Annotated in this window: 202 protein-coding genes, 1 tRNA gene, 1 pseudogene, 1 riboswitch and 1 other annotated feature (2 of these 206 cut by a window edge); of the genes and pseudogenes, 164 read left to right on the top strand and 40 right to left on the bottom strand. The window is 26.7% G+C overall.

Annotated features, from left to right (window positions below):
* From AC4FRL_RS00350 to purD, 8 genes are all read left to right on the top strand, one after another.
* Positions 1–262, top strand: partial view of a phosphoribosylformylglycinamidine synthase gene (locus AC4FRL_RS00350; RefSeq protein ID WP_491137958.1) — the 3' portion only. 3,524 nt of this gene lie to the left of the window's left edge; the window shows 262 of its 3,786 coding nt (coding positions 3,525–3,786); its start codon lies off the left edge, out of view; it ends in the stop codon at positions 260–262.
* Positions 263–390: 128 nt separating this feature from the next.
* Positions 391–870: a 5-(carboxyamino)imidazole ribonucleotide mutase gene (purE, locus tag AC4FRL_RS00355; RefSeq protein WP_491137959.1), complete on the top strand. Its 480-nt coding sequence runs from the start codon at positions 391–393 to the stop codon at positions 868–870.
* A complete protein-coding gene (purC, locus tag AC4FRL_RS00360) occupies positions 870–1,577 on the top strand; it encodes a phosphoribosylaminoimidazolesuccinocarboxamide synthase (protein WP_491137960.1) in 708 nt (235 codons plus the stop codon). Before purE ends, purC begins: the two co-directional genes overlap by 1 nt.
* 59 nt (positions 1,578–1,636) lie before the next feature.
* On the top strand, positions 1,637–3,082 hold the full coding sequence (gene purF / locus AC4FRL_RS00365) for an amidophosphoribosyltransferase (protein WP_491137961.1): 1,446 nt from the start codon (positions 1,637–1,639) through the stop codon (positions 3,080–3,082).
* A 2-nt stretch (positions 3,083–3,084) separates the two neighbouring features.
* On the top strand, positions 3,085–4,086 hold the full coding sequence (purM, locus tag AC4FRL_RS00370) for a phosphoribosylformylglycinamidine cyclo-ligase (RefSeq protein ID WP_491137963.1): 1,002 nt from the start codon (positions 3,085–3,087) through the stop codon (positions 4,084–4,086).
* Positions 4,074–4,688, top strand: coding sequence for a phosphoribosylglycinamide formyltransferase (gene purN / locus AC4FRL_RS00375; RefSeq protein ID WP_491137965.1), 615 nt, complete (start codon positions 4,074–4,076; stop codon positions 4,686–4,688). Before purM ends, purN begins: the two co-directional genes overlap by 13 nt.
* A gap of 12 nt (positions 4,689–4,700) precedes the next feature.
* Entirely contained in the window at positions 4,701–6,206 is a 1,506-nt protein-coding gene (gene purH, locus AC4FRL_RS00380) for a bifunctional phosphoribosylaminoimidazolecarboxamide formyltransferase/IMP cyclohydrolase (RefSeq protein ID WP_491137966.1), read from the top strand.
* 114 nt (positions 6,207–6,320) lie between these two features.
* Entirely contained in the window at positions 6,321–7,571 is a 1,251-nt protein-coding gene (purD, locus tag AC4FRL_RS00385; RefSeq protein ID WP_491137968.1) for a phosphoribosylamine--glycine ligase, read from the top strand.
* A 236-nt stretch (positions 7,572–7,807) separates the two neighbouring features.
* Here purD and AC4FRL_RS00390 read toward each other — a convergent pair.
* Positions 7,808–7,896: transfer RNA gene (locus AC4FRL_RS00390), tRNA-Leu, on the bottom strand.
* A gap of 202 nt (positions 7,897–8,098) precedes the next feature.
* Here AC4FRL_RS00390 and AC4FRL_RS00395 point away from each other — a divergent pair.
* From AC4FRL_RS00395 to AC4FRL_RS00485, 19 genes are all read left to right on the top strand, one after another.
* A complete protein-coding gene (locus AC4FRL_RS00395) occupies positions 8,099–8,461 on the top strand; it encodes a YccF domain-containing protein (protein ID WP_491137969.1) in 363 nt (120 codons plus the stop codon).
* A gap of 285 nt (positions 8,462–8,746) precedes the next feature.
* Positions 8,747–9,289 (top strand): NADH peroxidase, encoded by a 543-nt coding sequence (locus AC4FRL_RS00400; protein WP_491137970.1) that lies wholly within the window; start codon positions 8,747–8,749, stop codon positions 9,287–9,289.
* A 358-nt stretch (positions 9,290–9,647) separates the two neighbouring features.
* Positions 9,648–10,295, top strand: coding sequence for a fructose-6-phosphate aldolase (gene fsa, locus AC4FRL_RS00405; RefSeq protein ID WP_491137971.1), 648 nt, complete (start codon positions 9,648–9,650; stop codon positions 10,293–10,295).
* A 296-nt stretch (positions 10,296–10,591) separates the two neighbouring features.
* On the top strand, positions 10,592–11,092 hold the full coding sequence (locus AC4FRL_RS00410) for a hypothetical protein (protein WP_491137972.1): 501 nt from the start codon (positions 10,592–10,594) through the stop codon (positions 11,090–11,092).
* Between the two features lie 441 nt (positions 11,093–11,533).
* Positions 11,534–12,547, top strand: coding sequence for a 3-deoxy-7-phosphoheptulonate synthase (gene aroF / locus AC4FRL_RS00415; protein ID WP_491137973.1), 1,014 nt, complete (start codon positions 11,534–11,536; stop codon positions 12,545–12,547).
* 77 nt (positions 12,548–12,624) lie between these two features.
* Complete coding sequence (gene aroB / locus AC4FRL_RS00420) at positions 12,625–13,677, top strand: 3-dehydroquinate synthase (protein WP_491137974.1); 1,053 nt, start codon at positions 12,625–12,627, stop codon at positions 13,675–13,677.
* A 51-nt stretch (positions 13,678–13,728) separates the two neighbouring features.
* A complete protein-coding gene (gene aroA, locus AC4FRL_RS00425) occupies positions 13,729–15,000 on the top strand; it encodes a 3-phosphoshikimate 1-carboxyvinyltransferase (RefSeq protein WP_491137975.1) in 1,272 nt (423 codons plus the stop codon).
* 62 nt (positions 15,001–15,062) lie between these two features.
* Positions 15,063–16,133: a chorismate synthase gene (gene aroC, locus AC4FRL_RS00430; RefSeq protein WP_491137976.1), complete on the top strand. Its 1,071-nt coding sequence runs from the start codon at positions 15,063–15,065 to the stop codon at positions 16,131–16,133.
* Positions 16,134–16,227: 94 nt separating this feature from the next.
* Positions 16,228–16,509: a chorismate mutase gene (locus tag AC4FRL_RS00435; protein ID WP_491137977.1), complete on the top strand. Its 282-nt coding sequence runs from the start codon at positions 16,228–16,230 to the stop codon at positions 16,507–16,509.
* Between the two features lie 421 nt (positions 16,510–16,930).
* On the top strand, positions 16,931–17,746 hold the full coding sequence (gene aroE, locus AC4FRL_RS00440) for a shikimate dehydrogenase (protein WP_491137978.1): 816 nt from the start codon (positions 16,931–16,933) through the stop codon (positions 17,744–17,746).
* A 138-nt stretch (positions 17,747–17,884) separates the two neighbouring features.
* A complete protein-coding gene (locus tag AC4FRL_RS00445; protein ID WP_491137979.1) occupies positions 17,885–18,394 on the top strand; it encodes a shikimate kinase in 510 nt (169 codons plus the stop codon).
* Between the two features lie 122 nt (positions 18,395–18,516).
* Positions 18,517–18,957, top strand: coding sequence for a type II 3-dehydroquinate dehydratase (gene aroQ / locus AC4FRL_RS00450; protein WP_491137980.1), 441 nt, complete (start codon positions 18,517–18,519; stop codon positions 18,955–18,957).
* A 57-nt stretch (positions 18,958–19,014) separates the two neighbouring features.
* The gene (locus AC4FRL_RS00455; protein ID WP_491137981.1) at positions 19,015–19,521 is read left to right on the top strand and encodes a hypothetical protein; all 507 of its coding nucleotides are present in this window, start codon (positions 19,015–19,017) and stop codon (positions 19,519–19,521) included.
* 209 nt (positions 19,522–19,730) lie between these two features.
* A complete protein-coding gene (locus AC4FRL_RS00460) occupies positions 19,731–20,621 on the top strand; it encodes an ABC transporter ATP-binding protein (RefSeq protein ID WP_491137982.1) in 891 nt (296 codons plus the stop codon).
* Between the two features lie 2 nt (positions 20,622–20,623).
* Complete coding sequence (locus tag AC4FRL_RS00465; RefSeq protein WP_491137983.1) at positions 20,624–21,832, top strand: ABC transporter permease; 1,209 nt, start codon at positions 20,624–20,626, stop codon at positions 21,830–21,832.
* Between the two features lie 479 nt (positions 21,833–22,311).
* Complete coding sequence (gene bsh / locus AC4FRL_RS00470; protein ID WP_491137984.1) at positions 22,312–23,301, top strand: choloylglycine hydrolase; 990 nt, start codon at positions 22,312–22,314, stop codon at positions 23,299–23,301.
* 97 nt (positions 23,302–23,398) lie between these two features.
* On the top strand, positions 23,399–24,670 hold the full coding sequence (locus tag AC4FRL_RS00475; RefSeq protein ID WP_491137985.1) for a conjugated bile salt MFS transporter: 1,272 nt from the start codon (positions 23,399–23,401) through the stop codon (positions 24,668–24,670).
* Positions 24,671–24,884: 214 nt separating this feature from the next.
* Positions 24,885–25,208 (top strand) — a binding site (T-box leader).
* A gap of 70 nt (positions 25,209–25,278) precedes the next feature.
* Positions 25,279–25,761, top strand: a complete 483-nt coding sequence (locus tag AC4FRL_RS00480) for an Lrp/AsnC family transcriptional regulator (RefSeq protein ID WP_491137987.1) — start codon at positions 25,279–25,281, stop codon at positions 25,759–25,761.
* Positions 25,758–26,927: an aminotransferase class I/II-fold pyridoxal phosphate-dependent enzyme gene (locus AC4FRL_RS00485; RefSeq protein WP_491137988.1), complete on the top strand. Its 1,170-nt coding sequence runs from the start codon at positions 25,758–25,760 to the stop codon at positions 26,925–26,927. Before AC4FRL_RS00480 ends, AC4FRL_RS00485 begins: the two co-directional genes overlap by 4 nt.
* A gap of 134 nt (positions 26,928–27,061) precedes the next feature.
* On the opposite strand, the gene AC4FRL_RS00490 is transcribed toward AC4FRL_RS00485, so the two are convergent.
* Complete coding sequence (locus tag AC4FRL_RS00490) at positions 27,062–27,526, bottom strand: hypothetical protein (RefSeq protein ID WP_491137989.1); 465 nt, start codon at positions 27,524–27,526, stop codon at positions 27,062–27,064.
* A gap of 70 nt (positions 27,527–27,596) precedes the next feature.
* Positions 27,597–28,727 carry an MGDG synthase family glycosyltransferase gene (locus AC4FRL_RS00495; RefSeq protein WP_491137990.1) on the bottom strand — a complete coding sequence of 377 codons (1,131 nt, stop codon included), beginning with the start codon at positions 28,725–28,727 and terminating at the stop codon, positions 27,597–27,599.
* A gap of 500 nt (positions 28,728–29,227) precedes the next feature.
* Between AC4FRL_RS00495 and AC4FRL_RS00500 the strand changes: the two genes are divergently transcribed.
* From AC4FRL_RS00500 to AC4FRL_RS00530, 7 genes are all read left to right on the top strand, one after another.
* Positions 29,228–29,731, top strand: coding sequence for a GNAT family N-acetyltransferase (locus AC4FRL_RS00500; protein ID WP_491137991.1), 504 nt, complete (start codon positions 29,228–29,230; stop codon positions 29,729–29,731).
* A 310-nt stretch (positions 29,732–30,041) separates the two neighbouring features.
* Positions 30,042–31,244: an alanyl-tRNA editing protein gene (locus AC4FRL_RS00505; RefSeq protein ID WP_491137993.1), complete on the top strand. Its 1,203-nt coding sequence runs from the start codon at positions 30,042–30,044 to the stop codon at positions 31,242–31,244.
* Between the two features lie 44 nt (positions 31,245–31,288).
* Positions 31,289–32,293, top strand: coding sequence for a glycosyltransferase family 2 protein (locus AC4FRL_RS00510; RefSeq protein WP_491137994.1), 1,005 nt, complete (start codon positions 31,289–31,291; stop codon positions 32,291–32,293).
* A gap of 125 nt (positions 32,294–32,418) precedes the next feature.
* Positions 32,419–33,594: an AI-2E family transporter gene (locus AC4FRL_RS00515; RefSeq protein WP_491137995.1), complete on the top strand. Its 1,176-nt coding sequence runs from the start codon at positions 32,419–32,421 to the stop codon at positions 33,592–33,594.
* 222 nt (positions 33,595–33,816) lie between these two features.
* A complete protein-coding gene (locus tag AC4FRL_RS00520) occupies positions 33,817–34,605 on the top strand; it encodes an HAD family hydrolase (protein WP_491137997.1) in 789 nt (262 codons plus the stop codon).
* 116 nt (positions 34,606–34,721) lie between these two features.
* Positions 34,722–35,744 (top strand): spore photoproduct lyase, encoded by a 1,023-nt coding sequence (gene splB / locus AC4FRL_RS00525; protein WP_491137998.1) that lies wholly within the window; start codon positions 34,722–34,724, stop codon positions 35,742–35,744.
* 110 nt (positions 35,745–35,854) lie between these two features.
* Positions 35,855–36,031: a hypothetical protein gene (locus tag AC4FRL_RS00530; protein ID WP_491138000.1), complete on the top strand. Its 177-nt coding sequence runs from the start codon at positions 35,855–35,857 to the stop codon at positions 36,029–36,031.
* 69 nt (positions 36,032–36,100) lie between these two features.
* On the opposite strand, the gene AC4FRL_RS00535 is transcribed toward AC4FRL_RS00530, so the two are convergent.
* Positions 36,101–36,997 carry a LysR substrate-binding domain-containing protein gene (locus AC4FRL_RS00535; RefSeq protein ID WP_491138001.1) on the bottom strand — a complete coding sequence of 299 codons (897 nt, stop codon included), beginning with the start codon at positions 36,995–36,997 and terminating at the stop codon, positions 36,101–36,103.
* Positions 36,998–37,339: 342 nt separating this feature from the next.
* On the opposite strand from AC4FRL_RS00535, the gene AC4FRL_RS00540 reads away from it, so the two are divergent.
* The 4 genes from AC4FRL_RS00540 to AC4FRL_RS00555 all read left to right on the top strand — a co-directional run bounded on the left by AC4FRL_RS00540 (position 37,340) and on the right by AC4FRL_RS00555 (position 43,698).
* The gene (locus AC4FRL_RS00540; protein WP_491138002.1) at positions 37,340–39,040 is read left to right on the top strand and encodes an FAD-dependent oxidoreductase; all 1,701 of its coding nucleotides are present in this window, start codon (positions 37,340–37,342) and stop codon (positions 39,038–39,040) included.
* An 88-nt stretch (positions 39,041–39,128) separates the two neighbouring features.
* A complete protein-coding gene (locus tag AC4FRL_RS00545; RefSeq protein ID WP_491138003.1) occupies positions 39,129–40,415 on the top strand; it encodes a YeeE/YedE family protein in 1,287 nt (428 codons plus the stop codon).
* A gap of 82 nt (positions 40,416–40,497) precedes the next feature.
* Complete coding sequence (locus AC4FRL_RS00550; RefSeq protein WP_491138004.1) at positions 40,498–41,811, top strand: APC family permease; 1,314 nt, start codon at positions 40,498–40,500, stop codon at positions 41,809–41,811.
* 189 nt (positions 41,812–42,000) lie between these two features.
* Positions 42,001–43,698 carry an alpha/beta hydrolase fold domain-containing protein gene (locus AC4FRL_RS00555; RefSeq protein WP_491138005.1) on the top strand — a complete coding sequence of 566 codons (1,698 nt, stop codon included), beginning with the start codon at positions 42,001–42,003 and terminating at the stop codon, positions 43,696–43,698.
* A gap of 47 nt (positions 43,699–43,745) precedes the next feature.
* Here the strand turns inward: AC4FRL_RS00555 and AC4FRL_RS00560 are convergent, their stop codons facing one another.
* Positions 43,746–44,300, bottom strand: coding sequence for a TetR/AcrR family transcriptional regulator (locus AC4FRL_RS00560; RefSeq protein WP_491138007.1), 555 nt, complete (start codon positions 44,298–44,300; stop codon positions 43,746–43,748).
* Positions 44,301–44,566: 266 nt separating this feature from the next.
* Between AC4FRL_RS00560 and AC4FRL_RS00565 the strand changes: the two genes are divergently transcribed.
* From AC4FRL_RS00565 to AC4FRL_RS00575, 3 genes are all read left to right on the top strand, one after another.
* On the top strand, positions 44,567–45,268 hold the full coding sequence (locus AC4FRL_RS00565) for an ABC transporter ATP-binding protein (RefSeq protein ID WP_491138008.1): 702 nt from the start codon (positions 44,567–44,569) through the stop codon (positions 45,266–45,268).
* A 15-nt stretch (positions 45,269–45,283) separates the two neighbouring features.
* Complete coding sequence (locus tag AC4FRL_RS00570; protein WP_491138009.1) at positions 45,284–48,682, top strand: FtsX-like permease family protein; 3,399 nt, start codon at positions 45,284–45,286, stop codon at positions 48,680–48,682.
* Between the two features lie 160 nt (positions 48,683–48,842).
* On the top strand, positions 48,843–49,154 hold the full coding sequence (locus AC4FRL_RS00575) for a bacteriocin immunity family protein (protein ID WP_491138011.1): 312 nt from the start codon (positions 48,843–48,845) through the stop codon (positions 49,152–49,154).
* 39 nt (positions 49,155–49,193) lie between these two features.
* Here the strand turns inward: AC4FRL_RS00575 and cls are convergent, their stop codons facing one another.
* Both cls and codA read right to left on the bottom strand, forming a co-directional pair.
* Positions 49,194–50,651, bottom strand: coding sequence for a cardiolipin synthase (gene cls, locus AC4FRL_RS00580; protein WP_491138013.1), 1,458 nt, complete (start codon positions 50,649–50,651; stop codon positions 49,194–49,196).
* Between the two features lie 601 nt (positions 50,652–51,252).
* The gene (gene codA, locus AC4FRL_RS00585; protein ID WP_491138014.1) at positions 51,253–52,515 is read right to left on the bottom strand and encodes a cytosine deaminase; all 1,263 of its coding nucleotides are present in this window, start codon (positions 52,513–52,515) and stop codon (positions 51,253–51,255) included.
* Between the two features lie 437 nt (positions 52,516–52,952).
* On the opposite strand from codA, the gene AC4FRL_RS00590 reads away from it, so the two are divergent.
* Complete coding sequence (locus AC4FRL_RS00590; protein ID WP_491138015.1) at positions 52,953–53,708, top strand: creatininase; 756 nt, start codon at positions 52,953–52,955, stop codon at positions 53,706–53,708.
* A 47-nt stretch (positions 53,709–53,755) separates the two neighbouring features.
* The gene (locus AC4FRL_RS00595; protein WP_491138016.1) at positions 53,756–54,691 is read left to right on the top strand and encodes a DMT family transporter; all 936 of its coding nucleotides are present in this window, start codon (positions 53,756–53,758) and stop codon (positions 54,689–54,691) included.
* Positions 54,692–54,772: 81 nt separating this feature from the next.
* Here the strand turns inward: AC4FRL_RS00595 and AC4FRL_RS00600 are convergent, their stop codons facing one another.
* Positions 54,773–55,972, bottom strand: coding sequence for a PucR family transcriptional regulator (locus AC4FRL_RS00600; RefSeq protein ID WP_491138017.1), 1,200 nt, complete (start codon positions 55,970–55,972; stop codon positions 54,773–54,775).
* 157 nt (positions 55,973–56,129) lie between these two features.
* On the opposite strand from AC4FRL_RS00600, the gene AC4FRL_RS00605 reads away from it, so the two are divergent.
* Positions 56,130–56,540: a peptide deformylase gene (locus AC4FRL_RS00605; protein ID WP_491138018.1), complete on the top strand. Its 411-nt coding sequence runs from the start codon at positions 56,130–56,132 to the stop codon at positions 56,538–56,540.
* A 52-nt stretch (positions 56,541–56,592) separates the two neighbouring features.
* On the opposite strand, the gene AC4FRL_RS00610 is transcribed toward AC4FRL_RS00605, so the two are convergent.
* Positions 56,593–57,282, bottom strand: a complete 690-nt coding sequence (locus AC4FRL_RS00610; RefSeq protein WP_491138019.1) for a YjjG family noncanonical pyrimidine nucleotidase — start codon at positions 57,280–57,282, stop codon at positions 56,593–56,595.
* A 111-nt stretch (positions 57,283–57,393) separates the two neighbouring features.
* Here AC4FRL_RS00610 and AC4FRL_RS00615 point away from each other — a divergent pair, with 111 nt between their 5' ends.
* Complete coding sequence (locus AC4FRL_RS00615; RefSeq protein ID WP_491138020.1) at positions 57,394–58,332, top strand: hypothetical protein; 939 nt, start codon at positions 57,394–57,396, stop codon at positions 58,330–58,332.
* A gap of 40 nt (positions 58,333–58,372) precedes the next feature.
* On the opposite strand, the gene AC4FRL_RS00620 is transcribed toward AC4FRL_RS00615, so the two are convergent.
* Positions 58,373–58,999: a GNAT family N-acetyltransferase gene (locus tag AC4FRL_RS00620; RefSeq protein WP_491138022.1), complete on the bottom strand. Its 627-nt coding sequence runs from the start codon at positions 58,997–58,999 to the stop codon at positions 58,373–58,375.
* A 127-nt stretch (positions 59,000–59,126) separates the two neighbouring features.
* Between AC4FRL_RS00620 and AC4FRL_RS00625 the strand changes: the two genes are divergently transcribed.
* The gene (locus tag AC4FRL_RS00625) at positions 59,127–59,924 is read left to right on the top strand and encodes a MerR family transcriptional regulator (RefSeq protein ID WP_491138023.1); all 798 of its coding nucleotides are present in this window, start codon (positions 59,127–59,129) and stop codon (positions 59,922–59,924) included.
* A gap of 28 nt (positions 59,925–59,952) precedes the next feature.
* Here AC4FRL_RS00625 and AC4FRL_RS00630 read toward each other — a convergent pair whose 3' ends face one another.
* On the bottom strand, positions 59,953–61,224 hold the full coding sequence (locus AC4FRL_RS00630) for a DUF4317 domain-containing protein (RefSeq protein ID WP_491138024.1): 1,272 nt from the start codon (positions 61,222–61,224) through the stop codon (positions 59,953–59,955).
* A gap of 283 nt (positions 61,225–61,507) precedes the next feature.
* Between AC4FRL_RS00630 and AC4FRL_RS00635 the strand changes: the two genes are divergently transcribed.
* Positions 61,508–61,663 carry a zinc-ribbon domain-containing protein gene (locus AC4FRL_RS00635; RefSeq protein WP_491138026.1) on the top strand — a complete coding sequence of 52 codons (156 nt, stop codon included), beginning with the start codon at positions 61,508–61,510 and terminating at the stop codon, positions 61,661–61,663.
* A 47-nt stretch (positions 61,664–61,710) separates the two neighbouring features.
* Here the strand turns inward: AC4FRL_RS00635 and AC4FRL_RS00640 are convergent, their stop codons facing one another.
* The gene (locus AC4FRL_RS00640; RefSeq protein ID WP_491138027.1) at positions 61,711–63,090 is read right to left on the bottom strand and encodes a GntP family permease; all 1,380 of its coding nucleotides are present in this window, start codon (positions 63,088–63,090) and stop codon (positions 61,711–61,713) included.
* Positions 63,091–63,433: 343 nt separating this feature from the next.
* Between AC4FRL_RS00640 and AC4FRL_RS00645 the strand changes: the two genes are divergently transcribed.
* From AC4FRL_RS00645 to AC4FRL_RS00655, 3 genes are all read left to right on the top strand, one after another.
* Positions 63,434–64,492, top strand: a complete 1,059-nt coding sequence (locus AC4FRL_RS00645) for a PTS sugar transporter subunit IIC (protein ID WP_491138028.1) — start codon at positions 63,434–63,436, stop codon at positions 64,490–64,492.
* Between the two features lie 34 nt (positions 64,493–64,526).
* On the top strand, positions 64,527–65,456 hold the full coding sequence (locus tag AC4FRL_RS00650; RefSeq protein ID WP_491138029.1) for a 2-dehydropantoate 2-reductase: 930 nt from the start codon (positions 64,527–64,529) through the stop codon (positions 65,454–65,456).
* A 199-nt stretch (positions 65,457–65,655) separates the two neighbouring features.
* On the top strand, positions 65,656–66,159 hold the full coding sequence (locus AC4FRL_RS00655) for a hypothetical protein (RefSeq protein ID WP_491138030.1): 504 nt from the start codon (positions 65,656–65,658) through the stop codon (positions 66,157–66,159).
* A gap of 40 nt (positions 66,160–66,199) precedes the next feature.
* Here the strand turns inward: AC4FRL_RS00655 and AC4FRL_RS00660 are convergent, their stop codons facing one another.
* A complete protein-coding gene (locus AC4FRL_RS00660) occupies positions 66,200–66,787 on the bottom strand; it encodes a phosphatase PAP2 family protein (protein WP_491138032.1) in 588 nt (195 codons plus the stop codon).
* A gap of 207 nt (positions 66,788–66,994) precedes the next feature.
* On the opposite strand from AC4FRL_RS00660, the gene AC4FRL_RS00665 reads away from it, so the two are divergent.
* Positions 66,995–67,741, top strand: a complete 747-nt coding sequence (locus tag AC4FRL_RS00665; protein ID WP_491138033.1) for a hypothetical protein — start codon at positions 66,995–66,997, stop codon at positions 67,739–67,741.
* 77 nt (positions 67,742–67,818) lie between these two features.
* Here the strand turns inward: AC4FRL_RS00665 and AC4FRL_RS00670 are convergent, their stop codons facing one another.
* A complete protein-coding gene (locus AC4FRL_RS00670) occupies positions 67,819–68,346 on the bottom strand; it encodes a hypothetical protein (RefSeq protein ID WP_491138035.1) in 528 nt (175 codons plus the stop codon).
* A gap of 408 nt (positions 68,347–68,754) precedes the next feature.
* On the opposite strand from AC4FRL_RS00670, the gene AC4FRL_RS00675 reads away from it, so the two are divergent.
* From AC4FRL_RS00675 to AC4FRL_RS00685, 3 genes are all read left to right on the top strand, one after another.
* On the top strand, positions 68,755–69,222 hold the full coding sequence (locus AC4FRL_RS00675) for a hypothetical protein (protein WP_491138036.1): 468 nt from the start codon (positions 68,755–68,757) through the stop codon (positions 69,220–69,222).
* A gap of 156 nt (positions 69,223–69,378) precedes the next feature.
* Positions 69,379–71,214, top strand: a complete 1,836-nt coding sequence (locus tag AC4FRL_RS00680) for a glycoside hydrolase family 13 protein (RefSeq protein WP_491138037.1) — start codon at positions 69,379–69,381, stop codon at positions 71,212–71,214.
* Between the two features lie 95 nt (positions 71,215–71,309).
* Positions 71,310–71,816, top strand: a complete 507-nt coding sequence (locus tag AC4FRL_RS00685; RefSeq protein WP_491138038.1) for a hypothetical protein — start codon at positions 71,310–71,312, stop codon at positions 71,814–71,816.
* Between the two features lie 324 nt (positions 71,817–72,140).
* Here the strand turns inward: AC4FRL_RS00685 and AC4FRL_RS00690 are convergent, their stop codons facing one another.
* Entirely contained in the window at positions 72,141–72,605 is a 465-nt protein-coding gene (locus AC4FRL_RS00690) for a hypothetical protein (protein WP_491138039.1), read from the bottom strand.
* A gap of 219 nt (positions 72,606–72,824) precedes the next feature.
* Between AC4FRL_RS00690 and AC4FRL_RS00695 the strand changes: the two genes are divergently transcribed.
* Positions 72,825–74,114, top strand: coding sequence for an L-cysteine desulfidase family protein (locus AC4FRL_RS00695; protein ID WP_491138041.1), 1,290 nt, complete (start codon positions 72,825–72,827; stop codon positions 74,112–74,114).
* A gap of 83 nt (positions 74,115–74,197) precedes the next feature.
* Here AC4FRL_RS00695 and AC4FRL_RS00700 read toward each other — a convergent pair whose 3' ends face one another.
* Both AC4FRL_RS00700 and AC4FRL_RS00705 read right to left on the bottom strand, forming a co-directional pair.
* A complete protein-coding gene (locus AC4FRL_RS00700; protein WP_491138043.1) occupies positions 74,198–74,683 on the bottom strand; it encodes a hypothetical protein in 486 nt (161 codons plus the stop codon).
* A gap of 203 nt (positions 74,684–74,886) precedes the next feature.
* Positions 74,887–75,213: a hypothetical protein gene (locus tag AC4FRL_RS00705; protein WP_491138045.1), complete on the bottom strand. Its 327-nt coding sequence runs from the start codon at positions 75,211–75,213 to the stop codon at positions 74,887–74,889.
* A 396-nt stretch (positions 75,214–75,609) separates the two neighbouring features.
* Between AC4FRL_RS00705 and AC4FRL_RS00710 the strand changes: the two genes are divergently transcribed.
* From AC4FRL_RS00710 to AC4FRL_RS00810, 21 genes are all read left to right on the top strand, one after another.
* Positions 75,610–76,437, top strand: coding sequence for an HAD family hydrolase (locus tag AC4FRL_RS00710; RefSeq protein WP_491138046.1), 828 nt, complete (start codon positions 75,610–75,612; stop codon positions 76,435–76,437).
* A gap of 325 nt (positions 76,438–76,762) precedes the next feature.
* Positions 76,763–77,743, top strand: a complete 981-nt coding sequence (locus AC4FRL_RS00715; protein ID WP_491138047.1) for a mannose/fructose/sorbose PTS transporter subunit IIA — start codon at positions 76,763–76,765, stop codon at positions 77,741–77,743.
* Between the two features lie 63 nt (positions 77,744–77,806).
* On the top strand, positions 77,807–78,610 hold the full coding sequence (locus AC4FRL_RS00720) for a PTS mannose/fructose/sorbose transporter subunit IIC (RefSeq protein WP_491138048.1): 804 nt from the start codon (positions 77,807–77,809) through the stop codon (positions 78,608–78,610).
* A gap of 18 nt (positions 78,611–78,628) precedes the next feature.
* Positions 78,629–79,540, top strand: a complete 912-nt coding sequence (locus tag AC4FRL_RS00725) for a PTS system mannose/fructose/sorbose family transporter subunit IID (RefSeq protein WP_491138049.1) — start codon at positions 78,629–78,631, stop codon at positions 79,538–79,540.
* Positions 79,541–79,656: 116 nt separating this feature from the next.
* Positions 79,657–80,034 carry a DUF956 family protein gene (locus AC4FRL_RS00730; RefSeq protein WP_491138051.1) on the top strand — a complete coding sequence of 126 codons (378 nt, stop codon included), beginning with the start codon at positions 79,657–79,659 and terminating at the stop codon, positions 80,032–80,034.
* Between the two features lie 209 nt (positions 80,035–80,243).
* A complete protein-coding gene (locus AC4FRL_RS00735) occupies positions 80,244–80,591 on the top strand; it encodes a hypothetical protein (protein WP_491138052.1) in 348 nt (115 codons plus the stop codon).
* A gap of 186 nt (positions 80,592–80,777) precedes the next feature.
* Positions 80,778–81,701, top strand: coding sequence for a polysaccharide deacetylase family protein (locus AC4FRL_RS00740; protein WP_491138053.1), 924 nt, complete (start codon positions 80,778–80,780; stop codon positions 81,699–81,701).
* Positions 81,702–81,888: 187 nt separating this feature from the next.
* Complete coding sequence (locus tag AC4FRL_RS00745) at positions 81,889–82,830, top strand: hypothetical protein (protein WP_491138055.1); 942 nt, start codon at positions 81,889–81,891, stop codon at positions 82,828–82,830.
* Positions 82,831–83,006: 176 nt separating this feature from the next.
* Positions 83,007–85,421 (top strand): glycoside hydrolase family 2 protein, encoded by a 2,415-nt coding sequence (locus tag AC4FRL_RS00750; RefSeq protein ID WP_491138056.1) that lies wholly within the window; start codon positions 83,007–83,009, stop codon positions 85,419–85,421.
* 343 nt (positions 85,422–85,764) lie between these two features.
* Positions 85,765–87,585: an ABC transporter ATP-binding protein gene (locus AC4FRL_RS00755; RefSeq protein ID WP_491138057.1), complete on the top strand. Its 1,821-nt coding sequence runs from the start codon at positions 85,765–85,767 to the stop codon at positions 87,583–87,585.
* On the top strand, positions 87,575–89,365 hold the full coding sequence (locus AC4FRL_RS00760; protein WP_491138058.1) for an ABC transporter ATP-binding protein: 1,791 nt from the start codon (positions 87,575–87,577) through the stop codon (positions 89,363–89,365). Before AC4FRL_RS00755 ends, AC4FRL_RS00760 begins: the two co-directional genes overlap by 11 nt.
* Before the next feature lie 179 nt (positions 89,366–89,544).
* Complete coding sequence (locus AC4FRL_RS00765; protein WP_491138059.1) at positions 89,545–90,861, top strand: MATE family efflux transporter; 1,317 nt, start codon at positions 89,545–89,547, stop codon at positions 90,859–90,861.
* Positions 90,862–91,108: 247 nt separating this feature from the next.
* Positions 91,109–91,603, top strand: a complete 495-nt coding sequence (locus AC4FRL_RS00770; RefSeq protein ID WP_491138060.1) for a hypothetical protein — start codon at positions 91,109–91,111, stop codon at positions 91,601–91,603.
* Positions 91,604–91,734: 131 nt separating this feature from the next.
* Positions 91,735–93,303: a clostripain gene (cloSI, locus tag AC4FRL_RS00775; protein WP_491138061.1), complete on the top strand. Its 1,569-nt coding sequence runs from the start codon at positions 91,735–91,737 to the stop codon at positions 93,301–93,303.
* A gap of 55 nt (positions 93,304–93,358) precedes the next feature.
* Complete coding sequence (locus AC4FRL_RS00780) at positions 93,359–93,661, top strand: hypothetical protein (protein ID WP_491138062.1); 303 nt, start codon at positions 93,359–93,361, stop codon at positions 93,659–93,661.
* Between the two features lie 150 nt (positions 93,662–93,811).
* Positions 93,812–95,575 carry a sensor histidine kinase gene (locus AC4FRL_RS00785; RefSeq protein ID WP_491138064.1) on the top strand — a complete coding sequence of 588 codons (1,764 nt, stop codon included), beginning with the start codon at positions 93,812–93,814 and terminating at the stop codon, positions 95,573–95,575.
* Between the two features lie 26 nt (positions 95,576–95,601).
* Positions 95,602–97,176: a response regulator transcription factor gene (locus tag AC4FRL_RS00790; RefSeq protein ID WP_491138065.1), complete on the top strand. Its 1,575-nt coding sequence runs from the start codon at positions 95,602–95,604 to the stop codon at positions 97,174–97,176.
* Positions 97,177–97,246: 70 nt separating this feature from the next.
* Positions 97,247–98,512: an ABC transporter substrate-binding protein gene (locus AC4FRL_RS00795; RefSeq protein WP_491138066.1), complete on the top strand. Its 1,266-nt coding sequence runs from the start codon at positions 97,247–97,249 to the stop codon at positions 98,510–98,512.
* Between the two features lie 91 nt (positions 98,513–98,603).
* Positions 98,604–99,509 (top strand): carbohydrate ABC transporter permease, encoded by a 906-nt coding sequence (locus AC4FRL_RS00800; protein WP_491138067.1) that lies wholly within the window; start codon positions 98,604–98,606, stop codon positions 99,507–99,509.
* A 15-nt stretch (positions 99,510–99,524) separates the two neighbouring features.
* Positions 99,525–100,400, top strand: a complete 876-nt coding sequence (locus AC4FRL_RS00805) for a carbohydrate ABC transporter permease (protein ID WP_491138069.1) — start codon at positions 99,525–99,527, stop codon at positions 100,398–100,400.
* A 24-nt stretch (positions 100,401–100,424) separates the two neighbouring features.
* Entirely contained in the window at positions 100,425–101,960 is a 1,536-nt protein-coding gene (locus AC4FRL_RS00810; RefSeq protein ID WP_491138071.1) for a glycoside hydrolase family 31 protein, read from the top strand.
* Positions 101,961–102,057: 97 nt separating this feature from the next.
* Here the strand turns inward: AC4FRL_RS00810 and AC4FRL_RS00815 are convergent, their stop codons facing one another.
* Both AC4FRL_RS00815 and AC4FRL_RS00820 read right to left on the bottom strand, forming a co-directional pair.
* Positions 102,058–102,360, bottom strand: coding sequence for a Dabb family protein (locus AC4FRL_RS00815; RefSeq protein WP_491138072.1), 303 nt, complete (start codon positions 102,358–102,360; stop codon positions 102,058–102,060).
* 318 nt (positions 102,361–102,678) lie between these two features.
* Positions 102,679–104,166, bottom strand: a complete 1,488-nt coding sequence (locus AC4FRL_RS00820; RefSeq protein WP_491138073.1) for a phytoene desaturase family protein — start codon at positions 104,164–104,166, stop codon at positions 102,679–102,681.
* A 358-nt stretch (positions 104,167–104,524) separates the two neighbouring features.
* Here AC4FRL_RS00820 and AC4FRL_RS00825 point away from each other — a divergent pair, with 358 nt between their 5' ends.
* The 6 genes from AC4FRL_RS00825 (at position 104,525) to AC4FRL_RS00850 (ending at position 114,005) form a co-directional block, all read left to right on the top strand.
* A complete protein-coding gene (locus AC4FRL_RS00825; RefSeq protein WP_491138074.1) occupies positions 104,525–107,593 on the top strand; it encodes an alpha-mannosidase in 3,069 nt (1,022 codons plus the stop codon).
* Between the two features lie 291 nt (positions 107,594–107,884).
* Positions 107,885–109,060, top strand: coding sequence for an iron-containing alcohol dehydrogenase (locus AC4FRL_RS00830; protein ID WP_491138075.1), 1,176 nt, complete (start codon positions 107,885–107,887; stop codon positions 109,058–109,060).
* A gap of 111 nt (positions 109,061–109,171) precedes the next feature.
* Positions 109,172–110,308 carry a glycerate kinase gene (locus tag AC4FRL_RS00835; protein WP_491138076.1) on the top strand — a complete coding sequence of 379 codons (1,137 nt, stop codon included), beginning with the start codon at positions 109,172–109,174 and terminating at the stop codon, positions 110,306–110,308.
* Positions 110,309–110,399: 91 nt separating this feature from the next.
* Positions 110,400–111,836 (top strand): DEAD/DEAH box helicase, encoded by a 1,437-nt coding sequence (locus tag AC4FRL_RS00840; protein WP_491138077.1) that lies wholly within the window; start codon positions 110,400–110,402, stop codon positions 111,834–111,836.
* A gap of 163 nt (positions 111,837–111,999) precedes the next feature.
* Positions 112,000–112,455: a hypothetical protein gene (locus tag AC4FRL_RS00845; protein ID WP_491138079.1), complete on the top strand. Its 456-nt coding sequence runs from the start codon at positions 112,000–112,002 to the stop codon at positions 112,453–112,455.
* 173 nt (positions 112,456–112,628) lie between these two features.
* Entirely contained in the window at positions 112,629–114,005 is a 1,377-nt protein-coding gene (locus AC4FRL_RS00850) for an MATE family efflux transporter (protein WP_491138080.1), read from the top strand.
* Positions 114,006–114,040: 35 nt separating this feature from the next.
* Here AC4FRL_RS00850 and alr read toward each other — a convergent pair whose 3' ends face one another.
* Entirely contained in the window at positions 114,041–115,201 is a 1,161-nt protein-coding gene (alr, locus tag AC4FRL_RS00855; protein WP_491138081.1) for an alanine racemase, read from the bottom strand.
* A 292-nt stretch (positions 115,202–115,493) separates the two neighbouring features.
* Here alr and AC4FRL_RS00860 point away from each other — a divergent pair, with 292 nt between their 5' ends.
* The 3 genes from AC4FRL_RS00860 to AC4FRL_RS00870 all read left to right on the top strand — a co-directional run bounded on the left by AC4FRL_RS00860 (position 115,494) and on the right by AC4FRL_RS00870 (position 119,008).
* On the top strand, positions 115,494–117,269 hold the full coding sequence (locus tag AC4FRL_RS00860; protein WP_491138082.1) for an aminopeptidase P family protein: 1,776 nt from the start codon (positions 115,494–115,496) through the stop codon (positions 117,267–117,269).
* Between the two features lie 122 nt (positions 117,270–117,391).
* Complete coding sequence (locus tag AC4FRL_RS00865; protein WP_491138083.1) at positions 117,392–118,519, top strand: aminopeptidase; 1,128 nt, start codon at positions 117,392–117,394, stop codon at positions 118,517–118,519.
* 39 nt (positions 118,520–118,558) lie between these two features.
* Positions 118,559–119,008, top strand: coding sequence for a GNAT family N-acetyltransferase (locus AC4FRL_RS00870; protein ID WP_491138084.1), 450 nt, complete (start codon positions 118,559–118,561; stop codon positions 119,006–119,008).
* 77 nt (positions 119,009–119,085) lie between these two features.
* Here AC4FRL_RS00870 and AC4FRL_RS00875 read toward each other — a convergent pair whose 3' ends face one another.
* Entirely contained in the window at positions 119,086–119,757 is a 672-nt protein-coding gene (locus tag AC4FRL_RS00875) for a YitT family protein (protein WP_491138085.1), read from the bottom strand.
* Between the two features lie 422 nt (positions 119,758–120,179).
* On the opposite strand from AC4FRL_RS00875, the gene AC4FRL_RS00880 reads away from it, so the two are divergent.
* From AC4FRL_RS00880 to AC4FRL_RS00985, 22 genes are all read left to right on the top strand, one after another.
* The gene (locus tag AC4FRL_RS00880; protein WP_491138086.1) at positions 120,180–120,719 is read left to right on the top strand and encodes a GNAT family N-acetyltransferase; all 540 of its coding nucleotides are present in this window, start codon (positions 120,180–120,182) and stop codon (positions 120,717–120,719) included.
* Positions 120,720–120,923: 204 nt separating this feature from the next.
* On the top strand, positions 120,924–121,100 hold the full coding sequence (locus tag AC4FRL_RS00885) for a hypothetical protein (protein ID WP_491138087.1): 177 nt from the start codon (positions 120,924–120,926) through the stop codon (positions 121,098–121,100).
* Between the two features lie 387 nt (positions 121,101–121,487).
* Positions 121,488–122,129, top strand: a complete 642-nt coding sequence (locus AC4FRL_RS00890; protein WP_491138088.1) for an NUDIX hydrolase — start codon at positions 121,488–121,490, stop codon at positions 122,127–122,129.
* 492 nt (positions 122,130–122,621) lie between these two features.
* Positions 122,622–123,752: a 1-propanol dehydrogenase PduQ gene (locus AC4FRL_RS00895; protein ID WP_491138089.1), complete on the top strand. Its 1,131-nt coding sequence runs from the start codon at positions 122,622–122,624 to the stop codon at positions 123,750–123,752.
* 349 nt (positions 123,753–124,101) lie between these two features.
* Complete coding sequence (locus AC4FRL_RS00900) at positions 124,102–124,452, top strand: BMC domain-containing protein (RefSeq protein WP_491138091.1); 351 nt, start codon at positions 124,102–124,104, stop codon at positions 124,450–124,452.
* A 4-nt stretch (positions 124,453–124,456) separates the two neighbouring features.
* The gene (locus AC4FRL_RS00905) at positions 124,457–124,891 is read left to right on the top strand and encodes a EutP/PduV family microcompartment system protein (protein WP_491138092.1); all 435 of its coding nucleotides are present in this window, start codon (positions 124,457–124,459) and stop codon (positions 124,889–124,891) included.
* 18 nt (positions 124,892–124,909) lie between these two features.
* Complete coding sequence (locus tag AC4FRL_RS00910) at positions 124,910–125,485, top strand: ANTAR domain-containing response regulator (RefSeq protein ID WP_491138093.1); 576 nt, start codon at positions 124,910–124,912, stop codon at positions 125,483–125,485.
* Position 125,486: 1 nt separating this feature from the next.
* Positions 125,487–126,911 carry a GAF domain-containing sensor histidine kinase gene (locus AC4FRL_RS00915; RefSeq protein WP_491138094.1) on the top strand — a complete coding sequence of 475 codons (1,425 nt, stop codon included), beginning with the start codon at positions 125,487–125,489 and terminating at the stop codon, positions 126,909–126,911.
* A 202-nt stretch (positions 126,912–127,113) separates the two neighbouring features.
* Positions 127,114–128,547, top strand: a complete 1,434-nt coding sequence (gene eutA, locus AC4FRL_RS00920) for an ethanolamine ammonia-lyase reactivating factor EutA (protein WP_491138096.1) — start codon at positions 127,114–127,116, stop codon at positions 128,545–128,547.
* Between the two features lie 18 nt (positions 128,548–128,565).
* Complete coding sequence (locus tag AC4FRL_RS00925) at positions 128,566–129,933, top strand: ethanolamine ammonia-lyase subunit EutB (RefSeq protein ID WP_491138098.1); 1,368 nt, start codon at positions 128,566–128,568, stop codon at positions 129,931–129,933.
* A gap of 16 nt (positions 129,934–129,949) precedes the next feature.
* Positions 129,950–130,840 (top strand): ethanolamine ammonia-lyase subunit EutC, encoded by an 891-nt coding sequence (eutC, locus tag AC4FRL_RS00930; RefSeq protein ID WP_491138099.1) that lies wholly within the window; start codon positions 129,950–129,952, stop codon positions 130,838–130,840.
* Positions 130,841–130,861: 21 nt separating this feature from the next.
* The gene (gene eutL / locus AC4FRL_RS00935; RefSeq protein WP_491138100.1) at positions 130,862–131,515 is read left to right on the top strand and encodes an ethanolamine utilization microcompartment protein EutL; all 654 of its coding nucleotides are present in this window, start codon (positions 130,862–130,864) and stop codon (positions 131,513–131,515) included.
* A gap of 11 nt (positions 131,516–131,526) precedes the next feature.
* On the top strand, positions 131,527–132,219 hold the full coding sequence (locus AC4FRL_RS00940) for a BMC domain-containing protein (RefSeq protein ID WP_491138101.1): 693 nt from the start codon (positions 131,527–131,529) through the stop codon (positions 132,217–132,219).
* Positions 132,219–133,697: an acetaldehyde dehydrogenase (acetylating) gene (locus tag AC4FRL_RS00945; RefSeq protein ID WP_491138102.1), complete on the top strand. Its 1,479-nt coding sequence runs from the start codon at positions 132,219–132,221 to the stop codon at positions 133,695–133,697. Before AC4FRL_RS00940 ends, AC4FRL_RS00945 begins: the two co-directional genes overlap by 1 nt.
* 138 nt (positions 133,698–133,835) lie before the next feature.
* Positions 133,836–134,126, top strand: coding sequence for an ethanolamine utilization microcompartment protein EutM (eutM, locus tag AC4FRL_RS00950; protein WP_003453976.1), 291 nt, complete (start codon positions 133,836–133,838; stop codon positions 134,124–134,126).
* 75 nt (positions 134,127–134,201) lie between these two features.
* On the top strand, positions 134,202–134,978 hold the full coding sequence (locus tag AC4FRL_RS00955; protein WP_491138103.1) for a cobalamin adenosyltransferase family protein: 777 nt from the start codon (positions 134,202–134,204) through the stop codon (positions 134,976–134,978).
* A 24-nt stretch (positions 134,979–135,002) separates the two neighbouring features.
* The gene (gene eutD, locus AC4FRL_RS00960; protein WP_491138104.1) at positions 135,003–135,638 is read left to right on the top strand and encodes an ethanolamine utilization phosphate acetyltransferase EutD; all 636 of its coding nucleotides are present in this window, start codon (positions 135,003–135,005) and stop codon (positions 135,636–135,638) included.
* Positions 135,639–135,682: 44 nt separating this feature from the next.
* Complete coding sequence (locus AC4FRL_RS00965; protein ID WP_491138106.1) at positions 135,683–136,420, top strand: TIGR02536 family ethanolamine utilization protein; 738 nt, start codon at positions 135,683–135,685, stop codon at positions 136,418–136,420.
* Between the two features lie 177 nt (positions 136,421–136,597).
* Positions 136,598–136,870 (top strand): EutN/CcmL family microcompartment protein, encoded by a 273-nt coding sequence (locus tag AC4FRL_RS00970; protein WP_491138108.1) that lies wholly within the window; start codon positions 136,598–136,600, stop codon positions 136,868–136,870.
* 1 nt (position 136,871) lies between these two features.
* The gene (locus tag AC4FRL_RS00975; RefSeq protein WP_491138110.1) at positions 136,872–137,426 is read left to right on the top strand and encodes an ethanolamine utilization microcompartment shell protein; all 555 of its coding nucleotides are present in this window, start codon (positions 136,872–136,874) and stop codon (positions 137,424–137,426) included.
* 38 nt (positions 137,427–137,464) lie between these two features.
* The gene (gene eutH, locus AC4FRL_RS00980) at positions 137,465–138,562 is read left to right on the top strand and encodes an ethanolamine utilization protein EutH (RefSeq protein WP_491138112.1); all 1,098 of its coding nucleotides are present in this window, start codon (positions 137,465–137,467) and stop codon (positions 138,560–138,562) included.
* A gap of 2 nt (positions 138,563–138,564) precedes the next feature.
* A complete protein-coding gene (locus tag AC4FRL_RS00985) occupies positions 138,565–139,038 on the top strand; it encodes a EutQ-related cupin domain-containing protein (RefSeq protein WP_491138114.1) in 474 nt (157 codons plus the stop codon).
* A gap of 362 nt (positions 139,039–139,400) precedes the next feature.
* On the opposite strand, the gene AC4FRL_RS00990 is transcribed toward AC4FRL_RS00985, so the two are convergent.
* The gene (locus AC4FRL_RS00990; RefSeq protein ID WP_491138116.1) at positions 139,401–139,946 is read right to left on the bottom strand and encodes a GNAT family N-acetyltransferase; all 546 of its coding nucleotides are present in this window, start codon (positions 139,944–139,946) and stop codon (positions 139,401–139,403) included.
* Positions 139,947–140,596: 650 nt separating this feature from the next.
* Between AC4FRL_RS00990 and AC4FRL_RS00995 the strand changes: the two genes are divergently transcribed.
* Positions 140,597–142,231 carry an EAL domain-containing protein gene (locus AC4FRL_RS00995; protein WP_491138117.1) on the top strand — a complete coding sequence of 545 codons (1,635 nt, stop codon included), beginning with the start codon at positions 140,597–140,599 and terminating at the stop codon, positions 142,229–142,231.
* Positions 142,232–142,407: 176 nt separating this feature from the next.
* Here AC4FRL_RS00995 and AC4FRL_RS01000 read toward each other — a convergent pair whose 3' ends face one another.
* Positions 142,408–143,553, bottom strand: coding sequence for a sialidase family protein (locus AC4FRL_RS01000; protein WP_491138118.1), 1,146 nt, complete (start codon positions 143,551–143,553; stop codon positions 142,408–142,410).
* A gap of 282 nt (positions 143,554–143,835) precedes the next feature.
* Between AC4FRL_RS01000 and fliB the strand changes: the two genes are divergently transcribed.
* The 3 genes from fliB to AC4FRL_RS01015 all read left to right on the top strand — a co-directional run bounded on the left by fliB (position 143,836) and on the right by AC4FRL_RS01015 (position 146,286).
* Positions 143,836–144,990 (top strand): flagellin lysine-N-methylase, encoded by a 1,155-nt coding sequence (gene fliB / locus AC4FRL_RS01005; protein ID WP_491138120.1) that lies wholly within the window; start codon positions 143,836–143,838, stop codon positions 144,988–144,990.
* Positions 144,991–145,449: 459 nt separating this feature from the next.
* Positions 145,450–145,839, top strand: coding sequence for a nuclear transport factor 2 family protein (locus AC4FRL_RS01010; RefSeq protein WP_491138122.1), 390 nt, complete (start codon positions 145,450–145,452; stop codon positions 145,837–145,839).
* 66 nt (positions 145,840–145,905) lie between these two features.
* Positions 145,906–146,286: an SdpI family protein gene (locus AC4FRL_RS01015; RefSeq protein ID WP_491138124.1), complete on the top strand. Its 381-nt coding sequence runs from the start codon at positions 145,906–145,908 to the stop codon at positions 146,284–146,286.
* A gap of 30 nt (positions 146,287–146,316) precedes the next feature.
* On the opposite strand, the gene AC4FRL_RS01020 is transcribed toward AC4FRL_RS01015, so the two are convergent.
* Positions 146,317–146,703 (bottom strand): hypothetical protein, encoded by a 387-nt coding sequence (locus AC4FRL_RS01020; protein WP_491138125.1) that lies wholly within the window; start codon positions 146,701–146,703, stop codon positions 146,317–146,319.
* Between the two features lie 289 nt (positions 146,704–146,992).
* Here AC4FRL_RS01020 and AC4FRL_RS01025 point away from each other — a divergent pair, with 289 nt between their 5' ends.
* Positions 146,993–147,739 carry a lysozyme inhibitor LprI family protein gene (locus AC4FRL_RS01025; RefSeq protein WP_491138127.1) on the top strand — a complete coding sequence of 249 codons (747 nt, stop codon included), beginning with the start codon at positions 146,993–146,995 and terminating at the stop codon, positions 147,737–147,739.
* A gap of 133 nt (positions 147,740–147,872) precedes the next feature.
* Here the strand turns inward: AC4FRL_RS01025 and AC4FRL_RS01030 are convergent, their stop codons facing one another.
* On the bottom strand, positions 147,873–149,207 hold the full coding sequence (locus AC4FRL_RS01030; RefSeq protein ID WP_491138129.1) for a 6-phospho-beta-glucosidase: 1,335 nt from the start codon (positions 149,205–149,207) through the stop codon (positions 147,873–147,875).
* A gap of 492 nt (positions 149,208–149,699) precedes the next feature.
* Here AC4FRL_RS01030 and AC4FRL_RS01035 point away from each other — a divergent pair, with 492 nt between their 5' ends.
* Both AC4FRL_RS01035 and AC4FRL_RS01040 read left to right on the top strand, forming a co-directional pair.
* On the top strand, positions 149,700–150,977 hold the full coding sequence (locus tag AC4FRL_RS01035) for a PTS sugar transporter subunit IIC (RefSeq protein ID WP_491138130.1): 1,278 nt from the start codon (positions 149,700–149,702) through the stop codon (positions 150,975–150,977).
* A 232-nt stretch (positions 150,978–151,209) separates the two neighbouring features.
* Positions 151,210–151,881 carry a hypothetical protein gene (locus tag AC4FRL_RS01040; protein WP_491138131.1) on the top strand — a complete coding sequence of 224 codons (672 nt, stop codon included), beginning with the start codon at positions 151,210–151,212 and terminating at the stop codon, positions 151,879–151,881.
* Positions 151,882–151,953: 72 nt separating this feature from the next.
* Here AC4FRL_RS01040 and AC4FRL_RS01045 read toward each other — a convergent pair whose 3' ends face one another.
* The 3 genes from AC4FRL_RS01045 to AC4FRL_RS01055 all read right to left on the bottom strand — a co-directional run bounded on the left by AC4FRL_RS01045 (position 151,954) and on the right by AC4FRL_RS01055 (position 155,270).
* Entirely contained in the window at positions 151,954–152,745 is a 792-nt protein-coding gene (locus tag AC4FRL_RS01045; RefSeq protein WP_491139511.1) for a YdcF family protein, read from the bottom strand.
* A gap of 174 nt (positions 152,746–152,919) precedes the next feature.
* On the bottom strand, positions 152,920–155,037 hold the full coding sequence (feoB, locus tag AC4FRL_RS01050) for a ferrous iron transport protein B (RefSeq protein WP_491138132.1): 2,118 nt from the start codon (positions 155,035–155,037) through the stop codon (positions 152,920–152,922).
* Positions 155,031–155,270 carry a FeoA family protein gene (locus AC4FRL_RS01055; protein WP_491138133.1) on the bottom strand — a complete coding sequence of 80 codons (240 nt, stop codon included), beginning with the start codon at positions 155,268–155,270 and terminating at the stop codon, positions 155,031–155,033. Before AC4FRL_RS01055 ends, feoB begins: the two co-directional genes overlap by 7 nt.
* Positions 155,271–155,717: 447 nt before the next feature.
* On the opposite strand from AC4FRL_RS01055, the gene AC4FRL_RS01060 reads away from it, so the two are divergent.
* The 4 genes from AC4FRL_RS01060 to AC4FRL_RS01075 all read left to right on the top strand — a co-directional run bounded on the left by AC4FRL_RS01060 (position 155,718) and on the right by AC4FRL_RS01075 (position 165,048).
* Entirely contained in the window at positions 155,718–157,343 is a 1,626-nt protein-coding gene (locus AC4FRL_RS01060) for an amidohydrolase (RefSeq protein ID WP_491138134.1), read from the top strand.
* Positions 157,344–157,636: 293 nt separating this feature from the next.
* Complete coding sequence (locus tag AC4FRL_RS01065; RefSeq protein ID WP_491138135.1) at positions 157,637–160,525, top strand: DEAD/DEAH box helicase; 2,889 nt, start codon at positions 157,637–157,639, stop codon at positions 160,523–160,525.
* 473 nt (positions 160,526–160,998) lie between these two features.
* Positions 160,999–162,867 (top strand): DpnII family type II restriction endonuclease, encoded by a 1,869-nt coding sequence (locus AC4FRL_RS01070; protein ID WP_491138136.1) that lies wholly within the window; start codon positions 160,999–161,001, stop codon positions 162,865–162,867.
* 315 nt (positions 162,868–163,182) lie between these two features.
* On the top strand, positions 163,183–165,048 hold the full coding sequence (locus AC4FRL_RS01075; RefSeq protein ID WP_491138138.1) for an N-6 DNA methylase: 1,866 nt from the start codon (positions 163,183–163,185) through the stop codon (positions 165,046–165,048).
* Positions 165,049–165,126: 78 nt separating this feature from the next.
* On the opposite strand, the gene AC4FRL_RS01080 is transcribed toward AC4FRL_RS01075, so the two are convergent.
* A complete protein-coding gene (locus AC4FRL_RS01080) occupies positions 165,127–165,552 on the bottom strand; it encodes an ImmA/IrrE family metallo-endopeptidase (protein ID WP_491138140.1) in 426 nt (141 codons plus the stop codon).
* A 152-nt stretch (positions 165,553–165,704) separates the two neighbouring features.
* Positions 165,705–166,256, bottom strand: a complete 552-nt coding sequence (locus AC4FRL_RS01085) for a helix-turn-helix domain-containing protein (RefSeq protein ID WP_491138142.1) — start codon at positions 166,254–166,256, stop codon at positions 165,705–165,707.
* Between the two features lie 781 nt (positions 166,257–167,037).
* On the opposite strand from AC4FRL_RS01085, the gene AC4FRL_RS01090 reads away from it, so the two are divergent.
* From AC4FRL_RS01090 to AC4FRL_RS01130, 9 genes and pseudogenes are all read left to right on the top strand, one after another.
* Positions 167,038–168,966, top strand: a complete 1,929-nt coding sequence (locus AC4FRL_RS01090) for a DNA polymerase (protein WP_491138144.1) — start codon at positions 167,038–167,040, stop codon at positions 168,964–168,966.
* A gap of 72 nt (positions 168,967–169,038) precedes the next feature.
* Positions 169,039–171,588: a DNA primase family protein gene (locus AC4FRL_RS01095; RefSeq protein WP_491138146.1), complete on the top strand. Its 2,550-nt coding sequence runs from the start codon at positions 169,039–169,041 to the stop codon at positions 171,586–171,588.
* A gap of 316 nt (positions 171,589–171,904) precedes the next feature.
* Positions 171,905–172,486, top strand: coding sequence for an RNA polymerase sigma factor (locus tag AC4FRL_RS01100; RefSeq protein WP_491138148.1), 582 nt, complete (start codon positions 171,905–171,907; stop codon positions 172,484–172,486).
* A gap of 356 nt (positions 172,487–172,842) precedes the next feature.
* Positions 172,843–173,748 carry a hypothetical protein gene (locus AC4FRL_RS01105; RefSeq protein ID WP_491138150.1) on the top strand — a complete coding sequence of 302 codons (906 nt, stop codon included), beginning with the start codon at positions 172,843–172,845 and terminating at the stop codon, positions 173,746–173,748.
* 264 nt (positions 173,749–174,012) lie between these two features.
* A pseudogene (locus tag AC4FRL_RS01110) lies at positions 174,013–174,117 on the top strand (DnaJ domain-containing protein); the annotation flags it as partial.
* Between the two features lie 1,367 nt (positions 174,118–175,484).
* Positions 175,485–176,093 carry a nucleotide exchange factor GrpE gene (locus AC4FRL_RS01115; RefSeq protein ID WP_491138152.1) on the top strand — a complete coding sequence of 203 codons (609 nt, stop codon included), beginning with the start codon at positions 175,485–175,487 and terminating at the stop codon, positions 176,091–176,093.
* Positions 176,094–176,111: 18 nt separating this feature from the next.
* Positions 176,112–177,896: an Hsp70 family protein gene (locus AC4FRL_RS01120; protein ID WP_491138153.1), complete on the top strand. Its 1,785-nt coding sequence runs from the start codon at positions 176,112–176,114 to the stop codon at positions 177,894–177,896.
* Positions 177,897–177,913: 17 nt separating this feature from the next.
* Positions 177,914–179,083: a tetratricopeptide repeat protein gene (locus AC4FRL_RS01125; RefSeq protein ID WP_491138155.1), complete on the top strand. Its 1,170-nt coding sequence runs from the start codon at positions 177,914–177,916 to the stop codon at positions 179,081–179,083.
* A 17-nt stretch (positions 179,084–179,100) separates the two neighbouring features.
* Complete coding sequence (locus tag AC4FRL_RS01130) at positions 179,101–179,955, top strand: PIN domain-containing protein (RefSeq protein WP_491138156.1); 855 nt, start codon at positions 179,101–179,103, stop codon at positions 179,953–179,955.
* A 52-nt stretch (positions 179,956–180,007) separates the two neighbouring features.
* Here AC4FRL_RS01130 and AC4FRL_RS01135 read toward each other — a convergent pair whose 3' ends face one another.
* Positions 180,008–180,319 carry a DUF3784 domain-containing protein gene (locus tag AC4FRL_RS01135; protein WP_491138157.1) on the bottom strand — a complete coding sequence of 104 codons (312 nt, stop codon included), beginning with the start codon at positions 180,317–180,319 and terminating at the stop codon, positions 180,008–180,010.
* A gap of 137 nt (positions 180,320–180,456) precedes the next feature.
* On the opposite strand from AC4FRL_RS01135, the gene AC4FRL_RS01140 reads away from it, so the two are divergent.
* From AC4FRL_RS01140 to AC4FRL_RS01155, 4 genes are read left to right on the top strand one after another with little or no spacing between them, the layout of a single operon-like run.
* Positions 180,457–181,848, top strand: coding sequence for a J domain-containing protein (locus AC4FRL_RS01140; protein ID WP_491138158.1), 1,392 nt, complete (start codon positions 180,457–180,459; stop codon positions 181,846–181,848).
* 15 nt (positions 181,849–181,863) lie between these two features.
* Positions 181,864–182,478, top strand: a complete 615-nt coding sequence (grpE, locus tag AC4FRL_RS01145) for a nucleotide exchange factor GrpE (protein ID WP_491138159.1) — start codon at positions 181,864–181,866, stop codon at positions 182,476–182,478.
* A gap of 13 nt (positions 182,479–182,491) precedes the next feature.
* Positions 182,492–184,249, top strand: coding sequence for an Hsp70 family protein (locus tag AC4FRL_RS01150; protein WP_491138160.1), 1,758 nt, complete (start codon positions 182,492–182,494; stop codon positions 184,247–184,249).
* Between the two features lie 18 nt (positions 184,250–184,267).
* Positions 184,268–185,428, top strand: coding sequence for a hypothetical protein (locus AC4FRL_RS01155; RefSeq protein WP_491138161.1), 1,161 nt, complete (start codon positions 184,268–184,270; stop codon positions 185,426–185,428).
* A gap of 79 nt (positions 185,429–185,507) precedes the next feature.
* On the opposite strand, the gene AC4FRL_RS01160 is transcribed toward AC4FRL_RS01155, so the two are convergent.
* Positions 185,508–185,912: a (deoxy)nucleoside triphosphate pyrophosphohydrolase gene (locus tag AC4FRL_RS01160; protein ID WP_491138163.1), complete on the bottom strand. Its 405-nt coding sequence runs from the start codon at positions 185,910–185,912 to the stop codon at positions 185,508–185,510.
* Positions 185,913–186,230: 318 nt separating this feature from the next.
* Between AC4FRL_RS01160 and AC4FRL_RS01165 the strand changes: the two genes are divergently transcribed.
* Genes AC4FRL_RS01165 through AC4FRL_RS01175 form a run of 3 tightly spaced genes read left to right on the top strand, consistent with a single transcriptional unit; the run spans position 186,231 to position 191,150 of the window.
* On the top strand, positions 186,231–187,364 hold the full coding sequence (locus AC4FRL_RS01165; RefSeq protein ID WP_491138164.1) for a hypothetical protein: 1,134 nt from the start codon (positions 186,231–186,233) through the stop codon (positions 187,362–187,364).
* A 2-nt stretch (positions 187,365–187,366) separates the two neighbouring features.
* On the top strand, positions 187,367–189,373 hold the full coding sequence (locus AC4FRL_RS01170) for an McrB family protein (RefSeq protein ID WP_491138165.1): 2,007 nt from the start codon (positions 187,367–187,369) through the stop codon (positions 189,371–189,373).
* A complete protein-coding gene (locus AC4FRL_RS01175; RefSeq protein WP_491138167.1) occupies positions 189,357–191,150 on the top strand; it encodes a DUF2357 domain-containing protein in 1,794 nt (597 codons plus the stop codon). The genes AC4FRL_RS01170 and AC4FRL_RS01175 overlap by 17 nt, the downstream gene beginning before the upstream one ends.
* Before the next feature lie 510 nt (positions 191,151–191,660).
* Here AC4FRL_RS01175 and AC4FRL_RS01180 read toward each other — a convergent pair.
* Positions 191,661–191,891: a DUF4318 domain-containing protein gene (locus AC4FRL_RS01180; RefSeq protein WP_491138168.1), complete on the bottom strand. Its 231-nt coding sequence runs from the start codon at positions 191,889–191,891 to the stop codon at positions 191,661–191,663.
* A 134-nt stretch (positions 191,892–192,025) separates the two neighbouring features.
* Here AC4FRL_RS01180 and AC4FRL_RS01185 point away from each other — a divergent pair, with 134 nt between their 5' ends.
* Positions 192,026–192,709, top strand: coding sequence for a hypothetical protein (locus tag AC4FRL_RS01185; RefSeq protein ID WP_491138170.1), 684 nt, complete (start codon positions 192,026–192,028; stop codon positions 192,707–192,709).
* A 240-nt stretch (positions 192,710–192,949) separates the two neighbouring features.
* Here AC4FRL_RS01185 and AC4FRL_RS01190 read toward each other — a convergent pair whose 3' ends face one another.
* Complete coding sequence (locus AC4FRL_RS01190; RefSeq protein WP_491138171.1) at positions 192,950–193,264, bottom strand: hypothetical protein; 315 nt, start codon at positions 193,262–193,264, stop codon at positions 192,950–192,952.
* A gap of 294 nt (positions 193,265–193,558) precedes the next feature.
* Here AC4FRL_RS01190 and AC4FRL_RS01195 point away from each other — a divergent pair, with 294 nt between their 5' ends.
* Together AC4FRL_RS01195 and AC4FRL_RS01200 are read left to right on the top strand one after the other, a co-directional pair.
* On the top strand, positions 193,559–194,008 hold the full coding sequence (locus tag AC4FRL_RS01195; protein WP_491138172.1) for a YkvA family protein: 450 nt from the start codon (positions 193,559–193,561) through the stop codon (positions 194,006–194,008).
* Positions 194,009–194,899: 891 nt separating this feature from the next.
* A complete protein-coding gene (locus AC4FRL_RS01200) occupies positions 194,900–195,466 on the top strand; it encodes a recombinase family protein (protein WP_491138173.1) in 567 nt (188 codons plus the stop codon).
* A 928-nt stretch (positions 195,467–196,394) separates the two neighbouring features.
* Here AC4FRL_RS01200 and AC4FRL_RS01205 read toward each other — a convergent pair.
* Entirely contained in the window at positions 196,395–196,946 is a 552-nt protein-coding gene (locus AC4FRL_RS01205; protein WP_491138174.1) for a hypothetical protein, read from the bottom strand.
* 362 nt (positions 196,947–197,308) lie between these two features.
* Between AC4FRL_RS01205 and cas6 the strand changes: the two genes are divergently transcribed.
* The 13 genes from cas6 to nagE all read left to right on the top strand — a co-directional run bounded on the left by cas6 (position 197,309) and on the right by nagE (position 210,097).
* On the top strand, positions 197,309–198,001 hold the full coding sequence (cas6, locus tag AC4FRL_RS01210; RefSeq protein WP_491138175.1) for a CRISPR-associated endoribonuclease Cas6: 693 nt from the start codon (positions 197,309–197,311) through the stop codon (positions 197,999–198,001).
* Positions 198,002–198,018: 17 nt separating this feature from the next.
* Positions 198,019–199,785 carry a type I-B CRISPR-associated protein Cas8b/Csh1 gene (locus tag AC4FRL_RS01215; RefSeq protein ID WP_491138176.1) on the top strand — a complete coding sequence of 589 codons (1,767 nt, stop codon included), beginning with the start codon at positions 198,019–198,021 and terminating at the stop codon, positions 199,783–199,785.
* Positions 199,786–199,788: 3 nt separating this feature from the next.
* On the top strand, positions 199,789–200,730 hold the full coding sequence (locus tag AC4FRL_RS01220; protein ID WP_491138177.1) for a type I CRISPR-associated protein Cas7: 942 nt from the start codon (positions 199,789–199,791) through the stop codon (positions 200,728–200,730).
* A 3-nt stretch (positions 200,731–200,733) separates the two neighbouring features.
* A complete protein-coding gene (cas5b, locus tag AC4FRL_RS01225) occupies positions 200,734–201,492 on the top strand; it encodes a type I-B CRISPR-associated protein Cas5b (protein ID WP_491138179.1) in 759 nt (252 codons plus the stop codon).
* A 136-nt stretch (positions 201,493–201,628) separates the two neighbouring features.
* Positions 201,629–201,835, top strand: a complete 207-nt coding sequence (locus AC4FRL_RS01230; RefSeq protein WP_491138181.1) for an NADAR family protein — start codon at positions 201,629–201,631, stop codon at positions 201,833–201,835.
* A 290-nt stretch (positions 201,836–202,125) separates the two neighbouring features.
* Complete coding sequence (locus tag AC4FRL_RS01235) at positions 202,126–203,070, top strand: phage lytic cycle repressor MrpR family protein (protein WP_491138182.1); 945 nt, start codon at positions 202,126–202,128, stop codon at positions 203,068–203,070.
* A gap of 562 nt (positions 203,071–203,632) precedes the next feature.
* Positions 203,633–204,424, top strand: coding sequence for an HAD-IIB family hydrolase (locus AC4FRL_RS01240; RefSeq protein WP_491138184.1), 792 nt, complete (start codon positions 203,633–203,635; stop codon positions 204,422–204,424).
* A gap of 438 nt (positions 204,425–204,862) precedes the next feature.
* Positions 204,863–206,488 (top strand): EAL domain-containing protein, encoded by a 1,626-nt coding sequence (locus AC4FRL_RS01245; RefSeq protein ID WP_491138185.1) that lies wholly within the window; start codon positions 204,863–204,865, stop codon positions 206,486–206,488.
* 103 nt (positions 206,489–206,591) lie between these two features.
* Positions 206,592–206,939 carry a hypothetical protein gene (locus AC4FRL_RS01250; RefSeq protein WP_491138186.1) on the top strand — a complete coding sequence of 116 codons (348 nt, stop codon included), beginning with the start codon at positions 206,592–206,594 and terminating at the stop codon, positions 206,937–206,939.
* A gap of 153 nt (positions 206,940–207,092) precedes the next feature.
* Complete coding sequence (locus tag AC4FRL_RS01255) at positions 207,093–207,245, top strand: spore coat associated protein CotJA (RefSeq protein WP_491138187.1); 153 nt, start codon at positions 207,093–207,095, stop codon at positions 207,243–207,245.
* A 17-nt stretch (positions 207,246–207,262) separates the two neighbouring features.
* Positions 207,263–207,514, top strand: a complete 252-nt coding sequence (locus AC4FRL_RS01260) for a spore coat protein CotJB (protein ID WP_491138188.1) — start codon at positions 207,263–207,265, stop codon at positions 207,512–207,514.
* Between the two features lie 12 nt (positions 207,515–207,526).
* Positions 207,527–208,093: a manganese catalase family protein gene (locus tag AC4FRL_RS01265; RefSeq protein ID WP_491138189.1), complete on the top strand. Its 567-nt coding sequence runs from the start codon at positions 207,527–207,529 to the stop codon at positions 208,091–208,093.
* Positions 208,094–208,645: 552 nt separating this feature from the next.
* The gene (gene nagE / locus AC4FRL_RS01270; protein WP_491138191.1) at positions 208,646–210,097 is read left to right on the top strand and encodes an N-acetylglucosamine-specific PTS transporter subunit IIBC; all 1,452 of its coding nucleotides are present in this window, start codon (positions 208,646–208,648) and stop codon (positions 210,095–210,097) included.
* A 69-nt stretch (positions 210,098–210,166) separates the two neighbouring features.
* On the opposite strand, the gene AC4FRL_RS01275 is transcribed toward nagE, so the two are convergent.
* A complete protein-coding gene (locus tag AC4FRL_RS01275) occupies positions 210,167–210,760 on the bottom strand; it encodes a hypothetical protein (RefSeq protein WP_491138192.1) in 594 nt (197 codons plus the stop codon).
* Between the two features lie 164 nt (positions 210,761–210,924).
* Between AC4FRL_RS01275 and AC4FRL_RS01280 the strand changes: the two genes are divergently transcribed.
* Positions 210,925–211,059, top strand: coding sequence for a hypothetical protein (locus AC4FRL_RS01280; protein ID WP_491138194.1), 135 nt, complete (start codon positions 210,925–210,927; stop codon positions 211,057–211,059).
* 204 nt (positions 211,060–211,263) lie between these two features.
* A complete protein-coding gene (locus AC4FRL_RS01285) occupies positions 211,264–212,637 on the top strand; it encodes a [FeFe] hydrogenase, group A (RefSeq protein WP_491138195.1) in 1,374 nt (457 codons plus the stop codon).
* A gap of 151 nt (positions 212,638–212,788) precedes the next feature.
* Here the strand turns inward: AC4FRL_RS01285 and AC4FRL_RS01290 are convergent, their stop codons facing one another.
* Positions 212,789–213,100 (bottom strand): hypothetical protein, encoded by a 312-nt coding sequence (locus AC4FRL_RS01290; RefSeq protein WP_491138196.1) that lies wholly within the window; start codon positions 213,098–213,100, stop codon positions 212,789–212,791.
* A 515-nt stretch (positions 213,101–213,615) separates the two neighbouring features.
* Between AC4FRL_RS01290 and AC4FRL_RS01295 the strand changes: the two genes are divergently transcribed.
* Positions 213,616–214,089, top strand: coding sequence for a CPBP family glutamic-type intramembrane protease (locus tag AC4FRL_RS01295; protein ID WP_491138197.1), 474 nt, complete (start codon positions 213,616–213,618; stop codon positions 214,087–214,089).
* Positions 214,090–214,139: 50 nt separating this feature from the next.
* Here AC4FRL_RS01295 and AC4FRL_RS01300 read toward each other — a convergent pair whose 3' ends face one another.
* A complete protein-coding gene (locus tag AC4FRL_RS01300; protein WP_491138199.1) occupies positions 214,140–214,679 on the bottom strand; it encodes a hypothetical protein in 540 nt (179 codons plus the stop codon).
* Positions 214,680–214,919: 240 nt separating this feature from the next.
* Positions 214,920–215,098, top strand: a riboswitch (cobalamin riboswitch).
* A gap of 1,186 nt (positions 215,099–216,284) precedes the next feature.
* On the opposite strand from AC4FRL_RS01300, the gene AC4FRL_RS01305 reads away from it, so the two are divergent.
* Positions 216,285–216,611: an SdpI family protein gene (locus AC4FRL_RS01305; RefSeq protein ID WP_491138200.1), complete on the top strand. Its 327-nt coding sequence runs from the start codon at positions 216,285–216,287 to the stop codon at positions 216,609–216,611.
* Between the two features lie 199 nt (positions 216,612–216,810).
* Positions 216,811–218,274 (top strand): sulfatase, encoded by a 1,464-nt coding sequence (locus tag AC4FRL_RS01310; protein WP_491138201.1) that lies wholly within the window; start codon positions 216,811–216,813, stop codon positions 218,272–218,274.
* Positions 218,275–218,355: 81 nt separating this feature from the next.
* On the opposite strand, the gene AC4FRL_RS01315 is transcribed toward AC4FRL_RS01310, so the two are convergent.
* Entirely contained in the window at positions 218,356–219,042 is a 687-nt protein-coding gene (locus AC4FRL_RS01315) for a hypothetical protein (protein ID WP_491138202.1), read from the bottom strand.
* 193 nt (positions 219,043–219,235) lie between these two features.
* On the opposite strand from AC4FRL_RS01315, the gene AC4FRL_RS01320 reads away from it, so the two are divergent.
* The 7 genes from AC4FRL_RS01320 to AC4FRL_RS01350 all read left to right on the top strand — a co-directional run bounded on the left by AC4FRL_RS01320 (position 219,236) and on the right by AC4FRL_RS01350 (position 228,124).
* A complete protein-coding gene (locus tag AC4FRL_RS01320) occupies positions 219,236–221,158 on the top strand; it encodes a beta-N-acetylhexosaminidase (protein WP_491138203.1) in 1,923 nt (640 codons plus the stop codon).
* Positions 221,159–221,636: 478 nt separating this feature from the next.
* Positions 221,637–224,345, top strand: a complete 2,709-nt coding sequence (locus tag AC4FRL_RS01325; protein ID WP_491138204.1) for an MGH1-like glycoside hydrolase domain-containing protein — start codon at positions 221,637–221,639, stop codon at positions 224,343–224,345.
* A 209-nt stretch (positions 224,346–224,554) separates the two neighbouring features.
* Positions 224,555–225,019 carry a hypothetical protein gene (locus tag AC4FRL_RS01330; protein WP_491138206.1) on the top strand — a complete coding sequence of 155 codons (465 nt, stop codon included), beginning with the start codon at positions 224,555–224,557 and terminating at the stop codon, positions 225,017–225,019.
* A gap of 105 nt (positions 225,020–225,124) precedes the next feature.
* Entirely contained in the window at positions 225,125–225,547 is a 423-nt protein-coding gene (locus tag AC4FRL_RS01335; RefSeq protein ID WP_491138207.1) for a MarR family winged helix-turn-helix transcriptional regulator, read from the top strand.
* Positions 225,548–225,711: 164 nt separating this feature from the next.
* Positions 225,712–226,386: a hypothetical protein gene (locus AC4FRL_RS01340; protein WP_491138208.1), complete on the top strand. Its 675-nt coding sequence runs from the start codon at positions 225,712–225,714 to the stop codon at positions 226,384–226,386.
* A gap of 158 nt (positions 226,387–226,544) precedes the next feature.
* Positions 226,545–227,270: a hypothetical protein gene (locus AC4FRL_RS01345; protein WP_491139512.1), complete on the top strand. Its 726-nt coding sequence runs from the start codon at positions 226,545–226,547 to the stop codon at positions 227,268–227,270.
* 296 nt (positions 227,271–227,566) lie between these two features.
* Entirely contained in the window at positions 227,567–228,124 is a 558-nt protein-coding gene (locus AC4FRL_RS01350; RefSeq protein WP_491138209.1) for a hypothetical protein, read from the top strand.
* Positions 228,125–228,194: 70 nt separating this feature from the next.
* Here the strand turns inward: AC4FRL_RS01350 and AC4FRL_RS01355 are convergent, their stop codons facing one another.
* Positions 228,195–228,368, bottom strand: a complete 174-nt coding sequence (locus tag AC4FRL_RS01355; protein ID WP_491138210.1) for a hypothetical protein — start codon at positions 228,366–228,368, stop codon at positions 228,195–228,197.
* Between the two features lie 352 nt (positions 228,369–228,720).
* Between AC4FRL_RS01355 and AC4FRL_RS01360 the strand changes: the two genes are divergently transcribed.
* Together AC4FRL_RS01360 and AC4FRL_RS01365 are read left to right on the top strand one after the other, a co-directional pair.
* A complete protein-coding gene (locus tag AC4FRL_RS01360; RefSeq protein WP_491138211.1) occupies positions 228,721–229,248 on the top strand; it encodes a hypothetical protein in 528 nt (175 codons plus the stop codon).
* A 455-nt stretch (positions 229,249–229,703) separates the two neighbouring features.
* Positions 229,704–230,686 carry the 5' portion of a S8 family serine peptidase gene (locus AC4FRL_RS01365; RefSeq protein ID WP_491138212.1) on the top strand. It continues 3,685 nt past the right edge of the window, so 983 of the gene's 4,668 nt are visible here — the first part of the coding sequence; the start codon lies at positions 229,704–229,706; its stop codon lies off the right edge, out of view.

Below are 230,686 nucleotides of genomic sequence, written 5' to 3' on the forward strand. Positions count from 1 at the left end.
ACCAAAGGCTTTACTAGAAGAATTAGTAAAAAATAATCAAATAGCTACTCAATATGTAGATTTAGATGGGAATGTAGCAAAGGATATGCCTTATAATCCTAATGGATCGTATCTAGGAATAGAAGGAATAACAAGTGAAGATGGAAGAATATTAGGTAAAATGGGGCATTCTGAAAGAATTGGTGAAAATCTTTATAAGAATATAGAAGGAAATTTTGACCAAAAACTATTTAAGGCAGGAGTAGATTATTTTAGAAAATAGTTTTTAAAAGAATAAAGAACTAGCTTTTATATTTAATACTTATAATAAAGCAATATTCTATAGGCTAGTTCTTTAAATTTTAATGGCAAATATTATTAAATTTTTTATATAGTGGGAGGAAATCTTTAATGAAGGTAGCAATATTTTTTGGAAGCAAATCAGATATAGATGTTATGAAAGGGGCAGGAGAGGCACTTAAGGAGTTTGAAATATCTTATAGTGCCTATATATTATCTGCACATAGAGTGCCAGAAAAGCTTATTGAAACTTTAGAAAAAATTGAAAAGGAAGGTTGTGAAGTTATTATAGCAGGAGCAGGACTAGCTGCTCATCTTCCAGGGGTTATAGCATCTCATACAATACTTCCTGTTATAGGAGTTCCAGTAAAGGCTTCTTTAGAGGGGATGGATGCATTATTATCAATAGTTCAGATGCCAAAGTCAATTCCAGTAGCTACAGTTGGAATAAATAATAGTTATAATGCAGGAATGTTAGCAGTTCAAATACTTTCATTAAAATATCCAGAGTTAAGAGAAAAGTTAGTTGAATTTAGAATAAACATGAAAAATAAGTTTATAAAAGAAAATGGTGAGGGAGTGGAGTTATAATGGTAAATCAATTAGAAATGTTATATGAAGGAAAGGCTAAAAAAATATATAAAACTGATACGGAAGATAGGGTTATTGTTTATTATAAGGATGATGCTACAGCCTTTAATGGAGAAAAAAAAGCAGAAATAGAAAGTAAGGGAATGTTAAATAATGAAATTACTAGTCTTATTTTTGAAATGTTAAATAAGGAGGGAATAAAAACTCATTTTATAGAAAAATTAGGTGAGAGAGAGCAGTTATGTAGAAAGGTTGAAATAATACCTTTAGAAGTAATAGTTAGAAATGTAGCAGCAGGGAGTATGGCTAAGAGATTAGGTCTTAAGGAAGGATATCCTTTAAAAACTACAGTTTTTGAACTGTCTTATAAAGATGATTCTTTAGGAGACCCACTTATAAATGATTATCATGCTGTGGGAATTGGTGCTACAACTTTTGAAGAATTAAATAAAATTTATGAAATAACTAGTAAGGTAAATGAAATTTTAAAGGAAGTATTTAAAAAGCAAAATATAATTTTGATAGATTTTAAATTAGAGTTTGGAAGATATAAGGGAGAAATATTATTAGCAGATGAGATTTCACCAGATACTTGTAGATTCTGGGATGCTAATACAGGAGAAAAAATGGACAAAGATAGATTTAGAAGAGATATGGGAAATGTAATAAATGGATATAAAGAAGTTTTAAGCAGATTGAAATCATAAACTTTTTAAAAAGTATAATTTCATTAAAATTAATTAGGTATTAAAGGGAGTAATAAGGTATGGTTAAGGAGAATTTTAATCTTATTGATCCACAAAATGATAAGTTTAAAGATGAATGTGGAGTTTTTGGAGTTTATGCAAATAAACCAATAGATGTTGCGGCTATAAATTATTATGGATTATATGCTCTTCAGCATAGGGGACAAGAAAGTGCAGGAATTGCAGTAGCAAATGGAGAGGATATAAAAGTTCATAAAGGCTTAGGTGTTTTAACTGAAGCCTTTCATAAAAAAGACTTAGAAAATCTTAAGGACTTTAATGGATATATATCCATAGGGCATGTTAGATATTCAACAGCTGGAGCTAAAACCGTTGAAAATGCACAACCCTTAGTTAGTAATACTAAGCTTGGACCTATATCAACTGCTCACAATGGAAATTTAGTTAACGCCGAAGTAATAAGAAGTCTTTTAGAAGATGGGGGACAAGTTTTTCATACAAGTGTTGATTCAGAAGTCATTACAAGTTTAATTGCAAGAGGAGCTAAAAAAGGAATTGAGAGAGCGGTAATTGATGCTATATCAGCTGTTAAAGGCTCTTTTGCCATGGTAATAATGACTAAAAATAAATTAATTGGAATAAGGGACCCTCATGGTATTAGACCTTTATGTTTAGGAAAATTTGAAGAGGGGTATATATTAACTTCAGAAAGTTGTGCTTTAGATACAATTGGAGCGGAATTTGTAAGGGATATAAAACCAGGAGAAATTGTTGTTATAGATAGTGAGGGAATTAAAAGTTATAGATATTCAGAAAACACAGTTTGTCAAACTTGTGCTTTTGAATATATATATTTTGCTAGACCTGATTCAGTTATAGATGGTTTAGATGTGCAAAGTACAAGAGTTAAGCAGGGAGAGATATTATTTGATGAATATAAAATAGAGGCAGATATTGTTGTTGCAGTTCCAGACTCTGGAATACCAGCAGCTATGGGATATTCTAAGGCTTCTGGCATTCCTTATGAAGTTGGTTTTGTAAAAAATAGATATATAGGGAGAACTTTTATATCTCCTTCTCAAGAGATTAGAGAAAGAGCAGTAGCTGTAAAGCTTAATCCTTTAAAGGTGAATATAAAGGATAAGAGGGTAATTTTAATTGATGATTCTATAGTTAGAGGAACAACTTCAAAGCATTTAATTGAGTCATTAAGAAGAGCTGGAGCAAAGGAAGTGCATTTTTTAGTAGCTTCACCAAGTGTTAAGTATCCATGCTATTTTGGAATTGATACACCTTATAGAAGTCAGTTAATTGGGGCTAATAGAAGCTTAGAGGAAATTAGAGAAAGGATAGGGTGTGATTCTTTAGGATATTTAAGTTTAGAAGGTATGTATAAAAGTTTTGGAGGAAGAAGAAATTTTTGTGTAGGATGCTTTAATGGAGTTTATCCAGTTTCAGCACCTATGGAGGCTTTAGAGGATAATCTTGAAAGGGTGGAGAATTAGATATGTTAACTTATAAGGATTCAGGAGTAAATATTGAAGAAGGATATAAATCAGTAAAATTAATAAAAGAATATGCAAAAAAAACTATGAGTGAATATGTATTAAATGGTTTAGGTTCTTTTGCAGGTATGATTGAGCTTCCAGAGGGATATAAAAAGCCAGTTTTAGTTTCGGGAACAGATGGTGTTGGAACAAAACTTAATATTGCCTGTGAAAAAAGAAAGTTTGATACTGTTGGAATTGACTGTGTTGCAATGTGTGTAAATGATATTTTATGCCATGGAGCAAGACCCTTATTCTTTTTAGATTATATAGCTTGTGGAAAATTAGAAGCTTTAGTTTCTTCTAAATTAGTAGAAGGAGTTTCTAAAGGGTGTCTTTTAGCTAACTGTTCTTTAATTGGTGGAGAAACAGCTGAGATGCCAGGAATGTATAAGGATGGAGATTATGATATTGCAGGTTTTGCTGTAGGGATAGTAGATAAAGATAAAATAATTAATGGTAAGAATATAAAAAGTGGAGATAAGCTTATAGGAATTGCTTCTTCAGGTATTCACTCAAATGGATATTCTCTTATAAGGAAAGCCTTTAGGAATTTAGATGAAGATTTTTATGGAAAGAAACTTTGGGAAGAATTATTAATTCCTACAAAAATTTATGTAGAGCCTGTTTTAAAACTTATAGAAAAATTTGATATAAAGGGAATGGCTCATATAACAGGTGGAGGATTTTATGAAAATCTTCCTCGTATGATAAGCGAAGAGGGACTTTCTATAGTTATTAATAAGAATAGTTATGAAGTTCCTAATATATTTAAAAAGCTTATGGAAATTGGAATTGAAGAAAAGGAAATGTATAGCACTTTTAATATGGGTATAGGATTTGTTTTATGTGTTTGTGATAAAGATGTTAAGGATATTTTAAAGGAATTAGAAAGTTATGGAGAAAAAGCTTTTGAGATTGGATATATAAATTCTGGAGGTGAAGGAGTTTGTATAAAATAGCTGTATTAGCTTCTGGAAGTGGTTCTAATCTTCAATCAATTTTAGACAATATAGATAATGGAAATATAAATGGAAAAGTATCCTTAGTTATAGGAAGTAAAGAAGGAATTTTTGCCTTAGAAAGAGCTAGAAAAAAAGATATAAATACAGTAGTTGTTTCTAAGGAGAATTTTGGAGATAAAACTTCAGATGAAATATTAAGATTAGCTAAAAGTAATAATATTGATTTAATTGTTTTAGCAGGATATCTTTCAATATTAAAAGGAAAAATTTTAGAAGAATATAGAAATAAAATAATTAATATACATCCTTCACTTATTCCATCTTTCTGTGGAAATAAAATGTATGGATTAAATGTACATAAGGCTGCTATAGAAAAGGGAGTTAAGTTTTCAGGATGTACAGTTCATTTTGTTAATGATGAGGTTGATGGAGGCTTCATTATTGAACAGGAGATAGTTAAGGTTGACTTTTATGATACAAAAGAAAGTCTTCAAAAAAAGGTTTTAGAAAAAGAACATTTACTTTTACCAAAAGTTATTAAATATTTTTGCGAAGAAAAAATAAAAATTCATAATGGAAAAGTAAAAATATTAAAGTAGTGAGGGATTTTTATGAAAAAGAGAGCTTTAATAAGTGTTTTTGATAAGGAAGGAATTTTAGAACTTGCAAAGTTTTTAGTAGATAGAGATGTGGAAATAATATCAAGTGGTGGAACTTATAAATATTTAAAGGATAATAATATAGAAGTTAAAGAAGTAAGTGAAATAACTAATTTTAAAGAAATGTTAGATGGAAGGGTTAAAACATTACATCCTTTAATTCATGCTGGAATATTAGCAATAAGAGATAATAAAGAGCATATGGAATCTTTAAAGGAAAGAGAGATAAATACAATAGATTATGTAATTGTGAATCTATATCCTTTTTTTGAAAAACTTAGAGAAGATTTAAGTTTTAATGAGAAAATTGAGTTTATAGATATAGGTGGCCCAACTATGCTAAGAGCGGCTGCTAAGAATTTTAAGGATGTAGTAGTTATATCTGATAAAAAAGATTATAAGAAAGTTATGAAGGAACTTAAAGATAATAATTATGTATCTTATAATTTAAGAAAAATTCTTGCAGGAAAAGTATTTAATTTAATGAGTGCTTATGATGCAGCAATTTCTAATTTTTTATTAGAGGGAGAAGAGGAGAATAAGGAATATCTATCTCTTTCATATAAAAAGGTTCAAGAACTTAGATATGGAGAAAATCCACACCAAAAAGCTGCTTATTATAGCTCAACAGAATTTGATGGAGCTATGAATAGTTTTGAAATTTTAAATGGTAAGGAATTGTCTTATAACAATATAAAGGACTTAGATATAGCTTGGAAGGTTGCTTGTGAATTTGAAGAACCAGCTTGTTGTGCATTAAAGCATAATACTCCTTGTGGAGTAGCAATAGGCAAAAACACAAAAGAAGCTTATTTAAAAGCTTATGAAGCTGATGAAGTTTCTATATTTGGGGGAATAGTTGCAATAAACAGAAAGATAGATAAGGACACTGCTAAAGAAATGGTTAAAATATTCCTAGAAGTAGTTGTTGCACCTGATTTTGATTGTGATGCCTTAGAAATATTAAGAGGGAAGAAGAACTTAAGAGTTATAAAGTGTAAAAATAAACCTAAAGATAAAAATTATATGGTAACAGTAGATGGAGGAATATTAGTTCAAGAAGAAGATAATAAGTTAGCTAATGAATATAAAGTAGTTACAGAAAAAGAGCCAACAGAAACAGAATTAAGAGATATGATTTTTGGAATGAAGGTTGTAAAGTATGTAAAATCTAATGCTATTGTAGTAGTAAAAGATGGAGTAGCAACTGGTATTGGTGGTGGACAAGTTAATAGAATTTGGGCTACAAAAGAAGCTTTAGAAAGAGGGAAGGATGGTGCTATTTTAGCATCAGATGCTTTTTTCCCATTTAGAGATTGTGTTGATGAAGCTTTTAAAAAGGGAATAAAAGCTATAATTCAACCAGGTGGTTCTATTAGAGATGAGGAATCTATAAAAGCTTGTAATGAGCATGGAATAAGTATGGTATTTACAGGAATTAGACATTTTAAACATTAAGAATAAAAATAAAAAATTTATATAGGAGGTGAATTAGGTCATATATTTAATTAAAGTTTTAATTAGTTAAATTAAAATTATTGAAACTACTTTAATTTATATGACCTTTTATATATGAAAATACTTTTAGTTGGCTCTGGTGGAAGAGAGCATGCTTTAGCTTGGAAATTAGGAAAAAGTCCTAAGGTTGAAAAAATTTATGTTGCTCCAGGAAATGGAGGAACTGCTAATGAAAATAAATGTGAAAATATAGAACTTACTAAAATAGAGGATTTATTAAATTTTGCAAAGGATAAAGAAATTGATTTAACAATAGTAGGTCCAGAGGAGCCTCTTATTAATGGTATAGTGGATATTTTTAAGAAAGAGGGATTAAAAATATTTGGACCAGATAAAAGTGGGGCTAGACTTGAAGGAAGTAAGAGCTTTTCTAAAAATTTTATGAAAAAATATGGAGTTAAAACAGCTGATTATGAAGTGTTTTATGATTATAAAGAGGCTAAAGAATATTTAGAAAGTTGTAGATATCCAAAGGTTATAAAAGCTGACGGATTAGCAGCAGGTAAAGGTGTTGTTATATGTAATAGTAAAGATGAGGCTATAAAAACCTTAGATTTATTTATGATAAAAGATTTATTTAATGGAGCAGGTAAAAAGATTGTAATAGAAGAATTTTTAATAGGAGTTGAGGCATCAATACTTTCAGTTACAGATGGAAAGGTTATTTTGCCCTTTTTATCAGCTAAAGATCATAAACAAATATTTGAGGGTAATAAGGGGAAAAATACAGGAGGAATGGGAGTTGTAGCTCCTAATAAATATTTGACTAAAGAAATTTTAGAGGATTTTAATAAGAACATATTAGAAAAAACTTTACTTGGAATAAAAGAAGAGGGAATAGACTTTAAAGGGGTTATTTTCTTTGGAATAATGATAACAGAAGAGGGAGTTAAACTTTTAGAGTATAATGTTAGAATGGGTGACCCTGAAACACAAAGTCTTTTATCTTTAATGGAAAGTGATTTATTAGATATAATATTAAATGCTTTAGATGAAAGATTAAAGGAAACTATTATTAAATGGGAAGAAGGATATTGTGTTAATGTTGTTTTAGCTTCAAAGGGATATCCTGAAGAATATGAAAGAGGATATAAAATAAATATAGATAGAAGTGTTAAAGAAAATATTTTTATAGCTGGTGCTAAAAAAGAGGGAAATGAATTAATAACTACAGGAGGAAGAGTTCTTTCTGTAATTGGAAAAGGAAAGACCTTAGAAGAAGCTAGAAAAAATGCATATGAAAATCTTAATAAGGTTAACTTTAAGGGAATGTATTATAGAAAAGACATAGGCGTTTCAAAGTAAGCTTAAAATTTAAGAAAATTAATTTTAAAATAAATAGTCTAAAACTATAAAAAAAGAAATAATATATATTATATGTTTTTTAATAAAAAATTAGATATAGATAAGCAAACTAATAGCAGTGAATTTAGATTGTTTTATCTATATCTAATAAAAAAATACTCTAATAGAGCCGTTGTGTTTGGACTTTTTTAGTTTTGTTAAAAATAAAAAAACTCTTAAACTTAGTTTAAGAGTTTTGGTGCCGAAGACCGGAATCGAACCGGTACGGTGTGTTAGCACCGCAGGATTTTAAGTCCTGTGCGTCTGCCAGTTCCGCCACTTCGGCATGTCCTGTTGACAATATTTATTATATATACTTAAAAGAAAAATGTCAACAAAAATTTTAAAAAAATATTTTAAGTTGAATTTAATATAAAAAAATGATATTTTATTTTGAAATATTTTATTTTAATAAAGAAAAACTTATAAGCTTATAATTAAAAAATTAATAATATAAATTTTCTAGTTAATTTTAAGGAGGGTTAATTTTGAGCTGTTTAGGAAATATAATTTGGATGATATTTGGTGGCTTTTTTAATGCACTAGGATGGCTTTTTTGGGGTGTTATTTGGTGCTTAACTATAGTTGGTATTCCAGTTGGACTTCAATGTTTTAAGCTAGCAGGACTACAATTAGCTCCTTTTGGAAAGGAAATTGTAACTGTAAATGATGGCACAAGTCATTTTATATTAAATATATTATGGATAGTTTTTGGAGGCTTTACCTTAGCTTTAGCTAATTTAATTAGTGCTGTTATTTTTGCAATTACTATTATAGGAATTCCTTTTGCAATACAATCTCTAAAGTTAGCAAAACTTTCTCTTATGCCTTTTGGAAAAGAGGTTAGATAATAGTAAAATTAAAATGATAAAAGTTATTAGATTTTAATAGAAAAAATAATATTTTCATTAGTGTAATTTTAGATAAAAAAGAGATAAGAGTATTATTTTTTATTAAAAGTATAAATTATTTAAAAAATGTTGATAATGGAAAATTATTATTATATAATACTAATAAAGGTTAAGAAAAATTTAACATATTAATCTGTAGATTGTAAAGAAAGACATTTAAGAAATAATTATTCTTAATAACCTATAGATTTAAAATACTAAGGATCGAATTAGGAGGATTTTATTATGAAAAAATTTGTTTGTACAATTTGTGGATATGTTTATGAAGGAGAAAAAGCACCAGAAAAATGTCCAATCTGTGGAGCAGGTGCTGATAAATTCGTAGAGCAAAGCGGAGAATTAACTTTTGCTGATGAACACAGAATTGGTGTTGCTAAAGGTGTTGATGAAAGAATAATCGAAGGATTACATGCTAACTTTACTGGAGAATGTACAGAAGTAGGAATGTACTTAGCTATGTCAAGACAAGCTGATAGAGAAGGCTTCCCAGAAGTTGCAGAAGCTTATAAGAGAATCGCTTTCGAAGAAGCAGAGCACGCTGCTAAATTTGCTGAAATGTTAGGAGAAGTTGTAGAAGCTGATACAAAAGCTAACTTACAAGCAAGAGTAAATGCAGAGCATGGAGCATGCCAAGGTAAGAAAGACTTAGCTACATTAGCAAAACAATTAAACTTAGATGCAATCCATGACACAGTACATGAAATGTGTAAAGATGAAGCTAGACATGGAAGAGCTTTCGAAGGATTATTAAAAAGATATTTTAAATAAGATTTAAAATATAGGAGAATGTTTCTACATTAGTAGAAACATTCTTTTTTTATAAATAAAATAAAGTTAGGGGGAGAGTATAAGAATAAAAGGTGGATAAAAATTATAGATTATTTGTGTATGCTTTAAAGGATAAAAGAAGTATAAGTTATATGCTAATAGGTTAATAGAATATGTTTAATTATTAAAATATTTTATTATAGCATAATAAATAGAAAAAATAAATTAACAAAATGTAAATTTTAAATAAATATATTGAATATTTTTTATCTCAATGTTAATATCTATCTGTGGAAACGATTAATAGAAATGTATGGAATTCAAATTAATATTTTAAGAAATGAAAAGGAGATCTGACATGAAAATATTCATAGATACTGCTAATGTAGAAGAAATAAGAAAAGCTAGTAAATTAGGAGTTTTAGCTGGTGTTACAACTAATCCTTCATTAATAGCAAAAGAAGGTAGAGATATTAAAGAAGTAATTGAAGAAATATGTAGCATAGTAGATGGACCAATAAGTGCTGAAGTTATGGCTTTAGAATGCGAAGAAATGGTTAAAGAAGGAAGAGAATTAGCTAAAATACATAAAAACATAGTTATAAAAATACCTATGTGTGAAGAAGGTTTAAAAGCTGTAAAAATATTAGCTAGTGAAGGAATAAGAACAAATGTTACTTTAATATTCTCACCACTACAAGCTTTATTAGCAGCTAGAGCTGGTGCATCCTTTGTAAGTCCTTTCTTAGGAAGACTTGATGATATTGGAAATCCAGGAATTGAAATAGTAACTCAAATTGCTGAAATGTTTGCATTACATGGAATAGATACTGAAATAATATCTGCAAGTGTTAGAAATCCTATGCATGTTTTAGATTCAGCTATGGCAGGATCACATATTGCAACAATACCTTATAATGTTATTCTTCAAATGGTTAAGCATCCTTTAACAGATGCTGGAATGAAGAAATTCATTGAAGATTACAATAAGGCTTTCAATAAATAATATAATCTGCATTTACAATACAAATACAATATAAATTAACAAATTTTATAAAATATATTTTACTTATAGTCAACAATTAATCCTTTAAGAACTATCTTTTTAGATAGTTCTTTTTTATACATTTTAATATGTACAAGAAAATTTATATATAAAATAAATGTAAAAATTGTTATAATATATTGTATAAAATTTAAAATTTTAAATTGAATTATTTCGATTTATTGACAAAGAATAACAATATATTAATATTATACATATAGTAGTTTGTAAATGGTAAAAAAAGGAGAGTTAAAATTATGTTAAAAAATAAGATAATGGTTTTAGTTTGCAGTTTAGCTTTAGCTGTAGGATTAGTAGGTTGTGGTGGAAATAGCAATCAAAACAATGCTGATAATAAAGAAACAAAGACTACAGAGGCACCTAAAGAGGAAGATAAAAATAAACCACCAATAAATATGGATGATGTTAAGTTAGATATAAAACCTGGAAGTACAGATTCAAAAGGAAATAAGTACATAGATGTTACTTTAACAAATAACACTAAGTTACCTATTAAATATTGTAATATTACTTTGCTTAACAAGGATACTGGAGAAGAATCTTATGTAACTTTTGCAAATACTATTATGCCTGGTAAAACTAGCGATAAGTCTTCTACATATGCGCCAAAAAGTGGGAAGATTGAAGATGTAGAAGTAATAAGCTATAACATGACACTTGGAGAAGAGGATGGAAAAGATATAAACTTAAAATATGATGCTAGATTAAAACAATATCAATGGAAGAAGGCAGAATAATATTTTATAAATAATGTAGATATTTAAATATCTACATTATTTATTTTTATTAGTTATATTTTTAACTTTTTAATAAGAAATAAGTTTATTGACTTTAAAGTTACAAAGTGTATAATAAATTTAAAAGTTTAGAGAGAATAGTTAAATTCTTTTAAGAATTTATGCTAAATTTGTTAGTTAAAGGATTAATAATAATATTTTATATGGGTTCAGTATTGAACTTTTAAAAATTTTCAAATTTTTAGTTTGAAATAAAATTTATAATCTTTTAAATAATGAGTTTTTACTTTTATATTGATATATAATAATATAGAATTATAATTTATTTAATAGAACTCATTAAAATGGGTTCTATTTTTTTTTGAATGTTATGATTTGGAATTTTGATTTTAATTTAGACTATTTTTATTAAAAAGGTTAAAATAAAAAAGGAGGGCTAATATGATAGTTATATTAAAACCAGGAACAGAGGAAGAAGAGATTATAAAGTTTATTAAAAAAATAGAATCTCTAGGAGCGCAAACTAAGAAAATATCTGGTGAGGAGGTCTGTGTTATTGGTTTAATAGGAGATACCAGTAAAATAGATCCAGCTAAAATTGAAGCTAATAAGAATGTAGAAAAAATAATACATGTTCAAGAGCCCTTTAAAAAGGCAAATAGATTATTTCATCCAGAGAACACAATAATTGATGTTTTAGGTAATGAAATAGGAGGAAATAAAATAGCATTAATAGCTGGTCCTTGTTCTGTAGAGAGTGAAGAACAAATAGTAAATATAGCTAAAGAAGTTAAAGCTTTAGGTGCAAACTTTTTAAGAGGAGGAGCATTTAAACCTAGGACATCACCTTATAGTTTTCAAGGGTTAGAACTTGAAGGGTTAGAGTTATTAAAAAAGGCTAAAGAGATAACATCTCTTCCTATAGTTACAGAAATAATGTCAACTAGCATGATAGATAAATTTGTGGAAGATGTTGATATAATTCAAGTAGGAGCTAGAAATATGCAAAACTTTGATCTTTTAAAAGAGCTTGGTAAAATAGATAAACCTATTCTTTTAAAGAGAGGATTATCAGCTACAATAGAGGAACTTATAATGTCAGCTGAATACATAATGGCAGGAGGAAATGAAAAAATAATTCTTTGTGAGAGAGGAATCAGAACCTTTGAGACATATACAAGAAATACCTTAGATTTAAGTGCCATACCTATTATAAAAAAATTAAGTCATTTACCAGTAATAGTTGACCCAAGTCATGCAACAGGAAAAGCATGGATGGTAGAACCTTTATCAAAGGCAGCTATAGCTGTAGGTGCTGATGGTCTTATTATAGAGGTACATAATAATCCTGCTAATGCTTTATGTGATGGACAGCAATCTATAAAACCAGAAGAATATGGAAAGCTTTTAGAGGAATTAAGAGCCATAGCAAAAGCAGTTGGAAGAGAGCTTTAATATATTATTTATTTTCTTGGGAGTTTAAAAACTCCCATTAAATTTATATTAAAATAATATTATAAGGGGGAGTAAAGATGAGAACTTTAAAAGTTAACTTAAAGGAAAATAGTTATGATATAGTAATAAAAAAAGATTTAAAAGATAGTTTTGGATATTTTATAAAGAACATTTTTAAAGGGAATAAGGTTTCAATAATAACTGATGATAATTTAAAAGATATATATGGAGATTTTGTCAAGAAAAATATTGAAGCTGAAGGTTTTTTAGTAGATATTATTTCTATAAAACCAGGAGAGAAAAGTAAAAGTTTTTCTACATTACCTTATATCTATAATAAGCTTTTAGATTTTAACTTAACAAGAAGCGATTTAATTGTAGCACTAGGAGGAGGAGTTGTTGGAGATATTGCAGGCTTTGTTGCTTCTACATTTTTAAGAGGAATTTCTTTTGTGCAAATCCCAACATCTTTACTAGCACAAGTTGATTCTAGTGTTGGAGGAAAGGTTGCAGTAGATTTAGATAGGGGAAAAAATTTAGTTGGAAGTTTTTATCATCCAAAGTTAGTTTTAATAGACCCTAATATGCTTGGAACACTTCCAGAAAAATATTTTAATGATGGTCTTGGAGAGGTTATAAAATATGGGTGTATTAAAAGCAAAAAGTTATTTGAAAGGTTAGAAAGCTTTGAAAATAAAGAAGATTTAAAAGAAAATATTGGCGATATAATTTATGAATGTTGTAATATTAAAAGAGAAGTAGTTGAAGGTGATGAAAAAGATTTAGGAGAAAGAATGATTTTAAATTTTGGTCATACCTTAGGCCATGCTATAGAACAGATATATAACTATGAAACCTATTCTCATGGAGAAGCCGTTGCTATGGGAATGAATATGATAAGTAAAATTGCTGAGGATAAATTACTTACTAAAAAAGGAACAGCAGATAGGATTGAAGCTTTATTAAGTAAATATGGATTAAATAAAAGTATTAAAATTAGAGATAAGGAAGCTATTAAAGAGGCTATTAAGTTAGATAAGAAAAATTTAAAGGGTAATTTAAATGTTATTCTTTTAAAGGATATTGGTGATAGTTATATTTATAGTACAGATATAGAGTTTTTTAATTAATCTTTTAAGTTTATAATTTAATATCATAAAATACGGAAAGTGAGGGAAAGAATGAAAAGCATAACTATAACTCCAGGGAAATTAAAGGGAGATGTAAAAATTCCACCTTCTAAAAGTTTAGCTCATAGAGCTATTATCTGTGCCTCTTTGAGCAAGGGGGAAAGTATTATTTCTAATATTGACTTTTCAGAAGATATTATTGCAACTATGGAAGGAATGAAAGCCTTAGGTGCAGATATAAAGATACAAGATAATAAGTTAATTATAAATGGAGAAAATTTTTTGAAAAATTCTATAGAGAGAATAATAGATTGTAATGAATCAGGTTCTACTTTAAGATTTTTAGTTCCTATATCTTTAATAGAAGAAAATAAAGTTAGGTTTATAGGACGAGGTAATTTAGGAAAAAGACCTTTAAAAACTTATTATGAAATTTTTAATACTCAAGGAATTGAATATTCTTATGAAGAAGAAAATCTTGATTTAAAAATAAAGGGTAAGTTAAAAGGAGGAGAATTTAGAGTTAAAGGAAATATAAGTTCTCAATTTATAAGTGGTTTATTATTTACTTTACCTTTGTTAAAGGAAGATTCTAAAATAATAATAACTACAGAACTTGAATCTAAAGGATACATAGATTTAACCTTAGATATGATAAAAAAATTTGGTGTTAAAATAAAAAATAATGATTATAAAGAGTTTCTTATAGAAGGTAGACAAAAATATTCACCAATTACATATAAAGTTGAAGGCGATTATTCTCAAGCAGCTTTTTACTTTTCAGCAGGTGCCTTAGGTTCAGATATTAATTGTTTTGATTTAACTTTAAATTCCTATCAAGGAGATAAGGAATGTATTGAAATATTAGAAAATATGGGAGCAAAATTTATAAAAGAAAAAAATAATTCTTTAAAGATTATTTATAAATCCTTAGAGGGAGTTATTATAGATGCTTCACAATGCCCTGATATAATTCCAGTTTTAACAGTAGTAGCCTCTTTAAGTTATGGAGAAACTAGAATTATAAATGGAGAAAGGCTTAGAATAAAAGAGTGTGATAGATTAAGTGCTATATGCAAAGAACTTAATAAACTAGGAGCAAACATAAAAGAATTAAAGGATGGGCTTAAAATAAAAGGAGTTACTGAATTAATTGGAGGAGAGGTTTATAGCCATAAAGACCATAGAATAGCTATGAGCTTAGCTATTGCATCAACAAGGTGTAAAAATAAAGTTACTATAAATGAACCAGATTGCGTAAAAAAATCTTATCCTAGTTTTTGGGAAGATTTTAAGAGTTTAGGTGGAATTTTTAATAAGTAATAATACATATTTTAGATGAAAGGAGGAAGCTTTTAAAGAATAATTTTTTTGAAAGCGAAGAAATGGGAGGAGTTTGGGGTAATAAAATAAAATTATCTATATTTGGAGAATCTCATGGTGAGGGCTTAGGTATTGTAATAGATGGAATAGAACCTGGAATTAAAATAGATATTGAAAATATAGAAAAAGAAATGGAAAGAAGAGCGCCAGGAAGAAATAGTTTATCAACTCAAAGAAAAGAAGGGGATAAACCAGAAATTTTAAGTGGAATATTTAATGGATTTACTACTGGGGCACCTATTTCTATGATAATTAGAAATAATGATAAAAGGTCTAAGGATTATTCAAAGATAAAAGATTTAGTAAGACCTGGGCATGCAGATTTTCCAGGGTACATAAAATATAATGGCTTCAATGATTATAGAGGAGGAGGTCATTTTTCAGGAAGAATAACAGCACCTTTAGTTTTTGCAGGTGCATTAGCTAAGGAAATACTTAAGGAAAAGGGAATTTTTATAGGTTCTCATATTAAACAAGTTGGAAAAGTAAAAGATGCTTCCTTTGATTTTTTTAATTTAACAAAAGAAGATTTAAAAGAAATTTTAAACAAGGAACTTCCACTAATAGATACAAAAAAAATAGAAGAAGTAAAAGAGGAAATTAATTTTTATAGAATGGATGGAAATTCTATAGGAGGAATTGTTGAATGTGCAATATTAGGGTTAAACCCTGGAATTGGAAATCCATTTTTTGATTCTTTAGAAAGCACAATAGCTCATTTAGCATTTTCAGTTCCTTCTGTCAAAGGCATTGAATTTGGTGCTGGGTTTGAATTTGCAAATATGAGTGGAGAAGAAGCAAATGATGAGTACTTTATAGAAAAGGGAGAAATTAAAACATATTCTAATAATAATGGTGGTATAACTGGAGGAATATCAAATGGCATGCCAGTTATATTTAGAGTTGTTATAAAACCTACTCCTTCAATTTCTAAAGCTCAAAGAAGTGTAAATATAAAAACTATGAAAGAAGAAATTATAAAGGTTACAGGTAGACATGACCCTTGTATAGTACAGAGAGTTTTAGTTGTTATAGAAGCTATCTCAGCCCTTGCTATTTTAGATTCATTTTAAAATTAGTGAAATTTAAAGGTAAATATGATATATTATAAACTTAATTAAAGAGATAAAATTTTATATAACTTAAAGAAATGAGGTAATATTTTTCATGGATGATTTAATTAAGTTTAGAGAAGAAATAGATAACATAGATAAAGAGCTTGTTAAGCTTTTTGAAGAGAGAATGAATATTGTTTTAAAGGTAGCTACATATAAAAAAGAAAAGGGATTAGATATATTTCATGAAGATAGAGAAAAAGAAGTTATTGAAAAAAATTTAAAGAAAATAAGAAATAAAAATCTAACCCCCTATGCTAAAGAAATGCTTGTAGATTTAATGAATATAAGTAAAAAGTATCAGAAAGATTTTATAGAAAAAAAGAGGGAGTAAATTTTGGAAATTAAAACTTTGATTAAATTTTTGAAAGTGTTAATTGTAGTAACTCTTGTATATGCTCTATTTACATCTAATTTTGCTATAAGAGCATTTTTAGCTATTGTAGAATTAATTTTTATTATTATGTTATATAAATTTAAAAGCATATAAATTTTATCAAGTAAATGACAAAGACACTTAGCTTAAAAGCTAAGTGTCTTATATGAACTTGTGCATTTGGTTTTGGATATTTAAACAAAAAAACTTAAATTATATCAATCTTTTAACAGGGGATGCAAAAGATTATCATAAGTTTTGTATGGTAATTTAAACATATAAATATGAATTTATTATGGAGATTTATTAAGGAGTTATATTTTTAAACTTTAAAAATATAAAACTAATATTTAAATTTATAGCTTAAGGAAGTGAAGTTATGAAAGTTTTTGGACTAATAGGGGAGAAATTAGAACATAGTTTTTCTCCTAAATTGCATAAAGAAATTTTAGAAACTAGCAATATTTTAGGACTATATAATTTATTTTCAGTAGATAAAAAGTTTGAAGATAATATTGTAGAGAGTTTGAAGGTCTTAGGAATAAATGGAGCTAATGTTACCATACCTTATAAAGAAGTTGTCTTAAATCAGCTAGATTTTATTTCGGAAGAAGCTAAAATAATAGGAGCTGTAAATACAATTTTAATAAAGGAAGATAAATCTTATGGCTATAATACAGACTATTATGGTTTTGGAAAAATGTTAAATAAAGAGAATATAAAGGTTTTGGGAAATAGTTTTTTTGTTTTAGGTTCAGGAGGAGCAGCTAGAAGTGTTGTTAAGTATTTAGAAGATAATGGAGCTAAAGAAATAGTTTTAGTTTCAAGAAATAAAGAAAATGCTAAGAATAAATTCAAAGATTTTAAGATAAGTTTTATGGATTATAAGGACCTTGAAAATGTTTTAGATGAATTTGCTATAATAAATACAACTCCCTGTGGTATGTATCCTAAGATAGATTCAATTGCTATTTCACCAAAGTTAATAGGGAATTTTAAGGTAGCTATAGATATAGTTTACAATCCTCTAGAAACTAAGTTTTTAAAGAGTGCAAGGGAAAAGGGTTTAAAAACAGTAAATGGATTAATGATGTTAGTTGGACAAGGAATTAAGTCAGAAGAAATTTGGAATAACCTTAAAATCAATAAGGATTTAGAGGATAAAATCTATGAAAAATTAAAGAAGGAATTTTAAGTTTTATTTAAGTTAACTTTGTAATAAGAAATTGTTAATTTAAGTAGTTTTCAATAAAAAAATAAGTTTTTTTAGGTATAATTAGAAATAAATAGAAATTTATTTAAGTAAAAAGTACGAAAAGGGGATTAGGATTTCATGAAAAAAAGAGGAGTACTTTTAATTGGAATGCCAGGCTGTGGGAAAACTACTATAGGAAAAGAATTATCAAAGGTTTTAAAAATGAATTTTTTAGACATTGATGAATTTATTGAAAAAAGTGTAGATAAAAGTATAAAGGAAATTTTTCTTCAAGGAGAAGAGGTTTTTAGAGACTTAGAAAGTAAAAGTTGTGAGCTTTTAAGTACTTTAAAAAATGTAGTTATTTCTTCAGGTGGGGGCATAGTAACTAGAAAAGAAAATATGGAATTTTTTAAAGACTTTTTAATTATTTTTATTAATAGACCTATAGATTTAATAATAAATGATATAAGTATAGATGAAAGACCACTTTTATCTAATGGAAAAGAAAAGCTTCTTTCTTTATATAAAGAAAGAATTGACCTTTATAAAAAATATAGCGAAATAGAAATATTAAATAGTGGCAGTATTAATAATGCTATTTTAGATATAGTAAAATCTATTTATGAAATAAGTTTAGAAAAGTAAAAATAAACATAAGAAAATTTAAAGCCTTCTATAAATTTTTATAGGAGGTTTTAAAAAAATAGAAAGAAGAGGTGAATTAAACTAAAGAATTAAGAAAGTTAGTTCTTTAGTTTATATTAGTTATGAAAGTAATGGTTATAAATGGACCTAATTTAAATCTTTTAGGTATAAGAGAAAAAGATATATATGGCAAAAAGACTTTTAAGGATATTATAAGTTACTTAAAAGCAGAAGGAGAAAAGTTAGACTTAGATTTAGAATTTTTACAAAGTAATATAGAAGGAGAAATAATAAATTTTATTCATAGAGCGTATTTTGAAAACTTTCATGGGATAATAATAAATCCAGGTGCTTATACACATTATAGTTTAGCAATTTATGATGCTTTAAAGGGAGTAGCTTTACCGGCTATAGAGGTTCATTTAAGTAACATTCATAAAAGAGAAGAGTTTAGACATAAATCAGTTACAGCTAAAGCTTGTATTGGACAAATAAGTGGTTTTGGTGAGTATGGATATATTATGGCAATGAATGCATTAAAAAATTATGAAAAATCTAAGTAGTAAAAAAATAGTTTTATTATATATTCTTTAAAATTTTAAGAGGATAAGGAGAGTTCTATGGAGGAGAGAGATGAAATTTTACAAGTGATAATAAAAAATATTTTAGCAACTACAGATGAGCAGATTAAAGGAAATTTAAAAAATAGCTTAAGATTAAGGATGTCTTTATCAGAGTGTTTAACTGAAGAAGTTAAGTTCTTAAGAACTTTAAAATACTTAGTTGAAAAAAAGGTTGAAGAAATATTTAATGAAAAGAATTATCCTGCAAGTTATGAGGAATTTGTTAATTTGTGGAGTAGATTATCACAGGAAGCTAAAGTTTTGTCTAGAGAAATAAACTATGAAGTTGAAGAAAAAATATGTAAGTATGAATTTATATATTTTGAAGTTTATTGCAATGTTTATTTAAGATATTCCTTAGGACTTCTTTTTAATGGGAATAATAGGTCAACTTTAAAAGAATTAGAAAAATATAATTCTAAAAAAATAATAACTAATTATAGATATTTTTTGAGAAAAATATCACTTAGAAAAATAGAAAAAAGCTTAATGGTTTTAAATTAATAATTATTATTTTAAAATTAAAAGGAGAATCTTTTTTTAATTACTAAATAAAAGATTCTTCTTTTTTATTTTATAAAAATAAATTATTGTTTTAAACTTTTTAAGTATAAAAATAAAATGCCATATTAGAGGGAATTTAATATGTTTAAAAATATTTTTAAAAATGGTAATATTTAAATTAGAAGTAAATTTTAAGAGGAGGATTTTATGTGAAAATTGAAGCTATAAATATTAGCAAAAGCTTTGGGGAGGTTAAAGCATTACAAAATTTAAGTTTTGTAATTGAAAAGGGAAAAGCTTTAGGGCTTTTAGGAAGGAATGGTGCAGGGAAAACTACTGCCATAAGAGTTATACTTGGAATACTTCCAAGTGATACAGGAGAGATATTAATTAATAATAAAAAACTAAATTTTGATGAAAATACTTTTGGTTATTTACCAGAAGAGAGAGGGTTATATCTTAAATATACTGTAAAAAGTCAACTTATGCATTTTGGAACTTTATATGGAATGAAAAAAAAGGAGAGCTTAAGAAGTATAGAGTATTGGCTTGATAAATTTGAAATAAGTGAGTATTTAAATAAAAAGGTAGAAACCTTATCAAAGGGAAATAAACAAAAAATACAGCTTATAGTTGCACTTATGCATAATCCTGAGGTAATAATTTTAGATGAACCTTTTAGTGGGCTAGATCCTGTAAATGTAGAGTTATTTAAAAAGGTTATAAGAGAACTATTAAGTTCTGGGAAAACCTTAATATTTAGCAGTCATAGAATGGCTGATGTAGAGGAATTTTGTGATGATATTATAATGCTTAAAAAAGGAGAAACAATACTTAAGGGAAATCTTAATAAAATAAAAGAAGAATATGGAATAAAAGCTTTAATTATTGAGGGAGATAAAAGTTTAGAGGGATTTTTCAATAAGTCAGGTCTTGAATTTTCTATTTTTAAGGAAGGAAGTTATAGGTTAAATATTAAAGATGTAACTTTAGGTAAAAAACTATTAAAAGATATTGTAGATTCTAATTTAGACATAAGAGGATTTTATTTTGAGAGACCTTCTTTAAATGATATTTTTATAGAAAGGTTAGGTAATTAATTATGAGAAAGTTTTGGAGTATTTTTGCTTTTACATATAAAGAAACGATAAAAAATAAGGCTTTAATAATATCTACAATAATAACTTTAATAGTAATTCTAGGGTTTTTTAATATGGATAAGATAGCTAAAATCTTTCACAAAGATGGAAACAAAGATTTAATAATGGTTAGCGTTGATGAAAAAGACAGTTTCTTTAGTGAAGATAATTTAAAAAAATTAAATGAAGGAGAATTTGAAGTTGTTTTAAGTAAAAGTGCTGAGGAAAGTAATAAAGTAAAAAAAGAAATTGAAGATGGAAAATCAGATTATAAAGCATTACTTGAAATTTCTAATAATAATGACCTTGAAGGAAAGCTTTATGTAAATGAACTTCCAAGTGCTTCTTTAAAAGATGAGGTTGATAAAATCTTAAATGATAATAAGCTTATGGTCTCTATGGAGAAGTTTAATTTAACCAAAGAGGAATATAGTAATTTAATGAGCCCAGCTAAACTTGAAGTTGTGCAAATGGGAAATGCATCTCAAGGAAGAATGATTTTAGTTTATGCTCTTGTTTTTGGAATTTATATAATAACATTAACTTTTGGTGCTATGGTTGCTAACTCAGTTATAGAAGAAAAAAGTAATAGAATAATGGAAACCTTAATAACCATGGCAAGACCTATGGAACTATTTTTTGGAAAGGTTTTAGGGGTTTGTGCAGTAGGGCTTACACAAATAGCTATTATATTAGCTTGGGGATTTTTAATGTTTAAGACCTCTGGAAAGAGTTTGGAATTTTTATATTCGATGAATTTAAATTTTGAAATAATATTTGCTTTTGTTTTTTATTTTCTTTTAGGATACTTAACATTTTCAATGCTTTATGCAGCTGTTGCCTCTTTAGCTACAAGTTCTCAAGATGTTAATTCTTCTATGGGAGTTATTACTTTAATATTTGTTTTAGTATTTTTACTTTCAATGAATTGCATGTTTAATATTGAATCTACTTTAGCTAAGGTCTTTAGTTATGTTCCTTTTGCTTCTCCTTTAATAATGTTTGAGAGAGTAGTTTTATCTAAGGTTTCCTTTGGAGAAATAATAATAACAACTATTATTAATATTGCTTTTATAATAATTGTAGGATTTTTAAGTAGTAAATTATATAAAAAAGGTACTTTACATTATGGAAAAAAAGTTTCTATATTAAAAATTATAAGAGGAAAATAAGATAATAAATTTAAAATGTATAAAAATGGATAAATTTTTTATGGTTAATTTATTAAAATTTATTTTTAGTAAAATATAGTTAATCAAATAACTTAAATAATTAATTATAAAAGTAAAATTATGAATTTAATTATAGAAAATGTTTCCAAAGTATTAATTAAGAAAGAAAAGTAGTAATAAAAACAGTAAATATATAAAATGTATAAAATTGTATTAAATTTTTTTAATGAATTTAATACAATTTTTTTTTTTAAGTAAAATCTAGTGAATAAATTGATAAAATAGATGATAAAATTACTTATTTTATCATTTATTGTTGAATTAAATGGAAGAGAATATAATTAATGGGCAAAAAGAATTAAAAAAATGTAAAAAAAACAAGAAAAAACAATTAAAATGTCAATTAGGTCATATGAAAAAGTATTAACTTTGTAGTATATTATTTTACAAAGAAGAACATAAATATAGGAGTGATTAAAATGTGTACAGGATTAATGTTAAAAACTAAAGACGGAAATCATTTATTTGGAAGAAATATGGATATAGAGTTTTCTTTTAATCAATCTATAATATTTTTACCTAGAAACTATGTAGGGGTAAATACTGAAACAGGAAGAAGAGTTGAACCTAAGTATGCTGTACTTGGTATGGGAACTGTTTTTAATAGTTATCCAACATTTGCAGATGGATTTAATGAAAAGGGATTAGCAGCAGCAGGATTAAACTTCCCACAATATGCATACTATCCTTTAGAAGAAGAAGAAGGAAAAATAAACGTTCCTCAATATGACTTTTTACTATGGATTTTAGCTAACTTTGAAACTGTTGATGAGCTTAAAGAAGCTTTAAAAAATACTTTAATAGTTGATGAAACAATTAGTAAAAAAGTATCTAACTCTACTTTACATTGGATGGTTACAGATATAACTGGTAAAGCAATAGTTATAGAACAATCTAAAGAAGGATTAAAAGTATTTGATAATCATGTAGGAGTTTTAACTAATTCACCAACTTTTGACTGGCATATAACTAACTTAAATCAATATGTAAATTTAAGATATAGCCATGCTGATGAATTAACATTAGGTGAGCAAAACTTAAAAGCTTTAGGAGTTGGTACTGGTTTAGTAGGATTACCAGGAGATTTTACTCCAGCATCTAGATTTGTAAGAGCAGCTTTCTTAAGAGATGCTATGATAAAAAATTCTCAAGATACTATAGATATGACAGAGTTTTTCCATATCTTAAACAATGTTGCAATGATAAATGGTTCAGTATTAACTGCAGCTAACAAAAAGGATATAACACAATATAGCTCATGCATGAACCTTGAAGAACAAACTTATTCATACAATACATATGAAAATAATCAAATAAATGTTATTGATATGAAAAAAGAAGATATAAATGGAACAGAGATGAAAATTTATAAGTATAATACAACATTAAATGTTAATTATGAAAATTAATTAAAAACAATTATAAAAATTAAATAAAAATAAAGTCTTATGGCAAGTTAGGACAAGCCTTATCTTGCCATAGGATTAAAGAAAGAAGGTAAGGATTATGAGTGATAATTTAATGGCAAAAAGCGGAAGTAACAAAAAGCAATATTTCATGATTTTTGTATGTATGTTAATGCAAGCCATTCCTTTTGGAGTAGCTCAAAATATACAACCGTTATTTATACCATATGTTGTAAAAGAATTTAACTTTTCTTTAGCAGCATTCTCACTTATATTTACTTTTGGTGCTTTAGCATCTTCAATTTGTTCTCCTTTCCTAGGAAAACTTTTTGGTAAAGTAAATATAAAGATTTTATTTATAGCAGGTACTGTTTTATCAAGTTTAGGATTTTTAGGTTTTGGTCTTGTTAAAAGTTTACCTTTATTCTACGCTTTATCAGCAGTAACTCAAATAGGATGTGTTTTATTCTCAGGTTTAGGTGTACCTTATGTAATAAACCATTGGTTCCCTAAAAAAGGAAGAGGTACAGCTTTAGGTATAGCATTTGCAGGTGGTTCTATAGGTAACGTATTCTTACAACCTATCGTTTCTAACATGTTAGCTCAAAAAGGTTCAGCTTTTTCATACATAACTTTTGGAATATTCTCTCTTATAGTAAGTTTAGTAATAGTATTATTATTCATCAGACTTCCAAAAGCTGGCGAAATTCAAGAAGATACTACTCAAAATGCTAACTCAAGCCAAGCAAAAGTTGTAAAAACTTTCGAAGGTTTAGGTGCAGCTGCAACTAGAAAAAATAAATATTTCTGGACATTTGGTATTGGATACGCTTTAATAGGTGTTGCTATAGCAGCATGTAGTACTCAATATGCATCATACTTTAGATTAAGCTTACACTTAGATTCAAAATTAATAGGTATTTTAGGTTCAACATTTGCATTATTCTGCTTAATAGGAAATGTTGGTGGTGGACGTTTATTTGATAAATTAGGAAGTTTCAATACTATGTTAATAGGATGTATCCTACAAGGTGTTGCAATAATAGGTATGTTATTAGCATCTACTTCACATAGTTTTGCATTCTTATTCTCAATTTGTTATGGATTATGTGTATTCTCATATATGTCAGGCCCAGCATTCATGGCTACAGACGTATTTGGTAGAAAAGATTCAAGTGTTAACTTAGGTGTATTAAGCTTATTCTTTGCAGTTGGATTTGCTTTAGGTTCAACAATCTTTGGTGAATTCGTACAACTTGTAGGATTTAAGATTGCTTGGGTTGCAATGCTTGTATTCTTAGCAGTTGGATATTTCTTATTATTAAGCTCAATAAAATTATTCAAAAAAGAAGTACAAAAAATGACAGCTTAAAAATAATAAATATAGATTTAGTGTATAGAAATTTAATAATTAAAAATGCTTTAGCTTTAGATAAGTTCTTCTTAGCTAAAGCATTTTTTAATTGTTAAAGTAACATATTATTAGAATATTTTGAAAAAAATAAACAGTTTTATGTTAAATTTCTTAAAAAAATATTGAATTTATTAAGTTTTGTGTATATAATTATAAAAAACAAAAATAAAGAAATAAAACTATGAAGAGAAGAAGTACTTTAAATGGACTTTTCAGAGAGCTAAAGGTTTGGTGTGATTTAGTAGGAAAGTTTAAAGGAAGCAGTCTCAGAGTTTCTTGTTGAGAACTAAAGGTTAAGTAATAAGCAATTTATTTTGATTATAATAATTAATTTTAACATATACATAACTTTTAATTAGATTAAGACGAGTTCCTCCCGTTAAAGAGGATAGAAATTGAATTTTATTATATTTAATAATTGAGATTTCTAACTGAGGTGAGTAAATTTAATTTACTTATTAGGGTGGTACCGCGAAGTAGTTCCTTCGTCCCTTTTTAGGGATGAAGGAATTTTTTTATATCAAAATAAATTTTTAAAATAAGTAATAAAAGGGGGCCAATGTGGCATGGATGAAATTTTAGAAGTATTAGAAAAAAACAGTAGATACACAGATAATGAAATTGCAGTTATGACAGGAAAAAGTGTTGAAGAAGTTAGAGAAGCTATAAGGGATTATGAAGAAAGAAATATAATAGCTGGCTATACCACTCTTATAAATTGGGAAAACACAGGAAAAGAAACAGTTACAGCTTTAATAGAAGTTCAAATAACTCCTCAACGAGGTGTTGGTTTTGATAAGGTTGCAGAAAGAATATATAAGTTTCCTCAAGTTAAGGCCTGTTATTTAATGTCCTCTGGAGGATTTGATTTAACTGTAATTGTAGAAGGAAAAACAATGAAAGAGGTTGCAATGTTTGTTTCAGATAAACTTTCTATTCAAGAATATGTAACAGGAACAGCAACTCACTTTGTTCTTAAAAAGTACAAGGATCACGGTACAATATTTAAAGAGAAAAAAACAGATGATAGGGAGATGTTATTTATATGATGCTAGAGAATATGATATTAGACAATGTTAAAAATATGCCACCTTCTGGTATTAGAAAATATTTTGATTTAATAAATGAAATGGATGATGTAATATCTTTAGGAGTTGGAGAGCCTGATTTTGTAACTCCTTGGAATGTTAGAGAGGCTGGAATTTATTCTTTAGAGCAAGGACATACTCACTATTCATCAAATGCTGGTTTTATAGAGCTAAGAGAGGAAATATCAAAATATTTAAATAGAAGATTTTCTTTAAAATATAATCCTAAGGAAGAAATACTTGTTACAGTAGGAGGAAGTGAAGGGATAGACTTAGCACTTAGAGCTTTAGTTGGTCCTTCTGATGAAGTTATAATACCAGAGCCAAGTTTTGTAGCATATAAGGGATGTACAACATTTACAGGAGCAACAGCTAAAACAATAAATTTAAGAGCAGAGGATGATTTTAAGTTAACTAAAGAACTTTTAGAAGAAGCAATAACAGATAAGACAAAGGTAGTAATAATTCCTTTTCCTAATAATCCAACTGGAGCAATAATGACTAGAGAAGAACTTAAAGAAATTGTAGATGTTTTAAAAGATAAGGATATAATAATAATTTCAGATGAAATATATGCAGAGTTATCTTATGATAAGGACCATGTTTCAATAGCTACTTTTGAAGAAGTAAGAGAAAAAACTATAGTAATAAATGGATTTTCTAAAGCTTATGCTATGACAGGATGGAGATTAGGATATGTTTGTGGTAATAAGATTTTAATAGATGCTATGAAAAAAATACATCAATATGCAATAATGTGCTCTCCTACAACTGCACAATATGCGGCTATTGAGGCCCTTAAAAATGGTGATGAAAGTGTTTTTGAAATGGCAAGAGAATATAATAGGAGAAGAAGAGTTTTAGTTGAGGGTTTTAGAAGTATTGGGTTAGAATGTTTTGAGCCTTTAGGTGCTTTATATGTTTTTCCTTGTATAAAGTCAACTAAAATGAGTTCAGATGAGTTTTGTGAAAAACTTCTTATTGAAGAAAAAGTTTTGATAGTTCCAGGTAATGCCTTTGGAGACTGTGGAGAGGGATTTATAAGAGCTTGTTATGCTGCTTCTATGGAAGATATAATGGAAGCTATAAAAAGAATAAAAGCTTTTGTTGAAAGACATAAAATTTAATATACATACTTTTATATATAGGAAAATTAAAATTTTTACTATCTATAATATACTTAAGAATTTAATTTGTTTTTTTAAATAATAAAAAGCTATTTAACCTCATTTATTTTAATAAAGGTTAGATAGCTTTTTTATTAAAGATTTATACATAAAACTTTACCATGTAGAGCTTTTAAAAGTTCTTTTTTCTTTAAATAGTTTAGTTTAAAGTATAAAGTACTAGTTCCTCCTGTGTAGATATTTACAGTAAACTTATTTTTAATTCCTTGTATTTCTATTTTTTGTATATCTTTAAATTTATAAACTGCGTATCCATATATAATGCTATCCTCTGTAATATAAAAACAGGATAGTTTATAGGATAAAAATATTAAAAGTAAACAATATATAATAGATATAGAAAGGTTTAATATATTTTTATTATGTAAATAAGACATAATACCAAATAAAAGTATTAAGATTGAAAGCATAAACATAAATATAGAGATTAAACTCATTATTTTTATATTTACAGTTTTTTTCCCTTTCTTTGCTTTTCTTGTTTTTTGGAGCAAAATTATATTTATTAAAATATATATTCCTATAATGATAAATGCCACTAGAACCACCTATATTCTTAGATTTTATTTATAAGTTTACAATAAATTTCAACTACAGTCAAAGAGATTGTTAAGGTTTTATTTTATTATTTTCTGCACACTTTTTTATTAAAAATTTACATATATCATCAGATGCATTTAGCTTTGAATTTAAACTTTGAGAATATGTAATTTTATTATAATATTCCTTATCTTCTAAAAGTTTTTTGCAAAGTTTTAGAGTTTCATATATTGATTTTGATTTAACTCCTAAATTATGTTTAATAAAAAAGCTACAATTTGCACTTTCAACTCCAGGAATGGGATTTATCATTATAATTGGTAAATGTTTATTAATTGCTTCAGTAGAAGTTAAGCCACCAGGTTTACTTATTAAAATATCTGCAGATTCCATAAGTAGATTCATTTCATAAGTGAAATTAAGGACTGTTAAATTACATAAATTTTTAGTTAAACTAAGCATTTCTTTAAATAGTTCTTTATTATTTCCACAAACAACAGTTATATTGCAATTTTTTAAGTTATCACTTAGGTATAAGGTTGTGTCTTTAAGAGAACCTGCACCCATGCTTCCTCCCATAATTAAAATATGAGGTTTTTCTTTTTCAAGACCTAATTTTGATTTAGCTAAAGTTTTAGGAATTTTTTCTTTAAAAGAATTACCTATAGGCATTCCATAGGATATTAATTTTGAAGAGTCTAATCCTCTATTTATAAATTCTTTAATTAAATCTTTATGAGGTAAAAAGTAATAATCTAAATTTGTTTCTTCCCAAAAAGGAGCACAAGTATAATCTGTAACAATAGAGGCTGTTAAGGTCTTTAATTTGTTATTATCTTTTAAATAAGTAAGGCTTTGAGTTGCAAAAATATGAGTAGATACTATAATATCTGGTTTTTCTTCTTCAATTACAGAAAGTATGTTTTCTGAATAAAAGGAATTTAATTTATAAATTATAGATTTTTTATTAGAATCACTAACCCTTTCACCAGCTTTATAAATAGCACCAAAAAGTTTAGGAACTGCTTTTACTATGTAATTATAGGCAGAGGATACCTCCTTTGATATAGAATGTCCTGCAAATTCTAAGGAATCTAAAGTAATTGTAGAGATATTAAGTTTATTAAAAGATTCTTCTAAGGCTTTACAAGCTGATAAGTGTCCACCACCTGTTTTTGTGTAAAAAATTATAACCTTCATAATAAATCCCCCCATTAATAGAATTTTAGTAACTAAATTAGTTTATAACCATTGTAAATTAACAAAGTGTTAAAAATATTAATAAATTATAAATAAATATTGAACAAATTTTGATGATATTTTTCAAATTTTCATGCTTAAATATTATAAAGATTTTTATTGTTTTACCTTTAAATAAATAAATTATTATAATTGTGCAGATGTGTTAATTAATTTGACAGGAATAATGGGTTTGTAAAATTAAACTATTACTTTAACAATATTTACAATGAAAAGAAAAAGTGTATAATAAATTCTATCATAAGTGAGGGCAGAATGAATTTATATAAAAATAACAAATTTACATTAAATTAGATATTATATGTGAGTTTTTTTAATTTATAGGTCTTTTAAGAGAAAAATTAAATATAAATAAAGCATATTTTAAAAAATAAATTAAAAAACTCAATTTAATATATTTGGGTAATTAATTAAATTTAGGAAGTCAGGTGAGTTGTTTAATGGAGGAATTAAAAGTAAGAAGAGTTGAGGAAAGAGAAGGGGGAGAAATTCTAAAACTTATAAAAGATACTTTTTTATGTATGATATCAGAAGAATTTTCAAAGGAATACTTTAAGGCAATGTTTTCTAAAGATCACGAAGAAAGTATTTTAGATAAAGCTGATAAAATTCATATTTATATAGCTTTAGTAAATAATAAAATAGTTGCTTTTGGTGCGATTGATAGCTTTTTAGAAAAAGAAGATGAAAGTATGATTTATCCTATCTGTGTTTTACCAAAGTTTCAAGGGAGAGGAATAGGTAAAAAGATAATGGGAGTTTTAGAAAATGATGAGTATTATATAAGGTCAAGAAGAATAGAGCTTAAAGCTTCAGATAAAGTTTGTGATTTTTATAAAAAATTAGGTTTTGATCACAAATATAACCTAAAAGAATTAGATAAGTATGGAAACTATAAATTAGAAAAGTTTAGATATAGATTACAATATGACCAAAATTATTAATAGGGAATATTTTTTTATAGTTCTATATAGGTAAATAGGTATAATTGTAATACATGTATATGTATTATAGATTAAATTTATAAAACTTACAAAGTATAATTAGGTTCTTAAATCCAATTATATATTTGTAAGTTTTATTTTTTAAAATAATAATAATTAATTTTTATATATTTTTTTAATTTAAAAAATATATAACTTTATAACTTTTAATTTAGTATTTACATATAAGTTTTAATTTAGCAAATTAATGTTATAATGTAACTTAGAATTAAAATTAAGCTAGTATTAGACAGTTGAGGTGTATATTTAAATGACAAAACTTTATTATGAAAATCAGTATATAAAAGAATTTAATACTGAAATAACTGATATTAAAGAGAAAGATGGTAAATTTCATGTTTCTTTAGAAGATACTGCGTTTTTCCCAGGTGGAGGAGGGCAGATGAAGGATTTAGGGTTTATTGAGGGCCTTAAAGTTATTGATGTATATGAAGAAGAGGGAGAAATATATCATGTTCTTGAAGAAAAACCTAAGAAGTTAAAAAATTTAAATTGTAAATTAGATTGGGAAAGAAGATTTGACGGTATGCAACAACACTTAGGACAGCATTTGCTTTCTGGATGTTTTTACGATTTATTTGGAGCAAATACCTGTGGTTTTCATTTAGGTAAGGATATAAGTACTGTTGATATTATAGGTTTTTTAGATGAGAAAACTATAAGAGAAGTAGAAAGAGAAGCAAATAGATTAATTTTTGAAAATTTAGAAGTAAAAAGTTATGCTCCTAGTAGAAAAGAATTAAAAAAGATAAAAACTAGAAGAGAACTTCCTAAAACAAATGAGGAAATAAGAATTGTAGAAATTATAGGCTTAGATTTAAATGCTTGTTGCGGAGTACATCCTAAGAACACTAGAGATTTACAATTAATAAAAATAAGAAGATGGGAAAAACATAAGAATTCTACAAGAATAGAATATGTAGCAGGAAAAAGAGCTGTAGATGATTTTTTCTTTAAGGATAATATATTAAGTGAGATTAGTAAAATTTTAAAATCTGGTGAGGGAGACACCTTAAATGCTGTTAAAAATTTATCAGAAAGAAATAAAAATCTTTTAGAAGAAAATAAAAAAGCTAAGAGTGAATTAATAGATTACAAAATAAAAGATTTATTAAATAAAGGTGAAAATATAAAAGATACATACTTATTAAAAGAGGTTTTTTCTAATGAAGAGGTAAAGCATATAGAAAAATTAGCTAATAAAATTAGTGAGAATTATAAGGCTATAGTTTTATTTGCAGTTAAAAATGATAAGAGAGTTAATTTAATATTTAATTCTTCAAAGAATGTAAAAAATCTTAGCATGAATGAAATATTAAAAGATGCCATAACTTTAATTGATGGAAAAGGTGGAGGAAGTCAATTTTTAGCTCAAGGTGGAGGAAAAAATAATGGAAATACAGAGGTAGCTTTAGATTATGCATATAATAAAATAAGAGATTTTTTAATCTAAAGTTATGAGGAAAGGATTAAAAACTATAGTGGAGTTGAAGATATATGACATTAAGTAATAAAAAGTTTTTAAGTATAATAGTTCCTGCATATAATTCTGAAAAATATATAAAAAGGAATCTTTTATCTCTTTCAAAGCAAAGTTCAAGGAATTTTGAAGTTATAGTTATAGATGATGGTTCTACAGATAATACTTGTGAGTTAAGCAAAAACTTTTTAGAAGAAAAAAAATTAGACCATAAAGTAATTAGATGTGAAAAAAACAGAGGACAAAGTACTGCAAGAAATATAGGAATGGATTATTCAAAGGGTGAGTATTTACTATTTTTAGATTCTGATGATTTTGCAGAGAATAATTTAGTTGAAGTTTTAGAAAAAAATATTTTTAATAAACCAGATATTATTTTCTTTGATTTTAAAAGAATGAGAGAAGATAATACTATAAAAAATAGCATAAATCAAAACTTTGAATTTGGAAAATTAAAATCAGGAGAGGAGGTTTTTAGGGCTTATAAAAATAACAAAATAAAACTTTGGACTGGTAGTCTAATATATAAGAAAGAATTTTTAGAAAAAAATAATATTAGATTCTTAGAAAATGCTTATGGTGCTGAAGATTTAAATTTTATTTTTAAAGCTTTACTAAGTTCTAATAAGGTTATGGGTATAAAGGATAGCTTGACATTTTATTGCCAAAGAAAAGAATCTTTAACGAATAATCCTAATCTAGAAAAAAACATAACAGTTGTTAAATCTATGGAGGATGTGTCAGATTTTATTATAAAAAATAATTTAAGTTCTGAGTTAAAAGATTTTATAGAAAAAGAATTTATAAGTGAGCATATAATGTATCAAGTTTTAGGTTATTTAAAAAGTGGAAAAGAGGAAGAGGTTTTAAAGGTTTTAAATAGAAGGGATATTAAAAAATACTTAAAAAATTCAATGTTAAAGAGTAGTAGATATGGGAGGAGTTTATCTATTTACATCAAAATGGCTGCTTATTTTCCCCGTTTATTTGTAAAAACATATTTGAAGAAAACAGGAAAATAATTAAAAAAATAAATAAACTTGGAGAGATGTTATTAACAAAAAATTAACAATATGTTATATTTAAGATAAAGTAAATTATTTATTTTTTTAAATATAAAAATTAATAGAATAAAGGAAGTGAAAATATGTTTTTGAATGATAAAAAGTTTAAAGGTGCTTTAATACTTATTACTTATGCTATTATTTTATGTTTTATATTTATGAAGTATTCTACAATTTTTGGAGGGCTAGGGTATATTACAAGCCTTATTAGACCTTTAATTTTAGGTATAGCAATAGCTTTTGTTTTGAATATACCTATGAAGTTTTTCGAAAGAAAGCTTTTTAAAAGATTAGATAATAGTAAAAAATCATGGGTTAGAAGCATGAAAAGACCATTATCAATAACATTAACTATAATAGTTTTAGTTGGAGCTATAACGACTATTATATTATTTGTTGTTCCTGAACTTACTTCTAGTATAGTTAAACTTACAGAAAGCATACCTACATATTTAAAAGCTTTTGAATCAAATATGAATAATTATGCTGATTCAACAATACTTTTAAGCAAGGTTTGGGATCAAGTTACTAATGCATGGCAAGAAATATTAAAAACTATTACTCATTTATTTGGTGGACTTGCTTCCTATCTTGTAGGTTTAACAGTAGATTTTACTACAGCTGTTATTGATTTCTTCTTAGCAATTGTACTAGCTGTATATATGTTATCAAGCAAAGAAAAATTAGTATGTCAACTAAAAAAAGTAATATATGCTTATCTTAGAAAAGATATAGCAGATAAAATTTTAAGTGTTGGACAAACTACTAATAGAGTTTTCTCAGGATTTATAGTAGGTCAATGTACAGAAGCTGTAATAATAGGTACTTTATGTTTCTTTGGTATGTTATTATTAAAGATGCCATATGCTTTCTTAATAAGTGTTCTTGTTGGTACAACAAGCTTAATTCCAATATTAGGAGCATTTATAGGAACAATACCTTCTTTCTTCTTAATATTTATAATAAACCCTATTAAAGCTTTTTGGTTTATTGTATTTATATTCTGTCTACAAAGAGTAGAAGGAGATTTAATCTATCCAAGAGTTGTTGGAAGTTCAGTAGGATTATCTTCTTTATGGGTAATGCTTGCAATTATGATTGGAGGAAGTGCTTTTGGATTTGTAGGAATGTTAGTAGGAGTTCCTACTGCAGCTGTTATATACTGCGTATTTGGAAGTGCAACTAATAAGAGATTAAATAAAAAAGGTATAAAAATAGATGAAGAAAAAATAGAGGATAGTGGAAAAATCCATGTTTAATAATTAATAATTAAAAGCCTTCCTTAAGGTTAATACTTAGCTTTAAGGAAGGTTTTTCTATTGCTTTAAAAAAATAAGGTAATATAATAATAAATGGAGAATAAAAAATAAAATTTAATAAATTAAACTTAAAAATTGCAGAAGAATTAGTATATTTAAATAAAGTATATAAAATTTAAAGAGAAGAAAACTTTACAGTTTACTTAGGAGGACATTATATATATGATAAAATTTATAGCAACAGACATGGACGGAACTTTACTAAATAATAATAAGGAATTAAGTTCAGAGTTCTATGATATATTTTATGAACTAAAGAAAAGAAACATACTTTTTGCAGCAGCTAGTGGTAGACAATACTATACTTTAGCTAAGGAATTTGACAAGATAAAAGAAGACATGCTATTTATTGCAGAAAATGGAACATTTGTTGTTTATAAAGGTAAAGAGCTTGTAACTAATGGTTTAGATAGAGAACTAGCTAATGAGCTTATAAGAATAGGAAGAACTATAGAAAACTCAAATGTAGTTTTATGTGGTAAGAATTCAGCTTATGTTGAGAGTAATGATGAAAGATTTTTAGAGGAAGTTAGAAAATACTATGAAAGATGTGAAATAGTAGATGACTTAGAAAAGGTTCATGATACTGTTTTAAAAGTTACAATGTGTGATTTTAATGGTTCAGAAAAAAATAGCAATAAATATTTTGATAAATATAGAGAAAATCTTCAAGTAACTATTTCAGGAGATATATGGTTAGATATAACTAAGGGGGGAGTTAATAAGGGTGTAGCTATAAGAGAGATACAAGAACTTTTAAATATAGATTACAAGGAAACTATGGTCTTTGGTGATTATCTAAATGATTTAGAAATGATGGAAAGTGCATATTATAGTTATGCTATGGAAAATGCCCATGATGATTTAAAGAAGGTTTCAAGATTTATAACTCATAAAAATAATGATGAAGATGGAGTTATTCATGAAATAAAAAAAGTTATAGGAATTTAATTAAGATTATTATTAATAAAATTATCTTAAATACATTTAAAATTAGAAAATTAAGAATAATAGTAGTAATTACTACTATTATTTTTTTTATAAATTTTATGAATGGAGATAATTTTATGTTTAAACCAAAAAGAATTTTATTTGAAAAGAATTCCTTAAATTATGAGATTGGAAAAAATATTTATAATTTTTTTAAGGACTTTAAAGAAGTAGAAATTATTGAGCTTAAGAATAATAGAATAAAAGAAAATATACCTTACAAGGATTTTGAAGAATTTTATAAAGAAGGAAAAAAGACTATAGTTGTTGGAGTTAAGAGGGGAGGAAAGTTTCAGTCTTGTAAACCATCAGCTAATTGGCAACTTCCTCTTTTAAGTGGATGTATTGGTAAATGTCAATATTGTTATTTAAATACTAATTTAGGGGATAAGCCTTATGTTAAGATTAATGTAAATGTAGAGGATATATTAAACCAAGCTAATAATTATATTGAAGAGGCAAAGCCTAATATAACTATTTTTGAAGGTTCTGCTACCTCAGACCCAATACCAGTTGAGCCTTATACAAATTCTTTAAAAAAAGCTATAGAGTTTTTTGCAAAAAATGATTATGCAAAGTTTAGATTTGTAACTAAATATACAGACATTGATTCTTTGTTAAATTTAAATCATAATGGAAAAACAGAAGTTAGATTTACCATAAATACTGACTTTGTAATAAAAAATTATGAAATAGGAACTCCATCTTTTTTAGAAAGAATAAAAGCAAGTGTTAAAATGGCAAGGGCTAATTATCCTATAGGGTTTATAATTGCTCCTGTATTTTTATACGAAGGATGGAAAGAGGACTATGAATCTTTACTAAAAGTTTTAAAAAGAGAAATTAAAGATGATTTAAATCATAAATTAACCTTTGAAGTTATTTCTCATAGATATACAAAAAGGGCAAAAGAAATAATAATGGAGGTATTTCCTAATAATAAATTACCTATGGTAGACGAGGAAAGGACATTTAAATACGGACAATTTGGATATGGAAAGTATGTTTATAAAAAAGAAGATATAAAAGAAATCAAAGAGTTTTTCAAGGAAATAATATTGAAATATTTTCCAAGAAGTGAAATAAAATATATTATTTAAATTTCTATAGTTAATTAAATAAATACATTTATTTTAAGGATTTTTATTTATTATCTAAAAAGCTTATAATTAAAATAAAGATTATAAAGTTTAAAAAAAGGGTGATTAATATGAAGAAATGTTTATATTGTGGAAAGGACTTAGAAAAGGAAAAAAAGGAAGATTATATAGAAAATAAAATAGGATATTTTTGTAGTGAGGACCATTATGATAAATATATTCTTTCCTTAACTCCTGAAGAGTATATAGAAATTCAAAATTCTTTTTGCGTATGTAGTGATGATTAAATATCAGATAGGTTTATTATTTTAATTATAAAAAAGGCAAGGTATTTTACCTTGCCTTTTAGTTTGTTTTTAATAACAAAAACATCTTTTTTTTGAAGTTAAAAAATCTACAAATTTTTCTTCATAATAATCTAATTTATAATTTTTTCTAAGAGCTATATAGTATTTAAAAGAGAGATTTAAATCTTTTATATTTATTTTTTTTAATTCTCCACTTCTTAGCTCATGAGTTAAGGATATTTCAGGTAAAAAGGAATATCCTTGTCCAAAGGATACTGAAGATTTTATTGATTGAGGAGAATTAAGAGATAAAACAAAGTTTAGTTTATTTATATCAAGTTTATTTTCTTTTAAGCTTTCTTCAATTAATAGTTTATTCCAGGAACCTTCTTCTCTAGTTATTAAAGGAAGAGTTGAAAGAGTTTTTATATCTATAGATTTAAATAAGGTATTTTTTCCACCAACTAAGACTAAGTTATCGCTCATAAGTGGGATAAGCTCTAGGTTTTTATGTTCTTTAGGTTTTCCTTGTATTATTCCTATGTTAGTTTCATGATTAGTTAATTTTTTTAATATATTTGATGTATTATCTATTTCCATAGATATATCAGTTTTATAATGAATTTCCTTAAAGGTATATATGCTACAGGGCATTACATGTTCACCTAGACTTTTGCAACAAGAAATAATTAGTTTAGAATTAATATTTTTTAGTTCGTCTAATTTTTTTTGTAAGTTATCCTCTATAGAAAGCATAGATTCAGCAAATTCAAAGAGTATTTCACCAGCACTTGTTAAACTTACTCCTGTATTACTTCTATTTAAAAGTTTAAAATTTATATCATTTTCTAGCTTTTGAATTTGCATACTAACTCCTGGTTGAGTTAGATGTAGTTTTTTTGAAGCTTTAGAAATACTATTACATTTAACTGTTGTATAGAAGGACCTAAGATAGGTTAAATTCATAAAATCACCTCCTAATTTTTTTTATTTATATTTAATATAGTCTATGTATTATTTCATAATTTTATATAAAAAGAATGTATTTTTATATATTTTAAAAGTTTATTTGTTAAAATAATTAACATTAGAAAATAAGTAATATTATATAATTAAATTTTAATTTAAAAGCTTTAGTTAAAGCAAGATGTATAACAAACTGTTATTAAGCATAACATAGTTTTATTATGCTAGGTATAATAACCTATGCTATGATTAAAAAAGAAGGAAGTTTTATAAGAAAGATAGATAAATTTTTAACAAAGATTTTTAAAACTTTTATCTTTATTTAAGAAAGGTGGAGAGATAATGGGTAAAAAAATAGTTATTGTTGGAGGAGTAGCAGGTGGTGCTTCAACAGCAGCAAGACTTAGAAGGTTAGATGAAAAAAATGAAATTATAATGTTTGAAAGAGGCCCTCATGTTTCTTTTTCAAATTGTTGCCTTCCTTATTATTTAAGTGGAGAGATTGAAAATCATGAAGATTTAGTTCTTATGACACCTGAAAAATTTTATAAGCAATATAGAATAGATGCAAGAGTTTATACTGAGGTAGTATCAATAGATAGAAATAATAAAAGAGTAAAGGTAAGAAATGTAGTAAATGGCAATGAATATACTGAAAGTTATGATAAATTAGTTCTTTCACCAGGGGCTAAGGCTATAGTGCCAAATATAGAAGGTATTGAAGATGTTAATTTATTTACTGTTAGAAATGTTGTAGATATTGCAAGGTTGAAATCATTTATAAAAGATAATAATATAAAGAATGTATCTGTAATTGGAGGAGGATTTATAGGCGTTGAGGTAGCAGAAAATTTACAGGAAGCTGGATATAATGTAACATTAATAGAAGCTATGGAACAAATAATGAAACCTTTTGATTATGATATGGTTCAAATTTTTCATAAAGAAATGTATGATAAGGGTGTAAATTTAATAGTTGGAGATAAAGTAAGCTCCTTTGAAAATGGAAGTGTTGTTTTAAAATCAGGTAAAAAGATAAATTCTGAGGCTATTGTTATGGCTATTGGTGTTATGCCAGAAACTGAATTAGCTAAGGAAGCTGGTTTAGAAATTGGTGAAACAGGAGCTATAAAGGTAAATCAAAATTATTTAACTAATGATAGTGATATATATGCTGTGGGGGATGCTGTAGAAGTTTATAATGCATTGACAAATTCAACTTTTAAATTACCTTTAGCAGGACCTGCTCAAAAACAAGCTAGGGCAGTAGCAGACCATATACATGGAAGAACATCTAGAAATAGTGGATATATAGGTTCCTCTTGTATTAAAATTTTTGATTATAATGGAGCATCTACAGGGCTTACAGAAGGTCAAATAAAGGCTATGAATTTAAGCTTAAATTATGAGGTTGTAAGAGTTATACCACAAGATAAGGTAGGATTAATGAAAGATAGTAAGCCATTGCACTTTAAGCTTATATTTGAAGTTCCAACTGGTAGAATTTTAGGTGCACAGGGAATAGGAAAAGGAAATGTAGATAAAAGAGTTGATATAATAGCTACCTTAATAAAAATGGGAGGAACAGTAGAGGATTTAAAAGATTTAGAACTTTGCTATGCACCTCCTTTTGGAACAGCTAAGGATGTTGTAAATCATGCTGCTTTAGTTGCTTCAAATCTTTTAGAAGGAGCTTTTAAACAGGTTTATGTTCAAGATGTTAGAGCTTTGGTTAACAATAAAGAGTTTATAATAGATGTAAGAGAAGTAAATGAATATAAAGCTGGGCATATAAAGGGAGCTAAAAATATTCCTTTAAGTGAAATAAGAGATAGATTAGATGAAATACCAAAGGATAGACCTGTTTATTTACATTGTAGAAGTGCTCAAAGAAGTTATAATGCATGTCTAGCATTACAACATTTAGGTTTTAAAAATGTTTATAATGTGTCAGGAGGGTTTATGGGAATAAGCTTTTATGAATATTATAATGATAAATCTAAAAATAGAGAGCCTATAGTTACAGAATACAATTTTAACTAAAAATAATCTATGGTGTTTTAATTTTATTAAGGCACCATAGTAAAAATATATTATAATTTTAATTACCAATTTATAAGGGGGATTTTAGGTGAAAAAATACACGGAATACATTGTAGGTTTTGTCTTATTATTATTAATAATAGTAATAGGTAAGATGAATCTTAGCAGTTCAATGTTATTTTTTAGACTGCTTATAGGATTAGGACTTGGATATGCACTTACAAGATCATTTTTTGGCTTTGCAGGAGGAGTAAATAGAAGTTATAGAACTGGTTCTACAAAATTAATGAGAACATTAATGATATTATTTGCAGGAACTGCTATTGTAAGTGTTTGTTTCTTTATAGGTCAAGACCCTACAGAATATGATTTATGGATTAATCCAATTAATTTAGGGCTTATATTAGGTGGATTACTATTTGGTTTTGGTATGGCCTTTGCTAGTTGTTGTGCTTCAGGAGTTTTAACAGATGTTATAACTGCTCTACCACGTGCTTTTGTAACTTTATTTTTCTTTGGAATGGGAGTATATTTAGGATTCCCAGTTCAAAATTCAGCATCTTGGGTAAAAGATACTGTTATATCTACAGAAACTTTTAAAAATGGAGTATTTTTACCAGACTTATTTAAGTGGGATGGTTTAGATGGTTATTTAGGTGCAATAATAGTTACTATTGTTTTAGCTTGTTTAGTAATATGGATAGCAAAATTATATGAGGATAGAAGAAAAGCGAATAATACTTATACTGGAGTTAATTCAGAGATTGTTCAAGAACAAAAACATGAAGAAAAAGGTAAATTCAAATTATTTAGTGAAAATACATATGAAAAATTATTTGTTAGACCATGGACTCTTTATACAGGTGCTTTAGTAATAGGTTCTTTATTTATATTATTAATGGGAGTAACAAAAGCAGGATGGGGTGCATCTACTCCATTTGGATTCTGGTTTGGTAGAATTCTTGTAGCCTTTGGAATTTCACCTGAAAAAGTTGCAAGTTTTTCAGGAAAACCAATTGAAATGTTTACTGCACCATTTTTCTCAAATGGAACTAATGTACAAAACTTTGGTATAATCTTAGGAACTTTAATTGCATTACTTTTAGCAGGAAAATTTGCACAAACTTTTAAAGCAGGATTAAAAATAAGTTTTAAAGAAGGATTATTATATTCTATTGGAGGTTTTGCCATGGGATTTGGAACAAGATTATCTAATGGATGTAATGTAGGAGCTCTTTATACACCAATTGCTAACTTCTCTTTATCTGGATGGATATTCTTATTATTCTTAGTTATAGGTGGAGTTGTAGGTAATATAGTTTATAAAAGAGTTTCACCAAAGAAAGCTTGTTCTTTAAATACTAAGGGAAAATAAATTTTATAAATTAGTTAAAAAGCTATAATTGGTTAAAATAAAACTGATTATAGCTTTTTTTATTAGGCGAAAGGAATAAATAATGAAGGAAATAAAATTAAACAAGATAGATATATTTTCTATAGTTTTAGGGGCTATTATAGGTTGGGGTTCCTTTATGTTACCTGGTACTAAGTTTTTGAAAGAATCTGGGGTAATAAATACATTTTTAGGTCTTTTCTTAGGGGTACTTTGTATTATAATTATTGAAAAAAATTATTTAATAATGATGAAAAGTAGCAATGAAGAAGGAGGAGAGTTTTCTTTTACCTATAATAACTTAGGAAAGAAGCATGGCTTTATTGTTGGATGGTTTTTAACTTTAGCTTATTTTACTATGATTCCATTAAATGCAACTGCCTTTCCACTTGTAATTAAAAAAATATTTGGAAATGTATTAGAATTTGGATATTTATATAATGTAGCAGGGCATAATATTTATTTAGGAGAAATTTTAACATCAAGTATAATAATATTTATCTTTGCTTTTTTAAATTTAAAGGGGATAAAGAAAACCAGTAAGGTGCAAAATTTAATAATTTTTAGTTTAATATTAATGATTTTCATTGTTTTAGTAGGAATGATAATTAAAGGAGATAAAAATAAATTTTTTCATAATTATATTACAAATTATTCCTTTAATATAAATGAAGTAATTAAGGTTTTTGCTATAACTCCCTTTGCTTTTATTGGTTTTGATGCTATTCCTCAATTAAGTAAAGAATTAAATTTTTCTAAGAAGAAAGCCTCTAAGGTAGCTATTATTTCCCTTGTAATTGGTGCCTTAATTTATAATTTATTAAATATTATAACAGCTTTAGCTTACTCTCCTAGGGAGGCTATTTCTTTAGAATGGGCAGCTGGAAGTGCTGTTTTTAACACTTTAGGTAAGGGAGCTTTCTTTTTACTTATAATAGCTTTAACTGCTGCTGTTTGGAGCGGAATAAATGGCTTTATGATTTGTAGTTCTAAATTACTAGGTTCTATAGGAAATTATGAAATGTTACCAAAAAAAATAGGAGAAGTAAATAAAAATGGAGTTTTTGGAAATGCAATAATTTTTATAACTATAGTTAGTTTAATAGCACCTTGGTTTGGACGACAAGCAATAACTTGGATTGTTGATATGTCTTCCTTAGGAGCATCAGTTGCATATTTTTATGTTTCATTTATAGTTTTAAAAAATAGTAATAATAAAAAAACAAAAATTTTATCAATATTAGGAGTAATAATAAGCATAATATTTATACTTTTATTGCTTTTACCATTTTCTCCAGCTTCACTTTCTAAGGAATCTTTAATAGCTTTATTAGTTTGGTGTATAGTTGGAACTTTAGCTTATCTTAAAATAAAATAAATTTAAATTAAACTGTATTATAAACATATAAAGGTAATTTTAAAAAATTTTGCTTTTATAATTGGTTTTAATACAGTTTTTTATTATACTTAAAGTAGAGAGGGTTACAAAAGGTTAAATAAAAAATAAATATTCTTTTTAAATATGTTTTTAAAGAATAATTTATGAAAAGAGAGGATATGAGGTTTTATGGTTAAAGATTTAAAGGTTTTCAATAGGGAGATTTCTGAGAAATATTCTTTAGTTGAAGTTGTTAAGTGTGAAATTAACACAGAAAATGGCCCAAGAAATTTAGTACTTTGGGGAAGAGAACTTGATAAAAATTTCATTTTATCTTCTGGTATTTTAAGAAAGGTACAAAAGTATTATAAGTCATATAATTCAGAGGTAACTATAAATTTTGAAAGAGTTATATGTAAAAGATTTGAGAGAGAAGTATTTAAGAGAAATAAGGGTAATTTAGTTTTAGTTTTAGGAAGTATTAAAGATTTATTTTATTTAGAAAATAATTTCCTAAAGTCTATAGAGGATATAATAGATTCTTTAATTAAAAAAATTGAGATATCACATAAAAATAAGGCAAGAATAGTTTTTACAACTATACCAAATTTAAATAAAGAAGAAAAGTTATATAATTTAGTTAGGGAGGTTAATTCTTGGATTAGAAATAGTAAGTTTTTAGATGGATATATAGATATAGATAAATTTATTAAAGAAAATAAAGATTTAGTCATAGAAGACAAGGAAGAATTAGAAAATTATATTTTAGATAATATAGAGATTTCTTATTTAGTTAATATGTTAAAACCTTTTGAACTTGATTATAAAAGTCAAGAGGAGTTAATAAAAAGTATGAATGAGAACTCAAAAATTATCAATGAAAAGGGAAATGAAATTTTGATTAAGGGAATACCAGACCCTGTAGAAGGAACAAGAATAGATAGAAGAATTAAATATTTTCATGAACACAAAAGACCTGAAAAGAAAAATAATCCTTATGTATTTAAGGGTGAAGCTATTGGAAATATGCGTGAAAATATGGGATTATTAAATGTAAATCTTTGTAGAAGTAAGATTTTATCTAAAGAAGAAGTTATAGATGGAGTAAATTGTAGGGTTTATAAAAAGGATTTATTAAAAGGTAAATTAAATCCTTGTATAGTTTATATGCATGGTGGAGCTTTTATAGGAGGAAGTTTAGAGGTTTCAGAAAATCCTTGTAAGCTCTTAGCTGAAAAAACAAATAGCATAGTAATAAGTGTAGACTATGCCTTAGCACCAGAAAAGCCATATCCTAAGGGATTAAATGATTGCAGAAAAGTTATTAATTATATTGAGGATAATTTTTTTAGATATAATATAGACAAAGATAAAATTGGAGTTTTAGGAGAAAGTGCTGGAGCAAATTTTGCTGCTATCTTAGCTAATGAAAATGATAACTTAAAATTTCAAGGTCTTATATATCCTTTAGTAAGTTTTGTTTATGAAAATCCATTCTTTACTTGGAGCAAAGGTTACTATAATAATGAATATGATGAAAAATTAGTAGATGAGTTTATATTATCACTTAAGAATTGTGAAGGCTTAATAGATAAACTTTATATACAAAAAGATATAGATTTAAAAAGAGAGGATATTTCTCCTATATTTAATAGAGATTTATCAAAATCTAAAAGGGCTTTAATTGCAGTTTCTGAATATGATTATTTAAGAATTCAAGGAGAGATTTATGGAAAACTTCTTAAAGAAGCTAAGGTAAAAACAAAGATAATAAGATATGAAGGAGTTAACCATGCTTTTTTAGATAATCTTGGAATATATCCACAAGCTGAAGATGTAATAAATGAAATGTCAAAGGAATTTTTAGACGCAATAAATAATATCTAAAAAGTGAAATAAAAAGACTATAGTTTTCTATAGTCTTTTTATTTTATTTAACTATTTAATTTATTTATATTATTTATTATCATAACAAGTTCTTTAGGAGATTCAGGAAGGTCATTTTCTAACCAAGTTTCAATAATTGAAAGACAACCACCTATAGAATATCTAAGATAGTAGTTTGCAAGATTTTTATCTATTAAGTTGTAATTATTAAAAAGTTTCATAACATCTATTTGATTTGCTATATCTAAAATTCTATTTAATATACTGTTATCTCTTTGATTACAAAACAATACTTTACATAATTCTTTATTTTCTTTTATTAATTCAAGAACCTTAAGAAGAAGTAGACTATTATAATCCTTTACTGGAATTTCTTTTATATATTTTAATATTTGATAAAATAATTCATCTTCCATAGATTGAAATAAGTCAAAAGCATCTTTGTAATGAGTGTAAAAGGTACCTCTATTAATATCAGCCATTTTACAAATATCTGTTACGGTAACTTTATGAATTTCACGAGTTTTAAGTAATTCAATCAAACTCTCTTTAATAACTTTTTTTGTATAAAGAGTTCTTCTATTTCCACTTATACCAGTCATTTTAATATTTCCTCCCACCATTTACTTATTTTAATTTTAAAGTAAATTTAACTTAAAAATTATTTTAGATAATTTACTCTTAAGTGTCATAAAATAAACAAATTACTATTAAATGTCTATTTTATAACGTTAAGAATTTATGTGATTATTGTATAGAAACTTTTAGTAATTTATACTATTTATTATAAATTTAATTGAACATTGTGTCTATTTAATAACTTTTAGTATAAAGTTAATTTTTTATGGATTATTAGGGGGAATATATTATGGCTTATATAGATCTTATAAACGTTTATAAAAGATATAAAGTTGGAGAAAATGTGGTTGTTGCAAATAATGGTATTAACTTTTCCATTGAAAAGGGTGAGTTTGTTGTTATTTTAGGACCAAGTGGAGCGGGAAAATCAACAACACTTAATATTTTAGGTGGTATGGATAATTGTGATGAAGGAAAAATAATAGTTGATGGAACAGATATATCAAAATTTTCAAGTAGAGAACTTACTAAATACAGAAGATATGATGTGGGATTTGTATTTCAATTTTACAATCTAGTTCAAAATTTAACAGCTAGAGAAAATGTAGAACTAGCCACTCAAATTTCAAAAAATGCTTTAGATGTAGATAAAACTTTAGATTTAGTTGGCCTTTCTCATAGAAAAGATAACTTTCCAGCACAATTATCAGGAGGAGAACAGCAAAGAGTTTCTATAGCTAGAGCTATTGCAAAAAATCCTAAGATTTTACTTTGTGATGAGCCAACTGGTGCTTTAGATTATAGTACAGGAAAACAAATTTTAAAAATTCTTCAAGATACTTGTAGAAAGATGGGCACTACTGTAATTATAATAACTCATAACTCAGCTATAGCACCAATGGCAGATAAGGTTATTAAAATTAATGATGCAAAGGTTAGAAGCATTGAAATTAATGAAAAACCAATTTCAGTTGAAGATATAGAATGGTAGGAGTGAGAAGATTTTATGAAGGCTTATAAAAAATCCATAGTAAGAGAGATATTATCTTCAAAAGCTAGGTTCTTTTCTATAATGGTAATAATATTTTTAGGAGTTGCTTTTTATTCTGGAATAAAATCTTCAGGTCCTGATATGAATAACACTATAAATAAATTTTATAGTGATAATAATCTTATGGATAGTAAGATTGTTTCAACTTTAGGATTAAGTGAAAAAGATTTAGATATACTTAAAAATGACCCTAATATTTTAGATTATTATGGTACTCGTAGTATAGATGTAAATTTAACTAATAGAAATAATTTAGTTAGATTTATGGAGTATGATAAAGATAGTAATATAAATAATTTAATTATTTTAGAAGGAAAGGCTCCAGAAAATAGTGGAGAAATAGCCTTAGATGAGAAAGCTTTCAAATTAAATAAGGATTTAAAAATTGGTGATGAATTTGTTTTAGATACTGATGAAGATACCATGAAAAATTTTAAAGGTAATAAATTTAAAATAGTTGGTATGGTAAGAAGTCCTATGTATATTGAAAGAGAATCTAGAGGGACAAGTACTGTAGGAAAAGGAACTGTAGATTATTTTGCTGTTATAAATAAAGATGATATCAATATGAAATTTTTTACTGAAGTTTATGTAAGGTTTAAGAATGTTAGAGGGCTTAATGCTTATGGAACTGAGTATGAAAATTTAATGGAAGAAAATAATGAATATCTTGAAAATTTATATTCTAACAGAGAGATAGAAAGAATTGATGAGGTAAAAAATGAAGTAAAAGAGGAATTTAAAAATCCTTATAATGAGTTAAAAGAAAGTGAACAATTAATTTTAGATAAAGAAAAAGAATTACAAGAAGGAAAAATAAAATTACAAGAGGGTAAAGAAGAATTTAACAATAAAAAGTTAGAATTTGAAAATGGTATTAGCAATGCTGAAGATAAAATTCTAAAGGGAGAAGAACAGTTAAACTTAGGAAAAGATGAGATTAATAAACAAAAAGCAAATATAGCAGAGGGAGAAGAAAAGTTAACATCTTTAAAAGCTGTACTTGATAAAGGAAAAGAAGAATTTTTAAAATTGGGAATTAATCCATCTGAGGATTTAAGTAAATTAAATAGCAACTTAGAAAGTTTAAATAATTTATCTAAGGGAGTTGAAAATTTTTATAAGGACATAGATTCTACTGTTAACAATATTTCAGAGGGAGAAGAAATACCTAAGGATAAGATTATAAATTGGAAAAATACAGCTAATAGCCTAGGATTAAACGAAGTTACTAAGTTATTAGATTCTCTAGAAAAGGAACCTAGTAATAAAGAGATTGCCTTAAATATTTTATCTTCTTTAAATAATGAAAAGAGCGTAGTTAAAAATAATATTTCAAAAGCAAGTCTTTTAGTTTCTAAAGTTAATAAATATAACCTTGGAGTAAAAGAATATGAAAAGAATTTAGAAATAGTTAATTTAGGTAAAAGTAAACTTTCTGAGGCAGAAAATAAATTAAATTTAGGCCTTGAGGAATTAAACAAAGGAAAAAAATCTTTACAAGAAGGAAAAAGTAAGGCAGAAGCAGAGTTTTCAAAGGTTCAAGGAGAATTAAATTCTGCTAAAGATAAATTACAAGAAGGACAAAATTTAATAGATGAAAATAAAACAAAATTAGAAGAAGGAAAAAAGGAAGTTCAAGATAAAGAAAAAGAAGCTTTAAGCAGTTTAGAAGAATGTAATTACTTTATCTTTGATAGAACTGACAATCCAGGATATTTAGGATATGAGGATTCCATAAAAAGCTTAGATAGTATAGCAGCTGTTTTACCAGTATTCTTCTTTATAGTAGCCGTATTAATTTGTTTAACAACTATGACAAGAATGGTTGAAGAAAAGAGAATAGAAATAGGAACTATGAAGGCTTTAGGATATGGAAACTTTGAAATATCTTTAAAATTCTTAATATATGCAGCTTTAGCAAGTATATTTGGATGTATATTAGGTATATTAGTGGGAGTAAATATAGTTCCTCAAATAATAAATGATTCTTATGCTAGTTTATATTTCCTTCCAAAAATAGAACTTCACTATTATATTTCTTATATTGTACAAGCTTTAGTTATATCACTACTTTGTACTGTTGGAGCAGCTTTATTTGTAGTAAGAGTTGAGTTAAAAAATAAACCTTCTGATTTAATGAGAGCAAAGGCGCCAAAGTTAGGAAAGAAAATATTCTTAGAAAGAATTACTCCTCTTTGGAAGAGATTAAACTTTAATCAGAAGGTAACTTTTAGAAATATATTTAGATATAAACAGCGTATGTTTATGACTATATTTGGTATTGCTGGTTCTATGGCACTTTTAGTTACTGGTTTTGGTCTTAAGGATTCAAATAATATTATGACTAATAAGCAGTTTGAGAAATTATGGAAGTATGAAACTATGGTTGTGTTTGGAAAGCAACCTACTGAGGAAGAATTAAAAAATTACAATGAAACTTTAAATTCTATTTCAGGATATGAGAATAATTTAAGAATGCATCAAGAAGCTATGATTTTTGAAAAAGAGGGTATGAATAAACAAACAGTTACTCTTTATGTTCCAGAAAATAAAGAAGAAATAGGAAACTTTGTAGTTTTAAATGATAGAAAATCAGGAGAAACTTATGAGATTTCTGATGAAGGGGTTATAATAAGTGAAAAATTAGCAAAGCTTTTAGGTGCTTCTAGGGGAGATACAATTACCTTTAAGGATGAAAATGATAAATCTTATGAGGTTGTTGTAAGTAATGTAGCAGAAAATTATCTTATGCATTCAATGTATATGTCTCCTTCTTATTATGAAAAAGTCTTTGGAAAGAATTTAATTTACAATACAGACTTTGTTAACTTTAATGAAAGTGAAATGTCAAATGAAGATATTTCTTCAAAACTTATGAGCTGTAAGGATGTAGTAAATGTAACTATGACTTCTCAAATGGAAAAAACAACTAAGGAGTCAGCTGCTAATATGAATGTAGTACTTTTAGTAATAATATTATCAGCAGGTGCATTAGCCTTTGTAGTTTTATATAACTTAAATAATATAAATGTTTCAGAGCGTATAAGAGAGTTATGTACTATAAAGGTTCTTGGATTCTTTGATAATGAGGTTACTATGTATATCTTAAGAGAAAATATAATATTAACAATTCTAGGAATACTAGCAGGTTCTGTTTTAGGTAAGTTATTACATGCCTTTATATTAAATACAGCAGAATCAGATGCTATGATGATGTATCCTAATGTAAGCTTTATAAGTTATGTAGCAGCAGCCTTAATAACTATATTCTTCACAGTAATAGTTATGATACTTATGCATATTAAGTTAAAGAAGGTTAATATGATTGATGCTTTAAAATCAAATGAATAAAAATAAATAGAAATAAGCCATAATAAATATTATGGCTTATTTTTTCTTTGACTAATAAATATAAATTTTAAAAAATATTAAATTAATGTTAAAATTAAAGTGTGTATTTAATAGAAATAAATTAAATAAAAGTAATAATAAGTATTTAGGGGGTATTATTTTGGAGAAATTAACTAAAGACAATAAGGAAAATATACTTAGAATTGTTTATGATTTAATATTAAACAAGGAAACTTCAAAGGAAGAAAGAGAGATTCTAGTTTCTTTTAAAGATTCCTTAGAAAATGGAAAGGATTTTCAAGAGGAGATTATGAGCTTAGCAGAAAAATTAAGATTATTATCTCTTAGAAATTATAAAGATAAAAAATGTTTAAGTGATGCTGTAGGAAAATTTTATATGAAAATTTCAACTATAGGATTAAGAAATAGAAATGTAGCTACAGGTATTTGTGCAAGTAAAATAATATTTTAATAAATAAAAAAACTCCCTTTATATAAGGGAGTTTTTTTATTAAAGTAATGCAGAGAATAGTCTTGAGAAAGATTCTTTAAATTTAACTAAGTTACCTCTATTTACATATTCATCCTTAGTTAATTCTACAGAAACAAGCATGTCCTTTTCAAACGCTTTACGTTGAAGTTTAGCTATTTCATCAGAGTATAGCATACCGATTACCTCAAAGTTTAATTCAAAACTTCTAGTATCCATATTAGCTGTACCTATAGAACAAACCTCATCATCAATAACTAAAGCTTTAGAGTGAAGGAAGGAATCTTTGTCATAGTGATATATTTTAACACCAAAGTTTAATAATTCTCCTGCATATTTTAAGTTAGCCCAATAAACAAAAGGATGGTCTCCCTTACCAGGTATCATTATTCTTACATCAACACCTGATATAGAAGCAAGTTTTAAACTATCAGCTATACTATTATCTAATATTAAGTAAGGGGATTGTATATAAATATATTTCTTTGCCTTTTGTATAAGCTCTAAATAAGAAAGTTTTATTTCATAGAAGTTATTAGGGTTTGGTCCACTAGATATTATTTGCATACCACATTTTGAGTAATCAACTCTTTTTGATGGTGTTTCTTCATTTTTGTAATCTATTAAGTGGCTTAAATCTAAATCTTCCTTAGTTGCATATCTCCAGTCAGCTAAAAATCTTAAATTTAAATCTCTTACTGAATCACCGATGAATTTTATGTGAGTATCTCTCCAATAACCAAATTTAGGGTCTTTTCCTAAATATTCATCTCCTACGTTAAATCCACCAACATAACCTACTTTACCATCTATAACTACTATTTTACGGTGATTTCTAAAGTTCATGTTTAGGTTTATAAATTTAAGCATTGAAGGGAAGAATTCTCCAACTTTAACTCCAGCATCTATAGCTGATTTTAATTTTTTTCTGTTAGTAGATCTACTTCCTACAGAATCGTAAAGAAGTCTAACTTCTAAACCTTCTTTTGCTTTTTCTTCAAGTATATTTAGAATTTTTCTACCTAAGTCATCAGTTTTAAATATGTAAAATTCTATATTTATACTTTTCTTAGCTGCTTTTAAGCTCTCTATCATATCATCAAATAATTCTTTACCATCAAAAAAAACTTTAGTTTCTACATCTTCTCTATAAGGAGAATATTCCATGCTTTCAATAGCTTTTATAGTATCGTAATGCTTGTAATTTTTTAAATCTTCTTTTACAGATTTTGTACCTTTTAAGCTTTTAATGTATTTATTGAAAAGCTTAAGTTCAGATTTTTTCATTATAAAAATATCTTTAGTATTAACTTTTCTACCTAATATTAAAAATAGAATAAAACCTACGTAAGGTAATATAATTAATACTAATGTCCAAGATATTATACTTTTTGAAGAACGATTTTCTTTAAAAATCATGTAAAAAATAGTTAGTAAGTTTATAATATGTACTAAATTGGATAAAAAAGTAAAAATCATAATTAATAAATCCTTTCTATAGTTCTTATTTTTTTGTAATTTTTTTTGTCTTTTTGTTTTTTACATAGAATCTTGATGTGATAAGAATTTAAACTTAATTAATACGCTAAGTATTACTAATATTATATACTATTTTAACAAAGTATTTGTAGTTAAATATGTATAAATTGATACTTTCTTCAAATAAAGTTTTATTAAAATTAATATTAAATATTAGAATTTTATCATATAAGTTTATTTAAATTTTATTTATGCAATAAAACAGAAAAAATGTCAATTAAATTTAAATTAATTTTTTGTGAAAGCTTATAAAATAGGGAATTTAAATCATAAAAGAAATAAAATAGAAATTGTTTTTTTAAAATTTTTAATTAAATTTATAGGTGGATAATTTTTTATGGAGTATACTTTGAAGGATTAAACAAGGAAAAAGAAGAGGATAAAGTAGGACTATTTTTAATAAATTAAAAGGTTTTAAGTATGCTAATGAAAATATTAATTAAGTTAAAAATCATAAAGATTACAAATATATTTTAAGATAATAGATTTGTAGGTTTTAATCTATTTTACTTTTAATATATTTGTAATCTTTAAAATTAAATTATCTTAATAAAGTTATTTTTGTATCTATTACTTCAGGTTCTCTCTTAAATAAGAAATCTCCTTTTCTTACAGAGCAGTTAACTCCAACTCTTTCAAGAATTGCATCAAATTCATTTTTTGCATTTAAAACTATAAAGTTAGCATCTTTTCCAACTTCTATACCATATTTATCTTGAATATGAAGAGTTTTAGCACCATTTACTGTTATTAAATCTAAGGCATTATTTATTTCGTCTACAGACATCATATGACATATATGAATACCAGCATCTAGTATATTCATTAAATTACCATTTCCTAAAGGATACCATGGGTCTGAGATAGAATCTTGTGCAAAGCAAACATTAATTCCAGCATCATTTAATTCTTTAACTCTTGTAAGACCTCTTCTTTTTGGATAAGTATCATATCTTCCTTGTAAATGAATATTTTCTGTTGGGCATGATATGAAATTCATTTTTGATAATTTTAAAAGTTTAAATAATTTAAAGGCATAAGCATTGTTGTAAGAACCCATAGCACAAGCATGACTTGCAGTTGTAAGTTCTCCTATTCCGTTTAAGTAAGCTTCTGCTGCTAATAATTCAACAAATCTTGATTGGTCATCATCAGTTTCATCACAATGAACATCTATTAATTTATTATATTTTAAAGCAAGTTCTATAGTTTTCTTAACAGATTTTTCTCCCATTTCTCTTGTGAATTCAAAGTGAGGAATAGCACCAACTACATCAGCACCCATTTTTAAGGCTTCTTCTACTAATTCATCTCCACCTTTATAGGAGTACATTCCTTCTTGAGGGAAGGCAATAATTTGTATATCTATAATATCTTTATATTCTTCTTTTAATTCCATAATAGCTTTTAATCCAGTAAATTTAGGGTCAGTTACATCAACATGTGTTCTCATATATTGTGTTCCATATAGAATTTCTTTTTTAAGAGCTATTCTTGCACGCTCTTTAATCTCATCTATTGTCATATTACCTTTAGTTTCAGACCATCTTTGAATTCCTTCAAAAAGAGTTCCTGTTCCATTATTTGCGCCAGGCATACGAGCTGTGTATACATAATCTAAATGTATATGTGGGTCAACATAAGGAGGAACAACAAGGTCTCCTTTTAAGTCATAACTTTCTACATCTTTATATTTTTCAGAAAGATTTGGTCCTATTTCTTTATATACACCATTTTCTACAAATAAATCTACTGGTGTTTCTTTTCCTTTTAATCTAGCATTTTTAAATAAAATAGTTTTCATTTAAAATTTCTCCCTTCAGTTTTGGTATTTTACTAAAAAAATTAACTTATATTATTAAAGAAAAAATTAAAATTTTATAATTGCTTTTAGTAATTTAAGTTGTCAATAAAGAAAGTTTAGCATGAAAGATTTCTATAGTCATTGTATTAAATATACAATAATAGCTTAATATTACTGTGCACATAAAGAACATATTTTGGTAAAGAGTTTTGTATTTTTAGTACATTGTAACAAAATTTTACTCATTGTATACTGAGAACATAGCAAAATTCATTTAAAGAATTTTCAGCTAGAAGCTATATTTTAAGAAGCTTTGATTTTTAGCTAGGTATTTAATAAATTTTTTATTGTAAAGGATTTAAGTGAATATTCTAGCTAAAAATCAATTGATAAACTAAGATGAGCTGAATATTAAGACAAGAAAAGGGGATTTTATTATGTACGAAAATGTAAAAATGGAAAACATGACATGGAGAGAATTTGCGAAGAAAAAAGATGATGTAATCATCTTACCAATAGGATCTACAGAACAACATGGACCACATCTTCCAACTTGTGTAGATACTGTAATAGCAAAGGGGTTTGCTTATAGAATTGCTGAAAAAATAAATGGGGTTGTTGCACCAGCTTTATCATATGGATATAAATCAAAACCATTAAGTGGTGGTGGACCATTATTCCCAGGAACTATAGATTTAAATGGAGCTACATTACAAGCTTTAGTAATGGATATTATAGATGAATTTGTACGTGATGGATTTACAAAAATATTTATATTAAGTGCTCATTTTGAAAACGAAGCATTTATAGTAGAAGCTATGGACTTATGTTCAGCTAAATACGGAGATAAAGTAAAATTACTTCTTACTAACTGGTGGGATCCAATGTCTCCTGATGTAATTGATAAAGTTTTTGATGAAGTACCATTCCCAGGTTGGGCTTTAGAACATGCTGCTGTTACAGAAACTTCATTAATGATGTATTTTGCACCAGAACTTGTTAGAGAAGATAAAATAATGGATACAGAAAATGCAAGTCCAGCAACTTATTATAGATACCCAATTGAAAAGGATATTGTTCCAGAAACAGGAATACTTGCCTCAGCTAAATCTTCTTCAGCAGAAAGAGGAAAAATAATGGTAGATGATGTTATTCCAAACATTATCAAAATAATTGACAAAGCTTTTAATTAATATTAAATTAGTATTTGATAAATTTTAAAAAAGAAGTAGGGGATACTATGAAATTAAAAGGAATTATTTTAACAATGCTATCTTCAATTACCTTTGGTTTTGCCTTTACCTTAGGACCAATGACCTATGGACTTGAAGGAAGCAATCCAGTAACCTTGACCTTTTTAAGAAATTTTTTAAGTTTGCCATTTTTATTAGTAATAATTTTACTATTAAAAATAGATTTGAGAGTAACAAAAAAACAACTTAGAGACCTTATAATACTTGGATTTGTAGGAAATGCAATCACAACTTTAATGTTAAATATGGCATTTGCTTGTATAGATGTTGGAATAGTTACTCCAATACATTTTACTTATCCAATCTTTGTAACTTTAGGTTGTGTTATTTTCTTCCATGAAAAATTAAGCAAACAAAAAGTATTTGCTTTGATTGTTGCTATGTCAGGAATAGGATGTTTTTTCCTAACTGCCTTAACATCAGAATCCGTTGGTAAAAGTGCTGTATTAGGCCTTATATTAGCTGTAGCTTCAGGAATGTTTTATGCCTTTTATATTATCTTTATGGATAAGAGTGGTTTAAAAAGTGAACCACCTTTTAAGATAACATTTTATGTTGCAGTAGCATCTAGTATAGGAATGTTTATCTATGGCATAATTACAAAGGAACTTGTTTTAACTAATTTAACACCTAAAGCATGGATTTTATCAGCAGTATTTGCTTTCCTTTGTACAGTAGTAGCTTTATCTTTATTACAAGTTGGTATTAAATATATAGGGGCTAGTGAAGCCGCTGTTATAAGTACTTTTGAACCTATAACTAGCGTTGTATTTGGAGCAATACTTTTAGGAGAAAAAATAACACCTATGAAAATAATTGCATGTGCTTTAATTTTTGCAGGAGTATTAATTTTATCCTTTGCTAAAGAAAAACCAAAAGCTAAAAATGCTAATTTAGAAGTGAAAAAATCAATTGCAAATTAATATAATTTCTTAACAAATGAAAAAGAATGGACTATATAAAAATAAAATTTATTTTTATATAGTCCATTTTAAAACTATAATTTATAGCTTGTTTTGTAGATTTAAAAATTCAAAAATAAGTATGCTATTAAATAGCTCAAGGTCAGTCATAGCATCATCTAAATCTCTCTTGAGAAGGTTTTTAATTGTAGATAATCTATATAAGAGAGTATTTCTATGAATAAATAATTCTTGAGAAGTTTTTAAAAGATGCCTATTATTTTTAAAGTAGCATTTTAAGGTTTCTAAAAGATTCATTCCATGACTTTTATCATATTCTAAAATTGGTCCTATATTTTCATAACAATACTGATGAACATCTTTTATTTCAGAAAGTTCAATAAAAAGTCTTAAAATTCCAAGTTCATTATATTTAATTACCTTTGAATCGTTATCATACATATCAATCATAGAAAGTGCTTTAAAAGCTTCTTTATAGCTTGCCTTAATATTTTCTTCACTTTCTCTTATGCGACTAAAACTTAGGTTCATTTCTACATTACCAGAGTATTTTGATGACATAAGCTTAAATCCAGATTCAATATATTCCATAGATTTTTTAGCATCTTCATAGTCATTGCTAAAAACTAAGCTTAATATGTAATTTGCATATTCCATATGAATTAAGGTGTAGTTATTTCCTTTTAAAATATCTTCTAAGGAACTAGAGATATTTTTACTAAGAGAGCTTATATCATAAGGTGATTTTGAGGAATTTCTCATTTTTAATATGCTAATATAATGGAAAGGTCTTAATTTTATATTATAAAATTCTGCTAATACACTTATATTATCATTTATTTGGTCTTGTGAAAAAAGAAGAGATTCAAGAAAGTGCTTTCCGTTTTTAGCTTCCTCTCTTTTTTGTTCTATTTTTAGGAATATTTCTTGAATTATATCAATTAATTTTATATCCCAAGGCATTATAAATAAGGGAAGTGATTTGTTATTAGCTCTATTTATCATATCTTCAGTAATTTGACTTATATTTTTTTCATCAATTAAAATAACAATTCCAGCTAGTTTTTTTTGTATGCATTCTTCAATTAATAAAGATATATTTTCATTACTATCTTTATAAATAACAAAGAGAAGTTCTCCCCCATAAAGCCAATTTGAAATAGATTCTGTTGTCCTTACATAGGGCAAAGAAATTTGGTTATCTAAACCATTTTTACCAGCAATTAATTTTGCCTTTGAAAAATATTTAAGTTGAAATAAATCTTTGCAACAAAAACTCATAAAGTCACTCCTTTTAATCCCATTTCAATTCATATTATTTATTTTACCATTTTTTATTAATATATTAAATATTAATTAACATATTTACATATTTGTTTATTAAAGTTATATTTTAAGTAAGTTAAAGTAAATTATGTTAATTATAAAAGGAGATAGTATGGTTAAAAAAATAGTTAAAGATGTTTTATTTTTAAGTCAAAAGTCAGAGGAGGCTACAAAAGAGGATATTCAAGTTGTTTATGACTTAACAGATACTTTAAGAGCAAATTTAGAAAACTGTGTTGGAATGGCTGCTAATATGATAGGTGTTAGAAAAAGAATACTTGTTTTTGCTTTAGGAAATTTAATAGTACCTATGATTAATCCTGTTATATTAAAGAGTGAAAAGCCTTATGAGGTAGAAGAAAGTTGCTTATCTTTAGAAGGTCTTAGAAAAACCTTAAGATATGAAATTATAGAAGTTGAATATTTTGATAAAGACTTTAATAAGCATAGAGAAATTTTTAAGGGATTTATTGCAGAGATAATACAACATGAAATAGACCATTTTAATGGAATTATAATTTAAGTACATAGTAAAATAATAGCTAGTTTTATTTTAAATAAAACTAGCTATTATTTTATTTAATCAGTAAGTTTTCTAATTCTTTAAGAGTATTTATTTCATAGGTAGGTTTTATATTTTTTTTATTTTCTATTTTTTTAGGGTTATACCAACAGGTATCTAATCCTGCATTTATTCCTCCTTGAATATCAGAATTTAAACTATCTCCAACCATTAAGACTTTATTTTTTTCATTAAAATTCATTTCTTTTAATGTATAGTCAAATATTTTTTTATCAGGCTTTGAAATTAGTATTTCTTCAGAAATTACTATAGCTTCAAAGTATTTTGCAATTTCAGATTTTTTTATTCTTTTCTCTTGCACAATTTTTAATCCATTTGTTATTATAGCAAGTTTATAAAAATCTTTTAAATTTTCTATAAGGTTAAGAGAATCATCAAATAAAAATGAAGCGGAAGATAAATATTTTGTGTAAGAATTTGAAAAAGCATTTGCATCAATATTTAAATTTAGCTTATTAAAAAGTCTTTTAAAGCGTTCTATTTTAAGAGATTTTTGAGTAATAAGACCATTTTCGAAATCTTTCCAAAGGCTTGAATTAATCTTTTTATATATTTTTAAGTGATAGTTTTCATTATAGTTTATGTTAAATTCATTCATAGCTAATTTAAAAGCTTCTTTTTCAGATTTTTCAAAGTCAAATAATGTTTCATCAGCATCAAATATTATAAGTTCATATTTCATAATAATTCCTCCAAGAGTTTAAAATTTTTAAAGATTTTCTTTAGCTTTTACATATATTATAATATAAGGGGGCATATTTTTTCATTTTATTTTTAAAAGGGGGATAATTTTATGAAAAACAAAAAAATGAACTTTTTAGTTCTGTTTTTTCTTTTGAATGTTGTAATTTATATTTTTTACATAATATCTAAAAGAGTTTTAATGAAAAATGGAATTGAGTTTAGAGAAAATCTAGATAATTTAATGCTTTTATGTAAATTTTTAATAGTTTTCTTAGGAAACATTATAATAATTAAGTTTATTTGTAAGGAGAAAAAAGTAGGAAGTTTTTTTAAGGCTATTACTATATCCTTATCTTTTTTTGTAAGCTTTATTTTAATTTTAGGTTTTGTAATAATGCCTTATTTTTTCTATTCAAATCAAGAAATATTAGCTTATAGAGAAGGAAATTTATTAATTGCAAATTCTAGTTCAACTTTAAAAAATTCTACTATAAAGTTTTATGAGCCTATAAATTTCTTTTTAATGAAAGATAGTAGTAAATACGAAGATTTAAAAATTAATTTCCCTAAAAATATTTATGATTATGATGAAAAAAGATTTTTAGAAGGTAAATTTTTAGATATAAGAGATGAAAGTAGCTTTAAAAATTTAAATGTTTTTAGTGCAAAGGAAAAATTTAATAGTGGTGTTTTTAAGTACTTAGGAGATAATACTTATGATTTTGGTAATATAATAGTTAAGTTTGATAATAATGAGGTTGGTGTAAAAGAGGCTACAATAAATGAAGATATAGTGAGATATGGTGATATTAATATAATAGGAGAAAATATAGAAACTATTGAAGATAAATTAAAAAATATTAAAGAAGAAGGACCAGAGGTTGTTTTAGAAGAAGTTTTAGGAGAAGATAATACTAGAAATATATTAATTGGAAGAAAGTATACTTTACCAGAAAATAAAGATATTTATGAAATTTCATATTATGGCTATGTGTTAGTTCTTAATAAGGAGGGAGTAGTAAATAAGGTTAAATACTATAGTGAATAAAATAAAACCTTTCTTAAATTTTAAGAAAGGTTTTATTTTTTTAATATTTATAAGAATAAAGAAATATTTCTAAGTCAGAATTTATGGTTTTTATGTGTAAAGTTGCTTTGCATAAACAATTAAATCCTTGACTATCATAAAATCCATAGTTACATCTGCTATCTGTAAAAAGATAAAGGGAAGAAGAATCTTTGGATTTTAAATAAGAAAGTGCATCTTTTAATAATTTTTTTCCTAGTCCTAAGCCTCTAGCTTCCTTAGAAATAACAAATAAATTTATAGAACTATCAAATAAATTTTCTTTGTCTTTTAAAAGACTTAAGTAACCTTCTTTTATTTTTATAAATTCTTCAATTTCAAGAAAGTCATTTTCATCTTTTACTGGTAGGTCTTCTAAAGAGTTCTTTTCTTTTAAGGAATATAATTCTTCAAAGCTTTTTTTATCATTATCAGATTTACATAAGATAAATCCTAAAACCTTTGAATCTTTACAAACTACCTTAGCATAAGAGCTTTCCTTAAGTGTTTCTTTTAAGTAAGATTTTACTATTTCTTTTAAAAGAATTTCATTATGTATGAATTTATCAAAGCAAAAAGTTTCAGAAGTTAAGTTTTCTAAATAAGTAAGGTCTTCTTTTTTTAAATCTCTAAAAATTAAATTATCCATATATTATCAATCCTTTTTTTATTTTAAAATATATTATTCAAAAAGTAAGTATAAAGTATTGAGTAACTCTAATGTCAAGACATGATATATTATATTTATATAATCTTTTAAAAGAGAGGGTGAATTTATGAAACTATCTATAGGAGAAGTGGCAAAGCTTTTTAATATAAGTAAAGATACCTTAAGGTATTATGATAAAATAGGACTTTTAAAAGCTGAAGTTAATAAAGAAAATAATTATAGGTTTTATAATACTAGAGATTTAGAACAATTAGCCTTAATTTTAGGGGTAAAATATTTAGGAGTTAGTTTAAAGGAAATAAAAAGAGTTATAGAAAAGGAAGATTTAAAAGCCTATTCTGATTTAATAGAGACACAAAAGAAAATAATAGATGACAAAATAATAGAATTAAAAAATTTAAAAAGTTCTTTAGATAATAGTGAAAAAGTAATAGAAAGGGTTAAAAATTTTGAAAATACATATGACTTTAAGAAAATAAAAGAAGTGAAAACAAGTTTTAAGGTTTATGGAATAAAGATAGAAAGTATTTTAAAGAAAAATAAAAATTTAGAATTATTAAAACTAAAAGAGGAAAGACAATTATATTTTTATAAAATAGATAAAGGAAGATTTTCTATAGAAGAGGATGAATTTATATTTATAAGAGAGAATTATTATATAAAGGAATTTTTAAAAAAGATAGAATATAAGGAAAAGCCTATCTTGAAAAATATTCAAGGAGTTTTTTATGTAACAAATTTTTATGGAAGTTTAAAAGAGATAGAAGATTATATAATATCTATGAATATTAATTTAAACAAGAATAAAGAGGCTTTAATTTTTGTTCAATATAGCTTTTTTCTTCCTAAAAAGGATAGACAAGCTAAATATTTTGTTAAAATATATTTAAAAAAAGAGCTATAGGAAGTTAAATTTTCCTATAGCCCTTCACTTAAATTAAATCTTCTAAATCATTTACCTTTGTTTGTTCATTTTCATTTATAGGTATTACTAAGCATTTCTTACCTTCTATTATTTGAGAACTGATTTCTTGAACTTTTTCTGGCTTTACTTTAAGGATAATATCATAATCCTTTTCTAAATCTATATTATTCTCATCCTCTTCTTCTTTTAAAATTTCAGCTTCCTTACTAACTTCTTCAAGCTTATCCTTTAATACCTTTACCTGTTTTTCAAGATGTTCTTCTTTTCTTATTTGTTCTTTTAATTTTAAAGTTTTTTTATCTATTAAGCTTTCAGCTAAAGGAATATCCTCCTTAAAATTATCAATATAAGATTTTTCGATTTCTTCTTTAATATTTTCAGGAATATCGCTTTCTATAAGTATGGTTTGAATATCCTTATCTCCTAAGGACATAGGTTCTTTCTCTAAAATATCTTCATACATAGAATTATGTTCTTCTATCATGTTTTGTAAGTTTTCTTGTACTTCCATAAAGGCTTTTTCCCCTTCTTCTTCATCAGGGAAGGAATATTTTATAATATCTTTAAAAGCTAGTTTTTGTAAAGTTGCACTTTGTCTAGGAGTGCATCCTAATATATTTTCCATAACTTCCTCATGTATATCTTTAGGATTTTTAGTATAATACATAAGAGAATTTACATCTGAACTACGGTCTGTAAAAGCAGGGAAAACAAAACCTGTAGAAGGATTTTCAACTACCCAATCTCTTATTCTAGATTTTATTTCATTTTCTTCTTCAAAATATCTAAGACCAGGTTCTGATAAAGAAACAGGACATATAGCACATAAAATATATTCATAAACCTCTTCAGATTCATCTATTTTAATATTATCCTTAGTTTTAGTTATTACATCATAAGCATCATGGAAAAGGAGTATTAGAAAATTTCCTGTATAATCATAGTTATCAATAATTAATCTATAAAAATCATTAAGAAGTTCATCATCTTTTAATTTACTATTTTTTAAATTCATAAGAGATACTTGTTTTTCATTGACAAGATACTCATTTAAAGGAAAGGTAAGTTCTAATATATTGTTACCTATAGTACCAGATAGAACTTTTTTTGCTATTTCTAGATATTTAAAATATTCATCTTCATCTAGATTAAGAAAGGTTTCTTTAAAGTTTAAAATAATATTTTTTTCACCATTTACATAACAACCGCACATTTTTGTAAAGGTGCAATGGTCTTTTTTAAGACGCTTTTTTAATTCAAGTATATCTTTTTTATTCATACATAAACTCCTTATTTTTAATAAATGAATAAGTATTCTTTTATAAGTATAGTATTTTTTTTATTTTTATTAAAGCTTTTATTAGGTTACTTTTATTTAAATTAATTTAAATAAAATCTTTTAAAAAATAAATTTTAAATATAAGTTGCTAATATGTTAATAGTGTGTTAATATAAGAGGGTAGCAAAAAGCTAACAAAAAAAGTTTCATTTAGGTAAATAGTTTCTCGTAAATTAGGGATTATTATATCGATTTAGAATCTTTAATTTCAGGAGGAATGTTTATGTCAGATAAAATAATAACATGTAGAGATTGTGGAAGCGAATTCGTATTTTCAGTAGGAGAGCAAGAATTCTACAAAGAAAAAGGATTCGATAATGAGCCAACAAGATGTATGGCTTGTAGAAGAGCTAAGAAACAACAACAAAATAGAAGATAATTTTGAATTGTTATAGGCTGTAGTTTTAAACTACAGCCTTTTTTATTTTAAAATGAAAATCTTAAAGAAACTAACAATACAATTACAACTGTTGTAAATATAGGTATAAGTACAGAGGTAACAAGCATATCTTTATAAGCTTCTTTGTGAGTTAAGCTACAAATTGCCAAAGTTGTTATTACTGCACCATTATGAGGTAGAGTATCTAATCCACCAGAGGATAAAGAGGCTATTCTGTGAAGAATTTCAGGGGAAATATTTAAAGATTGACTCATCTGCAAATAAGTTTGAGATAGAGCATCTAAAGATATTCCAAGACCTCCTGAAGCAGAGGCTGTAAGACCACATATTAAATTAACAGATAACGCCTCAGAAATAATAGGGTTTGAGGAAAGTCCAAATATAGCACTTTGAACAAGAGTAAAAACTGATAAAGATTTTATTACACTTCCATAACCTACTATAGCACTTGAGTTTAGTAGAGGTTTAAAGGAATTTGTAACTCCCTTATCTAAAACCTTTTTTAAATTTTTGATTTTTTTAAAGTTTGTTACAATTAAGAATAAATCAGCTAAAACAATTGCTATTATTACACTCCAAGTTCCAGATACGTTACTTAAAGTTGTATTAAAATCCTTTAAATAACTTCCATCTATATTTTCATAATAAACCTTTGATAAAAAAAGATTTACTACAAATATTATTAAAATTGGAAAAATAGCTTTAAATATATTTGGTAAATTTTCGTAGTTTTCAGTAACTAAAGCATCTTTATGATTTCCATATCCTTCTCCCTTAGCTTTAGCTTTTTTAGCTCTATAAGTAAGCCATAACATACCTAAAGTTAACATAATAACACTTGCTAAAAGACCTATAATAGGAGCTGCAAAGGTATCTGTTCCAAAATACTTCATAGGTATTACATTTTGTATTTCTGGAGAACCTGGCATAGCTGTCATAGTGAAAGTAAAAGCACCAAGGGCTATGGTTCCAGGGATAAGTCTTTTAGGAATATCAGCTTCTCTAAATAAAGTAGAAGCTATAGGGAAAAGTATGAATGCAACTACAAATAAGGAAACTCCTCCATAAGTAAGAAGGGCACCAGATAATACAACAGCTAGTATTGATTTTTCTCTTCCAAGCTTTTTAGTAATAAAGTGTGCAATAGATTTTGCATAACCAACTTCCTCCATTAGTTTTGCAAAGATTGCTCCAGTCATAAAAAGTGGAAAATAGTTTTTTATAAAATTAGCAAAGCCTGTCATATATATTTCTGTGTAAGTTGCCATAAAATGAGAGTTAATTCCAGTTATAAATAGTATTGTAACTAAGGCTACAATAGGTGCTGTTATAATTGTAGAATAACCTTTATAAGCAAGATACATTATAAGTATTAAAGATAATATTAAACCTAAAACATCTAGCATTCTTTTTAAATAGAAGAATTAAAAATAAATTTTTCTTATTTTTAATTTTCTATATCTCCTTTCTTTTGTAAATTAATAATTTTCATTAGCCAAAATATTATATCATATAATAATCTATATTAAATAAAAAATATTCCCAAATAAGAAAAATATCTTTTTTATTAATCGTTTACTTACAAAGTTTTCTTTTAAAATACATAAAAAGGTATTAGCTTTAGATTTTATTATTGAAATTTCTTATTACAAAATCCTTGAATAATAAATTTTTTCAGAGAAATAATATTTAGTGAATTTTGCAATGTTATTTAACTAGCAAAAAATTTATTATAGGAAGAAGATTGTTATGGCACAAAAGAAAGAATTAAAAAAAGAAAATTTAAAAGCTAAAGATTACTTAAATAAGATTTTAGCTGGTACTGCAACTGGAATAGTTGTAGGATTAATACCTAATGCTATATTAGGAGCTATTTTTAAGAACTTTTTATATGTTTCACCTATATTTTCTACTCTTTATAACGCTGTAAATGTTATGCAGTTTATAGTTCCTGTAATAATAGGTGTATTAGTTGGACTACAATTTAATTTAAATGCAATGCAATCAGTAATTGTTGGAGCTGCAGTATTTTTAGGTTCTGGAGCCTTTAAAGTTAGTGAAGCTGGAGTTCAAATGGTTGGTATTGGAGATTTGATTAATATTATGCTAGTTTCCTTTATATCTGTATATATTATTAGGTTAATAGGAAATAGGTTAGGTTCTTTAACTATATTATTACTTCCTATTATAGCAGGAGCTGGAGTTGGATTTTTAGGAATGCTTATATTGCCTTATATTAGACAAATAACTATATTTATTGGAAATATAATGAACAATTTTACTACTTTGCAACCTTTATTAATGTGTATTTTAATAAGCGTTTCTTTTTCAATACTTATTATTTCACCAATTTCTACTGTTGCAATAGGAATAGCAATAGGAATAGCTGGTTTAGGAGCAGGTGCAGCAGCTATAGGTGTTACAGCATGTACAGCAATTTTAGTTATAGGTTCAATTAGAGTAAATCAAAGTGGGGTTACCTTGTCTATATTATTAGGTGCTATGAAAATGATGATGCCTAATCTTGTTAAATATCCTATTATTGCAGTTCCTATAATTTTAAATGGAATATTAAGTGGAATAGGTGCTTATTTATTTAACATAATAGGAACAGCAAATAGTGCAGGCTTTGGAATAGTTGGTTTAGTAGGTCCTTTAGCTGCAATAAATACTTTAGGAGCTACAAGTACTATATTGCAAGTAATTATAGCCTTTTTTATAATACCTTTTGTAGGAGCTTTTTTAATAGATTTATTTTTAAGAAAAGTTATTCACTTATATGATAAAAATATTTTTAAATATATTTAATTTATAAAAAAACATAAAGAGGAGAGTTAAGCAAATGAAAATTGCAATTGTTGGAGCAGGAGCTATGGGCTCAAGATTTGGATATATGCTAAATAAAGCAGGTAATGATGTTAAATTAATAGATGCATGGAAAGAACATGTTGATATTATAAATAAGGAAGGTCTTACTGTTACTGAAAATGGAGAAGATAAAAAGATAAAAATAAAAGCAATGTTACCAGAGGAGGCTAAAGAAGTTCCAGAGCTTATAATATTATTTACTAAATCTATGGGATTAGAACCTATGTTAGAGTCTATAAAGGGAATATTAGGAGAAAATACAAAGGTTTTATGTCTTTTAAATGGATTAGGACATAATGAAACCTTAGAAAAGTATGTTAATAGCAAGAATATACTTATGGGAGTAACTTTATGGACAGCAGGATTAAAAGGACCAGGACATGTTGTTTTAACAGGAGATGGAAGTTTAGAAGTTCAAAATATTCATAAAAGCATGGAAAAGGAAGCAAGAGAAATCTGTAATGTTTTAAGTAATGCTGGATTAAAAGCTCATTATAGTGAAAATGTATTATTTTCTATATGGCGTAAAGCTTGTGTAAATGGAACTTTAAATAGTGGATGTACAATTTTAGATTGTAATATTAAAGAGTTTGGTGAATTAAAAGAAGCACCAGAGCTTATACGTAATATAATAAAAGAATTTGCAAGTATTGCATGTAAATATGGAGTAAACTTAGATGTTGAAGAAGTGGCAAGAGGAATAGAGGCAATTTATGACCCAAGTCAAGCAGGAGCACATTATCCATCAATGCATCAAGACTTAATACAACATCATCGTCTTACTGAAATAGACTATATAAATGGATATGTATCAAAAAAAGGAAAAGAATTTAATATAAGTACTCCATATAACGATTTACTTACAATTCTTGTTCATGGAAAAGAGCAGTTGCTTATTAAATAAAAGTTTATAAGAGAGTAAATTTTAAGTTGATTTTTATTTTTATAAAAATCAACTTTTTTATATGACTTTATATAAGCTTATTTTAACTTATTGCAAATTTAAAAAATTAAATTTAATATAGTATATATATTATTTAAATTTTTATATAAGGTATTGTTTATTAAAATTAAGGCGATAAAGATTTAAGAAGGAGAAAATTATGAAAGAAATAAGAATAGAAAAAATTTCCTTAGAAGATTTTAAGAATAAATATAATGTAGAAAATATAGAGGCTTTAGAATCTTATGATTTAACAGATTTAAAATCACTTTTTAGCAGTTCCTCTGAAAAAAGCTATTTCTTAATAGGAGATAGATTATATAGTAGAGAAAAGAAAGAAGAAGCTTTTGGTAATATTTCTAAAGAAGATATAGTTTCCATTGAAGAATTAAATGAAAAATTTAGAGATTCCTTAATAAGTTTAAGAGAATTTTTATATCATGGTGGTGGAAATTTAGAATCAAAAGAGGCAATGGCAATTGAAAGGTCAATGAATGATAATTTAAAGGAAGCTAAAGAGATTTTAAAAAAGTATAAAAATATAGATAAAAATATATTAAAAAGTAGCAGTAAAAAATATTTTATGCCAGATTTTATTGAAGGACTTTTTGGAGAAGAAGAGTACAATTTTAATAATGAAATAGAAATAGATTGTGGTTTATAAAATAAAAAAATAGAAGCTTTTAAATAAAGCTTCTATTTTTTTATTTTACATAGACTAAATTTTTTAAAATTGGAACATGTTTTTCTATAGAAAAATATATTTTTTGAACAGGTTTACTTAAAAGTTTTATATAAAAAATATTAAGTATAATGACCATTAAAAAAGACAATAAAACATGTTGAGGATAATGATGTCCTACATATAATCTAGAAAATCCTATTAAAAGAGAAAGGATTATAGAGATTATTCCTAAAAGTTTATTATATCTATTTAGTCCTAATGCTATACTCATACTTCCTACAGAATGACCACTAGGAAATGAAGAATCTGCCTTGTGGTAATAAAGTAGATTTGCTTTAGGGTCTTTTACAAAAGGTCTTGGAGCATAAAAAAAGTGTCCTAAAATTACTGATAAGGCTAGATTTATTACAGTAAAAACTATTGTGTCTACAGCAATACCTCTAGCTTTTTTATTATTATTTATAATTCCTATTAAATAAAGTATAATAACCATAAAAAGCATTATATAAGGAAGTTTTTTAGAGATAAAAAGCATGATTATATCTAAAAAAGAACTTTTTCCTGCTAAGCTATTTACACTATTAAAAATATTATTCCAAAATGTCATATAATAATTCTCCTTAATATTTTTTTTGTTAAACAAAAATGTAAAATTTATGAATTTTATACACAAAATTAACATTAATTATACATAATTTTATCTTTATGAAAATGACATAAAAGTTACAAAAAATTAAAAAATATAGTTATGTTAAGTTCTTGAAATAAGATTTTATTAATATTATAGTTACTTTAACAAATAGGAGATGATATTATGAAAAAAACTTTTTATGATTATGAAGAGGCAATAAAAAAATTACCTTTAAAAAAGAAATATACTAAGGAAGACCTTTTGACAAAAGATTTTCTAGTTGATAAAAGTGGAGACCTTGAAGTTTATTATGCACCTCACAATGAGTATATAAATAAAAATGCTAAAATTTTTATAGTTGGAATTACACCAGGTTTTAATCAGATGAGTGTAGCCATATTAAAAGCAAGAGAAGAAATAGAAAAGGGAAGTTCTGTAGAAGATATTATATATAAATGTAAGGTTGCAGGACGTTTTAGTGGAGTATTAAGAAAAAATACTATAGAAATGCTAAACTATTTAAAGCTTAATAAGGTTTTAGGGATAGAGGATTGTGAAGAACTTTTTTATGAAAAGGATTATTTAATGCATACTGTTTCCTTAATTCCCTATGCTGTATTTTATAAAGGTAAAAATTATACAGGGCATACGCCAAAACTTATAAAGAGTGATTTTTTAATGAAATATGTATATACAAATTTTTTAGATGAAATTAAAAGTTTAAATGATTTTGAAAATATTTTAATAATTCCTCTAGGTAAGGCTGTAGAGGAAGTTCTTCTTAAATTAAGTGAAGAAGGAAAAATCAATGAAAAGCAAATTCTTAAAGGGTTTCCCCATCCTTCTGGAGCTAATGTTAATAGAATAAAGATTTTAGAGGAAAATAAAGAAGGAATGATGGAAGAAATAAGAGAATTTTTTAAGAAATAATTAGATTAACCTCATCCTAAACAATTTTAGGATGGAGTTTTTCTTTAATGAGTTTAAAAAAATTAATAGATTTATACTTAGTAAGCATAAATCTCTGTATCTTGTTTATCTTTAACATAATTTTTTAAGCTTTCATAGGTTTCTTTAGAAAGTTTTGATTTTATTATTACCTTGTGAGAAAAATCAACTTCTACTATAGAATCATTAGAACTTTCAATTAAACTCTTAATTCCTTCGTAAGAGCTATAGGATGTTTCTATAAAAACAGAAAGTTTTTCTTCTTCTTCATCAACTATATTTTCTTCTCTATAATTTGCTCTACATATACTTTGTTCCTTGTTTTCTAAAACATATACTCTAAGTTTATTACTTCTAGGAAATTCAATTTTTTCTATAGTTTTTAAAAGTTTTTTTAACTCTTCCTTTGAAATATTTAAAAATTCTCTTTTTTCATAACCATCTTCATATACATTAAAGGAATTTTCTAGTTTTTCTATAACAACCTTTCTATTTTTTTTATAAGATCTTATGTCTAGGCAATTATTTAATTTTAATTCATCTAATCTTTTTATAGAATCAAAAGCAAAGTTATTAATAGTAAACATAGATATTCACCTCACTTTAGAAATATTTCCTAAAGTATATCATTTTTTTATTTATACTAAAATAAAGTTGCTTATTTGATTTATTTATAGTTATTATAAGAATTTTTAATTTTAAGAGTTTTATTTAATAATATATAGAAATTATCCTATTAATAATATAAAACAATAACAAATAACCATTGAGAAAAATATAAAAAAATCCATTTATTAAAAGTATCTCCTTTAATTAAAATTTTAAAAATTAAAATAAGTTTATATCTTAATATATTAATTTTTAATCATATATAGAAGAAAGGTAGATTAAATTAGAGTTAAATTGAGGAAAAAACAAGAGTGTTTAAAAAATATTTACAAAAAAACTTTAAATTGATAATATTTATATAGGATTTAAAAGTTTTGGAGGAGAGAATGAAAAGCTACGAAAGAAAACTAAAGATAGAAATTATTACAAATTTAGTTGTGCTTGATTATATATTTATGATAAGAAGAGCTTCTAACTATTTAGAAGAAGGAATTATTGGTGGCATAGCTTTAGTATGGGTTTTATTTGCATTGGCATATCACATATGGGACCTTAAAAAAAGAGGATTAACTCTATTTGGAGGAATAAATAATTTTATTGAGAGAATTAAGGCTCTTAAATATTTTAGTAGAATTTACACTAGAATGTTTAAATATGGACTTAGTATAATGATTATTTTAGGAATATTACTAATTTCATTAAATATAATTGATATGCAGGCATTAAATACTTCCTTTATAAAATATTTTATACATATAGGTACAGCATTAGCTCTTTCCTTAGGAATTGTAGAAGCCTTAACTTTTTGTATGGCAGCTATGGTTAGAATTATAGAAGAAAATTGCGATATATAAAAAAACACCTCACAAATTGTGAGGTGTTTTTCACTTATTTCTATTTAACAATATATACTTGAAGATGTTTACAAATAAGGATATAATTCATAAGAGAAGGGTTTATTTTTTATATAGAATTTTGGAAACGTTTCCGAAAAAGAGGGAGGAGATTTTATGAGTAAAATTACAAAGGAAGCAATTCATCATATTGTAAAAAGCAATTATTCTTATGGTTATGATAAGGATACTTTGCATATAAGAATTAAAACTAAAAAAGGTGAAGTAAAAAATGCCAAAATAAAAATAGGAGATCCATACATATGGGATGTTGGCGGATGTGATGGTGGAAATATGAATGCCTCTGGTGGAGGTTGGATAGGTGGAGAAATTTATCCAATGAAAAAAGAAGGAGAAACAAAATATTTTGATAATTTTATAATAGAGTATAAGCCTATTAGTAAACGTTCAAGATATGCTTTTATACTAGAGGGGGAAGAGGAAACTATTTTATTTTCAGAAAAGAAAATAGAAGAATTAAATGGAGAAAAGGATGAGGAGAAACTATGTAACATAGGAAACTTTTTCTGTTTTCCATATTTAAATCCTATAGATGTTGCAAAAACTCCTGAGTGGGTAAAGGATACAATTTGGTATCAAATATTTCCAGATAGATTCTGTAATGGGGATAAAACTTTAGATAATGAATTTGTAGAACCTTGGGGTACAGAGCCTACTAAAGATAATTTTATGGGAGGAGATTTAGTAGGAGTTTTAGAAAAATTAGATTATTTATGTAGTCTTGGAGTTAATGGATTATATTTTTGTCCTGTTTTTGAAGCAAGTGAAAATCATAGATATGAGACAATAGATTATTTTAATGTAGATAAAGCATTAGGTGGAAATAGAACCTTTAAAAAGCTTGTTAAAGAGGCTCATAAAAGAGGAATGAAAATTATGCTAGATGCAGTTTTTAATCATATAGGGTATCTTTCTCCAATGTGGCAAGATGTCTTAAAAAATAAAGAAAATTCAAAGTATAAAGATTGGTTTTGTATAAGAGAGTTTCCTATTTTTAAAAATGGAGTAGAAGATTTAAGATGGGAAAATATAAACTATGAAACCTTTGGAAGAATTGCTACTATGCCTAAACTAAATACAGAAAATAAAGAGGTTGTAGATTATTTATTAAGAGTAGGAAAGTATTGGGTAGAGGAAATGGAGATAGATGCTTGGCGATTAGATGTAGCTAATGAAGTAGACCATGTATTTTGGAGGAAGTTTAGAGAAGTTATAAAAGGTGTTAATAGTGAAACTTATATTTTAGGTGAAATTTGGCATGATGCTTTGCCTTGGCTTAAAGGAGACCAATTTGATGCTGTTATGAACTATCCTCTAACTGAGGCTATTAAGGATTACTTTTGCTTAAATAGATGTAGTAGAGAGGATTTTAAATATATGGTAGAGGAAAATAAGGTTAGTTATTTAAGACAAATTGGAGAGAGTATATTTAATCTTCTAGATAGTCATGATACGCCAAGAATATTAACTGTTGCTAAAGGGGATAAGAATAAAATGAAATTAGCTTATCTTTTTATGTTTACACAAGCTGGTTCTCCTTGTATATATTATGGAGATGAAGTTGCTATGGAGGGAAATCAAGGCATGAATATGGAACTTCATAGAAGATGTATGATTTGGGATGAGAATAAGCAAGATAAAGATATGCTTGAATTTATGAAAAATTTAATAAGGGTAAGAAAAGAAAATAAGGATTTTAAATTACTAGATAACAATTGGATAGATTATAAAGATGATAAAGATGTATTGATTTACTCTAAGGGAAAGACCTTTGTTATTATAAATAATTCAGAGGAGAAAAAAATTATAAATTTACCAAAAGAAATTAAAGAGAAAAAGGTAAAGAATTTATATGAAAATAGTATAGAGAATTTAGAAGAAGTAATAAGTTTAAAGGAATACTCTTTTAAATTATATAAGATTATAAATTAAAGCTTTAAGGCTTTTAAGCACTTTTTATTCTTTATTTTAAAGAGTTAAATTTATATGTTATTATAAAAGTATAAATTTTTACTAAGGAGAAAATAATGAATAAAAAAACATTAAGAAAAATTGTTTTTAAGGTGATTTTAATAATTTTTATTATAGTAGCCTTTGTAGAATTAATAAATATTTTATACAACAGAACTAATTTATTAGATAAAAAAACACAAATATATGAAATACCAAATACTATGTATTCTGCTATTAGAACTTTTGATGAAGAGGTATTAATAGTTCATGAGTATTATTTAATTACAAATCCACCAGAAAATCAAAAGAAGCTTAAGGAAACTATTGAAAATTTTCTAGATAAAAATAATATAAGTGAAAAGCTTATAGAGGATGGAGAGAAATTAAATAAGGATAAAAATATTAAACAAATTCAGTATAGTATATCATTCTTAAAGCAAAGTTTTAATACTCCTAGGAATTGGCAACCTAAAAAAAGTAGCATTTTAAATGATGATACTATAAATAATCATAAAAATGATGTAATAGCAGGTTATGAATTTAATAATTATAATAATGTAAAATCCTATTTTGCCTTTTAATTATATTTTAAACTTATAAATAGGTTATTTTAAGGAATATACAAAATCCTGCTAAGGAAAAAATAAGTAAAAGTGCTAGAAATCTTCTAGCACTTTTTAAATTTTTATTTTAGTAAGGATATTTTCAATGTATTATTTTATTTTTTTAAAGGTTTATTCCCAATCTAAACTTGGACATGGATGGGTTTGAGCAAATTGATATCCTTGTTCTCCTTGAATTCTTCTTTGATAAGAAAACCATTTTTGAAGAGTTTCAATTCTTTCCTTTGTCAACTTAATTTTAGTAGGTAAATCCTTGCTATCCTTATATTTTATCCATTTTTGCTAATTTTCAATTACATCTGGATAATCTGCTCCATGGCTAACTATATGTCCCCAAAGTTCATTTAGTTCTTTATCAGCTTCTGCATATTCATCTTCTAAGCTTTTATTATTAGAATTATTCTCATTTTGAGGAGAGTTATCATCTTTTAAGTCATCAGAATTATTACTTTCATTTTCTGAAACTTCTTCTTTATGCTTTTCTATATTCTTAGGTTTATTAGTTTCTTCTTCATTGATTTCTTGTTTTTCAGAATCATCTTCTTTATGTGAATTATTAGAAGAATCTTCAATATTATTATTTTTATCTATGTTATTATCTTCTTTTTGTGAATCTGTTTTCTCATTATTTTCTTCCTTAGTTATTTCAGAATTACTTTGATTTTCTGTATTATTACATCCTATAAAAGTTAGATTAGAAATAAGAAAAGTTCCTAGCATTAAAGTAGCTATTAATTTCTTTTTCATATGTAAACACTCCTTTCTTTATTTATAATTATATACATTAATATAATTATACTTTTAAAAGACTTTTGACTATATGGTTATAATTAAGAAAATAAGTTATAAAATTTTTAAATTTTTACGTAAATATAATAAAATTTTTAACTTTTTATGTAAATGATTACAAAAGTCATTCTTGGTGTTATAATAAATATATTAAGGAATATATAAGAAGGTGACAAGATGAGAGAGTTATATTTAAAAACATTAAAAAGGGAAGTAGTACCTTCAGAAGGGTGTACTGAGCCTATAGCAATAGCTTATGCTGCTTCTATAGCTAGAGAGAATTTAAAGGGAGATTTAAAAGAGGTTAATATTTTATTAAGCAAAAATGTAATAAAAAATGCTCTAGGAGTTGGAATACCTGGAACAGGAAGAGTAGGAATAGAAATAGCAGCTGCTTTAGGACTTACTATTCAAAAATCTTATAAAAAATTAACTATATTATCAAATTTTACAGAGGAAGAGCTTAAAGAAGCTAAGGATATAGTAGATAAGAATATAATTAACATAAAACAAAAAGATACTGACAAACCACTATATATTGAAGTTGAACTTATATCGGATATTTCAAAATCTTTAGTTATTATAGAAGATACTCATACTAATGTAACTTTAATAAAAAGTGGTGATGAATTAATTTTAGATAATAAAAATAGTAATATTGATGAAGATTTAGAGGAAGATTATAAGTTATTTAAAATTAAGGATATTTATAATTTTTCTAAAAATATTGACTTTGAGGATATAAGATTTATTTTAGAAAGTGCAAAGATGAATGAGAAGGTTTCAGAAGAAGGGCTAAAGGGAGCTTATGGACTTCAAGTTGGAAGTAAAATAATAAAAAATGATAATTTTAATTTATTTTCTAATGATGCTTCTAATAAAATTGTTGCAGCTTCAGCAGCGGCTTCTGATGCTAGAATGGATGGATGCACTATGCCTATAATGACTACTGCAGGTAGTGGAAATCAAGGGATTGCTTGTTCTGTTCCTGTAGCACAAACAGCTAGGCTTTTAGGAAAGAATGAGGAAGAATTAGCTAGAGCTTTAGTTTTAAGTAACTTAGTTACTATAAGAATTAAAAAGCATATGGGCAGACTTTCACCATTATGTGGAGCTGGACTAGCTGGGGCTACTGGAGCTTCTTGTGGTATAACTTATCTTTTAGGAGGAAATTTAGAAAATATAAATTATTGTATAAAAAATATGATTTCTGATTTATCAGGAATGATATGTGATGGTGCTAAAGAAACTTGTGCTTTAAAAATTGCAACAGGAACAAATGCTGCAATACAATGTGCTAATTTAGCTATGAATGGTATATCTGCAACTGATAATGATGGTATAGTTGCAAAGGATGTAGAGGAAACTATAGAAAGTATAGAAACTTTAGTGCAACATGGTTTTAAAGAAGTTGATGATGCTGTACTTAATATAATGCTTGAAAAGAGAAAAAAGCATAATAATTAATAAGAAAAAAAGATTGTATTATACTATTTAATACTTAATATATTTAAATTTAGCATAATACAATCTTTTTAAAAAATATATTTTTAGAATAAGTTTTTTTTATGAGCTAGTTTCATTAATAAAGCTGCTAATATTAATGAAGCAATTAATATTATTAAGGGACTAATTCCAGTTAAACTTAATAACTCATCAAGTTCTGTATTAAAAGTAATATTAGTGAATAAGGATATTAAAGGGTAAAAAATTAAATAAGCTGAAATGCTTAAAAGAGAGCATATGAAAAATATTAAAGTAAATTTATGATATAATCCATTTCTTAAAGAATTATTAAATATAAATACAAGTAAAAATAAAAATAATATAGGCATAGCTATACCAATTACTATATTAAGCATATAAGGTATAGGGCCTACAGTATCTTTTACTATGGTAATTCCATTATTAAACTCTATCTTTCCACCACATAATAATAAAACTAAATCTTTTGAAATAGTATGTAATAAATAAATAATAGAAAAAGATAAAAATGTCATAATCAAAGTTGAAATAGATTTTTTTCTTGTTTTCAATTTTTTCAGCTCCTTATATGTGTAGTATTTTTATTAGTATGGCTTTAGTTTAAATTTTACCTTACTAATATAAACTTTTTGTAAATAAAAGTAAAGGTTTAAAATTAAATTTATTAAATTAATTAAAGATTATATTTATTCTTATTAATTAGTTTAAATTTATAAATATAAATAAAAAAGTTGCTATTTTTTAGCAACTTTTTCTAGTTTATTTTCTTATCTATTTGAAACATTTCAGAAACATAATAAATAAAGCATCCTATAAGAGGAATTAATAAATATCCTTCTTTAAATTTAAAAACATAAAAGAAGCATTCTGATAAAATTAGTATTGTTCCTATAATTATAAAGGTCATTCCTATAGAGTATGATATATAGTTCTTGTCTTTTAAATCTTTTAAATTAAAGTAATCTTCAAGTCTTCTAAAATAGAAAAGATAATATCCAAGTTTAAATTTTTTATTTTTAAAAATATAAATTCCTAAAAATAAAAAAATCAGTCCAACTATGAGAATAAGAAGTAAAACCATAACATTTGCTCCCTTCATACTTATCTTTTCTAAGTAAAATCATTAAAATTTTTTAATTAGAAAAGATAAGTAATTAAAAAATAATAAATGAATTTTTATACAAAAAATAATAATTATTATTACTAAATAAACTTTTTGTTTATTCACAGAAAGTTAATATATTTCTAATTATAGTATTTATAAGATTTTATTAATATGAAATAAAATAATAATTTACAAAAATGAAGTAATTATTTGAAAAAAATAAAAATCATTCAAATAATTTTTTGAATTTTTATCATTTATTTATTATTAAAGCATATTAAATTTTCTTTTACTTGATTAAAGATACTATTTATAGATAATATAAAGTTAATTGAAAGATAAATTAGAATTTATTAGGAGAGTGTAATTAAAATGGAATTATTTGTTTCAGATTTAGATGGAACTTTATTAAATAAAGAACAGGTTATATCAGAGTTTTCAAAAAGAGAGTTAAATAATCTTATAGAAAAAGGGGTTAATTTTACAGTTGCTACTGCTAGAAGTCCTGCTACGGTTTATGAAATTTTAAAGGAAGTAAATATAAAGATTCCCTTAGTTCTTATGAATGGGGTTTTAATTTATAATATTAAAGATAAGGAATATATAGATGTCAAGGAAATAGAAAAAGAAAGTGCAAGAGAAATAATAAAAATACTTGAGGATTATAAAAAGACATTTTTCCTATATGGAATAAAGGATAATCATCTTTGGGTTTATCATAAAGATTTTACTTATGACTTTGAAGAAAGATATTACAGGGAAAGATTAAACAAAAAACTTAAATCTTTCGAAAAAATATGTGATTATTATGAAGTATTAGAAAATAATAGAATAATAAATTTCGTTTTTTTTGAGAATAATAAAAATATAGCTGAAAAAATTTTTAAAAAGATTATGAACATAGAGGGTGTTACAGGCAATTGTTACAAGGATATCTATAATGAGGGAGCTTATTTTATAGATGTATATAGTAATGAGGCATCTAAAGCTAAGGGAATTAAGTTTTTATCAGAATATATAAATCATAGTAAAATAATAAGCTTTGGAGATGGGGAAAATGATATAGCAATGTTCGAAATATCTGATGAATGCTATGCTCTAGAGAATGCAACAGAAGATTTAAAAAAGATTTCTACGGGAATTATAGGAAGTAATAATGAAGATTCTGTAGTAAAATTTTTAGTAGAAAGAGCGAAATAAAAAAATAAATAAAAATAAACAAAAAAAATATAAGAAGTATAATAATTTGTTATACTTCTTTGTATTTTGTCAAAATAGAGTTTGAATTTTTTGAAAATTTTTTAAAATGGCTAAATCTATTTGAGTTTAATTAAAAAATCCCTTAAATATTGATAAATACTTGCTTAAAGGGCATTAAATTATTTAATAAAAGCTATGTTTTTGGAGAATATGTATATGTTTAAATTTTGACGAACACTTGTAAAAGCGATGTAAAAATTGTAAAATTAACGTAAGATGAAGTAAAAAATTTGTCTTAAACAATAAAAAAATAGGAGGTATACATATGGTAGGAATTATTCTTGCTAGTCATGGGGAATTTGCTAAAGGCATTTTGCAATCTGGCTCAATGATTTTTGGTGAGCAGGAAAATGTAAAAGCTGTTACATTAATGCCAAGTGAAGGTCCTGATGATATTAAAGCAAAAATGAAAGAAGCAATAGCTTCCTTTGATAATCAAGATGAGGTTTTATTCTTAGTAGACCTTTGGGGTGGAACACCATTTAACCAAGCTGATAGCTTAGTTGAAGAACACAAGGATAAGTGGGCTATAGTAGCTGGTATGAACTTACCAATGGTTATTGAAGCTTATGCTTCTCGTTTTTCAATGGAATCAGCACAAGAAATTGCTGCTAGTATTTTAAAGACAGCTAGAGATGGAGTAAGAGTTAAACCTGAATCTTTAGAACCACAAGTTTCTAGTGATGCAAGTAAAGAGGCAACTCCACAAGGAAATAATGTAGGTGCTCCTGGCTCTTTTGAATACGTTTTGGCACGTATTGATTCACGTTTACTTCATGGTCAAGTAGCAACTGCTTGGACAAAAACTGTTAAACCAACAAGAATTATTGTTGTTTCAGATGATGTAGCTAAAGATGATTTACGTAAAAAATTAATTCAACAGGCAGCTCCTCCAGGAGTTAAGGCACACACTATTCCTATTAGCCAAATGATTAAAATCGCTAAAGATGATAAGCATTTCGGTGGACAGCGTGCGTTACTTCTTTTTGAAAATCCAGAGGATGTGCTTAGAGTAGTTGAAGGTGGCGTACCTATAAAAACAGTTAACGTAGGTTCTATGGCTCACTCTCCAGGTAAGGTTCAGCCAAATAAGGTTCTTGCATTTAATCAAAAGGATATTGATACTTTCAATAAACTTAAAGAAGCTGGATTAGAATTTGATGTTCGTAAGGTTCCAAGCGACTCAAAAGGAAACATGGATGAAATTCTTAAAAAAGCACAAGAAGAATTAAATAAATTAAAGTAATATAATAAAAATATTTATATTAAACTTATATAATTTATTTTAAAGAAAAGGAGGATTAATACAGTGGATTTAAATATAATTCAAATAATATTAGTTATTATTATTGCGTTTTTAGCTGGTATGGGAGGAATCCTAGACGAATTCCAATTCCATCAACCATTAGTTGCTTGTACTTTAATTGGTTTAGTTACAGGTAATTTAATACCTTGTTTAATCCTAGGCGGTAGTCTTCAAATGATCGCTTTAGGTTGGGCAAATATAGGTGCTGCCGTAGCACCAGATGCAGCGTTAGCATCAGTTGCAGCTGCAATTATCTTAGTTCTTAGTGGTGAAGGCCAAGCGGGAATATCTTCAGCTATAGCTATTGCTATTCCACTAGCTGTTGCAGGATTATTATTAACAATAATCTGTCGTACAATAGCTACAGCGTTTGTACACTTTATGGATTCTGCTGCTAAAGAAGGTAACATAAGAAAAGTTGAAATGTGGCATGTAATCGCTATTATCATGCAAGGTGTGCGTATAGCATTACCAGCAGCTTTAATCTTATTAATAGGTGCAGGTCCAATAAGTTCTTTACTAGCTGCTATGCCAGCATGGTTAACTGATGGTTTAGCTGTTGGTGGTGGTATGGTTGTTGCTGTTGGATACGCTATGGTAATCAACATGATGGCAACAAAAGAAGTATGGCCATTCTTCGCAATCGGTTTTGTATTAGCAACTATTCCTCAACTTACACTTATAGGATTAGGTGCAATTGGTGTTGCTTTAGCCTTTATTTACCTAGCACTAAGCAAAAAAGGTGGATCAGGTAATGGTGGATCAAACATAGGAGATCCAGTTGGCGATATTATCGATAAATACTAAGAAGGGAGAGATGACGAAATGGAAAAAAATTTAAAATTAACTAAAAGAGATCGTCTTTCTATTTGGTGGCGTTCAACTTTCATTCAAGGATCTTGGAACTATGAAAGAATGCAAAATGGTGGTTGGGCATTCGCATTAATTCCTGCAATTAAAAAGTTATACAAAACTAAAGAAGAAAGATCAGCGGCTTTAACACGTCACTTAGAATTCTTTAATACTCACCCATATGTAGCTTCACCTATCATCGGTGTAACATTAGCTTTAGAAGAAGATCGTGCAAATGGAGCACAAGTTGATGATGTAACTATACAAGGGGTTAAGGTTGGTATGATGGGACCTTTAGCAGGTATAGGAGACCCTGTATTCTGGTTCACTGTAAGACCTATTTTAGGTGCTTTAGGAGCATCACTTGCTATGTCAGGTAATATTTTAGGACCTATTATATTCTTCTTAGGATGGAATATTATACGTATGGCATTTACTTGGTACACTCAAGAATTCGGCTACAAAGCTGGTTCTCGTATAACAGAAGATTTATCTGGAAACTTATTACAAGATATCACAAAAGGTGCATCTATACTTGGTATGTTCATCTTAGGGTCATTAGTTAATAGATGGGTATCTATTAAGTTCACCCCTGTAATTTCTACAGTACAACTAAGCCCAGGAGCGTACATAGATTGGACTACTATTACAGAAGGAGCACAAGGTATTAAGGAAGCATTAATACAACAATCTGCTGGACTATCTTTAACACCAGAAAAAGTTACTACATTACAAGGAAACTTAGACTCATTAATTCCTGGACTTGCAGGATTATTATTAACATTCCTTTGCATGTGGTTACTTAAGAAGAAAGTATCTCCAATTGTAATTATTCTTGCTTTATTCGTAATCGGTATTGTATTCCATGTAATAGGATTAATGTAATATTTTCTTTAGCCTAGGTTAGTATAATTTACTTAGCCTAGGCTTTTCTTAAAAATTTAAATTTAAATATTTTATTTTATAAAGTGAATTAAAATAGAAGAAAAGAGGTATATTTTATGGTTCAATCACTTAATACAAAAGTGGATTTGGTAGTTGATGCAACATCCTTTTTAGGACTTGCTGAATATGGTCAAATAATGGTTGGAGATAAAGGATTTGAATTTTACAATACTAATGATTATAGAAAATTTATTCAAATTCCCTGGGAAGAAGTAGATTATGTAATTGTATCTATAATGTTTAAGGGAAAATGGATTCCTCGTTATGCAATTCAAACTAAGAAAAATGGAACATATTCCTTTTCTTCTAAGGATCCAAAAAGAGTACTTCGTACTGTAAGAAATTATGTTGATGCAAATCGCATAGTTAGGTCTTTAAGTTTCTTTGATGTTTTAAAGAGACAATTAAAATCCTTATTTAAAAAGAAAAGATAAGATAAATAAGATTTATTAAGTTAGCAAAAATTTTTATGTTTTTGAAATTTTTAATGAATTTTGCTATTTTAAGCTTTTTATAGAGGTTTGATTGAAAAAATATAGAGGAGTATAATTAATTTTAAGGTACATAAAATAATAAATGTATTAAGTCTTTACTTATTGGATATAAATGTAATAATATATTTTTCATAAAGGGGGGATGGTTTATGTTTAAAGAAAAACTCAAAAAATTATTGAGTACTAAAGGTACTGTAGAATTAATTCTTTATGATGAAGATTTAAATTTATATACTATGACTTTATGTGATAAGTGCCAATGCGATATAATAAAAGAGTTAGGCATTAAGGGAAATGATATAAATACTTTAAAAAGCATAGTAAATTCCTTAGGATATGACCTTGTTTCATTAGATGATTATAATAAAAATTATATTTTTGATAGACATGGAAATAAAATGACATGTTGTTGTAAAGACAGCTCTTATAAAATAGTTAAAGTTAATTTTGATAAAAATAATAATGATGATTATTACATGGCATGGTCAATCTTATAAAAGCTACTTAAAATAGTGGCTTTTTATTTTTGATAAATATATTTTAACATTTAATTATATTTATTAATAAAGTGCAAAATAAGTAAATTTTAAAGTCTTTGTTTCTATTTTGTATTTTATTTATATTATTATTTTTATATAATAAAAGATGTGCAAAAAAGGAAAGTTATACGGGGGATGAAAATTATGAAAAAAATACTTAAGTATACTCTTGTCTTTAGCGTATTAATATGCTTAGGTTCTTTTGTTGGATGTGATTCTATGCAAAAGAAACAAGTAGAAGCTACTGAGAGTACAGAGGATTCAAGCAAAGCTAACACTCAAGATGAACAAACTTCAGATAATCAAAAGGCAAAAGATGATTCAGAAATAAAATACTTAAAAGCAAAAGATGATCCAAATGCTGAGGATGCACAGGTTGTATCTGATTATACAAATGGACTTTTAAAAGGAACTCTTAAATATCCAGTTAGAAGTGATGGTAAAAAGATAGCTTATTTAACTTTTGATGATGGTCCATCAACAACTAATACTCCAGAGGTATTAAAAATTTTAAATGATTATGGAATAAAGGCTACTTTTTTTGTAACAGGAGACTCATTGAAAGCTGGAGAAAAAGCACAGGAGCTTTTAAAGCAAACTGTTAAGGAAGGACATGCTATAGGAAACCATTCATATAGCCATGACTATAAATATCTTTATCCTGATAGAAAAATGAATGTAGATAACATAATTTCTGATTTTGATAAAAATGAAAACTTAATGAAAGAAATTTTAGGTGAAGATTTTTCAACAAATGTTGTTAGATTTCCAGGAGGATACTGGTCTTGGCAAGATAGAACTCCTATGAAAGAGAGAATGGTACAAGACCATATAGCAAATATTGATTGGAATGCTTTAAATGGTGATGCTGAAGGTAAGAAAAAAAATGCTGATGAATTAGTTGCCTTTGCTCAAAAAAGTATAGATGACTTAGGACCAGATGCTGATAATGTAGTAATACTAATGCATGATACTTATGGAAAAGAAGAAACTGTAAAGGCACTTCCAAGAATAATAGATTATTTAAAAAGCAAGGGCTTTGAGTTTAAGAGTATTAAATCAAATTAAAATTTTAAGAACTACTATTTAATAATTTTAGATAGTAGTTTTTTATTTTTTATAAGAAAAAATATAAAAAGTATATTCTATGTATCTTACTTTTAAAATTGAAGATTATAAAAATGAAAGCTTATTTTAATGTTATTTAATAAAATACTTATAATATAAATCTTATTATTTTGGAGGTAAGAAAATAATGTTAAGAGATTTAAATGAAAAATTAAAAGAATGTAATAAAAAACTTGCCTTAAAAGAATTACTTAAAAAGAAAAAATATTCTTTAGAAAAAGAAATAGAATTAAAAGAAAAAGAATTAGAGAAGTTTTATGAGAATTTAAATGAGGAACTATTGGATTTAAAAAATTTAAAAGGTAGTAGTTTTTCAAATTTTATTTTTAATATTTTTAATAGTCATGAGGAAAGAGTAAAAGCTTTAGAAAAGGAATGTATAAAGAGTAAATCGCATTATGATAATCTTAAGTTTATATTAAGTAAATTAAAGTCTAATTTAGAAAGTATAAATGAGGATTTAAAACCTTTAAAAAACATTGAAAATACCTATAAGAAACTTATTGAAAGCAAAAGAGATTTGCTAAAAAAATTTAATTTAAATATAAGAGAAGATATAATAACTTTAGAATTTAATATAAGAGATGAATATATTAAGAATAAAGAAGTTAAAGAAGCACTTATGGAAGCTAAAAATTCCTTTAATTTAAGTAAAGAGCTAATAAGAATTTTAAAAGAAGATAATGAATTTTCTTATAACTATATAGTTTCTAGAGGAGTATTAAGTAAGAGCTTAAATAAAGAGAAGTTAGAAGAGGCTAAATTTAATTTTGATAGGTTTTCTTATGAAATACTTGCATTAAAGAGAGAATTAGGAGATTTAGAAATAAACACTTTATTAAAAGGTAAGGAAATAAATTATATTTCAAATAATATTAATGTGATTTTTAATAATATTTTTGAAAAATCAAGCAATGAGGTAGAGTTTAAAGATTATTTATACATTATTGAGGAAATAAATTTAAACTTAGAAAATTTAATAAAAATTTTAGAGGAAGAAAAAAATAACAGAGATTTACAGTTAAATTTATTAAAAGATAAGCTTATGAATTTAGTTGAAAAAAATTAATCTAAAAATAAAAAACATCTTATAAACATTATAAGATGTTTTTTATTTTTAGAAATAGTTATAATTAAAGATTTTTACTTATTTATTAAAAGAAAGTTCATAATAAAAACTGTATAATTAATGTATGGTAATAATTAACTAAAATGTACTTTAGTTATAATTCTAAGGGGGATTTTATGAGAGATATAAGGCACATTAATAACAATTGGTTTTACAAAAATGAATATAAGGAATCTTATTTAAAAGATGATTTTGATTTTAGTAAATTTGAAGTAGTTGATTTACCACATAGTAATATAGAATTACCATACAATTATTTTGATGAAAAATTATATCAATTTATTTCTACTTATTTTAAAGTTTTAAATTTTGAAGAAGATGTTAAAGGAAAAAAAGTTTTCTTAGATTTTGAAGGAGTTATGATAGCTAGTGAAGTGTATTTAAATGGGGCTTATGTTGGAGGACATAAAGGAGGATACACTAATTTCTCAATAGATATTACTAACTTTATAAAATTTAATGAGGATAATATATTAAAGGTTGTTGTGGACTCAAGAGAAAGAGAAGATATTCCTCCTCATGGTTATGTTGTTGATTATTTAACTTATGGTGGAATATATAGAGAGGTTTCTTTAAGAATAGTTGAACCTATTTTTATAAATAACATATATGCAAAGGCCTATGATTGTTTAAAAGAAGAAAAGATTCTAGAACTTGATATAGAATTAAGCAATTATAAGGATTTAAAAGAGAATTTAGAAATTTTAGTAGAGCTTGAAGATGGTACTTTAAAAGAAAGCAAAAAAGTAAATTTCTTAGTTGAAGAAGGCTTAACAAGTAAAAAAATAAAAATAGATAAATTAGATAAGATTATTTTATGGGACATAGAAAATCCTAAGCTTTATGAAATTAAAGTTAAATTATTAAAAGGTTCAGAGCTTATTGATGAGTATAAGGATACCTTTGGCTTTAGAGAAGCAGAGTTTAAAGGTGATGGCTTTTATTTAAATGGTAGAAAAGTAAAGCTTATAGGATTAAATCGTCATCAATCTTACCCATATGTAGGATATGCTATGCCACAAAGGGTCCAAGAGAAAGATGCTGAAATTTTAAAATATGACTTAGGTCTTAATATAGTTAGAACATCTCACTACCCTCAATCAGTACATTTCTTAAGAAAATGTGATGAAATTGGCTTATTAGTTTTTGAAGAAATACCAGGATGGCAACATATAGGAGATGAAAAGTGGCAAGAAGAGTCCATAAAAAATGTAGAAGAGATGATAAAGAGAGATTTTAATAGACCTTCTATAATTTTATGGGGAGTTAGAATAAATGAATCTCAAGACTGTCATGAATTTTATTTGAAAACTAATGCTATGGCAAAGAAATTAGATAGTATTAGACAAACTGGTGGTGTAAGATACTTAGAAAATAGTGATTTTTTAGAAGATGTTTATACAATGAATGATTTTATTCATAGCGGAGGAGAAAAAGTATTAAGAACTCAAAGGGAGGTAACAGGACAGAATAAAAAAGTTCCTTATTTAGTAACTGAATATAATGGACATATGTATCCTACTAAAACTTTTGACCAAGAGTGCAAAAAAACAGAACATGCATATAGACACTTAAGAGTTATAAATGAATCCTTTGCTTTAGATGAAATAAGTGGTGCTATAGGATGGTGTGCTTTTGATTATAATACACATAGTTCCTTTGGTTCAGGAGATAAAATATGCTATCATGGAGTTTCTGATATGTTTAGAAATCCTAAGTATGCAGCATATTCTTATGCTAGTCAAAAGAATACTAAGGAAGGAATTGTGTTAGAACCTATAACTTTAGGTGCTAAAGGTGAGAGAGATGGAGGTTCAATACTTCCCTTTACAGTCCTTACAAATTGTGATTATATAAAAATATTTAAAGATGGAATATATATAGATACTTATTATCCTAATAAAGAGAAGTTTCCTAATTTACCTCATCCTCCAATTGAAGTTTCTCATATTTTATCTATGGATACAAATATAAATCTTTCTGAAGAAGAAAAAAATGAATTAAAAGATTTTGTTTTAGTTAAGTTAAAAGATTCAAATTTAACTAACTTATCAGAGGAGGATTTTAAGTATATAGAAGATTTTAGTGAAAAGGTTGGAATACCTGTATTTAAAATAATGTCTTTAGTTTATCAATTAGCAGGTGGTTGGGGAGATAAGGAAAACTCTTTAAAAATAAAGGGGTTTGTAAATAATAAGGAAGTTGCATCTAAGGACATTGGAGAACTTAGAAGTATGAAAAAATTATATGTTAAGCCTGATGATTTCGAACTTTCATTAAATAAAACAAGTTATGATGCTACTAGAATTGTAGTAAAACTTTTAGATAATTTAGGAGAAGTTCTTTTCTTAAATAATGATTTCATTGAAGTTTCTATTGAAGGTCCTTTAAGCATAATGGGACCTAGTAAGTTTGGAATATCTGGTGGGGCTGTGGCTTTTTGGGTTAGAACTAAAAATAAAGCAGGGCTTTGTAGAATAAAAGTTAAAAGTATGTATTTTGAGGAAGAAGTTTGTATAGAGGTTAAATAAATCTTATTTAGAACTAGTTTTTAAAGAAATAAAAAGGAGTTATATCAAAACTTAAATATAAAAATTATAATATTTTACTAAATTATTTTTTAAGGTTAATTTTATAATTTTTATTTATAAGTTTAAATTGATATAACTTCTTTTTTAGCTTTGAAGGACACAAACAATTGTCGAAATTATAATTTTTAAGAATAAGAGAGTCCATATTTATTATTAGCTATATTAGTTGAAAATATTTAACAGAAGAAATTGTTATTAAATTTATGTTAACTATATATATATACCTTTTTTGGTATTTTATGTATAATTAAATAGAAACTTTTCAATATAGGAGAATTAATTTATGGGGGAATTAAGAAAGAAAGGAACTCTCTTAAGAAACATTAAATATATTATGGGATATGCTTGGAGAGCAGATAAGTTTTTATTTTTTCAATGTAGTATTTATACAATTTTATTATCTATTTACCCTTTTATAGGAATTTTTTTGCCAAAGTTATTGATTGATGAACTTTTAGGAAAAAAAAGAATTGAAGTAATTATCTTAACTTTATTAGGGTTTTTTATATTATCTTCAATAGTAAATTACTCTATAGTTTACCTTAGATGTTTAGCAGAACCTAGAATTACAAAAATAAGATGTGATTATATAACAATGATAGGGGAAAAAGTCATGAAAATGGACTTTAAAAATACAGAGGACCCTGAAATTTTAAATAAGATAAAAAGTATTATGAATGCAATAAATAATAATACAGAAGGGGTAGAAGGAGTATATCAAAGAATATTTGAACTAATAGGAAGGTTAGTGGCATTTTTAGGTTATATCTCTATAATTTTATTTTTAAGTCCTTTAATTTTAATATTTTTAATAATAAATGTTTTAATAAGTTATTTTTTATCTATAAAAGTAAAAAGATATGAATATAGCCAAAGAGAAAAGGCAGCAGATAAGGATAGAAGAAGCTTTTATATTTTTGATACAATGTATGACTTTGCTTATGGTAAGGATATTAGAATATATAATTTAAAAAATATACTTATAGAAAAATTTAAGAAGTTTAGAGGGGAAAGAATAGAAATATCTAAGGATGTTCAAGATAAGCAGTCAAGGGTTAAAGAGATTGATATATTTCTTTTAATAATAAGAGAAGGAATTGTTTATGGATATTTAATATATAAGGTACTTTTTATGAAAATGACCATAGGTAATTTTACAATGTATTTTTCAGCTATAAATGGATTTGGAAATTGGATGAAGGAATTACTAGAGGATTTAGCTTTTATTAAATCTCAAAATATGTATTTAGATGACCTTATGGATTTTTTAAATATGCAAAGTGAAGGTGATAAAAATAATAAGGAAATTCCAAGGAAAGATACCTATGAAATAGAATTTAAAAATGTATCTTTTAAGTACCCAAAGGGAAATAAATATATATTTAAGAATCTTTCTTTAAAAATAAAAGAAGGAGAAAGACTTGCTATAGTTGGAGTTAATGGAGCAGGAAAGACAACTTTTGTTAAACTTTTATGTAGGTTATATGAGCCAAGTAGTGGTGAAATTTTATTAAATGGAATAGATATAAAAAATTTTTCAAGAGAAGAATACTATAAAATTATATCTGTAGTATTTCAAGATATTAAGACCTTTGCATTTACTATTTCAGAAAATATATCCTTAAAAAATTCTAAGGATACTAATAGAGAGAAGATTTTAAAGTGTATAGAAAAAGCTGGAATGTTAGAAAAAATTAATTCTCTTGAAAAGGGAATAGATACTTCACTTTTAAAAATTTTAGATGGAGAGGGTATTGAATTATCAGGAGGAGAAAATCAAAAGTTGGCTTTAGCTAGAGCTTTGTATAAAGAGGGAAAGATAGTTGTGTTAGATGAACCAACCTCAGCTTTAGATGCAGTAGCTGAATATAAAATATATAAAGGGTTTAATGATTTAATTGGTAAAAAAACAGCAATTTATATATCTCATAGACTTGCAAGTACAAAATTTTGTGATAAAATAGCTTTCTTTGAAAATGGAGAAATTGTAGAGTATGGAACTCATGAGGAACTTTTAAATAAGCAAGGAAAATATAATAAGATGTTTAATATACAAGCACAATATTATAAAGAAGAGGGGGAAGGATGTAATAATGAAAAATAAAGATAAATCTGCAAGTGATTTTTATATAATAAAACACTTTTTTAAATTAGCTAATGGTATATCAAAAACTTATATACCGATACTTTTTATATCTTCATTATTTTCAGCAGCAGTACCTTTTTTAAATATAATAATGTCAAAGTATATTATAGATGAACTTTTAGGAGAAAGAAGGATAAAAACACTTGTTATATTAGTAGTATTAACTGTTTTAGGAAACGGAATATTAAATTTAATAAATATTTTTTTAGAAAAGAAATGTAATTTAAAAAATGAAGAGGTAGTTGCTGGTTTTGACCTTCTTATAGGAAAAAAGGTTATGGATTTAGATTTTGAAAATATTGAGGACCCAGAAATTTTAAATTTAAAGGAAAGAGCAATATTTCCTATAAGAAATCAAGGAGCTCTTTGGCAACTTACAAGTAATATATCTAAGGGATTAACAGAAATTATTAAAGTTATAGGGTTAATTGGCCTTATTTCAACTTTAGATTTAGCAATTATACTTGTTATAATTTTCATAGTTATTTTAAATTCCTTTATATATAAAAAGTCTGAAAAAGCAAAGCATAAATTTTTTGATTCCTTAATTCCTTTAAATAGAGAATTTATATATTATCTTAATGTAATAAATGATTTTTCTTCTGGAAAAGATATAAGACTTTATAATATGGCTCCTTTATTTGTTAAAAAGTTAGATGATTTTAATATAAATAGTACAAAGGCTTTTATAAAAAGTTTTAAAAAGGTAGGAAATTATGAAGGAATTAATGAAATATCTTTACAAATTCAAATGCTATTAGTTTATGGATATATATCTTATAAAGTTTTAGTAAATAGCATAGGAATTGGAGATTTTACAATGTATACAACAGCAGCTATAAATTTTAGTACCTCTATATCTAATCTTTTTAGAAATTATGTAATGATAAGACAAATGTGTAGATACCTTAAACCTTTTATAGAATTTGAAAGTATAGAACCTAAAAATACAAAGGGAGATAAAAAAATAGATAATATAGAAGAAATTAATATTGAATTTAAAAATGTATCTTTTAAATATCCAAGAAGTAAGAATTTTACTTTAAAGAATATTTCTATAAAGATAAATCAAGGGGAGAAACTATCTGTAGTTGGATTAAATGGTGCAGGAAAAACAACTTTTATAAAACTTTTAGCAAGGCTTTATGAACCAACTGAGGGAGAAATTTTGTTAAATGGAATTAATATAAATAAATATGATTATAATGAGTATATGAAGCTCTTATCAGTAGTTTTTCAAGATTTCAAGTTATTAGCCTTTTCTATTAAGGAGAATATAGCCTTAAATGATATTGATAAAGTTAGTGATTATCAAATAGAAGAAGTATTAAGAAAAAGTGGTTTTTTTGAGGATTTAAAGAGATTAGAAAAAGGAATAAATACTCCTGTATATAAAAATTTTGATGAAGGAGGAACTGAGTTTTCAGGAGGACAGGCACAGAAATTAGCTATGGCAAGGGCTTTATATAAAGATGGAAAAATAGTTATTTTAGATGAACCAACTGCAGCATTAGACCCAAAATCTGAATATGAAATATATAGCAAGTTTAATGAACTTATAGGTAATAAGACAACAATATATATTTCTCATAGATTATCTAGTTGTAAGTTTTGTGATAAAATAGCTGTTTTTAAAGAAGGAAGACTTATACAATATGGAACCCATGAAAATCTTATAAAAGATAGAGGAAAAGAGTATGAAATAATGTATAGTGCTCAAGCTAAATATTATTTTTAGTATTAAAATATAAAAACAAGCTTAAAGTTTAGCTTGTTTTTTATTTTATTTAATATGAAAAACAAAGGACTTATTAATTAATTTAATTAATTGACTTAATAATAAATTTTGTGATATTTTAAGAAAAAGTTAATAATAATTGAACAGATTATTAAAAAGGGGGAAGAAAAAATATAAGAATGCAAAAAGTAGATTTAACAAAGGGTAAAGTTTTAAAAGTTTTAATATCATTAGCAATTCCTATTATGGGAAGTTCATTTCTTCAGTTTGCTTATGGAATTATAGATATGTTTTGGGTAGGAGGACTTGGAAGTAGTGCTGTAGCTAGTATTGGGTCCTCAAGTTTTTTTATAGGTCTTGGATACTCTATAAATGCATTAGTAGTTACAGGAACTGGTATTAAAGTTTCTCATGAGGTAGGAAGAAAAAATGAACTAGAAACAGAGGAATATATAAAGACAGGTCTTATAATGAATCTTTTTATAGGTATAATATATTCCTTAATATTAGTGTTTTTTGGAAAAGCATTTATAGGATTCTTAAATTTAAAGGATTTAATAGTGGAGAGAGACTCGTATATATATTTACTTGTAAGTGCACCAGTATTATTTTTTAGCTTTTTTAATTATCTTTTTACTAGAATATTAGCTAGTTTTGGAAATAACAAATTAGCTTTAAAAATTAGTGCTACAGGTATTGTTTTAAATATTTTATTAGACCCATTATTTATATATATATTTAAACTTGGTGTTTTTGGAGCAGCTATTGCAACCTTGATTTCTAATTTGCTTATGTTTTTAATGTATATACATTATGGAAAAGATATATGTAAAATAAACTTTAAGAGGAAATTAAATTATGAAAAAGTTAAAGAGATAGCTAGATTAGGTTTTCCAATGGCATCTCAAAGAGTGCTTTTTACCTTAGTAAACATTATTTTAGCTAGGATTATAGCAAGTTTTGGAGCAGATGCTATAGCAGCTCAAAAAATAGGACTTCAGATAGAATCTGTAAGTTTTATGATAATTGGAGGATTAAATGGTGCTATAGCAGGTTTTACAGGGCAAAATTATGGAGCTAAGAAATTAAAAAGAATAAATGAAGGATATAATAAAGCTTTGATTTTAGGAGGAGTTTACTCTTTAATAATATCAGCCTTATTTATATTTATTCCAGGTATATTAGTTGGATTATTTGTTAAGGATAGAGCTACAATAATAATTGGAAGTGGTTATTTAAAGGTACTTGGTTTTGTTCAAATATTTAGTACCATTGAGATGATATCAAATGGTGTTTTTTCAGGATTAGGACTTCCTAAAATACCTTCTTATATAAGTATTATATTTACATTATTTAGAATTCCTATGGCTTTATTTTTAGTTAAGTTTTTAGGGGTAAAGGGAGTATGGTTTAGTATTGCAATATCTAATATATTAAAAGGTACTATTTCATTTACTATATATAGGTTACGAATATATAGAAATTACGTTTTATAAAAAATTATTGTATTAGAATAAAAAATTAATATTATTCTAATACATTTTTTTTATTTTTAATAAAATTTAAGCTTTTTTATTTAGAAATTAAAGTTAACAAATTTATAAAAAGGAAACTAATATATGAATTTTATTATTAAAATTTGTATAATGATTAAATTTTTATATGGAATTATTATAATTTATTGACAAAAAATTGATATATATTAATATAAAAATGTGAAATAGGTTTAGGAGGGATATAGTAATGAAAAAAAATAAAATAATAGCATTAGGGTGTGCTTTAACTTTATCCTTAGGATTAATTGGATGTGGAAATACAGCTACTAATGAAAGTAGTGAGGAAAATGTTTCTGTATCAAAAGATGAATCAAAGGGGAAAAAAGAGGAAAAGAACGAAGCACCTATAAATATTGACGATATAAAATTAGATATTAAAGTTAGAGAACCAGATTCTATTGGTAAGGTATATGTAGAGGCAACTTTAACTAATAACTCAAAATTACCAATAAAATATTGTCAAGTTACAATTTTAAATAAGGACGTTAATGAAAAGAGTTATTTAACTTTTACAGATACAATAATGCCAGGAGAAACAAGTGCTAAAACAGATACATTTGGACCAAGTACTGGAAATATTGATGATGTTGAAATTTTAAAATACGAAATGACTCTTGTTGGAGAAGATGGAGATGATATTTTCTTAGAGTATGATACTAAATTAAAACAGTATGAATGGTAAGAAATAGCTTAATAATTTTATCCAGTTATGTATGAATTTTGACCAGTTAAGCAAATTCTATTGAAAAATCCTAATGTTAATTTAATATTAAATTATTGTTAATAAAATATTAAATTAAATGGGGGATTCATATGTTTAAGAAAAAATTAGCCTTACTTATGGCTACTATTACAATGGGAAGCTTAATTTTTACTAAAACTTTAAATGTAAATGCAGCTCCAAGACATAAACAAAAAACAGTATCTGAAAAAATTAAAGATGTTGAAAAAACTGAAGGTGATAAAAAGTTAACTGTTATGGTTTATGCCGATTGTGACAATAATTTAGAAGAATATATACTTAATGATATTGAAGAAATGAAAGAGGGATATAAAAATAATCCTAATTTAAATATTATAGTATTAGTTGATAGAATACCAGGATATTCTAATGATTCAAAGATATTAGGCTCTAACTTTGAAGATACAAGACTTTATAAAATAGGTGAAAATTCTGCTGAGAGAATTAGTGGAGAAAAGGAGTTTCCTGAAATAACAACTACAAGCAATTATGAAGCTAATATGGGAGATGCAAATACTTTAAAAAAATTTATTAATTTCTGTAAAAAAAATTATGAAGCTGATAAGTATATGCTAATAATGTCTAATCATGGTGGTGGTGCTAAGGATGAGAATGACAAAGCTAGTACTATAAATAAGGCAATTTGTTGGGATGATAGTAATGATAAGGATTGTCTTTATACTGGAGAAATTTCAGATGTATTAAGTAAGGAAGAATCTGTTGATGTCTTAGTATTTGATGCATGTTTAATGGGAAATTCAGAGGTAGCTTATCAATATAGACCTAACAACGGAAGTTTTGAAGCTAAAACCCTTGTAGCATCAGCACCAGTTGTTTGGGGATTTGGTTATCCTTATGATAAAATATTTTCAAGATTAAAATCTACAAAGGGTGATAATGGGGAAGTTGATTCTACTTTAGGAGGAAAAGAGAAAATATATGACCCTTCTACAGTAACTAACAATGAGCTTGGTGCTTTATTTGTAGAGGAGCAAAGAGATTCAGTAAATAGTTATGGTGCAAGTAGTCAACAATTAAGTTGCTATGACCTTACAAAAATAGAAAAAGTTAAAAAATCAGTTGATGCTTTAGCAAGAAATTTAAGTAAAAATAATAAGAAAGAGGCTATTGAAAAATTAAGAGGTACAGGTAAAAATGTAGAAACTATGCATTATTTCAAGGAAAGAGATCAGTATGAATGGATTGAATATCCATACTTTGACTTATATGATTTATGTGAAAAAATTAGTTTAAGTGATGATTTTAATGATACTACTAAAAAATTATCAAAAAATGTTATGAAAAATGTAGACCAATTAATTTTATATTCCTTTGCAGGTAAAGATTTTAAAGGCTTTAAAGAAGGAAAAAATGGTATAAGTATTTTTCTTCCTGATGGTAATAGATATTACTATGACCAATATTCAGGCCAATCAATACCTCATTGGTATATTCAAAGATGGTATAGTCCTTTAGATACAAATGCTTATAATTTAGGAACTGGATACGGAAAATTAGCTTGGTGTAAAGATGGCTTAAATCCTAAAATAAATAAAGTTGGTAACTGGTTTGAACTTTTAGATTCTTGGTTTGATAGAGATAATACATCCTTTGGTGGATATAATAGATATAGATATTAAATAGAAATTTTTAATTATTTTTTTATTATTATATTTAATAAAAGAGGTGATTTAAATGGCTTTATTTAATAAAAAAAGTAAAGAAGATAAGCAAGCTAAACAAATTAAGAAGTTTATGGATAAATATCAATTAGAAGATTTAGATGAAAAAGATTTAATTGTACTTAATAGAATTGCTGATGATTTGATAGGTAATTCTTTTTTTAAAGTTGGAATGGCCTTGAGTTTTTCAAAAGCAGAAGAGCAAGCTAAAGTTACATATTTAAGTGCATTAACTGAACAAAATTGGATGATAATAAGACAATTAAGCAGATTAAATAAGAATATAGAAAAATTAATAGAAAAATCAAAGGAATAATTATTTTTAAATTTAATAAATAAAAAGCTTAAGTAATATTACTTAAGCTTTTTATTTATTAAAAAAATGTTAATGTTAGCATATAGTTTTGACTTAAAATTGGGTAAAATGTAAAATATTATATAATAATACATATAAAGGGGGAAAAGTTTGGGAGTTAAAAATATTTTTAAAAGTATTCGAAATAAGATAATGATAAGTTTTATTCTTATAGGGGTTATTCCTATGATTATAATAGCAATATATTATGATTATAGTTCCTATAGAAATATGAAAAATAATGTTGAAATATTATCTAATAAAATAGTTGAACAGACAAGTTTAGGTATAAATTATATGATTAATATGTTAGAAAAAGATTTGCATATGTCAGTTAATAATCAAAATATATTAGATATATTAATGAATATGAACAATTATGATTCAATAGAAATTACTTTTGAAAAAGAGAAATTAAGTAAATATTTTAATACAATAATTTATAATACTCCTTATTTAGATTCAATAATTATAGATTTATATAATTCTGAAAAGTTAGTTTATGGTAAAGATAGCATTATAAAAACTTCAAATAATTATATAGATTTTTTTTATAGTTTAAAAAATAAGAAACTTTTAGAAAATCCAATTTGGATTTCTAATGTATATGAAAATGATGAAAATATATATATTTTTAAAGAATTTAAATATTTTATGTATGCTAAAGAAATGGGAGTAATAACTTTTGTAGTAGATAAAAAAATAATTAAGGATTATATAAATAAAAACAAAGGAAATAAAGATGTTTATACAATCATTGATAATAAATATAAAAATATTATAAATGGAGATTTGTATAATACAAATAATAAAAATGAATTATTTGAAAATATAAATAATAAATTTGTACAAACCACTACTTATAATAAAAAAGTTATATCATATATTATTTTAGAAAATAATTGGATTTTAATAAATGAAATATTAGAAAAAGATATTTTTAGTATAGTTAATAAGGCTAGAAGAAATATAATTATATTTATGTTAATAGGTAGTAGTTTATCTGTTTTGGCAGCATGGATTATTTCAAAAAATACTAGTAATAAAATTTATAAAATATTAAATAAGTTTGAAAGATTAGAAAAAGAAGATTTTACTATTGATAAGCAAATAAATTCTGAAGATGAATTTGGAATTTTAGAGAATAAATTTAATAACACAGTAAAGGAGTTAAATATTAAAATAAAGGAAAATTATTTATGTAAATTAGAAACAAAGGAAGCTAAAATTAAGTCATTACAATATCAGATTAATCCTCATTTTTTATATAACACTTTGGAGGTTATAAATTCAATAGCAGTTTTATACAAAGCTATAGAAATAAGAGAGATAACACAAAGACTAGGTAGAATGTTTAGATACAATATAAATATAGAAGATATGGAGTTAACTACATTAGGTGAAGAAATTGAACATATAAAGGATTATATTTATTTGCAACAATTACATTTATCATATAAAGTAATTGTTTTTTATGATATTGAAGAAGTTTTATATAATATTAAAATAATTAGATTTATACTTCAACCTATTATAGAAAATATAATAAAACATGCTTTTAAATATAAAAAATCAGACTCCTGTATAGAAATAAGAGTAAATATTGTAGAAAAAAATTTTTCTAAAAATATTGAAATAATTATTCAAGATGATGGAATAGGGATTAAAAAAGATATATTAAATTTAATTAATGAAAAATTATATTATAAAAATAGTGAAAATAATAATTTGAATAAATTTACTAGTGGTGGAATAGGCCTTAAAAATATACAAGAAAGAATAAAATTGAGTTTTGGAGAAAGCTACGGAATAGCTATTAATTCATTTGAAGGAGAGGGAACTAAAGTAATAGTCTCTTTACCATATATTATATAGTTTTATTCATTTGGAGGGAGAATTTTATGATAAGAGTTTTGATAGTTGAAGATATGATTATTATAAGAAATGGTATAATTTCTTTATTAAATCAAAGGTATGAATTTGATATATTAGAAGCTAACAATGGGATAGAGGCTATTAATATTTTAAAAAAAATTAAAATTGATTTGGTAATAACTGATATTAAGATGCCAAAATGTAGTGGAATAGAATTAATTGAAAAAATTAGAGAAGAAAATTTGGATGTTAATATTGTTATTATTAGTGGATATGGAGAATTTGAATATGCAAAAAAAGCAATAAATATGGGGGTTAGTGGTTATTTACTTAAACCTATAGAAGATGATATTTTTTATGAAACTATAGAAAAAATATTAAAAAAAATAGAAGTTAATAATGAGCAGAAAAATATTATAAATGAATATTCAGATGCTAAAGAAGTTATCAATGAATTTAAAATTAAAGAGTTAATTAAAGATGCTATTTTTAAGGATATTAATATAATGAATTTTTATAAAAATAGTAATCTGAAAGGATTGAAGTGTTTGGTATCTATACTAAATATTAACTTTAAAGAAAATAAAGAAGAAAAATTAGATTACAATAATATAAATTTATTTAAATATTATATAAATAAAATAATATATAGTTTGAATATAAAAGTTAAATTTTATATAATAGAAAGTTTAACTTTCGCAAATCAGTTTATAATAATTTTTTTAGATGAATTAGAAGAAAATTTAGAAAAAAATTCTTACATTATATGTAAAAATATAAATGGAATTTTAAAAAATTCTATGAATTTAGAATTATATATAGGGATAAGTGAAATAAGTTCAATAATAGAAAAAAGATTATATAAACAAGCAGAAGAAGCATTGAAAAATAGATTTTTTGTAGAAAATAAGTTTATTTTTAAATACAAAAGTAATACAAAATCAGTTGTAGAAAAAGATTTTGAAGAAAAGATTAACCTAATTGGAAGTTATTTAAAAAAAGGAGATTTATTTAATATTAGAATTATAATAAACAGTTTATTTAACATAGAGGTTGACAAAATAAATTCTTGTTTTTATATAAATTATATTTTAGACAAAATTATAGAAATTATTATTAAATTATATGGTTATAATTCATATAATTTTGTAAATTCAAATCTAGAAATAAAATCTTATATTTACAAAGCTAAAAATAAAAATGAGATAATTAAATTTATATTAGAAGTTATAGAAAATATATATGAACTAAATAATATAAAAAAATCTGATAAAAACATACCAATTCAAGTGAAAAATTATATAGATAAAAATTATTTTGAAGATCTTAGTGTAAAAAAGTTATCAAAATTATTTAATTTAAATTATTCATATCTATCATCAATTTTCACCAAAGAAATAGGAGAGAGTGTAATTTCATATATAACAAGAACAAGAATATTAAAAGCAAAAAAACTTTTAGAAAGTACGAATTCTGATATAAGCACTATAGCTGAAAGTGTAGGATATAATGACTTACAATATTTTTATAGAGTATTTAAAAAGATTACAAATGAAACTCCTATGATGTGTAGAAATAATGTGAAAAAAATTCAAAGATAATCTAAAAAATATCCAATAGAATTATTTGTAAAAAATGTTATAATAAAGAAAAAGTGGAAGGAGATTAATTATGACTAAGAAAAGGTTTTCTTTGATGGTATTAGCAGGTATTTTAACAATAGGAATGATAGGTTGTGGTAGTAATACAAGCAGCAATAATAATACAAATGAAAGTGGAGAAAAAGTAAAATTAACTTTTGGAATATGGGATAAAATACAAGAAAATGGAATGAAATCATTGGTAGAAAAATTTAATGAAGAAAATCCAAATATAGAAATAGAAGTTCAAGTAACTCCATGGGAAGAATATTGGACAAAAATGGAGGCTGCAGCTACGGGAGGAGAGCTACCAGATGTATTTTGGATGCATACAAATGAGTTTTTAAAATATGCAAGTAATGATATGCTAATGGATTTAAGTGATTTAGAAGGTACAAATGGTTATAAAGATTATCCAGAAAGTTTAGTAAGTTTAGCAAGTTATAATGGTGCTGTATATGGAGTGCCTAAAGATTTTGACACAATAGCCCTTGTATATAATAAAGAAATATTTGACGAAGCAAATATACCATATCCTGATGATACTTGGGATTGGAATAAGCTAGTTGAGGTGTCTAAGAAACTTACTAACAAAGAAAAGGGTATATACGGCTTTGCAGCAGCCCTTGAAGATCAACAAGGATATTTACCACCTATAGCTCAAGCAGGAGGATATGTTCTTAAAGATGGTAAATCAGGTTACACAGATCCAAATACATTAGAAGGACTACAATTTTATATTGATTTAGCAAATAAACATGATGTTTCTCCTACTTTAGCTCAACTTGCAGATACAAATGTGGATACTTTATTTCAATCAGGAAAAGTTGCTATGAGTTATTTAGGAAGTTGGAGAATGAGTTCATATGTAGCTAATGAAGATATAGCTAATAAATTTGATATTGCAGTTTTACCTAAGGGAAAAGAAAGAGCTAGTATAATAAATGGTTTAAGTTTTGTTGGAAATGCAAATACTGAACATCCAGATGAGGTTAAGAAATTTTTATCATTTTTAGCATCAGAAGAAGCACAAGACTTACAGGCTACAAATGGAACAGCTATTTCAGCTAGAAATGGTTCAGCAGATGAATGGGTAAAGACTTATCCTAACCATAATGTTCAAGTATTTTTAGATATGAAGGATTATTCAGTTCCAGTTTCAACATCATTAACAAAAGCTAATTGGGGAAAAACAGAAAGAGAAATGGTTAAAAAAATGATGATGGGAGAAATAACAGTTGAAGAAGGTTCAAAGGTTATTTATGATGAAATGACTAAGAATTTAGCAACTGAGTAAAAAGAAATAGCTTTGTTTTTTAAGAGTTGATTTTATTATTTATTATAAATAAAATCAACTCTTAAATATAAGTGTATAGGGGTAGATATTTATGAGAAGTAAAGCAAGAATTAAAGAAAAATATAAATTTTCAGAAAGTTTATGGGGATATTTATTTATAGCACCGACTATAATAGGATTAATTATTATAAATATAATTCCTTTTTTTCAGACTATATTTTTATCATTTAATAAAACGGGAGCTTTTGGTAAGATGTCATGGTCAGGAATTGAGAACTATATTAGATTTTTTAATGATCCTGTTGTTTGGCAAGCTACAAAAAATACAATAGTATATATGATTTTATCAGTACCTGCAGGCATAATATTAGCTCTTATTTTTGCATCTTTATTAAATTCTAAAATAAAGGGAAAGAGTATTTATAGGGCTATTTACTTTTTGCCTATAGTTGTTGCACCAGCTGCAATAGCGATGGTATGGAAATGGTTATTTAATACAGATTATGGATTAATAAATTATTTTTTAAGTATATTTGGAATAGAAGGGCCATCTTGGTTAACAGATCCAAAAATAGCTATGATATCTATATCTATAGTTACTATATGGAGTAGCATTGGATATGACATAATTTTAATTTTAGCAGGATTACAAGGAATACCAAAAACATATTATGAAGCAGCTAAAGTAGATGGTGCTTCAAGCATAGTGCAATTTTTTAAGATAACAGTACCTCTTGTATCACCAACCTTATTTTTTGTATTAGTTTTGAGGGTAATGTCAGCTCTTAAGCAATTTGATTTTATGTATATGCTTATAGGAGAAGGAAATCCAGCATTAGAAGGAACGCAAACTTTAACATATTTATTTTATAGACATGCTTTTGAAATAGGGGATAAAGGATATGCTTCAGTAATAGTGTTATGGACTTTTTTAATCATTGCTATTATTACAGCTATTCAATTTAAAGTTCAGAAGAAATGGGTAAATTATGAATAAAAGAGGTGAAACATAGTGAATATTTCTAAGGTTAAAAATGATATAGTAAATAAATATACTATTAATAATGGGAAAAAAATAAATAATAAAAAAGTATTGATACATTTAATTTTAATACTAGGAAGTATATCAATGATATTTCCTTTTTTATGGATGATATTAACTTCTTTAAAAACTTTTTCTGAAGCTATAAAAATTCCTATTACATTTGTTCCAGAGAACTTTCAGTGGGGAAATTATATAAATGCATGGAATACTTTACCTTTTGCTACTCTTTTTTTCAACACTATAGTTATGATGTTATTTAGAATAATTTTTGCTATAGTATTTAGTTCTATGGCAGGATATGCTTTTGCTAAATTAAATTTTCCAGGGAAAAAGATGTTATTTGCTTTAGTAGTGATACAACTTATGCTACCAGCACAAATATTTATAATTCCTCAATATTCAATGGTTGCTGAATTAGGCTGGTTAAATAGTATAAAAGCTTTAGTTTTTCCTGGAATAGTAAGTGCTTTTGGAGTTTTTTTTCTAAGACAATTTTATATGGGGTTACCCAATGAATTATCAGAGGCTGCTAAAATAGATGGATGTAATCAGTGGCAAATATTTAGTAAAATAATGTTGCCACTTACTAAAACACCTATAATGGCTCTTTCAATATTTACAGCAGTTTTTGCTTGGAGCGATTTAATGTGGCCTTTAATAGTAAATATGTCTATGGATAAAATGACTTTAGCTTCAGGATTAGCTTCTTTAAGTGGACAGTTTAGTACTGATTATCCAGTTATGATGGCTGGGGCTTTTATAGCTATGTGGCCAATGATGATTATATATTTGTTATTTCAAAAGCATTTTGTTGAAGGAATAGCTTTAACTGGTGGAAAATAATATGAGTTTTTATGAGGTATTAAGATGGATAGAATTAAAAGATATATTTTTAAAATGATAGAAAATGAGTATTGGTATGGACCTGTTGTTAATGATGGAGCTAAGTATCCATTAAACAGTAGTTCAAACTATGAAGTTAACATAGAGATAAATAAAAGTCCAAATCAAGTAAATACAATATTATTTTCTAATAAGGGAAGATATATATGGTGTGATGCAGGATTTAATTTGAAAATTAATAATGGAATAATTGAAATTTCTTGTAAGAGTTCTATTCCTAAAATGTATAGTGCTGGAGAAACCTTAAGAGATGCTTTTTTAGACGCATCAAAAAAATTTTTTAAGTCAAAGGGAAAGGTACCACCTAAGATTTTCTTTACTAAACCACAGTATAACACATGGATTGAACTTTTATATGACCAAAGAGAAGAAAAAATCTTAGAGTATGCAAAGTCTATAATAAAAAATGGTATGCCTAGTGGAATAATAATGATTGATGATGGGTGGAGTGATTACTATGGAAAATGGAGATTTAATGGTGAAAAGTTTAAAAATCCTAAGAGGATGATAGATAAACTTCATGAATTAGGCTTTAAGGTAATGCTATGGACATGCCCCTTTATAACTCCTGATACACAAGAGTTTAGATATTTAAGAGATAAGGGATATTTAGTAAAAAATAAAGAGGGTTCTGTTTCTATAAAGGAATGGTGGAATGGTTATTCAGCAGTTTTAGATTTAACAAATCCTGAAGCTGTTAAGTGGTATTTAAATCAAAATAATTTTTTGATTGAAGAATACGGTATTGATGGATTTAAATTTGATGCTGGAGATGCTTGTTTTTATAGTAATGATGATATAACTTATAAAAAAATAGATCCAAACACTCAAAGTAAGTTATGGGCAAGGCTAGGAGAAAATTATAGATATAATGAATTTAGAGCTTGTTTTCAATGTGCAGGACTTCCCCTAGTTCAAAGATTAGCAGATAAAAATCATAGTTGGGAATTAAATGGGGTTTCTTCTCTTATACCTAATCAACTATTACAAGGACTTTTAGGATATTCATATACTTGTCCAGATATGATTGGAGGAGGGGAGTATCTTAACTTTTTAGAAAATAGTTCAAATTTAGATGAGGAATTATTTGTAAGATATGCACAATGTGCAACCTTTATGCCTATGATGCAATTTTCCGCAGCACCTTGGAGAGTTTTAAGTGAGGAAAATTTTGAAATTTGTAAAAATTCTGCTTTAGAACATTTAAAATATTCAGAGTATATTTATGAGTTAGCAAAAAAATCAAGTGTTAACTGTGAACCTATTGTAAGATATATGGAATATGAATTTCCTAAGGAGGGCCTTGAAAGTATTAAAGACCAATTTATGTTAGGAGAAAAATATATGATAGCTCCTAATATAAAAAAAGGAGACAGAAAAAGAAAGGTTATTTTCCCAAGAGGGAAGTGGAAGTATAAAGAAGAATTAATTTTAGGACCAAAGGAAATAGATATGAATTCACCTTTAGATGAAATACTTATTTTTGAAAAAATAAAATAAGATTAAAACTTTAATTTATAAAATATTACTTAAAGCTATTTAAATAGCTTTAAGTAATATTTTTTATTAGAATTTATTTATATACTTTTATAATTTTTTAAATCTCATAATCTACAACTACTCTTGAAGAAGCTACACTTTTAATAAAAGAAGCTATTTTAAGGTGATTAGGATTTTCTTGGTAAGAATTTAATTTTTCTAGAGATTCAAAGGTTGAATATAAAACTACATCATAAGCTTGACTAGATTTATTTATATCTATTCCAACCTCAAGAGAAATAGGTTCACTTATTATAGATTTTAGTTTTTCTAAATCTTCCTTTATTTTTTTAGCATTTAAATCCTTATCAAAGCCTTCAGATTTATCTTTTAATTTCCACATTACTATATGTTTTATCATAAAATCATGCACCCCTTTAAATTATATTTATAGCTTTATTATATACTACTAAAACTTATATAAATATATTTAAATTATTTATTTTAAGTAGAACTTTGTTTAAAATTAGCTGAAAATTTTATTTTTAAAACTAGAATATAAAGATTGAAAAAAGGAAAAACTAAAAAAAGCATATAAAATTATGTATTTAAGAAGGATTAAACCTATTTTATAGAAATAACTTCTTCCGCACATTTTAGCACATTACAAAATTAATCCTTTTTAAATAAATTAAGACTAAGAAAAAAATAAAAACGTTCTTAGTCTTATTTTTATAAGCTATTTATCAAGTTTTAATATTCTATTAGCTTCACTAATACCACCTGATATAGTTCCTTCATATCCACCACCAGGACTTACCCATGCACCAACTAAGCTTAAATTTTCAATTGATGTTTTACTTTGAATTCTATATTTCCCTGCTTGTTTTACTGTCTGTGCATAACCATATACAGCCCCCTTAGGGTTATTAGTATATCTTTCCATGGTTTTAGGTGTTCCAAGTTCTGTTAAAACTATATGATTCTTTATTCCAGGATAATATTTTTCTACTCTAGCTATAATTTTTTCTGTAACAATTTTCTTTTGTTTTTTATAGTCAGATATATTATTCTTAGTCCAATTATCATAATTATCCATATAAGTTATTGTTAAAACGCCCTTGCTTTCTTCATTAAAGCTTTTATCCATTCCGTTATAGTTTGTAAGAAGAAAACTTGCATTTTCATAATCACTTTTTAATGAGATTTCATAATTATGTTCATGACTTCCTTCTCCAAGAATGAAAACTTCATCTTTAGGTATATTTAGTTTACAAGGAGAACAATCTAAGCCTATATAAAGTTGAGTAAGAGTACAACCTATTTCATCAGTAAATATTTTTTTTCTTTCCTTTTCACTTAAAGCATTTTCAGGAAGCATATTATATGTACTTATAGGATTTATATCTGAAACTATTCTTTTTGCTTTAAATATTTCTCCATTTTTTAATTCAATTCCATATGCTTGTCCATTATTATAGAGAATCTTACTTACTTCACTTTTAAGTTTTACCTCTCCATTATTTTCTTTTATAACATCAACGAAGGCATTAGATAGTTCTTGAGCGCCGCCCTTTATATAATATTTTCCATACTTATGATAAGAAATCCAAGGTATGAAAAAGTAAAGTGCACTTAACTTTTTAGGAGGTAAGCCATAATACATCCATAAAGTTGTAAATAATTTTATTAGTTTTTCATCTTTAACATATTTACTTATAACTTCATAGGTGCTTTTACTTGACCAACTTATAAATAAAGCTACATGTTTATTAAGTTTATTAAATAATCCAGAGTCTTTTTCTATTATAAATTTTTGAAAACCAATTTCAAAACTATCTATAGCATTAAAAAGATTTTTTATTCCTTTTTCTTCTGAAGGAAATTTATTAATTAGAAGGTTTAGATATCCATCTTTATTATTAGGTATGTATATTATTTCTCCATCTAAATAAATACAATAGGCATCTTCATTTTTTAAAGGAGTTATTTTATCAAGTATTCCACAACCTTTAAAAATATATCTTAAGGTACCTTTTTCATCTAATCCACCTATTCCATGGAGAGAAACATCAAAATTATATCCTTTTCTTTTAAAATTTGTTGCATATCCACCAGGTATAAAATGTTTTTCAAATACACAAACCTTATAACCAGACTTTGACAATCTACTACCTAAGCTTAAACCACCAAGTCCACTTCCAATTACAATAACATCATAATCCATAAAACATCACCTTCTTTTATAAGTATTGCTATTATTTACATATAATTATAATATATTTTTTTATATTTAAAAGATAAAAGAATAGTATTAAAAAGAATAATTTACTTTAACCATTAATTTATATAAAAATATGTTTATATAAAACATAAGTGTATTTTTATTAAAAGGAATAGATAAATATTAAAAATATAGACTATAAAACTAATATTTATCCACTTTACACTTACTTGCTTATAATATATCTTTAAAATAGAGAAAATTCTTGAAGAAAAATAGAATAAACCTTTTAATTTAGAATATCAGTTAGATGTTTTAAAGCTTTATTTTTAATTTTTAAAGTTTATACAGGGGTGAGAATATGTTATTTCATATGAATGAACGTAAGAATATTGTAAACGGTTTGTGCGAGAAGCTAGAAAAAGCAATATATAAGGTAGTTGCACCTTTAGAAATAGATATGTACATAACTAAGGAACCAGTAAGTTATGAGGATAGATTATCTGGAGAGTATAAAAAAGGCCTTATAGGACAATCTTGGGGAGAGCTTTGGGATTGTGCTTGGTTTAATTTTAAGGGCGAAGTGCCTAAAGATTGTCTTGGAGAAAAAATTGTACTTTTAATAGATGTAAGTGGAGAGGCTTTTGTAGTAGATAAAGAAGGTAATCCAATTAGAGGTCTTACAACTTTAAATTCAGAATTTGATTTAAGCTTAGGAATGCCAGGTAAAAGAGAAGTTCCAGTTATTGATAATTCTGAAGGAGGAGAAAAGATAGATATATGGGCAGATTGTGCATGTAATGATTTGTTTGGAAAGTATAGAGATAAGGGCATTATAAAAGAAGCATATATTGCAACTTGCAATGAAGAAGTAAAGGGGCTTTATTATGATGTGGAAGTTTTATGTGAACTTATGAATCAGTTACCAGAAGATAGTGCAAGGTATTATACAATTTTAAATGCCCTTTATGATGCCTCAAAGGTCTTAAGTATAAAAACAGGAATGAGTGGATGTGATTTCTTAAAGGATGGAGTTGTTACACAACAGGAGGTTACAATACTTAAGGAGGAAGAAGTTAAAAAAGCTAGAGAAATATTAAAAAAAGAGTTAGACAAAAGGGGAGGAGATCCATCTCTTTCAATTTCAGCTATAGGACATGCTCATATAGATTTAGCATGGTTATGGCCTATAAGAGAAACTATAAGAAAAGGTGCTAGAACATATTCAACTGTTTTAGCAAATATGGAAAAATATCCTGACTATATTTTTGGAGCAAGTCAACCACAACTTTATAAGTGGATGAAAGATTATTATCCAGATTTATATAAAAGGATTAAGGAAAAAGTAGAAGAAGGAAGATGGGAAGCACAAGGAGGTATGTGGGTTGAGCCAGATACTAATGTTCCATCTGGAGAATCTTTAGTAAGACAATTATTATATGGTAAAAGATACTTTAGAGAAGAATTTAATAAGGAAATGGATACTCTATGGCTTCCAGATGTTTTTGGGTATTCAGCATCACTTCCACAAATACTTAAGAAAAGTGGTATAGATTATTTTATGACTATTAAATTATCATGGAATAATCATAATCAATTTCCACACCATACGTTCCTTTGGGAAGGAATAGATGGAAGTAGAGTATTATCACATATGCCACCTGAAGGTACTTATAATAGTTCAGCTGCACCAAGGGCTATTGCTAAATCAGAAAAAGCCTTTTTAGATAAAGGTTTATCTGATGAATGTTTAATGTTATTTGGAATTGGTGATGGAGGTGGAGGTCCAGGAGAAGAACATTTAGAAAGATTAAAAAGAGAAAAAAATATAAATGGAATAGCTCCTGTGAAGCAAGAACTTTCAACAGATTTCTTTAAAAGAATAGAAAAAGATATAGATAAGTATAGTGTATGGAGTGGTGAGCTATATTTAGAAAAACATCAAGGAACTTATACGACTCATGGTAAAAATAAAAAGTATAATAGAAAAATGGAAATCGCTCTTAAAAACTTAGAGTTAGCAGCAATGCAAGCTAAGGTTTTAGGAAAAGGAGAATATCAAAAGGAAGAAATAGAAAATATCTGGAAAGAAGTTCTTTTATATCAATTCCATGATATTTTACCAGGTTCATCTATAGGGAGAGTTTATGATGAGTCTGTTGAGGCCTATGAAAAGATGCTTTTAAAAGTTAATGAAATGACTGAAAAGTTATATAGAGATATTATAGAGAATAAAGAGAGCAAAGAAGAAGGGGTTATTTTAATAAACTCATTATCATGGAGTAGGGAGCAATGGATTAAGCTTTATGATTTATGGACAAAGGTTAAATTAAATCCTTTAAGTGGAGAGATTATTAAAAAAGATGATATTAAGACTAATTTAGATTTTTCAAAGATTAAAGCTTCAAATAATATCTTAGAAAATGAATTAATTAAGGTTCAATTTAATGAAGATGGAACAATTTTAAGAGTTTTTGATAAAGATTTAAATAAAGAAGTCTTAAAAGATGAAAAGGGAAATGAGCTTAGAGTTTATGAGGATAATGGAGATGCTTGGGACTTTTCAGGGGTTTATGGAGATAGACCATCTGAAAGCTTTAGATTAGTAAAATCAGAAGTTAAAATAGATGGACCAAAAGCAATAATGAATCAAGAGTATGAATATGGGGATTCTACTTTAGTTCAAGAAATAAGTATTTTACAAGGAAGTAAGCGAATTGACTTTAATACAAAGGTTAATTGGAATGAAAATGGTAAAATGCTTAGAACATCTTTTAATACCAATGTATATACAAGAGAGGCTGATTGTGAAATACAGTTTGGTACAATAAAAAGACCTACTCATGAAAATACTTCATGGGATATGGCAAAGGGAGAAATATGTGCTCAAAGATGGGTTGATTTATCACAGAGAGATTACGGAGTTGCTTTAATAAATGATTCTAAATATGGACACAATATTTTAGGAAGCAAGATAGATTTAAATCTTTTAAGAAGCCCAGGGTATCCAGACCCAGAGGCAGATAGAGGAGAGCATGAATTTACTTATTGTCTATTTCCACATAAGGGAGATTATGTTTTAGGAAATGTTGTTCATGAAGCTCATGAGGTTAATTCTAAAATTCAAGTTATCTATAGTGAAAACTTAGGAGATAATTTAATTTGTAAGGATATGATTTCAGTCGATTGTGAAAATGTAATAATAGACACAATAAAAAAAGCTGAAGATAGTGATGATATGATAGTCAGACTATATGAGTGTCATGGACAAGATGCAAGGGCTAAAGTAAATATAAATATTCCATATAAAAAAGTGGAATTAGTTAACTTAATTGAGGATGAAATAAAGGGATATGACTTTGAAAAAGAAGAAAGAACTCTTATATTTAAGCCTTTTGAAATTCATACTTTGAAAGTAGTATTAAAATAATAAAGTTATAAAAATAAAATTTATATAAGTTTTATTTTTAAAATAAATTATGTTTAGGTAATATTTTAAAGTGAGTGGGGGAATTTAATTATTTATAATATTGCTTAAATAGTGTAATAAGCAATTAATTTTGCTAAGGGGGAAATTAGTTATATAAGAAAAGGCAACCTTTAAGGGAAGGTTGCCTTTTTTGGTTTTAAAAATTTTAAGCTTTTACTTAAATTTAAAAGTGATATATAATATTGTAAACGTAATTAATTTAAATTATATGGAAAAGAAAGGGTGAATTAAATGAATAATTTTACTTTTTATAATCCTACAAAAATTAACTTTGGTAGGGGAGTTGAATGTAAGGTTGGAGAAGAAATTAAAAGCTTAGGAGCTAGTAAGGTACTTTTTCATTATGGTGGAGGAAGTATTAGAAAAAGTGGGTTATATGATAAAATTTTAGATTCTTTAAATAAGGCAGGATTACATGTAATAGAACTTGGAGGGGTTAAACCAAATCCTAGATTAAGCTTAGTAAAAAAGGGAATAGAACTTTGTAAAAATAGCAAGGTTGATTTTATACTTGCAGTAGGTGGAGGAAGTGTAATTGATTCAGCTAAGGCTATAGCAATTGGAGTTCCTTATTCTGGTGATGTTTGGGATTTCTTTACTAAAGATATTAAAATAGAAAAAGCTCTTCCAATAGGTACAGTTTTAACTATACCAGCAGCGGGAAGTGAATCAAGCTCTGGAACTGTTATTACTAATGAAGAAGGTTGGTATAAAAGATCAACAGGTTCGCCACTTTTATATCCTAAATTTTCAATGTTAAATCCTGAATTATGTTTTACCTTGCCTAAGAAGCAAATATCAGCTGGAAGTGCTGATATTTTAGCACATTTAATGGAAAGATATTTTACAAATACAAAAAATGTTGAACTTATTGATAGATTGATTGAAGGAACAATGAAAACTGTAATAAACAATGTTCCAAAGGTTTTAGAAAATAGAGAGGATTATAATAGTTTTGCAGAGGTAATGTGGTCTGGTACTATAGCACATAACAATCTTTTAAGTACAGGAAGAGAGACAGACTGGGCATCTCATGATATAGAGCATGAATTAAGTGGGATATATGATGTTACTCATGGGGGAGGATTAGCAGTTATTTTTCCTGCGTGGATGAAGTTTGTTTATAAGCATGATTTAGATAGATTCAATCAATTTGCAACTAGAGTTTTTGAAGTGAAAATTGAAGGGAAAAATAAGGAAGAAATTGCTTTAGAGGGGATAAATAAGCTAGAGAAATTTTTTAAATCAATAAATCTTCCTATAACTTTAGAGGAGCTTGGAATTGGAGAGGAAAGATTAGAAGAAATGGCTAAAAAATGCACAGATAATGATACTCATACCGTAGGAAAATTTATGAAATTAAATTCTAAGGATATTTTAGAAATATATAAAATAGCATTAAAATAAGTTAATCATAAAAGTAAATAATTATTAAGAAAAAAGGTAATGAAATTTTATAAAATTTCATTACCTTTTAATTAAGTTCAATAAATTAAAATATTTAAAGGAGAAATAGGAATGAAATTTGTATTGGCACCAGATTCTTTTAAGGAAAGTATGACTTCAATAGAAGCTTGCAATGCTATGGAAAGAGGAATTAAAAAGGTTATTAAAGAGGCAGAGTGCATAAAGGTTCCAATGGCCGATGGAGGAGAAGGAACTGTGGAAGCTTTAGTTTATGCTACCTCTGGGAAAGTTGAAAAGGCTGTAGTTACTGGTCCTTTAGGAGATAAGGTTGAAGCTTTTTATGGTATTTTAGGAAATAAAACTACTGCTGTTATAGAGATGGCTAGTGCTTCTGGTATTCAGCTTATAAAAAAAGAAAAAAGAAATCCTTTAATAACAACAACCTTTGGTACAGGAGAACTTATAAAAATTATTCTAGATAGGGGAATAAAACATATAGTTATTGGAATAGGAGGGAGTGCTACAAATGATGGTGGAAGTGGAATGCTTCAGGCTTTAGGTGCAAAAATTTTAGATAATAATAAAAATCAAATAGGATTTGGAGGGAGAGAATTAAAAAATATAAGAAGTATTGATTTAAGTTCTTTAGATAAGAGAATAAAAGATGTAAAGATTGAAGTGGCCTGTGATGTTAATAATCCTTTAATTGGAGAGAAAGGAGCATCAAAAATATTTGCACCACAGAAAGGGGCAGATAGTTTAATGGTTAGTGAATTAGAAAATAACTTACGTTATTATTCATCTATAATAAAGAGAGATTTAGGAAAAGATATAGCCTATATAGAAGGAGCAGGAGCAGCAGGAGGGTTAGGTGCCGCTTTAATTTTAATAGGAGGAGAATTAAAAAAAGGAGTAGGTCTTGTTATAGAGCATACTGAATTAGATAAAAAAATAAAAGGTGCAGATTTCCTTTTTACTGGAGAGGGAAGTATAGATAATCAAACTATATTTGGTAAAACACCAAGTGGGGTTTCAATTTTAGCTAAAGAAAATAAAGTTCCTGTAATTGCTTTTTCAGGAAAAGTTGGAGTAGGGTATGAGTCTCTTTATAAAATAGGAATAGATAGCATATTTAGTATAGTAAATGGAGCTTTATCTTTAGAAGAAGCTTTAAAAAGAGGAGTTGAAAATTTAGAAATAACCACAGAAAACGTAGTTAGACTTTTAAAATTAAAATCTAGAATTTAGCCGTTTGAAATTAAAATTAGTAGAAAAAATGAATATATGGTATAACTATAAGAAGACTAATAAAGTTTTAAGAAGGAGATAAACATAATATATGAAATTTAACGAATTAAATTTAAGTGAGAATATTATAAAAGCACTTAATAACTTAGGATATAAAAATCCATCAGAGGTTCAAGAAGAATCTATTCCAAAATTATTAAATGGTCAGGATATTATAGTTAAATCACAGACGGGAAGTGGAAAAACAGCAAGTTTTGGTATACCTATTTGTGAAAAAATAAATGTTTATGAAAATAAGGTTCAATGCTTAGTTCTAACCCCAACGAGAGAATTAGCAATTCAAGTTAAAGATGAACTTTCTAATATAGGAAGATTAAAAAAGGTTAGATGTGCGGCTATATTTGGAAAACAACCTTTTAATGAACAAATAAGAGAACTTAAACAAAGAGTACACATTGTAGTTGGAACTCCAGGAAGAGTTTTTGACCATATGGAAAGAGGAACATTAGATTTAAGTGAAATTAATTATGTAGTTATAGATGAAGCTGATAAGATGCTTTCAATGGGATTTATTGACCAAATAAAGGATATATTAGGTGAGTTAAGATTAAATAAAACAACGGCTTTATTTTCTGCTACTTTTTCTAAAGAAATAGAGGAAATATGTGAAGAATATATGAGAAATCCTGTTCTTTTAGAGGTTAAATCAAAGATTTTTAATAGAGATAAAATAGAAGAAAGTGTAATTTATATAGAGGAAAAAAATAAAGAAAAAGCTTTATGGAAGTGTCTTTATGCATATCACCCAGAAAGTGCTATAGTTTTTTGTAATACAAGAAATAAAGTAAAAAATGTTTATAAAATGCTTAAAGATGAAGGTATAACTTGTAATGAACTTCATGGAGATATGGAGCAAAAAAAACGTATTGAAGTTATGGAAAACTTTAGAGATAAGCATTTTAAGGTTTTAGTTTGTACTGATATAGCAGCAAGAGGTATTCATGTAGATAGTATAGAACTTGTTATAAATTATGAAGTTCCAATGGAGAGAGAAAGTTATGTTCATAGAATTGGAAGAACAGGAAGGGCTGGAAGAGAAGGAAAAGCAATTACCTTCTCAAATAATTATGAAAAAAAATATTTTGAAGCTATAGAAGAGTATATTGGATACTCTATAAAAATTGCATCTCTTCCTTCAGAGGAAGAAGTTAAATTAGGGAGAAAACTATTTAAGGAAAGTCAAAAACTTCAATTAAAAGAGAGTAAAAAACCTAAGGCTAACATTCATAATGATTTAGTTAAGATACATATTAATGGAGGAAAGAAAAAGAAAATAAGAGCCTTTGATATTGTTGGATGCTTTAGTAATCTACAAGGGTTAACAGGAGAAGATATTGGAATAATTGATGTTCAAGAGGGCTTTTCCTATGTAGATATTTTAAATGGAAAGGGAGAGAAAGTACTTAAAAACTTTAAGGAAGTTACAATAAAGGGGAAAAAGGTAAAAATACAAAAAGCAAAAAAATAAAAATTTAAATTTGTAATTTGACTAAATACTAATAAAGTAACAAATAAAATAAAAAAAGCATATATTGTAAATAAAGAAGCAGTCTTTTAAAGAGAATTAAGGTAAGATGTATTTTATTATATCTTACCTTTTTTAGAAGAATTTTTATATAAGAGGTGGTTGTATGAATAAAAAATTTGCTATCTCTATTATTACTTTATTTGCATTTTTTGCTTTAGTACTATATATAGGTTTAGATTATGATAAATATTTTGGAGAAAATCAATCATTAAATCAAAAAATTACAAGTATTATAGAGAGTGAAGAGGATAAGAAAATTAATCTTGATTCTTTAACTAAAAGTGTAGATTTAGAATGGGAAGAAGTTTATTTAATTTCTCCTTATGAAAATGTAGTAGAATTTTTTAAGGAAAGAAATATATGTATTAAAGAAAAAACATATAAATCAGAGAGGGATGAAATTTATATGTTAGCCTTTTCTAGATATTCTAATGAAGTAGGAAAAGACAAAATAGTAGAATACACATATGTTCCTAGAAAATATGTTAATCTTGAAAAGTTAAAGGATAAAGAAGTAACTAAAGGGATTTTTTATAAAGTTAAAGGTGATTCTATTTAGTTATTAAAGTTCTAAGTTTTATGCTTAGAACTTTTTCATGTTTAAAATTAATTTTTACAAAGAATTATATTGAAAATATTTAATATATTATTAAATTTTTACAAGTATATTAAATTAAGGAAGAATGCTATAATTTACAAGGCATTTAAAATTTACATTAAGGGGGGCTAATTATGATTATAACTAGGGATAAAAGATTTTATAGGTTATTATTTAGTATTGCTTTACCTATAGCTATACAAAATTTAATAACCTTTATGGTAAGTATGGTAGACACATTGATGGTTGGTTCCTTAGGAGAAGTTCAATTATCAGCAGTTTCTATAGCTAATAATTTATTTTTTGTTCTTACTATTTTAATGTTTGGGCTAGCTGGTGGTTCTAATATTATGATTTCTCAGTATTGGGGGAAGGGAAATGTAAAAACAATTCATAAGATTTTAGCAATAATGTATAGAGTGTGCTTGTTAATAACGGGTATTTTTATAGTAATAGCTTTGTTTTTTCCAAAGTATTTTATGGGGATTTTTACAACTGATAAAGAGGTTATAGAGTTTGGAGCAAGTTATTTAAGAATAGTCTCAATAGGATATGTTTTTTATTCTGTAACTAATTGCACAATAATGATGCTTCGCTCTGTTAAGACTGTAAGTATTTCAATAATTGTTTATACAGCTTCTTTAATAGTTAACTCTATATTAAATTGGGTTCTTATATTTGGTAACTTAGGTTTTCCTAGTCTTGGGGTGAAGGGAGCTGCCATAGCTACTGTATTTGCTAGAATAACTGAGTTTTCTATAGTTATTTTATTTATGTTTATATATGAAAGAAAAATAGCACTAAAGTTAAGTTATCTTATAAAGGTTGATAAAGATATTTTAAAGGATTTTATTTCTTTATGTACTCCTGTATTATGTAATGAATTACTTTGGGCAATAGGTGCATCTATGATATCTGTAATAGTTGGAAGAATGGGAACTGATGTAGTTGCTGCTAATAGTATAAATGCTGTTGCTCATCAATTTGTAACTGTTTTTATTTTTGGAATGTCTAATGCTACAGCGGTTATTATAGGAAATACCATAGGTGAAGGCAAAAAAGAAAAGGCTAAAGAATATGCAAAAAGTATAGGAATATTTAGTATAATTATGGGAATTATATCAGGACTTATGATTTTATTTATAAAACCTTATATAGTTGATTTTTATAACGTATCCTATGAAACAAAGGCAATAGCAATGGAAATAATGACAGTAACTTCTTTAGTAATAGTTTTTCAATCTCTTGCAAGTAACTTTATGATGGGTGTATTAAGAGGGGGAGGAGATGCAAAGTTTGTCTTAATAAATGACCTTATTTTTATGTGGCTTGTGGCAATTCCAGGAGGATTTTTTGTGGCATTTTTATTAGAACTTCCAGTTGCTTTAGTTTTCTTAGTTATAAAATGTGATGAAATATTAAAATCTCTTACTAGCGTTTATAGAGTTTTAAGTGGAAAATGGGTAAATGATGTAACTAAGAATTACGAACTTGAAGAAATTAGATGTTAATAAATAAAAAAAGGAAGATAATATTATCTTCCTTTTTAAATATAGTTTCTTACCTTTATAACTTTATTATTTTTAATATAAATTCTAGGAACTCTATGACTAATCATACAAAGTATTTCATAGTTTATTGTTCCCATAATTTTAGCCATGTCATTTGCATCAAATCTTAATCCTTTATCCTCTCCTAAAAGAATTACTTCATCACCAATTTTAACATTTTCTATATGGGTTACATCAATCATGCATTGGTCCATACATATTCTGCCTATAACATTTGCAAATTGTCCATTTATTATAACCTTAGCTTTTCCGCTAAGAAGTCTTGAATAACCATCAGCATAACCAATAGGAAGTGTTGCTATTTTAGTTCTTTTAGTAGTTTTATAGGTTCTTCCATAACTTACATACATATTTTCATCAAGTTCTTTAACAAAGGCTACAGTTGTTTTTAGAGTAAGTGCTGTTTCAAGTTTTAAGTTTTCCTTTTTTACTTCTTCAGAAGGATAGTATCCATAAGATATTATTCCACATCTAACTCCATCTAAATAAGTTTCAGGTAAATCCATAATAGCACCACTATTAGAAGCATGTTTTAGTGGAATTTTTATTCCTTCTTTTTCTAAAGCTTTATTAAAGGAAACTAATTTAGAAAATTGTTCATAAGTATATCTTTTATCTCTTTCATCAGAGGTTGCAAAATGAGTAAATAGTCCTACAACTTCAATTCCTTTTAAGGAACATATTTTTAAAACCTTTTTAAAATCTTCTTCATTAGGAAGGAAACCTATTCTTCCCATACCAGTATCTAAAGCTATGTGGATTTTAGCTTTTTTACCTAATTTTAAAGCTATTTCTGATAATTCATTTGCATAATCTAAGTCATAAACAGTTTGTTCTATATCATTATTTATTAATCTTTCAGCAAAATCTATAGGAGTATATCCTAAAATCATAATTGGAGCAGTTATTTTAGCTTCTCTAAGTTCTTCAGCTTCAGTTATTATGGCAACAGCTAGTCTAGAAGCACCATTTTCTAAAAGAGTAGAAGCTACATCTAAGGCACCATGGCCATAAGCATTAGCTTTTACAACAGCTATTATTTCTTTATCTCCTACAAGATTTTTAATTTCTTTCATATTATTTGCTATTTTATCTAAATCTATTTCAGCCCATACAGGTCTAACACATATATCCATCTATAAACACCTCATATTAATAATTAAAAACTCATTTTTACGCTTAAAATAATTTTTTAAAGTAATAAAAAAAAATTTATTATTACAAAATAAGCTACATATAATATTATAAGATATTTTGCCATAAAGGAAAGAACCACTATAATTGTAATTTTTATAATAGGTGGTTTATATAAACCTAAGATAGACTTTTATGATTAAATGTTAAAGTCTTTTTATTATATTTTAATTAAAGAGCTTTTGTGTTAATCTTTATGAAAGCATAAGTAAATAATAAGGGGGAGAATAATTTATGGAAGTAAGAAAAAAGTTAGAGATTTTAAGAAATCTTATGAGAGAGAAAAATATTGATTATTATATAGTGCCAAGCTATGATTCTCATCAAAGTGAATATGTTTGCGACTATTATAAAGGAAGAGAATATCTATCAGGATTTACAGGTTCCTTTGGAACTCTTCTTGTAACTTTAAAGGAAGCTATTTTATGGACTGATGGAAGATATTTTATACAGGCCGTAAAAGAACTAAAAGATAGTGAAATTAAAATGTTTAAAATGGGAATAGCAGGTTGGCCAAGTCTTTTTCAATGGCTTAAGGAAAATTCAAAGAAAGGAGAAACCATAGGATTTGATGGAAAGGTTTTTTCTTTAAGTGAATATAAAGATTTTAAAAATTTATCAAGAGAAAATAAGTTAAATATAAAAATAGATGAAGACCTTTTAGAATATTTATGGAAAGATAGACCAAGTATTCCTAAAGAAAAGGCATTTTTACATGAAATTAAATATTGTGGAAAAAGTGCAAGGGAAAAAATAAGAGAAGTTAGAGAAGAAATGAGTATTTTAGGTGTTGATAATTATGTTATCTCCTCTTTAGATGATATAGCTTGGCTTTATAATATAAGAGGAAATGATGTAAAGTGTAATCCTGTTGTTTTAAGTTATGCTAGAATAAATCATAAAGAAGCTTATCTTTATGTAGATAAAAGTAAGTTTAATTCTATTATGAAAGAAAAACTTTTTAAAGAGGGAATTTTATTAAAGGATTATAAGGATATAGGAGAGGATTTAAAATCATTAGAAGGAAAAACTTTAATAGACCCAGATAATATAAGTGCTTATTTATATGAATGTATTAAAAATAAAAATGAACTTGTAGAGGGTATGAATATAACAACTAAGCTAAAGGCTATTAAAAATTCTGTAGAGCTAGAAAATTTAAGGCGATGTCAAATAAGAGATGGAGTAGCCATGGTTAGATTTATGAAATGGCTTAAAGAAGGTATAGGAAACTTTGAAATAAGTGAGATATCTGCTTCTGATAAGCTTTATGATTTTAGAGTTTTAGGAGATTTATTTAAGGGAGCTAGCTTTGAAACCATATCTGCTCATAAGGAACATGGTGCTATGATGCATTACTTTGCAACAGAGAAAAGTAATTATATTTTAGATAAAAAAGGATTTTTATTAATAGATTCAGGTGGACAATATCTAGATGGAACAACAGATATAACAAGAACCTTTGTTTTAGGAGATTTAACTTATGAAGAAAAAAGAGATTATACATTAGTCTTAAAAGGACATATAGGTCTTATTACAAGTAAATTTTTAAAAGGAGCTACAGGTTCTTCTTTAGATATAAAAGCTAGAGAACCTTTATGGGAGGAAGGCATTGATTATAAATGTGGAACAGGGCATGGAGTGGGCTTTTTCTTAAATGTTCACGAAGGACCACAGAGAATAAGTCCAGTACCAAATAGAGTTTCATTAGAATTAGGTATGATTATAACTAATGAACCAGGAATTTATAGAGAAGGAAAACATGGTATAAGAATAGAAAATACAATGGTTGTAGCAAAAGATACTTATTCTGAAGAATTTGGAGAGTTTTATAAATTTGAAACTATATCTTATTGTCCTATAGATTTAGAGGGAGTAGAGGTAACTTTATTAAGTAAAAAGGAAATAGAGTGGCTAAATAACTATCATAGAGAAGTTTATGAAGTATTATCACCTTACTTAAATAAGGAGGAGAGAGAGTTTTTAAGAAAGGAAACAAGAAGAATATAATATCTTTAATTTATTAAATTTTAAGAGAAATAAACTTGTAAGTATTTTTAAAAATATTCTTTTTCTTTATATAGTTTCAAAAATTTTAGAGGAGTATAATAGAGATAATAGGAGGGATATATATGGCAGATCAAAGATTAAATAAGTTAGCTAAAATACTTGTAAACTATTCAACAGAGGTTAAGGAAGGGGATTTTGTTTTTGTTTCTTGTAATGAGGTTGCAAATCCTTGGCTTAGTGAAGTTGTAAAGGAAGCTATAAAGAAAGGTGCTCATGTTGAATATGTTTTAGAATCAGAAGAGGCTAAGGAGGCAAGACTTAAATATTCTTCAAAGGAACAATTATTATCAGGTAATTTAATAATGGAAACTATGTTAAAGAGAGCAGATGTTTGGTTAAGTGCCTGGGCTTCTAGAGATACCAGAGCTTTTAGTAATATAGATTCTGAAAAAATAAAAGATAGTAGAGCGGGAGAAAAAGGATGGAGAAAGTTCTATTCGGGAAGAATGGGAGATGGTTCTTTAAGATGGTGTGGAACTCAATTTCCAACTTATGCAGATGCACAGGAAGCTTCTATGAGTTTTAGTGAATATGAGGATTTTGTCTATGGAGCTGGACTTTTAGATTATGATGACCCAGTAGAAGAATGGAATAAGATAAGCAAAGAACAAGAAAGATGGGTTAATTATTTAAATAATAAAAAAGAGCTTCATATAATAGCAGAAGGAACTGACATTAAAGTTTCAATAGAAGGTAGAAAATGGATAAATTGTGATGGTAAAGTTAATTTCCCAGATGGAGAGATATTTACTTCACCAGTAGAAAATAAAATTAATGGACATATAACCTTCTCTTTCCCAGGAATTTATGCAGGAAAAGAAATAGAAGGTATAGAACTAGAGGTTAAAGATGGAAAAGTTGTTTCATGTAAAGCTAAAAAAGGAGAAGAATTATTAAAGGCTTTATTAGAAACTGATGAAGGGTCAAGCTATTTTGGAGAAGTAGCAATAGGTACAAACTATGGAATTAAGAAGTTTACTAGAAATATGTTATTTGATGAAAAAATAGGAGGAACAATTCATATGGCTATAGGTGATTCTATGCCAGAAGCTGGAGGAAAAAATACTTCATCACTTCATTGGGATATGCTTTGCGACATGAGAAATGGAGGAAGAATATATGCAGATGGAGAACTTTTTTATGAAAATGGAGAATTAAAAAAGGAGATATTAGAAAAGTATAACCTTTAATTTAAGAAAAACTTATTTAATTTAGGAGAAATTTTATTTATGAGCGATATATATGAATTAAAGAAAGAGGATTTAGATAGTTGTGCAAAGCTTTTTGTAAAAACCTTTGGTGAAGAACCTTGGAAGGAGCCTTGGACTTTTGAAAGAGCAAAAAAAAGATTAGAGGATGTATTTCTTACTCCAGGTTTTAAGGGAGCTATTTTAAAAAATCAAGGAAAATTAGGAGGAGCTATTTTAGGAAATTTAGAACAATGGTTTGATGGAGAAAATTTTTGTATAAAAGAATTTTTTGTAGATTCTGATTCTCATGGAAAGGGAAATGGAAAAAAACTTTTAAATTTTTTAGAAGGGAAACTTGTAGAGGAAAATAATATAGGAACAATTCATTTTTGGACATTAAAAGGAAGTAGAGCTGAAAGTTTTTATAAAAAAGGTGGATATGAAATTCCAGAAGAACTAACAATTATGAGAAAAAATTTAAAAGAGTAGTTTAAAAGAAGATACTAGAAGGTTTTTAAAACTTTCTAGTATCTTTATTTTAATAATTTTCTTTACTTTTATTAAGATTAGACTGTAAAGGAACCATTTTTTTCTAAGGCCTTACTATCTTTATCATCTTTAATATCTGGGTCTATTAAGTCTTTGTTTTTATACTCATATATTATTCCTATAAGTTTTCCACTTATACAAACAGCTATTATTGAGAAGAAGATTTGTTTAAAATCTAAATAAACTAAAGACATAATTAGAACAATAGCATCTGTTAAAAGATATACATGTTGAACTTTAAGAGGAGTAAATTTATTTCCTAATAAAGCAATAACATCATCTCCACCAGAGGCACCACCACCACGCAATACTATACCAGCACCAACACCAACACCAACACCAGCTAAAATACTAGCAATTAGCATATGGTCTGAAAAGTTTGGTGTTAAGAAACCAATACTTTCCCAAATCTTATAGAAGATAGAGAAACAAAAAGTTGCAAATAGTGAGCAGGCTAAAAATTTCTTACCAAAAAATTTAGAGCCTATAGCAAATAAAGAAAGGTCAATTATTAAGTTTGTTATAGATGGAGATATGTTAAAAACGTTTTTAACTAAAAGTAATAAACCTAAAACTCCACCTTCTGTTACATTGTTTTGATAGTTGAAGTTATAACTACCAAAGGCTAAGATACTTGAACCTAATGCAATTAAAAACATGCTCTTCAAGATCTTCTTTTTCGATTCCAAAATATCACTCTCCTAAATTTAGAGTAATTAACTATAAAGAAAATAGCAGACTTATTTATAGGCCTACTATGTAGAATAAAATTATGAATTTTAAATTATATTTTATAGTAAATTACTTTCTATAAATATTATATTATTTGCATATAATAAGGGCAAATCACTTTAAATAAGTATTTTAAGTATTAAAGAGTTAATTCTTTAATATAAATAAATGGCCTTTACGGTCATCTTATTTCCTTTAAACTCTTCATTTTTACAAGCTTTTCCGAATTCTTAAAAATTTGTTGTTAATAGTAATAAAACTTACTATGAATAAAGAGTTAATAGATATAAATTTATTTTTATTTGAAATACTATAATTGATAAGAAATTTTATTAATTTAAAGTTTAAATTAATAAATCTAAAGAAAGGAAGTTTTCTTATGAAAGTAATTGTTAGAAAAGAATTAGAAAAAGATTATAAAAATGTGCAGGTTTTAGTAGAGGAAGCTTTTAAAGATGCTGAGTATAGCGACCATATGGAACATATTTTAGTAAGTAAACTTAGAGAAGGAGAAAACTTTATAGAAGGATTATCTTTAGTAGCTGAAAGAGAAGGGGAAATAGTTGGTCACATACTATTAACTAAAGCTAATATAGAAAATGAAAATGAAAAATATGAAACTCTTGCTTTAGCACCAGTTTCAGTATTGCCTAAATATCAAGGCGTTGGAATTGGAAGAGAGCTTGTAAGAGAAGGAATGAAAATAGCTAAGGAACTTGGTTACAATTCTATAGTTGTTTTAGGACATGATACTTATTATCCTAAGTTAGGATTTAAAAAAGCTTGTGATTTTGGTTTGAAAGCACCTTTTGAAGTTCCAGAAGAAAAGTTTATGGCTATAGAGTTAGAAGAAGATGCCTTAAAAAATATAAGTGGTGTTGTAAGGTATGCTAATGAATTTTTAGAATATAAAAAATAAAATAATTAAAAAGGAGCTTAATTAATAAGCTCCTTTTTAAAACTTTACTTTTAAATATTCTTTACAAATTTTTATAGATATTGTATGAAAAATAGCTCTAGTGTAAAATAATGTTATAGTGTAAAGTTTTGTTTTAAGATTTAATTATATTTTAAACTTTAGAGAGTTTTACATTAAATAGATTTTTAGAAAAGAGGATTGGTTATGAGTAATGTAAATGAAAATAAAGAGGCTAGAAATGAAGTTATTAAGGAGTCTTCTAAATCTATTGCAGAGGAAATGAGAAAACTACAAGAAAAAGAAGATGAGGAAAATAGAGAGGAAGCTTTAAAAGAAACATCAGAAAAATTAGCTGAATATATGAGAAAATTAGAAAAATAATTACATATAAGCCTATAGAAATAATTATTTCTAGGGCTTTTTTATTTTAATAATATTAATTTTATTAAGGGAATTTAAGGGCTTAAATTATAATTTTTGAAATAAATATATTTATTTCAAAAAGAAAGAAATCAGATTAATAGCTATAAATATATATTTATTATTAAAAAGATAAAATTACTTTTAAAAACTTTGGAATTATGGATAAAAATAACTATTTTATTAAAAAACTATTGCTTTAGTGTTAATTTAGAATTATAATGTAAACGTATTAAGATATTGGTTTATATATGTATAGATTTAGTTATATAATTTATTTTTAGTCTTCCTGTGCGGTTAAAAGGGAGGACTATTTTTTTATTTCTTAAAATTTAGGGGGAGTATTTTATGGATAATATAGAGAAGATAAGAAAAATATTTTCTAATTATAATATAGGAATAAATGGGGAAGAAGATATGAAAAGATGTTCTGTTCTTGTTCCAATTTTAAAAGTAAATGGAGAAGAATGCATACTTTTTGAAATAAGAAATAACAATTTAAATAGCAATCCTGGAGAGATTTGCTTTCCTGGTGGAGCTATAGAAAATAATGAAACACCTAAGGAAGCTGCTTTTAGAGAATGTTTTGAGGAGGTTGGATTAGGAAAAGCTAATTTTGATATTATAACGCAATTAGATTATTATATTTCTCCAAATAATATATTAATCTATCCTTTTTTAGCTGTTCAAAAGGAAAGTCCTTTTAATATAAAGGAGTTTATTAAGATAAATAAAAGTGAGGTTTATGATGTATTAATAATCCCTTTAAGTTATTTCTTAAACTATAAGACAGAGGTAACTTATAATAAGATTTTAAATATTCCTAGAGAGGATTTTCCTTTTAATAATATATTAGGAGGAAAAGACTATAAATTTAAAGAGGGAAAATATAGAGTTATTTTTTATAAGTATAAAAATTATGTGATATGGGGAATAACTGCAAGAATATTAGAGAATTTTTTAAGAGAGTATAGAAAATATAATAAATAGGAAAATATTTTTAGAATTTTATTTATATCTTTAAAAATAAAAAAGACAAATACTTAAAAGTATTTGTCCTTTTTAATCACATTCAATAATACGTAAATAACACAAAAGTGCATTAAAAATGAAAAAAATAATTATTTTATCGATGACAGTTAAGAAAAGAGGGTTTCACCGATAAAACCTTTACATTGATTATAATATAATATTTTTAAAAATGCAAGAAAATGTTTTCAGAAATAGAATAATTTTAATTATTATAAAATTAAAGGGCTTTTTAACTTTTTAATTTAAAGTGATTTAAGTTTTATTGACAAGCTTTTTTAAAAAGAGTATATTTAAAATAACACAATGTGGTGTTTAAAGAGCAAGGAAGCTCCATAGGAAATCCCTATGGAGCTTTTTATTTTTTTATTTTTTACTTTTTATAATCTTTTATAAAGAGTAAAAATATTTAAAATTACACTATCATAGATTAAGAAGAAGAGGGGAGTTAAGATGAAAAGGTTTAAAATTAAGACAGAGATACTTTTTGGAGAAGGAGCCTTAGATTACTTAAAAGAATTTAAAAATAAAAAAGTATTTATAGTTACAGATCCCTTTATGGTAAAGTCAGGCACTATAAATAAATTAAAAGAAAATCTTAGTGAATCAGAAATTTTTGTTTTTAGTGAAATAGTTCCAGACCCACCTATTGAGTTAGTTGTAAATGGAATAGAAATGATAAAGACTTTTAATCCTAATGTGGTTATTGCTTTAGGTGGAGGGTCAGCTATAGATGCAACTAAGGCAATAATAGATTTTTCTAAAAAATTAATTAAGTTAAAGGATATTAAATTTATAGCTATACCAACAACTAGTGGAACTGGGTCAGAGGTAACATCTTTTTCAGTAATAACAGATAAAGAAAAAGGGGTTAAATATCCTTTAGTATCAGAGGATTTACTTCCAGATGTAGCAATATTAGACCCAGAACTTGTTAAGACAGTTCCAAATTTCATAACAGCAGATACAGGAATGGATGTACTTACTCATGCCTTAGAAGCATATGTTTCTAAAAATGCAACTGATTTTTCTGATGCTTTAGCAGAAAAAGCTGCAACTTTAGTATTTAAGTATTTATTAAAAGCTTATAATAATGGAGAAGATTTAGAGGCAAGAGAAAAAATGCACAATGCTTCCTGTTTAGCAGGATTAGCCTTTAATGAAGCTTCTTTAGGATTAAATCATGGTATTGCTCATGTTTTAGGAGGTAAGTTTCATGTTCCTCATGGAAGAACTAACTCAATATTATTACCTTATATAGTAGAATATAATGCTAATATAACAAGCTATAATTCTAAGGAGTTTAGTAAAGCTGCTGAAAAGTATGCTAAAATAGCTAAAATGGTTGGATTACAAGGGTCAAATACTAGAGGATTAGTTAAAAATCTAATAAATGAGATTAAGAAGATGCAAAAAGACATGAATATGCCTAAAACTTTAGGAGAATGTAATGTTTCAAGAGAAGAGGTTAAGAATTTAGAAGAAGAAATTGCTAAATTAGCCTTAAAGGATGCTTGTACAGAAACTAATCCTAGAGAAGCAAGAGAAAAGGATATAATAGATATTTTAAATAAAATTATATAGTTAAAAGTTTATATTTACTTAAAGCTTCAAGGGAATTTTTTTAACCTTTGAAGCTTAATTTATTTATGTTAAAAGAGGGCTTTAATAAATAGTTAAATTTTTATCAATAAAATTATTAATATGACAAAAGGAGGTGAAAAATATGTAAATATGTTGACAATTGTCTTTTGAAATTTTATAATAAAAATATCACAAAGGTGTGATTAAGTTTTAGGCAATGTAGCTTCTTAAAGGTATTTCATTTACTTAAAGATAGGAATGAAACTTTAAGGAGCTTTTTTATTAAATAAGTATGAAAAGGATTTAATAAAAAGTAGATTTTTAGGTGGGAAAGTAAGGTGAGAAGTATATGGGAGAAGAAACAAAGCAGAGGATTATACAAGAATATGTACCAGGGAAACAGGTTACTCTTGCACATATAATAGCTAATCCAAATGATGACATATATAAAAAATTAGGGCTAATAGTTGACAGTAAAGATGCTATAGGGATATTAACTATAACACCTAGTGAAGCTTCTATTATAGCTGCAGATGTAGCAACAAAGGCTTCAGGGGTTTCCTTAGGATTTATAGATAGATTTAGTGGCTCTTTAGTAGTAACTGGAGATGTAAGTTCTGTAGAATCAGCATTAAATGAAGTTTTAGATGTATTAAGTAATATTTTAAATTTCTCATCAACTAAAATCACAAGGACGTAGAAATATGGGAAGAGTAATATTTATGGGTAAGACAGGCTGTGGAAAAACAACCCTTTGTCAAGCCTTAAACAATTTAGAAATAAAATATAAAAAAACTCAAGCTATAGAACTTTATGATAATGCTATAGATACTCCAGGAGAATATATGGAAAATAGAGGATACTACACAGCTTTAATAGTTACCGCAGCAGATGCTGATATTATAGCTTTAGTATATGATTGCACCTCTGAAGAAGGATATATTGCACCAGGCTTTGCAAGTATTTTTTGCAAAGAAGTTATAGGTATTATTACAAAGATAAACTTAGCTAAGGATGAAGCTGAAATAGATTTAGCTAGGGAGAAGCTAAAATTAGCAGGAGTTAGCAAAATCTTTGAAGTTGATACAGTAGACAACATAGGTGTAGAAGAGTTATTTAACTACTTAAACGAATTTTAATTTTGAGGTGAACTGTTAATGAAAAGAACTATAGTAATAGTCGATGATGAGCCTATTACAAGGATGGATACAAGAGAGATTTTAGAGGCTAATGGATACGATGTTGTAGGAGAGGCTTCTGATGGTTTTGAAGCAATTGAGGTTTGTAAAACTCACAATCCTAGCTTAGTTTTAATGGATATAGACATGCCTCTATTAGATGGAATAAAAGCTAGTAAGGTATTGACTAAGGAAAAGTTAGTTGGGGGCATAATATTATTAACAGCCTTTGAAGATAAAAAATATATTGAAATGGCTAAAGAGGTAGGTGCCTTTGGATATATAATAAAGCCTGTAAATGAGAAGGTATTTATTCCTACTGTAGAGATGTGCTTATCAAAGGCAGAGGAATTTGATGAACTTAAAAAAGATTTTGATAAGATAAATAACAAATTAAATGATAGAAAGTTAATAGAGAAGGCAAAGGGAATACTTGTTAAGCAATTAAATTCTAATGAAAATGAAGCTTACAATAAAATAAGAAAGTTAAGCATGGATAGAAGAACTACCATGGCTGAAATTGCAAAAATAATTATTGTTGGCTATGAGGGATAATATGCTTGATGAATTATGTAAAGAATATACTCTTTTAGATGAAGAGGAAATAAGTGCAATAAGAGAAGTTTCAAAATCTTTACAGATTATGGCTGACTTTTATGAAAGTGATGCTTTTATAGATGTTTTAGATAAAGAAGGGAACTTTGCTATTGTTGTAGAACACGCTATTCCAGAGGATAAGCCTTCCTTATATAAAGAAAAAGTTGTGGGTAAAAAAGCCCTAAAGGAAAATGAACCAGGAGTTATAGAAACTTTAAAAAATGGAACTGTTAACAAGGACATAAAAGCATTAACTCAAGAAAATAAATTTGTTAAGCAGAAGATACATCCAATTTTTAAGGGAGAAAAAGTTGTAGGTGTTGTAATAGTAGAGCAAGATATTAGTTATGAACTTGAAAGTGATTTTAAAATTGATATAAGCTCTGCTAAAAAGAGTTCTGAATCTAAAGATTTTTTAAGTCTTTTAAGAGAGGGAACTTTAATAACTAATAATCTTCACGATGGAATACTTGTTTTTGATAAGAGAGGAAAATTAGTTATAAAAAATACTAAAGCAGAAAATATTTATAAAAGCTTAGGATATGATAGCATAGAATGTGGAGATGATTTTAATAAATTGTCCTTAGATAATTCAAGGTTTTGTGATTTTTCTAAAATCATAAAGGATAAGGATGAGTTTAAACAGGTTAAAGAAGTACAAGTTAAAAATTCTTACTTTGAATTAAGCAGAACCTTTATAGATAAGGAAAACTTAAGCATTATAGAGATAATAAAGGATATAAGTGAGGTTAAGCATAAGGAAGCAGAGATAGTTTTAAAGTCTGTAGCCTTAAGAGAAGCTCACCATAGAGTTAAAAATAGTTTGCAAACAGCAGCCTCTTTACTTAGAAGCCAAAGTAGAAGATGTAAAAATGAAGAGGTTAAGGAATACTTGCAAGAGAGTGTAAATAGAATTTTAGCAATTGCAACTACTCATGATTTATTATCTAAATCCCAAGGAAATAATGTTGAAGTTAAAGAAGCTCTTGAAGTTCTTGCAGAAAATATTAAAAAAAGTTTTTATGGTTTAAATATAAATATTTATATAACAGGAAGCAACTTTTATATAAATGGAGAAAAATTAACAGGTCTTTTATTAATTATGAATGAACTTATTCAAAATTGTTTTGACCATGCTTTTAAAAATAAAGAAGAAGGAACAATACAAATCCTTATACAAAGTAATGGAGAAGATAAGGTTATAGCTATTGTAGATGATGGTTGTGGTTTTGATTTAGGTATAATTAATAATAATAACTTAGGTCTTTTTATAGTGAAAAGCTATATAAGAGATCAACTAAAAGGAAATATGAGTATAAACTCTAATAAAGATGGAACTAAGGTATTATTAAATTTTAAAATTGAAGAGGAAGAATTTAAATAACTATAAACTGCGAAGTAGTGGTTTGAATTGAGCAATGAGGCTTAAGGTTATAGAAAATAAATTTAGATTTTAAATCTATTTATTTCTGTAGCTTTAAGCCTTTTTAGTTCTTTAAAATAATAATTTTAGTTAAGGTTTAATTAAAATATTATAACTTAGTATGAAAAATACTATCATAAATAAATATTAAGGAGGTGAAAGGATGAGAGAGGAACTTTTAAGTGTTGGAATAGATATAGGCACAAGTACAACTCAACTTATATTTTCAAAATTAATAGTTGAAAATGAAGCATCAGCTTTTACCGTTCCAAGAATAAGTATTGTAGATAAGGATATTATCTACAGAAGTGATGTTTACTTTACACCACTTATTTCAAATACTGAAATAGATGGAAAGAAAATAAAAGAAATTATTGAAAAAGAATATGAAAAGGCTGGAATAAATAAGGAAGATATTAAAACAGGCGCTGTAATAATAACAGGAGAAACTGCAAGGAAGGAAAATGCAAATGATGTTTTGCAAAGTTTAAGTGGATTTGCAGGGGATTTTGTTGTGGCAACAGCAGGACCTGATTTAGAGAGCATAATAGCTGGAAAAGGGGCAGGAGCTCATATTTATTCTAAAGAACATTCAACTAGTGTTGTAAATATTGACATTGGTGGAGGAACAAGTAACCTTGCACTTTTTGTAAGAGGTGAGGTTAAGGAAACAGGATGTTTAGATGTAGGTGGAAGGCTTATAAAGATTAATAAAGCTACAAAAGAAATAAATTATATTTCACCTAAAATAGAAAGAATAATAAAAGAAAATAATTTTAATTTAGAAGTTGGCAAAATAGCAACTTTAGAAAATATTAAACCTATAGTAGATATGATGGTTTCTTGGCTTGAAGAAAGTGTTGGTTTAAAGGCTAAAGATAAATACTTTGATTACATAGTAACTAATAAGAGTATAGCTTTAGAAAATGAAATAAAATGCATATCTTTCTCAGGAGGAGTTGCAGATTATATATACAAGGAAGAAGAAATAGAAGATTATTTTAAATATGGAGATATTGGAATAATTTTAGGGGAAGCTATAAAAAATTCAGATTTATGTAAAAAGCTTAAGGTTGTTAAATCAATTGAAACTATAAGAGCAACTGTAGTTGGAGCAGGTTCTCACACTACAGAGATAAGTGGAAGCACCATAACATATACTGAAGATAGTTTTCCTATAAAGAACTTACCTATATTAAAGCTTAGTATAGATGAGGAAAGTAATGGAGCTTATGAACTTGAGAAGGCTCTAAAGAAAAAAATAGAATGGTTTAAGTTAGAAAATGATTTTCAAAAAATAGCAATAGCAATTAATGGAAAGAAAAATCCATCCTTTAAGGATATACAAGAATATGCAAAGGGCCTTGTAGAAGGCATGAGAGATTTAATAGAAAAGAATGGAGAGTTAATTGTAGTTGTAGAAAATGATATGGCAAAAGTTTTAGGACAAGCAATATATTCCCTACTTGATTTTAAAAAGGAAATCATATGTATTGATGGAATTAAGGTTGAAAATGGTGATTATATAGACCTTGGTGCTCCTATTGCAGAGGGGAAGGTATTACCTGTTGTTATAAAAACATTAGTTTTTAACTAATTGGAAGGAGGATAAAAAATGATTTTAAAAACAAAATTATTTGGCAGAGTTTATGATTTCAAATCTTTAAATGAGGTTATGGCTAAGGCAAATGAAGAGAAATCAGGAGATAAATTAGCAGGTTTAGCAGCAGAATCTTCAGAGGAAAGAGTAGCTGCAAAGGTTGTTTTATCTAATATAACTTTAGAGGATTTAAGAAATAATCCAGCAGTTCCTTATGAAATAGATGAGGTAACTAGAATAATTCAAGATGATGTAAATGAAAAAATATATGATGAAATAAAACATTGGACAGTATCAGAATTTAGAGAGTGGATTTTAGATGAAAATACAACAGGTGCTGATATTAGTAGAATTTCAAGAGGATTAACTTCTGAAATGGTAGCAGCTGTAGCAAAATTAATGTCTAATATGGACTTAATATATGGTGCAAGAAAGATAAAGGTAACAGCACATTGTAATACTACTATAGGAGAGAAGGGAACTTTATCTGCAAGACTTCAACCAAACCATCCAACAGATGACCCAGATGGAATAATGGCTTCTTTATTAGAAGGATTAACTTTTGGAGTTGGAGATGCTGTTTTAGGATTAAATCCTGTTGATGACTCTGTTGAAAGTGTTACTAAGGTATTAAAAAGATTTGATGAAATAAAGAGAAAATTTAAAATACCAACTCAAACTTGTGTATTAGCCCATGTAACAACTCAAATGGAAGCTATAAGACAAGGAGCACCAACAGATTTAATATTCCAATCAATAGCAGGTTCTGAAAAAGGAAACGAAGCTTTTGGATTTAATGCTGCAACTATAGAAGAAGCAAGACAATTAGCTCTAAAACAAGGAACAGCTACAGGACCAAATGTAATGTATTTTGAAACAGGACAAGGTTCAGAACTTTCCTCAGATGCTCACCATGGAGTTGACCAAGTAACTATGGAAGCTAGATGTTATGGTTTTGCTAAAAGGTTCCAACCATTTTTAGTTAATACTGTTGTTGGATTTATAGGACCTGAATACTTATATGATTCAAAACAAGTTATAAGAGCAGGACTTGAGGACCACTTTATGGGTAAATTAACAGGAATACCAATGGGATGTGATGCTTGTTATACAAACCATATGAAAGCAGACCAAGATGATATAGAAAACTTAGCTGTATTATTAACAACAGCAGGATGTAACTATTTTATGGGAATTCCACATGGTGATGATGTAATGCTTAATTACCAAACTACAGGATACCATGAAACAGCAGCTTTAAGAGAAATGTTTGGATTAACAGCTATTAAAGAATTCCAAGACTGGTTAGTTAAGATGGGATTTGTAGATGAAAATGGAAAACTTACTAAAAAAGCAGGAGATGCATCTGTACTTTTAAGATAGGAGGGAGAAGAGAGTTATGAACGAAAAAGATTTAAAACTAATGGTTGAGCAATTAGTTAGCCAAATGGTTGGACAAGTTGATATGCAATCAGTTGAAAAAGTAGTTAAGGAAGTTTCTAAAAGTCAATCTCAAGGAGAAAATAGTGATGAATTTATCCCAGATATTACAGAGATAGATTTAAAGAAACAACTTTTAGTTGATGACCCAGTAGATAGAGAAGCTTACTTAGAGATGAAAGCTAAAACACCAGCTAGATTAGGTGCTGGAAGAGCAGGAGCAAGGTATAAAACTATATCTGCTTTAAGAATGAGAGCAGACCATGCAGCAGCTCAAGACTCAGTATTCTCAGATGTTTCTGAGGAGTTTATAAAGAAAAATAATTTTATAGCAGTTAAAACAATGTGTAATGATAAGGATGAATATGTAACTCGTCCAGACCTTGGAAGAAAATTCTCAAAGGAAACTTTAGAGTTTATAAAAGAGAAGTGTGATAAAAATCCTAAGGTTCAAATAATGGTTGGAGATGGTTTAAGTTCCGCTGCTATAGAGGCAAATGTAGAAGATATTCTTCCTTCTATAGAACAAGGATTAAAAATGTATGGTTTAAATGTTGGACCTATATTATTTGTTAAATATTGTAGAGTTCCAGCTATGGATGCTGTAGGAGAAGCTACAGGAGCAGATGTTGTTTGCTTATTAGTTGGAGAAAGACCAGGACTTGTAACAGCAGAATCAATGTCAGCTTATATAGCTTATAAGCCAAAGGTTGGAATGCCAGAAGCTAAAAGAACAGTTATATCAAACATTCATAAGGGTGGAACAACTGCTGTTGAGGCAGGAGCTCATATTGCAGAACTTATAAAAACAATGTTAGATAAAAAAGCTTCAGGAATAGATCTTAAATAATAAGTTTGGAGGGAATTAAGCATGAAAAATGATTTAATACGTCCTAATGTTTTAAGCGTTAAGATAATATCAAATGTTAGCCCTGAGATGGCTAAAAAGTTAGAATTAGAACCTCATCATAAGAGTTTAGGTTTAATCACAGCAGATTGTGACGATGTAACTTATACTGCTTTAGATGAAGCTACAAAGGCAGCAGAGGTAGATGTAGTTTATGCAAGATCTATGTATGCAGGAGCTTTAAATGCTTCAACAAAATTAGCAGGAGAAATAATTGGTATCTTAGCAGGACCAAGCCCTGCTGAAGTTAGAAGTGGATTAAATGCTACTTTAGATTTTATAGATAGTGGAGTTGGTTTTATAAGTGCAAATGATGATGATTCTATTTGTTACTATGCTCAATGTGTATCAAGAACAGGTTCCTATCTTTCAAAAACAGCAGGTATAAGAGAGGGTGAAGCCCTAGCTTATTTAGTAGCTCCTCCATTAGAAGCAATGTATGCTTTAGATGCAGCATTAAAGGCTGCAGATGTTGAGATGTGTGAATTTTTTGCACCACCAACAGAAACAAACTTTGCAGGAGCCCTACTTACAGGTTCTCAATCAGCATGTAAAGCAGCTTGTGATGCCTTTGCAGAGGCTGTTCAATCTGTAGCTAGTAATCCTTTAGGATTCTAATAGAGTAAGATATGGGAAAAGCTTTAGGACTACTAGAATTTATAGGGTATGTTCCAGCTATATGTGCTGCAGATACTGCTTTAAAAGCTGCAAGTGTTAACTTGATTAAAATAGAGAAGGTTACAGGAGGAATTGTAACTGTAGAGCTTATGGGAGAGGTAGATGCTGTACAAGCTGCAGTTGAATCTGCTGAAAATTATGCAAAAAGAGTAGGAAGTTTAAGAAGTGCTCATGTTATTCCAAGACTTGATGAGGAAGTTCAAAATCTTTTAGTTAATAAAATAAATGAGCATAAAGAAGATATAGATGACGAAATTGAAGAACTTTTTGAAGAAATTGAAGAAGTTAAAGAAAACATAAGAGAAGAAATAAAAGAGGATTTAGAGGAAACTAAGGAAGAAAGAGAGCCTGTAGTTTATTTAGAAGAAAAGCAGGAAGAGATAGTAGAGGAAGTTATAGATAATAAAACTAAAGAAGAAAACTTAGAGGAAGAAGAGAAGATAGATGAAATTTCTTTAGAAATTTCTAAGGATAGTGAAAGACCTAAGGAAAGAAATATAGATATCTCAAAGATGAGTGTTAAAGAGTTGAGAAAGAAAATTAAAGCTTTAAACCTTAACATAACTTCTAATAAGCTTAAGTCTCTAAAGAAAAAAGATTTAGTAGATATATTACTAAAATACAATGAAGAAGGTGAAAATTAATGGAATTTTTAGATAAAGACTTGGTTTCAATTCAAGAAACTAGGGGACTTATAAGAAAGGCTAAAGAAGCTCAAGTAAAGTTATCTCGTATGAGCCAACAGGATATAGATAGAATTGTTAAGGCTATATCTGATGCAGCTTATGAAAATTCTGAAAGACTTGCTAAGATGGCTAAGGATGAAACTGGTTTTGGTAAATGGGAAGATAAGGTTTTAAAAAATGTTTTTGCTGCTAAAACAGTATATGAATCTATAAAGGATATAAAAACTGTAGGTATAGTAGAAGAAAATCATGAAAAGAGAGCCTTTAAGGTTATGGTTCCTGTAGGTGTTGTAGCAGGACTTATACCATCAACAAATCCAACTTCTACTGCAATATATAAAGCTATGATTTCTATAAAGGCTAGAAATGCGATTGTTTTATCACCACATCCTAGTGCAAAGAAATGTATTATAGAAACTGCAAAAATAATAGCTAAGGCAGCAGAGAGAGCTGGTTGTCCTGAAGGTGCTATAGGATGTATTACAGTACCTTCTATTGAGGGAACTAATGAACTTATGAAAAACAAGGATACTTCCTTAATACTAGCAACAGGTGGAGAAGCTATGGTTAGAGCAGCTTATTCTTCAGGAACTCCAGCTATAGGGGTTGGACCTGGAAATGGACCTGCTTTTATTGATAAAAGTGCAGATGTTAAATTGGCAGTTAAGAGAATCTTAGATTCTAAAACTTTTGATAATGGTACAATCTGTGCTTCAGAACAATCTGTAATAGTTGAAAAGGCTATGGAAGAAGAAGTTATTAGAGAACTAAAGGAACAAGGAGCTTATTTCTTAACTAAGGAACAAGCAGAGCAATTATCTAAGTTTGTAATGAGAGCAAATGGAACTATGAACCCACAAATAGTTGGTAAAAATCCTCAAGAAATAGCTACTTTAGCTGGTTTAGAGGGAATACCTTCTTGGGCAAGAGTTTTAGTTCCAAGAGAGTGTCATGTAGGACATAAATATCCATTCTCAAGAGAAAAGTTAACAACTATTTTAACTTTCTATGTAGAAGAGAATGTAGAGGATGTTTTAAATAAATGTAAGGAAATCTTACTAAATGAAGGTGCAGGACATACCTTCTGTATTCATGCAAATAATGAGGACCTTGTAAAACGCTTTGCACTAGAGATACCAGTATCTAGAATAGTTGTAAATTCACCAGGAGCTTTAGGTGGTATTGGAGCTACAATAAACTTAGTACCAGCTTTAACTTTAGGTTGTGGTGCTGTTGGAGGAAGTTCTACATCACATAATATAGGACCTTTAGATTTAATGAATACAAGAAATGTTGCCTATGGAGTTAGAGAACTTGAAGATATTAAGGATTTAGCTAAGGAAGCTATGCAAGAAGAAAAATGTTCTTTTGACTTAGGTAATAAAGAAGAGCTAATAAATTTATTAGTTAAAAAGATTATTGAAGAACTTAAATAAAGTTAAGTCTTAAGTAAAGAGAGTTTTGTTTATAAAATTTTCATTACATAATGAAAAATTTTTATGTAAATAATTTAAAGATTAATTAAAGAGTAAATATTAAAAATAATTATAAGATATTTTGAGGAGGAATTTATTATGGCAAACGCAAACGCATTAGGAATGATTGAAACTAGAGGATTAGTAGGAGCAATAGAAGCTGCTGACGCAATGGTTAAGGCTGCAAATGTTCAATTAGTTGGAAAAGAGCAAGTTGGTGGAGGATTAGTAACTGTTATGGTTAGAGGAGATGTAGGTGCTGTTAAGGCTGCTACTGATGCTGGAGCTGCAGCTGCTGAAAGAGTTGGAGATTTAATATCTGTACATGTAATACCAAGACCACATTTTGAAGTGGATGCTATATTACCAAAGGCACCAAAAGCTGAATAATAAAGGTTGTAATTAGGGGTTGCATAAAAGTGTTTTATGCACTCCTTTTATACATCTAATAAGGGATGTGATAAGATGGCTGTTTTAACAGAAGGTGAGGTAAGAAAAAGGCTAAGTAGGGAAGATTTAAAAGCTTTAAAGGAATTTAGGGTTTTAAAGGGAGAGATAATAACTCCTTCTGCAAAATCTTATTTAGCTGAACATAATATAAATTTAGTTTATGTTAATCCAGAAGAAGAAAGATTAAAGAGAGAAACAGAGCCTAAAGAAATCGTAAAAGAGGTCTTTATAGAAAAAGATTACAAGTATGAAACTGTTTTTGGAGCTAAGTTAGATGAAAAACCAGAACATATGACTCAGCTAACAGGAAATCTTCTTGTATTTAAGGATCATAAAAGGATTAAACTTAGAGGAAAAATAGATTCCCTTGAAGCTAGAATTGTAGATACACAAATTCTTTGTGAAAAGCAAGGGATGCATAGCTTAGTTTTAGACCTTCAAGAAATATTAACTCTTATGGGAAAAATATTAAGATGTGAGGTTTTAGATGAGCCCCTAGGAAGCTTTACTCTTCAGGGAATGACAGAGAAGGAACTTAGAGAAAAATCACATTACCCTAAGAAATATTTTGGTATAGGACATGAAATGCCAACTTATGAAATGGGAGAGGTTGTATCTTCTTTAAACATCTTAAGAACCTTAACTAGAGAAACAGAGATTTCAGCTTATGAAGCTTTTAAAGGACAATATGGAGAAGTTGAAAGAGAAGATTTAATAAGAGCTTTAAATAGACTATCCTCAGCATATTGGATTATGATTTTTAAAGTTAGAACAGGAAAGTACGAAAAATAAAAGTACGAGAAATGGGAGGAAGCTATGGAGAATCTATTACAAGAGATTATAGACGAAGTAGTAAGAAGAGTTAAGGATGAGGCTTTTATAGAAGTTGAGGCTTCAGGAAGACATGTTCATTTAACTAGAGAGCATATAGATATTTTATTTGGAGAGGGATATGAACTAACTAAGGTTAAGGACTTATCACAGCCTGGTCAATATGCTTGTAAAGAGAGAGTTACTATATCAGGTCCTAGAGGAAGTATAGACAATGTTGTTGTCTTAGGTCCTCCAAGAAAAGAAACGCAAGTTGAGGTTTCTTTTACAGATGCCTTAGTTTTAGGAACTTTACCTCCAGTTAAGTTAAGTGGAGATTTAGAAGGTACTCCTGAAATAACAATTTCTACAAAAAGGGCTTCAATAGCCTTAAATAGAGGACTAATGGTAGCTAAAAGACACATACATATGTCTTTAGAAGATGCTAAAAAGTTTGGAGTTAAGGATAAGGACTGTGTAAAGGTTAAGGTTTTAGGAAAAAGACCTTTAATATTTGATGATGTAATAGTTAGAGTTAGCAAAGATTATAAAACCTATATGCATATAGATTATGATGAGGCAAATGCCTGTGGTTTTTCTAAAGGAACCTTTGCTTTAATTGTAGGAAAAGATGAAAAATAATAATTATTTTAAAAGCTCCTAAAGAAGGGAGGGTAAAGGAAAAGATGAATTATGAAAATTTAGTTGAGTTTTTAGTAGAGGAAATCTATAAAAGAATTCAAGAGGAAAATAAAAAGCAAATTCCTGTAAGAGAGAAAAAATCTCTAGTTATAGTAGGAGAGAGCAATGTTAGCTCTTATAAAAAAGCTTTAGGAGATTTTTCTGTTAAGTCTTTAACTTCAGAGTGTAAAGAGTGTGATGCTGTTTTAATAACCAAGCTTTGTTTAAGAGGACTTAGTAATATCTCTCAAGGAACTTGCACAACTAAGGAAGAAAGCTTTGTTTTAGAAATGCTTTTAAAGGGAAAGAAAGTTTACGTCCTTGAGGAAGGTATTCTATATAGAAGGTATAAAAATACAGCTCCTAAAGTTTTATATAATAAATATATTAAGTTTGAAGAGGAACTAATCTCTTATGGTGTAGAGATTGTAGAGGACTTAAAAGAGATTAGATTAGAAGAAAAAGAGGAAAAAACATATCTTAATGAGGAGATTAAATCTTTAGATTATGAGTCTTCTAATAGAGAAATGGACAAGACTAAAGAGGAATTATCTTTAGAGAATAAAAGTCTTGAAGAGGACTTTGTTTTAGACCTTTCAAAGAAGAAACTAATATCTGAAAGTGATTTAAGAAAGCCCCATATAAAAGGCATAAAGAGCCTTAAATTAGATAAGGGTGCTATAATTACTCCTTTGGCAAAGGACTATATACGCATAAATCATTTAGATGTTTTGCTTTCTTAAAATTTAAGGATATGGATGATTTTGCTTTTAATCATCCATATTTAAAAAGTAAAATTAAATTTTTAGTATAAATTTTAAAAGTTTAAAGAGACCTTCTTTTATCTTATACATGAAACTTTTAAATTTTTAGGTTTTAACTTTTAAAAGAGCAATTAATAGGATTAGGAGTGAATTATTATGGAAATAGGAAGAGTAGTAGGAAATGTTTGGGCAACTAGAAAAGATGAAAAACTAAATGGACAAAAGTTTTTAATAGTTAAGCTTTTAAAAAGTAAGGATGAGGAAAAGTCAGGCTTTTTTGTAGCTGTTGATAATGTAGGTGCTGGAGTTGGTGATAAGGTTCTTATAACTAAAGGTGGTGCTGCAAGACAATCCATTGGAAATAGAGAAGTTCCTATAGATGCTGCCATAGTAGGTATTATAGATTCTATAGATATTTTAGAGGACTAATATGAATAAGAGTATAGGTGCTTTAGAATTTAGAAGCATAAGTAAAGGAATTTATGTTTCAAATGAGGTTGTTAAAAAAGCTTTTGTTGAGGTATCTTACTTAAAGGCAATTTGTCCTGGGAAGTTTCTTTTAATTATTAATGGAGATGCGGGAGAAGTTAAGGAAGCTATAGATTTTGGCATAAAGCTTAGTGAGAAGTATTTAGTTGGAAGTTTTATAATAAATTCTATTCATGAAGACATAATAAAGGCTCTTAAGGGAATGTATTCTGAAAAAAATATAGATAATAAGGCAATTGGAGTAATGGAAACTACTAAGGTTTCTAGTGGACTATTAGCTCTTGATAAAACCTTAAAAAGTAGCCAGGTTTCCTTAGTTAAGCTTAATTTAGCCTTTGCAATTGGGGGAAAACTTGTTTATATAGTTTCAGGAGATTTAAGTAGTGTGGAAAATGGACTTAAAGAGGGAGAGGCTATTTTAGATAAAAAGGATATTGTCAACTCTTGTGTAATTCCTTTTGTTCATTATGAAATAGCAAAAAATTTAATAAGGTAAAGAAAAAATCCATATTTTCAAAATAGGGGGGAGTAGAAATGACTATAAATGAAGTTATTGTATATATTATGGTTGCTTGTATGGCCTTAGGAGCTATTGACAAATGTTTAGGAAATAAGTTTGGAATAGGAGCTCAGTTTGAAGAAGGTATTATGGCAATGGGTTCTCTAGCCTTAGCAATGGTTGGAGTTATTTGTTTAGCCCCAGTACTTGCAGATGTTTTAGGACCTATAGTAACACCAGTATTTAACTTTTTAGGAGCTGACCCTGCTATGTTTGCAGGCTCAATACTTGCAAATGATATGGGAGGAGCACCTCTTGCAGCTAGTTTAGCACAAGACCCACAAGCTGGTATGTTTAGTGGATTAATAATAGGTGCTATGATGGGAGCTACTATAGTTTTTACTATACCAGTTTCTTTAGGAATTATAGAAAAGAAAGATCATAGATTTTTAGCAACAGGTATTTTAGCAGGTATAATAACTATACCAATAGGAGCTTTTGTTGGAGGAGTTGTTGCAGGATTCCCACCACTTATGGTTCTTAAAAATTTAGTTCCTATTATAATCTTTGCAATTTTAATAGCTTTAGGACTAGCTTTTGCAGAAAAGGCTATGATAAAAGGATTTAACATTTTTGGTAAGATAGTTGTTATAATAATAACTTTAGCTTTAGCAGCAGCTATTATAGAAGCTTTAACAGGAATTGTTATAATACCTGGAATGGCACCGATATCAGAAGGTATTGAAATAGTTGGAAGTATTGCTATAGTTTTAGCAGGGGCTTTCCCATTAGTTTTCATTATAACTAAGGTATTTAAAAAGCCTTTAATGGGTCTTGGAAAATTATTAGGCATGAATGAAATTGCAGCAGCTGGTATGATAGCAAGTTTAGCTAACAATATACCAATGTTTGGAATGTTAAAGGATATGGATGATAGAGGTAAAATAATAAACGTTGCCTTTGCTGTATCTGCATCCTTCGTTTTAGGAGACCACTTAGGATTTACAGCAGGATTTAATTCAAAAATGATATTCCCTATGATAGTAGCTAAATTAGTAGGGGGAGTAACTGCTGTTATACTTGCAATGTTTATAGCTAAGAAAACTTTAGGTAAAATAGAGGAGGCTAAATAGTTATGGAAAACATAAGTAAAGATTTATTAGAAAAGCTAGTAAGACAAATAATAGAAGAAAAGTTATCAGGAAAGAATAGTGAGGATACTGTTGATTTTATAAGAAATAAGGATGAAAGTGGAGTTATTTCTGTAAAGCTTCCTACAGTTAAGGTAGATGAATCAAATAGATTAGATACAGGTAATTCTAAGGATGTTGTTTATACTAAGGATGTATTTACTTTAGAGGAAAGCAAAAGATTAGGTGCTGGAATAATGGAAATGAAGGAAACTACCTTTGATTGGACTTTAAATTATGATGAAATTGATTATGTAATAGAAGGTCATTTAGATATAATAGTAGATGGAAGAAAGGTATCAGCAGAGGCAGGAGAGATTATTTTAATACCTAAGGGTTCAAAAATAAAGTTTTCAGTTTCTGACTATGCTAGATTTATTTATATAACTTATCCAGCAGACTGGGCAAGTCAAGCTTAGTTTTTATGAAAAAATAGAGCCTAAATTTTAGGCTCTATTTTTATTAGGTTAGGTAAATATTAAGATTTTATTTGATGTAGAGTTTGGCGAATTATAAAGGGAGAAGTTTTTTTTGTATAATTTATGAAGAAGCAGATAAATTAGTACATTATCAAAAAACTCCCCTACTATGATATGTATATGCATAGAGAAAAGAAAATATTACTAAAATTTGTAAAAATATTTAGGGGAAAATTAAAGTGAAAAACAAAAAATACAATAGGTATAGAGAAAGTCTATATCCATTGTATTTTTTATACTTTAAATTTTCTTAAAGAAGAAAGCTTAAGGTTAGATTTAATGTATTTAAAATTTACAAAGGGCTAATTTATGAAGGCATCCTTTATCTCAGAATATTTCATTACATCCTTTGATAGAAAAAGATTAAAGTTTTCATAATCCTTAGGATTTATGTTTTCCCTAAAGGTCATAATTTTTAGATTGTGTTTTCTGCAACTTTTTCTATAAGAAGGATGAGTATATTCATATTCTTGAAGTTTAAAGCCTAGGTTTTTGTAAAAGTTTAGTCTTTTTATAGAAGTATTATCTATAGGAGGGTCTATTTCTAAAATTATATTTTTATTTATGCTACAAAACTTTTTTAAAACTCTAGAACCATAATTTTTTCCTCTTAGGGCTTTGTCTATGGCAAAATGCTCTATATATTTGTAAGAGCCCATATCCCAGTAAAGAAGTATGCCTATTAGTTTTTCTTCATCATATATAACATCAAAATGATACTTACTATCCTTTAAAGCTTCTTTTTGGTCTTTTTCACTTCTTCTTTCAAAGTCTGGAAAGCTACTTTTGTAAATTTCCATTGCTTTATTAAAGGAATTATCTTCTTTTGTTATTCTTTTTAGGTTCATTTTTAAATCCTCCTACTTTAAAAACATAAAGTTTTTAAGTGTTCCTATCTACACATTAATTATACTTCTTAAAGTATAGTTAAGATACTTCTCCTTTTGCTAAGATTTTAGTACTTATGTGTTTTTATAAGAAAAGCTTAGAAAAACTTATTATAACTTTAAGCCTTTTTTTATCTTATAAAAGATAGTATAATTTTTAGAATTTTATAATAAATAAATAATCTTTTATTTTTTTAGAAATTCATAGAAAATATTACAGGATTTTTATATAATTGAATAAGTGATTTTTAAGAGGTTTTTTAAGGAATACAGGGAAGAAATTTTATGTAAAAACTATATTTTTAAAGTTTACTATTTTTATTTTGATTTATTTAGTTTTTATAAAGAAGAAAGAGGGTGGCTTAATTATTCTTCTTTATGATAAATTAAATTAAGGGATTTTACTAACTAAAAGCTTAAGTTTATTATAAAATTTAATTATAAGAAGAAAATTTGAAAAATTATTTATAACTAAATAAGGTTTAAGAATTTATTTAAAGATATCTTTAGAGAGTAAAGAATTAATTGCTTAAAGGTTTTTTAGAATTTTATTTTAATTTCTAAATGGAGAAAATTTTAAAGAGTTTTGTATCTTAGGGAAGTGTTAATTTATGAAGAAGAGATTGTTATTCTTAAGTTCAATATTTTTAATAATTATTTCTATTTTAGCTATTGTTTTTACTTTTAATAAGGGAGATATAGGAGATAAAAAGAGGAAACTTACAGTAGGGTTTTATAATTATTATCCTTATTATTATATTGATAAAGAAAATAAAGAAGATGGATACTACAATGAGCTTTTAAAGCTTATAAGTGATGAGTTAAACAAGGGGTATAAGTATTTAGATTGTCATAATGCTAAGGAAGCCTTAGACAAGCTTAAAAAGGGTGAGGTTGACTTAGTTTTTGGTATAACCAAAACCAAGGAGAGAGAAGAAGAATTTGCTTTTACAGACCATTACATAAATAATGACAACTTTTCTGTTTATACTAATAAAAACATAAAGGTTGGAGATTTAGATTCTTTAAAGGGTCTTAAAATGGGATACATAGAAGGAGAGGCAAATAATAAATGGTTTTTTGAATTTTTAAAAAGTAAGGGAATAAATGTAACCTTAGTAAAGGTTAAAAGTTATGCTGAGGAAGAAAGGCTTTTATCTCATGGAAAGATAGATTTTATAGTTGAAAATACCCTAAGTGGTGTAACAAAAAGAGTACAGAATATAAGCAAGATTTTTGATTTTTCAACAGGTCCTGTTTATATTGTAAGTAATAAAAATAATGAGGAGTTAGTAGAGGAAGTTGATGATGTCTTAGTAGAGTTAGGGGAGAAAAAGAGAATTGATGTATATACTAAATATTTCAATAAATATGCTAATAAGTACAAGGAAGAAACTGTAATATTAATCGTAATACTAATTCTTTTTTCACTTTATATTTATAAGAAGAAAAAAGGTGAAATTTTAAAGCTTATATGTAGAAGAAAAATCAGAAATTATATGAAGAAAAATAACTATGTACTATATTATCAGCCTATTATAGACCCTAAAAAAGAGGAAGTAAAGGGTTTAGAGGCTCTAATAAGACTTAAAAAAGATGGTAAAGTATTAAGTCCTTATGTATTTTTAAAAGAGATTGAAGAAAATGATATGAGTTTAGAGGTTTCCCTATGGATTTTAAATAAAGTTATTTCAGATTATAAGATAATAAAAGAGTATGAAAACTTTAAGGGAAAGGATTTTTATATTTCTTTAAATGTATCTTTTAAAGAGATTCAAAATTCTAAGTTTTTAGAGGCTTTAAATAAGATTTCTATGGATAATAAAGAGGGAGATTTTAAAATATGTCTAGAGATTGTTGAGAAGTTTTGTATAGATAATATTTGTGAAATTAAAAAATCTATAGATAGCATAAAAACATGGGGCTTTTTAATTGCTATAGATGATTTTGGTGTTGAATATTCTAATTTAGACCTTTTAAACAAGATTAATTATGACATAATAAAGCTAGATAAATACTTTGCAGATAATTTAGATAAATCTCTTATAAGTGAGAAAACTATTAAGTTTGTGGCTGATATTTGTAGCCTTTATAAAAAGACCATAGTTTTTGAGGGCATTGAGGAAGAAAATCAAGTTAAGCTTATTAAAAATTATTCTTACCACAAGGTTTATATTCAAGGATATTTCTATTCAAAACCAGTAGATATTAGTTCTTTAAGGGCTTTTAAGATTAAGAAGGTTTAAAAGGGTTAGTAAAGTCTTTTTGAGGAAATGGAATAAGTAAATTTTATTTTTATGTTTTAGAAGATTAAGTTATTATAATGTTTTATTATTTTTATAAGAGGAAATATATTAATTTATTTTATATTTCCTCTTTTTTTATTTGTGAGTTAATTTTTTATGGTAACAAAAGGAGAGTTTTAAAGCTCCTTATTGATTAAAGCAAAGTAAGAGGATAAATCCTTATATTCTATATTTCCATCAGCCTCATAAAGAATTGCTAAATGAGAATCTTTAAAGGAAAGAGAGGAGTAACCACCACCTAAGTTATTTCCATCCTTAGGATAAGGGGTGCATATTTCCTTAACTCCACTAGATAAATCATCAAAGTCAATCATATAAAGAGTAATATTATCTCTTATATATTCTCCCTTAGTATTTTTGGGAGCAGAAATAAAACCTAGCCTATGACCACTTTTACTTATTGCTTTAACAAAGGCACCTTGACAACCAGCCCCTTTTCCTGTTAATATCTTGCCATTTAAAGGGGGATATATTTCCCAAGTTTCTCCTAAGTCCTGAGAAATATAGGAAGCTCTATAGCCTGAATAGTCATATCTTGTACTCATTATTAAAGCACCCTCTAATTCAATAAGCATATTTTCAGAGGTGTTTGAATTTGGAACTTTATTTCCCATGGTCCATGTTTCTCCATTATCCTTTGAATATATAATTAAGGAGTAGTATTTGTTTTCTTCCCCTTCTCTTAGGGAAATCTGTGCTGGCATAACTATAGTTCCATCTTCCATAACAATACCAGAACCAACTCCTCCTAGCCAGCCTATAGTATTTTCAGGTTGGTTTTTAACTTTTAAGTTTTTAGTTAAATCTATTTTATTAGACCAGCTTTCTCCCTTGTCATCAGAATAAACCATTTGAACAGACCAGTCCTTTCTTCTTTCCTTAGTGGTCATTGCCCAATTTCCATCTGTATTCCAAGAGCCTGCAATTAATATTATTCTACCTGTTTTTGTAATAACTGTTGTGGAGTCCATTACACGAGAAAATTTTTGGTTTATTCTATTATTTTTCATGGCAATATTATAGGTCCATGTTTTACCAAAGTCTGTACTTCTTGCACAACCTATATCTATATAAGCATGGTCATCAGGACCCTTATAGCGAATATCTGAAAAGGCTAAAATAGTATTTTCATCTACTATTTGTAGATTTGGTATTCTAAAGTATTTAGAGTTCCATATATTATCTTCTTTATTAAAAAGTATTAAGGGCTTTATGTCCTTATTTATCTCTATATTCTTTAAGCCATCCTTTTTATTGCACATAAATATAATCTCCTCCATAAATTCATAGTTACCTTTATAAAAGGTTTTTATTTTAAATTTTGAAAGTAAATAATATATATAGAAAATTATAGAATATTTTCAAATAAATTATAACAGTATTTAGAAATATTTACTATTAAATAAGAGGAATATATTTCTTTTTGGAGTTTCTTACATATTTTAATTAGGGGAGAAGGAAAAAACTTAAGGAGGGAAAGTAGAAAGTTTTTTGATATAATTAAAAGGTCGTAGGTATAATTATTTTAAAAAGTGAGGAAAAAGATGAAAGTAAGAGTTCCAAATTATTTTAAAGAATTTAAGTGCATAGCATCTAAATGTGAAGATACTTGTTGTGCAGGATGGGAAATTGTAATTGATGATGAAAGTTATGAAGCTTATAAAAAAGTTCAAGGAGATTTTGGAAAGGTATTAAAAAGCAAGATAGTAAAAAGTGAGGGGGATAATATATTTCTTTTAAATAAGGGAAGATGTTCTTTTTTAAATGAAAGTAACCTTTGTGACCTTTATTTAAATCTTGGGGAGGAGTATCTTTGTTATACTTGTAGGCAGTTTCCAAGATATACTGAGGAGTTTTTAGATTTAAGGGAAATTGGCCTTTCAATGTCTTGTCCTACTGTAGCTAGAATTATTTTAGGAGATTGTAAAAATACAACCTTTATTTTAGAGGAGGAAATTTCTAAGGAGAAGGAGTATGAAGAAGAGGGCCTTGAGAAAGAGGTACTTTTAGACTTTTTAAAGGCAAGAGAAATTATTTTATCCTTTGCAAATAGGGAGGATTTAACCTTAGAGGAGTTTATGATTTTATCTCTTTATTTATCAAGGGATATTCAAGATAAGATAGATTTAGGAGATATGGATGAAATTACTTCCCTTTTAAAAGAGTATGAGGATTATGATTTTATAAAGTCAATCTTAAAGGAAAGTAAAGAGTATAAGAAGAAAAAAGAAAATAGGTATGTAAATTTAAGAGAATATATAAAGTTTTATAAGGGAATTAAGCATATAAATGAAAAGGACCCTTTAAAGCTTAATAAGGCCTTAGAATATATTAATAAGGGAGAGGACTTTTATTTAAGGGAAGAAGAGGAATTTAAGAAGTATTATAAGGAAAATAGTTATAAGTTTAAGAATATCTTTGTGTATTTTATTTTTAGATATTTTATGAAGGCTATTTTTGATTATGATGTTTCAGCTAAGGTTAAGTTAGCTATAGTAAGTACCTTGATTATTGAGAAATTATCCTTATTTAGATTTTTAGATAATAATAAAAGTTTTGGTGAGGAGGATATTGTAAATATAAGTTATATGTACTCTAAGGATATAGAGCATTCAGAGGAGAATGTAGAGGATTTACAGGAGATTTTTGAAAGAGAAGAGGTCTTTTCCTTAGAGGAATTAATGGCTTTTTTACTTTAATTTTTAAGTGAGATTAAGGAGAATTTATCTTTATAGATAATAACTATTTAAAACTTGGCTTAAGTGGTATATAATGTAAGTGTAATAAAATTAATGAGAGATTTGATTTTTAGGAGGCTTAAGGTATAAGAGGCCTAGGATATAAGATTATTACTCGACACAATAATTTTTTGCTAACTAAAAGTTAAGCTTTTCAAAAGAGTTTAGGTAGTTACAAGACTTTATTTCTTGTAGCTACTTTTATTTTCCTTATTAAAAGAAACCTTGTCTTAATTTTGTAATATTTTGTCTATAGAATATTAATATAAGAAAGCTATTAGTTTTTTTACTTATATCTAATCTTTTTAAGATTTAAATTTTTTCTAATTTTTTAAAGGCTTTAGGAAAAGTTTTTAGAAGTTTTAGTATAAAAGCTTACTCTTAAAGAAAATATTATAAAATTTTTGGCGAGGTGATAGTATGGATTCTGTTTGTGAAGAAATATTAAGTTTAGAAAAGGCCTTAATAAAACCAGAGGTTAGAAAGTCTGCACTTGAGATAAAAAAGATTTTATCAAAGGATTTTGTGGAGTTTAGCAGTTTAGGAAGTGAATATCATTATAAGTTTGGTGATGTCTTTCAAGGGGAAGAGGAAGAGAAAGGACTAAACTGGGAGATATTAGACTTTAAGGTTAGAGTACTTTCTAAGGATTGTCTTTTAGCAACTTATAAGGTTATAAAGCATGATGAATTAGAAAAGAAGAAGTATTCTCTTAGAAGTTCTATATGGATTAAGGAAGAAGGAAGATGGAAAATGACTTTTCATCAAGGAACTCTTTTAGATGAGGAAAGGTTTTTTAAGCCTTTTTAAAACTTTTAAAATAGCGAAGTCTTAAATTAAATTAATTTAAATCTTTATAAAGGAGAAAGAGTTATTATGGGTATTTGGATTTTTATGACCCTAATTAGTTTGCTTATCCCTTCTTCAATGATATTTTTTGGGAGATATTTTAAAGAGGGGAGACCAAGAAAAATTAATAATGTTGTAGGCTATAGAACAACTATGTCTATGAAAAATGAGGATACTTGGCTTTTTGCTCATAAGTATTGTGGCAAGCTTTGGATTAAAATAGGAACAGTTATGTTTTTTATTTCTCTCCTTTTAATGCTATGCTTTATAAATAGTAGAAAGGGCTTTATTGAAAATCTAGGCTTTATACTTATGCTTTTACAATGTGGAATGCTTATTTTTACAGTTTTTCCTATAGAAAAGGCCCTTAAGAAAAACTTTGATAAATTTGGTAATAGAAGGCTTTAAATATATAACTCCCCTTTAGGAGAAGGGGAGTTAAAATCTATGAATTAATAAAAGTATCAATAAAATAAAACTTACTAATCTAAAAAGTATTTTTGTTCTTTTAACCCCTCTTTTTTCTAAGCCCTTATCATCTCCAAAGGGAAATATCATATAAATAAATACTATGGAAAACTCAATTACTCTGCAAAGTGTACTAAAGAAAGGGATTTTGTAGAAGTAGAAAAGGGAAAATAGGTAGAGAATTAAAAGAAGAGAGCAACTTATTCTTAAAGTAAGGTCAGTTTTTTTTCTTAAATTCATGTATTTATTGTATTTTTCCTTGCAGGATAGGGAACAGAATTTGTTTTTTTCCTCTCTTTCTAAAGTATCTAATTCCTTGTGGCAGTATTTACATCTATTTTCTTTATAAGTAGTCATAATTTATCTCTCCTTACATTTACAGTTTTAATATTCTTTATATTCTATTGTTTTTCTTTGGAAAATGTACCTTATTTTAAAATTATTACAAAACTTTTAATTTTTTATTAATTAACAATTGCTTTATTTTATTGATAGTCTTTTTTTAAAGTTATTTATAAATATTTTTTAATTTGTAAATAAAAGGGGTATTTTTCTTGTGAATTGGAAATCAAAGGATAATTATTTTTAGAAAAATTAATATATAATTGAATAAAAAGAATAAAATGGTATTTTGAGGAGTTTAAGGATGAAAAAGAAAAAATGTTTAGCTATGTTATTAGTTGCAGGACTTTTATTTGGAACTTTATCAGGTTGTGGAAAAGAAGAAGTAAGTAGTGAGGAGGGTACTCAAAGTAAAAGTGAAAGTACCTTAGAGGATTCTTCTAAGAAAGATAGCAATGAAAAGCAAGAGAGTAAGGATAGTGATAAGGCTTTAAAAGAGGAGAAAAAGTCTTCTGACTCTGCTAATAAAGGAGAGAATAAGGAACTTAAGAAAGAAGAAGGAAGTAAGGAGAATAATAGTAATAATACTTCTAAAAAGGAGAGTAGTGAAGAAAAGGTTAAGGTTGCTAAGATAGATAATAAAGAGGGGACTTCTAGTAAAGAGAAGCTGGGAAAGAGTAATTCTCTTAAGAAAACATATATTAAAAAGATGGCTACTTTAGAGGAAGATTATGATAATTTAGACAAGGAAGCTCAAACAGAAGCTGGTGCTACTCAAAGTGGATTAAATTATATAAGTGGAAAACAGGCAAAGCTTTGTGATGATGAGTTAAATGAAATATATAATTCCTTAAAGAAAAATTTAAGTAAGGAAGAATTTTCAGAGCTTGAAAAAAGCGAAGTTCAATGGATTAAAGAAAAGAATGCTAATATAGATAAGATAAAGGAAGAATATAAGGGAGGAAGTGTATGTCCTCTTATGGTTAATTCTTATGTGGCTAAGGCAAGTAAGGATAGATGTTATTATTTAATAAATAATTATATGAATTAAGGAATAAATTGAAATAATTGTTGATAATAAGTTCTATAGATTATAAAATTTTTATGAATTTCAGAGTAACTTATAGAATAAATTAAAAGAGTGTACATATTTTACACTCTTTTTAAAAATTTTTTATAAATTTTTATTTAATATCCTTATAAAATTGTGGTAAATATTTTTTATGTGCTATTAAAAGTTCATCTAAAATAATTTTGGCTAAATTACCTGAGGGTATTAATGGGTTTATAGTGAATGCGTGTAAAGCTTTATTATAATTACCATCTATTGCTGCTTTAATTGTTGATTCTTCCATAGCTTTTTGAAGTTGTATCATTCCTCTAGGTTCTGCCTCAAATTTACCCCAGTTTATTGGAACTGCTCCATGTGAACCAATTATACTTGAAACTTCTACTACACAATCATATGGCAAGTCATTTATACAACCATTATTAATAGTGCTAACAACCATTGTAGTTTTTTTATCATTAAATATAGAAGATATAAGTTCACAAGCTGCATCACTATAATGTGTACCACCACGCTTAGTTAATTGCTCCGGCTTATAATCTAATTTAGGATTCTTATAAAGTTCAAATAATTCTGTCTCCGTTCTTTTTACTACCTCCGCTCTTGTATTGCCATTTTTAAATTCAACTAATTCAGTATTTAGCATATCATCAGTAATATAATAATACTTGTGGTAGAAACAAGGCAAGATGCCTAAGTCATTTATTTGTTCATAGTTGAATTTTATATCAGCTATGTTCTTTACTCCACCTTCAACCTTTTTACACTTAGTTGGGTGATAAAGAAGGTCTATTAATTCCTTAGTACGTTCTTTTCCTGTTTCATCCCATACTCTGTGCCAATGGAAGTGATTTAAACCAGCAAATTTAAATGTAAGCTTTTCTAGTGGTACATCTAAAGCTTGTGAATCTTGGTACATTAAGTTTATAGGTACATTACATAAACCAATAGTTTTATCCCAACCACCTATTTTGATAGCAGCCTCTGTTACCATTCCAGAAGGATTAGTAAAGTTTACTAGCCAAGCATTAGGGCATAATTCCTTCATATCCTCTATTATATCCAATATAACAGGAATAGTTCTAAAAGCTTTAAATATTCCACCAGCTCCATTTGTTTCTTGACCAATTATACCATGGCTTAGAGGTATTCTTTCATCTTTAATTCTAGCCTCTAAAAGTCCTACTCTAAATTGTGTTGTAACAAAGTCAGCATCTTTTAAAGCATTTCTTCTGTCTAAAGTTAAGTTTATTTGCCAATCAAGTCCAGCAGCCTTAACCATTCTCTTAGCCATTGCTCCAACAATCTCTAGTTTTTCTTTACCTTCTTCTATATCAACTAACCATATTTCTTTTATTGGAAGTTCATTCTTTCTTTTAATGAATCCTTCAATTAGTTCTGGCGTATAACTTGAACCACCACCAATAGTTACAATTTTAATCTTATCCATAACATAAACCCTCCAAATAAAAATACAATATAGTATTTATTTCAATAAAATTAAAAAAAATCCTTTATATTATTGATAATAAAATATTTATTTTTTTTAAATTTATTTTAGAAAAAATTGGTTTTAAATTAATTTTTTTTTGTAATATTATTAAATATTTTAAAATATATATATAATAATGTGAATAAAATGTCTTAATTTAAATATTAAGGAGGTGTTTTAAATGAAGAAAATTATATTATCTATATATGAAAGTTAGAATTAATAAATAAATAGATGGAGGTGATATTATATTGTTATAGCTTTAAGTTAGTTTTTTTATTAAATAAAACTATAGAAACTGCTTTACAATATAATATTAAGGTTATGGTATAGTATTGATTCATTATGGTATATGTGAGAGTAAAGATGTTTTTAGATAAATCACTAAAGTTACTTAAGAATTAAAAATTATCTTTTAAATTATAAAATTTATATAAGAAGGTGGGTTTTATGTTTAATTCTATAATTGGTTGGTTTGAAACAAGGGTAATTCCTATTATGACTAGAATAGGACAATTAAAATATTTGTTGGTTTTACGGGATTCTTTTATGGTGACATTTCCTATAACTCTTTTTGGTTCTTTTACAGTGATATTAATGAACTTACCTTTTGTACCAAAAGAATTTACTAATTTTATGAGTAATTTATTTGGGAATGTTGGTAATGCAACTATAAATATAGTTTCTTTATTTTTGTGTTTTTCAATAGGATTTTATTTAGCAAAAGCTAATAATTATGATTCAGATGCTCAATATGTAGGAGCAACATCATTAGCATCATTTTTGTTAGTTACTCCAGCTATGAAATTATTAGAAAATGGAGAAAAAATTGATGGCGTTTTTAATATAGCTCAACTTGGAGCACAAGGAATGTTTGTATGTATGTTAGTTTCTTTTTTATCAGCCGAGTTATATATGTTTGTTCTTAAAAAAGGTTGGAAAATAACTATGCCAGAAATGGTTCCACCAAATGTTGCTAAATCATTTTCAGCTTTAATACCTGTTATTTTTTCTCTTTTTACCATTACTTTGTTAAATTTTGTGATAATTAATTTATTTAAATATGATATACATTCTCTTATAGTAAATTGGATTCAAAAACCATTATTAGGTATAGGATCAACTTTAGGAGCAGCAATATTAGTTACTGGAGCAATACAATTTTTATGGTTTTTTGGAATACATGGAGACAACGTTGTTGGTCCTGTAAGTAAGCCAATAATGGAGGTTTTAAGAATAGAAAATCTAGAAGCTTTTCAAGCAGGACGTGAATTGCCCAATATAGTTAATTCACAATTTCTAGATACGTTTAGAAATGGACTTGGAGGAACTGGTGGAACATTGTTAGTTGTAGTTATTATGATTTTTATAATGAAATCTAAGAGAATTAGAGATTTAGGAAAATTAGCTTTAGGACCTGGAGTATTTAATGTTAATGAGCCTATTACATTTGGATTACCTACAGTTTTAAATCCGTTATGTATAATTCCGCTAATTTTAGGTCCAATAGTTGCGACTATAGTAGCTTATTATTCAATGGCTTGGGGAATAGTTCCACTTTGTACAGGAGTTGAAATACCATGGACTACACCTGTATTTATAAGTGGTATAATGGCTACTAATTCAATAATGGGAGGTATATTACAATTAGTACAGATGTTAATAATAGCTTTAATATGGTTTCCATTTTTAAAAATTATAGATAAGCAAAATTTAGGTCAAAATTAATTATAATTATTGAAAAGATTTCTTTTATAAATAGTTAAAGCTATATAAAGGAAATCTTTTCATTTAAATAAAAATATTATGGAAAGAAGTAAAGTATCATGTTATATTTATTTTGTGTTTAAAAAAAGTTTTTATTTTTTTAAAAACTTTCTTTAAAGACCTAAAGTATAATTTTTATTACTTTTTTAAAGACTATTTATAAAAATGAAAAGGATTAAGGGGAGAATAGAGAATGGAACTTAAGATATACAAGATTAAGGCAGATTTAAAAAGAGGAAGATTTAAAGAGGAAGGCAGAAGAACTTTTCCCCTAGGAAATACAGGAGAGAGTTTCTATTCCTTAGGAAATTTAATGAGGGGGATTGAGGACCTTTATTTAGAAGGGAATCTTTATCTTATTGAAAAAGAAGAAGATTTAGAAAAATTTTTTAATCCCTTAGGGAAGTGGATTGCAAATAAAAAATATTATTTAAATCATCCTAAGAAAGAAAGAGAGAATTTTCTTTTAGAGGGGAATAAGTTTCATGAATACATATTAAGAGAACAACTTTTAGAAGTTTCAAGGTATCTTAAGGAAAATTTTAAGGTGTTAAAGGTTTCTTTTGAGCTTTTAGGAGGGGAGGAAGATACCTTTTTAGGACTTTCTAAGCTTTTTAAAGAGGAAGAAAGTATTATTACCTATGAAGAGGGGAAAATGATTTTTTCTTTAAAGAAGGATAAGGATAAAGAGGACTTTATTTGGATAAAAGATTTTAAAATTTTTAATAATAAGGAGCTTTTAGAAAAAGAGAGGAATTTTCTTTTAACTTTAGATAACTCCTTTGGAATTAGTGAAAAGATAGGAAAGAGAATTGGAATTAAAGCTTCTTGTCTTAAGGAGTATTCTCTTAAGGTAAGTTTTTAAGATAAATTATAAAAAGCATCAAGGAGAATTTAAGGTAAGCCTTGATGCTTTTTTAGTTATACTTTTAAAAGTTTATTCCTTAGAGGCATACTTTGGATTGGCAATACGAATCATGCCTTTAAAGGTTTTTTGCAAGTTATTAAAGGCTTCTAAAACCTTATTAGGAATGTTAACAGAGGCTATAAAGTTTTTACCCTTAGGGCCATAGCCTTCTTCATTATCTGAAAGTCTTGGGATTTCTCCCATTAAAAGATTTATGTATTCTTCCATAGACCATAGACCTAGATAGTTATCTTTAAAGGTAAGTTTTCCTTCCTTAATTTGAACTTTTGTTTTATAGGTAGCAAAGTTTATAATAGTTAAATCCTTTCTATATTTTCTAAGACCTGCCTCCATACGTCTTTGCATTGTAGCATCTTGCATTATTATAATATTTTTTATATTTATCTTTTCCTTTTTTAAAAGGGATAGAAGGTTAGTTATGTTATTACCACAGTTTGTTGACTTCTTTTCTAAAAGAGTAAGGGAAATATTATATTTTTCCTTTATATACATATTAAAAATCTCAGCTTCACTTAAGTTTTTTAAATTCATTCCCTTTAGGTAAGGGGCTACCTTTTTTCTTAATTTATCTGTGGTGTGTCCATTTCCTCCAACTATTATATAGTGCTTTGCTATATTGTTTTTTATGCCCTCTACTAAAAGGTCTCCACCATATAAAATGCTTCCTCCAAACAGCACTAGAGCATCTGCTTTTTCAATGTTATAGTGTTTTTTTAGTTCTGAAGATTTTAAAGCTTCTATATCTCTGTTTCCACAGAAATCTCCTAAAATATTTATGTCTTTTTCAATATTTTTATCTATTTTAATATTTTTCTCCATAAACTTAATACCTCCAAAATTTTATCCTCTTTACTTTAAGAGAAGAAATTTTTCTTTTATTTATACTTTTATTATAAAGACTTTTTCCTCTTAGAAAAGAAAAGCTATTAAAAAAGATGTTCTCTTTCTTTGCCTTTTGAGAACATCTTTTTATTTTCATAGGAATATATTCCAAATTCTTGTTACTACAAAACAGGTTCCAAGACCTAAAACTGTGGGAATTAAGAAGCTTAAAGCTGTCCATTTTATACTTTTTGTTTCCTTTTGTATGGTTAGAAGGGTTGTCCCGCATGGATAGTGCATTAGGGAAAGAAGCATAACATTTATAGCTGTTAAAAGTGTCCAACCATTTGAAACTAGAAGATTATATAGGTCATTTAAGTTATCTAAATCTACCATGGTTTTTGATTTTAAATAACTCATAATTATAATTGGCATAACAATTTCATTTGCTGGTAATCCAAGAATAAAGGCCATTAGAATATAGCCATCTAAACCTATAAGTTCTGCAAAAGGATTTAAAAAGTTTGCACAGTAGGTAAGGAGAGAAACATCTCCAATATTTATATTTGAGAAAAGCCATATTACAGCACCAGCAGGAGCTGCAACTACAAGGGCTCTTCCTAAGACATAAAGGGTTCTACTAAATATTGACCTTACTATAACTTTTCCAACTTGAGGTTTTCTATAAGGAGGTAGTTCTAGTATAAAATTTGAAGGAATCCCTTTTAATAAGGTCATGGAAAGAATCTTAGACACTATAAAGGTTATTAAAACTCCTAAAATTATAACTAAAGTTACAGCTAAGGCTGATAAAAAACTTCCCTTTAAGCCAAAGGAAAGCCCTCCTATAAATATGGTTGATAGGGAGATTAACAAAGGAAATCTTCCATTACAAGGCATAAATACATTAGTTAAAATAGCTATAATCCTTTCTCTAGGAGAATTAATTATTCTACAGCCTATAACTCCAGCGGCATTACAGCCAAGGCCCATGCACATTGTTAGAGCCTGTTTTCCACAGGTTAAGCACTTTTTAAAGCCTTTATCTAGATTAAAGGCTATTCTAGGAAGATAGCCTAAGTCTTCTAAAAGGGTGAAAAGTGGGAAAAATATTGCCATAGGAGGTAGCATTACAGAAACTACCCAAGCTAAAGTTATATATATGCCATCTACTAATATTCCTTTTATTAAGGGGTGAATATTTATATAGTTTAAAAATTCTCTAAGAAATACTTCTCCCCTTGCAAATATTTTTGAGAGCATTTCAGAAGGGTAGTTTGCTAAGGTTATTGTTATCCATAGGGTTATTAAAAGGGTCATTATCATAATAGGTATTCCAAAGGTTTTTGATACAAGAATTTTATCTAATTTTTTTTGAAAATCTTTATATCCACCACCGGAAACAGTAGCTTTTCCTAAAGCTTCTCCCTTTTTTATTAAGACCTTTATTAATTCATCCTTTAGGTTTTCTTTGTATTCTAGTCTTATGGGAAGGAGTATCTTTTCTATTTTAAAAAGCATAAATTTGTTTATGGAGTATTTTTTTGAAAGAGTGTCTATTATTTTTTCATTTCCTTCTAGAAATCTTAGGGCAATCCATCTTATTTTTTCTCTTGGGATGTTTTCATTTTTTTTTAGCAAGGAAGAAAGATTCTCTATGGCTTTTTCTATATAAGAAGGATAGGTTACTAGAGGGAGGTTTTTTCTTTCTTTCTTTTTTATTAATTCTTTATAGAGAGTTTCTTTTAGGTTTTTTATTCCCTTATTTTCTCTAGCAGAGGATTTTACAATTTCTACATTTAGTTTGTTTGAGAGTTCTTTTAGGTCTATTTTTATATTGTTTTTTTCTGCTTCATCTATTAGATTTACACAAAGTATGGTTTTTTCTGTGATTTCAGATATTTGTAAGTAGAGATTTAAATTTCTTTCAAGGGAGGTTGCATCTGCAACTACAATTACTAAGTCTGGATTTTCAAAACATAAATAATCTCTTGCAATTTCTTCTTCTTCTGAGTTTGAAAGAAGGGAGTAGGTCCCTGGTAAGTCTACAAGTTTTATCTTTAAATCCTTTAAGGAGAAGTATCCTTCAGCCTTAGCTACAGTTTTTCCTGGCCAGTTTCCAGTATGCTGATTTAGTCCTGTTAAAGCATTAAATAAGGTGCTTTTACCTACATTGGGATTTCCAGCTAAGGCTACAAGAAAATCTTCTTTTTTTTCTCCTTCTAAATCCCTTTTTAAAAGCTTTTTTATATTAAAATATTTTCCTAACATAAATCTTCTCCTAAATAAATTACTTCTATATAATCTCCTTCTTCTTCTCTTAAGGCTATTATGGTTCCTCTTATTAGGTAGGCTCTAGGGTCTTTAAAGGGACTTTCAAAAAGCACCTTTATCTCTGTATCTTCTATTATTCCTAAGTCAAAAAATCTTCTTCTTAGTTCTCCCTTTGCACTTATATTAATTACCTTTACTTTAGACATAATTTTAGCTTCATGTAACTTCACCTTTATCACTCCTAAGGTTTTAATCTAAGATTTATAGCCTTTTTTTAGAAAAATTTATAGTTATAGGCTATATAATAAAATATGATAAAGAAGAATTTAGTGTGATTGAAAGTTTAAAGGAGAGTTAAGCAGAGTTTTAATTAGTAAAAGTTTTAAGAGAATAATAATTATTTTTTAAAAGTTAAATTTAATTAATAAAGTATGGGAAATTATTTAAAAAAATTAATTTTACCTTATATATGCTTTAATAAAAGGTTGAAAAATATTAAAATTTATTAAATTTGATAAATGTAAAAAGAAAAATAACCATGCTAAAATGTATTTAATGAAAAATACGCCTTTTTAGGAGTGTTTTGTTTTAACGAAAGAATAAGTTTTTGAAGTACTTTAGAATTAGTTTATTTGATTTAGGTTTTATTGAGATTTTTAATTAGGAGGCAGAGTAATATGAAGAAAACTATTTACTATAATGGTACTATTTTAACTGTAAATGATGATATGCCAGTTGTTGAAGCTGTTATGGTTGAAGACGGAAAGATTAAAAAGGTTGGAAAAAAAGATGAAATCTTAGCTTTAAAGGATGAGAGTACGGATTTATTTGATTTAGAGGGAAAAACTATGTTACCTGGTCTTATTGACCCTCATGGACATATTTTTGCTGTTGCTCAAACTTTAACTGTTACTAATTTAAGTGAGGCTAAGTCTATTGATGAACTTCTTGATATTTTAAGAAAGAGACTAGAGGAAAGTCCTATAAAAGAGGGAGAATGGCTAGTTGGTTTTGGATATGATAATACTAAGTATCCAAATGAGGAGCATCCAACTAAGTTTGATTTAGATAAGGTAAGTGATACTATTCCTATATTTATAAGTCATGCATCAGGGCATTTAGCAGTTGCTAACTCAAAGGCTTTAGAGGCTTTTGGCTATGTTGGAGATAATTATGAAGTTCCAGAGGGTGGTATTGTTAGAACTGTTGAAGGAACTAAGGAGCCAAATGGTATCTTAGAGGAAAATGCTTGTTTAGACCCAGAGAAGAGAAACTGCATACCTAAGCCATCTTTTGATACTGTTATGCATAGTCTTAAAAAGGCACAGGAACTTTATGCTTCTCTTGGATTAACTACATGTCAAGATGCAAGTGTTGATGAAGGAATACATAAATTATTGCAAGATGCAGCTGAGAATGGAATTTTATTTATTGATATAGTTGGTTTTGCTATGCAACCTACTACAATGAAGCTTCTTCAAGATGAGGGAACTCCTAAGAGAGAGTATGTAAATCATTATAAGTTATTAGGAGGAAAGGCTTGGCTAGATGGTTCTCCTCAAGGAAAGACTGCTTGGTTAACAAAGCCATATTATGAGGTTCCTGAAGGAAAGGATAAGGATTATTGTGGTTATCCAATTCAAGAGGATGATATTGTTACTGCATATTTTAAATCTTTAATTGATAATAATATACAGGTAAATGTTCATTGTAATGGAGATGCTGCTTCTGACCAATTTATAAGATGTTATAGAAATGCTTTAGAGGCTTCAAAGAGTTATGTTGATTTAAGACCTGTTATGGTTCATTGTCAAACAGTTAGAGAGGACCAATTAGATGAGATGAAGGAACTTGGAATTATTCCAACATTCTTCTTAGACCATATTTATTACTGGGGAGATTATCACTATGAGTCAGTTTTAGGTCCTGAAAGAGCTAATAGAATTAGCCCTGCTAAGTCTGCTTTAGATAGAGGTATGAACTTTACTCTTCACCAAGATCCACCTGTTAAGATGCCAAATCAAATCTTAGCTATACACAATGCTGTAAATAGAAGAACTTTAGGAGGAAGAGTTTTAGGAGAGGATTTAAGAATATCTGTAATGGATGCTATTAAGGCTGTTACTATAAATGGAGCTTACCAATACTTTGAAGAAGATACTAAGGGTTCTATTGAGGAAGGAAAGGTTGCAGACTTTGTTATTTTAGATAAAAACCCACTAGAAGTTGATAAGGAACATTTAAAGGATATAAAGGTTCTAGAAACAATAAAAGGTGATAAGGTAATCTATAAAAGAAAATAGATTTTTATAATAAAATATTAATATTTTTTTAGTTATTTGTTTTGAAGTTATAAATTGAAAAATACCTTCTTAAATTAATTTTAGGAAGGTGTTTTTTATTTTGCTTAATTTAAGTAAATTAGTTGAAAATATTATTTATATATTAAAGTTTATAATTATATTTTTATGAGATTTGGTGTCATAATATAACATTTTATTGACGATAAATGGTATTGGTAGTACATTATCGTTAAAAGGTTAAAAAATTACATTATATAAAGAATTTAAAATATATTTTAGGAGTATTAATTAAAATGAAGGTTTTAAAGGATATAGAAGAAAAGATTGTAAAAGAAATTGAATATATAGAACCTAAAGAATTTATAGATAAAGGATATCTTTTTAGAAATAAACTTATTGTAAATTCTAAACGAGGAAATATTTTAAAAGAGATTAAAAGTAGTTTAGAGGAGTGTAAGAATTTTTATTTTAGTGTTGCTTTTATTAGCTTTAGTGGACTTCAACTTCTTTTAGATACTTTTAAAAGTTTAGAAAATAGAGGGGTTAAGGGGAAAATAATAACTTCTACGTATTTAAATTTTACTGAGCCTAAGGCTTTAGAGAAAATTAGAGAATTTGAAAATATAGATTTAAAAATATTTATTGCAGATAGTAGTAAGGGGTTTCATACAAAGGCTTATATTTTTGAAAATGAAGATAATTATAAATTTATAATAGGTTCATCTAATATGACTCAAAATGCTTTAAAGAGTAATGTTGAATGGAATGTTATGATTGTATCTAAAAAAGATACTGAGTTTGTTAGAGAAATTTTAGAGGAATATGATGATATATGGAATAGTATTGGTTTTATTGATGATGAATTTTTAAAAAAATATAATGAATTTATTAATAATATCAAAAAAAGTGAAGAGAAAGTAGTTATTGATTTAAAGGATTATGAGATTATAAAACCTAATTTTATGCAGAAAGAAGCTATGGAAAATCTAAATAGGTTGAGAGCTTTAGGAGAAAATAAGGCTTTAGTTATTGCATCTACAGGTACTGGAAAAACTTATATGTCTGCTTTTGATGCTATGAATTTTAATCCTAAAAGATTATTGTTTTTAGTTCATAGAGAGGATATTTTAAGAAGTGCTGAGAAAAGTTATAGAAGTATTTGTAGAAATAAAAATATTAAAATGGGATTTTTTACTGGAAATTCAAAGGATAAGGACTGTGATTATTTATTTTCTACTGTTCAAACTATGAGCAAGCATTTAGAAAGTTTTCAAAGGAAAGATTTTGATTATATAGTTTTAGATGAAGCTCATCATAGTACAAGTAAAACCTATGAAAAAATATTAAACTACTTTGCGCCTAAGTTTTTACTAGGAATAACGGCAACTCCAGAAAGATGTGATTCTGGAGATATTTTTCAGGTTTTTGATAATAATTTGGCTTTAGAAATCAGATTAAATGATGCACTAGAACATGAACTTATAGTCCCTTTTCATTATTTTGGAATAACAGATATAGATACCGTAGATTATGAGGGAGTTTCTTTAGAAAATATTTCAGAAATTTCTAAAAGGTTAATGATTAATTCTAGAGTTGATTTTATTATTGAAAAGATGAATTTTTATGGTTTTAATGGTAGCAAACAAAAAGCTATAGGTTTTTGCGTAAATAAAGAACATGCATATTATATGGCTAAGAAGTTTAACGAAAATGGAATTTACAGTATAGCTTTAACTGGAGAACATTCTATAGATAAAAGGGAAGAGGAAATTAAAAATCTTGAAGATGAAAATCATGATTTAAGAGTTATATTTACTGTTGATATATTTAATGAGGGAGTGGATATTCCTTCAATTAATCAGATTTTAATGCTTAGACCTACTAATTCACCAATTATATTTATACAACAACTTGGTAGAGGATTAAGAAAATATAAAAATAAGGAATTTTTAACTGTTTTAGATTTTATAGGAAATCATAATAAGGCATTTTTAATTGCTATAGCATTAAAAGGGGATAGATATTATGATAAAGATAGTTTAAAGGTTTCTGTATCTACAGATTTTTCAGAAGTTCCGGGTTGCTCTAATATACAAATGGATAGAATTTTAAAGGATAGAATTTTAAAACAATTAAATATGGAAAATTTTAATAGCCTAAGATATTTAAAGGATGAATATAATCAATTTAAAGCTCTTTTAGGAGGAAGAATTCCTTATTATTTAATGGATTATGTTAAATTTGATGGTGCCCCAGATCCTATTAAATTTATAAGTTATGGTAAAACATATCAAGGTTTTCTTCAAAAGGTAGAAAAGGAATATGAGGCTTTAGAGCTTTTAGATGAAAAATTTTATAAAATTTTAAGAGAACTTTCTATTAAGCTTCCTTTAAAGAGGCCACATGATTTTGCAATAGTTAAAGAATTGATTTATAAGAGTGAAATAAATATGAATGAAGCTTCTAAGGCAATTAAAAAATATATAAAATACGTAGATGATGAAACTATTTTTCATGCTTTTAAAGTGTTAAATCAAGATTATTATGATTCAAGGGAAAAAAGTAATTTTATTAAAATATTTGATTTAGTTGATGATAAATTAGTTAGATTAATTGACTTTGAGAGAATTTTAGGAAATAAAAAATATAAAAATATTATAGTTGATTTATTAAACTATGGACTTATAAATTATGAAAATAGATTTGGAAATAAAAACTATGGTATACCATTTTTTAAGCTTTATGAACAGTATCAAATGGTTGATACTGCACTTTTATCTAATTATGAGAAGATACATAGTTCTTTTAGAGGAAGTGGATTAATTACAAATGGAAATAATTATTTTCTTTTTATAGATCTTCATAAAGGAGAAGATATAAAGGACAGTATTAATTATAAAGATGAATTTATAAGTAGAACTTTATTTCAATGGGAAACTCCAAATAGTACATCACAAAATTCTGAAAGAGGTAAGAATATAATATTTAATAAAGATAGGGACATTAAGCTTCATATTTTTGTAAGAAAATATAAAGAGATAGATAAAAAAGTACAACCATATATTTATATAGGAAAAGGAAATTCTATAAATTTTTCTGGTGAAAAGCCTATTAGAGTTTTAATAGAACTTGAGAATAAGGTGCCAGAGGAGCTTTATATAGAGTTTACTAAAATGGTTTAATATATTTAAAGATAAGATTATTGCATGAAAAAAAATTTAAGATTTTTTACTTTAAACTATTAGTCTGCGTATAAAGAGATTAAGAGTTTATTTTATTAAAAGTAGAAAATAAGTTTTAATATATTGTTATTTTTATATATCACCAAAAATTTAAATATAATTGACTATAAAAAAATAATGACATATAATTAATTTTTGCAATGAGGCAGAGATTAATTTTAAAAATTATAAAGTATAATTATGTTTAATAATATATTAAAATATGTAAAGTAATATCAAGGAATAAAAAGGGTTTAAAGAAGAAAGATAAACAGGAGATAATTGTAGTAGATTAATTTGGTTAGTATAATTGGGGCAATAAATATTAGAGAAATTTTAAAATATTATTATGATTAAACAAAAATATATTATATTAGCAGATAATAATATAAAATGTTTAACAATATTAATTGAAAAATGTTAGGAGAATAAAAATGAAACCTTTTTTAAAGTGGGCTGGTGGTAAAACACAATTGCTAGATACAATAATAAATGAACTTCCTCAAGATATGGAAAATATAGATACATATGTAGAACCATTCTTAGGAGCAGGTGCAGTATTCTTAGATTTTTTGAGTTCTAATAAGTTTAAAAAATATATAATAAATGATATAAATACTAAATTAATAAATGTTTATAAAGTTATTAGAGATGATATTGATTTACTAGTTGAATTTTTAAAAAATATTAAGGAAAAATATTTATCTTTTGAAGAATTATCTGAAGATAGAGAAAAAATGTATTATGAAATAAGAGATAAATTCAATAGTAATGGGGTAGGAAAAATAGAGTTAGCAGCTTATTTTATATTTATAAATAAAACTTGCTTTAATGGTTTATATAGAGAAAATTCAAAAGGAAATTATAATGTACCAATGGGAAAATATAAAAATCCAGCAATTTTTGATGAAGGAGAATTAAGAGAAGTTTCAAAGCTACTAAATAAAAGAAATAACAATGGTGATTTAATTGTAACTATTTTAAATTTAAAATATAATGATTTGAAAGAATATATCAATAAAAATACATTTGTGTATTTTGATCCACCATATAGACCAGTTACAGTTGGGGGTTTTAGTACTTATAATAAAGGTGGTTTTAATGATTATTCACAGAAAGAGTTAGCAGATTTTTATAAAGATGTATCAAAAACAGGTGCTAAATTAATGCTTAGTAATTCAGATCCAAGAATATTAGATGAAAATGATGATTTTTTTGAAAAAATGTATGAAAATTTTTATATACAAAGAGTATATGCTAATCGTTCTATAAATTCAAAAGGAAACGGTAGAGGTGGAGTTTCTGAGTTATTAATTACTAATTATAAAAGAGAAAATAGGATTTATATTGGAGATGATGGTAAGATGGATAGTATTTCAAAGGTTTATAGAGAAAAATTAAATTTTAAAAATGCAGATGAAGTCTTTGAGCATTTAGTTGGAGATATTAAAGATACTATAAAAGGGTGGGATTATTTTGTCAACTGGGAAAAAGCAATAGGAAATATGAAGTCAGTTGAAAAAGCTTTAAATGTATTAAATTATTTAATAGGAAAAGAAAATATAGAGCAAGAAGCTAGAGAATTAATAAGGGAAAATCCGCAAGTTATAAATATATTTCCTATATTAGTAGCTAGTAGAGATAAAGATTTTAAAATATTAGAACCTACAGAAGAAGATTTAATGAATTTTAAAGAATTTGATTTTAGTAAAAAAAGGACTAGAAAAGATGATTTAAGTGAAAAAGAATTAAATGATGCAATAGAATTTTTAAAGAAAACTAAATTATTAAAATTATTTGAAGATAAGACAATAAAAAATTTAGTTGATTATGTCCTTGGAGTTGAGGTTGGTTTAGATAGTAATGCTAGAAAAAACAGAACTGGAACTTCTATGGAAAATATAGTTGAAGTTGTAGTAAAAAAGATATGCAATAAAAATGATTGGGAGTATAAAACTCAAGTTACAGTAAAGGAAATTTATGATAAGTGGGGAATTGTTGTTCCTACAGATAAAAGTGCTAGAAGATATGATTTTGCTATAAAAAATAATGGAAAGTTATTACTTATTGAGGTAAATTATTTTAATGGTGGAGGTTCAAAATTAAAAACTGTTGCTAATGAATTTACTAAACTAGATAAATATATGAGTGATAATGGAATTGAATTTTGTTGGATAACTGATGGGTTAGGATGGAATACCTCTAAGAAACCTTTAAGAGATGCTTTTGATAATATGAGACAAATATTTAATTTAGATATGGTTGAAAAAGGTGCATTAGAATATATAGTAAATAATCTATAATTAAAATAGATTTTAGGAAAAGTTTTTTATAGATTAGTTATTTTGATAAATAATAAAAAAAGGAGCTATTAAGCTCCTTTTTTTAGTTTAAAGTTTTAATAATATTAGTTTTATTTACAATACTGAAAAGAAGTTTTATAAAAATTAAAAGTTAGTATTTGAAATACTAGAAAAAAGTTATTGAAAAATAGAAAATAGTATTTTATAATTTAAACATAGCAAGGGTTATTTATTTTAATTAAGCTTTTTCTTTTAAGTTTTTAGGATAAAGTAATTAATTAGAATAAATAAATTAAATTTAAGGAGTTGATAATTTTGAGAGAAACAATGGTAGAAAAAGCAAATGAGATTTTAAAAGGGGTTGATAGAAAGACTTTATCAAGTTCAAATTTTGATATTTATGTAAGCAGGGTATTTCTTTTAGCTTATGGTGAAAAGGTTGGAGTTTTAGAGGAAAATTCTTTAAAGAGAATTGTTGAGAGTTATGATTTAAATAAGGAATTTATAGAGGTTGAGAAGGAATTAGGTGAGAAGGTAGAAACTTTAAGGGAAGTTTTTGAGATTTTTGGTCAATTTGAAGGGGATAGTAAGTTAACAAATAACATTTTATATAAGTTAACTAATGCTTTTAATAGTGTAGAGGAATTAAGAGAGGTATTTAATTATATTATTGAAGGGTTATACAATACAAGATATGAAGCTTGTTTTAGTACCCCTAAGGAGTTAAATTGCTTAGCAGTTAATTTATTAGAACCTAAGGAAGGAAGTTTTTATGACCTATCCTTTGGTATTGGAGGAACAGCAGTAGCTGCCTATGAATATAGCAGAAAATTAGGAAAGCATTTAAGCATCTTTGGAGATGAAATAAATAATAAAGTAAGGGCTATTGCAAAGGTTAGAGCTTTTATAAATGGCATTGAGAATATAGATATACTTTGTGATAACTCTTTATTAGAACCTATCTTTTTAAAGGAAAATTTTAAGGAAAAGGGCTTTGATTATATAATTTCTGAGCCACCTATGCTTTTAAATTGGAGTGATATAAAGGATAAAATTGAAGAAGATAAAAATGGAATGTTTTCTTATGGTATGCCAGGAATTTCAAGGGGAGAATGGCTATTTATATCAGTAGCTTTAAAAGCTTTAAAGGAAAGTGGAAAGGCTCTTATAATAACTACACCAGGAGCTCTTTTTAGAGAGGGAAGTGAAGGAAAGGTTAGGGAGAGAATTTTAGCCTTTGATTATATTGAAACAGTAATAAATTTAGCTCCTTGTTTATTATTGAGTACTTCAATTCCATGTTCAATTATTATTTTAAATAAAAATAAAGAGGAGAACATGAAGGGGAAAATAAGGTTTATTGAAGCCTCTGAGATTTATACAAGTAATAAATTAAGAAAAAATTATTTAAGTAATGAGAATATAGAGGAAATATTAAAGATATATAGAGATTTTAAGGATGTAAAGGGCTTTAGTAAAACTATGGAGGTTAAGAAGTTAAAAGGGTCAAATATTTCTCCAAGTACATATATTTTAAAGGAAAAAATATATACTGAAGAATTTGGAGAAGTGGAAGTAGATTTAGAAAGTTTAAATCTAAAGGAGAAAATTAAGGATATTGGAGAGTGTTTTAGGGGAATAAACATAACTAATAGCACAGTTTTAGATGAAGAGGGAGCTTTTAAAATAATAAATGCCGTTGATATTAAGGATAATGAGCTTTATATAGAAAAAGTTCCTAATTATAAAATAGAGAATAATCCAAGGGTAGAGGCATATAAAGTTTATGCTGGGGATTTAATAATAAGTAGAACTGGTACAAAGATTGCTGTAGTTGAAAAGGACTGTGATAATTTATTAATATCACAAAATATTATTGGTTTAAGACTTAAAAAAGGGGTTAGTCCATATTATATAAAAGAGTTTTTATTAAGTCCTGTAGGAATGTTTTTATTAGAAAACCTTAAAAAAGGAAGCGTAGTTAAGATTATAAATCAAAAGGATATTGAGAATATTCCTGTTGTTTCCTACAAGGAAAGTGATGAAAAGCTTATAGAAAAATATAAGGAGGAAAGAAAGGAAGTTTTAGGAGAGATAGAAAAACTTAATAAGAAGCTTAAAGACTTAAAGCTTGATTTATATGATAAGATGGGAATTAAAGAGGGGTTTAAAATTTTATAATATAGAATTTTTGAAATTAACTTTTAATAATGCTTATAAGGATAAAAGAGAAAGGGGACTATTAAGTCCCCTTTTTTATTAAGCTTTTAGTTTTATTAAAACTAAATCCAAAGGGAGATTTAGGGATTTAGCTATGGTGCTTGGGGTTTTCCCTTTATGTTTTTCTAACAAGCTGTCTGGTATAAGTAGATTAGCTGCAAAGATTTGTGCATACCTTTCAAAATCATCCTTTGGTTTTAGATTTTTGTTATCTAAAACATGTAATTCTTCCTTTGGGTGAATTAGAAGATACCCTAATTCATGGGCACAGACAATTCTCTTTGTCATAAGGGAAGAATTTTTGTTTAGGTGTATTATTCCCTGTCTTTTATATTTTAAGCTATAGCCAGAGATGTTTTTTAGGTTTTCTTCAAGTATTATTATTCCCTTTCCTAGGGCTATTTCTAAAGGGTCATTTAATCCATATAACTTTATTAAGTCCTCTGCAATTTTCTTTATATTCATATTACCTTTGGTTTTATACCTAGTTTTATATAAAACCTATTCACCTTCCTTTCATTCTTTTTAGAAAGGATATTGATGTTTATAAATTTAAAATTACTTTTCTTAAAAAATATAAGGATTTTAATTTTACCTAAAAAGTTTAGATTAAAAGCTTAATTTCCCTTAGAGGAGAACTTATTTTTTGCAATAAGCTTTGCCATTTTCATGGAATGTTCTAGACTTTCCCTAAAGGCCTCTCTTGTTTCAGAGTCTAGTAAAAAACCTTCAAAGAAGATATTCTTTTCAAAGTTTGATAGATTTTTTAAGGTTTTTTCTAAATCCTCCTTAATGTTTAAGCTTTCTTTTTCAGAGAGTATGGCATTTTTGCAGTTTATAGGGGAAGTATAATCTGCAATATTTTTCTTATTTAATTCCTTATAAATTTCCTCTTGGCATGTTTCACAAAGCTCCTTAAATTCCTCCTCTTCATCTTCACATAAAGGAGGAAGAATATAATCCTCTTCTAAAAGAGAATCATCAAAAAAGGATTTTAAATCAAGTTTTAAGGCAGTAGCTAAGGCTTCAATAGTATCAAAACTTGGGTTATACCTGTTATGTTCTATATCCGATAGATAAGAGCGAGATATACCTGTCATTTCAGCTAAGGCCTTTTGAGTTAATTTTCTTTTTTTTCGTAATTTTTGTAGTCTATAACCTATATACATAAGTTAAAATATTGCTACTTAAAATATGGTCAAAGATATCCCTATTAAGATTTTTCTTTTAAATAAGACTTAAAGGTTTAGATAAGATTTAAACTTAGAACTAAAGCTTTATACCTTAAAAAAGATATAAATCTTAATATTATAAGTTTAGCTAGGTACTTTTTGAATATTTTGACTAGTAGCACTCCCTTCTTTAAAATTTTCTCTCTTAATAAACTTTCATATTTTCTTGAAAGTTTTCTTTTTTTCCTTTAGTTTTATATTTTAAATTTTCCTTAGTTTCCCTTGAAAATAATTGTATTTTAATAGATTAAATGTAAAAAATTATCACAAATTTATTTTAACAGGGTATTTCCGAACAATCAATAGTTTTTTGGATAAAAAGGTAAAATAATACAGACTTTCTAAGAAAAATGGAGAATTTTTAAGATACCATTAAATATATAGAGATAATTTAAGAGGAGAAGGAAATTTGAATTTTGGAATTGGGAAAAAAAGGTATTATAATTCCCTTGTAAGAAAAAGTAAGGATAATACTAGGAGTATTTGTATTATCCTACATTTTCTTTGGATTTTAATTAAGAAGGACAGGGGAAGAATTTTTAAACAGTAATAGTTTTATTTAAAAATTTTAAAAAAGGAGATTTTTTTAGGCTATCTTAAGATTTTAGGGGAAAGAATTTTAAGAGTTATAAAGCTTTAGGAAAGATTTTTCTTTTTTGTAGGGAGTTTATTTTGGATATTGATGTTTTACTTTAGTATTTCTTTTTAAGGAGAGGTTATGGGAGAGTATAAAAGTGTTTTTAAGATTAGTGAGGTTATGAGGTATTTAAATCTTAGGAAAAATAAGGTGGTTTCCTTTACCATAAAATGTGCTCCTAAAGGGCAGTATTTTAGAAGTAATTATGGGGAGGATTTTCTTCATCCAAGAAGGGGACATATAGTTGGAATTGCCTTTAGTGTATCTAGAGAAAGTGGAATATATATTCCTTTAAGACATAGAAGGGGAGAGAAGCTTAAAGATTGTGAGAGAATGCTTTCTTTTCTTAAGGGCTTTGTTTTTCATAACGAAGGGATTGTAAAGGTTTCCCATGATTTGTCTTTTCAGTCCTCTTTTTTATATGAGGAGGGAATTATTTTAAAGGAACCTTTTTTTGATACTATGGCTGGAAGTATGCTTACCTTTAAGGAGTATGGAATTTATAGAGGCTATGAGGATTGTAATTTTTATAGGCTTATTAAGGAAATTTTTAATTTTGACTTAGTAAATCCTTATAAGGACTTTAAGGGAGATTTTATTGATAATATAGAGCCAGAGAACAGGGAGAGGATAAGGCAGATTACTCTTTCTACTTCTTATATTTTAAGGCTTTATGACTTTTGCATTAACTGGTTTTTTGAGAATATAAGAGAACATAAAATTCTCTGTGAAAGGGTGGAAAGTCCTGCTTCTGTGTATACAGGGATTATGAAGAGAAATGGAATACTTGTAAATAAAAAACTCTTAAAAGAGTATAAAGCTAAGGCCTATAGAGAACTTAAAACTTTAAAAAGGGAGATTTTATCCTTTTCTAAAAGAAATATTGCCCTTGGAAAGAATCTTCAAAGAAAGGAGTTTAAGGATTTTTTATTTAAAGAGTTAGGGTTTCCAATTTTTAAAAGGTCATCAAAGGGAGAGCCTTCCTTAGATGAGGAGAGTCTTATTCTTATGGAGAAGTGGGCAAGGGATAATTTTAAGGAAGGGGAAGCTCTTATAAAGAGTATTAGAAGTTATAGAAGGTTATCAAAAATAGTAAGCACTTATATAGAGCCTATAGAAAGACATATGGATGAGAAAACTGGGAGAATATATGCAGATTTTCTTTCTATGGGAACAGAAACAGGAAGGTTTTCAAGTAAAAATCCAAATCTTCAAAATCTTCCAAGGGCCGATAATGACCCTTTAGGAATTAGAAAACTTTTTATTCCTTCTTCAAAGCATGTCTTTTTAGATTTTGATTTTTCTCAAATAGAACTTAGGGTAGGGGCTTATTATTGCAAGGATAGAAAGATGATTAAGGCCTTTAGAAAGGATTTAGATATTCATGCCATGACAACCTCTATTATTTATTCCATACCCTTAGAGGAGGCACTTTTTAAGGAGCATAAGGAGTATAAAAGAAGAAGAACTATTGCTAAAAACTGCAATTTTGGTGTTTTCTTTGGTCTTTTTCCAAAGGGGCTTAGGAGAACCTTAACCTTTAAGGGAGGAATTGATATTGAGGAAGAGGATTGTGAAAGAATTATAAAAAGCATAAAGGAAGGGTATCCAAGACTTTCCTTATGGCAGAAGGAGGCAATAGAGTATGCTCTTAAAAGAGGCTATGCAAGAAGTAGAATTGGAAGAAGGCGTTATTTAAAGGAGTTAACTTCTAAGGATTTTTCTCTTAGAAGTTATGGAAAAAGGTGTGCCTTAAATACTCCAATTCAAGGGACAGCAGCAGAGATTATAAAAATATCTATGGGGAGAATTTTAAGAGAGTTATCAAGCAGAGAGTATATAAAACCAATTCTTCAAATTCATGATGAACTTTTATTTGAGGTTAGAGAGGATAAGCTTAAGGAGGCAATAGCTTTTATAAAGGATTCTATGGAAAGAAGTCCCTTTAAAGATTTTAACATTCCTATAAAGGTTCAGTATGCTGTAGGGAGAAACTTTAAGGATTTATAATAGTTATCTTCTCTTTGATAGAGGGAAAAAGTGAAGAAATAGAAAAAAGGTAAAAGGGTATTAGGAGGAGCTATGAAGGAAGAAAGAGAGATAAGGTGGGATTTAAAGGAGAGTTTTGATTTTTTAAGTTGTTTTTTTAAGGAGCCTTTAGAGAGGGTTAATTTTAGAATTTTTTCTGATAAGAAGGGAGAGGGCTTTAAGGGGAGAAATTTAAGCCTTCCCCTTGAGGAATTTTTTAAGAGAGAGAATTTTTTTAAGGGGGAAAATAGTAAAAATAGGGGAATATTCTTTGTTGTAAACTCTGGAGGAAATAAGGATTTAGAGATAAAAAGAATAAATGCACAGTTTTTTGAATGTGATAGCCTTTCTTTAAAGGAGCAGTTAGAAAATATTAAAGCCTTTCCTCTAGAACCTAGCCTTATAGTTAAAACAAGAAAATCCCTTCATGTTTATTTTTTAATAAAAGAAGGAAAGGTTAATAAGTTTAGAGAGATACAAAGAGCCTTAGCAAGACATTTTAAGGGGGATTTTAGTTGCATAAATGAAAGCAGGGTTATGAGAGTACCAGGTTTTTATCATTGTAAAGAGGAGCCTTTGCTTGTAAAAACCTTAAAGCTTTCAAAGGATTTAATCTATACTCAGGAGGAGATAGAAAAGGCCTTAAAGCTTTGTAGTAGTAAAGAGGAAGAAAAAAAGGAAGAGAAGAATGAAGAAAAAAAGGGGAAAAATCCTGAGAAGGAGTATATATGGGGAGTTAATGTTCTTCCTTTAAAGTGTGAGTTTATAAAGTATTGCATTGATAATTCAAAAACTTTAAAGGAGCCTCTATGGCATGGAATGATTACAAACCTAGCTTTATTTAAAGGGGGAAAGGAGAAGATTCATAAGTATAGCAGAGGGTATGAAGGATATAAAAGGGAGGAAACAGAGAAAAAGATAGAGGGTTTTTTAAAGTCTTCAGTTTACCCAATGACCTGCAAAACTATTATAGAGAGAGGGTATCCTTGCAGTTTATATAAAAATGGATGCAAGGGAAAAAGCCCTGCAGAACTTTCAAAAAAGCCCTTAACTGTGGAGGAATTAAGGGGACTTATAAGAGGGTTAAAGGTTAATTATGATTCAAAGGCTGTAAATGTAGATACTGCTCTTAAATTTATTGAGGAGTATATGTATAATACAAGCCAAGCTTTAGGAAAGAGCCTTATAAAGGAAGATTTATGTCCTTATTTAAATATTCAAGATTACAAAAGCTTGATAAATTTTCATGGAGAGCTTTTTAGAAAGGTTAATAGAGAGAGGAAGGAAAAGGAGAATAAAAAGGAGAGAGAGGTCTTACAGGAGTTTCCTTGGTATGAAGAAAAGGAAAAGGGGCTTAGATTTTTACCTTTTATTCTTGCAAAGCATTTAAAGGAGGAGATTAAGTGTTATTACTGTGCAGAATCCTTTTTTATTTATAGTAATGGAGTTTATAAGCAAGGGGGAGAAAGGGAGGCTAGTAAAATTATTATGAAGTATATGCTTCCTAAGCATTGTACCATGGCTTATATAAGAGATTGCAGGGAGCAATGGGAGATTTTAATATGTAGAGATTTTGAGGATTTTAATAGTAATCCTTATATAGTAAATGTGAAAAATGGATTGATTGATATAAGAGATTTTACCTTTAAGGAGCATAGTTTTAAGTATTTAAGCACAGTGCAACTTAATGTGGAGTATAAAAGAGAGAAAGAGTGCAAAAGGTTTAGGGAGTTTTTAAGTGAGGTTTTAGATAAGAGAATTATTCCCTTAGTGCAGGAGATTTTTGGATATTTATTAACTATAAATACAGCCTGTCAAAAGGCCTTTGTATTTTTTGGACCAGCTAGAACGGGAAAAAGTACTCTTATATGGGTTTTAGAATACTTGCTTCTTGGCAGAAATAATGTAAGCAATATACCTTTGCAGGAAATTGGAGATAGATTTAAAACTGCAGAGCTTTTAGGAAAACTTGCTAATGTCTTTTCAGACCTTCCAAGCAAGGAGATTTATGATACAGGAGTTTTTAAAGGAATTACAGGAGAGGATTATTTAATGGGGGAGAAGAAGAATAAAAATCCTTTTAAGTTTAAGCCCTTTGCAAGACTTCTTTTTAGTTGTAATGAGCTTCCTAAAAATTATGTAGATAGAACAGAGGGGTTTTATAGAAGGCTTATTCTTATTCCCTTTACAACTCCTATAAAGGAAGAAAAGATTGACAAGAATTTAAAGGAAAAGCTTAAGGAGGAGAAGGAAGGAATCTTAAACTGGGCTCTTCAAGGACTTAAAAGGCTTTATGAAAATAACTTTGAGTTTAGTGAAAATGTCTTAACAGATAATTTAAAGGAGGAGTATAGGAGAGAGAATAATAATGTTATTTACTTTGTTTATGAGTGCTGTAATTTAAGGGCAGAACTTCTTTGTAGTAGCATAGAGCTTTATGAAACTTATAGAGAGTTTTGTGAAAAGCTTGGCTTAAAAGCTCTCTCTCATATTAAGTTTAACAGGGAGTTAGAGAGAAATTTTACTATCTTTAAAGGAAGAGAAAGTAATAGAAGGCTTTGGAAGGGGATAGCTCTTAAGGAAGAGGATATTATAGAATTTTAAAGGAAATTTTTTCTTAAAATTTACTTCATAATTAATGACTGCTTTACAAGGAAAATGACTGCTTTTTGCCAAGGTTTTTTCCAGAGTTTTTCTAGGAATATAAAGGCTTTAGCCATAGTTGCCATAGTTTTTCTATTTTTTATATAGAGGAAAAATAAAAAATTTTTAAAGGGGTTTTTATTTTTTTATGGGAATATAGAAAAAGGTGAAATCTAGTCATTCTTTTAAGGAAAGCTAGTAGTAGCAAGGCTTTAGCCTATGACTGCTTTTTTTAAAACTCTGGCATATTTTTTTAGTTATAGGGGTATTTAAATTTATGAATAGTGAAATTGTTAATATTTTATTAGAGAAATGTAAAGCTGGAGATAAGGAGGCTATGAATAAGCTTTTTGAAATTCACAAAGGAATTCTTTATAAATACTCTTGTAAATATTTTATAAAGGGCTATGAGAGAGAGGACCTAGAACAGATAGGATGGATTGAGTTTATAAAGGCTGTTGAAAAATATGAAAAGGAAAGTGGAATAGATTTTCTTGCCTTTTTAACTATTTTAATAAGAAATAAATATCTCTCTATCTTAAGTAGAAAGGAGAATAATATAAACCTCTCAAGCCTAGATAAACCAATAGGAGAGGATATAAGCTTAAAAGATAACATAAAAGATAGCTTTTCTATGGAAGAGGATTTTGAGAGAAGAGAGCTTTTAGAAAATCTAGAAAAGGCCCTAAATTCCTTAAGTAAGGAGGATAAAGATTTTATCCTTTTTATAATGAAGAAAAGAGGAAATATGCAAAAATACTATGAGGAGAATAAAAAAGAAACAACCTTAAATATTGTAAGACATAGAAAAAGAAAAATCCTAAGAAAACTACAAAATGAACTTTCTAAAAAATATTGATAAAATGCCTGTTTTAAAACTTTATTTTACTTTAATAAAGAATAAAACAGGCTCTTTTCTTATAGGTTTATTTACTTGAAGGCCCTTTAAGAAGGTACAATATCCTATAAAATACAATTTTATATTAAGAACTGTAGTTTTATTATTATACTAAAAATATATGAAATAAAATTTAAAAACTTAGAAGTATTTTTTTAATTTTTATCTTTTAAGCTTTAATAAAATAAATAAAAAAATTAAACTACTGATTTATCTTTAAAGGAGGATTTTACTAATAGTTAATTTATAAATTTTATAAGTATATTATGATATAATGTATTAGTAATATTATATTAATATATTTGTGAGGTGATTTTTTGGCTAAAGGAAAAAAGGTTTTTTTAGGTTTTGGTATCTTTATTCTTCTTATAGTAGTGCTTTCCATAATAGCTTTAGTTGGAATAAACAAGAGGATTAATAGTAAGCAAGAGAGTGAAAATATTACATATGCAAAATTCCCTTATGAAACTGATTTTGACAATTATCATATAGTAATAGAAAAACCAAAGCTTTTAGACCACTACGTTCTTTTTGATTATACAGTTTCAACAAAGGATAACTCTGACATAATTAGAGAAGATTTTTACATGACAGGGGGAGGAAGTTTCCCAGACAAAGCAGTCTTTATTTCCTCAGATAACGTTTTAACAGAAATTAACGGAAATAAAATGAGAAGTGTAGATGTAGGTCTTTTAGTAGCTAGAGAAAACTATGATGGAGTTTTAAATAATGTAGACTTTTTAGTTAATGCAAGGGAAAAGGGCAGTACTAGAGATGTTTACAATGAAAAAAGAGTTGATACAAGAATAGAAACAAAGGGTTCTGTAAAAAAGGAAGAGGGGTACAAAGAGCTTGATAAAACAGTTACTTTAGATGGAATAAACTTCAAGATTTTAGCCATAGATAACTATGACTTTGGAACCTTAATTCCTATTTATGTGGGAAACATAAATGAAGAACTTGGAGAGGAAATAGCTAATAAATATGCAGTTAGAGTAAGTGGAGAAAACATAAATCAACTTTTTAATTTAACTAGTTGGTGTGGTTTTGATGAAAGAAACATAAAATCCTATAGTAATATAGACAGTTCCTATAACAAAAATTCTAAATATGATAATTTCTATCTAGTAAAAGCTTTATATGATACAAAAAGTGTAAATAGCAAGGATTTAAAGTTTTACTTAGTAAATATGGAAACAATGAAGGAAGTAGAAATTAAATAAAAAAGAGAGTCTTTTTTAGACTCTCTTTTTTATTTATGAAAATTTTTCTTTGGTAAAGTTAGCTAATAAGTTGGGAAATAATAGATAATTGTGGTATTTTTAATTATTTTTTGCTAAAATATTATTTTCTTAACTTTTTATTCATTAAATGTACAAAAATTCATTTAGATTGTGTATAATTGTATATGTTTGATATTAAATGTAAAAGTGTAATAAATTAAGTGGGATTAAATTTAAATTATGACTTAAAGAGTGAGGTATTAAATGAAGAAAGATTATTATGAAATTTTAGGGGTAAGTGAGAAGGCTAATGAGCAGGAAATAAAAAGAGCCTATGCTAAGCTTTTAAGAAAATATCCTCCTGAAAAATGTCCACAGGAGTTTAATGAGATATCAAAGGCTTATGAGGCTATTATTGAGATTAAAAAAAATGAAGTAACCTTAGAAGATAAAGAGGGAAATGATGTATCAGAGGGCTTAATTAGTGAGGCTATGAAAAGGTACTATAATGATGACTATGAAAACGCCATAATATACTTTAAAAAGTTTATTTTATTAAGACCAAATTTTAGCCTAGCAAAGAATTATCTTGCCTTATGTTATGCAAATTTAGAGGATTTTAAGGAGGCTTATGAAGTTCAAAAGGAGCTAATAAGTTCAACCTATGAGCCTAGGGAAAGCTATTTTTTAAACATGTCTAATTACTGCAATAGGCTTGGAAAATATCAAGAGAGCATGGCTTATTTGCTTACTGCTCTAGAAGAATTTGACACTTATCTTATTAACATGAATTTAGTCAAGCTTTATTCAAGCAACTATTTTAAAGAAACGGAAATTGCTAAAAAAATACTTGAAAATAAAGTAGACCTTCTTTTTAAGACGGATAAGGGAGATTTTTATGACACCTTAGAATTAGTTTATCATGGTTTAAATTTAAATTCTTATAACATAAAAGACAAATACTCAAAAATTACAATAGATTACTGCAATAATGAAAACTTTAAAGAAGTTATAAGAGAGATAGATAACTATATTTATATCTGTGTAAGTAGCTGGGACTTTAACTATGCTCTAGAATATATAAACTTACTAGAGAAGATATACTTAAAATTAAAAAAAGATGTTCCAAATAAATATAAAAATCTTAAAAATAATTTCCTTGATATAGGAGAGTTTTTAAATGAAGATACTGCCTATGATGAGGTTTTAGAATACCTAGGAATAGGAATTAAGAAAAAGATTTTAAAAAATCTTCCGTACTTAAAATACATCTTTAAGGAGGAAGAGGTAAAGAAGGATTTTGAAAGGGCTAAGGATATCTTATTAAAATCAGCTTCAGAAAATCCTTATGAAATATATGAGAGTATAAATTTACTAAAGAATGATTACAAAGGTCTTTATTCAGAGTTTCAAGAGGATTTTGAGGAAATTTTAAGGCTTTCAAAAACTAGAATTAATTTTATAAAAAGCAAGATGGAAGAAAAAGCTCTTTTAAAGGACAGTTATAAAAAAGAAAATATAGAGGAAAAAATAGAGGAAGAAAAGCCTGTTAAAGTTGAAAATAAAAGTACTGAAGCTAAAAATACTGAAACTAAGGAAAGTGATATGTCAGGCTGTGGGTGCTTTTTTATTGCTTTATTAACAATTATAGGGCTTATAATAGCAGGACCTTTTGGGGCAATAGTTGGCTTTATAATAGCCTTAGTTATTTATAGCCGATTTTAAAGGAGGATTATATGTATAAGTTTTTAGGGGTAGAAAAAGAGTTAAAAGAATATGCCTCAAAGAAAAAGAGTGAAGTTAATATGGATATATCTAGTGGGGTTTTAAATAAATTCATACTAGATATAAAAAGGGAGTTAGAAAATATAAATACCTCTGCAAAGGATAATAAAAATTTATTAAAGAAAAACTTTATAATTACAGATTCTACAAATGAAGAAATAAGAAAAGCACAGGAAAATCTTGAGCCTATTAAAAAAATTCAAGAGGATATAGAGATTTTAAAAAATATCTATGAAAACAAGGATAGCTTTATGGTAAAGATTATAAGCATAATAGATGAGTTTTATAGACTTAAAAATTATGTAGATAAATCAGGCAATGAAAGGCTAAAAGAAACCTTAGAGAGAAATCTAAAGTTTATAAAGAGAGAATTAAAAGAGATTGATATTGAGATAATTTCCTGCCTTAACAAAAAGTTTGATGAGGAGTTTCATGATTGCATAGAAAGTGTAAAAAATCCTTCTAAGGAAGATAACACTATAGTTGATGAAATAAAACCTGGAATTATTTATAAAGGAAAGGTAATTAGAGCATCAGAGGTAATTGTTGTGAAAAACTAGAGAGGAGAGAAAAAGCACATGGGAAAAATTATAGGAATAGATTTAGGAACAACAACATCAGAAATAGCTTACATGAAAGAGGGTGAGCCAGTAATAATAGAAAATGATAAATATGGACAAGGAGCTGTTATCCCTTCTATTGTAGCCATAAAAGAAAATGAAATAGTAGTTGGTAAAAAGGCTAAAAGACAGATGCTTTTAAGACCAGAATGTACTGTAGCAGAGGTAAAAAGAGATATGGGAACTGATAAAAAGTTTTACATAAATGGAAACACTTATATTCCAGAGCAAATCTCTGCTATGATACTTCGTGCTATTAAGGAAATTGCAGAGGAAGAACTTGGAGAGGTTTCAGAGGCTGTAATAACAGTACCTGCAAATTTTAATGATGTTCAAAGAAAAGCAACCATAGATGCAGCTGCTATTGCAGGGCTTAAAGTTGAGAGAATAATAAATGAGCCAACAGCAGCAGCTTTAGCTTATGGCTTAGAAAACTTAAATGAAGAATGTAAAATCTTAGTTTACGATTTAGGGGGAGGAACCTTTGATTGTACTGTTTTAGATATGTTCTCAGGAATTATAGATGTTAGAGCTAGTAGGGGAGATAACTTCCTTGGAGGAAAAGATTTTGATAAGAAAATTGAGCAGTATATAGTAAACTATATAAAAAATAACACCTCTGTAGATGTTGAAAATCTTAACACAAGAAAGTCAACAGCTATAAAAGATGCAGCAGAGAATGCTAAAAAGGATTTATCTGTAGAAAATAGCACAGAAATATTATTAAACAACTTTGATATTGACAGAGAAGGAAATTCTGTAGATATAGAAATAGAGCTTACAAGAGAAGATTTTGAAAAAATGTCTTATGACTTACTTAAGAAAAGTGAGGATATAGTTGATGAAACCTTAAAGGCTAGTAACTTAGAACCTAAGGATATAGATGTAGTTTTAGCTATTGGTGGTTCAAGTAGAATGCCTATGGTAAAAAATCTTTTAGTTAGCAAATTTGGAGAAGAAAAGATAAAAAAAGGAGTTAACCCAGATGAAGCAGTAGCTTTAGGGGCAGCTGTTCAGGCAGGAATAAAAAGTGATGAAATAAGTAGTGATTCAGGAATTATAATAACAGATGCTTGTAGCCATACTCTAGGTGTTGAAGTTATAGGAAATAAATTTAGTCCAATAATTTGTAGAGATTCAAAACTTCCTTGTAAGTCCTCTGAAATATATTACACAATTTATGATGGACAAAGTGCTGTAGATGTGCGTGTATATCAAGGAGAAAGTGAAAATATAGAAGAAGATACTTTCATTGGTGATTTTAGATTAGAGGGAATACCTAAGGCAAGGGCAGGAGAAGAAAAAATAGAAATAACCTTTAATTACAACTTAAATGGAATGTTAGATGTATTTGCAAAAATACTAAGTACAGGAAAGGTTGAAAAAAGAATTATGGCCTTAAAAAGTTTAAGTGAAGAGGACATTGCTCTTTTATCTAAAAAGACCTTTAAGAAGGAGGAAGAAAATTCTTCAAAGAAGGAAAAAGCACCTTCTTATGAGGAAAAAGAGCCTTCTTATGATATGAACTCAAATTCAGATGAGGATTGGAGAAAATCACCCTTATTTGAAATTGTAAGTGTTTCAGTTTCTCTTGCAGAGGTTAAGTTAAAGAACTTAAATGAGGATAAAAAGAGGGAAGTTTCAGAGGTTTTAGATAAAATAAAAACTGCTATTTTAAATAATGATAAAAGTTCTGTTGAAAAATTAGATGAAAAATTAACAGACATTCTATTTGAAATTTAAAATTAAAGGGGAAAAATATGAGTGATTTAGAAGATTCATATATTGATATTTACAATAAAGCTCTTTGTAAGATTAAAGAAAATAATATATCAGAGGCAGTTTCTTTATTAGAAAAGGCCTATGAGTTAAACTCAAAGGATACAGATATTTTAAATCTTTTAGGGCTTTGCTACTTTGCCTTATGCAATTTTAAAAGAACTTTAAGCCTTTGGACTAGAAGTAAAGAGATAAATAAGAAGGAAGAAAACAAGGCAAATATTTATCTAGAATTTTTTAATTCAAAGGAGGTATCCTCTGATAAAGAAGTTTACAAAAAAGCCCTATCTTTAATTGAGCAAAAAAGATATAAAGAGGCCTTAGAGGATTTAAAAAGTTTATCAGATAAGGATTATTGCTGGGCTGATGTAGATTTACTAATAGGATTAATCTTAATAAAGAAAAAGCAGTATAAAAAGGCAGAGATTTATTTTAAAAAGGCACAGGAGAAGGACTGTGGAAATGTCCTATCAAAAAATTATATTGAGAAATTAAGACAAAACAGAATATACAAAAGAAGAAGAATATGGTTCTTTAGCTTATTAATTTTTATAATAATAGTCTTTACTACCTCCCTAATTTTCCTTTTTAACAAGAATAGAGAAGATAAAATTGAGTTTACAAAGGAAACTTCTTCCTTAAATAATAGTTTAATGGAGAAGGAAAAGGAACTTGCCTATAAAGAGGGGGAGCTTAAGGAGAAGGAGGACTATATAAAAAAGTTAGAAAAAAAGATACAAGACTTTACCTATGATAAGGATAAGGGAGAAAAAAGTGATAAAGAGGGAATTAGCTTACTAGGAGGAGCTTTAAGTGCCTATAAAAACTCCTCTTATAAGGAGGCTATAAATTCCTTAAAAAATATAGAAATGGGCGATTATGAAAACTATCTAAAAAATGAGGCAGTTTTTTGGCAGGCACAATGTCATGAAAAGCTTAAAGAATATGATTTAGCCATAGAAGATTACAAAGATTATATAAATAACTTTAAAAATCAATGTTACTATGACGATTCCTTATATAGAATTTCAATGCTTTTAGAAGAATTAGGAGATAAGAAGGATGCTAAAATCTATGCAGAGAAATTAAAAAATCAATGTGGAGATAGCATTTTTAACAATAGTAATATAGAAAGAATTTTAAAGGAATAAATATTTTACAAAAAGTTATGCAAAAGAATTTTGAAGATATTTTAGAAAAAAGCATAGTATCTATTAAGGAAATAAGAAACTTTATACAAAAGAATAATGAAAGGCTAGAAGCTGTTTATCATAAGTTTTATAGAAAAAAGAAGCTTAAAGAGGAATTAGACCTTGTTATTGAAAGTCATGGAGAAAGTCTTACAAATAAAGAGATGCATAGGTTAAAGGAAAACAAGGATGTTTTAGAGAAGGAAATAAAGCTTATAGAAAAGAGAAAGTTAAAGCTTGAGGGAAATTTAGAAAAGTATGAGAAAGATATTTTAAAGGTTATTTCAAAGGTAAAAGGTATTGGCATTAATGGAAATAAAGATAATATTTTAGAAGTCTTGCTTAATGCAAAGTATTTGTTATACCTTAAAAAATACATTGGGAAAAAGGAAAAAAATCCTATTACAAAGGAGATGTATTTTGACCTTGTAAATAAAAAATATAAAAAGGTATATATAATAGATACAAATATATTTATTGAAGACCCTAGAATATTAGATTGCATTACCGTAGATAATTTAATTGTTATATCTAAAACTGTTATTGAGGAGCTAGACCGTAACAAGACTAACTTTAAAGAGGATGTTGCCTTTAAGGCAAGGGAGGCTATTAGAAGAATAGACTGCTATAAAAAGGGAAATATAGTATTTTCTCAAGCTAATGAAAGTTTAATACCAAAGGGATATAGCTTAAAGGGAGATAATTTAATACTATCTGTGGCAATGCAGTTTAAGGAGTTTAATCCTATATTAATAACAAATGATATTGCCTTTAATATTAAGGCTAAGGCTGAGGGAATTAATACCTGCACTTTAGAGGATATACTGTCTTAAAATAAAAATAAGATTGCTTTAAGGCAATCTTATTTTTTTGTTTAAAAATTTATTAAATTATACGTCCTGAAAACTTTTTTTGCACAAATAAAATTCCTAAAACATCTAAAAGGCATAGGGAAACTATTGAAAATTCCATATTATTAAAAGTCATGATTTTTAACAAGCCTAAAAGGGAGAAAAATAAAAATACTCCTCCTAAAAAGAGAATACATAGCCCCATAGCTGTGCAGTAGTTTTTTATATCTTTAACCCCTCTTAATTGATAGGAATGTATTAAGTTTACTTTTTTCTTAACTATAAGTAGGTATGCTAAAAAAATTAAGAGAATACCAAAAGCACCTAAAGCAATAAAATTAAACAAAAAAATCATCTCCTAAAATATTCTAAAAATATAAATTATTAATATACTTTTACTATATTAACATTATTATATCATAGGTAAGGGAAATATATGCTAAATAAAGAAATTATATTTCACCTAAAATAGTGGGGTATTAAATGGATAAGTCTTATTATGAAATATTAGGAGTTTCTAGGGATGCAGACATAAAAGAGATTAAAGTAGCTTATGGTAAGCTTGTAAAAAAATATCCTCCTGAAAAATTCCCAGAGGAATTTGATAATATTGCAAAGGCCTATGAAGCCTTAAAAGATGAGGGATTTAGGGAGAAATATAGGGAGCAGTATGGCTTTAATTATGAAACTCAAAAGCTTTTAAGTTCTGCTGAGAATTTCTATTATGAGAATAATTATTTAGAATCTATAAAATTTTTAAAGAAGTTTTTAATTTTAGAAAAAGATAATAATTTTGCAAAAAATCTTTTAAGTAAAAATTATTATGAATTAGGAGAGTATGAAAAGGCCTATGATATTCAAAGAGAGGTTTTAAGATTATCAAGGGATTTACAAGAGAAGGACTTTTTATATATGCAGGAGATTTGCTACAGGCTAAGGTATTTTAAAGAGGGAGAGGACTATCTTAAAATTTCCCTTAATAAATTTAATAGCTTTAAAACAAGTTATAGATTATTTTTATTATATTTAAATGAAAATAGGGAGGAGGAAGCCTGTACTATTTTAAATGAGAAGGTAAATGTATTATTTAAGCTTAGAGATGCAGAGGAAAGTTTAGTTTTATACCTTTATTATGAAAATCTCTTCTTTAAAAATACAACTTATGAAAATAAATATAAAAAGATTTTTATGGATATAGCCACCTTTTCAAGCTTTGAAGAAAATTTTAATTATATAAAATATATGTTCTTTTCCTTTTATTTTTTAGGACAGAGAAATAATCAAGAGAAGGCTTTTTATTTAATGAAGGATTTACTTGACTATTTTTCTAGATATGACTGCACTAAATATTTTGAGGAATTTTATTTTTATAGAGACTATTTAAATTATTTAAAATATAGAAACTTTAACATTATAGGAGACTACATAGGAGTATCCTTTGTTTTATTTGAAAATAGCTTTAAAAACTACTTTGGAGAGAGGGCTATGGAAGGCTTTTCAAGGGATAAGGAGAATATTTATAAGGAACTTTCAAAGGAGATAAGTAGAGAATTTATACTTAGAGAACTAGAGGGAATTGAAAGAGATTTTTATAAACTTTATGAAGGCTTAAAGAGAACAAATATTTTATATGAAATAGAAGAAATCACAAGGGTACAGGAGGAAAATAAGGAAAAATTACATAAAGAGGAAAATAACAAAGAAGAGGAAGAAGAATTTAAAATAAATAAATCCTCAGATAGCATGGTTAAGCTACAGGGAGGAGTAAGTTTAAAGAAGAGAATTAAAAGGGTTATTTTATGGGGATTAATAGGAGCTATTTTTGGAGGAAAAGCAGGAGCTGTTATAGGGATTTTTCTAGCTTTATTTATATAAAAAATGGGAGGGTTTATGCATAACTTTATAAATATAGATGATGAAATAAACACTTACTGCAAGAAGAAAAAGGAAGATATAAAGGAAGGCTTTCTTTTAGAAGGGGAAGAAACAAAGGTAATAATGAAAGAGGTTTTTAAATTTCAAAAAAAAATAGCTAAAAACACATTATATACAGCAGAGCAGTTAGATTTTATTCAACAGAAGCTTTTAAAGGAAAATGAAATAAGTAAGCTTTATTTAGAAATTGAAAGATTAAAAGGGGAAAATACTTGTTTAAATGAAAAACTTTCAAGGTGCAATAAATATGAAGAAAAAATCTTAAAGGCTTTAATAAGTATAATAGATGAAATATACAGGCTAAAATATTATGCAGATTATAGTGGAGATAAAAATTTAGTAGAGAGGGTTACAAAGTATATAAACTTTATAAAAAGGGAGCTTAAGGATTTAAATTTAGAGATAAAATCCTCCCTAGGAGAAAAATTTAATGAGGATTTTCACTATTGCAAAGAGGTTAGAAAGGATTTAGAAAAGGAAGATTTCACTATTATTGAGGAATTAAAGCTTTGTATTATTTTAGAGGGAAAGGTTATAAGACCTGCCCATGTAGTGGTTATAAGAAATTAGGAGGAGATTTTTTATGGGTAAAATTATAGGAATAGATTTAGGTACAACAACCTCAGAGGTAGCCTACATTAAAAATGGTAAGCCAGTAATAATAAAAAGTGATAAATTTGGAGATGGTTCTGTAATTCCATCTGTTGTAACTATTAAGGATAATGAAATTATAGTTGGGAAAAAGGCAAAAAGACAATTGATTTTAAAGCCAGAGAGTACAATAGCAGAGGTAAAGAGAAAAATGGGTTCTACTGAAAAGATTTTAGTAGGAGGGAAGGAGTATTTACCAGAGCAAATATCAGCTATGATAATAAAAAGTCTTGTAGAGGTTGCAACAGAGGAAATAGGGGAAGTTTCAGAGGCAGTTATAACAGTACCTGCAAACTTTAATGATCTTCAAAGAAATGCTACAAAAAATGCAGCTACTATAGCAGGAATTAAGGTTGAGAGAATAATAAATGAGCCAACAGCAGCAGCTTTAGGCTATGGCTTAGAAAATTTAAAGGAAGAGAGTAATATCTTAGTTTATGACCTAGGGGGAGGAACCTTTGACTGTACTGTTTTAGATATGTTTTCTGGAATTATGGATGTTAGAGCTAGTAGAGGGGACAATCTTCTTGGAGGAAAGGACTTTGACAAGAAAATTGAGGACTATATAATTGAGCATATTAAGAAAAATTATGATATAGATACTGACAACTTAGGCATTAGAAAACTAAGTGAAATAAAAAGTGCTGCTGAAAGAGCTAAAAAGGATTTATCTGCCTATGATAGTACAGAAATTTTAATGAATAACTTTCATATTGATAAGGAAGGAAATTGTATTGATATAGAACTAGAGCTTACAAGGGAAGACTTTGAAAAAATGTCCTATGACTTGCTTAAGAGAAGTGAGGACATAGTTGATGAAACCTTAAAGGCTAGTAATCTAGAGCCTAAGGATATAGATGTGGTTTTATCAGTTGGTGGTTCTAGTAAAATGAGCATGGTAAAAAATCTTTTAATTAGAAAATTTGGAGAGGAAAAAATAAAAAAAGGTGTTAATAAAGATGAGGCTGTAGCCCTAGGAGCAGCGGTTCAAGCAGGAATAAAAAATAGTGAAATAACCTCTGCTAATGGAATAATAGTAACAGATGCTTGTAGCCATACTTTAGGTATTGAGGTTATAGGAAATATATTCTCTCCTATAATTTATAGGGATACAAAGATACCTTGCAGTAATTCTGGAGATTATATAACTGTTGAGGATTGGCAAACTCGTATGGCTATTAAGGTTTATCAAGGAGAAAGTGAAGTTGCAAGTGAAAACACCTTAATTGGAGAATTTTTATTAACAGATATTCCTTCAGCAAGGGTAGGCGTTGAAGTTGTAGTAGTTACCTTTACCTACAATTTAAATGGAATGCTTGATGTTTCTGCTAGAATTAAAAGTACAGGAAAAGTAGAAAAGAGAGTTATGGCTATTAACAGACTAAGTAAAAATGAAGTGCAACTACTAGCTGAAAGCACCTTTAAGGATGTGGAGTATGAAGAAGTTAAAAATAATTCCATAACTTCTATTAGCAGTTTATATAGCGATGCTTTAAAAAAATCTCCTTTATATGAAGTTGTAAAAATGTCTCTTTCCATAGCAGAAAGAAAGGCAAGTAGCTTAAAGGAAGAGGATAAAAATAAGCTTAATAATATATTAAAAGAAATAAAAGAGGCTCTTTTAGATAATGATAAGAAACGCTTAGAAGAACTAGATGAAAAGTTAACAGATATGTTTTATAACTTATAAAGTGATTGGAGCTTTAATATGAATAATAAAGAGTTTTCCTATATAGATTATTATAATAAAGCCTTATTAAAGCTTTCAGAAAATAATATATCAGAGGGAATTTATCTTTTAGAGAAGGCCTATTTATTAAATTCCTCTGATATTGATATTTTAAATTTACTAGGACTTTCTTACTTTAAAAAAGGATACTTTAATAAGGCTAAAATGCTTTTTGAAAAAAGTCTTTTAATTAATAAGGAAGAGGAGAGGGCTTTAAGATATATAAGTTTTTTAAACTCAAAGGAGTTTAGGGAAAGCTTAGGAAAATATGAAGAAGCCTTAGATTGTATAGAGGAGAAAAAATATAATAAGGCCTTGGAAATTCTTTTAAGCTTAAAGCACTTGCCTTATGAGTGGGCAGATATAGATTTTTTCATAGGCATGATTTACCTTAAGAAAAAGTCAGAAAAAAATGCTCTTAAATACTTAGAAGGAGCATTAAATAAAGATAAGGGAAATATACTTTCAAAGGATTTCTTAGAAAAATTAAGGGAAAACAAAAGGGAGAAAAGAAAAAATATTATTTCTTTTAGCACAATATCTGTAGTTATACTTTTAGGCGGACTTTTTTTAAGTACGGAGAAGGAAGAAATAAAAAAGCTTCAAGGGGAGAAATACTCTTTAAAGGAAGAAATACTAAGTATGAAAGAGGAAGTAAAGGAAAGAGAAGTAAGGTTAAATAAGGATATAGAAAGCTTAAAGGAAAAAATCAAAGTAGAAGAAAGGGAAAAAGAGAAGATAAAAAAAGAGTATAAAGAATTTTATCCCTTGTCCTCTTTAAATATGTCCCTAAAAAAATATGAAAAGGGAGAGTACAAGGAGGCCTTACAGGGCTTTTCAGAAATAGAAAAGGGAAATTATGAAAACTATATAAAGGGAGAGGCTATTTTTTGGCAAGGGCAGAGCTATGAGAAGCTAGGAGAAGAAGAATTAGCTATAGAAAAATATAAAGCTTATGTAGAGAATTTTAAAAATCAATGGTATTATGATGATTCTCTTTATAGGTTAGCCCTTATTCTAGATAAAAGAGAAGAGGAAAAAGAGAGCAGATTCTATGGAGAAAAGTTAAAAAAAGAATGTAAAGATAGCATCTTCAATAATGAAAAAATAAACTCCCTATTAAAGAATGAAAATATTTAAATTATAATATTTAAAGAAAAAGAAAAGGTCAGAAAATTTCTGACCTTTTTATTTTAACCTTCTTTATAAAATTTCCCTTTTAATTTTTTAAGCTTTCCTTTATTAATTCTTTAAGAGCAGGAATATCAGCAGGAGCCCAAGATAAAGTTTCAAGATAATTTACAGGAAGCCATATAAGCTTTGCATGTTCCTTAGCCTTTGGTTCTCCCTCTAAAAGTCTGCATTTTACAGTTATTAAATTAACTATGACCTTTTCATACTCATGAGTATTATCATTAAAAGGACATATATATTCTACAGTACAGTCTAATTCTTCTCTAATTTCTCTAAGTATAGCCTCTTCTAAGCTTTCTCCCTTTTCAATCTTCCCACCAGGAAACTCCCACTTTTTAGGAAGAGTCATATTCTCTGCTCTTAAAGCACAAAGAATTTCTCCCTTACTATTTTCAATTATAGCTCCAACTACTTTTACTGTTTTTTTCATAATGTTTATCTCACCTCGAAAACTATTTTATCACAATTATTTTCTAGGGGAAATTTTAAAATTAAATAGTGAAATATTTTTAAAATTACTTATTAAACAATAAAAAAATCTCCTCTTAAAATAGAGAATTTTATAGTATTTTAGCTATGATTTTCTTATGAAGTAATTTTGTGTATAATTACAGATATTAGGAGTTAAACTTATTATTTTAGAGTATAATTAAATTAAGGCAATTATAGAAAAAATTCCTGCCTTAAAAATATATAAATAAAAAGAAAATAAGGGTATTTAAAAAATAAATAAAGAGAGGGAAAGAGCATGAATAAAGAGATTTTAAAATGGTATTTAAATTATATAAATAGACAAAGACTAAATGAAATAATAGAAAAAGCCCCTGTAAGTATAAATGGTTTTACCACAAAAAATAAAACCTCTATTCCTGCTTTAATTGCAAAGCAGAATATTCTATCAAACACAAAAAACTATAAAAATGTTAGGGAATATCTTCTGTCAGAGTCTTTAATTGAGCTTATATCTGTTAAGGATAAAAGTAAGATTATGAATCTTATTAAAGAAGGGAAGGAAAAGGAGCCTATTTTAAAATTTTTAATTGGGAGTAATGAGGATGAGTATTTAGATGAAAAAAAGTTTTATATAAATGAGATAAAAAATAAAACCTTAAATTTAGATTCAGAAGAGGAAGAAACTTTAAAAGGGGATAATGAGGAGAAACTTATGGATGAGGATAAGATTAAAGAAGAAAAAGAAGAAGTAGAAAAGGTAGTAGAAAATAAGGATTTAGAAGAACTTATAAAAAGGGTTGAAAAGCTTGAGAGAAATAGTCAAAGATTAAAGGAGGATTTAGACAAGTCAAAGGAGCAAAAAAAGACCTTAAATAATGAGAAAAATGCCTTGAAAAAGCAAATAAACATTTTAAATCAAGATATTATAACCTTAAAGAAGAAATTAGAAACAAGTGAAGGAAAGGTTATAAAAAGCACAGAAAATTATAATAGTTTAAAGGGAAAATATGACCTTACAATAAAAAGAGAAAAGGAATTAATAGAGGAAAACTTAAATCTTCTTAAAGAAGGGCAAAAGATAAAAAACAGAGAAGAGGGGTTAAAGGTAAAAAATAAGGAACTTACTAATGAAATTGAAAACATAAAAAATGAATTAGACAAGGTTTCAAGGGATAGAGTAGCCTTAATTGGACATATAGATAAAATTCATTTAAAGGGAAGTAGCTATGAGTTCGACAATATAGACATAAAAAGGGTTCATTCCTTAGAGGAGCTTTTAAAAGAAGAATATTTAGAGGTTTGGGTTTTATTATATGACCTAAATGCCCTAGAGCAAAGTAGAGCAATTAGGGAGGAAAATAGCTATAGGGTGTTAAAGTTTAAGAGCTTTCAAGAGGTAAAAAATCATATGGATAAGGGGAGTTATTAACTATGGAAAATATAAATATGTATCTTTTAGGAAAATTAGATAGTAATGTTTTTGAAAACTCTAGGGGATTTTTGCAATTTAGTGTAAAAAATATAATAGAGGATTCCTTAGAAAATATAAAGGAAGAGAGATTTAACTGTTTTATTGAATCTATATATAAATATGGATTAATTGAAAGGGAAGGAGAAAGTAAGGAAGATACATTCTATGATTATTTAAAGGACAAGCTTCTTATATTCACTCCCTTTATAAGCACAAATCCTTCTGCCTTAAAGGAAATAATAGTAAAAAAGCCAGAGAATTTTAGTGAGGAGTTTAAATATAGAGCAGTACCTGTATACTCAGAGAAAAACCTAAAGATAGATTTTAAAGCTTTTGTAGAAAAGCTAAAAAATAGAGAATGGATAGAGGAGGTTTTAGGTCTTTCAAAGGAAGAGGAGAATTTTCCAAGACTTATATTCTTTGAGGATAAGAAAAAGCTTTACGCCCTTTCAGGATTTACAAAACAGCATTTTAAATATGGTAAGGTTAGATATGATTATGACAAGCTTTACGCCATAGAAGAAAGTGAAGCTTGGTATGATAATTTTATTAGAAGTGCAGAGATTTCAAATATAATCTTTGTAGAAAATAATACAGCCTCTTACATAGAAGCTCTTTCAAGGGAAAGCAATTTAATTTCAAACCTTGAAAAAAGGGAGGAAGAAATAAAAGAGGATATTACCTTTATAAAGGAAGAAAATAAAGAGGATAAAGAAGAAATAAAAGAAGAAAGCCTTACCTTAGAGGAGGACTTAGGAAACTTAAAACTTAAAATAAAAGAAGAGATTTCTACGGAAAGTCTTTTAGAGAAGGAAATAGAAAGACGAGAGGAAAGCTATGAGAAAACAGGGGAAGATTTCTTTTTAGAAAACTTTAAAGAAACTTGCATAGCTATGAAACTTCTATATGATGAAAAGGACTTAATAAACTTTCATACAGCTATGAAATCCTCAAAGCTTGTAATTTTATCTGGCATGAGTGGAACAGGAAAGTCAAAAATTGTTCAAGCCTATGGAAAGGCCTTAGGCCTTTCAGAAAATAGATTAAACTTAATTTCAGTAAGACCTTCTTGGGGAGATGATAGTGATCTTTTAGGATATGTAGATAGTATAAACAATATTTATAGACCAGGAGATTCAGGCTTTATAGACACCTTAATAGAGGCATCAAAAAATAAAGAAGAACTTTATATAATATGCTTAGATGAAATGAACTTAGCAAGAGTTGAGCATTATTTTTCTCAAATACTTTCTGTTTTAGAACTAGATAAAGAGGAAAGAGTATTAAAGCTATATAATGAAGAATTAGAAGAAGGACTAAAAAATTCAAAAAAATATAAGTCAAAAATAAAAATAGGAGAAAATATTCTTTTAGTGGGAACAGTAAATCTAGATGAATCTACCTATCATTTTTCAGATAAGGTTTTAGATAGAGCCAATGTAATAACCTTAAAGCAAGGAAATTTTTTAGCCCTTAAGGGTTTAAAAAATAGAGAAAGAGAAGAAATTAAGGAAAAGCATTGTAAAATCACCTTTAAGGAATATGAGGATATGATAAAACATGAGGATTTTATAGAATTAAAGGATAGAGAACTTCAATTTTTATCAGAAATAAATGAAAAGATGAACTTTTTAAATAAGAATGTAGGTATTGGCTTTAGAATAGTAAGTCAAATAGATGATTATATAAGAAATATTCCTAAAAACTCCATAATAAGTAGAGAAGAAGGCCTAGATATTCAACTTGCCCAAAGAATACTTCCAAAAATCAGAGGAACTAAGGAACAATGGGGTAGCTTTATAGGGGAATATGATATTTATGATGGAGAAAGCCATTATAATAAGGAAGTAAAGGGAGAACTTTTAGACATACTAGAAAATTATAAGGATATTTCAGACTTTAAAACCTCAAAAAAACAAATTTTAAACAAGGCAAGAGAGCTTAGCATATATGGATACACCTTATAATTTTAATGTAAGCTTTGAGAAAAACTACACAAAAGAAATAATAAATTTAAAATTTTATGAGGCTTTAAAGGATATAGATTATGAAAACATAGCAGAGGTTGAGGAAAATAGCTTAATTCATTTAAGATTTCAAGGGGATAAAGAGGCTAGGCTTTACATGGAGGAGCTTGATTTAATCTTACTAGAGCTTTTAGAAAAAAAGCAGGAGGAATATAATATAAGAACCACAAAAAGAGGAGGTTTATTTTTAGGACCTTCAGAGGAGAAAATCCCTCTATGTAAAGATGGGGTTTCCCCTTTTATACCAGGAATATACTTAATTAGAGTTGTTTATAAGGACATAATATTTTTCTCTGCCTTTAAGGTTATAAATAAAATAATTACAAAGGATGAGGCAAAGGAAATAAGAAGGGAGTTAGAGGAGGAAATAGAGGGAATAAGCTTTGATTTTGTAAAGAGAAAATTTAACCTTTATGAAAAAGAACTTCTTTTAGACTTACCAAAGGGACTTTATAAATTCTTTGTAATTGCAAATGAGTTTAAAAATATAATGCATTCTCTAATGGAGCTTAGAGTAAGACCAAACTATAAGATAAGAACAAATTATAAAGAGGTAAGAAGGGAAAAGGTTAGGTATATAGACAATGTAACCATTAGAAACCATTTAAGTAATTCAGAAAAAATGGGCTTTATGAAGGTGCCAACAAAAACTATGGAATATGACTTGCCAGAGAATAGATGGGTTAAGAAAATAGTCTTAGAAATATCAAATCTTTTAAAGGGCTTTATAAGGGAAATAGAAATAGTTTCTAAAAAGAAAAGTAAAGCCTTAGAGGAAATAAAAAGATATTCAAGTGAAGGAAGTAACAATATACTACTAAACAAGGAGAAAAACACCTTAGACTATATAATAGAACTTAGAAACAAGGCTTTTAAAATGAGAAATTCCATAAATGTATTAAAATCTACAGAGTGGTATAATAGCATAAAATCTGTAGAAACCTATACTCTTCCCCATGTATTAATACAGGATTCAAGATACAATATTTTATATAAAGTTTATGAAAGACTTCACTCTAAGGACTTTAACTTTAGCAAAAAAGAAAGATTTACTCTTCAATGGAAAAAAACAGATATACTTTATGAAATGTGGTGTTATATAAAGCTATGCAATATATTAAAGGATTTAGGATATGAGTTAATCTCTAAGGAGGGAGAAAAGGATATTTACCTTCTAGAAGAAAACACCTTTAAAATCTTTAAAAAAGAGGATATAAAAATAAAGTTTTATTATGACACAAAAATACCAAAAAGTAGTGAAAGAACAGACTTTGAAAAAAATCCACTTTTTATAAGAGCAAGTAACAATAAGCCAGATGGAAGAATGGATATATATAAAGGGAACTTTTACTTAGGAAGTGTACTTTTTGAATTTAAGTATAGAAGAAAAGAAATGCTTTGGGACAGCAGAGATTATTATAGACATCTAGAACAGGGAGTTTGCAAACAGTTAATTTCCTATGGTATAGGGTGTGCAAGTAAATTTATTTTAAGAGAAAGGGGAGAGGAGTGTAAGAAGGTATTACCTATATTTCCTGTAAGCAAGGTTATGGTTTTTTATCCAAAGGATAAGGATGAAAATAGCAATCTAGAGGATGTAGAGGACTATAATATAAAATTTTTAAAATTTAAACCACAGAAAAATTTAGACCTTGTAAAAGAGGAGTTAAATAAGGAAATAAATGAGGTTATAGAAAGAGAAGGCTTTATAAAATAATTTAAAATAAGAAATAAAATAACCTGAAATTAAAGAAATTTCTTATAAAATAAAGATTTTAAAATAAAAGTTTATAAAGAAAAAATTTTTTATTTTATATGTATAAAAAAAATCATTAAGGAAATAATATTTTATATAAAGCTTTAAGATTTTAAATTTCCATTTAAGCTTTATTTTCTCTTCTCTACCAGTAAACCCTTATAATTGTTTTAATAATTTTTAACTTAAAAAGTAAGACATTCTTTAATGTCTTACTTTTTTATTTTTAAAACTATTCTTTTTATTATCTCATAGAGGTTACTTTTTAAAGTTTAAATAAAGGAATATAAAACCTTAAAAAAGCATTTATGTTAATATTTTTACATTTTAACAAAAAAGTTATATAATATTAATATAGTATTAAAGGAAAGTATAAGTGTTAAATATTATAAAGTATTTAGATTTATAACATAAAAACAAAACAAAGATAAGTATCTTTGTTTTGTTTTTTGTATGAGGATTTTAAAAAATCTAAGCTATTTCTTTACAACTTAAACATACACAGTTTATAAATTTACCAGGGATATGAACCTTAGTAACTTTATACTTTTTTCCATCAATTAAGACTATAAGTGGGTAGGTTCTTTTTATAAATTCAAAAGTTAAATTGTTCTTTCCACAATATTTTGCAATTTCTAAAGAGATATCATAGTCATTTTTAGGTATATCATCTAAATCGATTAGAAAGCCTTTTTTAAACATAAAATCTTTCTCCTAAATAAAATTATTTGTTATAGTATTTCAATTATACTATAAAATTTCATTGAAAATGATTTTATCTAGGTAAATTTGATTTAGAATATAAAATTAAAATCATAAAAGAAGGGAGGATTTTCATGGAAAATTCAAAAATGAGGGTAAATATAATATCAAACGTAGTAATAAGCTTAGCAATTTTAGTTTTAAGTTTCCTTAAGGATAATATTTCTTTTATATTTTTTCTTAATTTAGTTTTAATAGGTGCTTTAAACATAGCCTTTTTAAACAGGGTTAATTATTCTATAGATTTATTAAGCAGGTTAAAAAAATTACAAGAGGTTGATTTTCCAAAGTTTAAAGATATGTCTATGATAGTTTTAGGCATAGTTTTTGCCCTTTCATCTTATGCAGTACTTTTATTAGAAGCCTTAGGAATTTTTAGTTTAACTGACAATATAGAGGCTTTAAATTATGCAAGTAAACCTTTTTTATATACTGCCTTTGCAATCTTTTTTATATGGGCTTTTATAACAAATATATCAGGGGTAATTGTAACAGAAAGCAAGGAAAGAGGAAGAAGATTATATGAATTAAAAAATAGTTCTGCTGCTTTAGGAAGTGAAGCAATAAGTAGAGCTACTGGTTCTTTTAAGGAGGGAATAATCCTTGGATATTATATATTTTATTATAAAAATATAAATAATAGCTATAAGGACAAAGAGGGAAATGTAATCTTAGAAGGCTATGATAAAAGTCCTTTTAGAATAAAAATAGAGGGAAAAAGAAGTAAAAAATACTTTGCAAAGCTTTTTAAACTTTAATTTTAAGTTTATTTTTGTACATAAAAATCAAAAAATAAGGATATAATATAAAATATAGGCTCTAAAAATAAGTCTTTAAAAGTCTTATATTTAAAGAGCTTAAAGTCTTAAAAAGGGGGCTACCCTTAAGATAAAGTTAAAGGGCTACAAGGTAAAAATCTTGTAGCCCTTTTAGTTTATGGCTTTATAAAAAAATAAGTTTTAAAAGCTTTTTATAAGACTTAATTTAAAAGTTAAATTTTAAGATAAAGTACTATTTCTTTTTAAGAATAAATATTTATTCCCAAAGAAGTTTACATAGATAGGAAATAAGAAGTGTTTCCAACCACTTGGGTAATTTCCACAATCAAAAAATATAGTTTCATCATCTTTAAGGGAAAAATTTAATTTAGCACTTTTGCACCAGTCTATTTTTAAATAAATGGTGTGTTCTCCTTCTTCTAAGTCAAAGTGCTTTGTTTCCCCACACTTAATCTTTCCACAGTAATCACCATCTATAACTACATTATAAGACCTCATAATGTCTAGTAGATTATTTCTATGAACAACTATCATAAATATTCCCCCCCTTTTTTAATTACTAAACCTATGTATATTTTACCAAATTTTTAATAAATGGTAAACATAAGAAATTTTTAAGCAGATTACAGATTATGATTTTTTAAAAAGAAAATTAATAATATTTAGGGAGTGAAGAAATACTAATTAAGGAGAGAGAAAAAAACTAAGGGATTTTTGGGAAAGTAATAAAAAACTCTAAATTTATTTTATAGATTGTTATAAAGCTTTTATAGATTATTTCATAGAAAATATGATTTAATAAATATCAATAAGGAGGTGTATTTTAAAATGAAGGATAATAATAGCAAAAAATCTCTTAAGGAATTTATTCTTAAGGGGAAAAAGCATAAAATAGATTTAAGCAAGTATTCAAAGTATTTCTCAGATAAGGATTTTTTTGAAAAATTAAAAAGGTTTGCTAAAAAGGCAGGAATAAAGGTTGTTTACATATGTCTTTTACTTTTCTATACCTTAAAAAAGGACACAACTCCTAAATGGGCAAAAAGTATTATTATAGGAGCCTTAGGATATTTCATACTTCCTTTAGATATTCTTCCAGATATTGCACCTATAGCAGGATATACAGATGACTTAGGTCTTTTACTTGCAGCCCTAGCAGCAGTAGCCTTCTATATTGATGATGAAGTAAAGGAAAAAGCAAAAGGTAGACTAAAAAAATGGTTCGGAGAATATGAGGAATCTTCTATAGAAGATATTGATAAGAAAATAGAAGCATAATAAATTAAAAAATAAAAGCATCTAAAATTTAGATGCTTTTATTTTTTATATAATTATTAAGTAATTAAAAAAAGAGAGGCTTGTCCTTTCTATATTATTTAATAATTATATTTAAAGTATTTAATTATTAATAAATTTTCTTTTGCATACTAAAATTTATTGGCATTCTTATACTTTTAGTATTAGGATATTTTTGAGTTTCTAAGAAAATTCCAGAAGTTCCTTTTGCAGGTCCTGAAAATGATTCAGGAATTATTTTTTTTGATGTATAGTCCTCAGCTAGTTTTTTAAATAATTTTGGAATTTTATCAATTTCAACTATTAAATTATATTTCCAATAATTGCAATCAAATGTCTTTGCATATTCTTTAGTTATAGAACATTGGTTTTTAGTATAAAAACTTACAACTATAGAATCATCATTTATAAGTATTTTTTTACTATCATCTGAATTATAACTAGTTGGTTTCCATTCTTCATTTTTTTATAAACCTTTAATCCGAATTTTTCTAATATAGAAATTAGGTCATATATATTATCCTTTGTATAATTAATAAGTGCTTCTGAGATAAGTTGTATTTCATGTTCTGTACAACCAATATGAACTTGTTCTCCACCTTTTGAAAGATTATATCCTATAGAAGGATTTCTTGATTGATAATATTCTATCCAGTAAATTTCTCTTTCATTTAACTGCTTTTGATCTTCATATTCTTCAAGAACTTCAACTTTGAAGTTTTCTTTCCCATATTTTTTATATACTTTTTTGTAAATAAATATTTAATATAAAATTTACATTAAGTAAATTTCATATTAAATATTTATTTTAATTTTACGTAATGATATCATATAAGTATAAAAAGCAAATTAATAAAGAGAGGTGATAAGCAAATGAATTTAGCATATGTAAGAGTTAGTACAATAGAGCAAAATGAGAAAATGCAAGAGGAGGGTTTAAAAGCTTATAATATAGAAAAATGGTTTATAGAGAAAGCAAGTGCCAAGGATACAAATAGACAGAAATTAAAAGAACTATTAGATTTTGCTAGAGAAGGTGATACTATTTATGTATGGGATTTTAGCAGGTTAGCAAGGAGTACAAAGGATTTATTATCAATAGTTGAGTTGTTGCAAAATAAAAATATTAATTTAAAAAGTATTAAAGAAAATTTAGATACAAGTACAGCAACTGGAAAATTAATGTTAACAATGATTGGAGCTATAAATGAATTTGAAAGATCAAACTTATTAGAAAGGCAGAAAGAAGGTATAGCAATAGCTAAAAAAGAAGGTAAGTACAAGGGGAGAAAATCAAAGCAAATAGATGAAAAATTTATAAATTTATACAAAAAATATATTTGTAGAAAGATTAATAAAATTGAAATGGCAAGTCAATTAAATATAAGTAGACCAACTTTGGATAGATTAATTAAAGAATATAAAAGAAAAAATAGTTAAAAGATAATTATTTATTTAATATTTTATAATAATAAATACAAGTAAATTTATAAAGTTTATTTATTTAGTAACAATAATAATGAATTTAAAACAGGAAATATAGAATTTATTGATATTATATATTAGATTAATTAAAATAATAAATAAAGAAAAATTAAGATTAGTTTATGTTTATATTTAAATATGGAAATATTCTTTATAAATTATAAAAAAACAAGATGTATTTAAAGTAAATAAATATAAAAGTTAATATAATATTTAATAGAAATAATTTGGTGATTTATTACTAAATAAATATTAGAAACAGTACATGTTATATTTGTATAAGTAAAATTAGTTATTATTATAATATAATATTTTATATAAACTTCACCGCTAATTAAAAAAATATTTATCCATTTTTATTAAGTTATTATACCCTTTATGAGTTTAAGATTGAACTAATATACAGTATATTTATATAATTTTAATAAATATGGTATTTTTAAGAATATTATATAAATAAAAATAGCACCATAAATTTATGGTGCTATTTTTATTCAAAAAACATTACAACATAATATATGAGTGAACATGAAAAAAGTCATTAGTATCTAATGACCTTAATTATTCTACTATTAAAACCTTTACTTTGTCAATATTTTTAATAAATATATTAATATGGTATTTTTAACATTGTTATAGGATTTTTCTTATATGCAAGTTTAAATTAAAAATAGAGTATGATATAATTCTTAATGTGTTATCATTATTAATTATTTATTAAACCAAAACATAGATGTATTTAAGTATAAAGGGTATAAAGGTGTGCACACCTTAAACTTTAATTAAACCGTAACATTAGATGTGTGCTTTAGGGCTTTAAATAATTATAATGATAACATTAATAAAAAAAGAAGTTAATTAAACCTCTTTTTATATTTTTATATTAAAATATTCCAAGCTTTCTAAGAAAAGATTTCTTTTTATATTTATCACTTCTTCTCACATAATTTTCCTGTCTATATCTTAACAAGTTTTCTGTATTATCAAAAGTTTCCTTTATCATAAGGTTTTGTTTTGATATTTCATCCTCTATTAAACCAAGTAGTCTTTCACTTTCCTTTTTAACTCTTTGATTTTCTACCTTAAAGCATTCATTTTCTATATTTTTAGTTCTTATTTTTCCATTTAAGCTTTCTATCTCATTACATAAAGCTTTATTTTCCTTTTTAACTCTTTCATTTTCTACTTTAAGACTTCCATTTTCAATTTTTTGTCTTTCAATTATAGATTTGAGATTTTTAAGTTCTTCTTTAAGATTTTCTTCAGTTGCTTTTTTCTCTATCATAAGTTGTAATTTATTTACCCCCTCTAAAGTTAAGTACTTTTTTCTTTTTTCAGTTACTACAAAATCTTCAAAATCTTTATTGTTAATCTTTTTGTATATACTTTGCTTACTAACATTTAATTTATTTGCTACTTCATCTATGCTAAACACTAAAATACCCCCCCCAAAAAAAGATTTTATACCTAATTATTATATTAGACATATAAATCTATAAACCTTCAATAATATTACTATTTATATAAATTATATATTATTTAATAATTTTTTGTATATTAAAAAAATAACAATAATTTATATATTGTTATTATTTTTACAATTAAAGTAAATTAATAATAATATTAACTTAAATATTGTAATAATTTGCAATTAGATTAATAAAATAAATTGATTTTTAGTAAAACATACAATTTAAAATAAATGTTTATATTGTATAATAGGTTTAATATATATTTTAGGCTTGATATAATAGTTTAAGAATAAAATCTTATGATATTTTATGGGAGGGAATAAAGGTGCAGGTTTATCAGCTTGATGTAAAGGTATACCTTTTAGAAGATATAAAAAGTGAGGAAGCTTTAAAAGAAATAAGTAATTTTATAGATATTACCTTAGGCAGAAAAGAAAACTTTTTAAAGTTACATAGAGAGAACTGTTATAAAATGTATTGTTTTAATTCTTTTTACCCCTTAGAGAAGGATAAGCTTTATAAAAAAGATAAGATTTATACCTTTCAGCTAAGAACTATAAATAACAAATTGGCAAAATATCTTTTAAATGAGATTCATAAAAGTTACAATAATTCAATAAAAGGTATAAAGGTTAATATAAAGTTAATAAAAAAATGCTTTATAGATAAATTATACTCTATAAGCCCAGTTCTTGTAAAAAATGATTTTGGGTATTGGAGAAACAATATGTCTTTAGAGGAATATGAAGATAGACTAAAGATTAATAGTATAAAAAAGTATAATGAATTTACAGGAGAAAAAATAAGAGAAGATTTTCCACTATTTAGCTCCTTAGAGTTTAAGAATAAAAAACCTATAGCTATAAGTTGTAAGGGAGTAAAACTTCTTTCAGATAAATTAAAACTTCATATAAGTCAGGATGATTTATCACAGAAAATAGCTTATATGCTTTTAGGAGTTGGCTTAGGAGAAGGAAATCCTAGAGGCTTTGGATATGTAAATTACAAAACAATATAAAGAGGGGAGGGGAGAAGTTGTTAAATCAGATTATAAACTATATTTATAATAATTATGGAAGTACCTTAGAGGATAAAATTTTAGAGGAATACACACTTTCAGAGGGAACTTATATTATAGTTAAGGAAGATAAAGAGGGAAATTTAAAAGAAAGCTATAGAACAGAGATTTCATTTAATAAAAATACTAAAGAAGTAGATTTTAGTATAGAAAATTTTAAATTATTATGTAAAATGGATTATAATAGTAAATTAATTGATATGAATAAGCCAATTGATAACAAGAAAGTTATACATAGTAACAATTATTTAAGTTTTTTTCTTAAAAAGGAAAGCTTAAAGAAAGATGAAAAGACGGGAAAAGCAAAGTTAAATAAAGAACGTATAGAGGATTACTATGGAGTTTTATCAAATTTAGAAGAAAAGTATGCAAAAAAGGGTAAAAAGTCCTTAGAAATTTACAAGAAGGTAGAAGAAGAAATTGGGCAGGTTAATTTAGAAAGGCTTTCTAAAATAAAGTCTTGGATTTGTGATAATATTTTTAAGCTAGATATAGATGTAACAAATAAAAATTACTTAAAGATATTTTTCTTATATGAGGAAGAGGATTTTATAAAGGAAGGTAAACGTTATTTAATTCCTAATATTTATAATAGCAATAATTATAATATAAAAACTAAAGAGGGAATTTTAGGTTTTCCAAATAATAATTCAACCTTAAATAGCAAAAAGCCTTTTTTAGAAAATAGAACTAGAAACAATACAATTCCTTTCCTAGTTAGTGAAGAAGATATATTAAAGCATAAAAAAGTATTTGACTTATTATTTAATAAGGCCTGTAAAGGTGAAACTAACATATATATGAATGAAGAAGAATTTTATGCTATTAAAAATGGAGAATTTATAAAAAATAATAATTTCTCTGGGATTTATCTTAAAATACAAAGAACTACTGAATGTGAAATAATTGACTTTGATATAATTTCTTCCTACTCTTTTAAGCTTCATAAGAAATTTAATTTCCAAAATATTATAGGTGAATCTTTAGAAAATTTATATAATAAGAAAAAAGATACTTGGCATTATGGAATAATTGAAAATAGAGATGAAATGCATGAATTAATTAACATAATACTTTTTAATAAGCTTTTAAAAAATAATTATTTTTTAGAGGAGCCTATTATTAAAGAAGGAGAGGTTAAGAGAGCTTTATCAATAAGTAAGGAGCAGTTGTTTAACTTTTTCTATAAAGGAAATTCAAAAAATATTTGGAAAAGCTTAAATAAGGCATCAAAATTAATGCTTAAACATTCTTTAAATAATGGATATTACAAAAAGGCAATTAATCAGTTTAATTTAATTTACTCATTAAAAGAGTATTTTGAGGAAGGAGAGGAAAGCATGGCAGAGGTTCTTTTAAAAATAAAGAATACTTTAAGAGAAAAGGTCTTAAAGCAAAAAGAGGACTCTATAAGCTGTGATAGAGAATACTTTTATGCAGTTGGTCAGTTAACTTCTTATTTAGTAGGAAAAAGCAAGGGGAAAAACAAGGCTTTATCCTTAGGTAATCCTATAATAAATGCAAAAAATGATAAAATAATAAAATCAAATTTATTTAGACTTTATAAAAAATTTAACTATGCTTTAGACCTAAATAAAGATTTAAGGTTTAAAAGAATGTATACCATGATTTTAGCTTATGAAGTTGAAGGAAAAATACAGGGAGATATAATAACTGCTGGATATTTAAGTAGCAATATTATTTATGAAAAGAAGGAGAGTTAGATTATGAACAAAAGAGTTTATGGATTAATATGTATTTCATCTAGAATGGCAAACTGGAATGCTGATTTTACAGGATTCCCAAAAACAACTTCTGATGGAGATATTTTTGGAAGTGATAAGGCCTTAAAGTATCCTATGAAAAAAGCTTGGGACAATTCAGGAGAGAAGGTTTTATATATAAAATCTATGAAATTTTCTGAGGGAAAAAAAGGTGAGGTTTCATTAGTTCCAAAATCTTTAAAGGAAAGATATGAAAGTCTTTTTGGAGAATATTCAAAGGAAGAAAATAATTCTAGAGAGCTTTTAAAAAATTTATTTAAAGCTAAGGATGTTAAAAATTTTGGAGCTACCTTTGCAGAGTCTAAAAACAATATATCCATAACTGGCGCAGTTCAAATTGGACAAGGTTATAATATTTATGAAGAGGCTGAGGCTGAAGAACAAACTATATTATCACCTTTTAGAGATAGTTCTGTAAAATCAAACAAGGAAGAAGAAGCAAAAAATTCAACTTTAGGAATTAAAATAGTAACACCAGAGGCTCATTACTGTTATCCTTTTGTTATAAATCCCCTTGCATATAAGGAGTTTATAGAACTTGGGGTTACAGAAGGATATACAGAAGAGGATTATAAAGATTTTAAAGAGAAGGCTCTCTCCTCAGTAACAGCTTTTGCAACAAATTCAAAGCTTGGTTGTGAAAATGAGTTAGGAGTCTTTATAGAAACTGAAGGTACTTTATACTTACCAAATCTAGATAGATATGTAAATTTTATAAAGGGAGAAGAAAAAAATACCTTTGAGTTAAATTTTAAAGAAATTTTAGAAGGGCTAGAAGAAAGAATAAAGAGTATAGAGGTTTATTATAATCCTTTAACAATAGATGTTAAAGCTAACTTTGAAGGAGTTAAGTATTATAGCATCTTTAGTAAAAAAGAGGTGTAGTATATGGAAATTTTAAAGTTTACTTTAGAAGGAAGAAATGGTTTTTTTAAAAGGCCTGATGTGAACTCTAAGCTTTATTTTACCTATGGTCATATTCATAAAGTTGCCTTGCTTGGAATTTTTGGAGCTATAGTAGGTTATGGAGGGTATAATAAAAAAAAATTTACTACAAGTTATGAAAAGTTTTCTAAGGAGGAGGTAACTTTACCAGAGTTTTATGAAAAACTAAAGAATTTAAGAATTTCTATAGTTCCAAGAAATAAAAAGGGTTTTATAGAAAAAAAGGTTAATGTATTTAATAATTCTGTAGGATATGCCTCTCAAGAACAGGGAGGAAATTTAATTGTAAAAGAACAATGGCTTGAAAAGCCTTCTTGGGATATTTATCTTCTTTTAGATAATAAGGAAGCTAAAAAAATTTCAGAATTTATTTTAAATAAAAAGGCTATATATCTTCCTTACCTTGGGAAAAATGACCATAGAGCAGATATATTAAATTGTGAAATATGTAGTTGCAATGAAGTTTTAGAAGCTGATTTTATAGATAGTTTCTTTAAAAAAGGAACATATAAGTTATCAAAGACTAGTTATGATAATTATGAAAGTCTTTATAAGTATGAAGAATTTTTACCTATATCTCTTGATGAGGAGACAAGTATGTATAAAACAGAAAGTTTAATTTATACAAATAGTCCTTTAGAGAAGGGGGAAAAGGAAAGTTTAACTTATAAAGTAAAGGATAAAATTATTCAATTTATATAAAATAAGATATGAATATCTTAAGAGTTTTTAAAGGAAATATATTTAAATTTTTATATAAGCTTTATTAAAATAGGGGGAGAATATTATTAAATACACATTAGAATTACTTTGCAAGGAGTTTAATAAAAATAAAGATATGGATTTTTTATTTTTTTGGGGATATACAAAAAAGGGTAATAAAGAAATTACAAAAGCTTGTTTAAGTCAAGGGTATTACTCTGAATTTAGTATTGATGGAATTTTATATTGTTGTGCTGAACAGTATATGATGGCTGAAAAGGCTAGATTATTTAATGATTTTGCTATTTTATCTAAAAAATTATCAACATCTAAGCAAAAGTGAGATTAAAAGTTTAGGTAGGCAAGTTAAGAATTTTAACATAGGTATTTGGAATGGAGAAAATTTATTAGATTTTGCCTTAATGGAAGTTAGAGATAATTTATAAATTAGTAGCTTTTAAAAGAAAATACATTCCATATTTTCTGATTTATTTTACAATAGATGTAAAAAATATGAAATATAATAGGAAAATTTATATAAATTATAAATTTTATGGATTTAAGTTGAAAAAGATAGCTATATATTATATAGTCAAAATGTAAGGTAAATTTATTAGTTATGGAGTGTTTACAGTGGAAAAGTTCGACAGATATATAGAAAGCATTACTAGTGAAAATACAAAAAAAACTATATTGGTTATTTGTAATAAATTAAATAACTATATGAATAACTGTGGGATAGATTCTATAGTTAATATAACCTCTAAGGATGTAGATTCATTTTTAAAGCAAGAGTATAATGGGAAATCAAACACAACTTTATCAACTTGTATAAGTAGATTAAAAGACATGTTTAAATTTTATGGTAATCCAAGTGCTACAGAACATCTAAATTTATTTTATGTTAGGGATATGTTAAACGTTAAAGAGGCAGATATTTTTTCTCCAAGTGAGATATTTAATATAATAGATAATTTGCTAAATTATCAAGATAAGGCTTTAATTCTTATGATATACATGGGACTTTATGATAATAATTTTGACACTATAAGAAATTTAAAGTCAGAGCAATTAAAAGATGGTAAATTAATATTAGAAGAAGGAAAAGAAATAAAGTTAAATGAGTATTGTAATTCTATATTAGAAGGTGCAAAAAAAGAAACTGAAATTGAAAAGTATATGGAAAGCATACAAGAGGGAATTTCAACTCATTATCCTTTAAATTTAGATTCTCCTTATTTAATAAAGAGTAGATTAAGAAAGGGTGGAGCCCTTATTTTACCTTCAGCAACCTTAAAGAAGAGGTTTGAGACATATTCAAAACATTTACATAAAAAAATTACTCCAGTATCAATAAAAAATTCAAAACTTATTTATGACTTAGTTTTATTAGAATACAAGAAAAATGATGGTATAGATATAAATCAGTTAGAATTAAAAAGGGTTTTGAAAGAAAACGGTGTTATGGGTAGTATAGAAGATTTAAATGTAGTAAAAAAGAAAAATAAACTTAAAGTTTTAAAGGACATATATTTAGGTAAGGATTACTTCATAAAAGGAATTGAAGGCTTATTTTAGCCTTTAATTTTTTGAGTTTAATATATAATATAAATATAAAATATAAAATATAAATAAACCGTAAATTAATTAAATTTTAAGCTTAAAATTTACGTTATTTATTTACTTTATTTTAGTATTAATATATAATTTGAAATTAATGAGCTTTTTAAAAAATTAATTTGTTTAACCTTAATATAGGATGTATTTAAATTTGAAATTATTGTCTATTCTAATTAGAACAGTAATAATTTAACCATAACATAGGATGTTTTTAAAAGAAAGTTTATTTTAAAAGTTTATTTTTAAAGTTTAAATTTAATTTTAATATTTTATTTTAGAAAAGATGGATTTATAAATCCATCTCTTTTTATTTTAATTAAAGGTTTATATTTAATATAATATGTAAATTTTACACTTTATTAAATTTAAAATCTCTAAAATATGTATAATAAAATTATAGGATTGTAGATTAAAAACTTTACTAGGTATTTTATTAAATTATTTTAAGAAAATATTTAGTTATAAAGTTATTTAAAGATACTCTACAATAAATTTAAAGGTATAAACTTAAGGAGAAAGTATGAAGTTATTAGCAAGTGATTTTGATGGAACATTATTAGTAGATAAAAATATTGATAAAAGAGATGTGGAAAGAATTAAAGCCTTTCGTAGAGCGGGAAATAAGTTTATAATCTCTACAGGAAGAACTCTTCTTACCATGGAAGGAGTAATTGAAAAATATGATTTAGAGTTTGATTATTTAGTTCTTTGTAATGGGGCAGTAATACTTGATAAAGATAAAAAGGTTATAAAAAGCAATCTTGTTTCCTTTGAAGAGGTTAAAATAATTTTAGATGAGTTTTTAAAAGAGGACAAGGTTATGATTTATTTTGATAATGGAAGTGGAATGAAGTTATTAAAAAATGAAAAGGTTGATATGAATAATCTTGCCTTCTCAGAAGAATTAGATTTTCAAATTGAAACAAAGGAAGAAATATTAAGCTTAAAAAGTGGAGCAGTTATTTTAAGTTTATGTACTTCAGATGCTTCTTTAAAAAGAGGAGAACAGATTGAGAAAAGATTAATTGAACTTTTTGGAGAGGAACTTTCTATTTTTAGAAATCAATTTTTTGTAGATGTATCTTCAAAGGGTTCCTCAAAGGGAGAAGGGCTTAAAGAAGTACTAGCTTTAGAGAATAAGGATTTTAAGGATTTGTATGTAATAGGAGATTCCTTTAATGACATATCTATGTTTGAAATAACAGAGAATAGTTATACCTTTAATAGAGCTGATAGCTTTATAAAGGAAAAAGCTAATCATACTGTTGACTATGTTTATGAAGTAATTGATGATATTTTAGATAATAAATAGTTTAGTATAAAAATATTTTACATAGAGAATAGTATTTTAAAAGTATAAAAGGAGAAAAGCTTTTTAGTTTTTCTCCTTTTTATTTTTATAAAGAGAAGATAAAAGAATTTATATTTTAAAATTGACTTATTTTATAAAGCTAAGTTATACAATATGGGAGATTTGGGAAAGATTTATATAGAAAGATAATTAACTTTAAATTGATTTTTTTGTTTTATTTTTTAATGAAAATGTTAATTAAATTTAAACTTGTTTTCTTTTGAAAAATAGAGAGAAAAGCTTTACTTAAACAGTAAATACTATATAAACATATATAAATTAAAAATTTAGAGATTTATAAATATTAAAACTTTAAAAACTTGTTTCAAAAAAATTATTAAATATGCTATAATTTGTAGAATACTGTATAGATTTAAATTTTATAATGGGAGTTAATTTATGAAAAAACATAGGAGGTTTATAGTTATTGTCCTCTTTTTTATTGCCTTTATAACTTTTACTCTATTTCATGGGGCAGTTATAAATAAAGAAAAAGAAAAGACCTTATTAAAAATAGGATTTTATGATGATTATCCACATTTTTATATTAATAACAGAGCAAATGTATGTGGGTATTATAAAGATATAAGTGAGAAATTAGCAGAAAAGCTTAATTTTAAAATTGAATATGTAAATGGAAGAGTACCAGATCTTTTGCAAGAACTTAAAAATGGAGAAATAGATTTAATATTTGGTATAAATAAATTAAGCGAAAGAGAAAAAGACTTTGAATTTACTGATAAATCTATAAATGATGAATTAAACATCTTATACACTAATCAAAATATAGAGTATGGTCATATAGAAGATTTAAATAATAAGACTATGGGCTATATAGAAGGAGAATTAGATAATGAATGGATTTTGCAATATCTTAAGGAAAATGATATAAAGGTAAATTTAGTTAAGGCCTCTTCCTATAAGGCTGTAAAAACTTTGCTACTTGATAATAAGGTGGATTTTATTGTAGATAATCCTGATAGTGATATAAAAAATAAAGGAGAAAATATTAAGGCTATTTTTGAGTTTTCTTCTGGACCTAAATATATTGTTGCAAATAAAAATCATAAAGATTTAATAAATAGCATTGATAGAGAATTAAAAAATATGAATCTTAATGATTATATTGGAAATACTTCATATAAAGTTAGGATAGATAATTTCATTAAGGATACCTCTAATAGACATTTAATTCTTCTAGTGATTTTTAGTCTTTTAGTTTTATTTTTATTTAAAATTAAAAAGAATATTTTAAAAGTATTTAAAAGAAGAAATATAAGGGCTAATTTGAAAAAAGAAAATTATACGCTTTATTATCAACCTATAGTTGATTTTAAAAATAGCAAAGTAAGAAGTGTTGAAGCCTTGTTAAGACTTAAAAAAGGCGGGAAAATATTAACTCCATATTATTTTATGAAGGATATAGAAAGTGCTGATATGATGAAAGAAATTACTCTTTGGGTATTAAAAAGAGTAATAAGAGATTATGATACAATAAAATACTATAAAAATATAGATAAGAATAATTTTTATATATCTTTAAATGTATCCTTTAATGAAATAAAGGATAGAGAGTTTTTAAAAAAAATTGTAGATATAGTTAAGGAAAATAATACTCTTAAAGGTTGTATATGCCTAGAGATAATAGAAAAATTTGGCCTTGAAGAAATTGAAAATATAAGAGAAAATATAAGGTTTTTAAAAAGCAATGGAATTTTAATTGCTATAGATGACTTTGGAGTGGAATATTCAAACTTAGATTTATTAAAAAAGATAGACTCTAATATAATAAAGCTAGATAAGTTTTTTTCTGATGGTATTAAGGATTCTGAAATAAGCCTTAAGGTTATAAATTTTATCTTAGATATTTGTAGACTTTCAAATAAATCTATTGTTATTGAGGGCATAGAGGAAAAAGCACAGGTCGATATAATAAAAACCTTTCTTTATGAGAAAATTTATATACAAGGGTATTATTTTTCAAAACCTTTAGATATAAAAGAATTAAAAAGCTATACCTTTTAAGAGAATTTTAAGAATATAACTAGTAAATATTGAGAATAATAAAGGAAATAAGCTTTAAAAATAGAAGTAATTAAGTATTCTTAAAATTTAGGAGGTAAAAAGGGTGAAGATAGGAATAGTTGGAGAGGATGCAAAGGATGCTTTTAAAAGTTTAATTGGAATTGAGTTTATACTAAAAGACTTAAATATACAAGATAAGTTTATGGTTGTAAATCCTTTAACGGGAGAAGGTTTTGAAAAATTTTATTATGAAATTTTTAAGCGTTTTGGAAAAGATATTATAAGCAAAAAATATGAAAGATTTTTAGAATATATGATGAGCGAAGAATGTGGTTTTGACATTTGCTCTGATATTAACAATTTTATCCATATAAGAGATTTTACAGAGGATGATAAGAAAAGTTATAGCTTTGCTTTAGAAAGTTTTAAAGGTAAATATGGGTTACAATAATTAGATAATTAGATAAAAAACATCTTAAATGAGTGAGAAATTCATTTAAGATGTTTTTTTATTTAATTATTAAAGTTTTATCACACACCTTTAAAAGGAGACATATTATATTACTATAAGTTATTTATATTATATATTTAAAGGGTGAAAGGCATGTATAATCATACAGAAGATAAGTTTAAATTAGAATATGCTCGTGCGTATATATTACCTCAAAAATATGAAAATTTATATTCTATAAATAAGGCTTTTGAAAAGGGAACTATATTTAAAGACCTAGATAAGCCTTATAAAGAAAAAAGATAATTTTAGAGGTGAATGTTATGAAGGCACAAGAATTATTAAATGATATAAGAAAATTACAGTTTTATGCAGTAGAATTAAATCTTTATTTAGATAATTTCCCAGAGAACAAAAAAGCTACAGAGGATTTTAGAGAAATAGCTTCAAAATTAAATCAATTAATTTCTAGCTTTGAATGTGAATATGGACCTATTAGAAACTTTGGGGATGCTTATGTGGAAAATCCAATGGCATGGATTGAACAACCTTGGCCTTGGGAAATTACAGAGTAGGAGGATTTAATTATGTGGTATTATGTAAAAACTTTAGAATATCCAATAAATTTAAAAAGTAATGATTTAAATATAGCTAAATTTTTAATGTCTCAATATGGGGGACCTGATGGAGAACTAAGTGCAGCACTTAGATATTTAAACCAAAGATACACTATGCCAACTAATAAATCAAAGGGGTTATTAACTGACATAGGAACAGAAGAAATGGCACATGTAGAAATGATTGCTACTATGATTTATCAATTAGTGGATAATGCATCTATTGAGGATTTAAAAAAGGCTGGTTTAGCAGGACATTATACAGACCATGGAAAAGCTTTGTATTATGCAGATGCTCAAGGAAATCCTTGGACTGCAACCTATATTCAAGCAAAGGGAGATGTTATAGCTGATTTACATGAAGATATGGCAGCAGAACAAAAGGCTAGAACAACTTATGAATGGCTTATAAATTTAACTGATGACCAGGATATAAAAGAGATTTTAAGATATTTAAGAGAAAGAGAAATTGTTCATTATCAAAGATTTGGAGAGGCTTTGATGGATGTTCAGGAAAAAATGAAATATAAAAAATAGTAGTAAGGCCTATATAAATATTTATATAGGCCTATTTTTATGTGAAAAATATAAACTTATTTAAAAATAGATAAATATTATTAAATTATATTTTTACAAAAAATACAAGAAATGTTACTGAAATTAAATAGTTTTAACACAATATTTACCTATAGTCCACTAATTGTAATAAATAACCATGTTAAAATAATAATGTAAATAAAGTAAATAAAAGGATATTAAGTTTTAAATTGTAAATTTAAAATTTGAAGTCTTTAAAAACTTGATATTCTAAAAAACAATTAAGGGATATTTTAATGGGGAATTAAATTTCTTCTATATTTAGGCATATTTATATTTATTTTATTTTTTATTCCTTAAGAGTTTTAAAATTCTATTTTAGGAGGTGAAATATATTATAAATTAAAAAATACATCAGTTTTGTAGCTTAAGAAAAGGTTTTAGCAATATTAGATAAATAGCGAAATTTATAAATTATTAATTATAAATTTTATTTTAAAAGGGGTTTTAAAATAATTAATAGTTTATAGAATTTATGGGGGGATAATTAATATGATGAAATATTTACAACGACTAGGTAAATCCTTAATGTTACCAGTTGCAGCACTTCCTGTTGCTGGTATATTAATGGGTATTGGATACTGGATAGACCCAAGTGGTTGGGGAGCTAATAATGTTATTGCTGCATTTTTATTAAAAGCTGGTGGAGCTATTATAGATAACATGGCAATACTATTTGCTATAGGGGTAGCAGTTGGTATGTCAGATGATAATGATGGTGCAGCAGGTTTAGCAGGTTTAGTATCATGGCTTATGATAACTACTTTATTATCTACTTCAGTTGTTGCTATGATACAAGGAGTAGAAGTTGAAGCTGTTAACCCAGCCTTTGTAAAAATTCAAAACCAATTTATAGGTATTGTGGCCGGTTTGATAGGGGCTAGTTGTTATAATAGGTTTAAAAATACTAAGTTACCAGATTTCTTAGGATTCTTTAGTGGTAAGAGATGTGTTGCTATAGTTACAGCTCTTGTTTCCATAGTAGCTGCTATAATCTTATTCTTTGTATATCCTTTAATTTATAATGGATTAGTTTCCTTTGGTGAATCTATAATAGCTATGGGTCCAATAGGAGCAGGTATTTATGCATTCTTCAACAGATTATTAATACCATTTGGATTACACCATGCTTTAAACTCAGTATTCTGGTTTGATGTTGCAGGTATAGATGATATTGCAAAATTCTGGGGTGGTACAGGAGTTTTAGGAGAAACAGGTATGTATATGTCAGGTTTCTTCCCAGTTATGATGTTTGGTTTACCAGCTGCTGCTTATGCAATGTATCGTTGTGCAAAGAGTAGCAAAAAGAAGGCTGCTGCAGGTATATTATTAGCTGCTGCTTTATCCTCTTTTGTTACAGGGGTAACTGAACCATTAGAATTTGCCTTTATGTTCTTAGCACCAGTTTTATATGTAGCTCATGCATTATTAACTGGTATATCTGTAGCTGTAGTTGCAGCACTCCCTGTAAGGGCAGGATTTAACTTTAGTGCAGGTTTAGTAGACTGGATATTAAGCTTTAAAGCACCTATGGCATTAAATCCATTATACTTACTAGGAATAGGTTTAATATTTGCACTTATATACTATGTAGTATTTATGGTTATGATTAAGAAATTTGATTTAAAAACTCCAGGTAGAGAAGATGATGGAGAAGAAGATTCAAAAGCAGTTTTAGCTAATAATAACTATACTGAAGTTGCAAAAATAATCTTAGAGGGATTAGGTGGAGTTTCTAATATTTCTTCAATTGATAACTGTATAACTAGATTAAGATTAGAAGTTAAAGATAGTACCTTAGTTAATGAGAAAAAGATAAAATCTTCTGGTGTATCAGGAGTTATAAGACCAGGAAAAACAAGTGTTCAAGTTATAGTGGGAACACAAGTACAATTTGTAGCTGATGAATTTAAAAAGCTTTGCAAAGAAAAAAGTAGAGCATAGTATTTAAAATTTATAATATTATTTTACCAAAAGAGACTCCAGTAGATACAAATCTTCTGGAGTCTTGTTTTATTCAATAATGATTTTAACACCACGAACCTTAGCTGATTTTTTATTAAGTCCTTTTCTTTTAACTAAGTCATTTAATGAAATTAGGTACTCTTTAGCTTTTTCTTTATTATTTATTTCATTGTATGATTTTGTGTAATAATAGTAATATAAGAATAGTTGGCTTTCAAATAAATTATTTGGTGTTTCAATATAATTTAAAAGTTCTAAGACATTTTCATAATTCTTTTTTTCAAAATTGCAATATACTAAATCTAATAAGTGCATGGTATGAGTCCCTTTTGTTCGCTTTTTGCAATAAAAGTAATATATAAAGTCATGAAGGTCATCTAAACTTTCTTTAGATAAGTAGATTTTTGATTTATTAAGAAATTTATATTCTATAAATCTTAATATAGCTACAAATAAAAATAATAAAATTATATAGGAAAAGTCATCTGTTTTTAAATATTTAACAAGAAAAACAAGTAAAGAGATTATTGAAAATAGCCTTATTATTTTGCTTACTTTATTTAATTTTTTTATTTCTTCTAAGGCTTTCTCAGAATATTTATAGTTTTTATAATCGTAGTTTTTTAAGTTATATATGCTCATTATACCTCCATTTAAATATTGTTTGTAAATTATACCCAATTAAATTATACATAAAAAGTAATAAATGAGAAGTTATGTTAATTTAATTTAAAATAAAATTTTTCTTTAGTTCATATTTAGTAAGTAATTTTATAAAAATAAATCATGAAGTTTAGGAGAAAAATATGAAAAAGTATTATAGTTCAGAGAAAAATAAGTTTTTTAAAGGTATTTTAATACTAATTTTATGTATATTTTTAATAATTTCTTTTGTGAAAGTATATAGGGAAGTTATGACTTTAGAAATAATTAATTTTTAATATTAAAGAAATATATTTATATAAATTAAAAATACTTATAAAAAAAGAAGATTTTCTGTGATTTTGTTTAAGAGATTAAATAAAAACATACAAATTATTAAGTTTAAGTATAAATGCTTTAATAAGCTTTAATTTAAGTTTATTGAAAAAATAAGAGGTAAGAGTTAACATTATATGGAATAGACTTAAAAAGGGGGAAGAGTTTTGAGTAAGCATTTATCTACTGATATTAGAGTAGCTATTGAAGAGGATAATCCCTCTATTACTAGAAGAGAAGAACTTTGTATAAAATGTGGTTCATGCAAAAATATATGCACAGAATATATAGGCGTAAATGGTCATTATTCTTTAGAAAAGACAAAGGATGTAGCCATATGTATTAATTGTGGTCAATGTGCAAATGTATGTCCAACATATAGTATTACAGAGGTTTTTGATTACAAAAAGGTAGAAAAGGAAATAGAAAATGGAGACAAGATAGTTATATTTTCTACTTCTCCAGCTCTTAGAGTTTCTTTAGGAGAGGAGTTTAATATGGAGGAAGGGACTTTTGTTCAAGGGAAAATGGTAAGTCTTTTAAAAAAGTTAGGTGCTAATTATGTTTTAGATACAAATTTTGCTGCTGATATGACTGTTTTAGAAGAAGCTAGTGAACTTATAGAGCGTATGAAAAATAAGAATAAACCTCTTCCACAATTTACTAGTTGTTGTCCTGCTTGGGTAAAATATTTAGAAACTTTTTATCCTGAATTTTTAGATAATTTATCAACAACAAAAAGTCCTATAGGTATGCAAGGACCTACTATAAAGACTTATTTTGCAAAAAAGATGGGAATAGATCCAAAGAATATTATAAATGTAGCCTTAACACCTTGTACTGCAAAAAAATTTGAAATAAAGAGAAAAGAAATGAATGCCTCAGGAAGATATTATGGAATAGATTCTATGAGAGATATGGATTATGTAATAACAACTAGAGAAGTTGCTATATGGGCAAGAGAAAAGGGCATTGATTTTAATTCTCTTGAAGATTTAAGCTTTGATGGATTAATGGGAGAATCTTCTGGTGCAGGAGTTATTTTTGCAAATACAGGAGGAGTTATGGAGGCTGCTTTAAGAACAGCTTATAAGTTTATTACTAATCTTGACCCACCAGATAAATTTTATGATTTAGAAGAAGTTAGAGGTTTAAAAGGAGTAAGAGAAGCAACTATAAGCATAGGTGATTTAAATCTTAATGTTGCAGCAATTTATGGTACAGAAAATGCTGCGAAATTTTTAGAATCTCTTAAAGATAATAATAAAAAATATGATTTTGTTGAGGTCATGACTTGTCCTGGAGGATGCATAGGTGGTGGTGGACAACCTAAGAGAAAGCTTTATGAGGGAGATAAATTAAGAGAGAAGCGTATAGAAGCTTTATATAAAAGAGATAAAAGTTTAAATATAAAATCAAGTTATGAAAATAAAGAACTTAAAGCTTTATATGAAGATTTTTATCAAAAGCCTTTAAGTGATATTGCAGAGAAAATGCTACATACTGTCTATTTTGATAGAAGTGAAGATTTAGGAAAATAGATTAAATTTTATTTTCATTGCAAATAAAAAAGGGAAGTACCTAAATTTTAGGTGCTTCCCTTTTAAGTTATAAGCAGAAATTTTATTTTAAGAATGTAACTTAAAATATTCTTAAAATTCTTAGCATAAATGGAAATAAGTTTTTATATATTTATTTATGATGTTTATGTTGATGTTTTGGAGATATTTCAACAGTTATGCTAAGACCAATTCCTGCAACAACTCCTGTTATTATGTAATAAGTTAAATCGCTTATAGGTAATACATATAAACCTAAAAGTCCTATTATAAGTAAAAGCAAAAATACACATACTATAAAAAACAAAGGTTTAAATTTAGGTGTTGTAGGTATAATTTTTGCTATTTTTTCAGAAATATTTAATCTTTTATTTACTGGTATGAAAATAAAAGCAGAAACTATTAGCGAAATAATCATTGGAATAAAGCTAATTAAATTCTTCATCTTAAGTGTGTCCCCCTTATCAAAGCTTTCTTAATTTCAAAGTTTCTTTCTATTTTTAATAAAATTAAATTTTATAATAAAATGTCTTTTAAATTAAATTTATCAATATAATAATAACATATATTATAATAGAATAAATTTAATTTTAAATGAATTACTTATATATATAAATATAACTTATTTTTTAAATAATATTTTTTCTATAAGAAAATTAAATTTTTCTTATTTTTATGTAAAAAAGTTTATTTTTTATGAGTTCTTTTAAGCAAAGTGTCAATATATAATAAAAAAAGTTTATTAAATAAATAAGTATTCTATATAAGATTAAAAATAATTACATAATAAAAAGGAAGAGTAAACTCTTCCTTTTTATTATGTAATTATTTACTTTTTTCTAATTTTTTTATGTCTTCCTTAGTTTTATTTAAAGAACTTTCTAAGTTAGATAAGTTTTATTAACTTTAAATTTACAAAAAAGTAACTATATAGTAAAATATTTTTATGGGGGCATGCATATGGAGTATATAAAAAATAGCAATAAGTTTAATATAAGGGGATTGATTACAGATATATTTTATATTGCTTTTATTGTTTTTATTATAATGGGTGTAGAATTTATTTTAGAATATGTTGTAAATACTTTTGATGTTTTAAATAGAAATTTTTTAGGAGCACCTTTACTTCGTGAAAGTTTAAATGAAAAGATTATTTTAGGTGTTATTATAGGACCTATTATAGAATCTTTTTTTATTATTTTTATGTATAATTTTATAGGAAAATTTATAAAAAGAAAATTTATATGCACATTACTTGTAGCTTTAATATTTTCACTTTTTCATAATTATTCTCTACTTTATATAATTATGGTTTTTCCAAGTTCCTTTTTATTAATATTTTCTTATAGTTATTACAAAAGTAAAGTTTTATCATCCTTTTGGATTTTAACTTTAATACATATGGTTTCTAATCTTTTAGTTTTAATAGGATAAATATATATTTAGTTTTAGGAAAAATATTTAAATAGGAGGCTTTTAGCCTCCTATTTTTCTATAGGGAAAACAGTATTTTCAACTTCTGGATTTCCTATAAAAAGCCTTGTAGCCACTAGAGGCAAGAAAAGTATAAATACTTGGCAAAAGGAAGTTATTGATATATACATAGGAATATCAAAAATTTTGTTAAAAGAGCTAAGGGAATATATTAAAGAGGAAATTATTATAATAGCCATAGATAATAATGTAAGATGTGTTAGTTCCTTTAATCCCTTCTTGCTTCTAATAGAGGTATCTTTATATAAGTTATATAATAATATGCCTAAGATTATTAAAATATATAAATAGGATAAAAAGAAATAAGAGTTAAATTTATCTGTAGCCCAAGAGATGTAATCTAAGGTTACATATTCATAAATTTCTTTATGGTTTATTAAGTTTTTTAAGAAAATGTTTTTAATAAAAATTGAAGTTATAAGACCTAAGAAAATTAAAAAGGAGGAAAAGGTTAAAAATAATTTTTGTTTTATTAGAGTTTTTCCTTTTCCTAAAAATATACTTAAGGATATAATTATTAAAAAAAGCAAATATAAAATAACAAACCCTCCCTATAAAAGTTTACATAATTATTATACAGTAAAAATAATCAAATTACAAATATTGGAAATATTTTTAGGGTTAATAAAGTATTTATATGGATTTTAATCCATTATTTAAGAAATAAAAAACGAATTTTAAGAAATATTTTCTATTAAGAAACTTTAAGTAAGGCAAAAGGTGTTGATAAGTTTAATTTTTATTTATATAATGTATTTAGGTAAGTATTTAAACTTACCTTTGAAATAGGTGCAGTAATGCTTAATAGGGAATTTAGTGTAAAACTAAAGCTGCCCCCAGCAACTGTAAGTATCTTCTTTAAAACATTAGTCCACTGTGATTTTTCATGGGAAGGAGTTTTAAAGACATAGCTATGAGCCAGGAGACCTGCCTAATTCAAAAATACGTTTATCTTTCTGGGGAAAGAGGCAAGTAATTGAAATTTTATCATGCTTAAATTATAGAGGCTTTTTATAAAAGAAGCTTTATTTTATTCTGTGTCTACAATGAGGTGGTCTTTTGCATGATTAAAATATAGAGAAATATCAATTAACTTGTAGAGATTTTCCTAGATAGGTATTCAAAGTGAGTATCTATCTTTTATTTTTTAATTTAGCTAGGATTTAAAAAATAACAGTAGAAAAAAATCTAAAACAGGTAAATTTCTCAAAGATGAGTAGGCATTTCTATGCTAAGGTTCAAAGGAGAATCAAAATAAATTGCTAATAGCTTTTATTTCTAACAAGGGAGTTAGTTATATTTATCATAAATTAGCAATTAAAACTTATTAGGGATATATAGAAAGAAAAAATTTAACTTTCTATATATCCCTTTTTCTTTTACATTTTTGTCTTATAAAAGTAGTGATTTTTAGATTTCTATATACCTTAAAAATGGCTATTTGAAAGGTGGTATGACCAATTTCAATTGGCGTAATCGAATAAGATAATAGAGTGAGTAAATAATGGGAACATTTTAACGAAATTAAAAGTTAGAAGCGAATAATATCAAAAAATAATTTGTGAATGTAATATACGTAATAATTTGTGAGTTTTAAGAGATTGTTAAATTGTATGTCTAGTGGTAACATTTATAAGTAAAATAAAGTATTAATTTATATTGTATATGTTGTTGAGTGAGTGAATGAAAAGCTATTCAGTGGGAGGGATAGCTTTTCTTTTTTTTATAAAAGCTTATAGATTTAAGTTATCTTTTAGGTGCGAGATATTCTCTTAATTAGATGAAGTGACAACAATTTTGAGAGAGTTAAAGTTTTGATTTAGTAATTACACTTTTATAATAGTAAGAGATAGGCTATTAAACCTTAAATCTATAAGCTAAAATTAAAAAGAATAGTGAATTCCTTTTCATAAATATTATTTACTTAATGATAATTTATATACAATTATTTATAAGCAATAATTGTAAAAAAAGAAGAAATATAAAAAAATATAATGGAAATGAATGGATTTGAAATATAATGAATGAATTTAGGGATTTTTATTAAATGAAAATTGTGGTAAATAGTGGTATTATATAAAGGCCGTGAAATTTTTATATTAATTATTTAAAATAGTAAAAGAGGGGGAAGATTTTTGGTTATAGTTTTCATGGGAATAATTATATTTATTGTTGGGCTTATTTGTAGAAGACTGCATGATGATTATGAAAGGTATCCTAATCTTTTTGTTGGATACAAGTTAAGACATGTAATGAGAAGTAAGGAACTTTGGGAAGAAGCAAATAATTACATATTAAAACCTAGCACTATAGCTTTAATATTTTCAATAATATTTACTTTAATTATAAGAATTTTTAATTTAAAGCTTTCAAGTAATATTTACATACTAATTTGCATTTTAATTTTGTCTTTACCTGTACTTTGTACAGAAATACATATAAGAAGGTTTAATAAAAAATAAAATATTTAATATAAAGATATAAGAATAAAATGACTAAAAGAAAAAATATTTTTTCTTTTAGTCATTTTATTTTTTTATAAATTAAACAATTATTTAACTTTTTTATAATAAAAATCTAAAGGTATAGGAATTTTATTTTTTTTGTTGAATTATATATTTAAAGAGATTAAATTTTATCTTTTAGAGAGGAGTTTAAAACATGAGAATATTAATGTTAGATTTAGACACCTTAAGAGCAGACCATTTAGGTTGTTATGGATATTATAGAAATACATCCCCTAACATAGATAGAGTTTCTAAAGAGGGAATAACCTTTGATAATTATTACTGTTCAGATGCACCTTGTCTTCCTTCTAGGGCTTCTCTTATGTCAGGAAGATTTGGAATACACACAGGGGTTGTAAATCATGGAGGAAGTTGTGCTGATTTTAGAATAGAGGGAAAAGATAGAGATTTTAGAGATAAAATGACCTTAAACAGTTTGCCAATGTTTTTAAGAGAAGAGGGATTTTATACTGCCTCTATAAGTACCTTTTCTGAAAGACATAGTGCCTTTTGGTTTAATGCAGGTTTTAATGAAATACACAATGTAGGAGGATGTGGTGCAGAAATAGCAGAGGATATAACACCAGAAGTTTTAAAGTGGATAGAGGATAAAGGAGATAGAGATAATTGGTTTCTTCATGTGAATTATTGGGATGCACACACTCCATATAGAACGCCAGATACATATGAAAATCCTTTTTCAAAAGAGGATTTGAATTTATGGATAAGTAAAGAAAGATTTAAGGAACATAGAGAAAATAAGATTGGTCCTCATGGAGCAAGAGAAATTAGTATGTATAATAATGAACAGCCTTTAAATTTTCCAAAGCATCCAGGAGAGATAAAAACTTATGATGAACTTTTGGAGTTTTTCAATAAGTATGATTGTGGAATAAGTTATATGGACTTTCATATTGGGAAAATACTTAATTTTCTAGAGGAAAAAGGAATATATGATGATACTGCTATTATAATAACCTCAGACCATGGAGAAGCTATGGGCGAATTTGGTATATATGCAGAACATGGAACTGCAGATTATACAACTACTAAAATACCTATGATAATAAAATGGCCAAAGGCTATGAAAAATTATAGAGATGATGGATTTCATTATAATCTAGATTTAGCACCTACCTTAGCGGAATTATTTAATAAGGAAAAGAAGGACTATTGGGATGGAAGAAGCTATGCTAAGAGTATTTTAAAGGGAGAAGATACAGGTAGAGATTATTTAGTTTTAGGACAATGTGCTCATGTTTGTCAAAGAGCTGTTAGATTTAAGGATTATATGTATATTAGAACTTATCATGATGGGTATCATTTATTTCCAAAGGAAATGCTTTTTAATGTTGAAAATGACCCTCATGAAATAAGGAATATAGCAGAAGTTAGAAAAGAGATATGTATGGAGGGAGCTTATCTTCTACAAAATTGGCATGATGAAATGATGTTAAGTAGTGAAAGTGATATAGACCCTTTATGGACTGTAATTAAAGAAGGAGGACCTTATCACGCTAAGGGGCATTTAAAAGAGTATTGTAAAAGGTTAGAAGAAACAGGAAGAGGATGTGCTATTACAGAACTTAAAAAGAGACATGAAAATGAATTTAAATAAAAATGCAATTTTAAAATTATAAAATTAAGATTATTTTAAAAGAAAAACTTATAGATAATTTTTATCTATAAGTTTTTTTCTTTAGGCTATTAAAGGTGATTTTGTATTTTCAATTATATATTTTTTTACTCTTAAAAATATATAGGATATTAATAAAGTTATATAAATTATTGCATCTATAAATTTACTATTAAAATTTGATATGTAAATCAAAATTACATGGATATACATTAATAAATAAAATAAATAGGATAACTTCTGTATTTTCTTCCAAAGTTTATGACTTATTCTATTTTTAAAAATATTAAGAGAAGTTATTCCTAGTGGAATTACAAGTAAAAATATTATAAAGCTGATAAATATAGATAAAAAATTAAGTTCATCTAATTTATAAGAGTTTCTAAAAAATATAGGGAAAAATATTTTTCCATAAAAGCTACTGTGAAATAATAAGAATATACAACCTAAAATAGATAATTCTCCTCTTATTGCTCTTAAATTTTTTGAGTATTTAAAGTTGTTTTTTAATACACCAGTAAACATTACTATAGTGAATATTATTAAGGATAAGGTTCCAGTTGGAATTAAAGATAAAAAGTACTGTAAAATTTTAGGATAGTTTGTGAAAGCTTCATTTTTAATTAAAAATAAAGACAATATACTAAGAATTACAGATAAAAAATAAAAATAATAACTGTGAGTTTTTATTTCTTTGTAAAAATAAATACATAAAAATATTGTTAATGATAGTAGAATTAAAAAAAGCATTTATAAATTTCCCTTTCTTGTTAATGATAATCAATTTCAATTAGATTATATATTTAGGAAAAGATTTAGTCAATAAAAAAGTTATATTTTAAAATAATTTAACTTATTTATGATAAAAGTTATTTTTTAGTAGGATATTTCATCTTTCTGTTGAATTATATATTAAAGGTCTATTTGTGAGAGGAGAATAAAGATGAAGATTAAATTAGTTGGATTAAGTGAGAAAACGTTAGAAGCTGTAAAGGGATTAGAAAAACTAGTTGATTTTCAGCTTTATAATGGAAAAGAACTTAAAGAAAAAGAAGTAGAAGTTATAAGTGTCTCTAAATTATCCTGTGATTGTGAAAATGTTATAGAGATTATTAGAGAAGGAAAACTTAAAGAAATAAGATATAAAGAAATGCACCATTTTTTTAGAGCTTTTAGCTTATATATTCATTATCTTAAAAGTGGAGAGAAAGTTTTTAAGAAAAATGAAAAGGTTTATATAAAATCTTTAGGTTTAATGATTGATGCTTCAAGAAATGCCGTTTATAGAGTTTCAGAATTGAAAAATATATTAGGGTATATGGCTTTAATGGGATATAAAAAATTTATGCTATATACAGAGGACACTTATGAAATTAAGGAGTATCCTTACTTTGGATATATGAGAGGAAGATATAGTAAGGAAGAATTAAAGGAAATTGATGAATATGCCTATTCTTTAGGAATAGAGGTTATACCTTGTATACAAACCTTAGCTCACTTAAAAGGAACTTTAAAATGGCCATATGCTTCTTCTATAAAGGATACTGAAGATATTCTTTTAGTAGGAGAAGAAAAGACTTATAATTTTATAGAAAGTATGTTTTCTTCTTTAAGGGAAGTTTTTAGAAGCAAAAATATTCATATAGGTATGGATGAAGCTTTTAATTTAGGAAGAGGAGTTTATTTAAATAAAAATGGATATTCTTCTAATAAAATTCTTATGATTAATCATTTAAATAAAGTTAATGAAATAGCAAAAAAATATGATTTTAAACCTATGATATGGGATGATATGTTTTTAAGACTAGGAGCAAAAGAAGGAGGATATTATGATTTAGATATAAAAATAACTCCTGAAATAGCTAATAGTATTCCTAGAGAAGTTTCCCTAGTTTATTGGGATTACTATAATTCTAGTTTAGATAAGTATAAAAAGCTTTTAGATATTAGAGATAGTTTTCATAATAAGATTATTTTTGCAGGAGGTTGTTGGCGATGGAGTGGATTTGCTCCAAATTATTCAAAGACCTTTGAAACAACAAAGGCTTCTTTAAAAGCTTGCAAGGATAAGGAAATAGATGAAGTCTTTGCAACTTCTTGGGGAGATGATGGGTCTGAAACACCTATATATTCAATAATGGTTGGACTTATACTTTTTGCAGAGCATGGATATTATGAAAAGGTTAAGGAAGAATGGATAGATAAAAGATGTAAGGCTTTGACAGGACTTAATATGGGTGATTTTATATTATTAGAAAAATTAGACCTTGTTAAAACTGTTAAAGTTCCTAATATGAATGTTTGTAATCCTTCAAAATATATTGCTTATCAAGATTTGCTTTTAGGTGCCTTTGACAAGCATTTAGAAGGTTTAAATTTAGAAGAACATTATAGAAAACTTTCAAAAGAATATGAAAATATAGCAGAGAAAGCAGGAAGATTTAAGGAAATGTTTAGTATGTACTCTAAGTTTGCAGATTATCTTTCTTGTAAAAGTGAAATTGGTTTAGAGATAAGAAAAGCTTATTTAGAAAAGGATAAAGATGCTTTAAGACTTATAGCTTATAGTTTTATACCTGAAATAAAAGAAAAGCTTAAAATCTTTCATAAAAGTTTTAGAAGTCTTTGGTATAAGGAATGTAAAGGACAAGGTTTTGAAGTTATAGATATTAGACTTGGTGGAGTTATGGCAAGATGTGATTCTGCTATTTATAGAATAAGTAAATATCTTAAGGGAGAAATTGATAAAATAGAGGAATTAGAGGAAGAGAGACTTTACTTTTCTTATGATTTTGAAGAAGATTGCAAACTTATATGTTGCAATGAATATAAAAATATAGCAACTCAGAATATTTTGAGTTGGTAAAATTTTATAAGTATTTAAAAGAAAATTTTAGCAGAAAATAGTAGGCTATACCTAAAATTTCTAGAAGAGAGAGATAATAGGTATAGCCTTTAAAATTTAAAAGGCATATAGAAAATTTAAGAAATTAAGACTTTTAGGAGGTGATGAACATCAATCACAAAAAGAAGCCTTAACCTCTTTTATAAGGATACACACCTATCTTTCCCATAAAAAAGTTTTTTATTCAAAATTAAATATTTTTAAGGATTTATAAATTCATAAATTATATATTATATGATTGTAAGTCAACTAATATTCACGAAAATAATTGAATATTCTGTTAAATTTAATTTAGGGTGTTGTAAATGTTATCATAAAGTGTTATGATTTTGTTGAATTTTACTTAATAAATAACCTAATTTTACTAGATTAAATAACTGAATTTTACTGGTTTTAATTTAAGTATTTTACATATTAATTTTTTAGGGGGTATTTTTTAATGAAGTTAACTTTAAAAGGAAAAGCTGTAGTTACAACAGCTTTAACTACAACTTTACTTACAGGACTTTGTAGTTTTAATGCCTTTGGTGCGGAACAAAAGAATTCTGTAGAGAACTTTAAAAACGTTTTAAACGTACAGGGTGATCCAAAGGTAGATTTAAACGATTCTTATTCAACTAACGTTGATAATCCTTTTTCAGATATGGGAGCATGGCATGCTTACTACTTACCTAAAGAAGGAGCAACAAATTTATATGGTGGCTTTGCAGGACCTTTAATAGTTGGAGAGGAATATCCTATAAACTTATCAGAGACTATAAGTAAAATAGTAATAACAAATAAGGATACTAATGAAACTTATGATTTATCAAAGGCTCAAGATGTAAGTTTTGATTTTTATCCTGGAAGGTTAGTTCAAAATTATGACTTAAAAGATTTTAACTTAAAATTAGAGCTTATTTTTGCAACTAACAGAAGTGCCTTAATAAAGACAGAAATAGAGAACAAAACTGACAAAGACTTAAACTTAGACATAGAGTGGACAGGAGATATATTTAATAAATCACCTTACACAATAAGCTATGATGAGGCTGGAGAAAAGAATTTTGACTTAGGACAAAGATTAGAAGCAACTAAAGATGGTGTTCAAGTTAACTTCTCTAATATAAGATCTACATGGTCATTCTTCTCTACTGAAGAAACTAAATTTGACGTAAATTACGAAGGTGATACTACTACTAAAGTAGACGGAAATACTTACGTAACTAAGTTAGATAATACAGTAAACATAAAACCTAATAATACATATAAGACTTTCTCAACTCAAAGTTACACTTTCACTCAAGATGAGTTTAATAAAGAGCAAGGAAAGGTAGAAGATTTACTTCAAAATGGAGATAAATATTTTGAGGATAATCATAATCGTTGGCAAGGTTACTTAGACAAGGCATTTTCAAAAGAACAAAAACAAACTGACCCACAATATAAAGAGGCTGCAGTAAAATCTATAGTTACATTAACAACTAACTGGAGAAGTGCAGCAGGTGCTATTAAACACGATGGAATAGTTCCATCTTTATCTTACAAGTGGTTTGTAGGTATGTGGGCTTGGGACTCATGGAAACAAGCTGTTGCAACTGCAAACTTTGATGGAGAATTAGCAGAGGATAACATTAGAGCTTTATTTGATTATCAAATACAAGGAGATGACCCTATTAGACCATATGACAAGGGTGCTATAATAGATGCAATCTTCTATAATAAGGATGAACAAAGAGGAGGAGACGGAGGAAACTGGAATGAAAGAAACTCTAAACCACCTCTATCAGCTTGGGCTGTATGGAATGTTTACAAAGAAACTCAAGATGTAGACTTCTTAAGAGAAATGTATCCTAAATTAGTTGCATACCATAACTGGTGGTACACAAACAGAGACCATGATAAAAATGGTATAGCAGAATATGGTGGAATGGTTCATCCAGCTAATAATAGTGAAGATGAAATAATTCTAGCAGCTGCTTGGGAAAGTGGTATGGATAATGCTACTAGATTTGATAAAGAAGGATATGGAGATGGAGACGTTGGAGTTCATGTATTTGAAAACAAGAATGACAATGGACAAACTGTAGGTTACTCTATAAACCAAGAATCTGTAGACTTAAACTCTTATTTATATGCTGAAAAAGGTTTCTTAAAATCTATGGCTGATGTTTTAGGAAATGAAGAAGATTCTAAGAAATATGAAGAAGAAGCTAAGGAAGTTGGACAATACATTAGAGATAATATGTTTGATAAAGAAACTGGTTTCTTCTATGATTTACAAATAAATGAAGATGGAAGCGAAAAGAAATTATTAGTAAACAGAGGTAAAGGTACAGAAGGATGGATGCCACTTTGGGCTAAAGTTGCAACAGAGGATGAAGCATTATTAGTTAAAGACAATATGATGGACCCAGGTAAGTTTAATACTTTCATGCCATTACCTACAGCTTCAAAGGACAATCCTAAGTATGAGCCAAGCAAATACTGGCGTGGACCAGTTTGGATGGACCAAGCTTTATATGGAGTTGAGTCTCTTCAAAACTATGGATACACAGATGATGCTGAAACATTAACTAAAAAATTATTTAACAATGCAGAGGGCTTATTAGGAGATGGCTCTATTAGAGAAAACTACAACCCAGAAACAGGGGAAGGATTACACACTAAAAACTTTAGCTGGTCAGCTTCAGCTTACTACTTATTATATAAGAATGTTTTAACTGGAAATAGTACAACTTCTCAAGAAAGTTTACCTATTTTAGCTAGTGAGGATGTAAAACCACAACCACCAGTTGAAAAACCAGAAACTCCACAACCACCAGTTGAAGATAATAATACTGATAAACCACAACCACCAGTTGGTGAAGATACAGAAAAGCCACAACCACCAGCTGAGGATAATACACAAAAACCTCAACCACCAACAAATGAAGGTACAGAAAAACCACAACCACCAGTTGGAGATGAGGAAAAACCTGAAGCAGATAATGAAACTCCACAAAATGGAGGAGATTCACAAGATAAGCCAGTTGAAAAACCATCAGAAGAAGAAAACAACCAAGGTTCTTTACCTAATACAGGACAAGCACTTGGAAAAGATTCTTTATTAGTTGGTGCTTTAGGTATAATTGGTTTAGGAGTATACTTCCTTAGAAAAAGATTTTAATTAATTTTAAAATATCTATAAAGACTTAAAGTCTTTATAGATATTTTTTTTAAGTAATATAATTTATAATCTTTAAAAATAAAATTTTTTAGAGATAATATATATTTGACAACAATTATTATTAGTAGTAAAATAAAAAACGGAAAATATAGTTTCTATGCGAACTAATTTCTCATAGAATTTAATATAAAGTTTAGGAGATGATATTTATGGACGGAATAAAAAAGTTTACTCCAAGGGTTAGTAAAAAAATTTTATTTCTTGTTGCAGGTTTAGTTTGGTGTTTTGCTGGATTTAGAGTTTTTACTTTAGGTTTTAGCGATGTTGTTTCAAATCATGGTAATTATATTGTAGCTATAATTATTGCAGCTATAGTATTTTTTATATTTTTTAAATTTATTTTTAGTAAGATGTTTAAAAAACATACTAAGAGAATAGTAAATAGTGAGTTAGAAAAGCATTGTGTATTTTCTTTCTTTGACTTTAAAAGCTATGTAATAATGGGATTCATGATATTTTTTGGTATAACAGTTAGAAATATTAAGATATTTAATCCCGTATATTTAGGGGATTTCTATATGGGATTAGGAGCTGCTTTATTTTTAGCAGGAGTTTATTTCTTTATAGGATTTTTCACTTTTGAAAATATAAAAATAAAATATAAAATCAGTTAATATAATATAAAAAACTAATGGTGCATAGGGTTTAAAACTTTATGTGCCATTAATTTTATAGAGAGGATAATTGAATATAAAATTTTAAGAAAAGAGGAATTTATTATGAATTTTGATTCGTTTGAGATAGCCTTATTAATAAAAGAAATTTATTCAAATACTATGGGTAAGGTAAATGATGGAATTAGAAAAAGTGGTTTAACTCATCAACAGATAACAGTTATTAAATTGATTGCACATAAGGGAAAAGTTACAGTTAAGGAACTTTGTGAAGAAATGTCTTTATCTAAGGGAACTGTTTCTGGAATTATTTCAAGGCTTGAGAATATGGGCTATGTAAAGAAAATTAAAGAGGAAAAGGATAAGAGAAATACTTATATAATTTTTTCTGAAAAAGGATTAGCCTTTGCAAGAAATTTTAAGGAAGAAATAAATAATAGTTTTGATAAAGTCTTTGAAAATTTTACTGAAGAGGAGGTTAAAAAGCTTAGAGAAACACTTTTACTTATTAAGGAAAAAATAAAATAATAATATATGTTAAATTTAAGAAAAGTAATTATTAACTTAAATGTTTTTTTCTTTAAATAAAGGAGCCCTTTAAAGTAAAAATGGATAAAATATGGTTTGTAAGTAATTAAGGGTTGATATATAATAGGTGAAGATTATTTAAAATAAAAGGAGACGCTTAAGGAATGGAAAAGGAATTTGATATTGAATTTAAAAACTATTTATATCAGGTTTTAGGTAAGGATATTATTAAAGAAGTAAATTCAAAAGAGGAAAATGAATCATACTTAGAAGTTGGGTGTAAGTTTCCTATAGAAATTTCAGAGGATATGATTAGCCTTTTAACTAACAGGGATAGTCTCCTAGTTATCCTAAGATTTCAAAATGAGTCTAAAAAAAGCTTTAAGGGAGTGCGTAAAGGAAAGGTTGATTTTGGATTTCAACTTTTTAGGAAAGAGGACTTTAATACTAAATATGATTTTGTAGGGTTTACTCTGTCTATAAAAGGTGCCGTTGAATATAGTGATATGAGATTAGACCTTAATTTTACTCCTAAGGAATTTGAGTTTTCAAAGAGTTTAAACTATTCTTTAAATATAATAGCAATAGATGATAATTCTATAATTAGAGCTATTAGACATATTAGCTTTCCAAGGGAGCTTTGTGAAATCATTAGAAAATACTATGTTGATTTTAAAAGTAAAGAGTATAATAGAGAAACTGCTTTAGAAGATTTAGAAAATTTAAATTCTATATTATTTGAGTGTATAAGTTCAAAGGATGTTAAGGATAATTTTAGTTTATATACTTTTACAGATGAACCAGAGGAATCTATTTTAGATAAATATATAGAAGCTTGAAAAGACTAGACCTTATTTAATATAAATTAAAATAAGCTTATTTATTTAAGTTTAAAATTTATTTATATTTTATAAGGTCTTTTACTATCTATACCAAAAAGGTATTATGGTATATAATGGATATGGAATGATATGTAATAAATGGGGAGGTTTTTATGATGAATGAGAAGCTTAAAGATGTAAAAGATTTCGTCAGAGAACTTATTAGATTTGAAGATTTTGAAGATGAAATATTTTTAAATTCCTTTGAAAGAGCTAAGGAGGAGTTAAATAATTATTGCAATGAGGAAGATTATAAAGAGGAGGAAATTTCTTTAGGGGATAAGCTTTATATTGATATTAAAGGGGATAGTGCTATGATTCTTGAAAAAAAGGATCAGTTTAACCTTTTTTTAAGATGGGATAATTCAAATATAGAAGACTATAGGGCAATTACTTATGGAAAAATTGGCTTAGGTTTTCAAATTTATCCGAAAAAAGAATTTGGGCTATTTAGGGATTTTATAGGTTTTACTCTTTCTATAGAAGGACTTTTAGAGTGTAGTGCTTTTCCTGTAGATTTAAATTTTTCTTCTAAGGGTTTTTACTTATCTAAGGATTTAGAATATACTTTCTATATAATTTTAATAGAAGGTAAAGAGGGAGTAGTTAAGGCTATTAGAAAGATACATATACCAAAAGAATTTTGTAAAATAATTAGAGAATGTTATTTAAAGATAAAAAGTGAAGGCTATGAAGATTTAGAAGGATTACAAGATAGAATAAGCATACAGCTTAAGGTTAATAAATTAGGAGGAAAAGCAGTAGAAGGAATATATGGAGTTTACAAGATAAAAAGTGAAATAGAATTATCTAAGTTAAATTCTTACATAAAATTGATATGATTTTTAAAATATTAAAAGCATATAAATTTACATATTTAAAGAGTGATTTAATAATTTAAATCACTCTTTTTAATTTTTTTTATTTTTAAAGGGGGATTTTCTTAAATTTTTAAAATTTACTTATTATTAACTATTATTTTTTATTACTTAAGAATATTTACTTATTATTTAAATTATGATAATATTTAAATGGGATAAAAAGGAAATGGGTGTATTATAAAAAATGGACTAATAAGCTATGTTTTATGGTTATATGAGAGTAGGTCATATTATTTTAACTCTGGAGGTTATTTTAGGTGAAAAGAAGTATTAAATATTTAGTTTTAGGATTTTTTGTTTCAATTTTATCTTTAAGTATTATGTCCTGTAGTAGAGAATCTAATAAGGCTTTAAGCAAGGGGAAGGACTTAATTGAAGATAATCAATGTGATAAGGCTATTGTTTCCTTAGAACTAGCTTTAGATGAAGACCCTAAAAATGAAGAAGCAGAAGAATTAAAAAATATGGTTGAAAATTATTTAGAATCTAGAAAGGCTTTAGAAGAGGGGCAGATAAGAAAAGCTGAGGTTAAGTTTCAAAACATTGGGGATAGGTCTAAGGATTTTCCAAAGTTTAAGGAGTGTGTAGACACTTTAGAGAAAAATATTGATGAAGATTCTAAGTATGATAAAGAAATAAAGGATGATATGGATAAGTTAGAGTCTTTAATAGAAGATAAAAATTATGAGGAGTCCATAATTTTAATTAAAAGTTTAGATGGAAGAGTTAGAACAAGAGAGCAGAAGGAAAAGCTTGAACAGTTAAAATTAAAGCTTATTTCTATATTAGCTATTGAAAGTGAAAAGAATAAATAATTAAAATTAGGGCTATATCTTAAAAGATTAAAGCCCTTTTATATTTATGTATTAAAGATAAAAAATGTATTTATATATTTTTTATTTTTTTATGTCCACAAACAGTACATTTAAAAATAAGTTTTTTTTCAGCATCATAGTCGTAGGCAAAGGGATATTCAATCATTTCTTCACCACAGATTTCACAAATTTCAAAAGTTTTATTATCTTTAATTTTATCCTTAGAAACTTTAGATTTTTTCAAATTCTACTACTCCTTTTTAAACTATATTTGAGTAAAAGCATACCTCTTTTTATGAGATTTTTCAATAATAAACTTTATATTTTTTATAAAGTTTATATAAAGTAAAAATAAAGAGAGTTAAGGTATTTATATAATAAGGTTTAGTATCTTTAATAAGCTTTTATATTAAAAAGGTGAAAAAATGGATAGTTGGTAAAGTTTTACTTAGTATGTTATCATATAAAATATAATAATAAAATGTTAATAAAAAAGAATATTATTTACAAAATAGATTTAATTAAAGGATTTAAAAAGTTAAAAAAGGAAATAAACATATTTTAGAAAGTATTATTTCTAGACAAGGAGAACAAGAATGAGTGTTACTACATATAGAACTAAAAATGGCAATTTTAAGATTGATTCTAAAAAGTTAAATGAGAAAGTTACTGAAGTTTATAAAATTTATGGTTTTGACCTTAATTTATATGAATTTGAAGATGAGGTAGATAAGGTTTTTTATCTTAGATATGCTGTTATGAAACTTAAGGAAGAATTAGTAGGAAGAAAAAATGATTTTGAAATAAAAAAAATTGTTGAAAATTTTTACGAAAGTAGAATGGAAAAGTTTGGAGAAGACTGGAATAGAGAAAATGCTTGGTGTAAATATATTTCAGAGAAATATATTTTAGTGGAAATTGATGAATTAGAAAGAGAAGTTCCTATAGCTTATTATGACACTAAAGTGGAAGCTATTATGGGATTTTTAAAAATGGGTGCTTATGATAATTTAAAGGTTTTTAGAGGAACTGTTGTCTGTAAGGATATTTTAGGAGAGGAAGTTTTAATATCTTTGAAGAAAAAGGATGATTATTTATTTCCACCTTTTAGAAAGGGATTTTAATTAAAAGCAAGTTTATAGATTTATATTATATAAATTTATACTCTTGCTTATTTTTATTATCATTATTAATAATTTATTAATAAATTATTAATAATGATAAGGGGTTTTTTAAAATAGGATAATTTAAATAAAATTGAAAAAAATTCAAAAATAATTTTTAAGGTAAATTAAAGTAATAATGCCTATTAAAGACTAATTTTATAAATTTGTTCATAAAAAATTAACAAAAAGAATTCTTTTAAAAAAATAACTAATATTGTATAATCTATTAAAAAAATAAACAAATTGTTAAGAAAAATACTCTTTAGGAATAAATTTGTAAATCTAAAGAAAAACTTCTTATATTTAAAAGCTTAAAATTTTTTTATAATAAATTACTTTTGGGGCAAGTTAAGTAATTTATTATTTAAAGATTTATATAAATTTTAAAGTACTAAAAAGGGGGACTAATTCTAATGAAAGAAGAAAAGAAACATATGAAAAAATTTTTATCCTCAACACTTACAGGCTTAGTTGCATTATCAATTATTATGCCAAATAGTGTAGGAACAAAGGTTATAGCAAAGGAAGTAAATAATGGTACAAGTCATACCGTTAAAAATTTAGAAAGTATTGCAAGAGATGAAGCTTATTTTAAGCATGAAAATCCTGAAGAAGTTGTAAGAGTTATAGTTGAACTTGAAAAACCTTCTGCTATTGAGGAAGCTAATAAAGAGGGAGATAAAAAGCCTTCTGAAGAAAAAATTCAAGAGGTAAAAGAAGAACAAAAGGATGCTAAGGATGAGGCAGAAGAAATTACAGGAGAAAAGATAAATAAAAGCTTTGGAACATTAATAAATGGTTTTAGTATTGATGCTAAAATAAAGGATATAGATGAATTAAAGAAAATAGATGGTGTAAAAAGTGTTAAGGTGGTTAAAACATATTATCCAGCTATGAATTCAGCTAAGGATTTAACAGAAGCTGTTGAAACATGGAAAGACTTAGGTTTAAATGGAGAAGGTATGGTTGTTTCTATTATAGATTCAGGAATAGACCCAAGTCATAAGGATATGAGAGTATCAGATTCTTCAAAGGTTAAGCTTAAAAAGGAAGACTTAAAAGAAGGTCCAGGTAAATATTTTACTGAGAAGGTGCCTTATGGATATAACTTTGCAGATGAAAATGAAAATATAGTAGATTCTCATCCTAAGGTTGATATGCATGGAATGCATGTTGCAGGAATAGTTGCTGCTAATGGTAGCGATGAAGAAGTTTCAAAAAGCGAAGCTGTAAAGGGAGTAGCACCTGAAGCACAATTACTTGCTATGAAAGTTTTTTCTAATAATCCAAATAGACAAGGGGCTTCAGAGGATGATATAGTTGCAGCTATTGAGGAATCTGTTAATCAAGGAGCAGATATAATAAATATGAGTTTAGGTTCATCAGCTGGTTTTCA

The organism is Clostridium sp. TJA032, from assembly GCF_058310275.1.

Coding starts and splice junctions, on each gene's coding strand:
- purE (WP_491137959.1), top strand. CDS start 391: ATGAAGGTAGCAATATTTTTTGGAAGCAAATCAGATATAGATGTTATG.
- purC (WP_491137960.1), top strand. CDS start 870: ATGGTAAATCAATTAGAAATGTTATATGAAGGAAAGGCTAAAAAAATA.
- purF (WP_491137961.1), top strand. CDS start 1,637: ATGGTTAAGGAGAATTTTAATCTTATTGATCCACAAAATGATAAGTTT.
- purM (WP_491137963.1), top strand. CDS start 3,085: ATGTTAACTTATAAGGATTCAGGAGTAAATATTGAAGAAGGATATAAA.
- purH (WP_491137966.1), top strand. CDS start 4,701: ATGAAAAAGAGAGCTTTAATAAGTGTTTTTGATAAGGAAGGAATTTTA.
- purD (WP_491137968.1), top strand. CDS start 6,321: ATGAAAATACTTTTAGTTGGCTCTGGTGGAAGAGAGCATGCTTTAGCT.
- AC4FRL_RS00400 (WP_491137970.1), top strand. CDS start 8,747: ATGAAAAAATTTGTTTGTACAATTTGTGGATATGTTTATGAAGGAGAA.
- fsa (WP_491137971.1), top strand. CDS start 9,648: ATGAAAATATTCATAGATACTGCTAATGTAGAAGAAATAAGAAAAGCT.
- AC4FRL_RS00410 (WP_491137972.1), top strand. CDS start 10,592: ATGTTAAAAAATAAGATAATGGTTTTAGTTTGCAGTTTAGCTTTAGCT.
- aroF (WP_491137973.1), top strand. CDS start 11,534: ATGATAGTTATATTAAAACCAGGAACAGAGGAAGAAGAGATTATAAAG.
- aroB (WP_491137974.1), top strand. CDS start 12,625: ATGAGAACTTTAAAAGTTAACTTAAAGGAAAATAGTTATGATATAGTA.
- aroA (WP_491137975.1), top strand. CDS start 13,729: ATGAAAAGCATAACTATAACTCCAGGGAAATTAAAGGGAGATGTAAAA.
- aroC (WP_491137976.1), top strand. CDS start 15,063: ATGGGAGGAGTTTGGGGTAATAAAATAAAATTATCTATATTTGGAGAA.
- AC4FRL_RS00435 (WP_491137977.1), top strand. CDS start 16,228: ATGGATGATTTAATTAAGTTTAGAGAAGAAATAGATAACATAGATAAA.
- aroE (WP_491137978.1), top strand. CDS start 16,931: ATGAAAGTTTTTGGACTAATAGGGGAGAAATTAGAACATAGTTTTTCT.
- AC4FRL_RS00445 (WP_491137979.1), top strand. CDS start 17,885: ATGAAAAAAAGAGGAGTACTTTTAATTGGAATGCCAGGCTGTGGGAAA.
- aroQ (WP_491137980.1), top strand. CDS start 18,517: ATGAAAGTAATGGTTATAAATGGACCTAATTTAAATCTTTTAGGTATA.
- AC4FRL_RS00455 (WP_491137981.1), top strand. CDS start 19,015: ATGGAGGAGAGAGATGAAATTTTACAAGTGATAATAAAAAATATTTTA.
- AC4FRL_RS00465 (WP_491137983.1), top strand. CDS start 20,624: ATGAGAAAGTTTTGGAGTATTTTTGCTTTTACATATAAAGAAACGATA.
- bsh (WP_491137984.1), top strand. CDS start 22,312: ATGTGTACAGGATTAATGTTAAAAACTAAAGACGGAAATCATTTATTT.
- AC4FRL_RS00475 (WP_491137985.1), top strand. CDS start 23,399: ATGAGTGATAATTTAATGGCAAAAAGCGGAAGTAACAAAAAGCAATAT.
- AC4FRL_RS00480 (WP_491137987.1), top strand. CDS start 25,279: ATGGATGAAATTTTAGAAGTATTAGAAAAAAACAGTAGATACACAGAT.
- AC4FRL_RS00485 (WP_491137988.1), top strand. CDS start 25,758: ATGATGCTAGAGAATATGATATTAGACAATGTTAAAAATATGCCACCT.
- AC4FRL_RS00495 (WP_491137990.1), bottom strand. CDS start 28,727: ATGAAGGTTATAATTTTTTACACAAAAACAGGTGGTGGACACTTATCA.
- AC4FRL_RS00500 (WP_491137991.1), top strand. CDS start 29,228: ATGGAGGAATTAAAAGTAAGAAGAGTTGAGGAAAGAGAAGGGGGAGAA.
- AC4FRL_RS00505 (WP_491137993.1), top strand. CDS start 30,042: ATGACAAAACTTTATTATGAAAATCAGTATATAAAAGAATTTAATACT.
- AC4FRL_RS00510 (WP_491137994.1), top strand. CDS start 31,289: ATGACATTAAGTAATAAAAAGTTTTTAAGTATAATAGTTCCTGCATAT.
- AC4FRL_RS00515 (WP_491137995.1), top strand. CDS start 32,419: ATGTTTTTGAATGATAAAAAGTTTAAAGGTGCTTTAATACTTATTACT.
- AC4FRL_RS00520 (WP_491137997.1), top strand. CDS start 33,817: ATGATAAAATTTATAGCAACAGACATGGACGGAACTTTACTAAATAAT.
- splB (WP_491137998.1), top strand. CDS start 34,722: ATGTTTAAACCAAAAAGAATTTTATTTGAAAAGAATTCCTTAAATTAT.
- AC4FRL_RS00530 (WP_491138000.1), top strand. CDS start 35,855: ATGAAGAAATGTTTATATTGTGGAAAGGACTTAGAAAAGGAAAAAAAG.
- AC4FRL_RS00535 (WP_491138001.1), bottom strand. CDS start 36,997: ATGAATTTAACCTATCTTAGGTCCTTCTATACAACAGTTAAATGTAAT.
- AC4FRL_RS00540 (WP_491138002.1), top strand. CDS start 37,340: ATGGGTAAAAAAATAGTTATTGTTGGAGGAGTAGCAGGTGGTGCTTCA.
- AC4FRL_RS00550 (WP_491138004.1), top strand. CDS start 40,498: ATGAAGGAAATAAAATTAAACAAGATAGATATATTTTCTATAGTTTTA.
- AC4FRL_RS00555 (WP_491138005.1), top strand. CDS start 42,001: ATGGTTAAAGATTTAAAGGTTTTCAATAGGGAGATTTCTGAGAAATAT.
- AC4FRL_RS00560 (WP_491138007.1), bottom strand. CDS start 44,300: ATGACTGGTATAAGTGGAAATAGAAGAACTCTTTATACAAAAAAAGTT.
- AC4FRL_RS00565 (WP_491138008.1), top strand. CDS start 44,567: ATGGCTTATATAGATCTTATAAACGTTTATAAAAGATATAAAGTTGGA.
- AC4FRL_RS00570 (WP_491138009.1), top strand. CDS start 45,284: ATGAAGGCTTATAAAAAATCCATAGTAAGAGAGATATTATCTTCAAAA.
- cls (WP_491138013.1), bottom strand. CDS start 50,651: ATGATTTTTACTTTTTTATCCAATTTAGTACATATTATAAACTTACTA.
- codA (WP_491138014.1), bottom strand. CDS start 52,515: ATGAAAACTATTTTATTTAAAAATGCTAGATTAAAAGGAAAAGAAACA.
- AC4FRL_RS00590 (WP_491138015.1), top strand. CDS start 52,953: ATGTACGAAAATGTAAAAATGGAAAACATGACATGGAGAGAATTTGCG.
- AC4FRL_RS00595 (WP_491138016.1), top strand. CDS start 53,756: ATGAAATTAAAAGGAATTATTTTAACAATGCTATCTTCAATTACCTTT.
- AC4FRL_RS00600 (WP_491138017.1), bottom strand. CDS start 55,972: ATGAGTTTTTGTTGCAAAGATTTATTTCAACTTAAATATTTTTCAAAG.
- AC4FRL_RS00605 (WP_491138018.1), top strand. CDS start 56,130: ATGGTTAAAAAAATAGTTAAAGATGTTTTATTTTTAAGTCAAAAGTCA.
- AC4FRL_RS00610 (WP_491138019.1), bottom strand. CDS start 57,282: ATGAAATATGAACTTATAATATTTGATGCTGATGAAACATTATTTGAC.
- AC4FRL_RS00615 (WP_491138020.1), top strand. CDS start 57,394: ATGAAAAACAAAAAAATGAACTTTTTAGTTCTGTTTTTTCTTTTGAAT.
- AC4FRL_RS00620 (WP_491138022.1), bottom strand. CDS start 58,999: ATGGATAATTTAATTTTTAGAGATTTAAAAAAAGAAGACCTTACTTAT.
- AC4FRL_RS00625 (WP_491138023.1), top strand. CDS start 59,127: ATGAAACTATCTATAGGAGAAGTGGCAAAGCTTTTTAATATAAGTAAA.
- AC4FRL_RS00630 (WP_491138024.1), bottom strand. CDS start 61,224: ATGAATAAAAAAGATATACTTGAATTAAAAAAGCGTCTTAAAAAAGAC.
- AC4FRL_RS00635 (WP_491138026.1), top strand. CDS start 61,508: ATGTCAGATAAAATAATAACATGTAGAGATTGTGGAAGCGAATTCGTA.
- AC4FRL_RS00640 (WP_491138027.1), bottom strand. CDS start 63,090: ATGCTAGATGTTTTAGGTTTAATATTATCTTTAATACTTATAATGTAT.
- AC4FRL_RS00645 (WP_491138028.1), top strand. CDS start 63,434: ATGGCACAAAAGAAAGAATTAAAAAAAGAAAATTTAAAAGCTAAAGAT.
- AC4FRL_RS00650 (WP_491138029.1), top strand. CDS start 64,527: ATGAAAATTGCAATTGTTGGAGCAGGAGCTATGGGCTCAAGATTTGGA.
- AC4FRL_RS00655 (WP_491138030.1), top strand. CDS start 65,656: ATGAAAGAAATAAGAATAGAAAAAATTTCCTTAGAAGATTTTAAGAAT.
- AC4FRL_RS00660 (WP_491138032.1), bottom strand. CDS start 66,787: ATGACATTTTGGAATAATATTTTTAATAGTGTAAATAGCTTAGCAGGA.
- AC4FRL_RS00665 (WP_491138033.1), top strand. CDS start 66,995: ATGAAAAAAACTTTTTATGATTATGAAGAGGCAATAAAAAAATTACCT.
- AC4FRL_RS00670 (WP_491138035.1), bottom strand. CDS start 68,346: ATGTTTACTATTAATAACTTTGCTTTTGATTCTATAAAAAGATTAGAT.
- AC4FRL_RS00675 (WP_491138036.1), top strand. CDS start 68,755: ATGAAAAGCTACGAAAGAAAACTAAAGATAGAAATTATTACAAATTTA.
- AC4FRL_RS00680 (WP_491138037.1), top strand. CDS start 69,379: ATGAGTAAAATTACAAAGGAAGCAATTCATCATATTGTAAAAAGCAAT.
- AC4FRL_RS00685 (WP_491138038.1), top strand. CDS start 71,310: ATGAATAAAAAAACATTAAGAAAAATTGTTTTTAAGGTGATTTTAATA.
- AC4FRL_RS00690 (WP_491138039.1), bottom strand. CDS start 72,605: ATGAAAAAGAAATTAATAGCTACTTTAATGCTAGGAACTTTTCTTATT.
- AC4FRL_RS00695 (WP_491138041.1), top strand. CDS start 72,825: ATGAGAGAGTTATATTTAAAAACATTAAAAAGGGAAGTAGTACCTTCA.
- AC4FRL_RS00705 (WP_491138045.1), bottom strand. CDS start 75,213: ATGGTTTTACTTCTTATTCTCATAGTTGGACTGATTTTTTTATTTTTA.
- AC4FRL_RS00710 (WP_491138046.1), top strand. CDS start 75,610: ATGGAATTATTTGTTTCAGATTTAGATGGAACTTTATTAAATAAAGAA.
- AC4FRL_RS00715 (WP_491138047.1), top strand. CDS start 76,763: ATGGTAGGAATTATTCTTGCTAGTCATGGGGAATTTGCTAAAGGCATT.
- AC4FRL_RS00725 (WP_491138049.1), top strand. CDS start 78,629: ATGGAAAAAAATTTAAAATTAACTAAAAGAGATCGTCTTTCTATTTGG.
- AC4FRL_RS00730 (WP_491138051.1), top strand. CDS start 79,657: ATGGTTCAATCACTTAATACAAAAGTGGATTTGGTAGTTGATGCAACA.
- AC4FRL_RS00735 (WP_491138052.1), top strand. CDS start 80,244: ATGTTTAAAGAAAAACTCAAAAAATTATTGAGTACTAAAGGTACTGTA.
- AC4FRL_RS00740 (WP_491138053.1), top strand. CDS start 80,778: ATGAAAAAAATACTTAAGTATACTCTTGTCTTTAGCGTATTAATATGC.
- AC4FRL_RS00745 (WP_491138055.1), top strand. CDS start 81,889: ATGTTAAGAGATTTAAATGAAAAATTAAAAGAATGTAATAAAAAACTT.
- AC4FRL_RS00750 (WP_491138056.1), top strand. CDS start 83,007: ATGAGAGATATAAGGCACATTAATAACAATTGGTTTTACAAAAATGAA.
- AC4FRL_RS00755 (WP_491138057.1), top strand. CDS start 85,765: ATGGGGGAATTAAGAAAGAAAGGAACTCTCTTAAGAAACATTAAATAT.
- AC4FRL_RS00760 (WP_491138058.1), top strand. CDS start 87,575: ATGAAAAATAAAGATAAATCTGCAAGTGATTTTTATATAATAAAACAC.
- AC4FRL_RS00765 (WP_491138059.1), top strand. CDS start 89,545: ATGCAAAAAGTAGATTTAACAAAGGGTAAAGTTTTAAAAGTTTTAATA.
- AC4FRL_RS00770 (WP_491138060.1), top strand. CDS start 91,109: ATGAAAAAAAATAAAATAATAGCATTAGGGTGTGCTTTAACTTTATCC.
- cloSI (WP_491138061.1), top strand. CDS start 91,735: ATGTTTAAGAAAAAATTAGCCTTACTTATGGCTACTATTACAATGGGA.
- AC4FRL_RS00780 (WP_491138062.1), top strand. CDS start 93,359: ATGGCTTTATTTAATAAAAAAAGTAAAGAAGATAAGCAAGCTAAACAA.
- AC4FRL_RS00790 (WP_491138065.1), top strand. CDS start 95,602: ATGATAAGAGTTTTGATAGTTGAAGATATGATTATTATAAGAAATGGT.
- AC4FRL_RS00795 (WP_491138066.1), top strand. CDS start 97,247: ATGACTAAGAAAAGGTTTTCTTTGATGGTATTAGCAGGTATTTTAACA.
- AC4FRL_RS00800 (WP_491138067.1), top strand. CDS start 98,604: ATGAGAAGTAAAGCAAGAATTAAAGAAAAATATAAATTTTCAGAAAGT.
- AC4FRL_RS00810 (WP_491138071.1), top strand. CDS start 100,425: ATGGATAGAATTAAAAGATATATTTTTAAAATGATAGAAAATGAGTAT.
- AC4FRL_RS00815 (WP_491138072.1), bottom strand. CDS start 102,360: ATGATAAAACATATAGTAATGTGGAAATTAAAAGATAAATCTGAAGGC.
- AC4FRL_RS00820 (WP_491138073.1), bottom strand. CDS start 104,166: ATGGATTATGATGTTATTGTAATTGGAAGTGGACTTGGTGGTTTAAGC.
- AC4FRL_RS00825 (WP_491138074.1), top strand. CDS start 104,525: ATGTTATTTCATATGAATGAACGTAAGAATATTGTAAACGGTTTGTGC.
- AC4FRL_RS00830 (WP_491138075.1), top strand. CDS start 107,885: ATGAATAATTTTACTTTTTATAATCCTACAAAAATTAACTTTGGTAGG.
- AC4FRL_RS00835 (WP_491138076.1), top strand. CDS start 109,172: ATGAAATTTGTATTGGCACCAGATTCTTTTAAGGAAAGTATGACTTCA.
- AC4FRL_RS00840 (WP_491138077.1), top strand. CDS start 110,400: ATGAAATTTAACGAATTAAATTTAAGTGAGAATATTATAAAAGCACTT.
- AC4FRL_RS00845 (WP_491138079.1), top strand. CDS start 112,000: ATGAATAAAAAATTTGCTATCTCTATTATTACTTTATTTGCATTTTTT.
- AC4FRL_RS00850 (WP_491138080.1), top strand. CDS start 112,629: ATGATTATAACTAGGGATAAAAGATTTTATAGGTTATTATTTAGTATT.
- alr (WP_491138081.1), bottom strand. CDS start 115,201: ATGGATATATGTGTTAGACCTGTATGGGCTGAAATAGATTTAGATAAA.
- AC4FRL_RS00860 (WP_491138082.1), top strand. CDS start 115,494: ATGGAAGTAAGAAAAAAGTTAGAGATTTTAAGAAATCTTATGAGAGAG.
- AC4FRL_RS00865 (WP_491138083.1), top strand. CDS start 117,392: ATGGCAGATCAAAGATTAAATAAGTTAGCTAAAATACTTGTAAACTAT.
- AC4FRL_RS00870 (WP_491138084.1), top strand. CDS start 118,559: ATGAGCGATATATATGAATTAAAGAAAGAGGATTTAGATAGTTGTGCA.
- AC4FRL_RS00880 (WP_491138086.1), top strand. CDS start 120,180: ATGAAAGTAATTGTTAGAAAAGAATTAGAAAAAGATTATAAAAATGTG.
- AC4FRL_RS00885 (WP_491138087.1), top strand. CDS start 120,924: ATGAGTAATGTAAATGAAAATAAAGAGGCTAGAAATGAAGTTATTAAG.
- AC4FRL_RS00890 (WP_491138088.1), top strand. CDS start 121,488: ATGGATAATATAGAGAAGATAAGAAAAATATTTTCTAATTATAATATA.
- AC4FRL_RS00895 (WP_491138089.1), top strand. CDS start 122,622: ATGAAAAGGTTTAAAATTAAGACAGAGATACTTTTTGGAGAAGGAGCC.
- AC4FRL_RS00900 (WP_491138091.1), top strand. CDS start 124,102: ATGGGAGAAGAAACAAAGCAGAGGATTATACAAGAATATGTACCAGGG.
- AC4FRL_RS00905 (WP_491138092.1), top strand. CDS start 124,457: ATGGGAAGAGTAATATTTATGGGTAAGACAGGCTGTGGAAAAACAACC.
- AC4FRL_RS00910 (WP_491138093.1), top strand. CDS start 124,910: ATGAAAAGAACTATAGTAATAGTCGATGATGAGCCTATTACAAGGATG.
- AC4FRL_RS00915 (WP_491138094.1), top strand. CDS start 125,487: ATGCTTGATGAATTATGTAAAGAATATACTCTTTTAGATGAAGAGGAA.
- eutA (WP_491138096.1), top strand. CDS start 127,114: ATGAGAGAGGAACTTTTAAGTGTTGGAATAGATATAGGCACAAGTACA.
- AC4FRL_RS00925 (WP_491138098.1), top strand. CDS start 128,566: ATGATTTTAAAAACAAAATTATTTGGCAGAGTTTATGATTTCAAATCT.
- eutC (WP_491138099.1), top strand. CDS start 129,950: ATGAACGAAAAAGATTTAAAACTAATGGTTGAGCAATTAGTTAGCCAA.
- eutL (WP_491138100.1), top strand. CDS start 130,862: ATGAAAAATGATTTAATACGTCCTAATGTTTTAAGCGTTAAGATAATA.
- AC4FRL_RS00940 (WP_491138101.1), top strand. CDS start 131,527: ATGGGAAAAGCTTTAGGACTACTAGAATTTATAGGGTATGTTCCAGCT.
- AC4FRL_RS00945 (WP_491138102.1), top strand. CDS start 132,219: ATGGAATTTTTAGATAAAGACTTGGTTTCAATTCAAGAAACTAGGGGA.
- eutM (WP_003453976.1), top strand. CDS start 133,836: ATGGCAAACGCAAACGCATTAGGAATGATTGAAACTAGAGGATTAGTA.
- AC4FRL_RS00955 (WP_491138103.1), top strand. CDS start 134,202: ATGGCTGTTTTAACAGAAGGTGAGGTAAGAAAAAGGCTAAGTAGGGAA.
- eutD (WP_491138104.1), top strand. CDS start 135,003: ATGGAGAATCTATTACAAGAGATTATAGACGAAGTAGTAAGAAGAGTT.
- AC4FRL_RS00965 (WP_491138106.1), top strand. CDS start 135,683: ATGAATTATGAAAATTTAGTTGAGTTTTTAGTAGAGGAAATCTATAAA.
- AC4FRL_RS00970 (WP_491138108.1), top strand. CDS start 136,598: ATGGAAATAGGAAGAGTAGTAGGAAATGTTTGGGCAACTAGAAAAGAT.
- AC4FRL_RS00975 (WP_491138110.1), top strand. CDS start 136,872: ATGAATAAGAGTATAGGTGCTTTAGAATTTAGAAGCATAAGTAAAGGA.
- eutH (WP_491138112.1), top strand. CDS start 137,465: ATGACTATAAATGAAGTTATTGTATATATTATGGTTGCTTGTATGGCC.
- AC4FRL_RS00985 (WP_491138114.1), top strand. CDS start 138,565: ATGGAAAACATAAGTAAAGATTTATTAGAAAAGCTAGTAAGACAAATA.
- AC4FRL_RS00990 (WP_491138116.1), bottom strand. CDS start 139,946: ATGAACCTAAAAAGAATAACAAAAGAAGATAATTCCTTTAATAAAGCA.
- AC4FRL_RS00995 (WP_491138117.1), top strand. CDS start 140,597: ATGAAGAAGAGATTGTTATTCTTAAGTTCAATATTTTTAATAATTATT.
- AC4FRL_RS01000 (WP_491138118.1), bottom strand. CDS start 143,553: ATGTGCAATAAAAAGGATGGCTTAAAGAATATAGAGATAAATAAGGAC.
- fliB (WP_491138120.1), top strand. CDS start 143,836: ATGAAAGTAAGAGTTCCAAATTATTTTAAAGAATTTAAGTGCATAGCA.
- AC4FRL_RS01010 (WP_491138122.1), top strand. CDS start 145,450: ATGGATTCTGTTTGTGAAGAAATATTAAGTTTAGAAAAGGCCTTAATA.
- AC4FRL_RS01015 (WP_491138124.1), top strand. CDS start 145,906: ATGGGTATTTGGATTTTTATGACCCTAATTAGTTTGCTTATCCCTTCT.
- AC4FRL_RS01020 (WP_491138125.1), bottom strand. CDS start 146,703: ATGACTACTTATAAAGAAAATAGATGTAAATACTGCCACAAGGAATTA.
- AC4FRL_RS01025 (WP_491138127.1), top strand. CDS start 146,993: ATGAAAAAGAAAAAATGTTTAGCTATGTTATTAGTTGCAGGACTTTTA.
- AC4FRL_RS01030 (WP_491138129.1), bottom strand. CDS start 149,207: ATGGATAAGATTAAAATTGTAACTATTGGTGGTGGTTCAAGTTATACG.
- AC4FRL_RS01035 (WP_491138130.1), top strand. CDS start 149,700: ATGTTTAATTCTATAATTGGTTGGTTTGAAACAAGGGTAATTCCTATT.
- AC4FRL_RS01040 (WP_491138131.1), top strand. CDS start 151,210: ATGGAACTTAAGATATACAAGATTAAGGCAGATTTAAAAAGAGGAAGA.
- feoB (WP_491138132.1), bottom strand. CDS start 155,037: ATGTTAGGAAAATATTTTAATATAAAAAAGCTTTTAAAAAGGGATTTA.
- AC4FRL_RS01060 (WP_491138134.1), top strand. CDS start 155,718: ATGAAGAAAACTATTTACTATAATGGTACTATTTTAACTGTAAATGAT.
- AC4FRL_RS01065 (WP_491138135.1), top strand. CDS start 157,637: ATGAAGGTTTTAAAGGATATAGAAGAAAAGATTGTAAAAGAAATTGAA.
- AC4FRL_RS01070 (WP_491138136.1), top strand. CDS start 160,999: ATGAAACCTTTTTTAAAGTGGGCTGGTGGTAAAACACAATTGCTAGAT.
- AC4FRL_RS01080 (WP_491138140.1), bottom strand. CDS start 165,552: ATGAATATAAAGAAAATTGCAGAGGACTTAATAAAGTTATATGGATTA.
- AC4FRL_RS01085 (WP_491138142.1), bottom strand. CDS start 166,256: ATGTATATAGGTTATAGACTACAAAAATTACGAAAAAAAAGAAAATTA.
- AC4FRL_RS01090 (WP_491138144.1), top strand. CDS start 167,038: ATGGGAGAGTATAAAAGTGTTTTTAAGATTAGTGAGGTTATGAGGTAT.
- AC4FRL_RS01095 (WP_491138146.1), top strand. CDS start 169,039: ATGAAGGAAGAAAGAGAGATAAGGTGGGATTTAAAGGAGAGTTTTGAT.
- AC4FRL_RS01100 (WP_491138148.1), top strand. CDS start 171,905: ATGAATAGTGAAATTGTTAATATTTTATTAGAGAAATGTAAAGCTGGA.
- AC4FRL_RS01115 (WP_491138152.1), top strand. CDS start 175,485: ATGTATAAGTTTTTAGGGGTAGAAAAAGAGTTAAAAGAATATGCCTCA.
- AC4FRL_RS01120 (WP_491138153.1), top strand. CDS start 176,112: ATGGGAAAAATTATAGGAATAGATTTAGGAACAACAACATCAGAAATA.
- AC4FRL_RS01125 (WP_491138155.1), top strand. CDS start 177,914: ATGAGTGATTTAGAAGATTCATATATTGATATTTACAATAAAGCTCTT.
- AC4FRL_RS01130 (WP_491138156.1), top strand. CDS start 179,101: ATGCAAAAGAATTTTGAAGATATTTTAGAAAAAAGCATAGTATCTATT.
- AC4FRL_RS01140 (WP_491138158.1), top strand. CDS start 180,457: ATGGATAAGTCTTATTATGAAATATTAGGAGTTTCTAGGGATGCAGAC.
- grpE (WP_491138159.1), top strand. CDS start 181,864: ATGCATAACTTTATAAATATAGATGATGAAATAAACACTTACTGCAAG.
- AC4FRL_RS01150 (WP_491138160.1), top strand. CDS start 182,492: ATGGGTAAAATTATAGGAATAGATTTAGGTACAACAACCTCAGAGGTA.
- AC4FRL_RS01155 (WP_491138161.1), top strand. CDS start 184,268: ATGAATAATAAAGAGTTTTCCTATATAGATTATTATAATAAAGCCTTA.
- AC4FRL_RS01160 (WP_491138163.1), bottom strand. CDS start 185,912: ATGAAAAAAACAGTAAAAGTAGTTGGAGCTATAATTGAAAATAGTAAG.
- AC4FRL_RS01165 (WP_491138164.1), top strand. CDS start 186,231: ATGAATAAAGAGATTTTAAAATGGTATTTAAATTATATAAATAGACAA.
- AC4FRL_RS01170 (WP_491138165.1), top strand. CDS start 187,367: ATGGAAAATATAAATATGTATCTTTTAGGAAAATTAGATAGTAATGTT.
- AC4FRL_RS01175 (WP_491138167.1), top strand. CDS start 189,357: ATGGATACACCTTATAATTTTAATGTAAGCTTTGAGAAAAACTACACA.
- AC4FRL_RS01180 (WP_491138168.1), bottom strand. CDS start 191,891: ATGTTTAAAAAAGGCTTTCTAATCGATTTAGATGATATACCTAAAAAT.
- AC4FRL_RS01185 (WP_491138170.1), top strand. CDS start 192,026: ATGGAAAATTCAAAAATGAGGGTAAATATAATATCAAACGTAGTAATA.
- AC4FRL_RS01190 (WP_491138171.1), bottom strand. CDS start 193,264: ATGATAGTTGTTCATAGAAATAATCTACTAGACATTATGAGGTCTTAT.
- AC4FRL_RS01195 (WP_491138172.1), top strand. CDS start 193,559: ATGAAGGATAATAATAGCAAAAAATCTCTTAAGGAATTTATTCTTAAG.
- AC4FRL_RS01200 (WP_491138173.1), top strand. CDS start 194,900: ATGAATTTAGCATATGTAAGAGTTAGTACAATAGAGCAAAATGAGAAA.
- AC4FRL_RS01220 (WP_491138177.1), top strand. CDS start 199,789: ATGAACAAAAGAGTTTATGGATTAATATGTATTTCATCTAGAATGGCA.
- cas5b (WP_491138179.1), top strand. CDS start 200,734: ATGGAAATTTTAAAGTTTACTTTAGAAGGAAGAAATGGTTTTTTTAAA.
- AC4FRL_RS01230 (WP_491138181.1), top strand. CDS start 201,629: ATGGATTTTTTATTTTTTTGGGGATATACAAAAAAGGGTAATAAAGAA.
- AC4FRL_RS01240 (WP_491138184.1), top strand. CDS start 203,633: ATGAAGTTATTAGCAAGTGATTTTGATGGAACATTATTAGTAGATAAA.
- AC4FRL_RS01245 (WP_491138185.1), top strand. CDS start 204,863: ATGAAAAAACATAGGAGGTTTATAGTTATTGTCCTCTTTTTTATTGCC.
- AC4FRL_RS01255 (WP_491138187.1), top strand. CDS start 207,093: ATGTATAATCATACAGAAGATAAGTTTAAATTAGAATATGCTCGTGCG.
- AC4FRL_RS01260 (WP_491138188.1), top strand. CDS start 207,263: ATGAAGGCACAAGAATTATTAAATGATATAAGAAAATTACAGTTTTAT.
- AC4FRL_RS01265 (WP_491138189.1), top strand. CDS start 207,527: ATGTGGTATTATGTAAAAACTTTAGAATATCCAATAAATTTAAAAAGT.
- nagE (WP_491138191.1), top strand. CDS start 208,646: ATGATGAAATATTTACAACGACTAGGTAAATCCTTAATGTTACCAGTT.
- AC4FRL_RS01275 (WP_491138192.1), bottom strand. CDS start 210,760: ATGAGCATATATAACTTAAAAAACTACGATTATAAAAACTATAAATAT.
- AC4FRL_RS01280 (WP_491138194.1), top strand. CDS start 210,925: ATGAAAAAGTATTATAGTTCAGAGAAAAATAAGTTTTTTAAAGGTATT.
- AC4FRL_RS01290 (WP_491138196.1), bottom strand. CDS start 213,100: ATGAAGAATTTAATTAGCTTTATTCCAATGATTATTTCGCTAATAGTT.
- AC4FRL_RS01295 (WP_491138197.1), top strand. CDS start 213,616: ATGGAGTATATAAAAAATAGCAATAAGTTTAATATAAGGGGATTGATT.
- AC4FRL_RS01310 (WP_491138201.1), top strand. CDS start 216,811: ATGAGAATATTAATGTTAGATTTAGACACCTTAAGAGCAGACCATTTA.
- AC4FRL_RS01315 (WP_491138202.1), bottom strand. CDS start 219,042: ATGCTTTTTTTAATTCTACTATCATTAACAATATTTTTATGTATTTAT.
- AC4FRL_RS01320 (WP_491138203.1), top strand. CDS start 219,236: ATGAAGATTAAATTAGTTGGATTAAGTGAGAAAACGTTAGAAGCTGTA.
- AC4FRL_RS01325 (WP_491138204.1), top strand. CDS start 221,637: ATGAAGTTAACTTTAAAAGGAAAAGCTGTAGTTACAACAGCTTTAACT.
- AC4FRL_RS01330 (WP_491138206.1), top strand. CDS start 224,555: ATGGACGGAATAAAAAAGTTTACTCCAAGGGTTAGTAAAAAAATTTTA.
- AC4FRL_RS01335 (WP_491138207.1), top strand. CDS start 225,125: ATGAATTTTGATTCGTTTGAGATAGCCTTATTAATAAAAGAAATTTAT.
- AC4FRL_RS01340 (WP_491138208.1), top strand. CDS start 225,712: ATGGAAAAGGAATTTGATATTGAATTTAAAAACTATTTATATCAGGTT.
- AC4FRL_RS01345 (WP_491139512.1), top strand. CDS start 226,545: ATGAATGAGAAGCTTAAAGATGTAAAAGATTTCGTCAGAGAACTTATT.
- AC4FRL_RS01360 (WP_491138211.1), top strand. CDS start 228,721: ATGAGTGTTACTACATATAGAACTAAAAATGGCAATTTTAAGATTGAT.